The 230,686-nt window shown below is 53.3% G+C and carries 213 protein-coding genes, 2 tRNA genes, 3 rRNA genes and 4 pseudogenes (2 of these 222 only partly in view); 116 read left to right on the top strand and 106 right to left on the bottom strand.

Annotation, left to right across the window (positions count from 1 at the left end; translation table 11 throughout):
• From selA to ACXI0A_RS01880, 4 genes are all read left to right on the top strand, one after another.
• Window positions 1-1,281, top strand: the 3' portion of a protein-coding gene (gene selA / locus ACXI0A_RS01895) for an L-seryl-tRNA(Sec) selenium transferase (RefSeq protein WP_476150604.1). The gene continues 99 nt to the left of window position 1, outside the view; only the last 1,281 of its 1,380 coding nucleotides appear in the window; its start codon lies beyond the left edge, outside the window; the stop codon is at window positions 1,279-1,281.
• Window positions 1,278-3,128 (top strand): selenocysteine-specific translation elongation factor, encoded by a 1,851-nt coding sequence (selB, locus tag ACXI0A_RS01890; protein ID WP_476150605.1) that lies wholly within the window; start codon window positions 1,278-1,280, stop codon window positions 3,126-3,128. The genes selA and selB overlap by 4 nt, the downstream gene beginning before the upstream one ends.
• A gap of 109 nt (window positions 3,129-3,237) precedes the next feature.
• The gene (locus ACXI0A_RS01885) at window positions 3,238-3,522 is read left to right on the top strand and encodes a type II toxin-antitoxin system ParD family antitoxin (protein WP_476151178.1); all 285 of its coding nucleotides are present in this window, start codon (window positions 3,238-3,240) and stop codon (window positions 3,520-3,522) included.
• Complete coding sequence (locus ACXI0A_RS01880; RefSeq protein WP_476150606.1) at window positions 3,488-3,778, top strand: type II toxin-antitoxin system RelE/ParE family toxin; 291 nt, start codon at window positions 3,488-3,490, stop codon at window positions 3,776-3,778. Before ACXI0A_RS01885 ends, ACXI0A_RS01880 begins: the two co-directional genes overlap by 35 nt.
• A 50-nt stretch (window positions 3,779-3,828) precedes the next feature.
• On the opposite strand, the gene glyS is transcribed toward ACXI0A_RS01880, so the two are convergent.
• Entirely contained in the window at window positions 3,829-5,898 is a 2,070-nt protein-coding gene (gene glyS / locus ACXI0A_RS01875; RefSeq protein ID WP_476150607.1) for a glycine--tRNA ligase subunit beta, read from the bottom strand.
• A gap of 9 nt (window positions 5,899-5,907) precedes the next feature.
• Window positions 5,908-6,819, bottom strand: a complete 912-nt coding sequence (gene glyQ, locus ACXI0A_RS01870) for a glycine--tRNA ligase subunit alpha (RefSeq protein ID WP_034827699.1) — start codon at window positions 6,817-6,819, stop codon at window positions 5,908-5,910.
• Window positions 6,820-7,161: 342 nt separating this feature from the next.
• Between glyQ and ACXI0A_RS01865 the strand changes: the two genes are divergently transcribed.
• The 10 genes from ACXI0A_RS01865 (at window position 7,162) to ACXI0A_RS01820 (ending at window position 17,534) form a co-directional block, all read left to right on the top strand.
• Window positions 7,162-7,554, top strand: coding sequence for a Rid family detoxifying hydrolase (locus ACXI0A_RS01865; protein ID WP_476150608.1), 393 nt, complete (start codon window positions 7,162-7,164; stop codon window positions 7,552-7,554).
• On the top strand, window positions 7,554-8,525 hold the full coding sequence (locus tag ACXI0A_RS01860; protein ID WP_476150609.1) for an NAD(P)-dependent oxidoreductase: 972 nt from the start codon (window positions 7,554-7,556) through the stop codon (window positions 8,523-8,525). Before ACXI0A_RS01865 ends, ACXI0A_RS01860 begins: the two co-directional genes overlap by 1 nt.
• An 88-nt stretch (window positions 8,526-8,613) precedes the next feature.
• Entirely contained in the window at window positions 8,614-9,510 is an 897-nt protein-coding gene (locus tag ACXI0A_RS01855) for a transporter substrate-binding domain-containing protein (protein WP_476150610.1), read from the top strand.
• 75 nt (window positions 9,511-9,585) lie between these two features.
• Window positions 9,586-11,112, top strand: coding sequence for an ABC transporter permease subunit (locus ACXI0A_RS01850; protein WP_476150611.1), 1,527 nt, complete (start codon window positions 9,586-9,588; stop codon window positions 11,110-11,112).
• Entirely contained in the window at window positions 11,099-12,139 is a 1,041-nt protein-coding gene (locus tag ACXI0A_RS01845; protein WP_476150612.1) for an alpha-hydroxy-acid oxidizing protein, read from the top strand. Before ACXI0A_RS01850 ends, ACXI0A_RS01845 begins: the two co-directional genes overlap by 14 nt.
• Entirely contained in the window at window positions 12,139-13,062 is a 924-nt protein-coding gene (locus ACXI0A_RS01840) for an ABC transporter substrate-binding protein (RefSeq protein WP_476150613.1), read from the top strand. The genes ACXI0A_RS01845 and ACXI0A_RS01840 overlap by 1 nt, the downstream gene beginning before the upstream one ends.
• A complete protein-coding gene (locus ACXI0A_RS01835) occupies window positions 13,062-14,438 on the top strand; it encodes an amidohydrolase family protein (RefSeq protein WP_476150614.1) in 1,377 nt (458 codons plus the stop codon). Before ACXI0A_RS01840 ends, ACXI0A_RS01835 begins: the two co-directional genes overlap by 1 nt.
• A 14-nt stretch (window positions 14,439-14,452) precedes the next feature.
• The gene (locus ACXI0A_RS01830; RefSeq protein WP_476150615.1) at window positions 14,453-15,214 is read left to right on the top strand and encodes an FCD domain-containing protein; all 762 of its coding nucleotides are present in this window, start codon (window positions 14,453-14,455) and stop codon (window positions 15,212-15,214) included.
• Window positions 15,215-15,250: 36 nt separating this feature from the next.
• Entirely contained in the window at window positions 15,251-16,366 is a 1,116-nt protein-coding gene (locus ACXI0A_RS01825; protein ID WP_058961141.1) for a mandelate racemase/muconate lactonizing enzyme family protein, read from the top strand.
• Window positions 16,367-16,538: 172 nt separating this feature from the next.
• The gene (locus tag ACXI0A_RS01820; protein WP_476150616.1) at window positions 16,539-17,534 is read left to right on the top strand and encodes an acyltransferase family protein; all 996 of its coding nucleotides are present in this window, start codon (window positions 16,539-16,541) and stop codon (window positions 17,532-17,534) included.
• Here ACXI0A_RS01820 and ACXI0A_RS01815 read toward each other — a convergent pair.
• The 3 genes from ACXI0A_RS01815 to xylA all read right to left on the bottom strand — a co-directional run bounded on the left by ACXI0A_RS01815 (window position 17,519) and on the right by xylA (window position 21,467).
• Window positions 17,519-18,451, bottom strand: a complete 933-nt coding sequence (locus ACXI0A_RS01815; protein ID WP_476150617.1) for a helix-turn-helix domain-containing protein — start codon at window positions 18,449-18,451, stop codon at window positions 17,519-17,521. The genes ACXI0A_RS01820 and ACXI0A_RS01815 overlap by 16 nt on opposite strands.
• 232 nt (window positions 18,452-18,683) lie before the next feature.
• Window positions 18,684-20,126, bottom strand: a complete 1,443-nt coding sequence (xylB, locus tag ACXI0A_RS01810; protein ID WP_476150618.1) for a xylulokinase — start codon at window positions 20,124-20,126, stop codon at window positions 18,684-18,686.
• 18 nt (window positions 20,127-20,144) lie between these two features.
• Window positions 20,145-21,467, bottom strand: coding sequence for a xylose isomerase (xylA, locus tag ACXI0A_RS01805; protein WP_476150619.1), 1,323 nt, complete (start codon window positions 21,465-21,467; stop codon window positions 20,145-20,147).
• A gap of 296 nt (window positions 21,468-21,763) precedes the next feature.
• Between xylA and xylF the strand changes: the two genes are divergently transcribed.
• The 9 genes from xylF (at window position 21,764) to ACXI0A_RS01760 (ending at window position 34,615) form a co-directional block, all read left to right on the top strand.
• Window positions 21,764-22,756, top strand: coding sequence for a D-xylose ABC transporter substrate-binding protein (gene xylF / locus ACXI0A_RS01800; RefSeq protein ID WP_224933692.1), 993 nt, complete (start codon window positions 21,764-21,766; stop codon window positions 22,754-22,756).
• A 26-nt stretch (window positions 22,757-22,782) separates the two neighbouring features.
• The gene (locus ACXI0A_RS01795) at window positions 22,783-24,303 is read left to right on the top strand and encodes a xylose ABC transporter ATP-binding protein (protein ID WP_476150620.1); all 1,521 of its coding nucleotides are present in this window, start codon (window positions 22,783-22,785) and stop codon (window positions 24,301-24,303) included.
• Window positions 24,296-25,477 (top strand): xylose ABC transporter permease XylH, encoded by a 1,182-nt coding sequence (gene xylH, locus ACXI0A_RS01790; protein ID WP_476150621.1) that lies wholly within the window; start codon window positions 24,296-24,298, stop codon window positions 25,475-25,477. Before ACXI0A_RS01795 ends, xylH begins: the two co-directional genes overlap by 8 nt.
• A 93-nt stretch (window positions 25,478-25,570) precedes the next feature.
• Window positions 25,571-26,749 carry a D-xylose utilization transcriptional activator XylR gene (xylR, locus tag ACXI0A_RS01785; protein WP_224933689.1) on the top strand — a complete coding sequence of 393 codons (1,179 nt, stop codon included), beginning with the start codon at window positions 25,571-25,573 and terminating at the stop codon, window positions 26,747-26,749.
• A gap of 61 nt (window positions 26,750-26,810) precedes the next feature.
• A tRNA-Sec gene (locus ACXI0A_RS01780) sits at window positions 26,811-26,905 on the top strand.
• A gap of 300 nt (window positions 26,906-27,205) precedes the next feature.
• The gene (locus ACXI0A_RS01775) at window positions 27,206-28,420 is read left to right on the top strand and encodes a tyrosine-type recombinase/integrase (protein WP_415991640.1); all 1,215 of its coding nucleotides are present in this window, start codon (window positions 27,206-27,208) and stop codon (window positions 28,418-28,420) included.
• A 194-nt stretch (window positions 28,421-28,614) separates the two neighbouring features.
• Window positions 28,615-31,293 carry a DNA methyltransferase gene (locus tag ACXI0A_RS01770; protein ID WP_415991642.1) on the top strand — a complete coding sequence of 893 codons (2,679 nt, stop codon included), beginning with the start codon at window positions 28,615-28,617 and terminating at the stop codon, window positions 31,291-31,293.
• Between the two features lie 40 nt (window positions 31,294-31,333).
• Window positions 31,334-33,349 (top strand): DEAD/DEAH box helicase, encoded by a 2,016-nt coding sequence (locus ACXI0A_RS01765; RefSeq protein WP_415991644.1) that lies wholly within the window; start codon window positions 31,334-31,336, stop codon window positions 33,347-33,349.
• A 3-nt stretch (window positions 33,350-33,352) separates the two neighbouring features.
• Window positions 33,353-34,615, top strand: coding sequence for a GIY-YIG nuclease family protein (locus ACXI0A_RS01760; protein ID WP_476150622.1), 1,263 nt, complete (start codon window positions 33,353-33,355; stop codon window positions 34,613-34,615).
• A 178-nt stretch (window positions 34,616-34,793) separates the two neighbouring features.
• On the opposite strand, the gene ACXI0A_RS01755 is transcribed toward ACXI0A_RS01760, so the two are convergent.
• From ACXI0A_RS01755 to ACXI0A_RS01740, 4 genes are all read right to left on the bottom strand, one after another.
• A complete protein-coding gene (locus ACXI0A_RS01755; RefSeq protein ID WP_032170231.1) occupies window positions 34,794-35,486 on the bottom strand; it encodes a hypothetical protein in 693 nt (230 codons plus the stop codon).
• Window positions 35,486-35,932, bottom strand: coding sequence for a hypothetical protein (locus ACXI0A_RS01750; protein ID WP_048976446.1), 447 nt, complete (start codon window positions 35,930-35,932; stop codon window positions 35,486-35,488). The genes ACXI0A_RS01755 and ACXI0A_RS01750 overlap by 1 nt, the downstream gene beginning before the upstream one ends.
• 3 nt (window positions 35,933-35,935) lie before the next feature.
• The gene (locus ACXI0A_RS01745) at window positions 35,936-37,024 is read right to left on the bottom strand and encodes a hypothetical protein (protein ID WP_032170233.1); all 1,089 of its coding nucleotides are present in this window, start codon (window positions 37,022-37,024) and stop codon (window positions 35,936-35,938) included.
• A 313-nt stretch (window positions 37,025-37,337) separates the two neighbouring features.
• Window positions 37,338-37,949 carry an inovirus Gp2 family protein gene (locus tag ACXI0A_RS01740; protein WP_415991647.1) on the bottom strand — a complete coding sequence of 204 codons (612 nt, stop codon included), beginning with the start codon at window positions 37,947-37,949 and terminating at the stop codon, window positions 37,338-37,340.
• A gap of 324 nt (window positions 37,950-38,273) precedes the next feature.
• On the opposite strand from ACXI0A_RS01740, the pseudogene ACXI0A_RS01735 reads away from it, so the two are divergent.
• A pseudogene (locus ACXI0A_RS01735) lies at window positions 38,274-39,262 on the top strand (IS5 family transposase).
• A 136-nt stretch (window positions 39,263-39,398) separates the two neighbouring features.
• Here ACXI0A_RS01735 and ACXI0A_RS01730 read toward each other — a convergent pair.
• Window positions 39,399-39,605, bottom strand: a complete 207-nt coding sequence (locus tag ACXI0A_RS01730; protein WP_415992898.1) for a helix-turn-helix transcriptional regulator — start codon at window positions 39,603-39,605, stop codon at window positions 39,399-39,401.
• A 435-nt stretch (window positions 39,606-40,040) separates the two neighbouring features.
• On the opposite strand from ACXI0A_RS01730, the gene ACXI0A_RS01725 reads away from it, so the two are divergent.
• From ACXI0A_RS01725 to ACXI0A_RS01660, 14 genes are all read left to right on the top strand, one after another.
• Window positions 40,041-40,961, top strand: a complete 921-nt coding sequence (locus tag ACXI0A_RS01725; protein WP_415991649.1) for a hypothetical protein — start codon at window positions 40,041-40,043, stop codon at window positions 40,959-40,961.
• Between the two features lie 97 nt (window positions 40,962-41,058).
• On the top strand, window positions 41,059-41,922 hold the full coding sequence (locus tag ACXI0A_RS01720; protein ID WP_415991650.1) for a GTPase family protein: 864 nt from the start codon (window positions 41,059-41,061) through the stop codon (window positions 41,920-41,922).
• A gap of 91 nt (window positions 41,923-42,013) precedes the next feature.
• A complete protein-coding gene (locus ACXI0A_RS01715; protein WP_415991652.1) occupies window positions 42,014-42,835 on the top strand; it encodes a DUF932 domain-containing protein in 822 nt (273 codons plus the stop codon).
• A 216-nt stretch (window positions 42,836-43,051) separates the two neighbouring features.
• Complete coding sequence (locus tag ACXI0A_RS01710) at window positions 43,052-43,753, top strand: DeoR family transcriptional regulator (protein WP_349403121.1); 702 nt, start codon at window positions 43,052-43,054, stop codon at window positions 43,751-43,753.
• Window positions 43,754-43,791: 38 nt separating this feature from the next.
• Window positions 43,792-44,922 carry a hypothetical protein gene (locus ACXI0A_RS01705; RefSeq protein WP_479485186.1) on the top strand — a complete coding sequence of 377 codons (1,131 nt, stop codon included), beginning with the start codon at window positions 43,792-43,794 and terminating at the stop codon, window positions 44,920-44,922.
• An 11-nt stretch (window positions 44,923-44,933) separates the two neighbouring features.
• Window positions 44,934-45,401, top strand: coding sequence for a hypothetical protein (locus ACXI0A_RS01700; protein ID WP_415991656.1), 468 nt, complete (start codon window positions 44,934-44,936; stop codon window positions 45,399-45,401).
• Between the two features lie 77 nt (window positions 45,402-45,478).
• Entirely contained in the window at window positions 45,479-45,718 is a 240-nt protein-coding gene (locus ACXI0A_RS01695; protein WP_415991657.1) for a DUF905 domain-containing protein, read from the top strand.
• Between the two features lie 96 nt (window positions 45,719-45,814).
• Window positions 45,815-46,273 (top strand): antirestriction protein, encoded by a 459-nt coding sequence (locus tag ACXI0A_RS01690; RefSeq protein WP_415991659.1) that lies wholly within the window; start codon window positions 45,815-45,817, stop codon window positions 46,271-46,273.
• 15 nt (window positions 46,274-46,288) lie between these two features.
• Window positions 46,289-46,765 (top strand): JAB domain-containing protein, encoded by a 477-nt coding sequence (locus ACXI0A_RS01685; protein ID WP_415991661.1) that lies wholly within the window; start codon window positions 46,289-46,291, stop codon window positions 46,763-46,765.
• An 8-nt stretch (window positions 46,766-46,773) separates the two neighbouring features.
• Window positions 46,774-46,995 carry a DUF987 domain-containing protein gene (locus tag ACXI0A_RS01680; RefSeq protein ID WP_415991663.1) on the top strand — a complete coding sequence of 74 codons (222 nt, stop codon included), beginning with the start codon at window positions 46,774-46,776 and terminating at the stop codon, window positions 46,993-46,995.
• Window positions 46,996-47,012: 17 nt separating this feature from the next.
• Complete coding sequence (locus ACXI0A_RS01675; protein ID WP_415991664.1) at window positions 47,013-47,330, top strand: type IV toxin-antitoxin system YeeU family antitoxin; 318 nt, start codon at window positions 47,013-47,015, stop codon at window positions 47,328-47,330.
• A 21-nt stretch (window positions 47,331-47,351) separates the two neighbouring features.
• Complete coding sequence (locus ACXI0A_RS01670) at window positions 47,352-47,693, top strand: TA system toxin CbtA family protein (RefSeq protein ID WP_099530880.1); 342 nt, start codon at window positions 47,352-47,354, stop codon at window positions 47,691-47,693.
• Between the two features lie 113 nt (window positions 47,694-47,806).
• Window positions 47,807-48,640, top strand: coding sequence for a DUF4942 domain-containing protein (locus ACXI0A_RS01665; RefSeq protein ID WP_099530882.1), 834 nt, complete (start codon window positions 47,807-47,809; stop codon window positions 48,638-48,640).
• Window positions 48,641-49,264: 624 nt separating this feature from the next.
• Window positions 49,265-50,116 (top strand): helix-turn-helix domain-containing protein, encoded by an 852-nt coding sequence (locus ACXI0A_RS01660; RefSeq protein WP_476150623.1) that lies wholly within the window; start codon window positions 49,265-49,267, stop codon window positions 50,114-50,116.
• Here ACXI0A_RS01660 and ACXI0A_RS01655 read toward each other — a convergent pair.
• Window positions 50,070-50,468: a helix-turn-helix domain-containing protein gene (locus ACXI0A_RS01655; protein ID WP_476150624.1), complete on the bottom strand. Its 399-nt coding sequence runs from the start codon at window positions 50,466-50,468 to the stop codon at window positions 50,070-50,072. The two genes, ACXI0A_RS01660 and ACXI0A_RS01655, sit on opposite strands and share 47 nt — an antisense overlap.
• 192 nt (window positions 50,469-50,660) lie before the next feature.
• Between ACXI0A_RS01655 and ACXI0A_RS01650 the strand changes: the two genes are divergently transcribed.
• A complete protein-coding gene (locus ACXI0A_RS01650) occupies window positions 50,661-51,038 on the top strand; it encodes a DUF1360 domain-containing protein (protein ID WP_224933686.1) in 378 nt (125 codons plus the stop codon).
• 2 nt (window positions 51,039-51,040) lie between these two features.
• Here the strand turns inward: ACXI0A_RS01650 and ACXI0A_RS01645 are convergent, their stop codons facing one another.
• Together ACXI0A_RS01645 and ACXI0A_RS01640 are read right to left on the bottom strand one after the other, a co-directional pair.
• On the bottom strand, window positions 51,041-51,505 hold the full coding sequence (locus ACXI0A_RS01645; RefSeq protein ID WP_476150625.1) for an Rrf2 family transcriptional regulator: 465 nt from the start codon (window positions 51,503-51,505) through the stop codon (window positions 51,041-51,043).
• A gap of 71 nt (window positions 51,506-51,576) precedes the next feature.
• On the bottom strand, window positions 51,577-52,320 hold the full coding sequence (locus ACXI0A_RS01640) for an alpha/beta hydrolase (protein ID WP_479485185.1): 744 nt from the start codon (window positions 52,318-52,320) through the stop codon (window positions 51,577-51,579).
• A 423-nt stretch (window positions 52,321-52,743) separates the two neighbouring features.
• On the opposite strand from ACXI0A_RS01640, the gene ACXI0A_RS01635 reads away from it, so the two are divergent.
• Window positions 52,744-53,877 carry an EpsG family protein gene (locus ACXI0A_RS01635; protein ID WP_224933824.1) on the top strand — a complete coding sequence of 378 codons (1,134 nt, stop codon included), beginning with the start codon at window positions 52,744-52,746 and terminating at the stop codon, window positions 53,875-53,877.
• A 238-nt stretch (window positions 53,878-54,115) separates the two neighbouring features.
• Window positions 54,116-55,156, top strand: a complete 1,041-nt coding sequence (locus tag ACXI0A_RS01630; protein WP_476150626.1) for an acyltransferase family protein — start codon at window positions 54,116-54,118, stop codon at window positions 55,154-55,156.
• Window positions 55,157-55,226: 70 nt separating this feature from the next.
• Here the strand turns inward: ACXI0A_RS01630 and ACXI0A_RS01625 are convergent, their stop codons facing one another.
• The gene (locus ACXI0A_RS01625; protein WP_476150627.1) at window positions 55,227-56,219 is read right to left on the bottom strand and encodes a substrate-binding domain-containing protein; all 993 of its coding nucleotides are present in this window, start codon (window positions 56,217-56,219) and stop codon (window positions 55,227-55,229) included.
• 94 nt (window positions 56,220-56,313) lie between these two features.
• Between ACXI0A_RS01625 and ACXI0A_RS01620 the strand changes: the two genes are divergently transcribed.
• Together ACXI0A_RS01620 and ACXI0A_RS01615 are read left to right on the top strand one after the other, a co-directional pair.
• Complete coding sequence (locus ACXI0A_RS01620; protein ID WP_476150628.1) at window positions 56,314-56,508, top strand: hypothetical protein; 195 nt, start codon at window positions 56,314-56,316, stop codon at window positions 56,506-56,508.
• Between the two features lie 113 nt (window positions 56,509-56,621).
• On the top strand, window positions 56,622-58,085 hold the full coding sequence (locus ACXI0A_RS01615) for a sugar porter family MFS transporter (protein ID WP_224933681.1): 1,464 nt from the start codon (window positions 56,622-56,624) through the stop codon (window positions 58,083-58,085).
• 15 nt (window positions 58,086-58,100) lie between these two features.
• On the opposite strand, the gene ACXI0A_RS01610 is transcribed toward ACXI0A_RS01615, so the two are convergent.
• The 4 genes from ACXI0A_RS01610 to ACXI0A_RS01595 all read right to left on the bottom strand — a co-directional run bounded on the left by ACXI0A_RS01610 (window position 58,101) and on the right by ACXI0A_RS01595 (window position 61,312).
• Window positions 58,101-59,234 (bottom strand): ROK family protein, encoded by a 1,134-nt coding sequence (locus ACXI0A_RS01610; RefSeq protein WP_476151180.1) that lies wholly within the window; start codon window positions 59,232-59,234, stop codon window positions 58,101-58,103.
• Between the two features lie 16 nt (window positions 59,235-59,250).
• Window positions 59,251-59,991, bottom strand: coding sequence for a replicative helicase loader DnaC (dnaC, locus tag ACXI0A_RS01605; RefSeq protein WP_200574031.1), 741 nt, complete (start codon window positions 59,989-59,991; stop codon window positions 59,251-59,253).
• Window positions 59,991-60,527, bottom strand: coding sequence for a primosomal protein DnaT (gene dnaT, locus ACXI0A_RS01600; protein ID WP_476150629.1), 537 nt, complete (start codon window positions 60,525-60,527; stop codon window positions 59,991-59,993). The genes dnaC and dnaT overlap by 1 nt, the downstream gene beginning before the upstream one ends.
• A gap of 92 nt (window positions 60,528-60,619) precedes the next feature.
• Window positions 60,620-61,312, bottom strand: coding sequence for an autotransporter (locus ACXI0A_RS01595; RefSeq protein ID WP_476150630.1), 693 nt, complete (start codon window positions 61,310-61,312; stop codon window positions 60,620-60,622).
• A 142-nt stretch (window positions 61,313-61,454) separates the two neighbouring features.
• Here ACXI0A_RS01595 and ACXI0A_RS01590 point away from each other — a divergent pair, with 142 nt between their 5' ends.
• The 9 genes from ACXI0A_RS01590 to ACXI0A_RS01550 all read left to right on the top strand — a co-directional run bounded on the left by ACXI0A_RS01590 (window position 61,455) and on the right by ACXI0A_RS01550 (window position 70,646).
• Entirely contained in the window at window positions 61,455-62,015 is a 561-nt protein-coding gene (locus ACXI0A_RS01590; protein ID WP_476150631.1) for a DNA-3-methyladenine glycosylase I, read from the top strand.
• Window positions 62,016-62,125: 110 nt separating this feature from the next.
• Window positions 62,126-62,788, top strand: a complete 663-nt coding sequence (locus tag ACXI0A_RS01585) for an OmpA family lipoprotein (RefSeq protein WP_476150632.1) — start codon at window positions 62,126-62,128, stop codon at window positions 62,786-62,788.
• 161 nt (window positions 62,789-62,949) lie between these two features.
• Window positions 62,950-63,954: a substrate-binding domain-containing protein gene (locus ACXI0A_RS01580; protein ID WP_476150633.1), complete on the top strand. Its 1,005-nt coding sequence runs from the start codon at window positions 62,950-62,952 to the stop codon at window positions 63,952-63,954.
• 58 nt (window positions 63,955-64,012) lie between these two features.
• Window positions 64,013-65,038, top strand: coding sequence for a substrate-binding domain-containing protein (locus ACXI0A_RS01575; protein WP_476150634.1), 1,026 nt, complete (start codon window positions 64,013-64,015; stop codon window positions 65,036-65,038).
• A gap of 122 nt (window positions 65,039-65,160) precedes the next feature.
• Window positions 65,161-65,910, top strand: a complete 750-nt coding sequence (locus ACXI0A_RS01570; RefSeq protein ID WP_476150635.1) for a sugar phosphate isomerase/epimerase family protein — start codon at window positions 65,161-65,163, stop codon at window positions 65,908-65,910.
• Between the two features lie 7 nt (window positions 65,911-65,917).
• The gene (locus ACXI0A_RS01565; protein ID WP_476150636.1) at window positions 65,918-66,859 is read left to right on the top strand and encodes a PfkB family carbohydrate kinase; all 942 of its coding nucleotides are present in this window, start codon (window positions 65,918-65,920) and stop codon (window positions 66,857-66,859) included.
• A 141-nt stretch (window positions 66,860-67,000) separates the two neighbouring features.
• Window positions 67,001-68,281 carry an MFS transporter gene (locus tag ACXI0A_RS01560; protein WP_476150637.1) on the top strand — a complete coding sequence of 427 codons (1,281 nt, stop codon included), beginning with the start codon at window positions 67,001-67,003 and terminating at the stop codon, window positions 68,279-68,281.
• 66 nt (window positions 68,282-68,347) lie between these two features.
• On the top strand, window positions 68,348-69,322 hold the full coding sequence (gene ghrB / locus ACXI0A_RS01555; protein WP_476151182.1) for a glyoxylate/hydroxypyruvate reductase GhrB: 975 nt from the start codon (window positions 68,348-68,350) through the stop codon (window positions 69,320-69,322).
• An 82-nt stretch (window positions 69,323-69,404) separates the two neighbouring features.
• Complete coding sequence (locus tag ACXI0A_RS01550) at window positions 69,405-70,646, top strand: valine--pyruvate transaminase (RefSeq protein WP_224933668.1); 1,242 nt, start codon at window positions 69,405-69,407, stop codon at window positions 70,644-70,646.
• Window positions 70,647-71,054: 408 nt separating this feature from the next.
• Here the strand turns inward: ACXI0A_RS01550 and ACXI0A_RS01545 are convergent, their stop codons facing one another.
• Window positions 71,055-72,506, bottom strand: a complete 1,452-nt coding sequence (locus ACXI0A_RS01545; RefSeq protein WP_476150638.1) for an aminotransferase class I/II-fold pyridoxal phosphate-dependent enzyme — start codon at window positions 72,504-72,506, stop codon at window positions 71,055-71,057.
• Window positions 72,507-72,688: 182 nt separating this feature from the next.
• Between ACXI0A_RS01545 and ACXI0A_RS01540 the strand changes: the two genes are divergently transcribed.
• The 6 genes and pseudogenes from ACXI0A_RS01540 (at window position 72,689) to ACXI0A_RS01515 (ending at window position 78,409) form a co-directional block, all read left to right on the top strand.
• A complete protein-coding gene (locus tag ACXI0A_RS01540) occupies window positions 72,689-74,155 on the top strand; it encodes a hypothetical protein (RefSeq protein WP_476150639.1) in 1,467 nt (488 codons plus the stop codon).
• A 17-nt stretch (window positions 74,156-74,172) separates the two neighbouring features.
• Window positions 74,173-75,450: an ATP-grasp domain-containing protein gene (locus ACXI0A_RS01535; protein WP_476150640.1), complete on the top strand. Its 1,278-nt coding sequence runs from the start codon at window positions 74,173-74,175 to the stop codon at window positions 75,448-75,450.
• Complete coding sequence (locus ACXI0A_RS01530; RefSeq protein WP_476150641.1) at window positions 75,438-76,148, top strand: class II glutamine amidotransferase; 711 nt, start codon at window positions 75,438-75,440, stop codon at window positions 76,146-76,148. Before ACXI0A_RS01535 ends, ACXI0A_RS01530 begins: the two co-directional genes overlap by 13 nt.
• Before the next feature lie 5 nt (window positions 76,149-76,153).
• Window positions 76,154-76,954 (top strand): 2OG-Fe(II)-dependent halogenase WelO5 family protein, encoded by an 801-nt coding sequence (locus ACXI0A_RS01525; protein WP_224933663.1) that lies wholly within the window; start codon window positions 76,154-76,156, stop codon window positions 76,952-76,954.
• A gap of 27 nt (window positions 76,955-76,981) precedes the next feature.
• Window positions 76,982-77,480: pseudogene (locus ACXI0A_RS01520) on the top strand (YbaK/EbsC family protein).
• 23 nt (window positions 77,481-77,503) lie between these two features.
• Window positions 77,504-78,409 (top strand): EamA family transporter, encoded by a 906-nt coding sequence (locus tag ACXI0A_RS01515; RefSeq protein WP_224933661.1) that lies wholly within the window; start codon window positions 77,504-77,506, stop codon window positions 78,407-78,409.
• 56 nt (window positions 78,410-78,465) lie between these two features.
• Here ACXI0A_RS01515 and ibpA read toward each other — a convergent pair whose 3' ends face one another.
• Complete coding sequence (ibpA, locus tag ACXI0A_RS01510) at window positions 78,466-78,882, bottom strand: small heat shock chaperone IbpA (RefSeq protein ID WP_100701655.1); 417 nt, start codon at window positions 78,880-78,882, stop codon at window positions 78,466-78,468.
• A gap of 277 nt (window positions 78,883-79,159) precedes the next feature.
• Here ibpA and ACXI0A_RS01505 point away from each other — a divergent pair, with 277 nt between their 5' ends.
• Window positions 79,160-79,507, top strand: coding sequence for a YceK/YidQ family lipoprotein (locus ACXI0A_RS01505; protein ID WP_167141026.1), 348 nt, complete (start codon window positions 79,160-79,162; stop codon window positions 79,505-79,507).
• On the opposite strand, the gene ACXI0A_RS01500 is transcribed toward ACXI0A_RS01505, so the two are convergent.
• From ACXI0A_RS01500 to dnaA, 15 genes are all read right to left on the bottom strand, one after another.
• The gene (locus tag ACXI0A_RS01500) at window positions 79,485-80,747 is read right to left on the bottom strand and encodes a DUF3748 domain-containing protein (RefSeq protein WP_476150642.1); all 1,263 of its coding nucleotides are present in this window, start codon (window positions 80,745-80,747) and stop codon (window positions 79,485-79,487) included. The genes ACXI0A_RS01505 and ACXI0A_RS01500 overlap by 23 nt on opposite strands.
• Before the next feature lie 227 nt (window positions 80,748-80,974).
• Complete coding sequence (locus ACXI0A_RS01495; RefSeq protein ID WP_200573994.1) at window positions 80,975-82,267, bottom strand: MFS transporter; 1,293 nt, start codon at window positions 82,265-82,267, stop codon at window positions 80,975-80,977.
• Between the two features lie 344 nt (window positions 82,268-82,611).
• Window positions 82,612-83,760: a galactonate dehydratase gene (dgoD, locus tag ACXI0A_RS01490; RefSeq protein WP_084932873.1), complete on the bottom strand. Its 1,149-nt coding sequence runs from the start codon at window positions 83,758-83,760 to the stop codon at window positions 82,612-82,614.
• A complete protein-coding gene (locus ACXI0A_RS01485) occupies window positions 83,757-84,374 on the bottom strand; it encodes a 2-dehydro-3-deoxy-6-phosphogalactonate aldolase (protein ID WP_476150643.1) in 618 nt (205 codons plus the stop codon). Before ACXI0A_RS01485 ends, dgoD begins: the two co-directional genes overlap by 4 nt.
• On the bottom strand, window positions 84,358-85,233 hold the full coding sequence (locus ACXI0A_RS01480; RefSeq protein WP_476150644.1) for a 2-dehydro-3-deoxygalactonokinase: 876 nt from the start codon (window positions 85,231-85,233) through the stop codon (window positions 84,358-84,360). The genes ACXI0A_RS01485 and ACXI0A_RS01480 overlap by 17 nt, the downstream gene beginning before the upstream one ends.
• On the bottom strand, window positions 85,230-85,928 hold the full coding sequence (locus ACXI0A_RS01475; protein ID WP_224933657.1) for a FadR/GntR family transcriptional regulator: 699 nt from the start codon (window positions 85,926-85,928) through the stop codon (window positions 85,230-85,232). The genes ACXI0A_RS01480 and ACXI0A_RS01475 overlap by 4 nt, the downstream gene beginning before the upstream one ends.
• Window positions 85,929-86,380: 452 nt before the next feature.
• Entirely contained in the window at window positions 86,381-87,190 is an 810-nt protein-coding gene (yidA, locus tag ACXI0A_RS01470) for a sugar-phosphatase (RefSeq protein WP_224933656.1), read from the bottom strand.
• An 88-nt stretch (window positions 87,191-87,278) separates the two neighbouring features.
• The gene (locus tag ACXI0A_RS01465) at window positions 87,279-88,568 is read right to left on the bottom strand and encodes an MFS transporter (protein ID WP_476150645.1); all 1,290 of its coding nucleotides are present in this window, start codon (window positions 88,566-88,568) and stop codon (window positions 87,279-87,281) included.
• Window positions 88,565-89,059, bottom strand: a complete 495-nt coding sequence (locus ACXI0A_RS01460) for a YhcH/YjgK/YiaL family protein (RefSeq protein WP_476150646.1) — start codon at window positions 89,057-89,059, stop codon at window positions 88,565-88,567. Before ACXI0A_RS01460 ends, ACXI0A_RS01465 begins: the two co-directional genes overlap by 4 nt.
• Before the next feature lie 72 nt (window positions 89,060-89,131).
• Window positions 89,132-90,055: a dihydrodipicolinate synthase family protein gene (locus tag ACXI0A_RS01455; protein WP_476151184.1), complete on the bottom strand. Its 924-nt coding sequence runs from the start codon at window positions 90,053-90,055 to the stop codon at window positions 89,132-89,134.
• Between the two features lie 43 nt (window positions 90,056-90,098).
• On the bottom strand, window positions 90,099-91,295 hold the full coding sequence (locus ACXI0A_RS01450) for a PfkB family carbohydrate kinase (protein WP_476150647.1): 1,197 nt from the start codon (window positions 91,293-91,295) through the stop codon (window positions 90,099-90,101).
• 198 nt (window positions 91,296-91,493) lie between these two features.
• A complete protein-coding gene (gene gyrB, locus ACXI0A_RS01445; protein ID WP_224933651.1) occupies window positions 91,494-93,902 on the bottom strand; it encodes a DNA topoisomerase (ATP-hydrolyzing) subunit B in 2,409 nt (802 codons plus the stop codon).
• A gap of 17 nt (window positions 93,903-93,919) precedes the next feature.
• Window positions 93,920-95,005, bottom strand: a complete 1,086-nt coding sequence (gene recF, locus ACXI0A_RS01440; protein ID WP_224933650.1) for a DNA replication/repair protein RecF — start codon at window positions 95,003-95,005, stop codon at window positions 93,920-93,922.
• A gap of 172 nt (window positions 95,006-95,177) precedes the next feature.
• Window positions 95,178-96,278: a DNA polymerase III subunit beta gene (gene dnaN, locus ACXI0A_RS01435; protein WP_476150648.1), complete on the bottom strand. Its 1,101-nt coding sequence runs from the start codon at window positions 96,276-96,278 to the stop codon at window positions 95,178-95,180.
• A 5-nt stretch (window positions 96,279-96,283) separates the two neighbouring features.
• On the bottom strand, window positions 96,284-97,684 hold the full coding sequence (dnaA, locus tag ACXI0A_RS01430; RefSeq protein WP_224933649.1) for a chromosomal replication initiator protein DnaA: 1,401 nt from the start codon (window positions 97,682-97,684) through the stop codon (window positions 96,284-96,286).
• 600 nt (window positions 97,685-98,284) lie between these two features.
• Between dnaA and rpmH the strand changes: the two genes are divergently transcribed.
• The 6 genes from rpmH (at window position 98,285) to ACXI0A_RS01400 (ending at window position 102,883) form a co-directional block, all read left to right on the top strand.
• The gene (gene rpmH / locus ACXI0A_RS01425) at window positions 98,285-98,425 is read left to right on the top strand and encodes a 50S ribosomal protein L34 (protein ID WP_003849659.1); all 141 of its coding nucleotides are present in this window, start codon (window positions 98,285-98,287) and stop codon (window positions 98,423-98,425) included.
• A gap of 14 nt (window positions 98,426-98,439) precedes the next feature.
• A complete protein-coding gene (gene rnpA, locus ACXI0A_RS01420) occupies window positions 98,440-98,799 on the top strand; it encodes a ribonuclease P protein component (RefSeq protein ID WP_034830013.1) in 360 nt (119 codons plus the stop codon).
• On the top strand, window positions 98,763-99,020 hold the full coding sequence (gene yidD / locus ACXI0A_RS01415; RefSeq protein WP_007893564.1) for a membrane protein insertion efficiency factor YidD: 258 nt from the start codon (window positions 98,763-98,765) through the stop codon (window positions 99,018-99,020). Before rnpA ends, yidD begins: the two co-directional genes overlap by 37 nt.
• A gap of 2 nt (window positions 99,021-99,022) precedes the next feature.
• A complete protein-coding gene (gene yidC / locus ACXI0A_RS01410; RefSeq protein WP_476150649.1) occupies window positions 99,023-100,669 on the top strand; it encodes a membrane protein insertase YidC in 1,647 nt (548 codons plus the stop codon).
• An 83-nt stretch (window positions 100,670-100,752) separates the two neighbouring features.
• Window positions 100,753-102,117, top strand: coding sequence for a tRNA uridine-5-carboxymethylaminomethyl(34) synthesis GTPase MnmE (gene mnmE, locus ACXI0A_RS01405; RefSeq protein ID WP_476150650.1), 1,365 nt, complete (start codon window positions 100,753-100,755; stop codon window positions 102,115-102,117).
• 175 nt (window positions 102,118-102,292) lie between these two features.
• Window positions 102,293-102,883: a malonic semialdehyde reductase gene (locus tag ACXI0A_RS01400; RefSeq protein WP_100701613.1), complete on the top strand. Its 591-nt coding sequence runs from the start codon at window positions 102,293-102,295 to the stop codon at window positions 102,881-102,883.
• 44 nt (window positions 102,884-102,927) lie between these two features.
• Here ACXI0A_RS01400 and ACXI0A_RS01395 read toward each other — a convergent pair whose 3' ends face one another.
• Window positions 102,928-103,437, bottom strand: coding sequence for a flavin reductase family protein (locus tag ACXI0A_RS01395; RefSeq protein WP_479485184.1), 510 nt, complete (start codon window positions 103,435-103,437; stop codon window positions 102,928-102,930).
• Between the two features lie 291 nt (window positions 103,438-103,728).
• On the opposite strand from ACXI0A_RS01395, the gene ACXI0A_RS01390 reads away from it, so the two are divergent.
• Window positions 103,729-104,481: a 4'-phosphopantetheinyl transferase family protein gene (locus tag ACXI0A_RS01390; protein WP_224933646.1), complete on the top strand. Its 753-nt coding sequence runs from the start codon at window positions 103,729-103,731 to the stop codon at window positions 104,479-104,481.
• A 27-nt stretch (window positions 104,482-104,508) separates the two neighbouring features.
• On the opposite strand, the pseudogene ACXI0A_RS01385 reads toward ACXI0A_RS01390, so the two are convergent.
• Window positions 104,509-105,823: pseudogene (locus ACXI0A_RS01385) on the bottom strand (NCS2 family permease).
• Between the two features lie 150 nt (window positions 105,824-105,973).
• Between ACXI0A_RS01385 and yieH the strand changes: the two are divergent.
• Window positions 105,974-106,633: a 6-phosphogluconate phosphatase gene (gene yieH / locus ACXI0A_RS01380; protein WP_476150652.1), complete on the top strand. Its 660-nt coding sequence runs from the start codon at window positions 105,974-105,976 to the stop codon at window positions 106,631-106,633.
• 193 nt (window positions 106,634-106,826) lie between these two features.
• Here yieH and ACXI0A_RS01375 read toward each other — a convergent pair whose 3' ends face one another.
• The 24 genes from ACXI0A_RS01375 to ravA form a co-directional block, all read right to left on the bottom strand.
• Window positions 106,827-108,065 carry an MFS transporter gene (locus ACXI0A_RS01375; RefSeq protein WP_224933643.1) on the bottom strand — a complete coding sequence of 413 codons (1,239 nt, stop codon included), beginning with the start codon at window positions 108,063-108,065 and terminating at the stop codon, window positions 106,827-106,829.
• A gap of 119 nt (window positions 108,066-108,184) precedes the next feature.
• Complete coding sequence (phoU, locus tag ACXI0A_RS01370; protein WP_034830028.1) at window positions 108,185-108,919, bottom strand: phosphate signaling complex protein PhoU; 735 nt, start codon at window positions 108,917-108,919, stop codon at window positions 108,185-108,187.
• Between the two features lie 14 nt (window positions 108,920-108,933).
• Window positions 108,934-109,707 carry a phosphate ABC transporter ATP-binding protein PstB gene (gene pstB / locus ACXI0A_RS01365; protein WP_034830029.1) on the bottom strand — a complete coding sequence of 258 codons (774 nt, stop codon included), beginning with the start codon at window positions 109,705-109,707 and terminating at the stop codon, window positions 108,934-108,936.
• 44 nt (window positions 109,708-109,751) lie between these two features.
• Window positions 109,752-110,639 (bottom strand): phosphate ABC transporter permease PstA, encoded by an 888-nt coding sequence (gene pstA / locus ACXI0A_RS01360; protein ID WP_038643964.1) that lies wholly within the window; start codon window positions 110,637-110,639, stop codon window positions 109,752-109,754.
• Entirely contained in the window at window positions 110,636-111,598 is a 963-nt protein-coding gene (pstC, locus tag ACXI0A_RS01355) for a phosphate ABC transporter permease PstC (protein WP_224933642.1), read from the bottom strand. The genes pstA and pstC overlap by 4 nt, the downstream gene beginning before the upstream one ends.
• A gap of 90 nt (window positions 111,599-111,688) precedes the next feature.
• On the bottom strand, window positions 111,689-112,732 hold the full coding sequence (pstS, locus tag ACXI0A_RS01350; protein ID WP_476150653.1) for a phosphate ABC transporter substrate-binding protein PstS: 1,044 nt from the start codon (window positions 112,730-112,732) through the stop codon (window positions 111,689-111,691).
• A 178-nt stretch (window positions 112,733-112,910) separates the two neighbouring features.
• Window positions 112,911-114,740, bottom strand: a complete 1,830-nt coding sequence (gene glmS, locus ACXI0A_RS01345) for a glutamine--fructose-6-phosphate transaminase (isomerizing) (protein WP_224933640.1) — start codon at window positions 114,738-114,740, stop codon at window positions 112,911-112,913.
• A 243-nt stretch (window positions 114,741-114,983) separates the two neighbouring features.
• Complete coding sequence (glmU, locus tag ACXI0A_RS01340; RefSeq protein WP_476150654.1) at window positions 114,984-116,354, bottom strand: bifunctional UDP-N-acetylglucosamine diphosphorylase/glucosamine-1-phosphate N-acetyltransferase GlmU; 1,371 nt, start codon at window positions 116,352-116,354, stop codon at window positions 114,984-114,986.
• 265 nt (window positions 116,355-116,619) lie between these two features.
• Window positions 116,620-117,039: a F0F1 ATP synthase subunit epsilon gene (locus ACXI0A_RS01335; protein WP_034830038.1), complete on the bottom strand. Its 420-nt coding sequence runs from the start codon at window positions 117,037-117,039 to the stop codon at window positions 116,620-116,622.
• Between the two features lie 24 nt (window positions 117,040-117,063).
• Window positions 117,064-118,461, bottom strand: coding sequence for a F0F1 ATP synthase subunit beta (gene atpD, locus ACXI0A_RS01330; RefSeq protein ID WP_224933638.1), 1,398 nt, complete (start codon window positions 118,459-118,461; stop codon window positions 117,064-117,066).
• Window positions 118,462-118,491: 30 nt separating this feature from the next.
• Window positions 118,492-119,358: a F0F1 ATP synthase subunit gamma gene (gene atpG, locus ACXI0A_RS01325; RefSeq protein ID WP_200573961.1), complete on the bottom strand. Its 867-nt coding sequence runs from the start codon at window positions 119,356-119,358 to the stop codon at window positions 118,492-118,494.
• A 52-nt stretch (window positions 119,359-119,410) separates the two neighbouring features.
• Window positions 119,411-120,952, bottom strand: coding sequence for a F0F1 ATP synthase subunit alpha (gene atpA, locus ACXI0A_RS01320; protein WP_224933637.1), 1,542 nt, complete (start codon window positions 120,950-120,952; stop codon window positions 119,411-119,413).
• Window positions 120,953-120,966: 14 nt separating this feature from the next.
• On the bottom strand, window positions 120,967-121,500 hold the full coding sequence (gene atpH, locus ACXI0A_RS01315; protein WP_224933636.1) for a F0F1 ATP synthase subunit delta: 534 nt from the start codon (window positions 121,498-121,500) through the stop codon (window positions 120,967-120,969).
• Window positions 121,501-121,514: 14 nt separating this feature from the next.
• Window positions 121,515-121,985, bottom strand: coding sequence for a F0F1 ATP synthase subunit B (gene atpF / locus ACXI0A_RS01310; RefSeq protein WP_034830044.1), 471 nt, complete (start codon window positions 121,983-121,985; stop codon window positions 121,515-121,517).
• Between the two features lie 107 nt (window positions 121,986-122,092).
• Window positions 122,093-122,332, bottom strand: a complete 240-nt coding sequence (atpE, locus tag ACXI0A_RS01305; RefSeq protein WP_003849523.1) for a F0F1 ATP synthase subunit C — start codon at window positions 122,330-122,332, stop codon at window positions 122,093-122,095.
• A 50-nt stretch (window positions 122,333-122,382) separates the two neighbouring features.
• Window positions 122,383-123,201 (bottom strand): F0F1 ATP synthase subunit A, encoded by an 819-nt coding sequence (gene atpB, locus ACXI0A_RS01300; RefSeq protein WP_224933635.1) that lies wholly within the window; start codon window positions 123,199-123,201, stop codon window positions 122,383-122,385.
• An 8-nt stretch (window positions 123,202-123,209) separates the two neighbouring features.
• A complete protein-coding gene (gene atpI / locus ACXI0A_RS01295; RefSeq protein ID WP_100701633.1) occupies window positions 123,210-123,590 on the bottom strand; it encodes a F0F1 ATP synthase subunit I in 381 nt (126 codons plus the stop codon).
• A 713-nt stretch (window positions 123,591-124,303) separates the two neighbouring features.
• Window positions 124,304-124,921: a 16S rRNA (guanine(527)-N(7))-methyltransferase RsmG gene (gene rsmG, locus ACXI0A_RS01290; RefSeq protein ID WP_476150655.1), complete on the bottom strand. Its 618-nt coding sequence runs from the start codon at window positions 124,919-124,921 to the stop codon at window positions 124,304-124,306.
• Between the two features lie 47 nt (window positions 124,922-124,968).
• Window positions 124,969-126,858, bottom strand: coding sequence for a tRNA uridine-5-carboxymethylaminomethyl(34) synthesis enzyme MnmG (mnmG, locus tag ACXI0A_RS01285; RefSeq protein WP_476150656.1), 1,890 nt, complete (start codon window positions 126,856-126,858; stop codon window positions 124,969-124,971).
• 441 nt (window positions 126,859-127,299) lie between these two features.
• The gene (gene mioC / locus ACXI0A_RS01280; RefSeq protein ID WP_224933632.1) at window positions 127,300-127,740 is read right to left on the bottom strand and encodes an FMN-binding protein MioC; all 441 of its coding nucleotides are present in this window, start codon (window positions 127,738-127,740) and stop codon (window positions 127,300-127,302) included.
• Window positions 127,741-127,894: 154 nt separating this feature from the next.
• Window positions 127,895-128,356, bottom strand: coding sequence for a transcriptional regulator AsnC (asnC, locus tag ACXI0A_RS01275; RefSeq protein ID WP_034830053.1), 462 nt, complete (start codon window positions 128,354-128,356; stop codon window positions 127,895-127,897).
• 108 nt (window positions 128,357-128,464) lie between these two features.
• Window positions 128,465-130,591, bottom strand: coding sequence for a 5-histidylcysteine sulfoxide synthase (ovoA, locus tag ACXI0A_RS01270; RefSeq protein WP_476150657.1), 2,127 nt, complete (start codon window positions 130,589-130,591; stop codon window positions 128,465-128,467).
• A 66-nt stretch (window positions 130,592-130,657) separates the two neighbouring features.
• Window positions 130,658-132,118, bottom strand: a complete 1,461-nt coding sequence (viaA, locus tag ACXI0A_RS01265) for an ATPase RavA stimulator ViaA (protein ID WP_476150658.1) — start codon at window positions 132,116-132,118, stop codon at window positions 130,658-130,660.
• Window positions 132,115-133,611: an ATPase RavA gene (ravA, locus tag ACXI0A_RS01260; RefSeq protein ID WP_476150659.1), complete on the bottom strand. Its 1,497-nt coding sequence runs from the start codon at window positions 133,609-133,611 to the stop codon at window positions 132,115-132,117. The genes viaA and ravA overlap by 4 nt, the downstream gene beginning before the upstream one ends.
• 299 nt (window positions 133,612-133,910) lie before the next feature.
• Between ravA and kup the strand changes: the two genes are divergently transcribed.
• Window positions 133,911-135,779: a low affinity potassium transporter Kup gene (gene kup / locus ACXI0A_RS01255; RefSeq protein WP_224933628.1), complete on the top strand. Its 1,869-nt coding sequence runs from the start codon at window positions 133,911-133,913 to the stop codon at window positions 135,777-135,779.
• Between the two features lie 12 nt (window positions 135,780-135,791).
• Here kup and qseC read toward each other — a convergent pair whose 3' ends face one another.
• Window positions 135,792-137,123, bottom strand: coding sequence for a quorum sensing histidine kinase QseC (qseC, locus tag ACXI0A_RS01250; protein WP_476150660.1), 1,332 nt, complete (start codon window positions 137,121-137,123; stop codon window positions 135,792-135,794).
• Entirely contained in the window at window positions 137,120-137,782 is a 663-nt protein-coding gene (gene qseB / locus ACXI0A_RS01245) for a quorum sensing response regulator transcription factor QseB (protein WP_476150661.1), read from the bottom strand. The genes qseC and qseB overlap by 4 nt, the downstream gene beginning before the upstream one ends.
• A gap of 170 nt (window positions 137,783-137,952) precedes the next feature.
• Between qseB and ACXI0A_RS01240 the strand changes: the two genes are divergently transcribed.
• From ACXI0A_RS01240 to rbsR, 7 genes are all read left to right on the top strand, one after another.
• Window positions 137,953-138,348, top strand: a complete 396-nt coding sequence (locus ACXI0A_RS01240; protein WP_224933625.1) for a YgiW/YdeI family stress tolerance OB fold protein — start codon at window positions 137,953-137,955, stop codon at window positions 138,346-138,348.
• A 170-nt stretch (window positions 138,349-138,518) separates the two neighbouring features.
• Entirely contained in the window at window positions 138,519-138,938 is a 420-nt protein-coding gene (rbsD, locus tag ACXI0A_RS01235; RefSeq protein WP_224933624.1) for a D-ribose pyranase, read from the top strand.
• A 7-nt stretch (window positions 138,939-138,945) separates the two neighbouring features.
• Entirely contained in the window at window positions 138,946-140,454 is a 1,509-nt protein-coding gene (gene rbsA / locus ACXI0A_RS01230) for a ribose ABC transporter ATP-binding protein RbsA (protein WP_476150662.1), read from the top strand.
• Window positions 140,451-141,422, top strand: a complete 972-nt coding sequence (gene rbsC, locus ACXI0A_RS01225; protein WP_476150663.1) for a ribose ABC transporter permease — start codon at window positions 140,451-140,453, stop codon at window positions 141,420-141,422. The genes rbsA and rbsC overlap by 4 nt, the downstream gene beginning before the upstream one ends.
• A gap of 27 nt (window positions 141,423-141,449) precedes the next feature.
• Window positions 141,450-142,325 (top strand): ribose ABC transporter substrate-binding protein RbsB, encoded by an 876-nt coding sequence (rbsB, locus tag ACXI0A_RS01220; protein ID WP_084932739.1) that lies wholly within the window; start codon window positions 141,450-141,452, stop codon window positions 142,323-142,325.
• A gap of 64 nt (window positions 142,326-142,389) precedes the next feature.
• A complete protein-coding gene (gene rbsK / locus ACXI0A_RS01215) occupies window positions 142,390-143,319 on the top strand; it encodes a ribokinase (protein WP_476150664.1) in 930 nt (309 codons plus the stop codon).
• Between the two features lie 13 nt (window positions 143,320-143,332).
• On the top strand, window positions 143,333-144,316 hold the full coding sequence (rbsR, locus tag ACXI0A_RS01210) for a ribose operon transcriptional repressor RbsR (RefSeq protein WP_224933823.1): 984 nt from the start codon (window positions 143,333-143,335) through the stop codon (window positions 144,314-144,316).
• Here the strand turns inward: rbsR and mdtD are convergent.
• Window positions 144,313-145,716 carry a multidrug transporter subunit MdtD gene (gene mdtD, locus ACXI0A_RS01205; RefSeq protein WP_224933620.1) on the bottom strand — a complete coding sequence of 468 codons (1,404 nt, stop codon included), beginning with the start codon at window positions 145,714-145,716 and terminating at the stop codon, window positions 144,313-144,315. The genes rbsR and mdtD overlap by 4 nt on opposite strands.
• 554 nt (window positions 145,717-146,270) lie before the next feature.
• Between mdtD and ACXI0A_RS01200 the strand changes: the two genes are divergently transcribed.
• The 4 genes from ACXI0A_RS01200 to rrf all read left to right on the top strand — a co-directional run bounded on the left by ACXI0A_RS01200 (window position 146,271) and on the right by rrf (window position 151,314).
• Window positions 146,271-147,810: ribosomal RNA gene (locus ACXI0A_RS01200) — 16S ribosomal RNA — on the top strand.
• Between the two features lie 90 nt (window positions 147,811-147,900).
• A tRNA-Glu gene (locus ACXI0A_RS01195) sits at window positions 147,901-147,975 on the top strand.
• Between the two features lie 213 nt (window positions 147,976-148,188).
• Window positions 148,189-151,095 (top strand): 23S ribosomal RNA (locus ACXI0A_RS01190).
• A 103-nt stretch (window positions 151,096-151,198) separates the two neighbouring features.
• Window positions 151,199-151,314, top strand: a 5S ribosomal RNA gene (rrf, locus tag ACXI0A_RS01185).
• The 16S, 23S and 5S rRNA genes sit together here with 1 tRNA gene alongside, the layout of an rRNA operon.
• A 106-nt stretch (window positions 151,315-151,420) precedes the next feature.
• Here rrf and mobB read toward each other — a convergent pair.
• Both mobB and mobA read right to left on the bottom strand, forming a co-directional pair.
• The gene (gene mobB, locus ACXI0A_RS01180; protein ID WP_476150665.1) at window positions 151,421-151,927 is read right to left on the bottom strand and encodes a molybdopterin-guanine dinucleotide biosynthesis protein MobB; all 507 of its coding nucleotides are present in this window, start codon (window positions 151,925-151,927) and stop codon (window positions 151,421-151,423) included.
• Window positions 151,927-152,499 (bottom strand): molybdenum cofactor guanylyltransferase MobA, encoded by a 573-nt coding sequence (mobA, locus tag ACXI0A_RS01175; RefSeq protein ID WP_476150666.1) that lies wholly within the window; start codon window positions 152,497-152,499, stop codon window positions 151,927-151,929. The genes mobB and mobA overlap by 1 nt, the downstream gene beginning before the upstream one ends.
• Before the next feature lie 70 nt (window positions 152,500-152,569).
• Here mobA and ACXI0A_RS01170 point away from each other — a divergent pair, with 70 nt between their 5' ends.
• The 5 genes from ACXI0A_RS01170 to spfP all read left to right on the top strand — a co-directional run bounded on the left by ACXI0A_RS01170 (window position 152,570) and on the right by spfP (window position 158,014).
• Window positions 152,570-152,845, top strand: a complete 276-nt coding sequence (locus ACXI0A_RS01170; RefSeq protein ID WP_034823919.1) for a YihD family protein — start codon at window positions 152,570-152,572, stop codon at window positions 152,843-152,845.
• A gap of 46 nt (window positions 152,846-152,891) precedes the next feature.
• Window positions 152,892-153,878, top strand: coding sequence for a serine/threonine protein kinase (locus ACXI0A_RS01165; RefSeq protein ID WP_476151188.1), 987 nt, complete (start codon window positions 152,892-152,894; stop codon window positions 153,876-153,878).
• A gap of 26 nt (window positions 153,879-153,904) precedes the next feature.
• On the top strand, window positions 153,905-154,534 hold the full coding sequence (gene dsbA, locus ACXI0A_RS01160) for a thiol:disulfide interchange protein DsbA (protein WP_479485183.1): 630 nt from the start codon (window positions 153,905-153,907) through the stop codon (window positions 154,532-154,534).
• Between the two features lie 367 nt (window positions 154,535-154,901).
• Entirely contained in the window at window positions 154,902-157,691 is a 2,790-nt protein-coding gene (gene polA / locus ACXI0A_RS01155) for a DNA polymerase I (protein ID WP_476150667.1), read from the top strand.
• A gap of 275 nt (window positions 157,692-157,966) precedes the next feature.
• Window positions 157,967-158,014: a small protein SpfP gene (spfP, locus tag ACXI0A_RS01150; RefSeq protein WP_071892919.1), complete on the top strand. Its 48-nt coding sequence runs from the start codon at window positions 157,967-157,969 to the stop codon at window positions 158,012-158,014.
• An 86-nt stretch (window positions 158,015-158,100) separates the two neighbouring features.
• Here the strand turns inward: spfP and yihA are convergent, their stop codons facing one another.
• Complete coding sequence (gene yihA, locus ACXI0A_RS01145; protein ID WP_224935117.1) at window positions 158,101-158,742, bottom strand: ribosome biogenesis GTP-binding protein YihA/YsxC; 642 nt, start codon at window positions 158,740-158,742, stop codon at window positions 158,101-158,103.
• Between the two features lie 550 nt (window positions 158,743-159,292).
• Here yihA and yihI point away from each other — a divergent pair.
• Entirely contained in the window at window positions 159,293-159,814 is a 522-nt protein-coding gene (gene yihI / locus ACXI0A_RS01140) for a Der GTPase-activating protein YihI (protein ID WP_224935114.1), read from the top strand.
• 235 nt (window positions 159,815-160,049) lie between these two features.
• Entirely contained in the window at window positions 160,050-161,423 is a 1,374-nt protein-coding gene (hemN, locus tag ACXI0A_RS01135) for an oxygen-independent coproporphyrinogen III oxidase (RefSeq protein ID WP_224935111.1), read from the top strand.
• Window positions 161,424-161,459: 36 nt separating this feature from the next.
• Here hemN and glnG read toward each other — a convergent pair whose 3' ends face one another.
• From glnG to glnA, 3 genes are all read right to left on the bottom strand, one after another.
• Entirely contained in the window at window positions 161,460-162,869 is a 1,410-nt protein-coding gene (glnG, locus tag ACXI0A_RS01130; protein WP_034823905.1) for a nitrogen regulation protein NR(I), read from the bottom strand.
• A gap of 7 nt (window positions 162,870-162,876) precedes the next feature.
• Entirely contained in the window at window positions 162,877-163,926 is a 1,050-nt protein-coding gene (glnL, locus tag ACXI0A_RS01125) for a nitrogen regulation protein NR(II) (RefSeq protein ID WP_034823903.1), read from the bottom strand.
• Window positions 163,927-164,112: 186 nt separating this feature from the next.
• Window positions 164,113-165,522, bottom strand: a complete 1,410-nt coding sequence (gene glnA / locus ACXI0A_RS01120; protein ID WP_224935106.1) for a glutamate--ammonia ligase — start codon at window positions 165,520-165,522, stop codon at window positions 164,113-164,115.
• A gap of 440 nt (window positions 165,523-165,962) precedes the next feature.
• Here glnA and typA point away from each other — a divergent pair, with 440 nt between their 5' ends.
• From typA to fabY, 5 genes are all read left to right on the top strand, one after another.
• Window positions 165,963-167,783, top strand: a complete 1,821-nt coding sequence (gene typA, locus ACXI0A_RS01115) for a ribosome-dependent GTPase TypA (RefSeq protein ID WP_224935103.1) — start codon at window positions 165,963-165,965, stop codon at window positions 167,781-167,783.
• Between the two features lie 183 nt (window positions 167,784-167,966).
• On the top strand, window positions 167,967-168,563 hold the full coding sequence (gene yihX, locus ACXI0A_RS01110; RefSeq protein ID WP_476150668.1) for a glucose-1-phosphatase: 597 nt from the start codon (window positions 167,967-167,969) through the stop codon (window positions 168,561-168,563).
• Window positions 168,564-168,581: 18 nt separating this feature from the next.
• A complete protein-coding gene (locus ACXI0A_RS01105; protein ID WP_224935100.1) occupies window positions 168,582-169,436 on the top strand; it encodes a virulence factor BrkB family protein in 855 nt (284 codons plus the stop codon).
• Entirely contained in the window at window positions 169,433-169,870 is a 438-nt protein-coding gene (gene dtd, locus ACXI0A_RS01100; protein ID WP_476150669.1) for a D-aminoacyl-tRNA deacylase, read from the top strand. Before ACXI0A_RS01105 ends, dtd begins: the two co-directional genes overlap by 4 nt.
• A 59-nt stretch (window positions 169,871-169,929) precedes the next feature.
• Entirely contained in the window at window positions 169,930-170,877 is a 948-nt protein-coding gene (gene fabY / locus ACXI0A_RS01095) for a fatty acid biosynthesis protein FabY (protein WP_224935094.1), read from the top strand.
• A 130-nt stretch (window positions 170,878-171,007) separates the two neighbouring features.
• Here fabY and ACXI0A_RS01090 read toward each other — a convergent pair whose 3' ends face one another.
• From ACXI0A_RS01090 to ACXI0A_RS01080, 3 genes are all read right to left on the bottom strand, one after another.
• Window positions 171,008-172,687, bottom strand: coding sequence for an AsmA family protein (locus ACXI0A_RS01090; protein ID WP_224935091.1), 1,680 nt, complete (start codon window positions 172,685-172,687; stop codon window positions 171,008-171,010).
• 122 nt (window positions 172,688-172,809) lie between these two features.
• On the bottom strand, window positions 172,810-174,186 hold the full coding sequence (locus ACXI0A_RS01085) for a solute carrier family 23 protein (protein ID WP_476150670.1): 1,377 nt from the start codon (window positions 174,184-174,186) through the stop codon (window positions 172,810-172,812).
• A 92-nt stretch (window positions 174,187-174,278) separates the two neighbouring features.
• On the bottom strand, window positions 174,279-175,214 hold the full coding sequence (locus tag ACXI0A_RS01080; protein ID WP_476150671.1) for a zinc-binding dehydrogenase: 936 nt from the start codon (window positions 175,212-175,214) through the stop codon (window positions 174,279-174,281).
• A gap of 70 nt (window positions 175,215-175,284) precedes the next feature.
• Here ACXI0A_RS01080 and ACXI0A_RS01075 point away from each other — a divergent pair, with 70 nt between their 5' ends.
• Window positions 175,285-175,761 carry a MarR family winged helix-turn-helix transcriptional regulator gene (locus ACXI0A_RS01075; protein WP_224935083.1) on the top strand — a complete coding sequence of 159 codons (477 nt, stop codon included), beginning with the start codon at window positions 175,285-175,287 and terminating at the stop codon, window positions 175,759-175,761.
• 63 nt (window positions 175,762-175,824) lie between these two features.
• On the opposite strand, the gene recG is transcribed toward ACXI0A_RS01075, so the two are convergent.
• The 5 genes from recG to gmk are packed head-to-tail and all read right to left on the bottom strand — an operon-like array spanning window position 175,825 to window position 181,684.
• Window positions 175,825-177,903: an ATP-dependent DNA helicase RecG gene (gene recG / locus ACXI0A_RS01070; protein ID WP_476150672.1), complete on the bottom strand. Its 2,079-nt coding sequence runs from the start codon at window positions 177,901-177,903 to the stop codon at window positions 175,825-175,827.
• On the bottom strand, window positions 177,900-178,595 hold the full coding sequence (gene trmH / locus ACXI0A_RS01065; RefSeq protein ID WP_476150673.1) for a tRNA (guanosine(18)-2'-O)-methyltransferase TrmH: 696 nt from the start codon (window positions 178,593-178,595) through the stop codon (window positions 177,900-177,902). The genes recG and trmH overlap by 4 nt, the downstream gene beginning before the upstream one ends.
• 3 nt (window positions 178,596-178,598) lie before the next feature.
• Window positions 178,599-180,707 (bottom strand): bifunctional GTP diphosphokinase/guanosine-3',5'-bis pyrophosphate 3'-pyrophosphohydrolase, encoded by a 2,109-nt coding sequence (gene spoT, locus ACXI0A_RS01060; RefSeq protein WP_224935077.1) that lies wholly within the window; start codon window positions 180,705-180,707, stop codon window positions 178,599-178,601.
• Window positions 180,708-180,727: 20 nt separating this feature from the next.
• The gene (gene rpoZ / locus ACXI0A_RS01055; RefSeq protein ID WP_013511051.1) at window positions 180,728-181,003 is read right to left on the bottom strand and encodes a DNA-directed RNA polymerase subunit omega; all 276 of its coding nucleotides are present in this window, start codon (window positions 181,001-181,003) and stop codon (window positions 180,728-180,730) included.
• A 57-nt stretch (window positions 181,004-181,060) separates the two neighbouring features.
• Window positions 181,061-181,684 (bottom strand): guanylate kinase, encoded by a 624-nt coding sequence (gmk, locus tag ACXI0A_RS01050; RefSeq protein WP_200577810.1) that lies wholly within the window; start codon window positions 181,682-181,684, stop codon window positions 181,061-181,063.
• A 239-nt stretch (window positions 181,685-181,923) separates the two neighbouring features.
• Between gmk and ligB the strand changes: the two genes are divergently transcribed.
• A complete protein-coding gene (gene ligB, locus ACXI0A_RS01045; RefSeq protein ID WP_476150674.1) occupies window positions 181,924-183,660 on the top strand; it encodes an NAD-dependent DNA ligase LigB in 1,737 nt (578 codons plus the stop codon).
• Here ligB and ACXI0A_RS01040 read toward each other — a convergent pair.
• The 8 genes and pseudogenes from ACXI0A_RS01040 to ACXI0A_RS01005 form a co-directional block, all read right to left on the bottom strand.
• Window positions 183,607-184,224 (bottom strand): trimeric intracellular cation channel family protein, encoded by a 618-nt coding sequence (locus ACXI0A_RS01040; RefSeq protein WP_034823853.1) that lies wholly within the window; start codon window positions 184,222-184,224, stop codon window positions 183,607-183,609. The genes ligB and ACXI0A_RS01040 overlap by 54 nt on opposite strands.
• 322 nt (window positions 184,225-184,546) lie before the next feature.
• Complete coding sequence (locus tag ACXI0A_RS01035; protein WP_224935073.1) at window positions 184,547-185,191, bottom strand: oligosaccharide flippase family protein; 645 nt, start codon at window positions 185,189-185,191, stop codon at window positions 184,547-184,549.
• A 74-nt stretch (window positions 185,192-185,265) separates the two neighbouring features.
• Window positions 185,266-185,532, bottom strand: coding sequence for a hypothetical protein (locus ACXI0A_RS01030; RefSeq protein WP_224935071.1), 267 nt, complete (start codon window positions 185,530-185,532; stop codon window positions 185,266-185,268).
• Between the two features lie 436 nt (window positions 185,533-185,968).
• A complete protein-coding gene (locus ACXI0A_RS01025; protein WP_476150675.1) occupies window positions 185,969-186,364 on the bottom strand; it encodes a polyketide cyclase in 396 nt (131 codons plus the stop codon).
• A 217-nt stretch (window positions 186,365-186,581) separates the two neighbouring features.
• Window positions 186,582-187,724: pseudogene (locus ACXI0A_RS01020) on the bottom strand (alanine racemase).
• Window positions 187,725-187,796: 72 nt separating this feature from the next.
• Window positions 187,797-189,251, bottom strand: a complete 1,455-nt coding sequence (locus ACXI0A_RS01015; protein WP_476150676.1) for an efflux transporter outer membrane subunit — start codon at window positions 189,249-189,251, stop codon at window positions 187,797-187,799.
• Between the two features lie 138 nt (window positions 189,252-189,389).
• Entirely contained in the window at window positions 189,390-190,313 is a 924-nt protein-coding gene (gene lpxP, locus ACXI0A_RS01010) for a kdo(2)-lipid IV(A) palmitoleoyltransferase (RefSeq protein WP_476150677.1), read from the bottom strand.
• Window positions 190,314-190,735: 422 nt separating this feature from the next.
• Window positions 190,736-191,599, bottom strand: a complete 864-nt coding sequence (locus tag ACXI0A_RS01005; RefSeq protein ID WP_224935056.1) for a YicC/YloC family endoribonuclease — start codon at window positions 191,597-191,599, stop codon at window positions 190,736-190,738.
• Between the two features lie 174 nt (window positions 191,600-191,773).
• Between ACXI0A_RS01005 and ACXI0A_RS01000 the strand changes: the two genes are divergently transcribed.
• The gene (locus tag ACXI0A_RS01000) at window positions 191,774-192,217 is read left to right on the top strand and encodes a DUF3574 domain-containing protein (protein ID WP_224935054.1); all 444 of its coding nucleotides are present in this window, start codon (window positions 191,774-191,776) and stop codon (window positions 192,215-192,217) included.
• A 67-nt stretch (window positions 192,218-192,284) separates the two neighbouring features.
• Here the strand turns inward: ACXI0A_RS01000 and ACXI0A_RS00995 are convergent, their stop codons facing one another.
• Window positions 192,285-193,469: a nucleoside transporter C-terminal domain-containing protein gene (locus ACXI0A_RS00995; protein ID WP_476151190.1), complete on the bottom strand. Its 1,185-nt coding sequence runs from the start codon at window positions 193,467-193,469 to the stop codon at window positions 192,285-192,287.
• 146 nt (window positions 193,470-193,615) lie between these two features.
• Between ACXI0A_RS00995 and rph the strand changes: the two genes are divergently transcribed.
• Together rph and pyrE are read left to right on the top strand one after the other, a co-directional pair.
• Window positions 193,616-194,332, top strand: coding sequence for a ribonuclease PH (rph, locus tag ACXI0A_RS00990; protein WP_100702031.1), 717 nt, complete (start codon window positions 193,616-193,618; stop codon window positions 194,330-194,332).
• 49 nt (window positions 194,333-194,381) lie between these two features.
• Window positions 194,382-195,023: an orotate phosphoribosyltransferase gene (pyrE, locus tag ACXI0A_RS00985; protein WP_100702030.1), complete on the top strand. Its 642-nt coding sequence runs from the start codon at window positions 194,382-194,384 to the stop codon at window positions 195,021-195,023.
• Window positions 195,024-195,118: 95 nt separating this feature from the next.
• On the opposite strand, the gene slmA is transcribed toward pyrE, so the two are convergent.
• From slmA to coaBC, 3 genes are all read right to left on the bottom strand, one after another.
• Complete coding sequence (slmA, locus tag ACXI0A_RS00980) at window positions 195,119-195,715, bottom strand: nucleoid occlusion factor SlmA (protein WP_476150678.1); 597 nt, start codon at window positions 195,713-195,715, stop codon at window positions 195,119-195,121.
• A 115-nt stretch (window positions 195,716-195,830) separates the two neighbouring features.
• Window positions 195,831-196,289 (bottom strand): dUTP diphosphatase, encoded by a 459-nt coding sequence (gene dut, locus ACXI0A_RS00975; protein WP_162288453.1) that lies wholly within the window; start codon window positions 196,287-196,289, stop codon window positions 195,831-195,833.
• The gene (coaBC, locus tag ACXI0A_RS00970; RefSeq protein ID WP_476150679.1) at window positions 196,267-197,487 is read right to left on the bottom strand and encodes a bifunctional phosphopantothenoylcysteine decarboxylase/phosphopantothenate--cysteine ligase CoaBC; all 1,221 of its coding nucleotides are present in this window, start codon (window positions 197,485-197,487) and stop codon (window positions 196,267-196,269) included. The genes dut and coaBC overlap by 23 nt, the downstream gene beginning before the upstream one ends.
• Before the next feature lie 189 nt (window positions 197,488-197,676).
• Here coaBC and radC point away from each other — a divergent pair, with 189 nt between their 5' ends.
• The 4 genes from radC to mutM all read left to right on the top strand — a co-directional run bounded on the left by radC (window position 197,677) and on the right by mutM (window position 199,879).
• Window positions 197,677-198,333: a RadC family protein gene (gene radC, locus ACXI0A_RS00965; RefSeq protein WP_476150680.1), complete on the top strand. Its 657-nt coding sequence runs from the start codon at window positions 197,677-197,679 to the stop codon at window positions 198,331-198,333.
• A gap of 243 nt (window positions 198,334-198,576) precedes the next feature.
• Window positions 198,577-198,813 carry a 50S ribosomal protein L28 gene (gene rpmB, locus ACXI0A_RS00960; protein ID WP_007885297.1) on the top strand — a complete coding sequence of 79 codons (237 nt, stop codon included), beginning with the start codon at window positions 198,577-198,579 and terminating at the stop codon, window positions 198,811-198,813.
• An 18-nt stretch (window positions 198,814-198,831) separates the two neighbouring features.
• Window positions 198,832-198,999: a 50S ribosomal protein L33 gene (gene rpmG / locus ACXI0A_RS00955; protein WP_001051798.1), complete on the top strand. Its 168-nt coding sequence runs from the start codon at window positions 198,832-198,834 to the stop codon at window positions 198,997-198,999.
• Between the two features lie 70 nt (window positions 199,000-199,069).
• Entirely contained in the window at window positions 199,070-199,879 is an 810-nt protein-coding gene (mutM, locus tag ACXI0A_RS00950; protein WP_476150681.1) for a bifunctional DNA-formamidopyrimidine glycosylase/DNA-(apurinic or apyrimidinic site) lyase, read from the top strand.
• Here the strand turns inward: mutM and coaD are convergent, their stop codons facing one another.
• The 6 genes from coaD to ACXI0A_RS00920 form a co-directional block, all read right to left on the bottom strand.
• Complete coding sequence (coaD, locus tag ACXI0A_RS00945) at window positions 199,880-200,365, bottom strand: pantetheine-phosphate adenylyltransferase (protein WP_476150682.1); 486 nt, start codon at window positions 200,363-200,365, stop codon at window positions 199,880-199,882. It abuts the gene before it with no gap.
• On the bottom strand, window positions 200,362-201,138 hold the full coding sequence (locus ACXI0A_RS00940) for a glycosyltransferase (protein WP_476150683.1): 777 nt from the start codon (window positions 201,136-201,138) through the stop codon (window positions 200,362-200,364). Before ACXI0A_RS00940 ends, coaD begins: the two co-directional genes overlap by 4 nt.
• A gap of 3 nt (window positions 201,139-201,141) precedes the next feature.
• Window positions 201,142-202,416, bottom strand: a complete 1,275-nt coding sequence (waaA, locus tag ACXI0A_RS00935) for a lipid IV(A) 3-deoxy-D-manno-octulosonic acid transferase (protein WP_476150684.1) — start codon at window positions 202,414-202,416, stop codon at window positions 201,142-201,144.
• Between the two features lie 85 nt (window positions 202,417-202,501).
• Window positions 202,502-203,635 carry a glycosyltransferase gene (locus ACXI0A_RS00930; RefSeq protein ID WP_476150685.1) on the bottom strand — a complete coding sequence of 378 codons (1,134 nt, stop codon included), beginning with the start codon at window positions 203,633-203,635 and terminating at the stop codon, window positions 202,502-202,504.
• Window positions 203,628-204,704: a putative lipopolysaccharide heptosyltransferase III gene (rfaQ, locus tag ACXI0A_RS00925; RefSeq protein WP_476150686.1), complete on the bottom strand. Its 1,077-nt coding sequence runs from the start codon at window positions 204,702-204,704 to the stop codon at window positions 203,628-203,630. The genes ACXI0A_RS00930 and rfaQ overlap by 8 nt, the downstream gene beginning before the upstream one ends.
• 73 nt (window positions 204,705-204,777) lie before the next feature.
• A complete protein-coding gene (locus tag ACXI0A_RS00920; RefSeq protein WP_476150687.1) occupies window positions 204,778-205,767 on the bottom strand; it encodes a glycosyltransferase in 990 nt (329 codons plus the stop codon).
• A 177-nt stretch (window positions 205,768-205,944) separates the two neighbouring features.
• Here ACXI0A_RS00920 and ACXI0A_RS00915 point away from each other — a divergent pair, with 177 nt between their 5' ends.
• Window positions 205,945-206,976 (top strand): glycosyltransferase family 9 protein, encoded by a 1,032-nt coding sequence (locus tag ACXI0A_RS00915; protein WP_476150688.1) that lies wholly within the window; start codon window positions 205,945-205,947, stop codon window positions 206,974-206,976.
• On the opposite strand, the gene ACXI0A_RS00910 is transcribed toward ACXI0A_RS00915, so the two are convergent.
• A complete protein-coding gene (locus tag ACXI0A_RS00910; protein WP_476150689.1) occupies window positions 206,951-207,922 on the bottom strand; it encodes a polysaccharide deacetylase family protein in 972 nt (323 codons plus the stop codon). The genes ACXI0A_RS00915 and ACXI0A_RS00910 overlap by 26 nt on opposite strands.
• 186 nt (window positions 207,923-208,108) lie before the next feature.
• Between ACXI0A_RS00910 and ACXI0A_RS00905 the strand changes: the two genes are divergently transcribed.
• The gene (locus tag ACXI0A_RS00905; RefSeq protein ID WP_476151191.1) at window positions 208,109-209,191 is read left to right on the top strand and encodes a glycosyltransferase; all 1,083 of its coding nucleotides are present in this window, start codon (window positions 208,109-208,111) and stop codon (window positions 209,189-209,191) included.
• Window positions 209,192-209,225: 34 nt separating this feature from the next.
• Here the strand turns inward: ACXI0A_RS00905 and tdh are convergent, their stop codons facing one another.
• Both tdh and ACXI0A_RS00895 read right to left on the bottom strand, forming a co-directional pair.
• Complete coding sequence (gene tdh, locus ACXI0A_RS00900; RefSeq protein ID WP_476150690.1) at window positions 209,226-210,254, bottom strand: L-threonine 3-dehydrogenase; 1,029 nt, start codon at window positions 210,252-210,254, stop codon at window positions 209,226-209,228.
• Window positions 210,251-211,459 (bottom strand): glycine C-acetyltransferase, encoded by a 1,209-nt coding sequence (locus ACXI0A_RS00895; protein ID WP_476150691.1) that lies wholly within the window; start codon window positions 211,457-211,459, stop codon window positions 210,251-210,253. Before ACXI0A_RS00895 ends, tdh begins: the two co-directional genes overlap by 4 nt.
• Before the next feature lie 231 nt (window positions 211,460-211,690).
• Here ACXI0A_RS00895 and rfaD point away from each other — a divergent pair, with 231 nt between their 5' ends.
• Genes rfaD through ACXI0A_RS00875 form a run of 4 tightly spaced genes read left to right on the top strand, consistent with a single transcriptional unit; the run spans window position 211,691 to window position 215,771 of the window.
• Entirely contained in the window at window positions 211,691-212,623 is a 933-nt protein-coding gene (gene rfaD, locus ACXI0A_RS00890; protein WP_224935018.1) for an ADP-glyceromanno-heptose 6-epimerase, read from the top strand.
• 17 nt (window positions 212,624-212,640) lie between these two features.
• On the top strand, window positions 212,641-213,684 hold the full coding sequence (gene rfaF, locus ACXI0A_RS00885; protein WP_476150692.1) for an ADP-heptose--LPS heptosyltransferase RfaF: 1,044 nt from the start codon (window positions 212,641-212,643) through the stop codon (window positions 213,682-213,684).
• A 2-nt stretch (window positions 213,685-213,686) separates the two neighbouring features.
• Window positions 213,687-214,676 carry a lipopolysaccharide heptosyltransferase RfaC gene (rfaC, locus tag ACXI0A_RS00880; RefSeq protein WP_476150693.1) on the top strand — a complete coding sequence of 330 codons (990 nt, stop codon included), beginning with the start codon at window positions 213,687-213,689 and terminating at the stop codon, window positions 214,674-214,676.
• Entirely contained in the window at window positions 214,677-215,771 is a 1,095-nt protein-coding gene (locus ACXI0A_RS00875; RefSeq protein WP_476150694.1) for a glycosyltransferase family 9 protein, read from the top strand. It abuts the gene before it with no gap.
• 129 nt (window positions 215,772-215,900) lie between these two features.
• Here the strand turns inward: ACXI0A_RS00875 and ACXI0A_RS00870 are convergent, their stop codons facing one another.
• From ACXI0A_RS00870 to envC, 3 genes are all read right to left on the bottom strand, one after another.
• Complete coding sequence (locus tag ACXI0A_RS00870; RefSeq protein WP_476150695.1) at window positions 215,901-217,001, bottom strand: glycosyltransferase family 9 protein; 1,101 nt, start codon at window positions 216,999-217,001, stop codon at window positions 215,901-215,903.
• Window positions 217,002-217,140: 139 nt separating this feature from the next.
• On the bottom strand, window positions 217,141-218,040 hold the full coding sequence (locus ACXI0A_RS00865) for a divergent polysaccharide deacetylase family protein (protein WP_476151193.1): 900 nt from the start codon (window positions 218,038-218,040) through the stop codon (window positions 217,141-217,143).
• Window positions 218,041-218,043: 3 nt separating this feature from the next.
• Window positions 218,044-219,345, bottom strand: a complete 1,302-nt coding sequence (envC, locus tag ACXI0A_RS00860; protein WP_224935007.1) for a murein hydrolase activator EnvC — start codon at window positions 219,343-219,345, stop codon at window positions 218,044-218,046.
• 249 nt (window positions 219,346-219,594) lie between these two features.
• On the opposite strand from envC, the gene ACXI0A_RS00855 reads away from it, so the two are divergent.
• From ACXI0A_RS00855 to cysE, 5 genes are all read left to right on the top strand, one after another.
• Window positions 219,595-220,026, top strand: a complete 432-nt coding sequence (locus ACXI0A_RS00855; RefSeq protein ID WP_034823789.1) for a rhodanese-like domain-containing protein — start codon at window positions 219,595-219,597, stop codon at window positions 220,024-220,026.
• 17 nt (window positions 220,027-220,043) lie between these two features.
• Window positions 220,044-220,298 carry a glutaredoxin 3 gene (gene grxC, locus ACXI0A_RS00850; protein WP_224935005.1) on the top strand — a complete coding sequence of 85 codons (255 nt, stop codon included), beginning with the start codon at window positions 220,044-220,046 and terminating at the stop codon, window positions 220,296-220,298.
• Window positions 220,299-220,337: 39 nt separating this feature from the next.
• Window positions 220,338-220,802 carry a protein-export chaperone SecB gene (secB, locus tag ACXI0A_RS00845; protein WP_224935003.1) on the top strand — a complete coding sequence of 155 codons (465 nt, stop codon included), beginning with the start codon at window positions 220,338-220,340 and terminating at the stop codon, window positions 220,800-220,802.
• Complete coding sequence (gene gpsA / locus ACXI0A_RS00840) at window positions 220,802-221,821, top strand: NAD(P)H-dependent glycerol-3-phosphate dehydrogenase (protein ID WP_476150696.1); 1,020 nt, start codon at window positions 220,802-220,804, stop codon at window positions 221,819-221,821. Before secB ends, gpsA begins: the two co-directional genes overlap by 1 nt.
• A 67-nt stretch (window positions 221,822-221,888) precedes the next feature.
• Window positions 221,889-222,704 (top strand): serine O-acetyltransferase, encoded by an 816-nt coding sequence (cysE, locus tag ACXI0A_RS00835; RefSeq protein WP_100702003.1) that lies wholly within the window; start codon window positions 221,889-221,891, stop codon window positions 222,702-222,704.
• On the opposite strand, the gene trmL is transcribed toward cysE, so the two are convergent.
• Genes trmL through cpxR form a run of 3 tightly spaced genes read right to left on the bottom strand, consistent with a single transcriptional unit; the run spans window position 222,701 to window position 225,281 of the window.
• Window positions 222,701-223,174 carry a tRNA (uridine(34)/cytosine(34)/5-carboxymethylaminomethyluridine(34)-2'-O)-methyltransferase TrmL gene (gene trmL / locus ACXI0A_RS00830; RefSeq protein WP_476150697.1) on the bottom strand — a complete coding sequence of 158 codons (474 nt, stop codon included), beginning with the start codon at window positions 223,172-223,174 and terminating at the stop codon, window positions 222,701-222,703. The two genes, cysE and trmL, sit on opposite strands and share 4 nt — an antisense overlap.
• A gap of 35 nt (window positions 223,175-223,209) precedes the next feature.
• The gene (gene cpxA, locus ACXI0A_RS00825; RefSeq protein ID WP_224934997.1) at window positions 223,210-224,586 is read right to left on the bottom strand and encodes an envelope stress sensor histidine kinase CpxA; all 1,377 of its coding nucleotides are present in this window, start codon (window positions 224,584-224,586) and stop codon (window positions 223,210-223,212) included.
• A complete protein-coding gene (gene cpxR / locus ACXI0A_RS00820) occupies window positions 224,583-225,281 on the bottom strand; it encodes an envelope stress response regulator transcription factor CpxR (RefSeq protein WP_007885339.1) in 699 nt (232 codons plus the stop codon). The genes cpxA and cpxR overlap by 4 nt, the downstream gene beginning before the upstream one ends.
• Before the next feature lie 149 nt (window positions 225,282-225,430).
• On the opposite strand from cpxR, the gene cpxP reads away from it, so the two are divergent.
• The 5 genes from cpxP (at window position 225,431) to ACXI0A_RS00795 (ending at window position 230,240) form a co-directional block, all read left to right on the top strand.
• Window positions 225,431-225,943, top strand: coding sequence for a cell-envelope stress modulator CpxP (gene cpxP / locus ACXI0A_RS00815; protein WP_224934995.1), 513 nt, complete (start codon window positions 225,431-225,433; stop codon window positions 225,941-225,943).
• 200 nt (window positions 225,944-226,143) lie between these two features.
• A complete protein-coding gene (fieF, locus tag ACXI0A_RS00810; protein ID WP_476150698.1) occupies window positions 226,144-227,046 on the top strand; it encodes a CDF family cation-efflux transporter FieF in 903 nt (300 codons plus the stop codon).
• Window positions 227,047-227,252: 206 nt separating this feature from the next.
• Window positions 227,253-228,215, top strand: a complete 963-nt coding sequence (gene pfkA / locus ACXI0A_RS00805) for a 6-phosphofructokinase (RefSeq protein WP_100701998.1) — start codon at window positions 227,253-227,255, stop codon at window positions 228,213-228,215.
• A 146-nt stretch (window positions 228,216-228,361) separates the two neighbouring features.
• Window positions 228,362-229,351, top strand: coding sequence for a sulfate ABC transporter substrate-binding protein (locus ACXI0A_RS00800; protein ID WP_034823765.1), 990 nt, complete (start codon window positions 228,362-228,364; stop codon window positions 229,349-229,351).
• A 130-nt stretch (window positions 229,352-229,481) separates the two neighbouring features.
• Complete coding sequence (locus tag ACXI0A_RS00795) at window positions 229,482-230,240, top strand: CDP-diacylglycerol diphosphatase (protein WP_476150699.1); 759 nt, start codon at window positions 229,482-229,484, stop codon at window positions 230,238-230,240.
• A 163-nt stretch (window positions 230,241-230,403) separates the two neighbouring features.
• On the opposite strand, the gene tpiA is transcribed toward ACXI0A_RS00795, so the two are convergent.
• Window positions 230,404-230,686, bottom strand: partial view of a triose-phosphate isomerase gene (gene tpiA / locus ACXI0A_RS00790; protein ID WP_224934986.1) — the 3' portion only. It continues 485 nt past the right edge of the window; 283 of the gene's 768 nt are visible here — the last part of the coding sequence; its start codon lies off the right edge, out of view; its stop codon occupies window positions 230,404-230,406.

Below are 230,686 nucleotides of genomic sequence, written 5' to 3'. Positions count from 1 at the left end.
CGTCAGTTGCGCGCCATGCAGCAAGAGGCCCGCACGCATATCCAACAACATCAAACTCTACCTGGTTGGCACCTTAACTGGCCGGAAGAAGCGCAGCGCCGCGCGCAACAGCAGCAACAGAGCGCGCTGCGTCCGGTGTTCAATCTCACCGGCACCGTGCTGCACACCAATCTGGGCCGTGCGCAGTTAAGTGAGCGCTCGATTGAGGCGGTCACAGCCTGTTTGCGTCAGCCGGTGACGCTGGAATATGCGCTGGATGATGCGTCACGCGGTCATCGCGATCGTGCGGTGAGTGCGCTGCTGTGTGAACTGACGGGGGCAGAAGCGGCCTGTATCGTGAACAACAATGCCGCCGCCGTGCTGTTGATGCTGGCCGCACTCGCACCGGGTCGCGAAGTGATTGTTTCACGCGGTGAGCTGGTGGAGATCGGCGGCGCATTCCGTATTCCCGACGTGATGCGCCAGGCGGGCTGCCAGCTGGTTGAAGTCGGCACCACCAATCGCACCCATCTGAAAGATTACCGAGCGGCTATCAGCGACAACACCGGCTTGCTGATGAAAGTGCACACCAGCAACTACCAGATTCAGGGCTTCACCCATGCGGTCGCGGAAGCCGAACTGGTGGCGTTGGCGGCGGAGCATCAGCTGCCCGTCATTACCGATCTCGGCAGCGGTTCGCTTATCGACATGACATCCTTTGATTTGCCCGCCGAGCCAATGCCGCAGCAGCTGATTGCCGCTGGCGTAGATCTGGTGAGTTTTTCCGGTGATAAGTTGCTGGGTGGTCCGCAGGCGGGGATTATCGTCGGCAAACAGGCATTTATTGATCGGCTGCAACAGCATCCGCTTAAGCGTGCCTTGCGTGTCGATAAGATGACGCTGGCCGCGCTGGAAGCCACCTTACAGCTTTATCGCCAACCGGAAACCCTGCGTGAAGCGCTGCCAACGTTGCGGCTGTTGACGCGATCGTCACATGAGATTTTTCAGCAGGCCGAAAGGTTGATGCCTGCGCTGGAGCACGCTTACGGTGCTGATTTTTACCTCAATATCGCCGCCTGTTCGTCACAAATTGGCAGCGGTTCGCTGCCGGTTGAACGCTTACCCAGTTTCGCCATCACTTTCAGTCCTCGTGACCCTCACGGCAGCTCGCTGGATGCACTGGCGCAACGCTGGCGCACGCTGGGGCATCCGGTGATTGGCCGCATTCAGGAAGGAAAACTGTGGCTGGATTTACGCTGCCTCGAAGATGAAGCGGCGCTGATACGGACCTTAACCGCATGATTATCGCCACCGCTGGACATGTCGATCACGGCAAAACCGCGCTGCTGCAGGCGTTAACCGGTGTGGATGCCGATCGCCTGCCCGAAGAGAAACGGCGCGGCATGACCATCGATCTCGGCTATGCTTACTGGCCGCAGCCGGATGGCCGCGTTGTGGGCTTTATCGATGTGCCGGGACACGAGAAATTTCTCGCCAATATGCTGGCGGGTATCGGCGGTATTCATCATGCGCTGCTGGTGGTAGCCTGCGACGACGGCGTGATGCCGCAAACGCGTGAGCATCTGCAACTGCTGAGTCTGGCTGGACAACCGCCACTCAGCGTGGCCTTGACTAAAGCGGATCGCGTCGACACGCTGCGTATCGCTGAAGTGCAGCATCAGGTGGCGGAGCTGACGCAGCAACTGGGCTGGTCGGCGACGCTGCAGTTTGTCACCAGCAGTTCCACCCAGCAGGGTATCGACGCACTACGTCAGCACCTGAGTGAGCTACGCGCGCCGGATATCGACACGGGTCATCGCTTCCGCCTCGCAATTGACCGTGCATTTACCCTTAAAGGCAGCGGTTTAGTCGTCACCGGCACCGCCCTTTCAGGTGAAGTCAGCGTGGGCGATTCTCTGTGGCTCAGCAGTCTTAATCTGCCGGTGCGCGTGCGTTCACTGCATGCGCAGAACCAGTCAGTGACGCACGCGCAAGCCGGGGAACGCATCGCGTTAAATATCGTCGGCGATGTTGAGAAAGCCCAGATCGCGCGCGGTGACTGGCTGCTGGCGCAACCGCAACCCTCGGGCACCCAGCGACTCATCGTGGCACTGCGTTTGCTGCAGCCGTTAAAGCATCCCTCGCAGCCGGTACACATTCACCATGCCGCCAGCCATGTGACTGGGCGTCTGAATCTGATTGCAGGTGAAATGGCGGAACTGGTGCTCAGCGAGCCGCTATGGCTGGCGGAAAACGATCGGCTGATCATCCGCGACAGCAATGCACAGCAGACACTCGGCGGCGGACGTGTGCTGCTGCTTAACAGTAAAAAACGTGGCAAGCGCCATCCTGATTATCTCGGCTGGCTGCAACAGCTGGTAGCGGCAGAAACCGATGAAGCCAGCCTGCAGGCGCATCTGGTACAGCAACCGGTCGATGTAGCCGAGCTGAGCTGGGCACGCCAGCTGAGTGACGATGCACTTAGCAACTTACTGGACAAGGTTGCGCCCGTGCGGCTCGGCAGCGCCTTGATGGCCGCTGAGCAGGCTGCAGCCTGGCAGCAGCTTCTGCTGGAGGCACTCACCGCGTTTCATCAGCAGCATCCCGAAGTGCCGGGCATCGGACGCGATCGCTTGCGCCGCGTGGCTCTGCCGCATCAGCCGCCGGAACAGGTGATCACGCTGATTGATCAATTGCTGTCGCAGGGCCATTTGCAGCATCAGCACGGTTGGCTACATATACCGGATTTCAAACCGCGCTTTAATCCGCAGGAAGAAGCGTTATGGCAGCAGGTCGGCCCGCTCTTCGACGACCAGCCGCTGTGGGTGCGCGATATCGCGCTGGCGACTCAGCAAGATGAAGAAGCGGTTCGTAGCCTGCTGCTGACTGCCGCGCGCTTAGGCCACATCACGGCGATCGTGCGCGATCGCTACTATCGCAGCGACCAGATCCAGATCTTCGCCGATCTGATTCGCCAGCGTGACGCCAACGGTGGCAGCACCAGCGCCGCCGATTTCCGCAACCAGCTCGGCACCGGGCGTAAAATCGCGGTACAGATTCTCGAATTCTTTGACCGCAGTGGCTTCACCCGTCGTCGCGGCAACGATCACCTGCTGCGCGACGCCCGCCTGTTCGATACTTCCGCTTAATCCTTCGCGTTGCTTCTCAGTTCTGTCTGTAACTGCGCTGCAACGCCGATTCCGCGTTGCTCAAAAATGTGCCAGGATGTAAGAATATTTCTTACATTGGGACACGATGATGGCACGTACCATGACAATCGATTTAGGTGATGAACTGCGCGAGTTTGTTGAATCTCTGGTGGAGTCCGGTGATTACCGTACTCAAAGCGAGGTAGTGCGCGACTCGCTGCGTTTACTGCGTGAGAAGCAGGCGGCGTCGAAGCTTGAGGCACTGAAAGAATTGGTAAGACAAGGGTTCGAAAGCGGTCCGGGTAGAGAGTGGGACCATGAAGATTTTCTGAGACGAGCAAAAGCCAGGGTGGGCATGTATGAAAAGGAAGATCACGATAAAACCGGAAGCTGATGCCGATCTGATGAAAATCTGGATTTACGGATACTGGAATTTTGGGGAACAGCTCGCAGACGCTTACAACCTTAAATTTTCCAAGCTTTTCGATAAAATTGCCCGATTCGACCTGGGGCGAAAACGACCGGATTTAGGTAATCAAATCTATTCACTTCCCTTCGGTCAGCACATTGTGATTTACCGTGCTGAGGTTGATGAGATTTTCATAGGCCGCATCTTGCACCACTCCCAGGAAGTCAGCGCCGCATTTTAAAAACAAAAAGGGACGATCGCTCGTCCCTTCGGTTCACTTCAAAACATCGCTTACTGCAGCAGTGAAATATCCGCCACCTGCAGGAACAGCGCGCGCAGTTGCGCCAGCAGCGTCAGGCGGTTAATCCGCACTTCCGCTTCATCGGCGTTAACCATCACGTTGTCGAAGAAGTTATCGACCGCTTCACGCAGCTGTGCCAGCTCCACCAGCGCATCCTGATAGCGGCCTTCTGCGAAGTACGGCTGCAGCTTGTCACCGAGCGCCGTCACGAAAGTCGCCAGCTGGATCTCGGCGTTCTCTTTCAGCAGCGATGCCTGCACGCTGTCGTTGAGGGTTTCGGTGGCTTTCGCCAGGATGTTAGACACACGCTTGTTGGCCGCAGCCAGCGACGATGCCGCTTCCAGGGTACGGAAGTGGGATACCGCCTTCATACGCGCATCGAAATCCGCCGGACGGGTTGGACGACGTGCCAGCACCGCCTGGATAGTGTCGACGCTGTGGCCCTCTTCCTGATACCAGGTACGGAAACGACCCAGCATGAAGTCGATCACCTCATCCACCACTTTGCCGTTGCTCAGCTTGCTACCGTACAGACGCACCGCTTCTTCGGTCAGGGTTTGCAGATCGAGTGGCAGGTTCTTCTCAACGATAATACGCAGTACGCCTAACGCAGCACGGCGCAGTGCGAACGGGTCTTTATCGCCTTTCGGATGCTGACCAATGCCGAAGATGCCCGCAAGGGTATCCATCTTGTCAGCGATTGCGACAGCGCAAGCCACGAGGTTGGATGGCAGCGCATCACCGGCAAAGCGCGGCTGATATTGCTCGTTCAGCGCCACGGCCACATCTTCTGCTTCGCCGTCGTGACGCGCATAGTGCATGCCCATCACGCCCTGCGTATCGGTGAACTCGAAGACCATGTTGGTCATCAGATCACACTTCGACAGCAGACCCGCGCGGGTGGCGTGGTTCACATCGGCACCAATTTGCGCGGCAATCCAACCCGCCAATGCCTGAATGCGGTCGGTTTTGTCTCGCAGCGTACCCAGCTCTTTCTGGAACAGCACCGTCTCCAGACGCGGCAGGTTATCTTCCAAACGCTTTTTACGGTCAGTGTTGAAGAAGAACTCGGCATCGGCCAGACGCGGACGCACCACCTTCTCGTTACCGGAGATGATTTGCTGCGGATCTTTCGATTCGATGTTGGTCACGAAGATGAAGTGCGGCAGCAGTTTGCCGTCAGCGGAGTACACCGGGAAGTACTTCTGGTCACCCTTCATGGTGTAAACCAGCGCTTCAGAAGGCACCGCAAGGAACTTCTCTTCAAATTTCGCCGTCAGCACCACTGGCCATTCCACCAGCGAGGCCACTTCTTCCAACAGGCTGTCGCTCAGATCGGCGATGCCGCCCAACTGCTGCGCCGCGGCTTCCGCATCAGCTTTGATTTTGGCTTTACGCGTGGCGAAATCAGCCACCACTTTGCCGCGCTCCAACAACAGCTGTGGATACTGATCGGCGTTGTCGAGGGTGAACTCTGGCTCGCCCATAAAGCGGTGACCACGAATCACACGATCGGACTGAATACCGAGAATCGTCGCCGGAATCAGCTCATCGCCCAGCAGCAGCGTCACGGTATGTACCGGACGGACGAACTGCACGTCGCTTGCGCCCCAGCGCATCAGTTTTGGAATCGGCAGCTTGCTCAGGGCGGTCACCACCATCGCGGGCAGGAGTGCCTGGGCGCTTTCGCCTTTCACTGACGCGCGGTGTACCAGCCATTCGCCTTTATCAGTGCTCAGACGCTCAGCCTGATCCACCGTGATGCCGTTGCCACGCGCCCAACCTTCGGCTGCTTTGGTGGCATTGCCATCAGCATCAAACGCGGCAGCAATCGCCGGGCCGCGTTTTTCCACTTCACGATCGGCCTGCGCCGTCGCCAGCTGGGCCACTTTCAGCGCCAGACGGCGTGGAGCGGCAAACCAGCTCACTTCACCGTGCGCCAAACCGGCGCTGTCCAGTTCAGCGGTAAAGTGCGCGGCAAAGGCTTCTGCCAGGCTGCGCAGGGCTTTCGGAGGCAACTCTTCGGTGCCAATTTCCACCAGGAAAGTTTTATCGGTCATGGCTGCCTCTTACTTGTTTTTATTGCACATTGGGAAACCGAGCGCCTCACGGGACGCATAATAGGCTTCAGCAACGGCTTTCGTCAGGGTACGAATACGCAGGATATAGCGCTGACGCTCGGTCACCGAGATCGCCTTGCGTGCATCCAGCAGGTTAAAGCTGTGTGCCGCCTTCAAAATGCGCTCATAGGCCGGCAGCGGCAGCGGTTTTTCCAGCGCCAGCAGCTGCTGGGCTTCTTTCTCGTACTGCTCGAAGCAGGAGAACAGGAAGTCCACATCCGCGTATTCAAAGTTGTAGGTCGACTGCTCCACTTCGTTCTGATGGAACACTTCACCGTAGGTGGTTTGGCCAAATGGACCATCGCTCCACACCAGATCGTAAACGCTGTCGACGCCCTGGATGTACATCGCCAGACGCTCCAGACCGTAAGTGATCTCACCGGTAACCGGCTTGCACTCCATACCGCCCACCTGCTGGAAGTAGGTGAACTGCGTCACTTCCATGCCGTTGAGCCACACTTCCCAGCCCAGTCCCCAGGCACCCAGCGTTGGGTTTTCCCAGTTATCTTCCACGAAGCGAATATCGTGCACGGTCGGATCCAGGCCCAGCTCTTGCAGTGAACCCAGATACAGCTCCTGCAGATTGTCCGGGTTAGGTTTGATCATCACCTGGAACTGATAGTAGTGCTGTAAACGGTTCGGGTTTTCACCGTAGCGACCATCGGTAGGACGGCGCGAAGGCTGCACATAGGCGGTCGCCATTGGCTCCGGGCCGATGGCGCGCAGGCAGGTCATCGGGTGTGAAGTGCCAGCGCCCACTTCCATGTCCAGCGGCTGGACGATGGTGCAGCCCTGACGCGCCCAGTAATCCTGCAAGGTCAGGATCAGGCCCTGAAAGGTCTTGGTATCAAACTTTTGCATGTTGAGTACGCGATAAGGGTCGATTAAAAAAGAGTGCGACAGTATACCCTTTGACCGCGGATTGTGCAGCCGGAAATCCTGGCGCGCCGGGAGGTGATTTTGACGCGGTTTAAGCCGTTAAAGCCCTGTGATAAGAAAATCGTATACGATTCAATCAGGCAGGGTCACGCCTTTCACCTAAATTAAATTAATCCTTAATTTTCATCTAAATAACCACAATATAATCAAATCCTATTACGTGATATACATCACCTTTTCGACCCAATGGTCAAAAATCGCGCATTGACACTTGTATAATCGTATACGAAATTGCGGTGAAACAGTTTTGCTTGGAATTTCACCATGAAGACCGCGATTGCTTATCCAGGAATGAATGCCAGTGACCGCCCAATGGGCCCGGCTCCGCTTTCCGCCGCCGTACTACACGAACCGATGTTGTTTATCTCCGGACAGGTGGCGATTGACCCCTACAGCGGCGAGATCAAGGGCACCGACATCGCCAGCCAGACGCGCCAGGTATTGAAAAACGTCGGCGATTTGTTGAGCGAAGCACAGATGACTTTCGACAACGTGGTGCGCGTAACGATCTATCTCACCGACCTCAGTACTTTCAGTGAGATGAATGCCGCCTACAGCGAGTTCTTCCAGTTCCCCTTCCCGGCGCGCGCCACCGTCGGTATTCAACTCAACCATCCTGACCTGCTGGTCGAGATGGAAGTGACGGCGATGCGCTGATGCATATTCATATCGAAAACGACGCCAGCGCCCCGCAGGCATTACATCTGACCATGCAGCACCTGCAACAGCAGTTGGATGCCCATCCACAGCTGTGCGGTCACTTTACTCTGAGCGAAAACAGCAACTCTGCGCATACCGCAGATTTCCTCGCCACCAGCGATATTCTGTGGAGCGGCCGCAAACTGGCGCTCGATTCCTTCACCGCACCCCGCCTCGGCTGGGTGCAGGTGATGTCCGCTGGCGTTGAGCAGTGGCTGGTGCATCTGCCACAGGGCGTGACGCTCACCAACGCCTCCGGCGTTCACGGCGATAAAGGCGCCGAGTTCATTCTGATGGCCGCGCTGATGTTCAACTTTGGCATTCCCGGTTTTCTGCAGGATCAGGCTCAGCGCTTGTGGCGTCCGACGTTCGGTGGCTGCGCACGCGGCAAAACCGTGCTGCTGCTCGGCGTCGGCGGTATCGGCGCGGCGGCGGCCAAGCTGCTGACTGCACAGGGTTATCGCGTGATTGGCGTGACGCGCAGCGGCCAGTGCGATGCCGATGTGGCGCGTTGTATCCGCATTGATGCCATCGACGAAGTGTTACCGCAGGTGGATGTGCTGGTGTCGACGCTGCCGCTGACGCCACAGACAGAAATGCTGTTTGACCGTCGCCGTCTCGACCTGCTGCCTGCCCGCGCTGGCATCGTGATTGTCGGCCGTGCCGCCGTGTTCGACTACACCGCGATGCGCGAAAAACTGTGCGCCGGCGAACTGGCAGGTGCCGTGCTGGATGTCTATCCGCAAGAGCCGCTGCCGGTGGATGACGCACTATGGAGCGCACCCGGCGTGGTGATGACGCCGCACTGCAGCCTGGACGATCACAGTGCCTATCTTGAGGGCTGTCTTGAGGTATTCATCGACAACCTGGTGCGTTTCCGCAGTGGGCATCCACTGCGCAACCAGGTTGATGTCGCAAGAGGTTATTGAAGTCGCAGCACCCAAAAAAAGCCGTAAAGACGTTCATAAAACACAAGGTCATCGCTTACTCATTCACCAGCACCAGGGGAACCTTATTATGAAATTTGCACGCATCGCACTCCTTATCTCTGGCATCACCGGCACCTTACTGGCTGGGCTCTCCAGCGCCCATGCTGCCAGCACCGATCCGATTACGCCAACGGCCAGCGACTTCGCGGCCATGGCGCAGTGCAAAGCACTGCAAACCAAATATCCGTCGCTGAAAGGCAAGGATTTGGTGGTCGGTCTCGGCGGTTACACCAAAGGCTTTGAAGCGCCGTCGGAAAAAGACCCGAGCATTATTGAAGGTCTCGACCCTTCGTTGTTTGAGCGTATCAGCAGCTGCCTCGGTGCGAAACACAGCTATCAAACGGGCTCCTTCAACGTGCTGCTGACCTCGATCACCAGCGGACGTGCCGATATCGGCCCAATGCTGTACGTCACCGATGAACGTCTGAAGCAGATCGCTTTCGTGGCCTCAATGCAGGTGCAGGATGGTTCGATTCTGGCGAAGGGCAACCCGAAGAAAATCACCACCGTGGATGACCTGTGTGGCAAAACCGTGGCCGCCGCTGCGGGCTCTTACGAAGCCAACAAGCTGGTGCCTGAGCAGAGCGCCAAATGCGCCGCCGCCGGTAAGCCAGAGGTCAGCATGTTGATGGTGCAAAACACCGACAACAGCATCCAGGCAGTTAAAAGCGGTCGCGCCGATATCTACCTGACTGAAGCCGGTTCCGCCATCGCTATCGCCAAAGCCGATAAAACGCTGGAAAGCGGTTTCACCGTTGACCTGCCGATCATGGTTGGCTTCCCGATTGCCAAAGACAACGCCACTTTGCGTGGCGCGGTGATGGATGCAATGAAGGTGATTCAGGAAAGCGGTGCACAGAAGAAATTGCTGGATTACTGGGGTCAGGGCAGCGCGGCTGAACGTCCGGTTGTTGCACGTGGTTAATGCATAAACTCAGTCGGATCAATTGGGTTGCAGCCTTAGGGCAACCCAAACGATCGCATTGAGGGAGATAACGCCTTGGATGATTTTCTGAAGTACCTGACCTTCCCTTATCTGTGGGAAGGGGCCGTCATCGCTGTTCAACTGCTGGTTGGCGCATTAGCGGGCGGCATCCTGATCGGCTTTTTCCTGGCGTTGGCCAGCACCTCAAAGCACTGGTTTATCCGTGTGCCGGTGAAAGTTTACATCTATCTGCTGCGCGGCACGCCGGTGCTGCTGCAGTTGATTTTGCTCTACAACGTGCTGCCGGAGTTCGGCTTGCGTTTCAGCCCGTTCACCAGCGCACTGCTGGCGTTGATGATCAACGAAACCGCCTTCTGTGCCGAGATCATTCGCGGCGGCATTATGGCCACCGATCGCGATCAGAGCATGGCAGCGCAGGCCTTTGGCTATTCGCGCACCAAAGAGATGATCCACGTGGTGATCCCACAAGCGCTGCGCGCCATTCTGCCGACTATGGGTAATGAAACCGTCGGCCTGCTGAAATCCACCTCGCTGGCTTCTGTGGTGGGTGTGAATGAGTTGACGATGCGTGGCCAGGCCATCGTGTCGCAAAACTTTCTGTTTATTCCGGTGCTGGTCGCTTCGGGCGGTATTTACCTGATTCTCTCTACGCTGCTGGCGGGCGGCCAGTGGTGGCTGGAGAAGTTCTATAACCTTGATGAGCGCGCGCGCCGTGCCCGTGCCCGGTTGGCAAAACTGCCGCCGGAAGCGGACGTGATGGCGATGCAGCTGCCGAAGCGTCGCTGGGATACGCAAACCGCCGCACCGGTGCTGGAAGTAGACAACCTGTGCGTCGAATACGCGGGCAAAGCGGTGTTGAAATCACTGTCGCTGACCGTACGTCGTGGCGAAGTGGTGGTGCTGCTTGGGCGTTCCGGCTCCGGTAAAAGCACCCTGTTGAAATCGATTCTGGCGCTGACACCGCGCAGCAGCGGCACTATTCAGACCGAAGGCCACTTTATGGGTAGCGATGAAAATGGCCGCCCTTTGGCTGCGCGTCATCTGCCAGCTAACCGTGCCAAATCCGGCATCGGTATCGTGTTCCAGCACTTCGCGCTGTTCGATCACCTGACCGCGCTGGAAAACGTGATGAGTATTCTACTGCGTGTACAGGGTGTTCAGCCCGAAATCGCCCGCGCTAAAGCAATGCGTGCCCTGAAAATGGTCGGATTGCAGGATTTCGCCGCTTCGCTGCCGCATGAACTGTCCGGCGGGCAGAAACAACGTGTCGGCATCGCCCGAGCCTTAGCCGCAGAACCGCAAATCCTGCTGTTCGATGAGCCGACCTCGGCGCTCGATCCTGAGCTGGTGCGTGAAGTGAACCAGACCATGCGCAGCCTGGCGCAAACCGGCATCACCATGATCATCAGTACCCATGACATTGCCTTCGCGGCAGGCGTGGCCGACCGCGTGGTGTTCCTGCAGAACGGTGCGCTGATTGAAGAAGGGCCGCCCTCGATTTTGCAGAATCCGAAAACGCCTGCCTTCGCCAGCTTCATGGAACATGAAAAAATCACGGAGGCCCAACATGCCAACGCATGATCTTGCTGCTCGTGAACGCCTGGGCGATGCGCTGTTCCGCTATATGCAAGGCCAGCCAGCCGATGCACTCGCTGACGAACCGGACGCTAACCAGCAGGCGCTGCGCCGTTTTCGCTTGCTACCGCGCGTGCTTCAGGGCAATGAGGGGATCAGCACCCAGACCACTTTGCTCAATCAAAGCTGGTCAGCGCCGCTGGGCGTCGGTGCCTTTGCTGGCGATCGCATCTTCCATGAAGAGGGATTGCTGCCGATTGCCCGCGCCTGTAAACGCCTGCAACTGCCGCTGGTGATCTCTGAAGAGACGGTGACGCCGCTGGAGCAGATTGGCGCAGAGTATGACCGCTGCTGGTTGCAGCTGCGCGCCGCGGGTGATGTCGGGCGCATCAAAGATTTGATCGATCAGGCCGCCCAGGCCGGATTCAAACATATTGTTCTCACCGTGCTGGCACCGGTGCATCCGGTGCCGGGCTTGCAGCCGGGTGGCTTCTCAATTGGTGAAGCGCTCAAACAACGCGGCTGGCACACCGTTGGCGGCACGCAGCCGGGCGTTGAACCCTTACCGGCGTTTCCGGTGTGGCGCTGGCAGCAGATTGATGAAGTCGCCGCACACTGCGCTGCACACAAACTGCCGCTATGGCTAAAAGGTATTTTGCATCATGACGATGCGGCCCCGGCGACACAGCATGGCGTCAGCGGCATCATCGCCTCGAATATTGGCCTGCGCCAAAGTGCGCGCTGGGCCACGCCAGTGGATCAGCTCGCTGATTTGCAGGCCGTCACTCGCGTGCCGCTGCTGCTGGATGGCGGCGTGCGCTGCGGCAGCGATGCGGTGGTGGCACGTTGCCTGGGCGCCTCACTATCACTTAGCGTGCGACCGATCATCAGCGCCCTGGTAGCCGGTGGCGAAAGCGCGGTGTTCGATCTGCTCTCCGGCTGGATCAATGAAATCACCGCTATTAGCCACTGGTGTGGCGTCAGCGACATGTCCGCGCTCAATGGCAGTTTTGTTACGGAGGTGCGCGGCTGATGCAGACGTTAATCTTCAATCAGGGCGATACCAGCGAATCACGCATCTATTACTGCGCCCACTATCTGGCCGACAGCCTCGGCCTCTTCGCCGCCGAGCAGTTGCAGGTCACTTTCACCACCAGCGCGTCTGGCGGACACACCGTGCAGGGCGGACAAGTACCTGCGGTGTTAAGCCGCGAAGCCGATCTCACGCTGGGCGGCCCGATGGTGGTGATGAAGCATTACCAGCAGCACGGCGCTGAGTTGCAGTGCTTTTGCGCCTCGGTTGCCGCCAACCCGTGGTTTCTGGCGGCAGCAAAGGCTCAACCCGATTTTCAGCTGAGTGATTTGCGCGGCAAACGCGTGCTGGATGTCGGTAACGTCGGCACGGCTACGCTGACTTTCCGCTGGCTGCTGGCACAGCACGGTTTGCTGGATCAGGTGGAGTTGATTGCCGGTAGCGGCGATCAGGCTCGCGATTTCGCGGCCGTCGCCAGCGGTGATGCCGATTATGCGCTGCACGCCATGCATATGCTGGCACCGGCGATTGCCGCCGGACAGCTGAGCAGCATCAGCAGCCTCGCCACGCTGTGCGGCAAAGTCCCCTGGAGTGCCTATATCGCGCGTGCCGATGTGCTGATTGAGAAAGCCGCTGCCTTTGCTGCCTTCTCACGCGCCATTCAGCAGGCGCTGGCGTGGATAGCCACCCATGATGCCGAAGCACTGGCGGCGAGCGTGCAGCACTTTTATCCCGATTATCCAAGCGATGCGCTGATCACCGGCTTAGCTGCTTATCAGCAAGCCCATGTCTTCGCGCCAGACTGCCTGATTCCAGCAGGTGAGTTTGACCACTTCAGCCAGTTACTCAGCGCTATTGGCTGGTTGGATCCTTCTCAGCCCGTACCCTATCGCGAACTGGTCACGCAAGCAGGAGCAGAGTGATGAAACAACTCATTATCAATGGCCTGGTGGTGACAGAAACCCGCGCCGCACCGGCCGATGTGCTGATCGAAAATGGCAAAATCAGCGGCCTGCTGATGCCGGGTGCCATCGCTGACGGCGTTGATGAAATTATTGATGCGCAGGGTTTAATCATCGTGCCCGGCGCGATTGATGTTCACACCCATTTCACCGGTTCGCATGATTTTCCCGAGCAGGAATTGCGCGAAGGTACGCGTGGGGCGGCCGCCCACGGCGTCACCACCATCGTGGAGATGCCGCACTCGTTACCGCCTGCCACAACACTGGCGAACTTCTCCGCCAAGCAGCGCTGGCTGGCGGAGAACAGCTCGGTGGATTACGCCATGTGGGCCGGACTGGATGGCCGCAACGTGCACGAGTTAGTGGCGCTGGATCAGGCCGGTGCACTGGCGTTCAAAGCTTTCCTGTGCAGCGGCGCTCCTAATGGTGAAGCCACCGACGAGAAAGGCCTACCGCGCCTCGACGATGATGGCTTGCTGCGTGCGATGCGTGAACTGGCCACTTTTGACGGTTTGATTGGCGTCCACGCCGAAAACCACGACATCCTGATCGGTGCCGGCAGCGAACTGCGCCGCGCCGGACGCAAAGATACGCGCGCCCATGCGCTGGCCGGGCCAGAAATCGCTGAGATCGAAGCCGTGGGTCGCGTATTGGCGGTGGCGGAAGAGACCGGCGCACGCTGCCACATTGTGCATGTCAGCTCTGCGCGCGCCGCCGAAACCATCGTCGCCGCCAAACAAAAGGTACGCGCCAGCTTCGAAACCTGTCCGCACTATCTGATTCTCGATGAAGACGATCTGGTGCGCATTGGACCGAATGCGCGCTGCGGTCCACCCATCCGTCCACGTCCGGTGGTTGATGCACTGTGGCAGGTGCTGCTGCGCGGTGATGTCGACATGATCGCCTCCGACCACTGCCCGTACACCCCAGCGCAAAAACAAGCCGGTGAAGCCAGCATCTGGGACGCCGGCATGGGGCTAACCGGCGTTGAAACATTAAGTCCGATGTTCTTCAGCGCAGCGCATATCGATCGCGGCCTGGCCCTCACGGAGTTTGCTCGCATAACCGCCAGCGGTCCGGCTAAAGCCTTCCAGCTGTGGGGCAAAAAAGGGGCGATTGCACCTGGCTTCGATGCCGATCTGGTGTTTATCGATGCGCAGCAGAGCTGTACCGTTGAGGGTGAGAAATTCCAGGGGCTTGGCAAGTGGAGCGCATTTGAAGGGATGCGCTGTCAGGGTAAAGTGGTGCGCACACTGATTCGTGGTGTCACGGTATTCCAGGATGACCAGATGCAGGTTGCACCCGGCTTTGGTCAGTTCGTGACCCGACAGGTATAAACAGGACAATCACCATGGCAGGAAAATCATCCACCCCAAGCCGTAAAAGCAGCGCACCGCTGGCGCAGGAAGCCGCAACAGACGGCAACTGGCAAGCCGCGCGTCCGCGCACGCTGGTCGATCACGCGGTCGACGCGATTCTCAGCGCCGCTTCACGTGGGCTGATTTTGCCCGGCGATCGCATCGTTGAGCCGGATTTAGTGGCGAAGCTCGGCATGAGCCGCGTGCCGATCCGTGAAGCGCTGCGCATTCTCGAGAGCCAGGGCATCGTCACCAGCGAGCCGTATAAAGGCATCCGTTTGATGGAGATTTCTCATCAGCGGCTGGAGCAGATTATCGATGTGCGCATCCCGCTGGAGACGCTGGCCTGCCGCCGCGCCATCGAAGCCGGACGCAACGGTGCCGAGCAGCTCAGTCAGCTGTATCAGGGTGTGACGCAGATGCAGACCATGATGCAAAACGAAGATGTGTATGGCTTTGCCTCAGCGGATACCGATTTCCATCGCACGCTGTGCAGCTTCGCTCACAACCCGGTATTGAGCAATTTGTGGGAGTCGATTGCGCGCCAGCTGACGGTGATTTTCGGCCTCTCCACCATGGGCAAATCGATGAGCGACATCATCGAAGAGCACCAGCGGCTGATCAACGTGTTCGCCGAAGGCGATATCACACAGATGACCGGTGAGATTGAAAACCACATCCGCATTCAGGCGCTGGATGTGGATTACGAGACCTTGATTATGCAGCGCCGACAGCAGCGTTCCGCTGTGGGCTGATGCTTTATTGATTGCCTTTACACCAGGAAAACCACGATGAAGATCACCAACGTTGAAGCGTTTTATCTGCGCCTGCCGGTTATCGAGCAGCGCACAGACAGTTCGCAGGATGCACTGCTAATCAAAATCACCACCGATGCGGGCATCACCGGTTGGGGTGAAGTGGATGGCAGCCCGTATGTCACCAAAGCCATCATCGAAGCGCCCTATTCGCACACCATGGTCACTGGCCTGAAATCGCTGTTGATCGGCGAAAATCCACTGGAAACCGGCCGCCTGTGGAAAAAGATGCACAAAGCCACCATCTACTACGGCCGCAGCGGTGCGGTGCTGCAGGCGATGGCGGGCATTGATATCGCCCTGTGGGATATCAAAGGCAAAGCACTGGGTAAACCGATTGTTGAACTGCTGGGCGGCGCGATGCGCGACAAAATGCGCGTTTACTCCTCCAATATGTTCCAGTACAGCGTGGAAGAGACGGTGGCGCGCGCGCAGCACGCCATCGACACCGGCCACACCGGCGTGAAATTTGGCTGGGAGCCGTTTGGCACCGATGAAGCGCTGGATCTGCGTTATCTGGAAGCGCTGCGCACCGCGATGGGCGATAGCGTGGATTTGATGCTGGATGTCGGCCACGTCTGGGATGCCAAAACCACCGTGCGCCGCAGCCAGCGCTATGAACATCTCAATCTGTTCTGGATCGAAGAACCGCTGCACCCGGATAACTACGCCGGTTACGGCCAGGTGTCTGCTGCCTGCCAGCAGCACATCGCCGCCGGTGAGCAAGAGTGTTCCGTGGTCGGCTTCCAGCGCCTGATTGATGAAGGCGGTATCGACATCGTGCAGATCGATCTGACGCGTACCGGCTTTACTCAGGCGATGGAGATCGCCAGCTACGCGCACAGCCGTGGTCGCAAAGTGTGTAACCATAACTTCACCACCGACATCAACACCGCCGCGTCGCTGCATTTCCTGTGTGCGATTGAGAATGCGCTGGTGATGGAGTATTGCGTAGAACCGGGCGAAATCAGCCGCTCGCTGGCGAAAAACCCGGTGCGCATCGCCGATGGCTATGCGTGGTTACCGAGCGAGCCAGGTCTGGGCGTTGAGCCGAACGAAGCGGTGATCGAGAAGTTTCTGGTGCGCGATTAAATTGTAGGGTCGCCATTTATGGCGACCTGGTCATCCGGTGCGCATAAATGCGCACCCTACGGAAACCACTCTTAACTAACCCAGAGTGATCCGAATTTAAGTCCCAAAGGTTGTTGACGCATCACGCTATGACTACCCTTCTTCGCACGGACGTATTGCCGACGAGGAAGCCATGTCGCAAAAAATACACTGGATCGACAACTTGCGTGCGGTTGCCTGCCTGATGGTGATCGTCATTCACACCACCACCTGGTACATCACCGGCCCGATGGCCGTCACGGGGTTCAGCTGGGATGTGGCGAACCTGCTCAACTCGGCGTCGCGCGTCTGTGTGCCGCTGTTCTTTATGATTTCAGGCTATCTGTTCTTTGGCGAACGCAGCGCACAAGGACGGCATCTGCTGCGCATCGTGCTGTGTTTGCTGTTCTACAGCGCGGTGGCGCTGGCCTATATCACCTGGCTGACGCCGATCAGCGAGGGCCGTTCGCTGTTGAAGCTGCTGCAAAAACCGGTGTTCTATCACCTGTGGTTTTTCTTCGCCATCATCGGCATCTACCTGCTTTCACCATTGATTCAGGTGAAAAGCGTGCAGCCGCGCTACGTGGCATTGCTGGTTGTGGTGCTGGCGGTGCTGGCCAATCCCAACACCGTAAGTCAGTCGCTTGGCCCCTTCCACTGGCTGCCGGTCAATCTTTACGTGAGCGGTGACAGCATTTACTACCTGCTTTACGCGCTGCTGGGACGGGCGATTGGCTGCATGGACACCGATAAACGCGGCATCAGTTGGTTAGCGGGATTAGGTTTTATCGCCTGCTGGGTTGGTATCGCGTTAGGCACCAAACAGATGCTGGAGATCAACGGGGCATTTAACGATACCTGGTATCTCTACTGCGGCCCGTTGGTGTTTATCGCCGCCATCAGCTTGCTGGTGCTGTTCAAAAATGCACTGAACAGCCGCACGCTGCCGATGCTAGGGACGATTTCGCGCTACTCGCTACCGATTTACGGTTTCCACGCGCTGTTTATCCACTATCTGCGCACCAACCATTACGACGATATGTCTCGTCCATGGATCGATCTGCCGTGGGTATTTGGCATTACGCTGATCGGCAGCTTACTGCTGGCGATGTTGTTAAAACGCGTGGATAAACATCATCTGGTGAGTTGATCGTCCCAGCGCTGATGCGCACGACGCAGCTGGCGTGCCGAGGAAAATCCGGCCGCCAGCGCGGCTTTCTCTGCCGCTTCGCCCTGCTGCTGGCGCTGGCGCGCAATCACCAATCGCAACTGTTCATGGTATTCGCGCACGCTGATGCCCAGATGCTGGCGGAACAGGCGCGTCAGGTGGCGTTCACTGACGTGCGCGCGATCGGCCAGCGCGGTCAGTGACCAGTCATGTTCGGGATGGGCAATCATCACGTCCTGCGCACGATGAATGGCGGGATGCAGGTGATTGCGATAGCGCAGCCACGGCGACAGTTGCGGATCGTCACCCGAACGTCGGAACCACACCACCATTTCTCGCGCCACCTTTAGTGCCTGGGGTGCACCGCACAGCCGATTGATCAGATGCAACGCCAGATCGATACCCGCCGTGATACCTGCACTGGTCCAGATACCATGATCTTCCACGAACACGCGGTTATCTTTCACTAATGCGGCGGGAGCAGCGGCTTTGAGTCGCGGTAACACATCATGATGGGTGGTGCACTGCACGCCATTCAGGAGTCCGGCCTGCGCCGAGAGCAGCGCCCCGGAACAGATGCAAACTAATGTGATGCGTTTAGACAGGATGGCGGACTGTTGTGAACGGAGCCAGTCGCGCGCGGCGGCGGCAGGTGCCGTGTCGAACCAGACTTTGGAGTCATACACGCCGGGCACCACCAGCAGACTGTTATTGGGTAGCCGCTCAGGAAGTGGCGCAATATCCGCAATCGTCATGCCGGTGGAGCAGCGCACGCTGGCTTGCGGGCCGATGTAATGCAGAGCAAAGAAGCCATCCGCCAGTTGCAGGGTTTCCGCCGGGCCAGTGAGATCGAGCGCCATCACACCAGGAAGAACCAGGAAATAAACAGGCTGCGGCATTAAAGACTCCAGATGGGGTAATGTATTTTGCCCACAGCCTCTTCATCAGGGAGAAGGACTGACCAAAGGCCGACGTAACGTTGCTGCTGCCTCAGCCTTTATGAATGTCTTCGCCTTCTGTTGAAGGGAGAGCGCTAAGGACAATTCAGGCCATATAAAACACACCCGAATTGCCCATCATAGCGAAAAAAATATAAAAACCACGACCTAATCCGGCCATCACCTAACCGAATCAGGACATCAGCGGTTGAAGCTGCTGATACAGCTGCGCAAATTTTTCACGCTGCGGCTGCCAGGCTTGATAACGTGCGCTATCCGGCTGATGACGCTGCACCAATTCCGGCGCGGGCCACTCGCAGTGTGGATCAATCGCCAGCTGCGCCAGACGTGCCGCACCGAGCGCCGGTCCCACTTCGCCACCATGGCAATAATCCAGCGTTAATCCGCTGATGTCCGCCAGCATCTGCCGCCAGTAAGCACTGCGCGCACCACCGCCAATCAGCATCACGGTATTCGGTTGCACCCCGCACTCATGCACCGCTTCCATGCCTTCTGCCAGCGCAAAGCCCACCCCGGCCAGCACCGCGCGCGCCAGCTCAGGACGTCCATGTTGATGAGTTAAACCAAAAAATGCGCCCTGAGCTTGTGGATTGTTGTGCGGGGTACGTTCACCGGAGAGATAAGGCAGGAACCAGATCGGTGCCGCGTCACGGCTGGCTTTTTCCGCTTCCGCCAGTAGCTCGGGTACATCTTTGCAGCCGGTGAGCGTGGCTGCCCAATCCAGACAGGATGCGGCACTCAGCATCACTGACATCAAATGCCAGCGGTTGGGCAGCGCATGACAAAAACTGTGTACCGCACGCTGCGGATTGCTGAGATAGCCGTCGCTCACCAGGAAATACACCCCGGACGTGCCGAGTGACAGCATGCCCTGACCCGGCGCCACCATGCCAACCCCCACTGCACCCGCTGCGTTATCGCCACCGCCCGCGACGATCGGCACCGCGTTCAGATGCCAGCGTGCAGCGACGTCTGGCGACAAGGTGCCAGTGATCTGGTCGCCTTCATAAAGCGCAGGCATCTGGCTGCGATTCAGATCGCAAGCGCTAAGCATCTCATCACTCCAGTCGCGCTGCGCCACATCCAGCCACATCGTGCCGGCTGCATCGGATATGTCGCTGGCGAAGTCACCGCTCATACGCCAGCGCAGGTAATCTTTGGGCAGCAGAACTTTCGCCACCTGTGCGAAGACGTCCGGTTCGTGCTGCTGCACCCATAACAATTTGGGCGCAGTAAAGCCCGGCATCATCAGGTTACCGGTGATCTGGCGCGAATTGGGCACGCGCTGCTCCAGTTCCCGACACTGCTCACCGCTGCGCCCGTCGTTCCACAGAATCGCCGGACGCAGTACCTGATTTTCGGCACCCAGCAAGGTGGCGCCATGCATCTGGCCGCTCAGACCAATGGCCTTCACGCCGCTAAGATCGTGCTGCTGCGCCAGCGCCTGCATCGCCTTATCCGTGGCACTCCACCAGCTTTCGGGATCCTGCTCGCTCCACAACGGCTGCGGACGCGACACCTGCAATGGCGCGGTCTCCACCGCGATGACGTGCCCTTGCGCATCCAGCAACACCACCTTGACGCCAGAGGTGCCTAAATCGATCCCGATAACCATGTTTAGCTCCTGAAGGAATTAGAAATCATAAAGATAGTGATTCACCAGGTTTTCCAGCTGCTCCTGGCGTCCGCTGCGGTGGTGCGGATTCAATTGCTGCTGCTGAGCATGCGCGGCCAGTGACGCCAGTGAAAACTCGCCTTTCAAAATTTGCTGGCCGAACTCACCATTCCAGCCGCTATAACGCTGCGCCACGCGTTTATCCAGCTCGCCATCCTGCACCATGCGCGCGGCCACTTTCAGCGCCAGCGCCATGGTGTCCATGGCCCCAATATGGCCGTAGAACAGGTCATATTTATCGGTGCTTTGACGGCGCACTTTGGCATCAAAGTTTAAGCCGCCGGTGGTAAATCCGCCCGCTTTGATGATCTCGTACATCACCAGCGCATTCTCTTCCACGCTGACAGGGAACTGGTCGGTATCCCAGCCGCACTGCACATCACCGCGGTTAGCATCCACCGATCCAAAAATCCCTAATGCAATCGCCGTCGCAATCTCATGATGGAACGAGTGCCCTGCCAGCGTGGCGTGGTTAGCTTCGACGTTCACTTTGATCTCTTTCTCCAGACCAAACTGTTTCAGGAAGCCGTACACCGTCGCCACATCGTAGTCATATTGATGTTTAGTGGGTTCCTGCGGTTTCGGCTCTATCAGCAACATGCCCTGGAAACCGATTTTGTGTTTATGCTCCACCACCATCTGCATAAAACGGCCAATCTGTTCACGCTCCTGGCGCAGATCGGTATTCAGCAGAGTTTCGTAACCTTCGCGTCCGCCCCACAGCACGTAGTTTTCACCGCCCAGCGTCTGTGTGGCCTGCATCGCGCTGCACACCTGCGTGGCGGCCCAGGCAAAGATTTCCGGATCAGGACTGGTGGCCGCGCCGGCACCGTAACGAGGATGGGTAAAGCAGTTCGCCGTGCCCCACAGCAGCTTCACGCCGGTTTCCTGCTGTTTTTCCAGCAGCTTGTCGGTCATGGCGGCAAAATTTTCACGGTAGCTGTACAGTGAATCGCCTTCAGGTGAGACGTCGACATCATGGAAGCAGTAATACGGCACATTCAGTTTGTGGAAGAACTCAAAGGCCACGTCCGCTTTTTGTTTCGCCAGCTGTAACGCATCGCCATTTTTCTGCCACGGGCGATCAAACGCCCCGACACCAAACATATCCGCGCCGTTCCAGCAGAAGGTGTGCCAGTAACACGCGGCAAAGCGCAGATGCTGCGCCATGGTTTTACCGAGGATCACTTCGTCGGGATTGTAGTGACGAAACGCCAGTGGGTTGGTGGATTTGGCCCCTTCATAACGAACGCGATCGATCTGGTCGAAATAAGCGTGCATGGTTTGCTCCTTAGCATCAGACCCGAATGGTCAGCAGTGAATCATTATTTTGCTAAGGGGTTGGCATTAAGCTCAATTACGATATTTCACACTCAAATTAAGATAATTATTAATTGTGCGCACGCTCGCAAAAAACAGCAAATTCAGACCCCGATCATAAAACAGGAAATAAACAAAAAAACGTAATAGCAGGATAAAAATCAGTAATTGATGTTGCCTGAAACTCAGGGCAACAATTCATCCGCCTGGTTCATAGCCTTACAACGACAATAGCCTCAACCTACAGGATGACCATGATGAAAATGAAACACACGCTGTTAGCCGTCTGCGCTGCGCTGGCCCTGTTCAGCCATGCCGGTGTGGCGAAAGAAGTGAAAATCGGCATGGCGATCGATGATTTACGCCTCGAGCGCTGGCAGAAAGATCGCGACATTTTTGTTAAACAAGCCGAGTCGCTGGGTGCCACGGTTTTTGTCCAGTCGGCCAACGGCAATGAAGAAACTCAGATGTCGCAAATAGAAAATATGATTAACCGTGGTGTCGATGTACTGGTGATCATTCCTTACAACGGTCAGGTATTAAGTAATGTGGTGGCGGAAGCCAAACGCGAAGGCATTAAAGTGCTGGCATATGACCGCATGATAAATAACGCTGATATCGATTTTTATATTTCCTTCGATAATGAAAAAGTCGGCGAATTGCAGGCTGAAAGTATTGTGAAACAGGTGCCTAAGGGTAACTATTTTATGATGGGCGGCTCGCCAGTGGATAATAACGCGCGCCTGTTCCGTGCCGGACAAATGAAGGTGTTAAAACCCTATATTGATAACGGTAGCATCAAGGTGGTTGGCGATCAGTGGGTGGACGCCTGGTTACCCGAGAACGCGCTGAAAATCATGGAAAATGCGCTGACAGCCAACGGCAATCACATTGATGCGGTCGTCGCCTCCAATGACGCCACGGCAGGCGGGGCCATTCAGGCGCTGAGTGCGCAAGGTCTGGCAGGTAAGGTAGCAATTTCGGGTCAGGATGCCGACCTGGCCGCCATCAAACGCATCATGAACGGCACACAAACCATGACGGTGTATAAGCCGATTACCGAACTCGCCACTGAAGCCGCCAAAATTGCCGTGGAACTCGGCGATGACAAAAAGCCCAGCAGCAATAGCACGCTCAATAACGGCCTGAAAGAGGTGCCGTCGCGCTTGCTGACACCGATTCAGGTGAATAAAGACAATATCGAAAGCACCGTGGTGAAAGACGGTTTCCACAAACAAAGCGATCTCTAAGCGCCAGCTGCGAGGGAGAAACAGCGATGCTGCTGGAAATGAACCACATCACTAAGCGCTTCGGCGCGGTGAAAGCGCTGGACGACATCAGCCTGCGGCTTGAGGCGGGCGAAGTGATGTCACTGTGCGGCGAAAATGGCTCTGGCAAATCGACGCTGATGAAAATCCTGTGCGGACTCTATCCGCACGGCGATTTTGACGGTGAGATTCACTTTGCCGGCGATCCGATTCAGGCCCAAACCATTCGCGACACCGAACGCAAAGGCATTGTGATTATTCATCAGGAGCTGGCATTGGTGCGTCAACTCACAGTGATGGAGAACATTTTCCTCGGTGCTGAGTTGGGCCGCTTTGGCATGGTGGATGATGAAACCATGACGTTGCGCTGCCAACAGCTACTGGCGCGGGTGAAGCTGGATGTCTCGCCCGATACCAAAGTGGGCGATCTGGGGCTGGGCCAGCAGCAGTTGGTGGAGATTGCCCGTGCGCTTAACAAGCAGGTGCGACTCCTGATTCTCGATGAACCGACCTCCTCACTCACCGAGCAGGAGACCGAGGTGTTACTCAGCATCATCAACAACCTGCGCGAACACGGCATTGCCTGCATCTACATCTCTCACAAGCTCAATGAAGTGAAAGCCATCTCTGACACCATTTGCGTGATCCGCGACGGGCAGCATATCGCCACACGCCCGGCGGCGGGTCTGAGCGAGGACGACATCATCACCATGATGGTGGGCCGTGAACTGACGGCCCTCTATCCCCATCAGCCCCATGAGATTGGGGAAACGATACTGGAAGTGAAGAACCTCACCGCCTGGCATCCGGTTAATCGCCATGTGCGCCGGGTGAATAACGTTTCGTTCAGTTTGAAGCGTGGTGAGATTCTCGGTATTGCCGGGCTGGTCGGCGCCGGTCGTACAGAGACAGTACAGTGCCTGTTTGGCGTCTGGCCCGGTCGCTGGCAGGGGGAGATTTCGATAAACGGCAAGCCCGTTAAGATCGATGACTGTCGCGAAGCCATTGCCCACGGCATTGCCATGGTGCCGGAAGATCGAAAAAAAGATGGCATCGTGCCGCTGATGGCGGTGGGCAAAAACATCACGCTGGCGGCTCTCGATCAATTTAGCCATCGCCTTTCTACGCTGGATGAAGCCGCCGAACAGCAGGCGATCAACGATGCCATTCGCCGCCTGCGCGTCAAAACGTCCTCACCGGAATTAGCGATTGGACGACTCAGCGGCGGCAACCAGCAAAAAGCCATTCTGGCTAAGTGCCTGCTGCTCAACCCCAAAATCTTGATCCTTGATGAGCCCACGCGTGGCATTGATGTCGGCGCACGTCAGGAGATTTACCTGCTGATTAACGCGCTGGTGCAACAGGGTATCGCGGTGATTGTAATTTCGTCCGAGCTGCCCGAAGTGCTGGGCCTGAGCGATCGCGTTTTGGTGATGCACGAAGGGCAAATCAAAGCCGATTTGATTAACAACCATCTGACTCAGGAGCAGGTGATGGAAGCCGCTCTGCGGAGTGAACATTATGCTTAAAACTGAGAGTACGCAAAGCCTGCCGGGCACGCCTGGCAAGCCCGCCCCGGGTAAATTTCCGCGATTCAATCTGCAAGTCTTAGTGATGCTGGGCGCGATTGTGATGATCGCGCTGTTCTTCACCTGGACTACCGACGGCGCCTGGCTGAGTCCGCGCAACGTCTCGAACCTGCTGCGCCAGACGGCGATCACCGGCATTCTGGCAGTCGGCATGGTGTTTGTGATTATCTCCGCCGAGATCGATCTGTCAGTAGGTTCAATGATGGGCCTGCTCGGCGGTGCCGCGGCGATTTTCGATGTCTGGCTGGGCTGGCCGCTTCCGCTCACCATTGTGGTCACGCTGGTTATGGGCCTGCTGCTCGGTACCTGGAACGGTTGGTGGGTCGCTTACCGCAAAGTGCCTTCATTCATCGTCACGCTGGCGGGCATGCTGGCGTTTCGCGGCATCCTGGTGGGGATCACCGACGGCACCACCGTTGCCCCAACCAGCCCGGCGATGTCACAAATCGGGCAAAGTTATCTGCCGGGCGGTGTGGGCTTCGGCTTTGGTTTTGTTGGGCTGGCGCTGTTTATTCTCTGGCAGTGGCGCTTGCGTCTGCGTCGTCAGCAGTTAGGGCTGGCCCAACCGGCAGCAACGGGTGCGGTAGCGCGTCAGGCGATCACCGCCGTGCTGGTGCTGGGTGCGATCTGGCTGCTGAATGATTATCGTGGCGTGCCTACCCCGGTGTTGCTGCTGGCACTGCTGTTGCTGGCGGGGATGTTTATGGCGACGCGCACCGCCTTTGGCCGCCGGATTTACGCGATTGGTGGCAACATCGATGCCGCACGACTTTCCGGCATTAACGTGGCCCGCACCAAGCTGGCCGTTTTCGCCATCAACGGCGTGATGGTGGCGATTGCCGGGCTGATCCTTAGCTCGCGTCTCGGTGCCGGTTCGCCTTCTGCCGGGAATATCGCTGAGCTGGATGCGATTGCAGCCTGCGTGATTGGCGGCACCAGCCTCGCGGGCGGTGTGGGCTCAGTGGCCGGTGCGGTGATGGGCGCCTTTATCATGGCTTCGCTGGATAACGGCATGAGCATGATGGATGTCCCGACCTTCTGGCAGTACATCGTGAAAGGCGCCATCTTGCTGCTGGCAGTGTGGATGGATACTGCCACGCGTCGCCGGGTGTAATCGCGTGGGCGATCACACTGTGGCGCAAACCATTTCTGCTCTCCTTGCCGCCGTGCTATGCAATGCGCTGAGGGTTTAAAGGGACGCGCCACCATGCATGAGAAACGTTACCGCATTACGTTACTGTTCAACGCCAACAAGGTGTATGACCGCCAGGTGGTCGAGGGCGTTGGCGAGTATTTGCAGGCTTCGCAAACCGACTGGGATATTTTCATTGAGGAGGATTTTCGCTGCCGTATTGATAACATCCGCGAGTGGCTGGGTGATGGCGTGATCGCGGATTACGACGACAGCTCGATTGAAACGCTGCTGGCGAATGTGCCAGTGCCGATTGTCGGCGTTGGCGGCTCCTATCATCAGCCGCAGGACTATCCGCCGGTGCATTACATCGCCACCGACAACGCCGCGCTGGTAGAGAGTGCTTTCCTGCATCTGAAAGAGAAAGGCATCAACCGCTTTGCGTTTTATGGTTTACCGGCAGCCAGCGGCAAACGCTGGTCGCAGGAGCGCGAACAGGCGTTTCGCCAGTTAGTGATGCGTGAACGTTATCAGGGCGTGGTGTATCAGGGCATGGAAACCGCTCCGGAAAACTGGCAGCACGCGCAGAACCGCCTCGCCGACTGGCTGCAAACCCTGCCGCCGCAAACCGGTATTATCGCCGTCACCGATGCGCGTGCGCGCCATCTGCTGCAAGCCTGCGAGCATTTGAAAATTCCGGTGCCAGAGAAGTTGACGGTGATCGGCATCGATAACGAAGAGCTGACGCGCTATCTCTCCCGCGTGGCGCTCTCGTCTGTGGCGCAGGGCACGCGCCAGATGGGCTATCAAGCCGCGAAGCTGCTGCATCGTTTGTTGAACAAGCAATCCTTACCGCTGCAGCGCATTCTGGTGCCGCCCGTCAAAGTGATTGCCCGCCGCTCCACTGATTTCCGCTCGCTAAACGACCCCGCAGTGATTCAGGCCATGCACTACATTCGTTTCAATGCCTGCAAAGGGATTAAGGTGGAACAGGTGCTGGATGCGATTGGCATGTCACGATCCAATCTGGAAAAGCGTTTTCGGGATGAGACCGGCGATACCATTCACGCCATGATTCACCGTGAAAAGCTGGAAAAAGCGCGCGAGCTGTTGGCTTCTTCGTCGCTGAACATCAATGAGATTTCGCAGATGTGCGGCTATCCGTCGCTGCAGTATTTCTATTCGGTGTTTAAGAAGAGCTACGCCAGCACACCCAAGGAATATCGCCAACTTCACGGCGAGAACGTGCTGTAGCGCACGGGTAAGATCAAGATTTCGCGCTGGGTTATGGCTATAATTGCGCGGCATCTTCAAAGGAAGATCGTCGTCTCCGGTGAGGCGGCCGGATTTCAAATCCGGTTGGGGCCGCCAGCGGTCCCGGGCAGGTTCGACTCCTGTGATCTTCCGCCAATTTGCCTCTACCGAACTCTCCCGACGTCAACAAAACCCCTTGTAATCCCTTATATATCAAGCCTTCTTTGTATCCTGAGGTCAACCAGCCTCAACCTGCATCAAGCGGTTTTTGGGGGTGCATTCGGGGGTGTCATTTCCCTCTTAAAATATCGGCACCCCCATAATGATAAAAATGCGAGATATAACAAGGGGTTTTAAAGACATCTTTGCTATACAAGGGGTGCATTGGGGGTATCAGGTCGGTTACTGGCGGAAATCCCCCCAGGAAGTTGGATTCATCAAAAGCCGGAGGATGTCATGGCGCTGACCGATGTTAAAGTGAAAACTGCGAAGCCAAAAGAAAAGCCCTATAAGCTGGCTGATGGCGGCGGTATGTATCTGCTGATTAACGCTAATGGTTCCAAATACTGGCGAATGAAGTACCGCTTCGCCGGTAAAGAAAAGATGCTGTCTATTGGCGTCTACCCCGATGTTTCACTGGCCGACGCGCGCGAAAAACGCAGCGAAGCCAGAAAAATTCTCACTGCTGGAGGTGATCCGGGTGAAGTAAAGAAAGAAGAGAAAGTGGCCCAGCAAATGAGTTTGAAAAACACTTTCGAGGCCGTTGCTCGCGAGTGGCATCAGACTAAAGCCGATCGCTGGTCATTACGCTATCGTGATGAAATCATCGACACCTTTGAGAAAGATATCTTCCCCTATATCGGTAAACGTCCTATAGCCGAAATCAAACCAATGGAGCTACTGGAAGCACTGCGTAAGATGGAGAAACGTGGAGCGCTGGAGAAAATGCGCAAAGTCCGCCAGCGCTGTGGCGAGGTATATCGATATGCAATTGTCACTGGTAGGGCTGACTACAACCCCGCCCCCGATCTTGCCAGCGCTTTAGCTACGCCGAAAAAAGTACACTTCCCCTTCCTTACTGCCAATGAACTTCCTCACTTCCTCAACGATCTGGCGGGTTATACCGGCAGTATCATCACGAAGACAGCCACTCAAATCATTATGTTAACCGGTGTACGCACGCAAGAACTGCGTTTCGCACGCTGGGAGGATATCGATTTTGAGACAAAATTGTGGGAGATCCCGGCGGAAGTGATGAAAATGAAGCGGCCCCATATTGTACCGCTATCAGAGCAAGTCATTGCGCTATTTAAGCAACTTGAGCCGATATCAAAACATCACCCCCTGGTGTTTATTGGCAGGAATGATCCTCGCAAGCCGATCAGTAAAGAAAGCATTAACCAAGTCATTGAGTTGCTGGGGTATAAAGGCAGACTGACGGGGCATGGTTTCCGCCACACAATGAGTACTATTCTGCATGAGCAGGGCTTTAACTCAGCGTGGATTGAAACGCAGCTTGCGCATGTTGATAAGAACGCCATTCGCGGAACATACAACCATGCACAATATCTTGATGGCCGTAGGGAGATGATGCAGTGGTACGCAGATTATATAGGTGAGTTGCATAAAAGCCGGGAAGTAATCAAAGAGTCGATTAGGCAAACAGCATAGATCAAGATAGCAGCCACCTAGATGTAAAGATGGCTGATTTAAGCCTACCACCGTAAGGTGGTAGGAGGATAACAAGAGTTTTTTTATTTTTTTGATATATTTTGGGTAATGTATTGGAACTGCTTGATAAAGTTTCCTTCGGGTAGAATGAGTGCATAATCCTTTACGGGCACTTTAGTTTTTAAGGAATAGCAATGGCAGTTAATCAGGCGAAGATTTTTGAACAGCTCGAACAACTTGTTGAAAATCCTGAGCAAGGCGAATTTATTTACGGCTTTTTAACTGCCTTTGAGTTCCCTAAAGCTACGCTGAGTCAGATTCGGCAAGGTGGGGCACGTAATGTTGCGAAAGAGCCAGCACACGTTGCATTAAAAAATAAACTCTACTACCAGCCAGTGGCGGATACTGATGATCTTGAATCTGCTTTTGAGCAACGTGTTGCCGACGCGGCTGTTGCAAAAAATAAGATCCGCTTTGTTCTAGTAACAAATTTTGTTCGCTTTTTAGCCTGGGACACACTGACACAGGAACGTCTCGATATTGAGTTTGAAGAGTTACCACGTAACTACGGTTTTTTCTTACCGCTGGTAGGGTTGGAGAAGGCTATTCTCAATAGTGAAAACCCGGCCGATGTGAAAGCCGCTGAGAAGATGGGAAAGCTGTTTGATCTTATCAAGGAGCGTAATGATTTAAGTAAAGCAGAAGATATTCACGCGCTTAATGTTTTCCTCACTCGTTTGTTGTTTTGCTTTTTTGCCGAAGACACAGGCATCTTTGAAAAAGGTCAGTTTACTTCCGCAGTTAAGAGCTACACCGCCGAAGATGGCAGTGATTTAGATCAGTTTCTGACAGACCTGTTTGCCGTGATGAACAGCAAACCGAATAGTAAATTACGCCTGTCACTTCCGATTCATTTAACCGCATTCCCGTATGTTAATGGTGGCTTATTCGCCAGTGATGAGCCTGTTCCAGAGTTGGGGTTGAAAGGTAGACGTATCTTACTTGAATGCAGTGCAATGGACTGGAGCGAGATTAACCCTGACATTTTCGGCAGTATGTTCCAGGCCGTGATTGATGTGGAGCAGCGTAGCCGTTTAGGGCAGCATTACACTTCATACAGCAATATCATGAAGGTTATACAACCATTATTTCTTGAACCATTGCGTTCAGAGCTTGAAAAACAACACACAAATACGAATGGTCTCAAACGGTTGCTTCTCCGTCTGGGGAAAATGAAAGTTTTTGATCCTGCGTGTGGTTCAGGGAACTTCTTGATTGTCGCCTATAAAGAACTACGTCTTTTGGAAATGGACGTGATTCAAGCTCTTTTGCAATGCGATCCACAATCCATTTTTATGAGCGGTATCCATCTCGACCAGTTTTACGGCATTGAGATCGATGATTTTGCCTGTGAAATAGCCCGCCTTTCCCTATGGCTTGCAGAGCATCAGTTAAATAAACAGTGGGAAGAACATATTGGTTCAGCACCACCAGCGTTGCCGTTGCGTTCATCCGGTAAAATTTGGAGTGGCAACAGCCTGCAAACAGACTGGCAAACGGTGTGTCCAAAGGGCGCTGATGATGAAGTTTATATAATTGGTAATCCACCTTTTTTAGGAACGTCTGGACGTTCTGATGAACAGCGTGCTGATATGCAGGCGGTATTTAGCGGTTTCAAATCATTGGGTGGTTTGGACTTTGTTGCCTGTTGGTTCTGGAAGGGAGCGCAATATATCCAGAATAGCCGTGCTGAGTTGGCTCTGGTGGCTACAAATTCTCTATGTCAGGGAGAGCAGGTTGCAACATTATGGCCTTCAGTATTCGGGCTGGGACTAAGTATTCACATTGCCTACCCTACTTTTACATGGGCGAATAATGCTCGTGATAAGGCAGCAGTGCATGTGATCATTGTTGGACTATCGGGACAAAGCAAAACTCGCCAACTTTACCAACAAATTGAAGGGCGCTGGCACAGTAAGTTAGTGAGCAATATTAGCCCCTATCTGATTGAAGGCAATAATGTGGCTGTGTTGGCGAAAACCAAACCGATGATAGATGGTGTTCCTCCTTTGTTATTTGGTAATAAACCTACCGATGGGGGACATTTGCTGATGAATCGTGCTGAACGCGATACCTTACTCAAACAGGAACCCCAGGCAGCCATGTGGGTTAGAAAAGTATTAGGTTCTGATGAGTTTCTCAATGGTCATGATCGCTGGTGCTTATGGTTGGTCGGTATTGCCAATGCCGAACTCCAGTCGATGCCGCTCGTTTACAGTCGGGTACAGAAAGTGGCTGAAATGCGCCGAAAAAGCACAAAACTAAGTACTCAGAAAAAATCAAACACACCCCATACTTTTGATGAAAATCGCCAACCCACAACTGGCGATTACATTTTAATACCCGGTGTTTCGTCGGAACGTAGAACTTATATCCCCATTGGTTTTTATGATGCTAGTGTGATTTCTACTAATGCAAATTACATTCTCCCAAATGGTACTTTGTATGAGTTCGCTATTCTGACTTCATTAATACATAACGACTGGATGAGATTAGTGGCTGGCCGATTAAAAAGCGATTATCGCTATTCAGCAACAGTCGTATACAACACCTTCCCTTGGCCTGATGTGACTGATGAACAACGTAAGTCTCTTATTGCATTGGCAAAAACGGTTTTACTCACGCGAGAAAATTATCCAGAAAGCACGTTGGCTGAGCTGTACGACCCGCTGAAGATGCCTGAGGACCTTTTGGAAGCCCATCAGGCGTTGGATAAGGCCGTTGATCGTCTTTATCGTGACAAACCATTCAGGGACGCTACTGAGCGTTTGAGCTGCCTGTTAGAGCGCTACGAAGCGCTAATTAAAGCGTAAGGTTTCGCTCTGGTAGCCAGGGCATACAGAGGATTGCATTGTGGAAAATATTTTACAGGTGACTTACGGACAGACTGGGCAAAGTGCGAGTCTAAATGAGTTTGGTATGCGAGAAATGCAGGCACGAGCCTTTGAGCAGCGCAATAGCCCTTATCTACTTATCAAAGCTCCGCCAGCGTCTGGTAAATCAAGAGCATTAATGTTTCTTGCCCTAGATAAACTTGTTAATCAGGGTTTACGCAAAGCTATTGTCGCGGTCCCTGAAATGTCCATCGGTGGTTCGTTTAAAGATACTGCGCTCACGGAGTATGGTTTCTTTGCTGACTGGAAGGTAAAACCTGAAAATAATCTGTGCATTGGCGGTGGAGAGGCTGGGAAGGTTGAAGCCTTTAAACGATTTATGGCGAGCCCTGACGACATTCTGGTCTGTACTCATGCCACCCTGCGTTTTGCTTTCGATAAGCTGAATGTTAAATCGTTTAATGACTGCCTGGTTGCTATTGATGAGTTCCATCATGTCTCTGCGGATGAAAACAACCGTCTGGGCAATCTGATTGATGCCCTGATGAAAGGTTCTAATACGCATATTGTTGCAATGACTGGTTCTTACTTCCGAGGGGATACCGTACCCATTCTGCAACCTGAAGATGAAGCCCAGTTCACGAAAGTGACCTATACCTACTACGAACAGCTCAATGGATACCAGTATTTAAAATCTTTAGGCATTGGCTACCATTTTTATCAGGGCCCATACATCAAGGCGTTACCTTCAGTGCTGGATGCCAGCAAGAAAACCATCATCCATATTCCCAATGTTAATTCCGGCGAATCAACGAAAGATAAACATGCCGAGGTTGATGCCATCCTGGATGCGTTGGGTGAGGTGCAACTGCAAGAACCAGATACCGGAATCTATCGAGTGAAACGCAAAAGCGATGGCAAATTGTTGCGCGTAGCGAATCTGGTAGATGATAACCCAGCGGAAAGACCGAAAGTACAGGCGTATCTGCGTAATATCCACTCTGCTGACGATATGGATATCATTATTGCGTTAGGTATGGCGAAAGAGGGGTTTGACTGGCCTTTCTGTGAACATGTACTGACCATTGGTTATCGCAGCTCGATGACGGAGATTGTGCAAATAATTGGGCGTGCGACACGGGATTGTGAAGGCAAAACTCACGCACAATTTACCAACCTTATTGCTCAGCCTGATGCTCAAGATGATGACGTTAAAGTATCAGTAAACAACATGCTTAAAGCCATCACCACCTCGTTGTTGATGGAGCAAATCATGGCTCCAAATATTCAATTTAAACCACGATCTCAATGGACTGGTGAACCGTTACCTGCCAATACGGTTCTGGTTGATGATCATGCATTACCGGTATCAGACAAGGTTCTAACAATCCTTAACGGCAGTAAAAACGAGATCTTGGCGGCGCTAATGGCGAATGAGCAGGTGGTTAAAGAGGCTATTACCGAGTCAATACCGCCTGAGGTAATTACTCAGGTAGTGTTACCATCGGTGATACAAACGCTTCACCCTGACCTGACTGAATACGAACTAGAACAGGTTCGCAGCGGTATTTTACAGAGTCTTTTTGTAGGCCAATGTGGTGGGTTAGTTGATGAAGCCGATTTGCCGTCGGATGCCATCATTGATAACGGCCAAGGTCAGCGTTCCGGCAATTCGAATGATTCATTAAACGTAAACAATCAGTTTATAAAAATGGGTGATAAATTCATCAATATTGAAAACTTGAATATTGACTTAATTGATGCGGTAAATCCTTTCCACGGTGCTTATGAGATTCTATCAAAATCAGTCACCGCGACGATGCTAAAAACTATTCAGGAAGCAGTCAGAGCGAATCAGGCGCAGGTATCTGAGGAAGAAGCTGTGATGCTCTGGCCAAGAATTAAAGCGTTTGCCAGTGAGCATAAAAGGGAGCCATCGCTGAATGCCAGTGACGCAATAGAGGTTCGTTATGCAGAAGCGTTAGCTTACATCCGTAAAATGAAACAACAGCGTATTGTGCGACAGGAACCGTAACTTATGCTCAGACTTTCACCTCTTCAAGTTCGTCAAAAAGTGACAATTGATGACATTTTTTCTGAACCAGACGATCTTGGTTTACTCGTAGTCGAACCATTAAAAATATATTCCTCTACGGGTAATCTGCCTGTAAGCAGATTAGAAGAAATTAATGCATTTTATGTGGTTCATGGGCGTCCACCTCTACCCGATTCGGAGGAATTTAAGGAAACGTTGCTAGCACAACGTTTGAGGGCTCTCAAAGATAACAAGCAATATCGCGAGATGTTGCAGCCATTTGATATTCATGGCTTACTCGCAGGCGAAAATAACGAAAATCCACTTGAATCATCTGTATCATTCTCAGTTCCTCCCGTTGAGGTTGATAGGTCGGAGTTGGTCACCTCTCTGGACGATATCTTTGCTGATGACGATGATGGATTGCTCTCATTTGCTGAGCCCGATATTTTCACGTTAAAACATGTTCCGATTGAAAAGAAAACACAGCCTGACGAAATTGCCAAACGACAGCCGTGCCCTGATTTTTATCGATTTTCCCCACTGTTTGAGACAGTCCAAAATGGTCTGAAAGCGGGGCCGTTTTCATTTGTTCGCTTCCGCCATGAGTTAAAAATTCATGAAGGTGATTTTTTTATTCTCAATGGGGTTATGGGCTATGTAGATAAAGTTGGTGAGCGGTTGGAGGAATATGGACCTTGGAATGCACGTTTACATTTGGTGTTTGAAAACGGAACTGAGATGAATATGCTTTTCCTCTCGCTTACGCACGGTCTGGTACGAGATACTGAAGGTCGTAAAGTTGTTTTAAATGGACAGGCAATTCGTCCTGATGAAGCTCCGGTTCCGACAGGATATGTCTATGTCCTTGCCACGCATAGCGACAAGCCAGCGCTTCAACGTTTTAAACCTGATTTGTATAAAATTGGCTTTACTGAAGGAACTATCGAAGAGCGCATCAAACACGCTGAAAAAGATAAAACATTCCTCGAAGCACCCGTTCGTATAGTCATGACTACGCAATGCTTCAATATCAACACTCACAAATTTGAAACGCTTATTCACGGTTTTTTAGGTAAGCAACGGCTCAATATCACATTACTGGGTTTAGATGGACAAACTTATCATCCCCGCGAATGGTTTCATGCGCCTTTAGCGACTGTGCTCTCTGTGATCAAGTACATTCTTGACGGTACAATTTCGCAATACCGGATGGACAATACAACAGGGAAGATTGTGGCTAAGAGAGATACTGGTCACTCTTGAGACGTGAAAGTTACCTCAGCACCATGCTGCGAATCCGGCGATAATAATTAGGATGGTCCGTGCATAAAGCAAGTCGGTGCGGTTATTCTTTTCCTCTTCGTTACTGAACACCCCAGCCACAATCCAGAACACTTAGTCACACATTTCAGAAATCATATACATTCACGATAAGGCCCGGTCATCGGGCCTGCATTTTTGCCGCCGCTTTGTCCAGCTTCTGTTGAGTCGGTGCATGATAAAGATCAACGCAATAATGCCTGACGAAAAAGTCTGCGCCAGTTCCACCATTGAGCTTATGATCGGTGTCAAAGCGCAAGCCGTCAGAACGTCTGTTATGGCAATGAATCCCTTTGTCGCCAAGCTTTGTATGCCATTCGTCCATGGCGAATTTGGCACCATTTGAGAGTTTCGAATAGAAAATTAACCCCCCTCTGCAATTGTTCACGCCACCTTTGGCATAGCTTCCAATTAACTGAGAATTAAGTCCCTGATAGACATATTCGAACCCGTTCCACAACTTGGCTTCCGCGACCCACTGATAGAGCTCACCGTGGGCACTTCTGACCTCAAAGTAATAGTCGCAGTGACCGCCGCTTTGCGCATCATGATGTGCTGACGGGTATAGTTGCTTGAGCTGAGAAAGAATGTGATCGGTGAGGGCATCCTCCCCTTTATCCATGTGGTGCTGCCTGCCGGATTCAGTAATGGTAATGACGTTATTTAAATCTTTATCAATTTGTGCGACAAAATCGTCGTACGTCAGCGGGCTGTGTCTGACCAATTGCTCCATTAGATGTGGCGCAACTGCAAAAATATGCTGCATACTGTAGCCTGCAGCCAAAGCCATATCCTCAAGTGGCCCCTGAGACATCAATCCATCCTCCTACTCGCTGTAGATTCAGGATCGGGTTCGGCCTTGAACATATTTACAAAATAAGGAAACGTCCTGCGGTGCAGATCACTGAGCGAGATTTGGTTACCCTCTGAATCAACAAATTCTTCTTGGGAAACTGCAACCATATAATCAGGATGCTCCATTTCCTGAATTACTTCAGAGAGATTTTCGTCATACAGCCTATAACGGACCTTTAGCGCCTGAAACGGGTGCAGAGACAGTGTGAAAGCAGCGCGGATGAGCAAATCATCACCATCTGCAGTGCGCTGCAGAGCAGCCCTAAGCCCGCCAATTGTAAGATTGATCTGTTTGGGATGACGTTCGATATAAACTGCAATCTGGTGACAGACCGCATACAGTGACGACGTATCCGACTTCGCCAGTTCGCTCAACAATTTCTTGACCTGGGCAACATTATTCATGTTTCAGCTGGCTTTTGGCTGTGGTTGAGGAATATGAGATAATACTTTATCTATTGCGAAGCAGAAATCTTCAAGTCTTTTTACATCACTCACAGTGAAGTCGGATAGAGGCTGGGCTGTATCCAGCATTTTAGGCTGTCCCATCAGGCCGACCTCAACATCAACGGTACTGATGGATGCGTCGACTTTAAACTTCCACTTTTTCGCTACCATAAATTTTGCGTGAACAAACCCGCCGCTTTCTCCGGCCCGATGATAGTGATCTTTCTTCAGGCATTCCTCTTTACTCTTTAGGGGAATACGCACTGGGTTACCATTGGTAGTTACGTGCCCCAATTTGGTAATAAATCCATCCGGCGCGTTGTATAGCGGTTCGATAGCACTGAATACATTCGTGGCCTGTCCGCAGTCTATTCCATGTTGCATAAGAAACGTCCTCAGCATGAAAAGTTGATCCTGACTAGCCATAATAGACAGCGAATTTCTGTCCACAGATAAGATCAGCTTGGACGTTTCCGGTTGCCAGTAGATCACGTGGAAAAGCTGCGTTCTAACAGTCCGTTTCATCATGTAGACCGTGTCTGCACTCTGAAGTTTTCTGCCTTCATTAGACAAATGATCTACAGGAACTGGTTCCTCAATGTCTCTATCAACAACTGTGCAGGCTACCAGGCGGCGAAAGCGTTCGTTACTAATGTCAACTTCATCAGAAAGTGCGGGGTAAAGCTTGCCTCTTTTTAAGAGACTCAGCAGCCCAACGTCTTCAACCGGAAACGGGAACGCATCGCTAATAACCTTCTCTGGTGAGATCCGAAATGTGTTCAAGAATGAGGTTAAATTCTGCTTTATCATCTCATCGCGGATGAAGAAGACTTCAACTTGGCGGGTATCAAGCTGAAGGGCCAGCAGTCCCAGTGTATTAATTTTTTCCTGCAGCTTCTGATTTCCTGAGACTGCAGAGAGGATGTCCTGCTTGAACACCTCTTTTGAACGGGACTTCAGCGACATCACTTCATTTATCTGACTCTTTGCGAAATTAAAGCTGTACCTTGCTAAAAGTGTGTCAATTTTGTGTTGATAAGATGTAGACATACAGGTCCTTGCTTCAGGCTTCTGATAACATCACCATTTCTGATAATTACAGTTTACCATTCCATGGTACTGCTGTCGCGAAATCCAAGGCTGTCCGTCTTATCGTTTTTTCACAGTGGCTGCAGGCTCTTGCTCTATCCCAGCAATTTAATCATCAATGAAAATCAATCATATAGCATGCTCTGCTTTGACTTTCAGATATGGATGACGCCAGCAAGCAATCGTCTGAAGCCTTTAAGACTCTGAAAAAGGCGCAAGAACCAGACTAAGGGGCTGGCGTAAAAATATCTTGGCAGGGGCGGCAGGATTCAGATCAGGACTGACTGCAACCAAATGAGCGTTCATCCCGACTGTATAACTTAGTACGTTCTTTCGCAAAATAGCTGACCCGAAAAGTGAGCTTATCGTAAACTGCGCGATAGTCTTGGGCGTTTACATCCAGGTAGTATAGTGGATTATCCGGGATGTGGACCAGCGTTCGGTATTCGGTATAATGGCCCAGTTGTAAAGCACTCACCCAAGCTTCGCGTATCAGGCTGGCTAATCCCGTTCCCTCTTCACCATAACTTCCAAGTCCATTGAATGTGTCTTTGTTAACGAAGATGATCATGTGATAATGGGATTTCTCGTTTATTTCTCCTACTTCTCGAACCCAAGCGTAACGTAACTGGCATGGGTAGCTTCTGATGCCATGCTTTATTTTATTTCGGTACCTAGCATCAATTTTTGCATTAAGTGATTCAATGAAACGGGACATAAGCCCATTATTCCTTTTACAGTTGTCATCAGGAAGGCGTAAATCGACACGGACAGCCATCGTCCTTGGATGTTGTGCTATTGCGTTATCAATTACACCAAGCATTCTTTGCAAATAGGTCGTGTTGAACGGGGCATGACGTTTATCAAGATAAATATCATCAAACATAATAAAACCCTATAATTTTAATGGCGGGCAAGACAGTGTCTCACCCGTGATGGTTGAGATAATTAGAGTGTGTCAAATATGGTTTATTGAGTTCGTATTGGATGTTAGTTGGGGTGGTGCTGAGTATATTCTTTGGTGTGCATTAAGTAGATATATGTTGGTATATATTAATATTAACAATCCGTCATGTTTTAATGTATCACTTTCGTGCCAGATGCAGTTTGGCCTTTAATTTTATTAAATTATTTACTCCGAAGTTAATCTTGTTTGAATAATGATTAGAGGATCTTATAGCTGAATTTATTAAAGGTACGGCTTTGTTGAATAAATCGAACTTTTGCTGAGTTAAAGGATCAGATCACGCATCATCCGGCAACACTGGCCGTCCCATGGCAAAGCAGAAATTCAAAGTCACCAACTGGCGCAACTACAACAAAGCCCTCATCAACCGCGGCTCCGTCACTTTCTGGCTTGACGACGAGGCTATTCAGGCCTGGTATGAGCCCGCCACACACACATCGCGGGGACGGCCTCAACGCTATTCTGACCTCGCCATCACCACCGTCCTGGTCGTTAAACGTGTGTTCCGCCTGACCCTGCGAGCCGCACAGGGCTTTATTGATTCCATTTTTGCCATGATGGGCGTTCCTCTTCGCTGTCCGGATTACACCAGTGTCAGCAAGCGGGCAAAGTCGGTTAACGTCAGTTTTAAAACGCCCACCCGGGGTGAAATTGCGCATCTGGTGATTGATTCCACAGGGCTGAAAGTCTTCGGTGAAGGTGAGTGGAAAGTCAAAAAGCACGGCAAAGAGCGCCGTCGTATCTGGCGAAAACTGCATCTGGCTGTTGATGCGAGTACGCATGAAGTCATCTGCGCGGACCTGTCGCTGAACAACGTCACGGACGCTGAAGCTTTCCCGGGGCTTATCCGGCAGACCCACCGAAAAATCAGGTCAGCGGCGGCGGACGGTGCTTACGATACGCGGCGATGTCATGACGAACTGCGTCGCAAGAAAATCAGCGCGCTCATTCCTCCCCGAAAGGGAGCGGGCTACTGGTCCGGTGAGTATGCAGACCGCAATCGTGCTGTTGCGAATCAACGGCTGAGCGGAAGCAATGCACGGTGGAAATGGACAACAGATTACAACCGTCGGTCGATAGCGGAAACGGCAATGTACAGGGTAAAGCAGTTGTTCGGTGGTTCGCTGACGTTGCGTGACTACGATGGTCAGGTTGCAGAGGCTTTGGCCATGGTGCGTGCGCTGAACAAAATGACGAAGGCAGGCATGCCAGAAAGTGTACGTATCGGCTGAAAGTCGGAGCTGTTACAGGGAAACTCGCCTTAAATCTGATTTATTCAACAAAGCCTAAAGGTACATAAACATATATGTCGTTCAGAAATTTCAGAGGCAAGCAGAGCATAGAACTCGTTAAATTCATTCCAAATATTTAGCTTCTAGAATCATTAATTTTAGCCTGTAGCCACTCCTCCAGGTCGCTTTTCAGCCAGCGAGATGCACTGCCCAGTTTGATTGGTTTGGGGAATGCGCCATTCTGTATTAACTTGTAGAACCATTTGTCACTCAGACCAGTGAGTCGTGTGATAAATTTCATATCGATGAATTGATCTTCCAGTAGTGCAGGTTTCGTTATCATGTTGATGTGTCCCGTTGCGAGAAGAGCACCAGAGCAGGCGATAACAAGTTGTTCGCGCCTTCTCCTCCACATGAATGGGATGTGACGTAAAAAAGTTTTGGAGGGAACCATTAAACTTTCCGATAGAGAATGAATAGACACGGAAAACTTCGTGTAACGCTGTTCTCTGACCATTACAATTTGATGGATGTTGGAGCTTGGTGTAGTACAGCTATGAACGTTTAGAGCGATATGTTGATTGGTGGTCTACACACGCCTTACCTAAAGCCAGATAAAAACACATTAAAAATCAGTTAATTATCAGTTATTAATCAGTATTTGGTCATTAATTTATCAGTAAAAAATCAATCTAATATCACTTTGCAGCTGTCAAACCACTATGGTTTATTTATACTCTCGGGAACATTGGAAGAGTGGTATCACACTGGAGGGGATATGCTTGATTATGACGAAGTGAGGGAGGAGTTCTTTTACCTTTACGTTCTGAGTTTGTATTACAAAAATGATTATATACAGCAGGCGATCAATTTCGATACACCTGATGAATTTCAAAATCTCATTAATGAGATATTAAATAAAGGGTTCTCATTTGATAATGAAAAGACACAACGTGCACGTGTTTACTTAAAAAAACAATTCCATTACAAAACAATTGACAAAGAAAAGTTTGATTGTTTTAAAGGCTCCGATAGAGGATCATGGTTTGCCTTAATGTATATATATAACAACAGCATTATTCCTGAACCTTCCTCAAATGTCTTTACACAAGATAACGTTTTTGTTTTAAATTCAATTTTCACACCTTTGTCTGAATTTAAAAATATTGATGAAATTAAAAATTTCTCACTTGATGAAATGCAGATGGATATTCCTCCTGACAAAAAAGAGAAAAATAGAGGGCTTTCTGAAAAATATTTGCGTGAATTTTATTTAACAGCTGGTGCAGATCCCGACGAACATAGTCCGAACACAACATCTGAACAAGAGCGTATTTGTACCCTGATGAGGTTTATTGATTTTGCACCTGTAAGTTTAAATCAGAAAATTTCTTATTTCCGTAAGCTACATGATAAATGGTTAGATCAATATAATAAATTCCTCAGTGACTACGACTGGTTAGATAAAAAAGATGAAAAGCAAGCTATCTATTGCTGGGAGTATCTGAGAAATAAAAACATGATTCCCCCTTATTTAAAACCATACAACACTGCAATGAGAATACAGATGATCATTGCATGCTTAGATAGTTGGGATATTGAGCATGTAGAAAAATATTTATTCATTCAGAAAATGAAGCATGCCTGGCAGCAGGCTGTTTCTTCGCGTAAAAAACAAAAAAACAAGCAGGTCAAGTAAAAAAATTAAAGATATATATCATTTCCATGAACATACCACCATAACGGCGAACCCATTGAGGGTCCGCCGTTTTGTTTTCTCTATATTAGGAGATGTAATGAGAAATGAGGAAGGCATCCAGTCCCTGCATGGTTCACTTGCTGGCTTACCTGCATGGGCTTCAGAGAGGGTCATACAACAAATTCGCCAGCTTACAAACTTCGAGCCGGTTATCGGCATTATGGGTAAAACCGGAGCGGGTAAGTCATCACTGTGCAACGCTTTGTTTACCGGAGAAGTATCACCCGTCAGCGATGTGGCCGCCTGCACCCGTGAGCCACTGCACTTTCGTCTGCAAGTCGGTGAGCGTCTGATGACGATCGTTGACCTTCCCGGTGTGGGGGAAAGCAGTGCCCGCGATGCTGAGTATGCTGCGCTGTACCAGCAACAGCTTCCCCGGCTTGACCTGGTGCTGTGGTTGATTAAGGCTGATGACCGGGCGCTGGCGGTGGATGAGCACTTTTACCGTCAGGTGATTGGTGAAGCGTACCGGCATAAAGTGTTGTTCGTTATCAGCCAGTCGGACAAGATTGAGCCCACCAGCGGTGATGATAAGTTATCCACCGAGCAGAAACAAAACATCAGCCGCAAAATCTGCCTGCTGCATGAGCTGTTTCATCCCATACATCCCGTAAGTGCGGTGTCAGTCCGACAGCAGTGGGGACTGAGGGTGATGGCCGAGCGGATGATAAAGTGCCTGCCTCGTGAAGCCAGCAGCCCGGTGGTCGCGCAACTGCAATCTCCCTTTCGCACAGCGACAGTCCAGAAAAAAGCGCGTGACGATTTTGGTGAAACGGTCGGCGCGGCGCTGGATGCGGTGAGCGCTCTACCGCTGATACCGGCTCCGGTGCGGGCAGTCATACGCGCGGTGCGCGACACCGTGGTGTCGGTCGCCCGGACAGTCTGGAACTTCTTCTTCTGAACGTTTAACGCTTATCTGTTCTTTCCCGAGCCCTGTCGCCTGTGCGACAGGGCTTTCTTTTATTTGTTTCCCCGTTATGAGGAGTCTGCTTATGACCCGTCTGGCTTCGCGCTTTGGCGCTGCAAATCTTATTCGTCGTGACCGTCCGTTAACCCGTGAAGAACTGTTTCGCGTGGTACCCAGCGTATTCAGCGAGGACAAACATGAATCCCGTAGTGAAAGATACACATATATACCCACCATCTCTTTGCTGGACAGCCTGCATCAGGAGGGCTTCCAGCCGTTCTTTGCCTGTCAGACCCGCGTGCGTGACCCCGGTCGTCGTGAACATACAAAGCATATGCTGCGCCTGCGTCGGGAGGGGCAGATTACCGGTAAGCAGGTGCCGGAAATTATTCTGCTTAATTCACATGACGGCACCAGTTCCTACCAGATGCTGCCGGGGTTATTCAGAGCCGTGTGTCAGAACGGTCTTGTCTGCGGTGAGTCGTTTGGCGAGGTAAGGGTGCCACACAAGGGGGATGTGGTGAGTCAGGTGATTGAGGGGGCCTATGAGGTGCTGGGGATTTTTGACCGGGTGGAAGAAAAGCGGGATGCGATGCAGTCGTTGCTGTTGCCACCAACGGTGCAGCAGGCACTGGCAAAAGCTGCGCTCACATACCGCTTTGGTGAAGACCACCAACCGGTTACTGAGTCGCAGATCCTCTCTCCGCGCCGCTGGCAGGATGAGAGTAACGATCTGTGGACCACGTACCAGCGTATTCAGGAGAACCTGATTAAAGGTGGGCTCAGTGGCCGTAATGCCAAAGGCGGACGGTCGCATACCCGTGCTGTGCGTGGCATTGACGGGGACGTGAAGCTTAACCGGGCACTGTGGGTGATGGCGGAAACGCTGCTCACGCAGCTGCAGTAGCTGCTTGATGTTACCGCGTTGTTAATATCGGACATCACCTGTCCGCATTGCGACGTACTGGCGGCCCTCACTCCCCCGGGGATGGTCTGTAACCCCCGCCACAACTGACATTTGCAGAAATGAAAAATAGTTACTGCGGTGTCCATACCCTGACCGCGCCCCTCTTTAAAGTAATCACATCATTTTCAGTCAGTTAACTTTCCCGGAGAACCTCTCATGACACAGGCAGAACTCCGCCATGACCGGCTGGCAGTCAGGCTGTCGCTGATAATCAGCCGTCTGGTGGCCGGGGAGACGCTGAGCGTGCGTAAGCTGGCGGCAGAGTTTGGCGTATCGGTTCGCACGCTGCGGCGGGATTTTCGTGAACGTCTGATGTACCTGGACCTTGAGTATCAGTCCGGCTACTGCCGTCTGCGCACCGCTGGCAGTGAGATGCAGATGGTGCCTGATGTGCTTATCTTTGCCCACCGCAGCGGGCTGGCCGGGCTTTTTCCGGGCCTTGACCGCCGACTGGTGAATACGTTGTTGATGTGTGATGAAGCCCCCTGCGTTATACCACCTGCCAGTCCGGCATCCTCACCGTCAGTGCCTCTGTCATTCTGGCGATTGGTTCAGGCAATTACTGACCGCAGAAAAGTCACACTGCTTGCTGACGGGCAGCGCTGCGAGCGACTGGCTCCGTGCCGGTTACTCATCCACCAGCAGACCTGGTATCTGATTGCCGAGCATAACGGACATATTGCAGTGTTCACGCTGGAGGAAATTCATCTGGTTCAACCCCTGCAGGAGTCTTTCCGGCGTAACGACAGTTTATGTCGTCTGACTGAAGACCCGGTGTTCATTCAGGCCTTACCCCATTTTCGATTTATTCAGCAGTCACTGCTTGCGTTTGTTCCGGCTGATAACAGGCCGGAATAGCGCAGCTTTTTATCCACCTGGCAGCAAAGAGGAGCCCGATGCTGTTATCGCCAGTATCGTCAAAAATTGGGGTATTCAGCCGACTCCTTGCCCAGACACTGCCCACTGATGTACCGGTGGGTATTATCCGGGGCATTTATGTATTCACAAAAACTATCCATCTGATTTCAGTAAGGAAAAAAATGAAACTGATTAAATTATTACCTCTGCTGGCAATGATTGCGGGCTCCAGCTTTGCTGCATCACCGGAGAGTACGGTCAAAGCATCAGGCTGTCTGGCGGTAAACAATATGCTTGAGAACCTCAATTCGCGGGAGTCCTGTGTTTCAGTCGATATCACCAGAACCTTATCTGAAGGCCGTTATCTGGCGGTTGCTAACCTGAGTAATGGCAATATCTACCCGGTCCGCATGACCCTCAGTGACGGTGTCATTACGGCACGTCCGGACACGGATGAGATTGATAAGCTCAATCAGCAGCAGGCGCAAAAGCGCCGGGAAGAACAGTTACAGAAAAAGCTCGATTATTATAAAGCTCACCCGCAAAAAGAGAGCGAGTTCGATAAAGCGAAAAAGGCACATCTGAACCTTACTCAATATCACTCAGCCGCCTGCGGGGCCATTGGTCAAAAAGTATGGGATTCCATTCAGGAAAATGTTTCATGCCTGATGATTGAGAATGCGCAGCAGGTCGGTGATAACACTCAAACAGGAACGGCTATTCTGCGAGGACCGGGTGCCAGTACATTTAAAATTCCGGTCAGGTTCAGCGTGATTCAGGAGGATTTTATCCGTGTTGACGCCGATATTGCTCCGGCTGCGCTGGCACAGCTAAAAATGCAGATAGAAAAATATAAAGAAGAACGCAAAAAAGAAGACGCGGAGGATGCCCTCCACCGTGCAGGTAAACAAACTTTGCCATCAAATTATGAGGCTAATGTTGATTATTCTGCAAATGCCCTTTTTAGAGATCATGTCTGCACTCTGTTGACAGAGAAATTAGCTGCAAGTAGTCAGCCGATGGAGTGTTCCTGGATTACTCTGGAAAAAGTTCGCGGAAGTGATTACCAGTATTACGGCAGAATGCAGGCTAAAGATGGGCGTTATCCAGAGTTCGATATTTCACTACACACTGATGGCTCCATAGATATTACTTCAATAAAATTATAGGGATATTACTAATGAAACTTTGCGGAATTCTATATGCTGCAATCTTTGTAACATCATCTGTTTATGCCGTGGTCAATGAACAGTCCTGGGGCGAATGGTACGGCAATACGGGCAGCATGGAGTTTGCACTCAGCAGCGACAATCAGGCCGGAGAGAAGCTGACCATCAGTTGCAGTAACAAAAAGATGGTTGTGGTCTGGCAGGTCCCGAAGGAGGATTACCGCGCCACCTCTGATGAAGGAATGAGCGAGGTGTATCTTCTGATAAACAATGAAAAATACTCGCTTGAGAATGAAACACTGCTTCCGGGCGAGGCTGTTCCGGCTCAGGTGGCTTTTGAAGCACTGAAGCACACAGGAGCAAAAGACAAACTGGCTTTCACCGCCTTTCAGTCAGGGGAATCGAAACCGTTCAGTGCCAGTGGCTTGCACGATGCGTTGAAAGATATCACCTGGCAGGATTGTCTCGATCAACCCTGACGGATTTTTACATCAGTCATTCGACCAGCCCTGTTGCCCATGTGCAACAGGGCTTTTTACTTTTTAAGGTGTTCATCATGCCTGAATCCCCGTTACTACCACCTGGTTCTTTTACCCGGCAGCAGGCCGAAGCCATTATCAGTTGTTACCACAGCGTCACCATCGAAGATGACCAGACCACGCATTTTCGTCTGGTTGTGCGCGACGATGATAGCGGCATGGTCTGGCGTGCCTGGAATTTTGAACCCGATGCCGGTGCAGGACTCAACCCATATATCCGGCGCTATGGCATCCGCAGGACGTCACTCACCGACTGACAAACCCTATTCCCGACAACCATCTCCCGGCCCATTCCTTATTACCTCATACGCCAGCCATCGCCGCTGGCGTTTTTTATTGACGGAGACATACCCATGACAACAGCGACACAGTACGACCTCGTACCCGCTAACGAATCCGATTTCAAACTCACAGTAAAGCAGGTTCCCGACGAACTGCGTCTCAATTTCTGGCCGCAGCACTTTGGCTCTATTCCACAATGGATAACGCTGGAATCCCGCATTTTCGCCTGGATGGACCGCTTCTGTGATGAGTACAACGGTGGTATCTGGTCCTTTTACACGCTCAGCAATGGTGGCGCGTTTATGGCCCCTGATGCTGACAGTGACGATAAATGGCACCTGTTCAACAGCATGAACGGCAATGATGCGGAAATGAGTGCGGAAGCAGCAGGTATCGCTGTCTGCCTGATTGAATACAGCCACCATGCCTGCCGTACAGAATGTGACGCGATGACCACACACTATTGCCGCCTGCGGGACTATGCCCTGCAGCATCCTGAAGCTCACGCTATTCTGCGCATCATCGACTGACCGAAGGAGCAACGAATGAAACAGCGTTCCTTTTTACCCGGCGAGATAACGCCACAGGACCGGCGTCTCATCCAGCGAGCCCTCAGAGTTCTGGACCGGCACCTGCATGAGCCCGGAGTGGCCTTCACTTCCACACATGCCGTCCGGGAGTGGCTGCGACTGCATATGGCTGCGCTTGAGCGGGAAGAGTTCCGGGTGCTGTATCTGGATAATCAGAACCAGCTTATTGCCCATGAGACGCTCTTTAGTGGCACGATTAACCGCACTGAAGTCCATCCCCGTGAAGTGGTTAAGCGCGCCCTGTATTTCAATGCCGCAGCGGTGATACTGGCGCATAACCATCCCTCCGGCGAGACGACGCCCAGCCAGGCTGATAAAGCCCTTACGCAGCGACTGGTTCAGGTACTTCAGTTGGTTGATATCCGCATCCCTGATCATCTGATTGTCGGTGGCAGGCAAATCTATTCATTCGCTGAACACGGTTTGCTGTGAGGTATGACATGAAAATTATCAGTAAACGCCGGGCAATGACGATATACCGCCAGCATCCTGCGTCCCGAATCTTTCGCTACTGCACCGGCAAATACCAGTGGCACGGCAGTGTCTGCCATTACACCGGCAGGGAAGTTCCGGATATCACAGGAGTCCTGGCGGTATACGCCGAACGCCGCCAGGACCGCGACGGACCTTATGCCTGTCTGATGAGTATCACCCTGAACTGACAATAAAGAGGTTATAAATGAGCAACACCACATGGGGCCTGCAGCGGGATATTACACCGCGCATGGGGGCACGTCTGGTGCAGGAGGGCAACCGGCTGCACTATCTGGCTGACCGGGCCAGCATGACCGGCAAGTTCAGTGACATCGAATTCCGGAAGCTGGATGAAAAATTCCCGCACTTTATCCGCCAGATGGAATCGATGCTGACCACTGGTGAAATGAATCCTCGGCATGCCCATTGCGTCACCCTGTACCACAACGGTTTTACCTGCGAAGCCGATACTCTTGGCAGTTGCGGCTACGTATACATCGCTGTTTATCCCACTCAACGCTAACTTAATTTCACGAGAACAAGCATGAAAACTCTACCTGCTACAATTTCGCGGGCGACGAAGCCCTGTCTGTCGCCCGTTGCAGTCTGGCAAATGCTACTGACACGCCTGCTGGAGCAACACTATGGCCTGACGCTGAACGACACACCATTCAGTGATGTAACCGTTATTCAGGAGCATATCAACGCCGGTATTACGCTGGCTGATGCCGTTAACTTTCTGGTGGAAAAGTACGAACTGGTTCGTATCGATCGCAGAAGTTTTAACTGTCAGGAGCAATCACCTTATATTCGGGCGGTAGATATTTTACGGGCAAGACAGGCAACTGGCCTGTTGCGACAAAGCCGTAACAACGCAGTACGGTGAATATTGCGTACAACCTCCCGATTTACATTCCCGATCTTTCTTCCTTATTTACTCATTGCATAATGCGCCTGCCATTCCCGGCAGGCGCATTTGCTTTTATACGGACAAAAATAATGCAAACTGAAGCTGAAGTTTTAACCGATCATAATGAGCTAATTTGCTCGACCAGTATTGAACGTATCGTCACAGGACGTGATGCTGCGCTAAAACAAATAGAGGCGCTAATCCGCCAGCTTGATGATATTTCCCGATTGACCTCCAGCATTGGCGGTGACGTGGCAGATCACTGGGCAATGAGACAAGGGCATTCCTTTGACTGTTGGCTGGTACAACCTGTAGACAGGGCAATGCCGGTGATCGCCCACAATATCGATCGCAGCATCTGGCGCGATCTAATGTTGAAGTCCGGGATGCTGACGTTAATGGACGCAGAGGCGCGTAGTCAGTGGGCGAAGAACCTCGAAGAGGGTGATCTCCCGGCAATCAGTGAAGCCAACATCCTGAGCACCTTTGAACAACTCCACCACAATAAACAGGATGTTTTCGAACGTGGAATTATCAACGTATTTAAAGGGCTAAGCTGGGACTACAAAACCAACAATCCTTGCTGTTTTGGCAAGAAGATTATCGTCAACAATCTGGTGAAGCATGACCGATGGGGCTACAGCCTGAACTGGGGCTGGCGGCGCGATCAGTTAGCCGATCTTGAACGTATGCTGTATTTGCTGGATGGTAAAACCATCCCTGATAACCGGCACGATATCTCCATTCGGTTCATGGATTTTGTTCGCGATAATCCACATCAACAGGTCTTCGAGGATGATTTCTTTAGCATTCGTTATTTTCAGAAAGGCAGCGGACATATCACGTTTAAACGCCTTGATCTGGTGGAGAGGATGAATGATATCGTGGCAAAACATTTTCCTGGAGCGCTACCTGCAAGATAACCTGAGTAGATTATGGGTTTCTGGCATAATCATTGCGGCCAAGAACTCTCAACAGGCTACTACGTAACCTGTAAGTCTAATTTACAAGTTCAGCAGGGAGAGCATCGCCAGACGCTGGCAAACTGAATATGCGAAACTTCAGTTGTTCGGTTTTACCAAACAACTCGGCGTTAAACAGAAGCCGGAGGCGAAAAGGATATTGCCACTTTACTACAGGCCAAAAAGTAGCTCTGGATGCCTCTGCTCTCCACAAGCAAAATCATTTGGGGGTGCTTATGGGGGTTACTCATTTATCAAACACAAAATGTCAATTTTAAATCAATGAGTTAAGTATCAAATGCGACTCCTGTGATCTCCGCCACCTTCATCTTACTGTTACTCATTTCTAAATGATTGGCTTAGGCAACCTGTCAGTCATCATTACAAGTTGGAAAATTTCAGCCTGAGGATGTAGAGCAAGGTTGGCACTTTACTTCTGCACTCTTCTCCGCCACTTGTTCCAATCTCTTTACCTCGCCTGCACAATGCAGTTATTCGGTAAAACCGAACAACTGAGCTGTGTTTAAAAATCAGCTTGTTCATGATTCTATACTGTCTTTCACGCTGGCTATTGCGGAATCACCCATGCTCATCCATCCCACCGACAACCTCACCTTCTCCGGCGATCCGCGTGCGGATGAGCTGCGAAAGCGTCTGCTGCAACCCAATGCACCCAAAGTGATTGCGGCGGCGTTATCCAAGCAGTTAGATCGCGAAAGTCGCACCCATAGCCATGCCGCCGGACAGCTCTATTGCCTGAAGCAGGGAATGATGACGGTTAACACGCCATCGGGCATCTTCGCCAATCCGCCGCGCCTGGTGGGCTGGATTCCGCCGCACTTCGAACACGCGATAATCGGACCGGGTCGCGTGCTCGGCTGGACGGTGTTGGTGGATGAAGCACTGACGGCGCCGCTTCCGAAACATCCGGTGTTGCTATCCTGCCCGTCAGTGCTGGAACCGCTGGCTGAGCGGCTGGCAAATTTGTCGCCGGATAGCTGGGGCAGCGATCGTTACAATCGGTTATGCGATGTGTTTCTCGATGAGCTGTATGAGTCCACCGAGCACGCGCTGACGCTGCCGCTCCCCGATGAGCCACGTCTGCGGCAAATCGCGCGCTTGTTGATGGACAATCCGGCGGATACGCGCACCGGCCCCGAACTGGCGCAGTGGGCGGGATTGAGTCCGCGCAGCCTGAGTCGACACTGGGCGAGCGCGGTGGGCATGAGCCTCTCGCGCTATCGCCAGGTATCGCGATTGTTGAAATCACTGGAAGGGCTGGCCGACGGCAAAAGTGTGCAGCAGGTAGCGTGGCAGGTCGGCTTTGATAGCGTGAGCAGTTACATCAGCGCCTTCCGCAGCGCGTTTGGTTCGACGCCCGGCAAATACTTTACGCCGCCTGACGCGTCTGCGGTTGCAGCATCAGAAGACTCGTAGGCCCGTCAATGTCCGGCAGGCTGTACTGATATTTACGACGAAACGCACCGGGCGGCATGTCGTACAGGCGGCGGAAGGTACGGCACCATGTCTGCTGGGACTCAAAACCATATTTAATCGCAATCTCCATCAGCGGCATGTGACCGTTCATCAACGCAATCGCCGATGCCGTGAGTTTGCGTTCACGAATATAACTGCCTAGCGCAATACCGGTATGGTGACGGAACATTCGTTGCAAATGCCACTGCGAATAGCCGGCACGACGGGCGACGGTCTCCAGCGTCAGTCGCTGTTCAATATTGCCTTCGATCCAGAGCATCAGTTGATGCATACAGGCTGCCTGAATATCCATCTTTCCTCCTGATGGCGGATTAAAAAGTCAGCAGCATTATAAAAAAGCCTCAGCTGGCTATGTTTAGCGTTAAAGCCAATAAATAACGATATCTCGCCAACATAACGCACGTATCTCTCGGGCTCCACGCTTGCAGCTTACACTATCATGTAATACTGTAAGTTACATGATAAATGCCTGACAGGAGAATGTATGAATAGTTGGATGACTTCAGACGTAGGAATCTGTGTTGCGATAGCGTTGGCAGCGGCCAGTATCGCCATGACCCTCACCCAAACCGAGTTGTTTGCTGGCTTACGCGCATGGACCGCCAAAAAGCACGCGTTACTCGGCCATCTGTTTCACTGTTTTTATTGCATGAGCCATTGGACGGTGCTCGCGGGCATGCTGATTTATCGCCCTGCGCTATTGCACAGTGACATGGCATTGGTGGATTGGGTGATGACGGCGTTCATTACTTTAACCCTGACCACTTTTATCAACGGTCTGATGTTCAAGGTATTCCAGGCCGCAGTGACCACGCATGTGATGAAGCACAATGCGCAGATCACTTTGCAGAAGCAGGATTAACGTTATTCACTGCACAGCGGATGGGGCTCAGATTCCAGCCCCAGTTTCGCCATTTTATTGAGGTAATCACCGGCAATGTCCGCCACGGTGATTTGGCTAAAGCGATTAAGTAACACCATTTCCGCTTCATTGAGTGCCTGATCTAGCCGCTCATCAACGGCATGTTCCACCAGACAAGGTGACGGATCGGCGGAGGGCCCGATGCTGAACAGCGCAGGCGAACCCATCGCCTGATACACATCCAGCAGCGTAATCGCGCTGAGTTCCACCTGCAGCTCCCAACCGCCGCCGTGCCCCTTCTCCGAGACCACATAGCCTTTTTCGCGCAGGCCGGACATCATGCGGCGCACCACCACCGGATTGGTGCCCAACATTTTCGCCATCGCTTCCGAGGTGGCGCGTTTAACGTGCCGATCAAGATGAATCAAGGCGTGCAGGGAGCGGGACATTCGGTTGTCGCGGGGCATGGGTCATTCCTCTAAAGTTCACGACACTCTAGCAAAGCCGCCCGGCTGCAACAATTTATCCCGCCTTTTCGCTATGGCTTCACCAGGCTCGCCTGCCAGTCACTGAACAGGGTCAGCCAGTTTTTGGCGGGGATATTCTTTTTCTCGCCGGTGCCAAAACCATGGCCGCCCTGCTGGAAAAGATGCATCTCGACCTTCACCTTATTTTTACGTAGCGCGTCGAACATCAGTAAGGTGTTTCTGGGCGAGGCGGTGCCATCATCCAGCGCCTGTGCCAGGAAGGTCGGGGGAGTTTTGTCGCTTACCCGGTTTTCCTGTGAATTCTGATCAATCACCGACTCGCTGATATCCTTGCCGTACATCGCCGTGCGGGTGCCGACATGGGTTACGCCATCTTTTAACGACAGCACCGGATAGATCAGGGCGCTAAAATCCGGTCGTGCCGGAATCTGATCCAGCTTATCTACCGCTGAATAATTGCTGGCATCCGCATTATTGCTAAGGTTGGCCGCGAGGAAAGCGCCCGCGGAAAAACCCATCACGCCAATTTGATCAGCAGCGATGTGATAATTCGCTGCATTGCCGCGAATCATGCGCATGGCTCGTTGTGCATCAGAAAAAGCATTATTACGGTTAACCTCTGAACCCCCGCGCGGCATACGATAAATTAAAACAAATGAGGAATAACCTTTCTGGCTCAATACTTTTGCGACATCCAGCCCTTCAGCGTCCTGCATGATATAAGAAAAACCCCCACCAGGAATGATTAGCACGGCAGAGTGATTATTCTTTCCCGCGGGAGGAACATAAATCATTTCTGGAGAATCAACATTTGTGACAGCACGATTATTGATGGCCGGGTTTTTGCTGAAATTAATAAATTTATTATTTCCTGACACTTCATTTGGCCAGATAGGAATTTCCTTATTGGCAAACGCAGCCGGAAGATACAGTAGAAACAATAGCGCAGTTAAATGAGGAAACTTCATCTCGATGGCTCCAAATCCTGATTAAAAACAGTGACAAATGACAAAGCCTTGAGAAAAAACCAGGCTTTGCTGCGCAACACTTACCCCAGAGTGCATCAAATAAAAGGAATAGGCTGAGTAAAGTAACAAATAATATCTCTTACCTGCCTTCACTATAATACCGGGCCAGAAAAAATTAGACTTTTCTCATGTTTACGTTAACAAGGCCATATGTTATAAGTAAATTTTAAACTATAAGAATCTGTGACCATGGGAATTTACTGGATCATAAGTCTTAGCCTGACTTTTGTCGCTATCGTCGAAGTCATGTTAAGTAAAAATGAAAACACAGCACAAATCAGATCATACGTTTATTTTGTTGCCGTTGTAGTGCTTTTTACTTTCGGCGGCATTCGTGGTCTGGGTACGGGACTCGATGATTTCCAGTATCGTGATTTCTTTGTTCATTTCGTCGATAAAATCACTATTGAAGGATTCTGGCGTACAGCAGACGAATTCCGTTACGAACCGGCGATATATGCTATTGCAGGCTTAACACGTATATTTACCGCTAACCCCGATATCTTTATGTTTGTCTTTACGGTCATTGCCGTGTGCGTTAACGCATGGTATTTCCGTAAACTGACACCGTTGCCGATTGTCGCATTAGCTGTCTACTCCGCGCACTTATTTATCAACAAAGACATGAACCAGATTCGATTTGGCTTATGTTCCGCCTTCTTAATGGGCTTTGTTTATCACATGTCCCGTCGCAGTAAATCCGGGATGATAACCACCTTTATTCTTTCCTTTATCAGCCACGCCACAGGGATTGTTGCTCTCCTGATTCCAATGGCGATGATTGTGAGGAAAAACAAATACATTCCTATTATCATTGTCGTCGCCAGTTTACCTCTCGCCTTTATGGGGAGTTCAGCGCTGATCGCGCTGCTCTCCAGTCATCTGGGCGGATTAGGTGACAGGGCCATGGGCTATGCTAATCAGGAGTCAACGCAGGATCAGGGGATTTTTACCCTGTCAAACCTGAAGAATATTGGCTTTGTGTTTATCTTCAGCTTTATGCTGCTGAGTGACAGAATCAAAAACTTCGATCCGGTGAAGTTTAATACTTATTACATCATGGTCATTACCTTCGCGCTTGGTGCGGGATTGAGGATGGCGCTGCAGGATTATGCATCAGGTGGCCGTTTAGCGAACTTCCTGCTGCAAGTTGAACCGGTGCTTATTTCCCTGTGTATCTGGGAAACCAAAAAATTGAAAAAGTTGATCGCTGTAGGTGTGACAGTGTTAATGGTGCTCTATTATCTTTATTACAATACCATTTCAAGCAAACAGTCGATTACCGGTTATGAAGTTTCACAAACCTTCAAGATATTCCGCTAAGCCGCGAAAACGCTAACCTCTGGTTAGCGTTTTTTGTTTTAATCTCAGATAAAACTGATGGACGCATAAGGAAAGTCTGAATGTTTTTATGGCCCTGGTCATTGCTTGCTTTTTGATTTATTTAAACCTCTAATAGGCTCATATCTGCGCCAGCAGAGTTCGGAGTTTTCCTATTAAAGCGTCACTCGTTTATTCCTGATTTTACTGGCGCGACATCACTCATTGAAAGAACGCAAATATGAACGAAAAAAACAATTTTGACATCGTCCGATTCTCCCTTGCCTTTATCGTGATGCTGGTGCATAGCGCAGAAGTGACGAGAAACGTCGATATTCGTTTTCTCGGGCACTTTCTAAATAGTGACTTTGCAGTAAAAGGATTTTTCGCAATAAGTGGTTTTCTTATTGCAAAAAGTTACTTAAGAAGCAAATCACTCACGTCCTATTTTATTAAGCGTGCGCAACGTATCTTGCCTGCTTATATATTTGTCATCATTCTGTGCTTCGTGATCGGGATGTGTCTGACGACGCTACCGCTGATGGATTTCCTGAAAAATAAAGAAACCATCAAGTATCTCGTCGCAAACTTCTCTTTCCTGAACTTCATTCAGGCGTCGTTGCCCGGCGTGTTCACCAACAACCCGAATCAGCCGATGGATGGCTCGCTGTGGACCATCAAAGCTGAACTGACGCTGTATGTGCTGCTGCCGCTGGTTGTTCCGATGATGAAGAAAAATCCGCTTAAAGTGTGGGGCACGATCTTCGTTATCTCATGCGCCTGGTTCTTCTACTTCACGTCGGTGTACACCGGGCCGAAAGCCGATACCCTGGCGAAGCAGTTTGTCGCGCTATCGTCTTACTTCTTCTTTGGTAGTCTGCTGGCGGTTTATCAACCAGCTTTTGATCGCCTGAAAGAGATTACGATTGTTTCTCTGGTGGTGTTCCTGCTGTTTAAATCGACCGACTATGCCTTTCTTATCGAGCCGGTGGCGTTCTCATCGGTGGTGATTCTGTTCTGCACCAACCTGTGCAAAGAGGTCAAAATCAGTCAGTACGGCGACCTCTCGTATGGCATGTACCTCTACCACTGGCCGATCATTCAGGTTCTGCAACACTTCGGCGTGTTCGATGCCAATGCTTTCCTGGGGTTGGGATTGACCATCGTGATTACGCTCGCGCTGGCTTACACCTCGTGGAATGTGCTGGAGAGTCGTTTCCTGAAACGTGCGCACCATACGCAGCCACCTATTACTCCGCCGACCACCACTGCACGTGATTGACCCGTGTGATTGATAAGTAAGGTGATGAAAAAACCCCCTTCAGGTTATCCGGAAGGGGGTTTTTTCGTACTTAGATAGTGGCGCCCATTGAGAGCCGATAATGCAGGTTAACCTGTTCGATGGTGGGCTGCTGATTGATCTTTTTCAACACGATCTCCGTCGCCACCTTCCCCATTTCAAAGCGTGGCGTGATCACGCTGGCTAAGCGCGGCGTGGTGGCCTGGCCAATCTCCAGCCCATGAAAACCGGCAATCGCCATGGTCTGCGGCACCGCAATCCCCGCCGCCTGACACTCCTGTAATACGCCGACGGCCAGGTCATCATTGGTGCAGAGAATCGCATCCATCTCAGGATAGAGCTGACGTGCCAGCGTCATCATGCCAGTACCAATCGATACTGAAGAAACCTTGTTTGGCACAATACGCCCCGCCGGGAAGCCCGCCGCTTCCACCGCATCACGATAACCCGCATAGCGCTGCTCATCGCGGCGATCGGACATCGAACCAAAGTAGATCACGCGCTGTTTGCCGCTGGCCAGCAGCATCGAGGTCATATCGTAACCAGCACGATAGTTGTCAAAACCGACGTTAATACGCCCGCTGGCTTCCGTCAGCCCCATCACTTCCGCCACCGGAATATTGGCTGCATTGAGGTATTTCTCGGCGCGCACGGTGTGCACTGATTCGGTGAGGATCAGCCCTTTGATGTTAAACGCCAGCACGGTGGCGATCTGTTCTTCTTCACGCTGGGCGTTGTAGTCGTAATTGACCACCAGCGTCTGATAGCCGTGTGCGCTGGTGACCGACTCAATGCCCGCCAGCAGATCGGCAAAGATTTGGTTGTTAAATGAGGGAACCAGCACGCCGATGCGCGGCTGGCTTTGATTGGTTGCGGTGGTGTTGTCGCTATCGGGGACGTAGCCGATCTCAGCAATGACGCTGGCGATTTTCTCCGCTGTTTCCGTTTTAACCTTTTCCGGGGTACGTAAATAACGGCTCACCGTCATTTTGGTGACGCCCGCCAGGGTAGCAATATCGTCCAGAGTGATGCGCTGCGTTTTCATTGCGACGTCCGCAAAGAGGGCCTTTCAATCAACGTATTATGCCCGTTGCCCGGCAAAAAATGAAACGGACGAGCAACATCGGTCAGGCAGAGAAATGTTGACCGGCTGGCAGAATAAAAATTTCACAATATTGCAAGAAAAAACAAGAATCGTCATGCCACGTCAACCACATCTGATAAAAAACCTATCATTTCAGCCAAATATGGCCCTGCCGTTAATATTGCCATCAGCAATTTTCGCAACGTCCTTCACACTTTCTGGAAAAAATGATCCAAAAACCATCATTTAGAACATATATTCCATGATGATGACCTCGAGTGACAACGCTGAACATCGATAACCTACACCACTCCTCTTTCTGAACACGTAACGTTCAGGCCGTAGAGACAAGGGGCTATAACAATGGATACCAGGCAAAAACGCTACAACATGAAGTATGTCATTCTCTGCTGTACCGTCGCGGCATTTGGCGGACTGCTGATGGGCTATGACTCTTCAATTATCTCCGGTGCAATCGAACCTCTTAGTGAATATTTCCAGTTAACCCCCGCCGAAACCGGCTGGGCCGTTTCCAATATTCTGCTGGGTAGCTTAGTGGGCTGCTTTATCGCTCCCCGCCTGAGCGATAAACTCGGGCGCAAAAAATCACTCGCCATTACCGCACTGCTTTTCACTGTTTCGGTGATCGGAACGGCGATCGCCCACAACTTCACCGTGTTCGTGCTGTTCCGCATCATTGGCGGACTGGCGATTGGCCTCGCCTCGGTGATTTCGCCGATTTATCTGGCGGAGCTGTCGCCTTCGAAGTTTCGCGGTCGCACCACTGCTCTGTATGCAGTCTGCTGCGTCGGTGGACAATCGGTGGTGCTGCTGACCAACTACTTCATCACCAAATCGACGCTGCCCGAGGTGATGGTTAACATGGGCTGGCGTTACATTCTGGCCACCGCGCTGGTGCCTTGTGCGCTGTTCATCTTCTTCATCGCCTTTATCCCAGAATCTCCGCGCTGGAACGTGCTTAAGGGCAAATACGATGAAGCGCTGGATACGCTGACTAAAATTTCTAATCGCGAACATGCCGAAAGCGTGTTCAATGAAATCAAACACTCCTTCTCAGACAAAGCCGCGCATCAACATAAATCACGCCTGCGCCTGGATAAAACCACCATTCCACTGCTGGTGATCGGTATCGGACTGGCGGTCGGTAACCAAATCAGCGGCATTAACGTGATTCAATATTTTGGGCCGACGCTGTTGAAGAACGTGGCAGGCAGCACCGATTCGGCGTTGCTGCAGACCTTCTGGCTGTCGATTTGTCAGTTTATTGGTGTGCTGGCGGGGATGATGCTGATTGATAAAATCGGCCGCCGTAAGCTGCTGTTGCTGGGTGCCATCACCTCCTGCATCTGCCTCGCTTACTCGTTCATCGCTTTCTATTATCACCTGCCGGGTATGCTGGCGGTGGTGGGTCTGTTTGCCTATATGATTTTCTTTGGCATGACCTGGGGTCAGATTGTCTGGACCGTGCTGGGCGAAATCTTCCCTACTGAGATTCGTTCAATCTGTGTCGGGATTTCCATCTGTGCCATGTCGATGGCGAACTTTGTCATCAGCAGTACCTTCCCGATCATGAACAGCAGCCCAATGCTGCTGGATATGTTCCACGGTGGCTTCCCACTGCTGCTGTTCGCGATTTTCTCGCTGGGTATGTACTTCTTTACCTTCCGCTATCTGCCAGAAACCGCGGGCGTGTCGCTGGAGAAAATTCATGGGCTGGTGCTGGAGAAGTTTAACGTTGAAGCGGATTTGCCGCAGAGCACCTCAACGACCAAATCCAGCGAGTCATTTGATATTCCACGGCATTAATGTGATGAAGCGCGCCTACGAAATGGCGCGCTCATATTGTTCAATCACCGCCAGCGCTAAACCGTTGGCGGGATCGATACGCTGCGGCAGGAAGTGCAGCTGCGTATGAGAGAAGGTAAAGGCCAGCGTGCTGGCCTGTGCCGTTTCTGCAACCGCCTGGATAAATGCCGGATGCGCATTCCACGGCCCATCAATAATAATGCTCGCCGGATTCACCAGTTGCATCACATGGCTTAGAGCGTGGCCGAGATGCTGACCCGTTAACGCCATCACCTCACTGACGATCTGCGGTTCACTGGCAGCGTTCTGCCAGCGCAATCCTGTTTTACGCTGTCCCAGCTGCTGTTGAATCGCGGGCTGACTGATCAGGGTTTCCAGGCAGCCTGAACGGCCACAACTGCATCGCAACCCTTTGAGATGCACCTGTAAATGACCAATCTCCCCGGCGGTCCAGCTGCTGCCGACAAACACTTCGCCCTGCTCCACCAGCGCTCCGCCGACCCCTTCACCAATGCGCAGATAAAAATGACTTTGTGATTTATCCAGATTGAGTTGCTGCACCGAGAGCAGCGCGGCAGCCTTGACGTTATGCATGATACGCAGCGGTAAACGGCAGGCGCTGACCAGCGGCGTCAGGACATCAACATCCTGCCAGCCAAGATGGGCGGAAAAGTGCACCCTGCCGCGCTGTGGATCGATAATGCCGGGAAAGCCCACGGCGATGCCCAGCAATTCAGGATGCGCGGCGTGCAACGTCTGGCACACTTCCACCAGCTCATGCAGCAGTTGCTCAGGTTCGGCGGTCGGCGTTTGCCAGGTCTGCTCCGCAATCACCTGCGAGAAGTAATCACAGACGCGCCAGTGGATGGCATTACGCTCCACCATGATGCCGGCGCTTTTCAGCTTTTCCGCGCGCAGCGAAATTTCGATTTTAGGCCGTCCGGCCGCTGCCACGCTAACCGGGCCGAGTTCATTGATCAGCCCCTGCGCCAGCAAATCATCGACAATCAGGGAAACGGTGTTTTTACTCAGCTGCAGCGCCAGTGCTAAATCCTGGCGGGACGTGATGCGCGTGCTGCGCAGTTGCGTCATCACGCGCTTAAGGTTGTTCAAACGGAGTAATGCGGGACCTTTACCGGCTGCTTTCATCGCGCGCCCACCTGACTCAATACTCATCACCGCGTACACGGCTGCGATAGCTTTCCCAATCGAAGCGCACCCACAAACTGGTGCCGAGACGCATACGATCCATCACGCGCTCGCCTAATAAGCCATTCATTCCTGCCGGGTCAAGATTCGACAGCATGCCGGTCGGGCGTTTTGACGATGAGCGACGATCGACAATCTGATTAATGATCACTTTTTCGTAGCGGGATTCACTCTGCATGCCGATCTCATCGATCACCAGCAGATCCACATGGCTGAGATCCTGCAATAAACGCTCTTCGGTGAGATCGCTGCCGCCGCTAAAGGTGCCTTTCATGCTCGACATCAAATCCGCCACGGTGACAATCAGCACGCTTTTTCCGCGCAGAATAAGGTCATTACCGATGGCGGCGGCCAGGTGGTTTTTCCCGGTGCCAGGGCGACCGGAAAACACAAAACTGGCGATGCTGTTGTCAAACCCGGCGGCATATTCCCGCGCCAGCGCCAGTGCTTTGCGCTGACCGTCATTCTCGACACGATAGTTATCAAACGAGCAGTTCATGTGCAGTTCACGGATACCAGAACGCCCCATGATACGCTGCATTTTCATGGCGCGGTTTTCCCGCACGATGGCTTCAGAGCGCAGGCGGCCCTGTTCCTGATTCCACGCCAGCAGCTCTTCACCGTTTTTGAATTTCGGTTGCACATCCGCAGGCATAAATTTTTTCAGGCGACTGAAAAGATCATTCGGCGTTTTCATCACTCACCTCGGAATCCATCGGGGATATCATATTGAGTATTGCTGATCTGGGTGACATCGCGCTTCGGCTGACCGCCATTGGCGGTACGGTTCATTTGCACGCTGCGCGCCAGTTTCTGCTGCCACTGCACATGATGGAACAGTCGGCCTTCGGCCTGCCAGTAAGCCACAAAGGTGGCCAGTTCGGCCGCGGTCACCGGTTCACTCAGCGTCACGCCCCAGATAGCGGCCTGACGTTGAAAGTCCTGATCAGGCTGCCAACCCTGATACATGGCAAATTTGCCCACCGGTGTGGCGATCGGTGCTGCATCGGTATGGAACAGGCTGTCATCCAGCGTGACATCATTTGGCTGCTGCGCTGCGGCTTCCAGCGCCAGCAACTGTGCCAGACGCTGCGGTGTCAGCGCATAAAAAGCGGGCGCATTATTGTGCAGCACCGCCAGCACGCCGTTATCGGCCTGCTGCAACACGGCAAGCGGATCCTGGCAAAAGCCATCCAGCCCCACCAGCGTTGAAGATAAGATTTTAACTGACATGAAGAAACCTGACGTTGACCAACCCGGAGCGCCGATAGGTTCAGCGCTAAGCGGTCAGTGTACCTGTTTTAACGCGTTGGATCGCGCAGGAATTAGAAGCTGGCGCTGACGCCAAGGCTGTAAATAAACTGTTCACCGCTGACCACCGCCCCGGTTTGTGAGAAGGAGGCGAAAGCCGCCATATTTTGCCCAAACGGCACATTGGCTCCCACGCTGACATCCATCCAGTTGCTTTCATGACCGATCTCTTCGGGGCGATCGCGCAGAGCTGATACGTTGTCTTCGTTTAATTGATGGCTGTAGCTAACCTGTGCCCAGGGTGAAATCCAGTCAAGGGTGGAATCAAGGCGCCAGCCCACCGAGGCAATATGCCCGGCGTGATTGCCATCAACAAATTCACACTTCGGGCAGCTCAAGCGGGAATCATCCACCGCAAATTGCGCCACCGGACCGGTGCGCAGCGTGGAATTCATCGGCATCTGCCAGCCTGCTGAGTAGCGGTTGGCAAACGGGGCATTCCCCACACTGGCTTTTTCACTGTGCAGCACCATCGCGCTCTCATCCGGAGAATTAAGCGCGGCATCCATCAGACTGACATCACTGTTTTCTGTAAACTTCAGGTGATTACTGGAAATTTTTTCAGCAAGTATCGCATTGTAATCCGGCACATAATCCGCGCCGGACTCATCCCAGGCGTAAGCCGGCAGCGCCGTAAATAACAGCCACACACTGCCAAAAGCCAGCATCAGATTGTGCTGGCCTGTCCGCTGACTTTTCTGCAACATGAAAGACTCCTGACGAGCCAGAAAGGGAACGGGCGTTAAGATTCAGGTTTTTTGATTATCGGCACCCATTGATTAACTATTAATCGATTCTGCAATACGTCAAGGGATTAACACTATTTTCCTCATACTTAGGGAGAGTAATATGCAACGTTGTGGCTGGGTAACACAGGATCCGCTCTATCTGGCGTACCACGATAATGAGTGGGGCGTACCACAAACTGATAAGCGAGCCTTATTTGAAATGATCTGTCTTGAGGGACAACAGGCGGGTTTATCGTGGATTACCGTGCTGAAAAAACGTGAAAACTATCGTCGTGCGTTCCACGAATTTGATCCTCACGCCGTGGCGTTAATGGATGAAGCCGACATGCTGCGCTTGCTGCAAAACAGCGGAATAATTCGTCATCGCGGCAAGCTGGAGGCGATCATCCATAACGCCAAAGCCATGCTGGCGCTGGAAGCGGAAGGCGAAGACTTTTCACGCTTTGTCTGGTCATTTGTCGATAATCAGCCGATTTTGCACCGTTACGCCGATTACAAGCTGGCGCCCACCACCTCCGAGCCTGCGATTGCGCTCTCTAAAGCGTTAAAGAAGCGTGGTTTTAAATTCGTCGGTCCGACAACCTGCCATTCATTTTTACAGGCGTGCGGGCTGATTAACGATCATCAAACCAGCTGTTTCTGCCATCCCGATAATCTTTAAAGCAAATCTTTACACTTTAAGACTGACCCTCACGCATTTCCCCATTATTGAACGGCATAATAGTGCCGTTTTGGGGCATTTTCCCCGTGTGACTTTGTGAGGGATTTTCAATGAAAAAGCGTAGTTTGACGCTGGCCTTGTTACTCAGCGGCAGCGTTGTGCTGTCAGGTTGTACCACCAATCCTTATACCGGTGAATCGCAGGCCGGGAAATCCGGTATCGGCGCAGGCTTAGGTGCCGTGCTGGGCGCGGGCGTTGGCGTGTTGTCATCTTCGAAGAAAGATCGCGGCAAAGGTGCGTTGATTGGCGCCGCGTCAGGGGCTGCCGTTGGCGGTGGCGTCGGGTATTACATGGACGTTCAGGAAGCGAAGCTGCGCGATAAAATGCGCGGTACCGGCGTCAGCGTGACGCGTCAGGGCGACAACATCGTGCTGAATATGCCGAATAACGTCACCTTTGACCCTAATAGCAGCAACCTGAAACCAGCAGGCGCCAACACGTTAACAGGTGTCGCGATGGTGCTGAAAGAGTATCCTAAAACCGCCGTCAATGTGGTGGGTTACACCGACAGCACCGGTACGCGCGCGCTGAATATGCGCCTGTCGCAACAGCGTGCGGAGAGTGTGGCCAGTGGCCTGATTCTGCAAGGCGTGGCGCAGAACCGTCTGCGTACGCAGGGCATGGGCCCGGATAATCCGGTGGCCAGCAACAGCACCGAAGCGGGTAAAGCACAAAACCGCCGTGTCGAGATCACGCTGAGCCCACTGGGTTAATCCCCATCGCCGGTCTGCTTCTGCAGATCGGCGTTTCCACACGTTTTTACACCGCATTAGACGCTTTTTGTATCAGATAACGCTCTATAATCGTCAACCAATAGAGCCGTAAAATACTTTATGCTAGCGTGATCAAAATTTGATCAGTGGAAAACGTCATCATGTCGCTCAAAGCCATTGCCGCTGCCCTCGGCCTCTCTGTTACCACTGTGAGTCGTGCGCTAAATGGCTATGACGACGTCGCAGCCGCCACGCGTAAACGTATTGAAGAAGAAGCCACCTCGCGCGGCTATCGTCCGAATGATGCCGCGCGCCGTCTGAAGACCGGTCGTGCCAATGCCGTCGGGCTGGTTTTCCCGGTCAGCACCGCCTCGCTGAATGACAGTTATTACAGTGAAATGCTGCTAACGCTGGATCAGCGCCTCGCTCAGCATGACATTGATTTGATGATTCTGCCGGACAAGCCGCAAGACAAGCACCGCACGCTGATGCGTTTATTACGCGGTGGCGCGCTGGATGCGCTGATTCTCACCCATACTCAACCACACGATATCCGTCTGCAGCGTTTGCAGCAGAAAGGCTATCGCTTCCTCACGCTGGGCCGCAGCCAGCTGCCGGAACCTTATGCCTGGTTTGATTACGACAATCATGCTGGCACCCTGCTGGCCGCTGAACACTGTTTGCAACAAGGGCTGACGCGGCTTGCCTATCTGGGCGGCAACGAACCTTGCACGTATATCCTCGATCGCCGCCACGGTTTTATTGATGCCCTCACGCAGCATCAACCGCCGATCGCGCCCACCATGTTGGCTGCGCTGCCGATGACGCGCCGTGCCGGTTATCAGCAAACACAGCGCTGGCTGACGCAGGATATCGCGCCTCAGGCCATCATCACCGATTGTGCCCCGCTGGGGGAAGGTGCGGCCATTGCGTTGCAGCAAGCCGATCGTCTCAGCGGCACGCGGGCGATCCCTCTCTACGTCTACGATGGCTTGCCACATGACTCCATTGTCGATCATCCGGTGAACGCGATTCTGCAACTGTCGCAGCAGCGCATTGGCGAACGCGTGGCCGAAATGGTGCTGCAACTGCTGGAAGGCGCACCGCTTGAGGAGCTTCAGACGCTGTGGCAACCGATGCTGCGCCTCACTTCTGATGCACAATGATTGCGTGTGCGCCGTGCTGTGATAGTCTTCGCCTGATTTTATTATTCAGGTGTATGCAATGAAAACCAGGCCGCCACGAGCCACAATCAGTGACGTTGCCCGCACGGCAAAAACCGGTAAAACCAGCGTTTCCCGCTATCTCAATGGCGAATTGAACCTGCTCTCGCCCGATCTCAAAGCCCGTATTGAACAGGCCATCGCCGATCTCGATTATCGCCCCAGCCAGATGGCGCGCGGCCTGAAGCGTGGCCGCACACGACTGATTGGCCTGATCATCGCGGATATTACCAATCCCTACTCGGTGGATGTGCTGAGCGGCATTGAAGCGGCCTGTCGTGCGCAGGGTTTTACGCTGCTGATGTGTAACACCAATAACGAAGTCGATCGTGAGCAGTATTATCTGCAACTGCTGAGCAGTTACCAGGTCGAGGGCATCGTGGTGAACGCGGTCGGGATGCACGAAGAAGTGCTAAAACGCCTGCAGCAGTCAATGCTGCCCATGGTACTGATTGACCGTAAAATTCCTGACTTCGCCTGTGATGTGGTCGGCCTGAACAATCCCGAAGCCGCGCAAATCGCTACCCAGCATCTGCTGGACAATGGTTACGATGCCCTGCTGTTCCTCAGCGAGCCGCTGGGCAGCGTTAACACCCGCCGTGAACGCCTTAGCGCGTTCTATGACACCAGCAAAGCCTACGCCGGAGTGATGGCTGAAAACGCCGAAGTCCCCTTGCACCAGCCAGATCAGCTGGAGCAGGTGCTGCGGGAATTTCAGCAACGCCACCCTGGCAAACGCTGTGCGGTGATGGCCGCCAACGGTGCGCTGACCTTGCAAGTGGCGCGCGCCTTGCAGCGCCTCGAACAACGCTGGGGTGAAACCATCGGCCTGCTTGGCTTTGATGAGCTGGAGTGGGCTGCATTGGCGGGCGTGGGCATCACCACCCTGAAACAGCCCACCTGGCAGATTGGCTATGCGGCGCTGGAACAGGTGATTGCGCGCATTGACGGCAATGAACAGCCAATCAGCGAGCAGGTTTTCCCCGGCGAGTTGATTGTGCGCGGCTCCAGCCAGCCGCTGCGTTAATCCCCCTTTCTCCGGCTCACTTCGTGAGCAGGATCATAATTCCACACTCTCTGCCTTTCATTTGGAACCGGTTCCATTTAGGTTTTTTATAACACCCTTACCGAGTTCAATGGAGAGACAACATGGCACATCCGGAAATCATCGTGGTCACCGCCGCCTATGGCACGCAGAAAGTCGCCGAGTCAGGTGGCCAAAGCGCACTGCTGCCGCTGATTAAAGCCGCTGGCGCCGATGGCGTTGAAATTCGCCGTGAGCTGTTCAGTGAAGACGATCTGCTACGGTTAAACACATTGAATAAAGCGATTGCTCAACAGCAGCTCAGCGCCAGCTATTCGGTGCCAGAAGCGTTGTGGCTGGAAGACGGCTCGCTCAACCCTCGCCTGGGGCAGTTCCTGCTGGAAGCAGAGCAGATTGGCGCTAAACGGTTGAAAATCGCCCTCGGTCATTTTGTCGATCTCTCCGACGCTTTGCTGGCTGAGGTGCTGGCCGCATCGCCGGTGACCGTGGTAGTGGAAAACGATCAAACGCCAGACAGCAAGCTGGCCCCGATGCAGAATTTCTTCCATCGTGCCTGCGATGCCGCCTTGCCGCTGGATATGACCTTTGACATGGGCAACTGGCAGTGGACCGGTGAAGACGCCATGCAGGCCGCAGCTCAGCTCAGCCGCTACGTCAGCTACATTCACGTTAAGGCCGCCGTGCCGCATGGCGAGAGCTTCCGTGCCGTGGCGCTGGACGAAACCGACGGCAGCTGGCGTGCATTGCTCAAGGCACTGCCTGCCGATGCGCCGCGCGGCATCGAGTTCCCGCTTGAAGGCGAAGATTTGCTGGCCGTGACGCGCCATTACGTCGATCTGCTGCGTGCACTGTAAGGAGTTGATGATGAAGCAACTGGATGTGGTCACCATTGGCGAAGCGATGGCGATGTTTATCGCCCAGCAAAGCGGGGATCTCGCCGCCGCAGAAGGCTTCGTCAAACGTATTGCCGGTGCCGAACTGAACGTGGCGATCGGTCTGGCGCGGCTCGGTTTGCAGGTGGGTTGGGTCAGCCGCGTTGGCGATGACAGTTTCGGTCGTTTCACACTGCAACAGCTGGCGAAAGAGAACGTCGATCACCACTGCGTGACCACTGATACCCGCTATCGCACCGGATTTCAGCTCAAGTCGCGCGTCGATGACGGTTCCGATCCGGAAGTGGAATATTTCCGCGCCGGCTCCGCCGCCAGCCATCTCTCGCCAGACGATTTCGACGCCGATTACTTCGGCAATGCGCGCCATCTGCATTTGAGTGGCGTGGCTGCCGCCCTCTCCGACAGCTCGCTGGAATTGACCAAGCACGCCGCGAAAGAGATGCGTTCACGCGGCAAAACCATCTCCTTCGATCCCAACCTGCGTCCGGTGCTATGGCGCAGCGAGGCAGAGATGCGTAAGCAGCTGAATCTGCTGGCAGAGTACGCAGATTGGGTGCTGCCGGGTGAGAAAGAGGGTTTGATTCTCACCGGTTATCGCCAGCCGGAAGCCATCGCTGATTTTTATCTGGATAAAGGCGTGCGCGCGGTGGTGATCAAAACCGGCTGCGACGGTGCCTGGTATAAAACCGCCGACGGTGAAAAGGGCAATATCGCCCCGATTCTTGTCGACAACGTGGTGGATACCGTGGGCGCGGGGGATGGTTTTGCCGTGGGCCTGATCAGCGCACTGCTGGAAGGCAAATCGCTGCCGCAGGCGATTTTGCGCGGTAACAAAATTGGTTCGCTGGCGATTCAGGTCGCGGGCGACAGTGAAGGGTTGCCGACGCGCGCAGCGCTTGGCGATTTTTAATTAAGCGGTTGCCTTCATTGGCGATGCTGCAGGAAGGGTCCGCATTTATGCGTTCCTGATTAACAGGTCTGTCTCTACACAACCCGATTATTTCGAGGCGCATCCATTGAATGTGCCCGCCTCAAAACAGAGGAGTCACCCATGAAATCGCAGACAATCGCGCCAAAACGCTGGTGGTTTATCATGCCCATCGTGTTTATCACCTACAGTCTGGCGTATCTGGACCGGGCGAACTTTAGCTTCGCCTCTGCCGCAGGGATTAATGACGATCTCGGCATCACCAAAGGCATGTCATCGCTGCTGGGTGCCCTGTTCTTCCTTGGCTATTTCTTCTTCCAGATCCCGGGCGCGGTGTATGCCGAACGCCGCAGCGTGAAGAAGCTGATTTTCTGGTGCCTGATTTTGTGGGGCGGTTGCGCCTCGTTAACCGGCGTGGTGAGCAATATCCCGATGCTGGCGGCGATTCGTTTTGTGCTCGGTGTGGTAGAAGCGGCGGTCATGCCCGCGATGCTGATTTACATCAGCAACTGGTTCACTAAGTCGGAGCGTTCGCGCGCCAACACCTTCCTGATCCTCGGTAATCCAGTCACGGTACTGTGGATGTCAGTGGTTTCCGGCTATCTGATTAACGCCTTTGGCTGGCGCGAGATGTTTATCTTCGAAGGGATTCCGGCAGTGATTTGGGCGGTGGCCTGGTGGTTCCTGGTGCAGGATAAACCGGCACAGGCCAAATGGATGAGTGACGAAGAGAAAGCCGCTCTGCAGGCACAGTTGCAGAAAGAGCAGGAAGGCATCAAAGCGGTACGCAACTATGGCGAAGCTTTCCGCAATCGCAACGTGATCATTCTCTGTATGCAATATTTCGCCTGGAGTATTGGCGTGTACGGCTTCGTACTGTGGCTGCCTTCGATTCTGCGTAACGGCACGCAGATGGGCATGGTGGAAGCGGGTTGGCTGTCGGCGGTGCCTTATCTGGTGGCGACCATTGCGATGATCGTGGTGTCGTGGGCATCTGACAAAAAGCAAAACCGTAAGCTGTTTGTCTGGCCGCTGCTGCTGATTGGGGCGCTGGCGTTCATCGGCTCATATCTGGTCGGCTCCAGCCACTTCTGGCTGTCGTATGCCCTGCTGGTGATTGCCGGTGGCGCGATGTACGCCCCTTACGGCCCGTTCTTCGCCCTGATTACTGAAATGCTGCCACGCAATGTTGCCGGCGGTGCCATGGCGCTGATTAACAGCATGGGCGCACTCGGTTCCTTCATCGGATCGTGGATTGTAGGCTATCTTAATGGCGCAACCGGCAGTCCTGCCGCCTCTTACATCTTTATGGGTGCCGCGCTGCTGGTGTCGGTGTGGCTGACGTTAATCGTCAAGCCAGCGGAGAACAAGACATCACCGATTCATGGGGCGAAGCACGCCTGAAAGCGTAAAAATGACTTTTTCGGGGCGGCTCAGGTCGCCCGTCACACGTTCTACAGGGAGCAAATGATGAAACCTGCTGTGATTCTTTATAAGAGCCTGCCAGACGATCTGCGCGCTAAACTGGATGCCCATTTTACCGTGACCGAAGTGCATGACGTCTCCCCCGAAACCGTGCAACAACATGCCGCACAGTTTGCAGAAGCACAGGGTTTGCTGGGATCAGGCGGCAAGGTAAATGGTGATCTGCTGGCAAAGATGCCTGCACTGCGCGCCTGCTCCACCGTTTCCGTGGGCTATGACAATTTCGATGTTGAAGCACTGAATCAGCGCAACGTGTTGCTGATGCACACCCCAACCGTTCTGACCGAAACCGTGGCCGATACCATGATGTCTCTGGTGCTGAGCACTGCACGTCGTGTCACCGAGTTGGATAAATGGGTTAAAGCCGGTGAATGGAAAAAGAGCATCGGGCCAGAGCGGTATGGCGTGGATGTGCATCACAAAACATTGGGTATTCTCGGGATGGGCCGTATTGGTCTGGCGCTGGCACAGCGTGCGCACTTTGGCTTCGGCATGAATATTCTCTACCACGCACGCCGTCAGCATGAAGAGGCGGAAACCCGCTTTGGAGCGCGTGCCTGTGACCTTGAAACGCTGCTGAAAGAGAGTGATTTTGTCTGTATCAGCCTGCCATTAACTGAGCAGACGCATCATATGATTGGCGCAGCACAGCTCAAGATGATGAAGCCGAGCGCCATTCTGATTAATGCAGGCCGTGGTCCGGTGGTCGATGAGCAAGCGCTGACAGCGGCATTGAAGGACGGCACGATTCACGCTGCCGGTCTGGACGTGTTTGAAGTTGAACCGGTGCCCGCCGATGCGGAGTTGCTCAAGCTGCCGAACGTGGTGGCGCTGCCGCACATCGGTTCTGCCACCCATGAAACGCGCTACGGCATGGCGCGTGATGCGGTGGATAATCTGATTGCTGCGCTGAGCGGCAAAGTTGAGAAAAACTGCGTTAACCCGCAAATCCAGGCCTAAGCTTGCTGCTTTAGCCATTGCGCCTGCCCGTGGCGGGCGCTATGGTGGTTGCCCATTCCCGATTACAATGTTTTAACTTCCTATGTCCTTTTCTCAGTTCGGCGACAAATTTACTCAACATTCCGGCATCTCACGTCTGATGGAAGACATGGGTGAAGGCCTGCGCACGCCTGGCACCATTATGCTCGGCGGCGGTAATCCGGCGCAGATCCCGGCCATCAATGACTATTTCAATCAGCTGCTGCTGCAGATGCATCAGGACGGCAAACTGAGCGAAGCGCTGTGCAACTACGATGGTCCGCGTGGCAAAACGCTGCTGCTGGATGCGCTGGCGAAAATGCTGCGTGAAGAGCTGGGCTGGCCGATTACTGCGCAAAATATTGCGCTGACCAACGGCAGCCAGAGCGCGTTTTTCTATCTGTTCAACCTGTTTGCTGGCCGTCGTGCCGACGGCAGTAAAAAGCGCGTGTTGTTCCCGCTGGCACCGGAATATCTCGGTTATGCCGATGCCGGACTGGAAGAAGATCTGTTTGTTTCCGCCAGGCCGAATATTGAGCTGCTGCCAGAGGGCCAGTTCAAATATCACGTCGATTTTGACCATCTGCCGCTGAATGAGGACGTGGGCCTGATTTGCGTGTCACGCCCGACCAACCCAACCGGCAACGTTATCACCGATGACGAGCTGATGCAGCTGGATGCGCTGGCACAGCAGCACGGCGTGCCATTACTGATCGATAACGCCTACGGTGTGCCCTTCCCCGGCATTATCTTCAGCGAAGCCCGCCCATTGTGGAACCCGAATACTATTCTGTGCATGAGCCTGTCGAAACTCGGCCTGCCGGGTGCACGTTGCGGCATTATCGTCGCCGATGAGAGCACAATTAGCGCGATTGGTAACATGAACGGGATTATCAGTTTAGCGCCAGGCAGCATCGGCCCGGCGATTGCCACTGAGATGATTGTGCGCGGCGATTTGCTGCGTCTGTCGGAAGAGGTGATTAAGCCTTTCTATCAGGCTAAAGTGAGCGAGACGATTGCCATTCTGCGCCGCTATCTGCCGGAAGATCGCTGCCTGATTCACAAACCCGAAGGGGCAATTTTCCTCTGGCTGTGGTTCCGCGATCTGCCGATCAGCACCGAAGCGTTGTATCAGCGCCTGAAAGCGCGCGGCGTGCTGATGGTGCCGGGCCACTTCTTCTTCCCAGGTCTGGAACAGGAATGGCCGCATACGCATCAGTGCATGCGCATGAACTATGTGCCGGATGCGGAAAAGATTGAACGCGCGGTACAGATTCTGGCGGAAGAGTTGGAAAAGATTGGCTAAACCAATCTTTTAAAACGCCTCTCGAAATTAATCGGGAGGCGTTGATGCATTATTTATTATTGTACCAGTCGTAAAATCGGAACAGATTTGAATAAAAACTGTAAATCCCCATCAACATAAATATCCAGGTTATCATCCCCAGAAAACCCGGCGTATTTATTGGGCTAAAAGGTAAAGACTCTCCAGAAAGCAGAACAAAAGTAATGCACCACAATATACCTATAACGAGTTTGCGCTTAGGATAATCCCACCCCAAAACTTTCATCACTAATCCTTGTCATCTATACGTTGGCCTGAAATATAAACCATGTGAAACAAGAATAAATTAGTGATTCCATTAACTGGTAGCGAATAATAAACACAGCAGCCGATGTTTATTTAAATTTGTGAACTACTTCCAAATAATCTCTATTTATCCGCCACCAGCGATAATTGACACCACTCTGCCAGCTGTTTGATCGCCTCCTCCACTTCGGCATTCCAGCCAAAACCGGCGTTCAGTCGGAAACAGTGATCGTAGCGATGATCGGTGGCGAAAATGTGGCCGGGCGCGATACCGATGCCCGCGTTGCGCGCTTTAAGAAACAGCGCACGCACGTTCAACGCCTGCATCGGCATTTCCACCCACAATACGTAACCGCCTTCGGGGTCCGATACACGCGTGCCCGCAGGGAAATAACGCAGCACTGCCTGGCGCATATGATGAATCTGATTCTTCAACTCACGGCGCAGTTTGCGCAGGTGCGCATCGTAGCCGCCGCTGCGCAGCAGTTCGGCAATTGCTGCCTGTGACAGCACCGAGGTGCCCATGCTGGTGGTGTATTTCAGCGAGGCGATTTTGCGCATGTAGTTGCTGCTGTGTACCCAGCCAATGCGGATACCGGGTGCCACCGTTTTTGAGAAGCCGCTGCAAAGAATGGCATTCGGGCTAAAGGCGCGCATCGGGAACGGACGGCGATCGCCAAACGCCGTATCACCAAAGATATCGTCCTCAATGATCACCACATCATTCTCATCGGCCTGGCGCGCAATATATGCCTTCTGTTCGTTGGGAATGCTTTTCCCGAGCGGATTATTGATGTTGTTGATGGTGAGATACGCCTGCACCGCTTTGCGCTGAAATAGCGCGGTGAGTTTGCTGACGTTAACGTAACCTTCCGGCCCGGCTTCCACTTCAATCACGCGCAGATTGAGATTGTGCAGCATCTGTAACAGTACGAAGTAGCACGGCGACTCTACGGCCACAATATCGCCGGGACGCGTGGTGGCGCGCAAAGCCAGTGAGATGGCTTCGATACAACCGTTGGTGATAAGGATGTCATCGGCGCTGATATTGCAGCCATAATCCACCGCGCGGCGCGCGATCTCGGCTTTGAGCGGCGCATAGCCGGTACCTTTCACGGTGTTGCCGAGCAGCGCGGGTTTGCTGTACCCCATCTGGCGCATCAGCAATCCAATTTTCTTGACCGGATAGAGCGAGATATCGCCATTCGCCAGGTCCAGCCGCACACGACAATCAGATCCCAGCATGGCCAGATGCAGCTCGGTTTGCTCATCCAGTGGTGCCACGTCGCGCGGCTGCTCGCTGTTGATGGCTGCAGGCAGCACCTTGGGAACCTGACGTGGCGCGACAAAAAAACCGGACTTAGGACGCGCCACCGCGTAGTGCTCATCCTCCAGCGTGCGTAATGTTTTCAGCGCGGTGGTCATGCTGACACTGTACTGCGTTGCCAGTGTGCGCACCGACGGTAAACGGCTATCGGGCGGCAGCGATCCGCTGTGAATCGCCTGCTTTATCTGCTCTGCAATCTGACGGTAACGACTACTCTGACTCTCCTGTTCACCCGTTCCATCCGTCATCTGTTCCACCCTATATCGTGCTGATCTGTGCGTATCCATCAGATTACATTCAAAGTACTTTAGGCTGCATCTGTTAATTCAGCCTCAGACATTCATTCCGTTGCAACTTCGTGGCCCCTTTTCCTGCCCGTTGCCGCCAGCACGGTAACGGCGATTTTATTAGCCGAAGGATGAAGTGAAAAATGAATAATCTGTCCACCATGATGAGAGAAATTGAAGGTTATCTGACGCCCGCGATTATCGATTCTGCTCAACGCTGTTCTCAACGCTTACTTGCCGCCTTGCCCGATAGCGAAAACCCCGCTAACAATCGCGTGCTGCTCGCCTATGGCGGCGGGAAAGACAGCAGCTATATGGTGGCGTATGTGCGCTACATTCAGGGGCTGATTTGGCAGCAGCAGGGCAGCACCTTTCAGCTACGCATCAGCACCAACCGTCATGCGGCGATGAACGACAGCGTGATGGAGAATATTGATCGCGTGTACCGCGCATTGCAGATCCACGATGATGATTTTACCGAATGCCTGGTGACCGATGGCCTGCAAATTCGCCACTTTGCGCGCCATCTGCCGATGCCCGACAGCGTGCGTCAGCAGAATCGCAACGATGTGCTGATGAATGGCCATCGCTTCCGTGCCGATGCGCGATCCACTTTCTGTAACGCCTGCAATCTCAGCATGGTGAACTCGTTTGGCCTTGCCGCGCACTACGAAGGCGGCGTGGATGTGATCATCACCGGTGATTCCCCTCAGGAGCAAACCGCTTACCTCGCCTGGGCGCGCCATCTTTCACGCCTGTTTGATGCGCCGGTCGCCGACAAATCACGCGGCTTTAGCGGCTTTCTGCAAACCCTTGATGGCGTGGCAGAACGCTATTTCGCTGATATTTATGGTGCCGATCAAGTCACTCAAGCGCACCGCATCACCTGGCAGCTTGAGCGCGACCCGCTGTTCTTCAACATTTATCAGGACACCGCCTATGAAGCCGGTGCGCACTGGTCGCTACTCACCGAGTTCATGCACTTCCGCTTCGATGAGCTGATGTTCAGCTTCTCTGAATCGGACTGCGGTAACCCGACGTTAATGGCACATATTCGCGGTCTGCGAGCGGAGACGCTGATGCAGCGTAGCTACGCCGAAGGCATTCGCGAGTATGTGCGCTTTGCGCTCGGCCTGATGGAGAAGAAAGATTTCCCACCGCAGCTGATTGCGGAAATGGCGGCGCGTTATCAGGACGATGCGGCGATTGAACGTGCTCGCCAGCGCGCAGCGCAGTTTGCCGAACAGGCGTTTGGCCTCAACGAAACCCAGCTGGTGTGCATGATCTACTCGCCGTTTATTGCTGAAGGCCACCAGCTCAATGTCTGGCTGCGGCAGCTCAATCAGGCGCCCGATGAACAGGCGGTTCGGGCGCTGCTGCGCGGCGATAGCGATGACCTGCTGCTGGCACAGCAGCTGGAGCAACTCTCCGGCCTGACGATTGCGCAGATGCGGCAGTGCTGGCGCAGCGCGCAGGTCAATTCACTGCTGGACGGCACGCGCGGCGATGCGCTCTCACGCGTGCTGCGTTTCGATCCACACAAAGCAGTGATTCAGGTCAACAACGGTGCCTTGCAAGACATCGTCACTGAAGTGATCTCCGGGCGATAACCCGGTAAGGCAACGCGATGAGAAAGATTTTCCTGCAGATTGGCGCCACGCGTGACGGACAAAACCCGTACTGCGCGGTGGCAAAACGCGAAGGCTATTTTACCGTGCTGGCGGAGATGGGCGACTTTGTCGACTATCAAAGCTTAAGCATTCAGCTGCCGTTCGATCTGATTGTGCGTCTCGATCGCCCGGAAAATCCGTGGGATGTGTTACAAGCCTGCCTGCGCGCGGGGCTGTTGGAACATCCTCAGGTGGTGCTGGCGGGCTTTGAAGCCTACAACGCCAGCGCCGGTCGCGTGCGCGAACTGCTGGCGGGGCCGGATGCCGGCCCGAGCTTTATTCCGCCGGATAAGTACGCGCAGCGCATGGCCCTGCGTAAAGCCTGGCCACGCTTCCCGCAGCCGGAGTTTCGCTTCTTCGCTTCACCGCTGAGCATTCGTGACGCGCGTGATGCGCTGCTGTATCCCTGCGTGATCAAACCGGTGGATGGCGGTGGCGGATTGGGCATCTGGCTGGTGGAAGAAGCCAGCCAGCTGGATGCGGTCATCGCTAAGCTGGTCGAGACCATGAACTACGGCGGACGCGGCTTCAGCGGCTTTATCGTTGAAAGCTGGTTGCCGGGCGACGAATATTCACTGCAAGGCGTAGTGGATAACGGTCACGCGGTGGCGCTCACCTGCTGTCAGAAGGTGATCGAACACCACATTGATGAAGAAGGCTGTATCAGCTTTTACGAATCCGGCCATGTGGCGATGGCCGCGCAACAGCTGCCTGCTGCCTTTGCCAGCTTGATGAGCTTTTGCTGCGAGACTTTTGGCTATCGCCAGGGCGCCTTCCATATCGATTTCATTATGGTGAACGGCGAACCCCACTTCCTTGAAATGGGCTTCCGCTTATCGGGCATGGGCGTGGTGAACCTTGTCGAGGAAGTCACCGGCATTAACTGGGCGGACGTAGCGTTTCAGATTGAAGCCGGGCGGGGTTTGCCTGCACTGCGCTTTCCGGATCAACCCCTGGCCATTGGCCGTCTGCGTCTGCGTCAGCGTCTGCAATATGACGCGGCGGAACGCTGGATTGCCCAACATCAGCGCGGCCAGCTATTGCCACCGCTTAATCTGCCCGCGCTGGCCGTTTCGCCACGATCCTCGCTCTACGCCGATCTCACCCGCCATGCCGGTATTCTCGCTACCTTCCGTCTTGCCGCAGACAGCCGTGACGATGTGCTGGCGGTGTTCCAGCAGATTCTCGACGTTCCGTCTTTAGCCACCCGGAGAGATCTTCTATGTGCAGAATGATTCTGGCATATGGCCAGTTTGATGCGGCAGCGGTACTGGACGCCGCACGCGCCATGAGCTGCGGCGAAACCGCGACGCATGACGGCCCGATCAAACAGCACCCGAATGGCTGGGGCTGTTTGTGGCTGGATCAGGGAAAGATTCGCACCCTGCATGGCACCGGCACCTTTGCTGATGCGCTGCCCGGCATTGATGTTGATGCACTGCGTCATAGCCGTTTTCTGGCGGTACATGTGCGCCACGCCACGCTGAGCAAAAATCATGGCATTGAGTTTTCTCATCCGCTGTGGCGCACCAGCGGCGCGACGCAGTGGTACATGATGCACAACGGCTTTTTACCTACGGTTTATGCCCAACTGGGCATGGCGGAATCGCGCTTTGATTCCGCCGAATACCTGGAATATATCGTTGATCAGGCGACGCCTGCCGATTTTACCCGTGACTACCTGCGCAGCAAAATGGCGCGGGTAGCACCCGGCGGCAGCGCAGCCAATGCCATTTTCGTCACGCGCGATAAGGCCTGGGCGTGGCAGTGGCATCCCGATGCCACCCCTTATCCTGACTATTTTACGCTGCACCATTATCAAAACAGCCACACTACTTTTATCTCTTCTGAACCTATTACTGCATTGGGCACGGCGTCTGAATGGCGCCGCATGAGCAACCATGAACTTTATGAATTTCCATTGGGGGAGTGATCAACATGGCCATTTTCAATCAGATACGCGTTATCCATCCAAAGATGTTTGTTGAAAGCACCTGGCTGGATGACATCGTGACAGCGCGCGTACCGTTGCTGGTACTGCGCAATTTTCTCACGCCACAAGTCCGCGAAGCGGTGGTAGACGATCTGCAACAGTGTCGCGAACAAGTGCGTGTATCGCGTTATCCGAATGGTGCGCTGACCACACTGGGCCCCTATCTGGCTAAACACACCGCCGCACCAGAAAACTACTTCACCGAGCTGCGCGACATTCAGCCTGCGCTGCCGCCGTCACTGCATTGTCTGCGTGACCAGGTTTACAACTGGGTGAAGCACTCATTACGTCTGGAGAGTCTGCAAACCGCCAGCGAGCCTGCGCTGGGTGATTACGCCGGTTCGATAGTCCGCTTCCATGCCAATGGCGTGGCCAACCCACTGCATAACGACAACATCATGCGCGATGCAGCGGGCAGTGGTTTGGCCGTCACCAACATTCTGCATCAGCTGAGCTGTGTGGTCTGTCTGCAGGAGTGTAATGCGGGTGGCGAGCTGCGCATTTTCAATAAGAAGTGGCATCCGGTGGATGAACGCTTCAAAACGCCGGGTGAACTCGGCTATCAGACCGGTGTGATTGAGCAAAGTGAGGCGTGTGAGTTCTCCCCCCGCAGCGGCGATATCTATCTGTTTAATCCTGCTTTTTATCACGAGATTGATCGCGTGGAAGGCGACACGCGCATCACCATGGGCTTTTTCTTTGGCCTGACCGACAAAAAAATGAAGCACGCCATAGCCTGGAGTTAACGCCGGGCCTTCGACGAGGAGATGAACATGAATACCTACGAAAAAATCACCGCCCTGCTGGATCAACACCACGCAGACTATCGCGTGGTGGAGCATGAGGCCATCGGTCAGACCGATGTGATCAGTGGCATTCGCGGCAACGATCTTAATCAGGCGGCCAAGGCGATGGTGCTGGAAGTGACCATGCCGGACGGTGCCGACGCGCGTTACCTGCTGGCGATTGTGCCGGGCGACTGCAAGATCAACTTCAAAAGCGCCGCGCGCTATTGGTGGCAAGAAGTCGAGCTTTGCCGCGCCAGAGAAAGCACAGGAGCTGACGCAGTGTGTGATGGGCGCGGTGCCGCCCTTTAGTTTTGATGACCGACTGGCGCTGCGCGTCGATACGCGCCTGCGTGATGTCGGCACATTATGGTTTAACGCCGGTGCGCTGGAGCGTTCCATGGCGCTGAATGTGGATGATTTCTTTGGTGTTGTCGGCGATGACTGTTGTGCAGATATTGCCACTCCGATGACGGCGACTGCCTGAAACGGCTGCAGTAAGGAACGAGTATGTCAGTAAAAGATATGATGTTAGCCCTGTGCGTGGTGGTGGCGTGGGGCGTGAATTTTGTGGTGATCAAACTGGGTCTGCACGATATGCCGCCGTTTCTGCTGGCGGGATTACGTTTTGCGTTAGTGGCGTTCCCGGCGATCTTCTTTGTGAAGCGGCCGCAGATCCCCCTGCGCTGGCTGATCGTGTACGGCATGACCATCAGCTTTGGCCAGTTCGCCTTTCTGTTTCTGGCGATCAAACTCGGCATGCCTGCGGGGCTGGCCTCACTGGTGTTGCAGGCACAGGCATTCTTTACGCTGCTGTTGGGTGCACTGTTACTGGCGGAGAAACTGCGCTGGAACCACATCGCCGGGATTTTAGTGGCGACACTGGGCATGTTTATGCTGGCAACCGCTGGCATGGAAGGCCAAACCACGGCGGGCATTACGCTGACCACCATGATGCTGACGCTGGCGGCCGCGCTGTCCTGGGGACTGGGCAATATCACCAACAAAATCATTTTGCGTAATCGTAAGGTGCCGGTGATGTCGCTGGTGGTGTGGAGTGCGCTGGTGCCGGTGGTGCCCTTTTTTGCCTGTTCGTGGTGGTTTGATGGCGAAGCGGCAATCGTCACCAGCCTCCTGAATATCTCGTTGCAGACCATACTGGCACTGATTTATCTCGCGTTTGTTGCCACCATTGTCGGCTACGCCATTTGGGGCAATCTTCTCGGTCGTTATGAGACCTGGCGTGTGGCGCCTCTTTCACTGCTGGTGCCGGTGGTGGGTATTCTCAGTGCCGCGCTGGTGTTGGGAGAAACCTTGTCATCACAGGAGATCCTCGGTGCGTCAGTGATTATTCTTGGCCTGCTGGTGAACGTGTTTGGTGGGATGGTGAGCCAGCGATTATGGGTGCGCACTTGATCTGCAGAAACAAAAACGCCGCATTTCTGCGGCGTTTTCTTCTCTACACAACATCCTTAATTCAGGATTTCAATCCGGCGCGGTTTCGCCTCTTCTGGAACGATACGTTCCAGATCGATGCTCAGCAGGCCCAGTTCGAGACGCGCATCGCGCACCACGATATGGTCCGCTAGCTGGAATTTGCGCTCAAAATTACGCTCGGCGATACCCTGATACAGGTATTTGCGCTCCGGTTGCTCTTCCGGATGCGCGCCGCGAATAACCAGCACGTTGTCGTGTGAGGTGATATCTAACTCGCTCTGGGCAAAGCCCGCCACGGCAATGGTGATGCGATAGTGGTTTTCATCCACCAGCTCGACATTGTAAGGAGGATAGCCACCATTGGCCTGGTTCTGATTGGACTCAAGCAAGCTAAACAGACGGTCGAAACCAATAGCAGAACGATAAAGCGGAGTGAGATCAAAGTTACGCATAAAAAGACTCCTGAAAATCAGCAAGTTTTGGCAACCTTCCACCATGGACAGGTTGTGCGGCCCGCTGCTGTCCCTGTCGGCAACAGCAACGCGACCCTGAGGTAAAAGTGGGTGCGCTTTGATCGCTTTCAAGGGCAGTACGTATTTTTTTGCAGCAATTTTGACGAAATAGCATACACTCAGGAATTCTTCGCCTGCATAGCACGACATCGCCACAGAGCTTTGCTGCTGCAGGAGACACACTCCAGCCAGAGGTGATGGCTGTAGGGATGATGAAATGAAAATGATGAAAAGCTTTCCGCTCACCGGCCTGCTGGTCTGTGGCGTCTTGACTACTTCGGGTTGCTCCAGCGTCATGACTCACACTGGCGCCAGCCAGGGTTATTATCCTGGCACGCGTGCCAGCGCAGATATGATTGCCGACGATAATACCAGTTGGGCGATCAAGCCACTGGCGGCCATCGATCTGCCGTTTTCTGCGGTGTTAGATACGATTCTGTTGCCTTGGGATTACTTTCGTTCTGACAATAATTCGGCGCATGACCGTGTGCTGCAGAGTGAAAAAATGGCTGGCACCGATGCCAGCCTGGCGACTGCCGCTGCTATGCCTTCGACGTCGCACTGACGCTGAACAGCTGACGCCAGCCCTCAATTTCCCGCATATATGCGATCTGTTTGCCGTCCGGTGACCACACTACCGCATCACCGGAAGGCGGCTGTTCGCTGCGTTTTGTTAAGCGCGTGCAGTGCCCGGTCGCCACATCACAGCGCATCACGCTGTTATCACAAATAAACGCGATTGCCTCGCCTGACGGCTGCCAGCTGAATGCCGACTGAATGCTGCTAATGAGCTGCGTGATTTGACGCGCTTCACCACCGTTGGGCGAGACACTCCACAGCTGTACGTCATCATCATCGTCCTTCATCAGGAAGGCGATGGCACTGCCGTCCGGCGATGCGCGCAACCAGTGACGTGGCTGCAAAGCTAGTCCTTTGCTGTGGGTGATGCGGCGCTGCTGCACACCGGCAGGCGGCGCAGGCAGTTTATCCGCCGTGCCCTGCAAGGGAGTTGCGCCAGGTTTGGCGTAATCGCTTAGCGCCTCGGGCAAATCCACCACAAACACTTCCGGCACTTTATCGCCGTTGGCAGCACGCGTATCACCGATAAAGGCCAGCGCCCAACGCTGCCAGCTGCCGTCTTCTTTCTGATACCCACGATCGCCAATCCAGCCCTCTTCATAAGCGCGGTCAATCTGATCGCTGTCCGGCTGCGGATCGCGCGTGGTTTGGCTTACCAAAACGCAGTAATGGCTGCCATCATATTCCCGTGGATGCTGTTTCGGCGGACACACCGGGTGCAGCGGCACGGCCACGCCGACATTGCGCAGATCCTCACGCGCATCTTTTTCATGCATCACGTGATCGTTATAGGTAAAGCTCAGGCGCGATCCGTCTGGACTGAACACATGGACATGCGAGCCGCCGCGCAATGCACCGGGCGTATAAGGTGCAGTGATGTCGCAGGCGTCGAGGTTTTCCGCATTGCCCTGTTGCACGATGACGCCACGACGATGATGAAAATCGTAATGCCAGTGCGCATCCGGATGCTCCGGGCCATGGATACACACATAGCGCGGCGGCATGTCCGGGCTCACCGTCACCACGCCGACATGTGCACCCTCGCGAGCCTGATATAGCACCTCGACTGCCCCGCTCGCCACGTTGACGCGTTCGATGGTCAAGCTGGTAAATGACGCGCCGGAGGGACGCACATCAAACGCCAGCCACTGGCTGTCTGCAGTCCAGACGTTGATATTGGTGAGCTGATGCTGACGCTCTGCAAAGGTGAGTTGTTTTTCTGACATGGGGCAACCTTACATCCAACAGTTGCCGAACAAACTACGCGATTATGGGATGAGGTGCAGCATGCGTGGCGCAATAATTTGCGAACGGTTGAGGCAATTCAATACGAATCGATGACGTAACGCATAGATAGCAGATTGCGCGATAAATCGTGAACAGATCGCGCAATAAATTGCGCCGCTACGCATCGCAGAGCGTTGTAGCGGCGCGATTTATCACGCGTTATCGATCAACCAACCCGCTTCACATCCCCGACCAGCAGGATATAGGAGAGCGCGCCGACCAGCGCCACGGCGGAGATATACACCAGCGCGGGGGCGAAGCCGTAATCCTGCGCCAGATAGCCCACCACCAGCGGTACTGTGATGCCGCCTAATCCCCCAATAAAGTTGAACATCCCACCGGTTAAACCGATCAGGCGAACCGGAGCCAGCGACGACACCAGCGACCAGGTAATCGAGGCGAAGCCGTTGCCGAAGAACGCGATGGCCATCAGCGTCATAATCCACACCGGATCGTTGGTGTAATTAGCGCCCATAATGCAGGTGGAGATCAGCAATCCGCAGATAATCGGGGTTTTACGGGCAAACCCCAGCGAGCGACCGCTGCGCACCAGACGGTCCGCTACAATGCCGGAAAGGATCACCCCGACAAAGGCGGCGAGGAACGGCACGGTGGTCATAAAGCCCGCCGTCAACGCAGAGATGTGTTTTTCCTGCGTCAGATAGTTAGGGAACCAGGTCAGGAAGAACCACAGCGTAGAGGTCACCGCGAACTGACCGAGATACACTCCGCACAGCTTGCGATGGAACACCAGTTTCCAGTCGGCAGCAGTGAGTTTGGTGCGCGTTTTTTTCGCGGCGGGTGCATCACCCTCCACCATCGCGCCACCTTCACGGATGTAGTCCAGCTCAGCCTGGTTAATGCCTTTGCTCTGATTCGGCGCCTGATAGAACTTGATCCACACCAGCGACCAGACAATACCGATAGCGCCGGTGATGATGAATACCCAGTGCCAGCTCAACAACTCCTGAATCCAGATCAGCAGCGGCGTCAGGAATGCGAGCCCCACAAACTGACCGGAAGTGTAAAACCCAACCGCAGAGGCGCGTTCACTTTCCGGGAACCAGCTGGTCACCAGACGATTGTTGGTTGGGAACGCGGGCGCTTCAAATATGCCGGTGATGGCACGCAGACCAATCAGCGAGAGTAATCCTGTGGCAAAGCCCTGGAATAAGGTGGCGACCGACCAGCCGAAGATGGCAATAAAATAGGTCAGGCGGGAACCAACGCGGTCAAGGAACCAACCGCCCGGGATCTGGCACAGCGTATATAACCAGGCAAAAGCGGAGAAGACATATCCCATTTCCGCTTTGCTGATACCAAATTCTTCCTGAATATGGGCAGATGCCACCGCTAAATTGGCGCGATCGACGTAGCAAATCACCACCGTAATAAAGATCATCAGCAGCGTGATATAACGACGCCGTGTTGGTTTGGCCTGAACAGCAGAGAGATCCATGGTGTTTCTCCGTAAAAGTCGTGTAGGGATAACGTTTTCGAATATAAAAACCGCGCAGGCGGTAAAGTTTGTGTGCCGGAAAAAGGCTGAGCGAGGCCCTATGCCTTATTTCACCGGCATACCTTTATCTAAAAGATTTTATAAATTCTTATACCTTCAATAATTCGTAGTGCAGGACAACAGCGTCAGATGACGCTTTTGAATGGCGCTTACGCTGACCCAAAGGGTGAGGCCACAGGCCGAACCACCCGGCAAGGGTATGAATCCCTCAGGCGCTTACTCAAATAAGTGACTGGGGTGACTGAGCGCAGCCCACGCATTTGCAACTTGAAGTATGACGGGTATTACCATTCAGCGACCGATCCGTCTGGGAAACGCCATAATGGATTGCGCCAGTCCGGTGCATTTTTACTTCTTTCAATCACCAGCTCTTCGTTAATTTCCACGCCTAGTCCCGGTTTATTCAGCGGATAGAAGTGACCATCATCCATTTTGAAATCATCTTTATTGATGACGTAATCCAGCAGTTCAGCGCCCTGATTATAGTGAATCCCCATGCTCTGCTCCTGGAACACGGCATTGCGAGAGACGAAATCAACATGCAGACAGGCAGCCAAAGCAATCGGGCCGAGCGGACAGTGCGGTGCCAGTGCCACATCGTAAGACTCTGCCATGGCGGCAATTTTGTAGCACTCGGTGATACCACCCGCATGCGAGAGATCCGGTTGCAGTATCGCCAGGCCACCCGCTTCCAGCACGCGTTTGAACTCAAAACGCGAGAACATGCGTTCACCTGCCGCGATAGGGATATGGGTTTGAGCTGCCAGACGCGGATAGTATTCCGCCTGCTCCGCCAGCACCGGCTCTTCAATGAACAGCGGGCGATACGGCTCCAGCTCTTTAATCAGCACTTTCGCCATTGGCGCACTGACGCGGCCGTGGAAATCGAGGCCGAACTCAATCTCTTTGCCAAACGCTTCGCGAATCTGTGCCACGGTGTTCACTGCCGCATCCACTTTGCGTGCATTATCAATGATGCCCATCTCTTCGCAGCCATTCAGCTTGAAGGTGTCGAAGCCAATCTTGCGCAGTTTCTTGATGCCGTCGACGACTTCTTCCGGACGATCGCCGCCCACCCAGCTGTAAGCCTTGATGCTGTCACGCACCAGACCGCCAAGCAGTTGATACACCGGCACGCCCAGCGCTTTGCCTTTGATATCCCACAGTGCCTGATCGATACCCGCGATGGCACTCATCAGAATCGGACCACCGCGATAGAATCCACCGCGATACATCACCTGCCACAAGTCGTTGATGCGTGCCGGGTCCTGACCAATCAGGTATTCCGACAGCTCATGCACGGCCGCTTCGACGCTGCGCGCACGCCCTTCTATCACCGGTTCGCCCCAGCCGACAATACCTTCGTCGGTTTCGATTTTCAGGAACATCCAGCGCGGCGGCAGGCGATAAGTGGTCAGTTTGGTAATTTTCATCGTACAGCGTCCTTATAAGCAGCAATAAATGCGCGAGCTTTCTCCACAGTGCGCGACAGCGGCTGGCCGGCGCGATAGAGATCGCTGCCCAAGCCCGCGCCAATGCAGCCTGCGGCCATAAATTCATGCAGGTTTTCCGGCGTCACGCCGCCCACCGCAAACACCGGCACGTCGGGTGGCAACACAGCTTTCAATGCTTTGATATAGCCGGGGCCAAATGCCGAGGATGGGAAGATTTTCAGCGCCTGAGCGCCCGCCTGCAGGGCGGTGAACGCTTCGGTGGCGGTGGCACAACCAGCCGCAACCGTCATCCCCTGGGCAACGGCCTGACGGATCACCGCGGCATCGGTGTTCGGCGTCACCACCAGCTTGCTGTTCAGCGCGGCCAGTTCATCGACCTGCGCCGGATTCAGCACGGTACCTGCTCCAATCAGCGCTTTATCGCCGAAAGCCTGCACCATTGCACCGATGCTTTTGGCCCATTCGGGTGAATTCAGCGGGATCTCAATGGCGTCAAAACCCGCTTCAATCAGTGCGCCAACGTGCGCTTCCGCTTCATCTGGCGTGATGCCACGCAGGATGGCGATCAACGGTAATTTAGTTTGCCAGGTCATCTGCAATACTCCTTATTCCATGCTGGAACGCGCGATCGCCTTCCAATGTGACTGAATCCACACCGATAAATTGCAGTGCCTGCTGATAACGCTGCGCCAGCGCGTTCCCGGCAATAATGATGATCGGTTGGCTGCGATTCGTGTGTTGCGTCATTAGCGCCACTTCATGACCAATCAACAGGCCAGATAAAAAATCGCTGATATGGCGGCGATCGCGTGCACCCAGGACGTGGGAAGCACGCACTTCGAACAGCCGGGAAAGGATCGATGCATCCTGACTGCCGACCGCTAAGCCTTCATGGAAAGCGGCGGAATGCTCTTCCTGCTCTGGCAAACCGGCACCAATCAATGACTGTTTCAGCAGCAGATGATGCAATTCGCCCGTCATCACCGTGCGGAAATCCTGCACACGCTGCTGCTCTACCTGCACCCACTTAGCATGCGTGCCGGGCATTACATACTGCGTTGCAGGTTGCAGTGCTAAGGCACCCAGCAACTGTGTCTCTTCACCGCGCATTACGTTGTAATTGTCAGCACGTTCGACGCTTAATCCCGGCACGATCCATGCTTTATCCTCGACGCGCGTTAGACGGCTGCTGAGTTGGTTTAGCGCCACCGGACAGGCCAGATAAGGCACCGAAAGCCAGCCTGCATTGCTGCCGACCATACCCGCCATCACCACCGGCACGTCATTTACCGGCCAGCCGTCGGTGATACTGGCAAATACCTCTGCGGGCGTCCGTCCGCCAAGACGCGTGACGCCCGCTTCTGACCGGCGCTCATCAACGCAGTTGCCCTGCTGATAATGCCAGGCACGCAGATTGGTTGAACCCCAATCAATCGCGATATAGCTGGTCACATAATCTCCTTAAGTCGGGCGGTGGAACTGGCGATCATCGCTTTAGCCGCCTGCTCCGCTGCATCGCCATCCTGATGACGAATGGCATCAAATAGCGCTTTGTGTTCGGCTAAGGTGCGCGGCATGTTGCCGGAATCCGCCATATAGGTTTTCGCAAACACCGCTTTCTGTAACTGGCTGATTGCCACATTAAGCTGCTGCAATACCGGATTGTGCACCGAGGCCAACACCGCTTCGTGGTAACGGATATCTGCCTCGTTAAAGGCCTCACGATCCAGCTGATGAGCAACCATGTCGTTATAGGCTTGCTCAATCGTCGCCAAATCGTTTGAGGTCGCACGTTCCGCCGACCAGCGTGCAATCTGTGGTTCCACCAGCACGCGTACTTCACTCATGGCGGCAATCAACCTGGGGTCCTGATCGTGCGCCAGTGCCCACTGCAATACGTCGCTATCGAGGTAATTCCACTGATTGCGCGGGGTAACAAAGGCGCCACGATAGCGCTTCATCTCCATCAGTCGCTTTGCCATTAGCGAGCGAAACACTTCGCGGATGATGTTGCGCGAGGTGCTAAAACGCTCACACAACTCGGCTTCGGCTGGCAACGCGGCACCCGGCACATACTTCCCTGCGACAATTTCTTCACCCAGCGTCAGAATGATGCGCTCGGTTTTACTTAATTGTTCTTGCGTCATGATGTTCCATTCAGTGAAAGACGGTAGCCCATCAGATTACTGCTTTCGACGCGTGAAAACTAACAGACACCTCACGTCATGACGCCGATTGTAGTACTAATGATATAAGTTGCACTACAATCTGGATCACATAATAGACAATCCAGATGCACGGGAATGCGCACCAGACGAAATCGAACGGGTCATGGGTTGGGGCAGGATGTGTGACGTATCAGTGCGCATCCGGCAGAAACTGGAGGGGCCGTTCGTTGGGTCATCATTTGTGTTGGATCAGCGCGCAACCGACGGAACTGGATTGATCGTTCGGTGGGCCATCATTTAGGGTGTATCAATGCACAGCTAACGGAAACTGGAACGATCATGGGTAGTGTCGCCATTGATAACAACCAATCGGCATTTGCAGGATGAATTCAGAGAGGCGGACAGCAGCGCGCTGCCCGCAGAGAAGAGGATTACAGCACTAACTCTTCAATGGCATGCGCAACGCCATCTTCCATATTGGTTTTCGTCACAAACTGCGCGATATGTTTAACCGAATCAATGGCATTGCCCATCGCCACACCGGTTCCGGCATACTCAATCATCGCCAAATCGTTTTCCTGATCGCCAATCGCCATCACTTCCGACTGCTGCAGGCCCAATTTGTCCGCCAGCATTTTCACGCCGTAGCCTTTGTTGACCAATGGGTTGAGGATTTCGAGATAATACGGCGCGCTTTTCAGGATGGTGTAGCTTTCACGGGCACGCGCAGGCAGGCCAGCAATCGCCTTATCCAGCAGATGTGGCTTGTCGATCATCATCAGTTTCGGGAAACGCGTGGCGGGGTCCATCTCTTCCACCGCACGGTAACGTACCGGGATACCGGTCAAACTGGCTTCATGGATGGTGTATTCGCTGATGTCTTTGTTTGGCGTATAGAGGAAGGATTTGTCGAACGCCTGGAAATGTACGCCGAGGTCACGCGCCAGCTGTTCAATGTAGAGATAGTCATCAAAGCTCAGCGTTTGTTCAGCCACGACATCACCGTTAACCGCGCTATGCACCAAAGCGCCGTTGTTGCTGATGCAATATTGGCCAGGCTGCTGCATATCGAGTTCCATCAGATAGCGCTCGATGCCGACCAGCGGACGGCCGGTTGCCAGCACAATGGAAACCCCTTTATCACGCGCACGACCAATCGCTGATTTCACTGCTGCCGTCACCTCGTGCTGCGGATTGAGCAGCGTGCCGTCCATATCGATCGCAATCAATTTTATCGCCATAACATCCTCGGTTAAGTCAGAGTTTGTTTAATGCTAGCGCGATTCAGCTCACATTGACCAGTTAATCGGCAACGGACGGCACTTCAGGTTATTTTGCGGTCAACGGCTTGCGGACAAACAAGCCATAGCTCAGCGCCCCCAGCATCAACAATCCCGCCCCCAGCAAGAAGACGTTGGTAAATTTGCCGGTAGTATCCAGGATGATGCCCGTGACGATGGGTGCCATTGCTGCGCCGAGGAAGCCGCCAAAGTTCTGAATAGCACCCAGTGAAGCAACCTGAGATTTTGGTGCAATATCACTGGCCAGCGTCCAAAGTGCTCCTTGTGGCATCTGCGAACAGAAGTACCCCATGGCGAGGAGCGCGATTGCCAGCGGCGTACTATCCACGAAGGGGATCGGTGCCACGAAGCAGGCGGCCAGTGCTGCGCCAGTCACAATCGGAACTTTACGCGCGGTGATGGCCCGTACGCCACGACGTACCAATCCATCGGACAGCATACCGCCCACCAGCACGCCTAAAATGCCGGCGAAGAACGGAATCGAGGCGATCCAACCAGTGGCTTTGAGACTGAAACCCAGGGATTTTTCCAGATAGCCTGGTAGCCAGGTGAGATAGACCCAAATAGTGAACATGATGGAGAAGTTGCCGATCACCATAAACCACGTTGTGCTGTGACGGAACAGTGCACCCCAACTGGCCTGCGCCTTCTCTTCTGGTGCAGCCACACTGCGCTGCCCGGCATGCAGCAAGGCATCTTCACGCGCTTCGGGATCACGATAAAACTTCCACCACGCCAGCAGCAATGGAATACCCATCAGTCCAATGGCGACGAACATGCCACGCCAGCCCAGGGTCAGCAGCAGTACGGTCAAAATCGGTGGCGCGATAGCGTTGGCGATTTGCGAACCGGTATTGATGATCGCCGTGGGTAAACCGCGTTCGTTATCGCCAAACCAGCGATGGGTGATCTTGATACCCGAGGTGAAAAACGGCGATTCGGCGATCCCTAACATCATGCGTAAGCCATAGAAGAAGCTATAGCTGTTTACAAACGCCGCCAGCACAGTAAACGTGGACCATAAGCCGAGCGCCCATGAGAACATTTTCCTTGGACCAAACTTATCCACCAGCCAGCCTGCAGGCAGGTTTGCTAGCGCATAAGGCCAGAGAAATGCGGAGAGTAACAAGCCCATTTCGGTTTGCGAGAAGCCAAATTCAGCAGCAATAGTGGTGTTAGCGATGCTGAGATTCGCGCGGTCAAGATAGTTAACCACCGCCGCCAACAGCAGAAGGAGGACAATGCCCCAGCGCAGTTTGCCTATGGTTGTTGGCTGGGTAATGGTCGCATCAGATAAGGTATGCGAAGAGGGTTTCATGACGCCTCCTGCGGGGAAGAAAACAGGTCGAGATGGATTTTAATCACCGCTTTGCGAATGCGTTGTACTTCCGGCGCGGCACAGCACGGACGATGGACATCGTGTGGGAAAAACAGCGCGAACTGGCCCGGCGTCAGGGTGATCATCGATTCATTGATGGTGTCCTGATAAAACACCACATCACGTTCGGTGCGCAAATCTTCGGTAATGACATGTTGCGGATGGGCGCGCGCCACGCCGATATTCTCACGCCCTTTCAGTAAATATTGGATATCAACATAGTTAAAGTGCGACTCCGCGCGACGATCGCTCGCTGGTTCGGTATCCATTTCCTGCACCAGACAGAACATCTGGTTGTTGGGCAGTAAATCGTATTTCCCTGCTTCCAGCTGGCTGAAATCGGTATCTGCAATCCAGCGAATAGCCTGGTCAATTATGGGATGAAAAGCATGGCGCTCACGCGTCCAGTCCAGTCGATCGCATACAATCATGATGTTTTCCCGTGTCGTTATCGTTAGAGTGTTCAGGTACAGCGGGAGGATAAACATCCTCCCTGAGAGGTTTTATTTGGTTACACGTGGCTGCCATAACGCGCTGCCATCACGGATTTGATCGAGCAGAATGCTCAATCCCCAGAATTTTTCCAGCACATTGTCTTTGTTCACCCGGCAGTGCTCACTGGCAAACGTGCCCAGTCGCTGGTGATAAATCTTGGCGTTTTTCGGATAGCCAAGCGTTTCCGTCACGGCGCTGAGCGACAGGAACAGCGACAGTTCATGAGCTTTTTCCGGCTGCTGTGCGCCGTGGTGATAAAGCCAGTGGTACAGACCCGGATGGAAGTTAGTGAACACACCGCTGAAACCTTTGGATCCCGCTTGCATCGCCGGCCAGGCAATTGCGGCATTGGCATTGATAATGGCCAGTGGCGTGCCCTGAGCCAGTTTGACGCGGCGCTCAACGGTGGGCAGATCGCAGCTCACATCTTTCAACACCACAAAACGGCCACTGTTGGCGCAGAAGCTGAACTCCTCATCACTCAACAGGCGACGATACGGCGCCGGGCACTCATAAAGCCCCAATGGCATGTCCGCGGGTAAAGATTCCAACAGATGGTTGAGATGGGCATAGAATGTTTCACTGCCCTGATTTTGTGGGTCGAGGTGGTTGGTCACCAGTACCAAAGCATCAATCCCGGTACTGGCCATGGCTTGCAGCTCTTTAGTTTGCTCTGCCAGATCATCACTGATATGTCCTGAGGCGATGACGGGCACACGGCCTTCTACTTTCTGCACCACAAAGCGTGCCAGATCTACCCGCTCGTCGAGGCTGAGATATTGCATCTCGCTGGACTGACATACTGCAAACAGCGCATCCACGCCCTCTTTTAAGTACCAACCAATTAACTTTTCCAGTCCCGGATAATCAATCTGGTTATCCGGGGTAAACGGGGTCAGCATGACCGGTACAATGCCTTCAATCTTTTTCATCATCTCTCCTGTCAGCGAAGGACCGCTGTGATTAATTTTCTGATTAACGTTGTTGAAGTCGGGTTAGCACCTGCTGACGATCGGGCATGTTGCTTGCCCCTTCTCGCTCAACAGCCAGCGAAGCAAAAGCAGATGCCCAGGTCGCTGCTTGCAGCAAGCTTTGGCCCTGAGCGAGTGCCGCCGCCAGTGCGCCGTTGAAGGCATCACCCGCGCCTGTGGTATCCACACTGAGCGCAGGAAATGCCGGAATATGGTGAAATTGTTGGTTATCAAACAGCAGCGCACCGCACGATCCCATGGTGATGATCACTCTCCGCGCGCCCAACGCGACAATGGCCTGAGCAGCCGCGCGCGCGCTGGCGACATCATGGATTTCAATACCAGACAGACGCGAAGCTTCCGTTTCATTGGGCGTGAGCACATCAATCATCGGCAGACAGCTCACCACGTCAGGGGAAAATGGAGCTGGATTCATAATGACGCGGACGCCCATGGTGTGTGCGAGACGGATGGCGCTGCGGGTGGCTTCAAAGTTGTTTTCCAATTGCAGCAGCATCACATTCGCATCGGTTAATTCATGCGTGAGTTCGGCAATCTCTTCGTCGGTAATGGTTTTATTGGCACCCGAGTAGATGGCAATCATGTTCTCGCCATTTTCTTGCGAGACATAAATGATGGCGCTGCCCGTTGGTTCGGCATCCGTCTGGTAAAGACGGAAGGAGTGAATGTCGGAGGAAGAGAGATGATCGAACGCGAATTGGCTGAATTGATCGGTGCCGACCTTGGCCACAAAATGGACGCGCGTGCCCGCACAGCTGGCTGCCATCGCCTGATTTGCGCCTTTACCGCCCGGCCCCAGCGTACTGCCTAACGCCATCAGTGATTCGCCACTTTGTGGAAATTGCGCCACTTTAGCCACAATATCGACGTTAAAAGCACCGAGAATGCAGACTTTACCCTGCTTACCGGATGATTTTACCTGGCCTTTACGGGACTGCAGGCGTTGCAGTAACACCTCAAAGTTGCCACTTTCACTAATGAGCTTCTCCTGCAAATTCCGGCGTAACGCAATCGCGCCGCCATAGCAGCGCTGCACTAAGCCCTGCTGTGCCAATGCACTGAGATCGGTACGAATCGTTTCTCGTGTTACACCGAGCTGGCTTGCCAGGCCATTAACCGTGACGCGCTCGTGTTCATCAAGCCACAGCAAAATCTGGCTACGTCGTTCTTCCAAAAACATGCACTTTCCTCCGTTTCGCTCGCAAGCGTAAGGGAGACGGCTGTTAATGAAAGTGATGCGGATCTCAGCACTCGGGAAATAACGGAAGCAAACAAAAGTGAATGCAGATGTTTTTCAAGGGAAAAGAAGATTGTCAGGCGGATAACAAAATAAGGGGAATAAAAACCCTTCCCGGTTGGGAAGGGTTGAGGTGACAAATCAGATATCGATGTTAGCGGCTTTCAGCGCATTCTCTTCGATGAAGGCACGGCGCGGTTCAACCGCATCGCCCATCAGCGTAGTGAACAGCTGGTCAGCAGCGATGGCGTCTTTAATGGTGACGCGCAGCATGCGGCGGCTGTCTGGATCCATGGTGGTTTCCCACAGCTGCTCTGGGTTCATCTCACCCAGACCTTTATAGCGCTGAACTGACAGACCACGGCGTGACTCTTTCACCAGCCACTCGATAGCTTGCTCGAAGCTGGTCACTGGCTGACGGCGCTCGCCACGTTCGATGAATGCATCTTCTTCGATCAGGCCGCGCAGCTGCTCGCCCAGAGCACAGATCTTGCGATATTCCGGCCCATCGATGAACTCGCTGTCCATCGGATAGTCGGTGTCCACACCGTGCGTACGCACACGCAATACCGGTTCGAAAACGTTCAGCTCGCTGTTGGTGCGCACGTGCGCCATGTAGCTGCTGCCGTGCGCTTCGCGCTCGGTCAGGTACGCGACTAAGCCATCAATCCAGCTCTTAACGGTGGCCTCATCATTGAGGTCGCTCAGAGTCGGATGGTAAATCAGGCCACGCAGCATCGCCAGAGGGAAGCGACGTTCCATACGCTTAATCATGCGCTGAGTGCTGTTGAAATCACCCACCAGATTTTCCAGCGGCTGGCCGCCCAACGCCGGGGCGCTCGCGTTGGTGTGCAGCGTAGCACCATCAAGCGCGATAGCGATCTGATACTGATCCATCGCTTCGTCATCTTTAATGTACTGTTCTTGCTTGCCTTTCTTCACTTTGTACAGTGGCGGCTGCGCAATATAGACATGGCCACGTTCCACGATTTCCGGCATCTGACGGTAGAAGAAGGTCAACAGCAGCGTACGGATGTGCGAGCCATCGACGTCCGCATCGGTCATGATGATGATGCTGTGATAACGCAGTTTGTCCGGGTTGTATTCGTCACGACCGATACCACAGCCCAGTGCGGTGATCAGGGTGGCCACTTCCTGAGAAGCGAGCATCTTGTCGAAACGCGCTTTCTCTACGTTAAGGATTTTACCTTTCAACGGCAGAATCGCCTGGTTCTTACGGTTACGTCCCTGCTTGGCAGAGCCGCCCGCTGAGTCCCCTTCCACTAAGTAGATTTCAGACAGTGCAGGGTCACGCTCCTGGCAATCCGCCAGTTTGCCCGGCAGACCGGCCAAATCCAGCGCGCCTTTACGACGGGTCATTTCACGGGCGCGACGAGCCGCTTCACGTGCACGAGCCGCATCGATAATTTTACCGACTACGATTTTCGCATCTGACGGGTTTTCCAGCAGGTATTCGCTCAGCAGTTCGTTCATCTGCTGCTCAACCGCGGACTTCACCTCAGAAGAAACCAGCTTGTCTTTGGTCTGTGAGGAGAACTTTGGATCCGGCACTTTCACCGAGACAACCGCAATCAGGCCTTCACGCGCATCATCACCGGTGGCGCTGACTTTGGCTTTTTTGCTGTAGCCTTCTTTATCCATGTAGGCATTCAGCGTACGCGTCATTGCCGCACGGAAACCGGCCAGGTGCGTACCGCCGTCGCGCTGTGGAATGTTGTTGGTGAAGCAGTAGATGTTTTCCTGGAAACCATCGTTCCACTGCAGCGCCACTTCCACGCCAATGCCGTCTTTCTCGGTAGAGAAATAGAACACGGTTGGATGAATCGGGGTTTTGTTTTTGTTGAGGTACTCAACGAATGCCTTGATGCCGCCTTCATAGTGGAAGTGGTCGGCTTTGCCGTCACGTTTGTCTTCCAGACGGATCGAAACACCTGAGTTCAGGAACGACAGCTCACGCAGGCGTTTCGCCAGGATTTCGTACTCAAACTCAATCACGTTAGTGAAGGTTTCGTAGCTCGGCCAGAAGCGAACGCGTGTACCGGTTGCTTCGGTATCACCCGATACCGCCAGCGGAGCCTGCGGCACGCCGTGCTGATAAACCTGCTGATGCACTTTGCCTTCACGACGAATGGTCAGCTCCAGCTTCTGCGACAGGGCGTTAACCACTGACACACCCACGCCGTGCAGACCACCGGACACTTTATAAGAGTTATCGTCGAACTTACCGCCGGCGTGCAGCACGGTCATGATCACTTCCGCCGCAGATACACCCTCTTCCGGGTGAATGCCGGTCGGAATACCACGGCCATCATCCTGAACAGACACAGAATTGTCCGCATGGATGGTGACGACGATGTCACTACAGTGACCCGCGAGCGCTTCGTCGATTGCGTTATCCACGACCTCGAATACCATGTGATGCAGACCGGTGCCGTCATCGGTATCACCGATATACATACCCGGGCGTTTGCGTACCGCATCAAGCCCTTTAAGGACTTTGATACTTGAGGAGTCATAAGAATTCGACATCAACGTTTCTCGCTCATTTAATCTTCAGGTTGAACCGCTATTTTACCCTGTTCCACGCGGAACATCTTGCCCTTTTCGTCACTCATATCGATTACATGCTCGACACCAATGGCACTGACAAATACCTGAGCCTGCGTGGCTTTCAGGCGCTCGGCAAGCAACCGACGACGGGTGTCATCCAGCTCCGAAGCGAAGTCATCAATCAGGTACAAACAGCGACGTCCGCTACTGCGTGTCAGATATTCACCCTGCGCTAAACGCAGTGCACACATCAGCAGCTTTAATTGACCGCGTGAGAGTAAATCTTCCACCGGCGTACCTTCTGCACGAATGCGAAAATCCGCTTTATGCGGGCCGCTGGCGGTGTAGGTGAGCGCGCGATCGCGCTCAAAATTGCGTTCCAGCAGTTCGCCGTAGTCGCTCTCTTTATCCCAGCCGCGCTGGAAGGAAAACGACAACTCAAACTCTGGTAAAAATTGACCACAGGTGGCGATAATCTCCTTCGAGATCGCCGCACTGTACTCGGCGCGCCACTGGCTGATCTGTTCGGCCAATGGCACCAGTTCCTGATCCCATGGGCGGATCTGGCTGTAGCGTGAAACTTGTCGCAGTGCAGCATTACGCTGTTTCATCAATCGACGCAGATTATTCCACGCGTTGAAGAAGCCGGGCGCAGAGTGAAAACAGCCCCAATCAACATAGGCTCTACGGTATTTGGGGCCGCCGTTGAGCAAAGTAAACCCTTCAGGGGTGATCAGTTGCATTGGCAGCAATTGCGCCAGCTCCGCGACTTTATGGCCGTCACTGCCATCAATGCGTACTTTGCTGTCGCCCGCGCGATTCTTGGTAAGGCCGACCGCCAACTCTCGCTCGTTGCCTTCAATACGCCCATGCAGCACAAAGGCGTCCTGATCGTGGCGGATAACACGTCCGGCCTGCAAACTGCGGAATGCGCGACCGTGTCCGAGGGTATAGATCGCTTCGAGCACGCTGGTTTTACCGCTGCCGTTAGCGCCCACAAGGAAATTGAAGCCCGGCGCTAGCGTGAGATCGGCTTGCTCGATATTGCGGAAATCTTTAATCAGGAGGCGGGTTAAAGCCATGAATCATTCCAGCCAGAAGGGGGTTGCCTAACATTAACAATCCAGGCCGTCGGCGGCGCAGGCAGTCTGGTCACGGCCAGCGCGCAGGCCCTGGGAGCATACTGAAGTATGTGACCAGGGACGAGCACTGCCCGGGACCAGAATGGCAAGCAAGCCAGGCCGATATTTTCTACTACAAGCGCATTGGCATGACTACGTAGGCCGCTGCTGGGCTGGCGACATCTTCAATCTGCACACTGGAAACCGAATCGGTCAGTAGCAAACGCACGTTCTCACACTTCAGCGCATTCAGCACATCTAGCACGTAACTGACGTTAAAACCAATTTCCAGTTCGGTGCCGCTGTACGACACATCCAGCATCTCTTCCGCTTCTTCCTGTTCAGGGTTATTAGCGGTGATCTTGAGCTGATTCTCGGTGATATAGATGCGAACGCCGCGGAACTTCTCATTAGAGAGGATTGCTGCGCGGGCAAACGCCTGCTTCAGCAGATCGCAACCCGCTTCCAGCGCTTTATCCGGGTTCTTCGGCAATACGCGGCGATAATCCGGGAAACGGCCATCAACCAGCTTAGAAGTGAAGATAAAGTCACCGACGTGCGCGCGAATGTTGCTGCTGCCGATCTGCACCTGCAGTGGGGTTTCGCCACCGTCGAGCAAACGCACCAGCTCAATCACACCTTTGCGCGGCACGATCACCGAATGGTTAGGCAACGCCTGACCAATCGGCATGGAGCACACCGCCAGACGGTGACCATCGGTGGCGACGGTGCGTAACTCCTCACCTTCGGTCTCAAACAGCATGCCGTTAAGGTAGTAACGTACATCCTGATGCGCCATCGAGAACTGCGTTGCTTCGATCAGTCGTTTCAGCGTGGCCTGCGGCAAGGTGAACTCCACCTCGCTCTGCCAGTCATCCAGATTAGGGAAGTCAGTCGCGGGCAGCGTCGATAATGAGAAACGGCTGCGGCCAGAACGCACCAGCATTCTGTCACCTTCAAGAGTCAGGCTGATTTCAGCCCCCTCTGGCAAACCGCGGCAAATATCGAGGAATTTACGCGCGGGCACGGTGGTTGCGCCCGGTTCGTGGGGCTGCGTTAGCGCAACGCGGGCCACCATCTCCATTTCCAAATCAGTGCCGGTCAGACGCAGTACGCCTTCACTGACCTGCAACAGTAAATTTCCGAGGATCGGTAAGGTCGGGCGCCCACTAAGCGGGCCGCTAACCTGTTGCAGTGGTTTCAGCAACTGCTCACGTTCTACAATAAATTTCATATGCGTCAGGAAGATAATGTTCGAATGAGGTTAGAGAAATCTTCTTTGATGTCGTGGCTCTCTTCACGCAACTGCTCAATCTTACGGCAGGCATGGAGCACGGTGGTATGGTCACGGCCACCAAACGCATCGCCAATTTCCGGCAGGCTATGGTTGGTCAGCTCTTTCGCCATCGCCATCGCCATCTGACGCGGACGAGCCACCGAACGCGAACGGCGCTTCGACAGCAAATCCGCTACTTTGATTTTGTAGTACTCGGCCACCGTTTTCTGGATGTTATCGATGGTGACCAGCTTTTCCTGCAACGCCAGCAGATCGCGCAGCGCTTCGCGCACGAAATCGATGGTAATGGCGCGACCGGTGAAGTTGGCATTCGCGATAACGCGATTCAGCGCCCCTTCCAGCTCACGCACATTAGAGCGCAGGCGTTTAGCAATAAAGAAGGCGACTTCACCCGGCAGACGAATATCATTCTCGTCGGCTTTCTTCATCAGGATCGCCACGCGTGTTTCCAGCTCAGGCGGCTCGATCGCGACAGTTAATCCCCAGCCAAAACGCGATTTCAGGCGATCTTCTACGCCGTTGATCTCTTTTGGATAACGATCCGAGGTCAATATGATCTGCTGATTACCTTCCAACAGTGCATTGAAGGTATGGAAAAACTCTTCCTGCGAGCGCTCTTTATTGGCAAAGAACTGAATGTCATCGATCAGCAGTGCATCGACGGAACGGTAATAACGCTTAAATTCTTCAATGGCGTTGTTTTGCAGCGCTTTTACCATGTCCTGCACAAAACGTTCGGAGTGCATGTAAACCACTTTGGCATTTGGCTTGCGCGCAATAATGCCATTCCCCACCGCATGCAACAGGTGAGTTTTACCTAAACCGGTGCCGCCATAAAGGAAGAGAGGGTTATAGGCGCCGCCAGGATTATCCGCCACCTGACGTGCCGCCGCGCGCGCCAGTTGGTTAGATTTACCTTCAACGAAGTTATCGAAGTTATGGCGGTTATTCACATTAGAACGGTAGGTCACGTCTGCAGGTGCCGGCACCGAATCCCAGCTTGGACGCAAAATTTGCGCCGGAGCAGGACGATTTTCAACGGGAGCACGTGTGCTGTAAGCCGCCATTGCAGGCTGGCTGGTCGTTACTTGCGCAGCCGGGCGCGTGCCCACTTCGAAACGCAGCAAAGGCACGTTCGGGCCGCAGAATTCATTCAGCAGCCCATTAATACTATTGAGATATTTATCCCGAACCCAGTCGAGTACAAACCGATTTGGTGCATACAAGGTCAGCGTATTGTCGTTTAATTCAGCCTGCAGCGGACGAATCCACATGCTGAATTCGGTGGCAGGAAGCTCATCCTGCAAACGGGCAAGACACTGTTGCCAAAGCGTAAGTGACACGGCGGACTCCACTCGTACAAAATCGATAAGAATTTCAGGCGCTAATAATAGAAACTGTCTTTTTTGACACAGGCGGTCAGAAAGCGCCTGCGACCGCTGTTCGCGGTAGTCATCCCCGGCGATCTCATTGAGGATCGTCAGCGGAAGGGCGGATCATAGCGCAAAGCGGCACAGAGATCTTCCCTTTCTACACAGTTTTGATCCAATTTATCCACAGGCTGATGAAGCGCTAATGAGTTTACGCTTTCTGCGGAAAAAGCGAGCGGTGATCTCGCTGAAAGAGGCAATTTTTCTGGTCGCCTCTCGTTTCCGCGCAATAAATCTGCAAATTGATCGCAAGAAGATCCTGCGCGATCCTTGCGCTTTACCCTATAGCCCGTATAATTCCCCACCCGGCATTATTGCGTGAAGCCTTGATGTACGGAATCAGCGGGCTGTATCTGGTTTCCAGGTGCCGCGAACTGCGAAGTAAATTGACTCTGGACTGTACAATTATTACAATCCCGCCTCTTTATTAAAGACACATTGAGGCGTCGGTCGATTTACTGGCCCGAAAACGCGTCACCCAGTGAAAATTTTCAAGTTTAGGTAGAAATCGCCATGAAACGCACTTTTCAACCGTCCGTACTGAAGCGCAACCGTTCACACGGTTTCCGTGCTCGTATGGCAACAAAAAATGGTCGTCAGGTTCTGGCACGTCGTCGTGCTAAAGGCCGTTCTCGTCTGACCGTTTCTAAGTAATAAAGCTAACCCTAGTGGTTAAGCTCGCATTTCCCAGGGAGTTACGTTTGTTAACTCCCACTCATTTCACTTTCGTCTTCCAGCAGCCACAAAGAGCCGGTACGCCGCAAATCACCATCCTCGGCCGACTTAATTCGCTGGGGCATCCCCGCATCGGTCTTACCGTCGCTAAAAAGCATGTGAAACGCGCCCATGAACGCAACCGGATCAAGCGATTGACCCGCGAAAGCTTTCGTCTGCGCCAACATGAGCTGCCTGCGATGGATTTTGTCATCGTGGCGAAAAAAGGGATTGCTGACCTCGATAACCGTGCGTTAACGGAAGCGTTGGAGAAACTATGGCGTCGTCACTGTCGCCTGGCTCGCGGCTCCTGATTGCCCTGATACGCGTTTATCAACGCGCCATCAGCCCACTGCTTGGACCTCATTGTCGGTTCCATCCCACCTGCTCGCAGTATGGGATTGAGGCCTTACGTCGCTTCGGCGTCGTAAAAGGTAGTTGGTTGACGATTAAACGCGTATTAAAATGCCACCCTTTGAACCCGGGTGGTGACGATCCTGTGCCGCCAAAAACCTTTGATACCAGAGAACATTAACGATGGATTCGCAACGCAATCTCTTTCTCATCGCTTTTCTGTTCGTGTCTTTTATGATCTGGCAAGCCTGGCAGACGGACCACGCTCCGCAGCCACAGCAGACTCAGACCACGCAAAACACAAGCAGCGCAGCGGGTGATGCCGCCACTACCGGCGTCCCGGCTAGCGGTCAGGGCCAAACGATCACCGTTAAGACTGATGTCCTGTCACTCAGCATCAATACTCGCGGTGGCGATATTGAGCAGGCACTGCTGCTGACTTACCCTGATAAACTGGGTTCAGACGCACCGTTCCAGCTGCTGGAAACCACTCCTGCTTTCGTTTATCAGGCACAAAGTGGCTTAACCGGTCGTAATGGTCCGGACAACCCGAACAATGGCGCACGTCCACTGTTCACCACCTCACAAGATCACTTCGAGATGGCCGATGGCCAGACCGAGCTGCGTGTGCCACTGACCTGGACCGACGAAAAAGGTGTGGTTTACACCAAAACTTTCGTGTTCAAGCGTGGCGACTTCGCGGTTAACGTTGACTACAACATTAATAACGCCTCACAGCAGCCGCTGGAAGTGTCGATGTTTGGTCAGCTGAAGCAGACAATTGATCTGCCGAAGCATCGTGATACCGGCAGCAACAACTTTGCCCTGCACACTTTCCGTGGCGCAGCGTACTCGACCAGCGAAGCGAAATACGAAAAATACAAATTCGATACTATCGCGGATAACGAGAACCTGAACGCGACCACCAGCAATGGTTGGGTGGCGATGCTGCAGCAGTACTTTGCCACCGCTTGGGTGCCACGTACTCAGGGTAACAACACCCTGTATACCAGCAACCTCGGTAACGGCATTGCGGCAATCGGTTATAAATCTTCACCGGTGACCGTGGCGGCAGGCGCACAGCAAGACCTGGGCGCGACTTTGTGGTTAGGCCCGGAAATTCAGGACAAGATGGCCGCAATCGCGCCTCACCTGGATCTGACCGTAGATTACGGTTGGTTGTGGTTCATCTCTCAGCCACTGTTTAAGCTGCTGAAATTCCTGCACAGCTTTATCGGTAACTGGGGCTTCTCGATTATCGTTATCACCTTCATCGTTCGTGGCATCATGTACCCGCTGACCAAAGCGCAGTACACCTCCATGGCGAAGATGCGTATGCTGCAGCCGAAGATTCAGGCGATGCGTGAGCGTCTGGGCGATGACAAGCAGAAGCAGAGCCAGGAAATGATGGCGCTGTATAAAGCAGAGAAAGTGAACCCGTTGGGTGGCTGCTTGCCTCTGGTTATCCAGATGCCTATCTTCCTGGCCTTGTACTACATGCTGTCAGGTTCGATTGAGCTGCGTCATGCACCGTTCATTCTGTGGATTCATGACCTGTCCGCGCAGGACCCGTATTACATTCTGCCGGTTATCATGGGTATCACCATGTTCTTCATCCAGAAGATGTCACCGACTACCGTGACCGATCCGATGCAGCAGAAGATCATGACCTACATGCCGGTTATCTTTACCGTGTTCTTCCTGTGGTTCCCTGCGGGTCTGGTGCTGTACTACATCGTCAGCAACCTCGTGACCATTCTCCAGCAGCAGCTGATCTATCGCGGCCTGGAAAAACGTGGTTTGCATAGCCGCGACAAGAAGAAAGCGTAACGTCTGACTGCAACAGCAGCAGCGTATACTCAAGGGGCGGCATTTATGTCGCCCTGTTTTTTTATGTGAAAAGTGAGAAAGACATGAGCCACAGCGACACCATCGTTGCCCAGGCGACGCCTCCCGGCCGTGGCGGCGTCGGCATTCTGCGTATTTCCGGTGCCAAAGCCGCTGACGTCGCACAAGCCGTGCTCGGTAAGTTGCCGAAACCGCGCTATGCCGACTATTTGCCGTTCAACGATGCGGATGGCAGCGTGTTGGATCAGGGCATTGCGCTGTGGTTTCCTGGACCCAACTCTTTCACCGGCGAAGATGTGCTGGAGCTGCAAGGGCACGGCGGCCCGGTGATTCTGGATCTGTTGCTGAAACGCATCGTCGCGCTGTCAGGTGTGCGTATCGCCCAGCCGGGTGAATTCTCCGAACGCGCCTTCCTCAATGACAAACTCGATCTGGCACAGGCAGAAGCCATTGCCGACCTGATCGACGCCAGCTCAGAGCAGGCCGCACGCTCCGCCGTAAACTCACTACAGGGCGCGTTTTCACTGCGCATCAATACCCTTGTGGAAGCACTCACTCACCTGCGCATCTATGTGGAGGCCGCTATCGACTTCCCGGATGAGGAGATCGATTTTCTGTCTGACGGCAAAATCGAAGGCCAACTGAATGTGGTGATCGGCGACCTTGATAACGTGCGCGCCGAAGCACGCCAGGGCAGCCTGCTGCGTGAAGGGATGAAAGTGGTGATTGCCGGTCGCCCTAATGCCGGTAAATCCAGCCTGTTGAATGCCCTCGCCGGCCGCGAAGCCGCGATTGTCACCGATATTGCCGGTACCACGCGTGACGTGCTGCGTGAGCATATTCATATCGACGGTATGCCGCTGCACATCATCGATACTGCAGGATTGCGTGAAGCCAGCGATGAAGTTGAGCGCATCGGGATTGAACGCGCCTGGCAGGAAATCGAGCAAGCCGATCGCGTGCTGTTTATGGTGGATGGCACCACCACCGACGCCACTGAAGCCGCTGCTATCTGGCCTGATTTCGTCGCACGTTTACCGGCACAACTGCCGATTACCGTGGTGCGTAACAAAGCCGATATGACCGGTGAAGTGCTGGGCCTGTCAGAAGTGAACGATCACTCACTGATTCGCCTCTCTGCGCGCACTGGCGAAGGTGTGGATGCACTGCGCGACCACCTGAAACAGAGCATGGGCTTCTCCGGCAATATGGAAGGCGGATTCCTGGCGCGTCGACGCCATCTGCAGGCATTGGAGTTGGCGGCCACTCACTTACAGCAGGGCAAAGACCAGCTGCTGGGTGCATGGGCGGGTGAACTGCTGGCGGAAGAGCTGCGTCTGGCACAGCAGGCCCTGAGCGAAATCACCGGTGAGTTCACCTCTGACGATCTGCTCGGCAGAATTTTCTCCAGTTTCTGCATTGGTAAGTAGTCATTCCCCTGTTTCCCCCATCACTGTTTGGTTGGGGGAAACATGCGTCTTTGTTATTTGGCTCACTCTCTCCTTTGCAGTATAACGATCGCTGGCCTGTGCTAAAGCGCACCGGCCGCATTCACTATTCATGCTAAAAATCAGGCGCGGATGGCTGCCTGAACAGGAGAGAAACATGAGTACACCGCTCGACAGCGTGGCGCTGAACGCGCTGTTCAATGACGCTCGCACCCACAGCTACTGGCAGGACAAACCGATTTCTCATGATGTATTGCAGCAGCTCTACAACCTGACCGCGCTCGGCCCGACTTCAGCTAACTGTTCACCAGGACGCTTCGTGTTTGTCACCTCACAGGAAGGCAAAGAGAAGCTGAAACCTGCGCTCTCCTCCGGCAATGTGGATAAAACCATGGCGGCACCGGCAACGGTGATTGTGGCGTGGGATCCGGAATTCTATGAAGCACTGCCAAAACTGTTCCCGCACGGCGATGCACGTAGCTGGTTCACCAGCAGTCCGGATCTGGCGAAAGAGACGGCCTTCCGCAACAGCAGCCTGCAGGCAGGTTATTTGATTCTGGCGGCACGTTCGCTGGGGCTGGATGCCGGCCCGATGTCCGGTTTTGACCCGTCGAAAGTCAATGAAGCCTTCTTCAGCGAAAGCAAATGGCAGGTGAACTTACTGATTAATCTGGGCTACGGCGAAGCCAGCAAACTGCATGCGCGCTTGCCGCGCCTCGGCTTTGATGAAGCGAGCAAATTTGCCTGATTGAGCATAGGCGTCGCAATCAATGCGACGCCCACTTTTCATATTTAGCCCAGCGAGTGAAAACCGCTGTTGAAGTAGACCATCGGTTCAGCCGCTTCACCTGGCAGTGAAATGCCGACAATACGCGCCAGCAGCACGCTGTGCGTATTCCACTCCACCACTTTCTCCAGCTGGCAGTCAAAACTCACCAATGCATCAGCCAACACCGGCGCACCGGTGTTGAGCGTATGCCACTCACCGCTCTGGAAGCGTTCTGCACGACGTGCAGACTGACTGAACTGCGCACACAAATTGTCATGCTGTTCACGCAGGACGTTGACGGCAAAGTGGCCTGCATTCACAAATGCGTCGTGGCTGGATGCGCTACGATTCACACACACCAGCAGACTTGGCGGCTCGGCAGCCAGTGAGCTAACGGAAGTCGCAATCAGTCCCAGCTTTTCGCCCTGAAACTCGGTGGTCACTAAAGAAACGCCTGCGGTCAGGCGGCGCATACCATGACGAAATTCATCAAGAGAGATTGATTCCTGGCGAGTAAGTGAGGTTACTGACATAAAAAAACTCCGACGTGCTTCTGTTTGCGATGAGCACGATGACTTGAGGTGGATTATTTGCGCACTTCGATGTGCTGTTTTGCTGCCCAAATCCTACACCACATCACGCTTTGCATCACCCTATCTGAACGAATTCAGCAAAAGCGTTATATGCAAAGTCGCAGAATGGGAATGTCCGCCGCTTCGGTCTTATCTGATTTTTGGTCATTAGATGTTATGCCGGATGCAAACCACTGAGAAAATTCCTACAATAGCCCTGATGATTATCTGACCATTTTCACGGAGCGACAGATGGCTAGTCATTTTGTACGTTGGATGGGTAACTCGCCGCTCTCTTCAGAGCTGTTGCGGGTTCCACAGGATGTGATTAACAGCGCCGAGCGTTTCCCTGACAAGCGCCGTAGCCGTTTTCTAGCTGCACGCGAATTGCTGGCTCAGCTAATGCTGCGCGTCTACGGCATTCGTGAACTCCCACCGCTAGTGACCACCAGTAGCGGACGCCCTTGCTTTGCCGATCCTAACCTCCCTGACTTCAGCATTGCGTATGCCGGTAATATGGTCGGTGTGCTGCTTGCCGAAGAAGGTGGACGTGCAGGGTTGGATATGGAGATTGTACGCGCCCACAGCCGGCAGACGCAGGACACGCTCACGCAGGATCTCTCATCAGGTGAGAAGGCGTGGATCAATGCGCAGCAGGATTTCATGGAAGCGGTGACGCAAATCTGGACGCTGCGCCAGAGCATCCTCAAATTAACCGGTGAAAGCGAAAACGGTGCCGGTTCGCTGCAGCTGCACCCTGCTGCCGGTCGTCTGCGCTCCAGCGTGTTTCCGGATATTCAGGCGGTGTGTGATGCCGAGCCGATGCTGGTGTGGTCTTGCGCCCTGTCACCGGGCACCGAGCGCTTATGCCTGTGGGAGATTGATGCGCAACAGCAGTGGCAGCCGCTGCGCGATGTTGAAATGAGCAAACCGAATATTGGCCCGCGCTCGCTGCGCCTCACCAGCCTCACTCCCACGCTGCAAGAAATTGGACACCTGTCATAAAACAGGCCGCAATCGCGGCCTGTTTTTTTAGTGCGCGTCGATAAACGCGATTTTCAGTACAAACAGTAGCGCCACCACCACCACGCACGGGCTGATTTCACGCCAGCGGCCGGTCCCAGAGTTTCATCACGCAGTAAGAGATAAAGCCCAGCGCGATACCTTCGGTGATCGAGAAGCTAAATGGCATCATCGCGGCGGTTACAAACGCGGGCACCGCTTCAGTGAGATCGTCCCAGCGCACGCGTGACAGCGACGCCGTCATCAACACGCCGACATAAATCAACGCACCTGCCGCCGCATAGGAAGGCACCATCGCGGCCAGCGGTGACAGGAACATCACCAGCAGGAACAGAATCCCGGTGACGACCGCCATCAAGCCGGTACGGCCACCAATCGCCACGCCGGAAGAGCTTTCGATATACGCCGTCACCGAAGAGGTGCCGATCAGCGAACCGGTTACCGAGCTGATGCTGTCGACATACAGCGCCTGCTTCATACGCGGGAATGTGCCTTTCTCATCGGTCAGTCCGGCTTTATCGGTGACACCGATCAGCGTGCCGGAGGAGTCGAACAGATTGACCAGCATAAAGGAGAAGATTACCCCTGCCATGCCGATGTTAAAGGCACCTTTGATATCGACCTGACCCACGACCGAAGTCACCGCTGGCGGCGCTGCAAACACGCCGCTGAACTGCACATCGCCAATCGCCAGGCCGATCGCGGTGGTCACCACAATCGACACCAGCACTGCCGCATGAATATTGCGTGAGGCCAAAATCGCGATGATAAAGAAGCCCAGCGCACCCAGCAGCACGCTGTGTGAGGTGAGATTACCCACCGTCACGATGGTATCGGCATTTGGCACGATAATACCAGCGTTCTTCAGGCCCATCATGGCGATAAACAGGCCGATCCCGGCGGTGATGCCGACACGCAGGCTCATTGGGATATTGGCAATCATCCAGTAGCGCACGCGAAGCAGCGTGAGGATCAGCAGACCCAGAGCACCCCAAAAAATTGCCCCCATGCCAACCTGCCACGAATAGCCCATGGCGCCTACCACCACAAACGCGAAGAAGGCGTTCAGCCCCATCGCCGGTGCCAGCGCGACCGGCAAATTCGCCACCAGCCCCATCAGGATGCTGCCAAAGGCGGCGATCAAACAGGTGGTGACAAAGACGGCCTGGGTATCCATGCCCGCAACGCCCAAAATCTGCGGGTTAACAAAGACGATGTACACCATCGTCAGGAAAGTCGTGAAACCGGCGATCACTTCGGTGCGCGCGGTTGTGCCGTGTTCCTGCAGCTTAAAGATGCGCTGCAACAAGCCCTGATTGTTCATTCAACTGTCCCGAAAAAAAATTTATCGCCGCGTATCCTATAGAGTTTAGCTATGCAAAACACTGATTATTCGCAAACGGTTGCCGGGGTCGCTTTCTGCGCTCAGTGCGCTAGAGTGTCAGCTGGTTGTTTAATAAAAGGATGATGTGCGATGTCAGTTGAATGTGTGTTTTTCGATTGCGACGGTACGCTGGTCGACAGTGAAGTGATCTGTACGCAATCTTACGTCAACACCTTTGCCCAATACGGTATTGAGCTCTCTTTGCAGCAGATGTTTGAGCAGTACAAAGGGGTGAAGCTCTATGACATCGTGCGGGATGTACTGGCGCAGCATCAAAAAGAAGTGCCCATCGAAGAATTTGAAACTGCCTATCGCGCTGACGTCGCCCGCCTGTTTGACCTCGACCTGAAACCCATTTCCGGAGCTAAGGCGCTGGTGGAGAGCGTCAAAGTACCGATGTGCGTGGTCTCCAACGGTACAGTGAAGAAGATGCAGCACTCGCTGGGCTTAACCGGCATGCTGCCGTACCTCGAAGGCCGGTTATACAGCGGATACGACATCAACCACTGGAAGCCCGATCCGGAATTGATGTATCACGCAGCTGAGCAGATGCAGGTGCCAATTGAGAAGTGCATTCTGGTGGATGATTCAGAGGCCGGCGCGCGCGCGGGGATCGCTGCGGGGATTCCGGTATTTTATTACTGTGCCGATGCGCATAATCCGGAGTTGGATCACCCGCTGGTAACGCGCTTTGACGATATGGCGCAGCTGCCGGCGCTGTGGCGCGCCAGAGGCTGGGATTTGGTGTAAGCCAGGGCGGCATAAATGCCGCCCCTGCAGAGACCTGCGCATTATGCGCCGGGTAGTAAAGATAATACCCGCATCGACTGACCACAAAAGTGTTACCCATGTGGTCGGTCGTATCTGATACCTGTGTGGTCAGACTGAACGGTTACCTACGTGCCCGGTTGTACCTTTCTGTGCATCCGGCAACCGATACGCCTTAACCAATCGCGCCCAGCGAATCCTCGTTGCTCTGCTGCTTCGGCAGCAGGAACAGCGTGGCAACGATATCCAGCAGATAAATCAGCGCCAGCAGGGTGATCGCCGCCGTGAATGAGATTTTCGCGGCCAGCAGGCCAATCACCAACGGACCAAAGCCGCCGACGCCACGCCCAAGGTTAAACAATACGTTTTGCGCGGTGGCACGCGCCTGTGGCGGGAAGGTGTCCGAGATCAGCGCGCCATAGCCGCCAATCATGCCATTCACAAACATCCCCATGATCGCGCCAGTGAACAGCATCACAGTAGGATCACGCAGCTGCGCGTACACCACCACCATCACTACCGCACCAAACTGGTACAGCAGGAAAATCTTCCAGCGCGCGAAGCGATCGGCCAATACGCCGAATAGCCAGATACCAAAGGTCATGCCGACCACGGTGACGGCTGTCCACAAGCCGGACTTAGTGAGGCTGAAGCCAAAATTCGATGACAGATAGCTCGGCATCCAGATCATCAGTCCGTAGTAACCGAAGTTCTGCACTGAGCAGAGGATGAAAATCCCGAGGCTGGCTTTGCTGGTGGCACGGTCGGCGAACAGCAATTTGATGCGCGCGGCAAATGACAATTGCGGTGTTTTTTCCACATGCTGAGTAAAGCCTTCAGGCTCGCCCATGCTACGACGGATCACAAACGACACCAGCGCCGGCAGCAGTCCCACCAGGAACATGCCGCGCCAGCCAATTACACTTAACAGCGGTGGAGTAATAAACGCCGCCAGCAATACACCCAGCTGCCAGCCAATGCCAACCCACGCCGAGGCACGATTGCGCTTCTCCTTCGGCCAGGCTTCCGCAATCAGCGCCATGCCGATACCAAACTCACCGCCTAAGCCGACGCCCGCTAGCGTGCGATAGGCCAGCAGATCCCAGTAACCCTGCGCCACAGCGCACAGTCCGGTGAACACCGAAAACATCAAAATAGTGACGGTGAGAATGCGGATACGACCATAGCGATCGCTGAGATGGCCAAACACGATGCCACCGATCACCGCGCCAATCAGCGTCCAGGTGACCAGCGAACCCGCCTGAGAAGGATCGAGCGCCAGCGACACGCTGATAGCGGGTAACATAAAGCCCAGAATTAATAGATCGAAGCCGTCCATCGCGTAGCCACTAATGGCGGCGAGCATGGCTTTCGCCGGCGTCACGGCGTTCTTTTTCGTTATTGGGGAAGACATTTAACAGCACCTGGCAGAAAAAAGTGCGCCAAGTATAAAGAGAGGGGTTCGCGGAGACCAATCAGAAATGAAGATGGCTGCCTGTCAGCCACAGTGGCAACAGGCAGCCGAAACGGCAATTAAGAGGGTTTATTGCTGCCGTCGTCGCCTGACAGCAGTTCATCCAGCTTGTCGCCGCCAACGTGACGGAAATCCTGACCTTTGACGAAATAGAAAATAATTTCGCAGATGTTCTGGCAACGGTCACCGATACGCTCGATGGCGCGGGCACAGAACAGGGCCGTCAGTACGCTTGGAATGGTGCGTGGATCTTCCATCATGTAGGTCATCAGCTGACGCACAATGCCTTCGTACTCTTTATCGACTTTCTTGTCTTCACGATAGATCTTAATGGCTTCATTAAGGTCCATGCGCGCGAAGGCATCCAGCACGTCGTGCAGCATCTGCACGGTGTGGCGGCCAAGAGACTCCAGGCTCACCAGCAGAGGCAGGTGCTGCTGGCTGAACTTCTCCAGCGCCGTGCGGCTGATTTTCTCTGCAACATCACCGATACGTTCCAGCTCAGAGATGGTCTTGATGATCGCCATGACCAGACGCAAATCAATCGCGGTAGGCTGACGTTTGGCGATGATGCGCACGCAGGCTTCATCAATCTCCACTTCCATCATGTTGACCTTCTGGTCACCGTCGATGACGCGACGTGCTAGCTCGCCATCCTGGTTGTGCATCGCGGTAATGGCGTCGGTGAGCTGCTGCTCAACCATGCCACCCATGATCATCACCTGAGTGCGAATGTGCTCCAGCTCCGCGTTGAACTGACCGGAGATGTGTTTATTCAGATTCAAATTATCCATGTGCGTCTCCTGAATCAGCCGTAACGACCGGTGATGTAATCTTCGGTCTGCTTCTGTGCGGGCTTGGTAAACAGTGTATCGGTGTCGCTGAACTCAATCAGCTCGCCCAGATACATGAAAGCGGTATGATCTGAACAACGCGCGGCCTGCTGCATGTTGTGCGTCACGATCACCACGGTGTAATCCTGCTTCAGCTCGGTGATCAGCTCTTCGATACGACCAGTGGAGATCGGGTCAAGTGCTGAGCATGGCTCATCCAACAACAATACTTCCGGGCGAATCGCGATGCCGCGTGCGATACACAGACGCTGCTGCTGTCCACCTGAGAGACTGTAACCGCTCTGATGCAGCTTGTCTTTGGTTTCATTCCACAGCGCGGCTTTGGTCAGTGCCCACTGCACACGCTCGTCCATATCGGCACGTGACAGCTTTTCAAACAGACGCACGCCAAACGCGATGTTGTCATAAATCGACATTGGGAACGGCGTTGGCTTCTGGAACACCATGCCGACGCGTGCGCGCAGCAGGGCGATATCCTGATGGGAAGCCAGAATATTGTCGCCATCCAGAAGAATGTCACCTTCAGCACGCTGCTCAGGGTAGAGCGAGTACATTTTGTTGAAGGTGCGCAGCAGGGTGGATTTACCACAGCCTGATGGTCCGATGAAGGCGGTGACCTGGTTCTTCGCGATATCCAGGTTAATGTTCTTCAGAGCGTGAAACTTTCCGTAATAGAAGTTCAGATTGCGAACCTGAATTTTACCGGCAGAAGTCGTTGCCATACTCATTGCTCATCTCTCTTGTGCAGCGCCGCCGAAGCCGCGCCGGGAAATTAGTGTTTGCCCTTGGCGAAAACCACTCGCGCGACAATGTTCAGCAGCAGCACACACAGGGTAATGATCAACACACCCGCCCATGCCAGGCTTTGCCATTCCGCAAACGGGCTCATGGCGAATTTGAAGATCGTCACTGGCAAGTTGGCGATTGGCTGCATCATGTCGGTGCTCCAGAACTGGTTCGACAGCGCAGTAAACAGCAGCGGTGCGGTTTCGCCCGCGATACGCGCGACGGCCAGCAGCACACCGGTGATAATCCCGGATACTGAGGCTTTCAGCGTGATGGCCGAAATCATCTTCCACTTCGGCGTACCCAGCGCATAAGCCGCTTCACGCATGCTGTCTGGTACCAGACGCAGCATGTTTTCTGAGGTACGAATCACGATCGGAATCTGCAACAGCGCCAGCGCCACCACACCCGCCCAGCCAGAGAAGTGCTGCATCTGCGCGACCACGATGGTGTAGACGAACAAGCCCACTACAATCGACGGTGCTGACAACAAGATGTCGTTGATGAAGCGAATCACTTCCGCCAGCCAGTGCTTGCGACCATATTCTGCCAGGTAAATACCCGCCATGATGCCCAGCGGCGTACCGATTACCGTTGACCACAGAATCAATAATCCACTGCCCGCCAGGGCGTTGGCCAAACCACCGCCTGCGGTATTTGGCGGCGGCGTTGATTCGGTGAACAGTGACCAGCTCAGACCATCGATGCCTTTGGTGACGGTGGTGAACAGAATCCACACCAGCCAGAACAGGCCAAAGGCCATGGTCAGCATCGACAAGGTCAGAGCAATTTTGTTTTTGGTGCTGCGCCACGCCTGCATTTTGCGGCGAGAGGCTTCCAGCTCAGCGCGAGCCTGCATTTCAATAGCTGTCATGAACGGGCTCCTTCACTCTTCGCCAGACGCAGGATCATCAGTTTAGAGATCGCCAGCACGATAAAGGTAATCACGAACAGGATCAGACCCAGCTCCATCAGCGCGGCTACGTGCACGCCTGATTCCGCTTCAGCGAATTCGTTCGCCAGTGCGGAGGTGATACTGTTGCCCGGCATAAATAGCGATGCGCTGTCGAGCTGGTAGGTGTTTCCGATGATAAAGGTCACCGCCATGGTTTCACCCAGTGCGCGGCCGAGTCCCAGCATCACACCACCGATCACGCCGTTTTTGGTGAATGGCAGCACGATGCGCCAGATCACTTCCCACGTGGTGCAACCGATGCCGTAAGCGGACTCTTTCATCATCACCGGCGTCTGCTCAAACACATCACGCATCACCGAAGCAATGTACGGAATGATCATGATGGCGAGGATCACACCTGCCGCCAGAATACCGATACCGAAAGCCGGGCCTGAGAACAGGGTGCCCACAATCGGAATGTTCGACATGACGTTGCCGACCGGCGTCTGGAAGTACTCAGCGAACAGCGGGGCGAAGATAAACAGGCCCCACATGCCGTAAACGATACTCGGGATTGCTGCTAACAGTTCAATCGCGGTACCCAGCGGGCGACGTAGCCAGTTAGGCGACAGTTCCGTCAGGAACAGCGCAATGCCAAAGCTCACCGGCACCGCGATGACCAGAGCAATAATGGAGGTGACGAGGGTGCCGTAAATCGGTACCAGCGCACCAAATTGTTCGTTTGGCGCATCCCAGGTTTTGGTCCATAAGAAGGAAAAACCAAATTTTTGGATGCTAGGCCAGGAAGAGAAAATCAGGGAGACGATAATGCCACCCATCAACAACAACACGATAAGCGCGGAAAGTTTCACCAGCGCGCCGAAAATCATGTCACCTTGTTTACCTGGGGCTTTGAACGTCGGCTTAGTGGCAGCCATAAGTTTCTCGGTTCTCAGAGGAAGTTCAGGGCGGCATACCATGCCGCCCATCGGGTTGGTCAGTCAGGGGAGACTAACCGGGTCATTCGCTTACTTATAAATCGCTTTGCCGGAGCTGTCTTTGATGTTCGCTTTCCAGGCAGTGCGAATCTGGTTAGCAACGCTTTCTGGCAGCGCAGCGTAATCCAGTGCGGTTGCAGTTTTACTGCCGCCTTTGTAAGCCCAGTCGAAGAACTTCATCACTTCAGCACCTTTAGCCGCATCAGCCTGCTCTTTGTAGATCAGGATGAAGGTGGTAGAAGAGATTGGCCATGCATCTGCACCTTTCTGGAAGGTCAGGTCTTGAGCGAAAGATTTGCTCCAGTCTGCGCCTTTAGCAGAGTTTGAGAAGCTAGTTTCGCTTGGCGCAACTGGCTTGCCATCTGCATCCATCAGTTTGGTGTAGGTCAGGTTGTTCTGCTTAGCATAAGCATACTCAACGTAACCGATTGAACCTGGCAGACGCTGAACGAAGGCTGCAACGCCGTCGTTTCCTTTACCGCCCAGACCGGTTGGCCAGTTAACGGTGTTGCCTTTACCAATTTTGCTGTTCCAGTCGCTGTTGACTTTAGACAGGTAGCTGGTGAAAACGAAAGAGGTACCTGAACCATCTGCGCGGCGAACCACGTTGATGTTGGTGTCTGGCAGTTTCACGCCTGGGTTCAGTTTAGTGATCGCCGGGTCGTTCCACTTTTTGATGTTGCCCAGGTAGATGTCGCCAACGGTTTTGCCGTCCAGCGTCAGTTCACCTGATTTTACACCTGGGATGTTAACGGCCAGCACCACGCCACCGATAACGGTAGGGAACTGGAACAGACCATTTTTTTCCAAATCGGCATCAGCCATCGGCGCATCTGACGCACCGAAATCAACGGTTTTAGCGATGATCTGCTTAACGCCGCCTGAAGAACCAATACCCTGATAGTTGATTTTGCTACCGGTGGCTTGCTGGTATTCTGCTGCCCACTTGGCATAAACCGGTGCCGGGAATGTACCGCCAGCACCAGTCAGATCGGTGGCTGCAAAAGCAGATACCGCGCTTACTGCGAAGGTGGCGGCGAGGATTCGGGCTACGGATGTACGCATCAGTGTCATGTTCCCTCCAGGGGATTCAAAAAAAATCAGGCTCAATGCCTTTTTTAGTAAGAGTCAGTGATTGCTGCTGGAGGGAAAATAGGACAGTTTGATGACAGTGAAATGTACGAAATATGACAGTTATATGACACCGATTAAAAAGCGAGCGGGCCCGTTGCAGACCCGCTCTTTCTACTGATTATTCAACGGTAACGGATTTCGCCAGGTTACGCGGCTGGTCAACATCTGTACCTTTAATCAGCGCGACATGATACGAAAGCAGCTGTAATGGCACCGTATAGAAGATCGGCGCAATCACTTCTTCGACGTGCGGCAGAGAGATGATTTTCATGCCATCGCTATCGGTGAAACCGGCATCCTGATCGGCAAACACATACAGCAGACCGCCGCGTGCGCGTACCTCTTCAATATTCGATTTCAGCTTCTCCAGCAGCTCGTTGTTCGGCGCGACCACGATAACCGGCATATCGGCATCAATCAGCGCCAGCGGGCCGTGTTTGAGCTCTCCGGCCGCGTAGGCTTCCGCGTGGATATAGGAGATCTCTTTCAGCTTCAGCGCGCCTTCCATCGCAATCGGGTACTGATCGCCACGGCCAAGGAACAACGCATGATGTTTGTCAGAGAAACCTTCCGCCAGGCTTTCAATCACTTTATCCTGCGCCAGCATCTGCTCAATTCGGCTCGGTAAGGCCTGCAACGCATGCACGATTTCGTGCTCGGTTTCCGGCTTCATGCCATGCAGACGTCCCAGTTTCGCCACCAGCATCAGTAGAACCGCCAGCTGGGTGGTGAAGGCTTTGGTCGAGGCCACACCAATTTCGGTGCCGGCTTTGGTCATCAGCGCCAGATCGGACTCACGCACCAGCGAAGAGCCCGCAACGTTACAGATGGCCAGCGAACCGAGATAGCCGAGTTCTTTTGACAGACGCAGCGCAGCCAGCGTATCGGCGGTTTCACCCGATTGCGACAGGGTGATCAGCAGGCTGTTTTTGCGCACCGCGGATTTGCGATAGCGGAATTCAGAGGCGATTTCCACATCACAAGGAAGGTTGGCCAGCGACTCAAACCAGTAACGCGATACCATGCCAGAGTTGTATGACGTGCCGCAGGCAATAATCTGGATGTGCTCAACCTTGCTCAGTAATTCTTCGGCATGGGGGCCCAGCTCGCTGAGATCGACCTGCCCGTGGTTAAAACGACCGGTAATGGTGTTTTTAATCGCGTTTGGCTGCTCGTAGATCTCTTTCTGCATGTAGTGGCGATAGGTACCTTTATCACCGGCATCGTATTGCGCAGTAGATTCAATTTCCGCACGTTTGGCTGGCTTACCATCACGATCGATGATAGTGACTTCACGGCGGGTGATTTCAGCGATATCGCCCTCTTCCAGATACATAAAGCGGCGGGTCACCGGCAGCAAGGCCAGCTGATCGGAAGCGATAAAGTTCTCACCCACACCACGGCCGATCACCAGCGGGCTGCCAGAGCGGGCGGCCACCAGCACGGACGGATCGCGGCTGTCCATGATCACCATGCCATAAGCACCGCGCAGTTGAGGGATCACGCGCAGTACCACTTCGCGCAATGTGCCGCCCTGTTTCTGCTCCCAGTGCACCAGATGCGCCACCACTTCGGTGTCGGTTTCTGAGGCAAAGGTATAGCCGCGCTCAATCATCTGAGCACGCAGTGGCTCATGGTTCTCAATGATGCCGTTGTGCACAATGATGATGTGCTCAGAGACATGCGGATGCGCATTCGCTTCTGATGGCTCACCGTGGGTTGCCCAACGAGTGTGAGCGATACCGGTGCCACCAATCAGCGGCTGCTGCTCTGCGGCTTCGGCCAGATTGGCCACTTTGCCGAGACGACGCAGACGCGTCATGTGCCCCTGACGATCCACCACTGCCAGACCCGCAGAGTCATAACCGCGATACTCAAGACGACGCAGACCTTCCAGCAGAATTTCTGCGATGTCACGCTGCGCTACTGCACCAACAATTCCACACATAATAGTTTCCTGACTTCATGGCTTTCGGCCATTGCGTTGTCTTCTGACCTGATTTCCCCGAGCCTTGTAGAGAGTTGGGGATCTACCCTTCATACTTCAAATTTCAGGTGCGTTGGCTACGTGCATTCACCCCAATCACTTACTTCAGTAAGCTCCTGAGGATTCATGCACTTGCCGCCTTCCTGAAACTCGAATTATTTTGGGTATTTTTCTAACGGGCCGATCTTTGCCGGCCCTTAAAATTTATTTTTTCTTCACCGGACGCTGCCAGCCAGACTTCTGATTCTGTTCTTTACGGTTGTAGATCAAATCGGCGGCGGTGACATCTTTCATAACCGTGGTGCCTGCTGCAATGGTCGCGCCAGCTGCGATGGTGACCGGGGCCACCAGCTGGGTATCGGAACCGACAAACACATTGTCGCCGATGATAGTTTTGAATTTGTTGGCGCCATCGTAGTTGCAGGTAATGGTGCCCGCTCCAATGTTTACGCCCGCGCCAATTTCGGCGTCGCCAAGATAAGAGAGATGGCCGGCTTTAGATCCTTTGCCCAGCGTGGCTTTTTTCATCTCAACGAAATTGCCCACGTGCGCCTCTTCCGCCAACTCGCTGCCAGGACGCAAACGTGCAAACGGCCCAACGGTGCAGGCAGCGGCTAAGGCGGCATCTTCGATCACCGAATAGGGACTGATTTCACAATCATCACCAATCACGCTGTTTTTGATAATGCAGCCCGCGCCGATTTTCACGCGATCGCCCAGCGTCACCTTGCCTTCAATGATGACATTAGTATCGATCTCAACATCACGGCCGTGTGCCAGCGTACCGCGCAGATCGAAACGCGCCGGATCGCGTAGCATCACGCCTGCCAGTAGCAGCTTTTCGGCTTGCTCTGTTTGGTAAGCACGCTCCAGCGTGGCCAGTTGCAGGCGGTTATTCACGCCATCGGTTTCACTGATACGGGCAGGATGTACCGCGTTGATCACGCGACCTTCGTGATGCGCCATGGCGATGATATCGGTGATATAAAACTCACCCTGGGCATTGTTATTGTTGAGCTGCGCCAGCCAGCGTTTGAGATCGCCGCCATTGGCAATCAGGATGCCGGTGTTAATTTCCTGAATCTTTAGCTGTTCTGCTGAGGCATCTTTCTGCTCAATGATGCCGGTCACTGTGCCGTTTTCACGCACGATGCGGCCATAGCCGGTAGGATTGTCTAACACCACGGTGAGCAAACCGATTCCACCTTCAGGTTTCGCTTCACGCAGACGCTGTAAAGTGGCTTGCGAGATCAGCGGCACATCGCCATACAGCATCAGGATGTCTTCGTCATCGGCAAAGAAAGGCGCTGCCTGCTGCATTGCATGGCCAGTACCGAGCTGTTCAGCTTGCAGTACCCAGTTCAGGGTGTTGTGGGCCAGTTTCTCTTGCAGCAGATCGCCGCCGTGACCGTACACCAGATGCACCTGCTGGGCGCCAAGGCCGGTCGCCGCATCAATCACATGCTGAACCATCGGTTTGCCTGCCAGGGTGTGCAGTACTTTGGGCAGATCGGAATACATACGGGTGCCTTTGCCAGCGGCTAAAATCACCACACTCATTGCGCTTGTAGACATAACTATCCTGACTCAATTTATCTTTCGAAAGTGTAAGGTTTACCCCTGAGATTACTACATTTTTCTCGGACCGAAATTAGCGGATAGCGATGAAAGGGTGATCGGGGATAAAACCTGTGCTGGCCCAGCCATCGTCGATGCATTGTGCCGATGCAATCGGTCGGCTTAGCACGACAAAATCGAACTAAGTCGTCGCGGCGAGATTTATCGCAGACAAAAAAAATGCCAACCCGAGGGCTGGCATTTCGTGACGCATAAAGCCTGATTACATCGCTTTTTTGGTCAGCTCGATTACACGCAGTTTCGCGATAGCTTTCGCCAGCTCCGCAGAGGCCTGAGCATAGTCCACGTCACCGTGGCTGCTGTTCATGTGCTCTTCTGCTTTGCGTTTCGCTTCCAGCGCGCGCGCTTCGTCAAGGTCTTCACCGCGAATTGCAGTGTCGGCCAGAACGGTAGTGCTACCCGGCTGTACTTCCAGCACGCCGCCAGAGAGGTAAATATACTCCTCTTCGCCGTGCTGTTTCACGATGCGAATCATACCAGGCTTGATGGCTGTCAGCAGCGGGGCGTGGCCAGGGTAGATACCCAGCTCACCTTCGCTACCTGACACCTGGATACGCTCAACCAGACCGGAGAACATTTGCTGCTCCGCGCTGACAACGTCCAGATGATAAGTCATAGCCATACTATTCCTCCTGGGAAACCGTTATTACAGTTTCTTCGCTTTTTCTACGGCTTCTTCGATAGCGCCGACCATGTAGAACGCCTGCTCTGGCAGGTGGTCGAATTCGCCTTCCATGATGCCTTTGAAGCCACGAATCGTGTCTTTCAGGGTCACGTACTTACCTGGAGAACCGGTGAAGACTTCAGCAACGAAGAACGGCTGAGACAGGAAGCGCTGAATCTTACGCGCACGTGCCACCAACAGTTTGTCTTCTTCAGACAGCTCGTCCATACCAAGGATGGCGATGATGTCTTTCAGTTCCTGGTAACGCTGCAGCAGAGACTGCACGCCACGCGCAACGTCATAGTGCTCCTGACCCACGATCAGTGGATCCAGCTGACGGCTGGTAGAATCCAGCGGGTCAACAGCTGGGTAGATACCCAGAGAGGCGATCTGACGGCTCAGCGTAACGGTTGAGTCTAAGTGAGCAAAGGTGGTTGCTGGTGACGGGTCAGTCAAGTCATCCGCAGGCACGTAAACGGCCTGAACAGAGGTGATTGAACCGGATTTGGTGGAGGTAATACGCTCCTGCAACACACCCATCTCTTCTGCCAGCGTTGGCTGATAGCCTACCGCAGATGGCATACGACCCAGCAGTGCTGATACTTCAGTACCGGCCAGGGTGTAACGATAGATGTTGTCGATGAACAGCAGAACGTCACGGCCTTCATCACGGAATTTCTCCGCCATGGTCAGACCGGTCAGTGCTACGCGCAGACGGTTACCCGGCGGCTCGTTCATCTGGCCATACACCAGCGCTACTTTATCGATAACGTTGGAGTCAGTCATTTCGTGGTAGAAGTCGTTACCCTCACGAGTACGCTCACCCACACCAGCAAATACCGAGTAACCTGAGTGCTCAGCCGCAATGTTACGGATCAGCTCCATCATGTTTACGGTTTTACCCACGCCCGCACCACCGAACAGACCGACTTTACCGCCCTTAGCGAACGGACACATCAGGTCGATAACCTTGATGCCGGTTTCCAGCAGCTCTTGCGAGTTAGCCTGATCTTCATAAGAAGGCGCAGCACGGTGAATAGAGGAAACCTCTACTGTGGTGCCGTCGTCATTCTGCAGGTCGCCTTTCATGTCGATTGGTTCGCCCAATACGTTCATGATACGGCCGAGGGTTGCTTTACCAACCGGTACCTGGATAGGTTTTTTCAGGTCGGTGACTTCCAGACCGCGCTTCAGGCCGTCAGAAGTACCCATGGCGATGGTACGCACCACGCCACCACCCAGCTGCTGCTGAACTTCCAGCACCAGACGAGCATCACCATTTTTTACCTCGAGAGCGCTATATACCTGCGGTACCGCGTCCTGAGGGAATTCGACGTCAACTACGGCGCCGATAATCTGGACAATCTTTCCAGCTGCCATCTTGAATCCTCTACCTAATTCGTAACCTGGTTAAACCGCGGAGGCTCCCGAGACGATCTCGGTAAGTTCCTGAGTGATGCTGGCCTGACGAGCTTTGTTGTAAACCAACTGCAGCTCTTTGATCAGGTTTCCGCCGTTATCGGTTGCAGCTTTCATCGCAACCATACGTGCGGCCTGCTCACTGGCCAGGTTTTCCACCACACCCTGATAAACCTGCGATTCGACATAACGACGCAGCAGGGTATCCAGCAGCGCTTTCGGATCGGGTTCGTACAGGTAATCCCAGGTCTTCGCCTTCATCTCTTCTTCACCTTCCGCTGGCGGTAACGGCAGCAGTTGGGTGATGGTCGGAGTCTGAGACATGGTGTTATTAAATTTGTTGCCGACGATATACAGCTTGTCGATGCGACCTTCATCATAGGCCTGCAACATCACTTTTACCGGGCCGATAAGATCAGACAGTGCAGGCTTATCGCCCATACCAGTGACCTGTGCCACGATGTTGCCACCGACAGAGCCGAAGAATGAATTACCTTTAGAACCGATAATCGCCAGATCGCTCTGCACGCCTTTATCGGACCAGGCCTTCATATCTGCCAGCAATTTTTTGAACAGGTTAATGTTCAAACCACCACAAAGCCCGCGGTCAGTCGAAACGACCAGGTAGCCGACGCGCTTAACGTCACGCTCATCCAGGTAAGGGTGCTTGTATTCCAGATTACCGAGTGCAAGGTGACCAATCACTTTGCGCATGGTATCTGCATACGGACGGCTGGCCGCCATGCGTTCCTGCGTTTTACGCATTTTGGAGGCGGCGACCATTTCCATCGCTTTGGTGATTTTCTGCGTATTTTTTACGCTTCCAATCTTACTACGTATTTCTTTTGCGCCGGCCATTAGCTTCTCCTCAAAGCCTTGCGGCCTGCCTTTTCAGACAAGCCGCCAGACATTACCAGGACTGGGTTGCTTTAAACGTTTCGAGCAAGCTTTTCAGCTTCGCTTCGATGTCGTTATTAAAGTTGCCCGCTTGGTTGATTTCAGCCATCAGCTCAGCGTGGTCGCGATCCGCGAACGCCAGCAGAGCGGCTTCGAAGCTGCCGATTTTCGCCAGTTCAACGTCGTTCAGGAAGCCGCGTTCAGCAGCAAACAGCACCAGACCCTGTTGCGCGACAGACATCGGCGCATACTGTTTCTGTTTCAGGAGTTCGGTCACTTTCTGACCGTGGCTCAGCTGCTTACGCGTTGCATCATCCAGATCAGATGCGAACTGAGAGAACGCAGCCAGTTCACGATACTGTGCCAGCGCGGTACGAATACCACCGGACAGTTTCTTGATGATCTTGGTCTGTGCAGCACCACCAACACGGGATACAGAGATACCCGGGTTAACGGCTGGACGAATACCGGAGTTGAACAGGTTTGATTCCAGGAAGATCTGACCATCAGTAATCGAAATTACGTTGGTCGGAACGAACGCAGAAACGTCACCCGCCTGAGTTTCGATGATTGGCAGCGCGGTCAGAGAACCGGTCTGGCCTTTCACTTCACCGTTGGTGAAGCGCTCAACGTAGTCAGCGCTAACGCGTGATGCACGCTCCAGCAGACGAGAGTGGAGATAGAACACGTCGCCTGGGAATGCTTCACGACCTGGTGGACGGCGCAGCAGCAGTGAAATCTGACGGTAAGCGATAGCCTGCTTAGACAGGTCATCGTACACGATCAGCGCATCTTCACCGCGGTCACGGAAGTACTCACCCATCGCACAACCAGCGTACGGTGACAGGTACTGCAGTGCTGCAGACTCAGAAGCAGAAGCCACAACCACGATGGTGTTAGCCAGCGCGCCGTGCTCTTCCAGCTTACGTACCACGTTAGAAATGGTTGACGCTTTCTGGCCAATCGCAACGTAGACACACTTGATGCCTGAATCGCGCTGGTTGATGATGGCGTCGATTGCCATTGCGGTTTTACCGGTCTGACGGTCACCGATGATCAGCTCACGCTGGCCACGGCCGATTGGAATCATCGCATCGACAGATTTGTAACCGGTCTGAACAGGCTGGTCTACTGACTGACGGTCGATAACGCCCGGTGCAATCACTTCAACAGGCGAGAAGCCGTCGTTGTCGATTGCGCCTTTACCGTCGATCGGTGCACCCAGGGTGTTCACCACACGGCCCAGCAGGCCACGGCCAACTGGAACTTCAAGAATACGGCCAGTACATTTAACCTTCATGCCTTCGGCGAGGTCAGCGTACGGGCCCATCACTACTGCACCAACCGAGTCACGCTCGAGGTTCAGTGCGATAGCGTAACGGTTACCCGGCAGGGCAATCATCTCACCCTGCATGACATCGGCCAGGCCGTGTACGCGGATGATACCGTCACTTACAGAAACAATAGTACCTTCGTTGTGAGCTTCGCTCACCACATTGAACTGAGCAATGCGCTGCTTGATCAGTTCGCTGATTTCGGTGGAATTCAGTTGCATATGCTCCAGTCCCCTTAAGACTGCAAGACGTCTGCCAGACGATCAAGACGGCCGCGTACGCTGCCATCTATCACAAGGTCACCCGCACGGATAACCACACCTGCCATTACAGACTTGTCAATTTTGCAATTCAGCTTAACTTTGCGTGACAGACGTTTTTCCATCGCGGCGCTGATTTTACTCAGCTGGCTGTCACTCAGGGTACTGGCAGAAATCACATCCACTTCGGCGGTCGCTTCATAAGCGTCACGCAGTTGGATGTACTGTTCCAGTACCGCTGGAAGTGCTGTCAAACGTCCGTTTTCCGCCATTACCTTAATCAGGTTCTGAGCGGGTTCATCAAGTTGATCGCCACAAACCGCGTTGAAAGAGGCAGACAAAGCTTCCGGCGCGATTGCACCGGAAAGAAGATCTGCCATCTGTTCGTTACGAGCCACTTCTGCGGCGAACGCCAGCATACTCTGCCAGCGATCGATACTTTGATGCTCAACAGCAAAGTCAAAAGCTGCTTTGGCGTAGGGGCGAGCTACAGTAATCAGATCAGACATCAGCCCCTCCCTCCTTACAGTTCAGCGACCAGTTTATCAACGATGTCGCTGTTAGCAGCTTCATCCACGGAACGTTCGATGATTTTCTCGGCGCCAGCTAATGCCAGCAACGCGACTTGCTTACGCAGCTCTTCACGGGCACGTGAACGCTCGGCTTCGATTTCTGCCTGCGCTTGTGCCACGATGCGGTTACGTTCAGTCTCAGCTTCGGTTTTCGCTTCGTCCAGAATCTGGGCACGGCGTTTGTTCGCCTGCTCGATAATGACCTGAGCGTCTTCTTTCGCTTTTTTCAGCTGGTCGGTCGCATTGGCCTGCGCGAGATCTAAATCTTTCTTCGCGCGCTCAGCAGAAGCAAGGCCATCAGCAATTTCTTTCTGGCGCTTCTCGATGGCAGCCATAATCGGCGGCCATACGTACTTCATGCAGAACGCGACAAACAGAATGAACGCGATGGCCTGGCCGAGGATTGTTGCATTAATGTTCACAGCACAATGCCTCTTATTAAGTTAACTTGCTCTGCCGCTATCAGCGATAAACGGCAGAATCCGTCCCTCATCACACCAGGTGCCATGAGTGAACAAGGCTACCAGGTTTAGGCGACAGCAAACATCACGTAGAGACCCAGACCTACAGCGATCATTGGGATTGCATCCACCAGACCCATTACAACAAAGAACTGCGTACGCAGCAGAGGAATCAGATCCGGTTGACGCGCAGCGCCTTCCAGGAATTTGCCTCCGAGGATGCCGATACCGATCGCAGCACCGATTGCCGCCAGGCCCATCATCACAGCGGCAGCCATGTACAGCAGATCCATATTCAGGTTTTCCATGACAGTCTCCAGTTTGTTTCAGTTAAAAGCTTAGTGTTGAGATAAAAAAATCAATGTTCTTCAGATGCCATCGACAGATAGACAATCGTGAGGACCATGAAAATGAAAGCCTGCAGCGAAATGATCAGGATGTGGAAAATGGCCCATGGCACATTCAACAACCACTGCGACCACCACGGCAGCAAGCCGGCAATCAGGATAAAGATCAGCTCACCCGCATACATGTTGCCGAACAGTCGCAGACCGAGTGAAACCGGTTTAGACAGCAGGCTAACACCTTCAAGAATCAGGTTGATTGGGATGAAGATCGGGTGATTAAAAGGCTGCAGCGTCAGTTCTTTGGTGAAGCCGCCAATGCCTTTCATTTTGATGCTGTAGAACAGAATCAAAATAAAGACGCCCAACGCCATAGACAGCGTGATGTTCACATCTGCAGACGGCACAACGCGCAGCGCTGGCAGGCCTAAATAGTGCTCACCGATAAACGGCAGCAAATCAATAGGCAGCAGATCCATGAAGTTCATCAGGAAGACCCAGACAAAAATCGTCAGAGCCAGCGGGGCGATAAGTTTGCTTTTACCGTGGTACATGTCGCGCACGTTGTTATCAACGAAACCGACAACCAGTTCGATAGCCGCTTGTAGTTTCCCTGGCACACCGCTGGTGGCGCTTTTTGCCACTTTACGGAACACAACCAGGAAAAGCAGTCCCAGTACCACAGAGAAAAACATGGAATCGATATTTAATACCCAGAACGTCGCAGGAGCGTCGTGCGGATTCACCAACTCGAAAGTACGCAGGTCCAACTGAAGGTTATTCAGGTGGTGACCTATGTATTCTTGCGGAGTAGAGATTTCTCCAGCAGCCATGATGCCTCTTACCCTTTGTTGTTAATTACAGCCGGCGCGACGATCTGCACCACCAGCACCGATAACCACGTGATTGCGAGAGGCCAGAAGACCGCTCCAAGCACACCTAACGCCACCATGAGAAGAATGACCGTCATGAAGACCTTGAACACCTCACCGAAGGCGAAGCTCCAGGCTACACGACCTTTGGCAGGCGTTTGATCCTGCAGGCGCCAGGCTAAAAACATAAACAACACATTCGGCAGCCAGGCTGCCGCTCCACCGGCGATGGCGGAAGCGCCCCAGGTAACATCTTTCAGAGCAAAGAGCGCACCGATGATGACAAACGTCACCAGCTGGATAACCAGCACGGTTCGGGCTAATTTCGCACTGTAAAGAGACACTGACATGGCGTTGAACTCTCCTGCCCCGAACGGGGTATGTCGCGTGTCGTATAAGACTGCCTTTACTCATTTGAGTCAAGCAGCAAAAGCCGTGCAAATTATACGGGCGTCACCTGCGATTTCAATCGGTAAGTAGCGAAAAGGTGAACAATTATTTAAATTTCTTTCTGAAGGGCTATTTTTCAAAACATCACCTTCCACTATGGCTCAGCTAAATCTCTGAAATTGCCGAGTTGGCTTGCTTTTAAAGCGTGCTTCAGATCACATTATAGGCAATGCGCTGCTGGATGAATTTGTTTTAAGCATGAATTTTCAGATTTCAAAAGTGACTAAAGCTGTTTTTTATCATCATGATATAAATATCCATCCAGCATCAGGTCATGATTTTCGATAAAAACACTCTATTGACATCATACGCCGCAATAAAAACGTAAAACTGATATTACGCACGCCGATTTATTGCAGAGTTATATTTTCCGGCGTGACTATTTGCGCAAGTAAATACAGCCAATAAAGTGATCTAAGTGATAATGAAATGTGAAATGTTCGTTAAATGTAACAGAGCTTTTCGGATAATTTCCGTGGCGGTTGTTAACCGACTCACCCTGCCCTACCGAATTAAAGCTTTTGACTAAAAGTGTTCAACTGCTGCTTTTTTATTCAGCAAAATTTCACTGACTAAAGGTGCGGCGGGGGTTAAATCCGCACCTTTAATGTGGCTACTGGCGGGACAACACCACTAAATGACGCTCGCCATCCAGTTCTGGCACATGCAGTGATTCAATCTTCTCTACTACAAAGCCCGCTGGCAAGGCTGTAATTTCATCATCCGGACGCACACCTTTCAGCGCGTAGAAGCGACCTGTTGTGCCAGGCAAGTGGTGACACCAGTTCAGCATGTCTTCCAGTGAAGCAAAAGCGCGGCTGATTACGCCATCAAACGGTGGCTCTGCAGGGAAATCTTCCACACGGCTCTGCACCGGAGTGATGTTAGTGAGTCCTAACTCATGCTGTACCTGACGCAGGAAACGGATGCGTTTACCCAGGCTATCCAGCAGCGTGAAATGCGATTCTGGACGCACAATCGCCAGTGGAATTCCCGGTAATCCAGGCCCAGTCCCTACATCAATAAAGCGCTCGCCCTGTAAATGCGGTTCTACCACGACGCTATCCAGAATATGGCGCACCAGCATCTGTTGGGGATCGCGTACCGAAGTCAGGTTATAAGCCTTGTTCCACTTGTGCAGCAATTCAACATAGCCAACCAGCTGCTGTTTTTGTTGATCGGTAAGGGAAATATTTGCCGCGTCGAGCAGCCGGGAGAGTTTGTTAATCACAAGGAAAATTCCATTAACGGGGGCGAGTGACCTCGCCCCAGGGTCGATCAGGCACTTTTACGCAGCAGGCCCTGTTTTTTCAGGTAAATCAGCAGAATGGAGATCGCTGCTGGGGTAATACCTGAAATACGCGAGGCCTGCCCGATGGAGGTAGGTTTATGATCGTTAAGTTTGGCGATCACTTCATTCGACAAGCCATTAACCTGACGATAGTCGAGATCGGTGGGCAGCAAGGTGTTTTCATTGCGCTGCTGGCGATCAATCTCTTCCTGCTGGCGTGCAATATAACCTTCATACTTCACCTGAATCTCAACCTGCTCTGCAGATTGCTCATCAGCTAATGCCGGGCCATAACTCGGCAACGTCATCAGTAGTTCGTAGGTCATTTCCGGGCGGCGCAGCAGATCTTCAGCGCTGGCTTCTTTGGTGAGCGGCGCACTGATCACGCTATTCACTTCATCCACGTTGTCTGATTTCGGGTGTACCCACAGTTCACGCAGACGCTGACGCTCTTGTTCAATCGCTTCCAGCTTCTGGTTATAACGCGCCCAACGGGCGTCATCGACCAGACCCAGTTCGCGGCCTTTTTCTGTCAAACGCAGATCGGCGTTATCTTCACGCAGCATCAAACGGTATTCTGCGCGTGAGGTGAACATGCGGTACGGTTCTTTGGTGCCGAGCGTACAGAGATCGTCAACCAGCACACCGAGATAGGCTTGATCGCGACGTGGCGCCCAACCTTCTTTGTCCGCCGAAGCGCGTGCGGCGTTCAAACCGGCCAACAGACCTTGCGCCGCGGCTTCTTCATAACCGGTGGTGCCGTTGATCTGGCCTGCAAAGAACAGGCCGTGGATAAATTTGCTTTCCAGCGTTGGCTTCAGATCGCGTGGATCGAAGAAATCGTACTCGATGGCATAGCCAGGACGGATAATCTTCGCGTTCTCCAGCCCTTTCATCGAGCGGACGATCTGCATCTGCACGTCAAACGGCAGGCTGGTAGAGATACCGTTCGGATAAATTTCATTGCTGGTCAGCCCTTCCGGTTCAAGGAAGATCTGATGAGCATTACGATCGGCAAAGCGCATCACTTTGTCTTCGATCGATGGGCAGTAACGAGGTCCGATCCCTTCGATGATCCCAGCATACATTGGGCTACGATCGAGGTTATTGCGGATCACATCATGCGTTTGTTCGTTGGTATGGGTGATCCAGCACGGCACTTGTTGCGGGTGCTGTGAAACATTGCCCATAAACGAGAACACCGGCATTGGCGTATCGCCATGCTGCGGTGACAACACCGAAAAATCGATGGTGCGTGCGTCAATACGCGGTGGCGTCCCGGTTTTTAGGCGATTCACGCGCAGCGGCAAAGCACGCAGACGTTTAGCCAATGGAATGGATGGCGGATCGCCTGCACGACCACCGCTATAGTTATCCAGACCAATATGGATTTTGCCGTCGAGGAATGTCCCGACCGTCAGCACCACGGTTTTGGCACGGAACTTCAGCCCCATCTGGGTCACAGCACCGACCACGCGATCGTTTTCCACAATCAGATCGTCAACCGCCTGCTGGAAGATCATCAGGTTCGGCTGGTTCTCCAACGAGGTGCGTACCGCCTGGCGATACAGTACACGGTCTGCCTGAGCACGGGTTGCTCGCACGGCAGGGCCTTTGCTTGCGTTTAGTATCCTAAACTGAATGCCGGCCTGGTCAATTGCGGTAGCCATCAGGCCGCCTAAGGCATCCACTTCCTTCACCAGATGTCCCTTGCCGATACCACCGATCGCCGGGTTGCAGGACATTTGTCCAAGCGTATCAATGTTATGGGTGAGTAACAGCGTTTGCTGACCCATTCGAGCAGCGGCCATCGCGGCTTCTGTGCCCGCATGACCACCACCAATTACGATGACGTCAAAAGGATCTGGATAAAACATGAAGTGGGTCCTCGTTAGTGTTCGGACAGGGATCGTTGCCCTGGGCGGTGGATTCTACTGAAATTCTGTGAGCGGCGATAGTCGCGGGATCCGATGGTTTAAAAGAAAGGATCTTTATTCTTTTATATGATCTTCCTATTAGATCTCTTATTAGGATCGCGATGATCTGTTAATAACCCTGAAAAGCCGTGTGATTACAGAAGATTAATGAGGATCATTAGCTGTTAGTGATCGGTGATCCTGATCCGTATAAGCTGGGATCAAAATGGCTACTTATGCACAGGTGAAAAAAGCATCACGGGTTGTTATTGGGATAACTACCGGTTATACGCACGTTTGAGGCTATGTTATCCACAGATAGCCGCGTAAAAAAAACAATAAAACAGCGTAATAAACTGGGGATCGTTCACTTTTCCCGATCCCCAACCGGCAAAGATCGTCTTAAATCTGCGTTTTCCAGGTCTCGACCCAGACTTCTGCCGGATCTTCAGGAATCTCATGTTCGAGAACGTCGATCTCAAGCCGATCGCCAATACGTTTGGCACCTAACTGGTTAAGTTGATCTTCCAGCAGCTTAATGGCCCCGCAGAAAAGGTCGTATTCATGGTTGCCGATACCCACTGCGCCATAGCGCACACCGGAAAGGTCCGGCTGCGTCTCCTGCAATGCTTCATATAAAGGAAGCAGATTGTCTGGCAGTTCGCCGGCACCGTGCGTGGAAGTCACAATCAGCCAGATGCCTTCCTGCGGCAGCTCTTCCAGCTCTGGCCCGTGCAGCACCTCGGTTGAAAAGCCCGCTTCCTGCAGTTTTGCTTCCAGATGTTCGGCGACGTATTCGGCGCTGCCAAGGGTACTGCCACTGATTAAGGTAATATCGGCCATGATGCTCTCCCGCACTAAAGGCGAGCATTGTACGCTGTGATCAAGCCGTGATCCACCTGTGGAAAACAGGGTTAATAATAGAAAGCATCAGGCGACAAGGCGCATCACTGGTGTGATCCGCCTGGGATAAGGTTGTGCACAGGAATGGGGAGAACTACGGCTTGATCGTGCGCATGATTGGGTTTTGCAACGAGATCAGCGTTTCGGTGGATTGGATTTCATCAATGGTCTGGATCTTATTGATCAACACCTGTTGCAGCGCATCGATGGATCGACACATCACCTTAATAAAGATGCTGTAGTGGCCGGTGGTGTACCAGGCTTCCACCACTTCATCCAGCGCCTCCAACTTGCTGAGGGCTGCGGGATAATCACGCGCGCTTTTCAGAATGATGCCGATAAAGCAGCACACATCAAAGCCCAACTGACGCGGGTCGATTTCCACGCGGGTGCCCAAAATAATGCCCGCCTGGCGCATTTTCTCCACGCGCACGTGAATGGTGCCGGGGCTGACATTGAACTGTTTGGCGAGCTCAGCATACGCGGTGCGCGCGTTTTCCAGCAGCGCATTGAGAATGCCGCGATCAAGGTTATCCAGTTGCAGTTGTTCCGCCATCATCCATCCTCTTTGAGTTCTTCTTCTATGAACAGTGGAGAATGTGCAGCAAATTAGCAGTGCAGGCAAGGTGCAGACCGCGTGCGAGCCGCAGTCTGCACGCTTTTTTTATCGCTTACGCCAGATTGTGAGCTGCGCTTCAGTGTGTTGATACTTGCGCGCCGTCTCGCGGATCACGAACGGCACATCCTGCGGCGGCACCACTTCTTCAAAGGCATCACGCAATAAACGCTGCAAAGCCTGATAGGTTGTCAGTGCTTCACCGTTCTCACGCACGCCACCCAGCCAGTTCTCCTTCGGGGTGAAGTCTTCCAGCCAGGTATAAGGCGATGAGAGCACCAGCAGCCCACCAGAGCGGATCATCGGGATGACGTCCTGCAGGAAACGCTGTGGCTGACGCAGTCGATCAATCAGGTTTGATGCCAGCACCAGATCGTAGCGATCCGGCTGCGGTTTCAGGTTACAGGCATCGCCTTGTACAAACTGAATGCGTGCGGCTTGCTCGTCACTGAGGTTAATGTCCTTCAGGCGCACCTGGCGATATTCCACCAGCTCACCCTCTTCCGGCACCACATAGCGGAAGTCTTCACCAGAGGTGAGCTGCAACGCCACATCAATGAAGCGCGCCGAATAATCCATGCCAGTGACCGAAGTGAAATGGCGTGCCAGTTCAAAACTGGCGCGGCCGGTGGCGCAGCCGAGATCCAGTGCCACTCCTCGTTGCTTGCAGTGAGGCAGCAGTTTTTCCACCAGCGCCACGGCGTAATTCGGTACGTCGTAGTAGCCTGGCCCGTACTGGAAATCGAGATACTGCGACACCATGCTGTCGGTTTCATATGGGTTGAGCGCCATGGTCTCTTCATGCGAGGAGACCACATAGCGGAAACCGGCATGCTGGAAGAAATGGCGGCGGAAAGCATAGCGAGCCGATTTCAACGCCTCGTTGCCGGTAGAAATCCAGCTGCCACCTTTAATCAGCGCGTGTTTTCCATCAAAGGTCGGCGTTGAGAAATCGTCATACAGCGGATGAACTTTGAAACCTTCGAAACCGTTGGTTGGCGTGGTGGTCCACTGCCAGACATTGCCGACGATGTCGAAAAACTCGCCCTGCGCAAAGCGATCCACCGGGCTGGATGAAGCCCAGTAAGCCAGATTGATATTGCCGGGCGCATCGATCCAGTCAGGCTGATCGCCGCTGACTTGCTCACGCAGCTGCACCCATTCGGCTTCACAAGGTAGCTGTATCGATTTGCCGGTTTCTTCGGCCATCCAGCGGCAGAATGCGGCAGCTTCAAGCTGATTCACTTCCGCTGGCCAGTCCCACGGCATCGCCACTTCTTCAGCCATTAAACGCAGTTTAAGCTGATCGGGCTGCGATATGTCGCCCACCCAGAAGGTGGGCATCTGCGCGCCAGAGAATTCACGCCAGCCCCAGCCTTCCTCATCCCACCAGCGCTGATCCAGATAGCCGTTAGCGGCGATAAAGCGATAAAACTCGGCGTTGCTGACCAGCATTTTACTGGCCTTAAAGGGTTTGAGCTCCGTTACCTGACTGCCGTATTCGTTATCCCAGCCGTAAGTATCATCCGTTTTGCCTTGCTGGACGCGGCCGCCAGGCATCGCTATCAGCGAGTTCTCCGGAACCGATGCGCGATCGTGGCGTGCCTGCGGACAAACCGGCCAATGCGCCTGCGGATTTACCCATTCGATCGGTAGCTGACGGATCAGCACGCTGGAGGTTTCCAGATGGATACGCTCGTGTTCAATGCCCATCAGCACCACCCAGGCCGGGCTTTCCCACGTAATCGGCAGTTCGAGCGGCATGGTGCGGATAAATTCGCTCACCAGGTTTTTAACTTTGCCGCGATAGTCACGCACCTCTTCCACCGTTGGCCAGGCGTAATGGCTGTCATTGAGATCGTCCCAGCTCATCTCATCCACACCGATCGCCATCATCGCTTCAATGCGATCGTCCACACGGTCATCCAGATAGCGGCCTGCCATCAGCTTATTCATATAGAAAGTGGCGGTGTGGCCAAAGTAGAAGATCAGCGGATGACGCAACGAGATCGCTTTGTTGAAATAGGCGCGTTCATCGGCAAGGCAATCAAACAGGCTTTCGTACAGATCCCAGGTTTGGGTGAAATACGCCAGCAGCTCGCTCCGTTTTTGTTCGGCGTTTTGGCCGGAGAGCTGCAAAGTGCGGGTCGGTGCAGGAAGTTGGGCGGTAGTCACAAGATGCTCCAGATGCTCAGTGTGCGAACTAATCACTATAGCAAATAAGCATTTCTGTCAGATGAATTAGCGTTTCCAGCGGCGCAGCAGGCGGCTTTTCAGTCCGGTGTCGAAGCGCCAGATGTGATCGAAGATGCGCAGAATGCCCGGTTTACCATGGAGCGACATCGCCACCGCATGAAAACGTTGTTGATGCTGGCGCTGGCGTTGCTTGATAGCGTTGATGGTGTCATCCGGTAAACGCTGGGCGATAAAATCCGACACGATCACCGCATCGGCCTCATCCCAGATGCTGCCTTCCATGCGTTTTACGACTGCAGCAAGGCAAGCCGCCAGATCGGTGCCGCCGCGAAAGCGCTGGCTGAGGAAGCGGATGGCCTGTTCGATGCCGCTGTCGGCAGTGAGTTCATAACCGATCACTTCATGGGCGAACAGCATGATGTAGCAGCGACGTTTATCGGCCAGCGCGACTTTCAGCAGAGCCAGGCAGAAGGCCTTGGCGCAGCGCTCATTGAATCCGCCCATTGAGCCCGAAGTATCCACGCAGACGATAAAGGGGCCGCGCGGCTGCGCTTCATGTTGCTGATGGCTGACCGGGCGCAGCGTGACTTTCTCGTGCCAGGCATCGCCCTGCAACTGGTAAGTCAGCAGGCGTTTTTCCACCAGGCGGCGATAAAATTCCAGCTCCAGTTCGCTGATACTCAAGGCAGCCAGTTCGGGCGGCAGCAAGCGCAACACATCGTCGCTCTGATGAATGCCGCTGACCTCTTCCGGCACATGATCGGGCTCGCGCACCATTTGGTGAAATTCTTCCAGCGGCGCATCCTGTGACGGGACCGATTTGGCTTCGCGACTGCGGCCCAACTGCTGCGCCAGTTTCATTAATTCCGGCTGCTGCGCGAGAAAATCGCCATATTGCACGATCAATTCATAATCGCCGTGCTGTAACGGGGCTTTGCTCATATCCCACAGGCGACCCGCGGCGGCTTCATCATCATCGGTAAGAATCGGTGCCAGCTGGCCGCTGATCGCCATACGCTGTTGCAGTTCGGACATCAGGCGTTCGCGCTGCTCTTCCAGGATAGTTTCGTTCAGCGTCAGGGTCTGCAGCGTCAGGCTAAGTCGCCAGCGTTGCAAAAACAGCGTGTGCTGCGCATTGCTGAGCTGCTCATTTTCGTTGTGCAGCAGCAGCTTGCTGGCCTCTTCGATAAACGGCGAGGGCAGGCTTTTTAGCTGCGACATGATGTGGGGAAGCTGGTGGGTGAAATCCTGGGTGCTAAGTAACTGCATCTGCTGAAACAGTTGAAACTCCTGCGCCAGTGCTTCCGGCACCGGCGTGGTTTTCATCTGTTCAGCAATCTCGGTACGCCAGCGTGGTAAATCGCGCATTAAGGCTTGTTTCATGCGCGGAAATTTTTCAAAGAACAGTGCCAGCTGTGGCGACGCGAGCAGGGCCAGAATCAACTCTTCGATTAACTCAGTCTCGCCAATCGATAGCAGCGTGCTCAGCGTCTCCAGTGAGATCATTTACGCGCCTGTTTCAGCTGTTCCGCCACATCCTGCAGGCTGGTTTCAATGCGTGCCAGCCAGTCATCGCTAATAAACAGGCAGCGCTGGTGCTGGCTGAACAGCGTGCGCTGGGCGCGCAATTGCGTATCCAGCGCATCGTACTCATCCAGAATCTCCTGCGGCATGTCGCTGCTGCTGCTGGCTCCGGGAAGCGTTAAGCGCGTGGATTGCAAACTCACATCGCGCAGTGTCAGGCAGTGATGCGCATCCACCAGCAGATCAAGTGTCTGACCAAAGCCGATGCCGTTTAGCTTTCCGCGGATTTCACCGCCTTTCAGCAACCACTGATCAAGCGCCTCATGACCAATGAGCACATGCGTGACCTGCATATCGTGCAGCGTCAGCGGCTGTTGCAGCATCAGAGTCAGTTGTTCGTCGGTGATGGCAGCGGGCAGTTCGTAATGCGGTTTGCGGCTGAACATGCCGCTGTGTTTTTCCAGGGTCAGTGCTTGCGCCACGCTCTGCTGCTGTTGCAGTGCCAGGCGACGGCCTTTGATCTGCTGCAGCTTGTGCAGCAAAGGCTGCTGCTGCCAGGCGTGTTGCGTCATCAGCACATCGATTTCACGATCTAATAGCTTCATTGAGGTGACGTCGTGCCACAGGCAATCTTTCAACAAGATGATATCAATAGGCGCAATCGTCACGCGGCCACTGTAAAACGCACTGGCTTGCAGCAGGTGAAGGGCTTTTTTCCAGCGGCGGTCGGAAATGTACGGCGCATCAGGCAGCGTTTCCAGCTGCTGGCGCAGCTGATAAATCAGTTCAAACACATGATCGGGCAAGCTGACCTGACTGATGCCTTTCTGCCACTGATGATACTCTTCATCGCTAATGCGCAGCGCTTCTGTCACCGGATTATCGTTTTCGTCCTGCTGGTGGGTGAGCATGCTGCGGAAGTTTTGTTTCTCGTGCACGTTGTCCAGCCACAGCCGGATCAACATGCGGTCATACAGCGCTTCCAGCCCGCTGTCCGCTTCCGGCAATTCGTTGGACGCGGTGACCAGCAGGCGCATCGGGATCTTTTCTTCACTGTCGCCGTTACGGAAGCGGCGTTCGTTGATGGCGGTCAGCAGAGTGTTCAGAATCGCCGGGCCGGCTTTCCAGATTTCATCGAGAAAGACGATTTCCGCATCCGGCAGATAGCCTTTGGTTAATCGCTGATAGCGACCTTCATCTTTCAATGCCTGGATAGACAAGGGACCAAAGACTTCTTCAGGCGTGGAAAAGCGGGTCATCAGGTATTCAAAGGCGCGGGCGTTTTGGAAGGCGTATTTCAGGCGGCGGGCAATCAGACTCTTAGCAATACCCGGCGGCCCCAGCAAAAATACGCTCTCGCCACTCAATGCCGCCAGTAAGCACAGGCGGATCGCATGATGCCGCTCATACAGCCCTTTCTCCAGGGCGTTGCTCAGGCGAGAAATTCTTTCTGCCAAAAGATGGGGTTGAGCCATAATCACATCATTGTCCTTCTGATCCTGGAGCCGTCATATTCTGGCGAGCGCAATACTCTACTGGTTATCATGCTTGATTGCGTTGATAGCCGTCAGCTTTTTTGTTTCAGAAGGTTGAGGCGAGAGAACTCGCTGCTTCAGGCGGTTTTTAGCACCTAATTTCGGCGAAAAACCGCCTCGCTGACGTCATGATGACATGTTGTAAGAGTAGGTTTTTTTGGGAATATGTGCATACTGTGCGCTTTTTGATGGCTTGAGCGGTAGGCAAGTGCCTCATCGGCTCCAACAAAAGACAACTTATGAGCTCGGATAAGAAGCAGTCCCTTGGCGCAGTGACACTCGCCGCGATTGGCGTGGTGTATGGCGATATCGGTACCAGCCCGCTCTATACTTTGCGTGAATGTCTCTCTGGTCAGTTCGGCTTTGGCGTGGAACGCGAAGCGGTATTTGGCTTTCTCTCGCTGATCTTCTGGCTGCTGATTTTAGTGGTATCACTGAAATACATCAGTTACGTGATGCGGGCCGATAACGCCGGTGAAGGCGGGATCCTGACATTGATGTCACTGGCCGGGCGCCATACCGGTGCCAGAGCCACGGCTGTGCTGGTTATCATGGGTCTGATTGGCGGCAGCTTCTTCTATGGTGAAGTGGTGATCACGCCCGCGGTTTCGGTGTTATCCGCGATTGAAGGCCTGGAGATCGCCGCGCCTAATCTGGATACTTATATCGTTCCGCTGGCGATTGCGGTGCTGACGCTGCTGTTTGTGATTCAAAAGCACGGTACTGGCATTGTCGGAAAGCTGTTCGCGCCGGTGATGTTGGTGTGGTTTATCATTCTGGCAGTGCTGGGTGCGCGCAGTATCATTGGCAATCCTGATGTGCTGCATGCCATGAACCCGTATTGGGCGATGCACTTCTTTATCCAGTACAAAACGGTGTCGTTTTTCGCCCTCGGCGCGGTGGTATTAGCGATTACCGGTGTGGAAGCGCTGTATGCGGATATGGGCCACTTCGGCAAATTCCCGATTCGTCTTGCCTGGTTTATCGTGGTGCTGCCCTCGCTGGTGCTGAACTACTTTGGTCAGGGCGCGCTGCTGCTCAAACATCCCGAAGCGATCAAAAACCCCTTCTTCCTGCTGGCGCCGGACTGGATGCTGATTCCAATGCTGATTCTGGCGACGCTGGCCACGGTTATCGCTTCTCAGGCGGTGATTTCAGGCGTGTTCTCGTTAACGCGTCAGGCGGTGCGTTTAGGCTATCTGCCACCGATGCGTATTGTGCACACCTCGGAAGAAGAGTCGGGTCAGATTTATATTCCGGTGATCAACTGGCTGCTCTACTTCTCCGTGGTAATCGTGATTGTCGGCTTTGAACACTCCAGCAACCTGGCAGCGGCTTACGGCATCGCGGTGACCGGCACCATGGTGCTGACCGCGATTCTCTGCTCCACGGTGGCGATTCAGAACTGGCACTGGAATCGTTATCTGGTGATTGTGATCTTGATCGGCATGCTGTGTATCGACGTGTCGCTGTTCTCGGCTAACCTGGTCAAAGTTTTCTCCGGCGGCTGGTTGCCACTGACGCTGGCGCTGATGATGTTTATCGTCATGACCACCTGGAAAAGCGAGCGCTTCCGCCTGCTGCGTCGTATGCATGAGCACGGCAATTCGCTTGAAGCGATGATCGCCTCGCTGGAGAAATCCCCGCCGGTGCGCGTGCCGGGCACGGCGGTGTATATGTCGCGTGCCCTGAACGTGATTCCGTTCGCTATGCTGCATAACCTTAAGCACAACAAAGTGCTGCATGAGCGTGTGGTGCTGCTAACGCTGCGTACGGAAGATGCGCCTTACGTGCACAATGTGCGTCGCGTCACCATCGAACAACTGTCGCCAACATTCTGGCGCGTGGTGGCGAGTTACGGCTGGCGTGAAACCCCGAACGTGGAAGAGATTTTCCACCGCTGCGGACTGGAAGGCCTCAACTGTCGCATGATGGAAACCTCGTTCTTCATGTCGCATGAGTCGTTGATTATCGGCGATCGTCCATGGTATCTGCGTCTACGCGGCAAACTGTTCCTCGCACTGCAACGCAATGCGCTACGCGCGCCGGATCAGTTTGAAATCCCGCCTAACCGCGTGATCGAGCTGGGTACTCAGGTCGAGATCTAGGGATCGAGCGCGTCACCAGCTTAAGGTGACGCGCAAACCTTGTGGCTGAGCATGGCTGAATGCGATGCGAATGCCGTGTAGCTGTGCAATGTTCTTCACAATCGATAATCCCAATCCACTGCCCGTTTGCGTCTGCCCCGGTGGTCGCCAGAAACGTTCCCCTAAACGAGCAAGCTGTTCATTGCTGACGCCCGCGCCGTTATCCTCAAGAACAATATTCCGCGTATTTAACGTGAACTGAATCTGGCTGCCCGGTGGCGCATAGCGCAGCGCATTATCCAGTAGATTGCGCATCAACAAACTCAGCAGCAGAGGATGACCGTTCATCACCGGTTCGGCCTGCGCATGCAGTTGCAGATCCATTTGCTGTGCCTCTGCCTGCGGGAAATGTTCCACCAGCAGATTTTGCAGCAGCGGTGCCAGTGGCACTGGCTGGAATTCGCTGCGTAGATCGTCCGCTTCCACCCTTGAGAGCGTTAAGAGTTGATCCACCAGCCGTGTGGCGCGCTGGATGCCGCTATCAAGTTGCTGCAATGCCCGATTGCGCATCGCTTCGTCATCTTCAGCCAGCTGAATCACTTCACTCTGTACACGCAAGGCGGCTAATGGACTGCGCAATTCGTGGGCGGCATCAGAGGTAAAGCGGCGTTCGCGCTGCACCAGTTGTGCCATACGACTAAACAGCCCGTTTAATGCCGACACTAACGGTTTCACCTCCTTGGGCAAGCGCGTTTCATCGAGCGGTGTGGCGTCATCGGGTGCGCGCGACTGGAGTGATGCCGTCAGGCGTTTCAATGGGCGCAATTCGAACCACACCAATGCCAGCAGCATCAGCAGCATAAAAGGCATGGCGTAAAGCCACGGCATCAAACTCGCCAGTGCCAAATCGCGCGTCATTTCGTCGCGGTATTCCCACTCCTGACCCACCACCACACGGTACTGTTTATCCGCAGAAGTCAGCCACAGCAGCCGCCAACTGTCATCGTCACCGCGCAGGCGACCATCGCGAAAGCCATCACGCTTATCGTCAAACTGCATATCTCGCCCGTTCTCGCCATCATTAAGTAATGGCTGGCCGTCCGCACGAAAAATGGCAAAGGCCAGTGCATCATCATCCTGATCGCCACGATGATGGCGCAAAATGGATTTGGTTTTTGGTAGAGAAGCGGCGTGCAAGCTGGTGGGATCGAGCGATAACAGGCGTTTGGCGAACAGCATTTGCTGAGTATCGAACAGCTCATTAACAGTATCACGGGTTTGTTGCCAGGCGCTGTAGCTGGCCACCCCGCCGCATAGGGAAATCAGCAGCACGAAGCCGATGGCGAGTCGCAGAAACAGGCTCATTCAGCCGCACCCAGGGTGTAACCCACGCCATGCACGGTGCGAATAAACGTCGTGCCGAGCTTTTTGCGCAGATGATGAATATGGACTTCCACCGCATTGCTGGTGACATCGTCATCCCAGTTATAGAGTTTTTCCTCCAACTGGCTGCGGGTTAACACTCGGCCGGGATTACGCAGAAACAGTTCCAGCAGCGCCAGCTCACGACTCTTTAAACTGATGGCTTCACCGTCAATCCAGACGTTGTGGCTGCCGGGCGACATCACCACTTTGCCGTGTTTTAGCTCGGGCTGCAGTTGTCCATGACGACGGCGAATAAGTGCCTGCAAGCGTGCCGCCACTTCGCTAAGGGCAAAAGGTTTACAGAGATAGTCATCAGCGCCCAGCTGTAACCCTTGCACACGTTGATCGAGCGCATCCCATGCGGTGAGGATCAACACCGGCACATCCGCGCCCTGCTCACGCCATTGGCGCAGGATCTCCAGTCCATCGCGCTCGGGCAATGAAAGATCCAGTACCACGGCATCCCATGGCGCAGCTGACAGAGCATGGAATCCCGCTTCACCTGACATGAACCAGTCAACGCTGAAGCCGAGTTTCGTCAGCCCCACTTTCAGGCCATCGCCAATTAGCGAGTCGTCCTCAATCAACAAAATGCGCATGCGATTCTCCTTATGTGCAGCGCTCGTTATACGAAGCCAACATTCGCTTGTACAGCGTCAATCGCCGCATTTTGGCTATTTTTTATGTTTTTTTACCCCTTAAGATCCTGTTAAGAACCCTGTGCTGTAATAGCTCCGTATCCCACACATTCATGGAACAGAGGTGAAGAATGAAAAAGAGTGCAGCGCTAATCGCAATTGTGATGTTGGCATCGACGCCAGTTCTGGCCGCGCAACAAGGTGGTTTTGTTGACCCGAGTGCGCCAAAGCCCCAGGTTCACGCAGGTGGCTTCCAGGCTGATAACACCAGCGTCGTCACCGTGAAACAGGCCGAAGAGATGAAAGACGATAGCTGGATCACCGTGCGCGGCTATCTTGATAAGCAAATTGGTGATGAGGACTATCTGTTCCGCGACAGCAGCGGCAACATGAAAGTGGAAATCGACCATAAGCGCTGGCATGGACAGACCATCACGCCGAAGGATCAGGTTGAACTGACCGGCGAGCTGGATAAGGACTTTAATTCCATTGAGTTGGACGTTAAACAGGTTCGCAAGCTGCCATAAAGCCTTTCAGAGCCGTTCAGGCGGCTCACATTCCCCGCCAAACTCAAATTTCCCCCGGTACAAGCGAAACGTTTCGATGGCGATCACACTTCCGTGATGATGCCATTGAGTTGCCGCACACATTTAATACACTCCCGGTCAGCGAAACGTTTCGCTGTGGAGTGGAAGAAATGAAAAAAGGTCGCTTGTTAAACGCTGAACTCTCTCATGTGATTGCCCGCCTGGGGCACACCGACACGCTGACGATTGCTGATGCAGGCTTGCCGATTCCGGCCGGTCCACAGCGTATCGATCTGGCGTTGACGCCGGGAACGCCCGAATTTTTACAGGTGGTTGATGTTGTTACTCAGGAGATGCAAGTCGAAAGCGCCCTGATGGCGGAGGAGATTAAGCAGAACAATCCGCAGCTTCACAGCGCACTGCTCGCCGTGCTCGATGCCTTGCAACGGCACCAGGGGAATGTCATCACCATTAGTTACACCAGCCATGAACAGTTCAAACAAGAAACGCAGCGTAGTCAGGCGGTCATTCGCAGCGGAGAGTGTTCTCCGTATGCGAATGTCATCCTGAGCGCTGGCGTAACCTTCTGAGGTCGTTATGCAACCGTTATTGCAACTCAAAGGGATTGAAAAGTCGTTTCCTGGCGTGAAAGCGCTGAATGGCGCATCGCTTGCCGTTTATCCAGGCCGCGTGATGGCGCTGGTGGGCGAAAACGGCGCGGGTAAATCCACCATGATGAAAGTGCTGACTGGCATTTACAGCATGGATGCCGGCTCGCTGCAGTGGCTGGGCAAGGATGTGGCTTTTTCTGGACCTAAAGCGTCGCAGGAAGCGGGCATTGGTATTATCCATCAGGAACTTAACCTGATTCCTCAATTGACCGTCGCGGAGAATATTTTCCTCGGTCGTGAATTTGTTAACCGTTTTGGCCGCATCGAATGGAATCGGATGTACGCCGAGGCGGATGCCCTATTGCATCGCCTGAACCTGCGCTTCAACAGCCATAAGCTGGTGGGCGACTTGTCGATTGGCGATCAACAGATGGTTGAGATCGCCAAAGTGCTCAGCTTTGAGTCGCAGGTCATCATTATGGATGAACCGACCGATGCACTGACCGATACCGAAACCCTGTCGCTGTTCCGCGTGATCAATGAACTGAAAGCGCAGGGCTGCGGCATTGTTTATATCTCGCACCGCATGAAAGAGATCTTCGAAATTTGCGATGACGTCACCGTATTCCGTGACGGGCAGTTTATTGCCGAACGCGCGGTGAGCGATCTCAGCGAAGAGAGCCTGATCGAGATGATGGTCGGCCGTAAGCTGGAGGATCAATATCCGCACATCGATCAAGCGCCGGGCGAGGTTCGCTTAACCGTTGAAAATCTCAGCGGACCGGGCGTGGATAACGTCAGCTTTAACCTGCGCAAAGGGGAAATCCTCGGCATTTCCGGTTTGATGGGCGCGGGACGCACGGAACTGATGAAAGTGCTGTACGGCGCACTGCCGCGTAGCAACGGCAAAGTCATGCTCAACGGCCGCGAAATTATCACCCGATCACCCCAGGACGGTCTGGCCAACGGCATCGTCTATATCTCGGAAGACCGCAAGCGCGATGGCCTGGTGCTCGGCATGTCGGTGAAAGAGAACATGTCATTGACCGCGCTGCGCTATTTCAGCCATGCCACCGGTAATCTCAAACACAGTGAAGAACAGCTGGCGGTGGGTGACTTCATCCGTTTGTTCAACGTCAAAACCCCGTCAATGGAGCAGCCGATTGGCCTGCTGTCGGGTGGCAATCAGCAAAAAGTGGCGATTGCGCGCGGATTAATGACGCGGCCGGACGTGCTGATTTTGGATGAGCCAACGCGTGGCGTGGATGTCGGTGCGAAAAAAGAGATTTATCAGTTAATTAACCAGTTTAAAGCCGAAGGGCTGAGCATCATTTTGGTGTCGTCGGAAATGCCGGAAGTGCTGGGCATGAGCGATCGCATCCTGGTGATGCATGAAGGCCATCTGAGTGGCGAATTTTCCCGTGAGCAGGCTACCCAGGAATCCCTGATGGCGGCGGCAGTCGGTAAGCAACACAGCGAGGAGTTAGTTGTATGAGCACCCAAACCTTACCCGCCAGCCGTCGCTGGTTTAGCAAAGCCTGGCTGCTGGAGCAGAAATCGCTGATTGCGCTGATCGTGCTGATTGCCGTGGTGGCGAGCCAAAGCCCGAACTTCTTTACCGTCGCCAACATGTTCAACATTCTGCAGCAGACCTCAGTCAACGCCATTATGGCCGTCGGCATGACGCTGGTGATTCTGACGTCGGGCATTGATTTGTCAGTGGGATCGCTGCTGGCGCTCACCGGTGCGGTCGCCGCCTCGATTGTCGGACTGGAAGTGAATGCGTTGGTGGCAGTAGCGGCTTCACTGGCATTAGGCGCGGTCATTGGCGGTATCACCGGCGTGATTGTGGCGCGCGGCAAAGTGCAGGCCTTTATCGCCACGCTGGTGATGATGCTGCTGCTGCGCGGCGTGACCATGGTGTACACCAACGGTAGCCCGATCAACACCGGTTTCAGTGATAACGCCGATCTGTTCGGCTGGTTCGGCATTGGCCGTCCGCTGGGTATCCCAACACCGGTCTGGCTGATGGTGGTGGTGTTTGCGCTGGCGTGGTACATGCTGCATCACACGCGTTTAGGTCGTTACATCTATGCGCTGGGCGGCAACGAAGCGGCCACGCGTCTGTCAGGCATCAACGTTAACCGCGTCAAAATCATCGTTTATTCGCTGTGCGGCACGCTGGCGGCATTGGCGGGCACCATCGAAGTGGCGCGTCTTTCTTCTGCGCAACCGACGGCGGGCACTGGTTATGAACTGGATGCCATCGCGGCGGTGGTATTAGGCGGCACCAGCCTGGCGGGTGGTAAAGGTCGCATTATGGGCACGCTGATTGGTGCATTGATCCTTGGTTTCCTGAACAACGGCCTGAATCTGATGGGTGTTTCTTCTTACTACCAAATGATTGTTAAAGCCGTTGTCATTCTGCTGGCCGTGCTGGTGGATAACAAAAGTAGTAAGTAACTCTGACCCTCACACAGGACACTATAAATGAAAAAGTTAACTGCATTGGCCGTCATCCTTGGCGCCACCCTCAGTGCTGGCGCGATGGCAAAGGACACGATTGCGCTGGTTGTATCGACGCTGAATAATCCGTTCTTTGTGTCTCTGAAAGATGGCGCACAGAAAGAAGCCGACAAACTGGGTTATAACCTGGTGGTATTGGATTCACAGAACAACCCGGCGAAAGAGCTGGCAAACGTGCAGGATCTGACCGTGCGCGGCACCAAGCTGATGCTGATCAACCCAACGGACTCTGATGCCGTGGGTAACGCTGTGAAGATGGCCAACCAGGCCAACATTCCGGTGATCACGCTGGACCGCATGGCGGCACAGGGCACCGTGGTCAGTCACGTCGCCTCTGACAACCGTTTCGGCGGCAAAATGGCCGGTGACTTCATCGCGAAGAAACTGGGCGATGGCGCAAAAATTATCGAACTGCAGGGCATTGCCGGTACTTCTGCGGCGCGCGAGCGTGGCGAAGGCTTCAAACAGGCTGCTGATGCACATAAATTTAATATCCTGGCGAGCCAGCCTGCAGATTTCGACCGTACTAAAGGTCTGAATGTGATGCAGAACCTGTTGCAGGCGCATCCGGATGTGCAGGCCGTATTCGCGCAGAATGACGAAATGGCGCTGGGTGCACTGCGTGCGCTGCAGACCGCGGGTAAAACCGATGTGCTGGTGGTCGGTTTCGACGGCACCGCTGACGGTGTGAAAGCGGTAGAAGCCGGTAAGCTGACGGCTACCGTCGCGCAGATGCCCGATAAGATTGGCGTGATTGGTGTTGATATTGCAGATAAAGTGCTGAAAGGCGAAAAAGTGCAGGCAGTAAACCCGGTTGACCTGAAGCTGGTAACCAAATAAAAAACAAAGAAAAGCATGGCAACGCGCCACCTCACCGGTGGCGCAACTTTCTGGATCAAACCCTATGAACACAAGCGCAAAACTGGCGGTACTCGGCAGCATCAATGCCGATCACATCCTGAACCTCACCCACTTTCCACGTCCGGGTGAAACGGTGATCGGAAAACAGTATCAGATTGCTTTTGGTGGAAAAGGGGCTAACCAGGCTGTGGCGGCCGGTCGTGCCGGTGCGGATATCGCGTTTATCGCCTGTGTCGGTGCAGATGACATCGGTGAACGCATCCGCCAGCAGCTGCAGCAGGACCGTATTGATACTGCTCCGGTAGAAACCGTGGCAGACGAAGCCACCGGTGTGGCGATGATCTTCGTGAATGGCGAAGGTGAAAATAATATCGGCATCTATTCCGGTGCTAACGCGGCGCTGACGCCAGCCTGTGTTGATCGCCATCAGCAGGTAATTGTCGATGCAGAGGCTTTGCTAATGCAACTGGAGTCGCCGCTGGAAAGCGTGTTGGCGGCAGCGAAGATTGCGCGTGCCAATGCCACGCAAGTGATTCTCAACCCAGCGCCCGCCACTCATCTGTCTGACGAGTTGCTGGCATTGATTGATATCATCACACCGAACGAAACCGAGGCTGAAATCCTGACTGGGATCGCGGTGAAGAATGATGAGGATGCCGCTCGTGCCGCACAGGCGTTGCATGATAAAGGCATCTCTACCGTTTTAATTACCCTGGGTCGTCGCGGTGTGTGGCTGAGCGCGCAAGGTAAAGGCGTCCGTATTCCCGGTTTCAGCGTGCAGGCCATCGACACCATCGCCGCGGGTGATACCTTTAATGGCGCCTTTATTACTGCGCGTCTGGAAGGTGTGGCGATGCATGATGCGGTGCGTTTTGCCCATGCTGCTGCCGCGATTGCGGTGACGCGTCCGGGTGCGCAACCCTCAGTGCCGTGGCGCACTGAGATCGATAACTTCCTGCAGCAACAGGGTTAAGCCTTTGCCGACCATGAAAGATGTCGCCCGCCTGGCGGGCGTCTCCACCTCCACTGTTTCTCACGTCATCAATAACAATCGTTTTGTTAGCGAACAGGTGCGGGAAAAAGTGGAGCAGGCTATCCGCGAGCTGAACTACGCGCCTTCTGCATTAGCGCGCAGTCTGAAGATCAATCAGACGCGTACTATCGGCATGCTGCTGACAGCCAGCAGTAACCCGTTCTATTCGGAAGTGGTGCGCGGTGTGGAGAATAGCTGTTACGAACGCGGCTATAGCCTGATTCTGTGTAACACCGAAGGCGATGAAGAGCGCATGAATCGCAGTCTTGAAACGCTAATGCAAAAGCGTGTCGATGGCTTGCTGATGATGTGCACTGAAACGCATCTTCCCTCTGCTGAGATCCTTAATCGTTATCCGTCCGTCCCCATGGTGATGATGGACTGGGCGCCGTTTGAAGGGCGTGGCGACATAATTCAGGATAACGCGCTGTTAGGCGGTGAGCTGGCGACGCAGCATCTGATTGATCGTGGATACACTCGTATCGCCTGCATTGCCGGGCCACAGGATAAAACCCCGGCGCGTTTGCGTCTGGAGGGTTTCCATAAAGCGATGACCAGCAGCGGATTGCCGGTGTTGCCGGGTTATGTGGTGGACGGTGATTTCGAATTTCAGGGCGGCTTCAATGCGATGAACCAATTGCTGACGTTAGAGTTGTTGCCTGAAGCGGTTTTCACCAGTAACGATGCGATGGCGGTGGGCGTTTATCACGCACTCTTCCAGGCCGGCTTGCGCGTGCCGCAAGATATCGCGGTGATGGGCTATGACAATATAGAACTGGCTCGTTATCTCACGCCACCACTCACTACCATCCATCAGCCCAAGGATGAACTGGGTGAACTGGCGATTGATACACTGATCCACCGTATGCGCGATCCCGACGCCAGTCAGCAAACGCTGGTACTGACGCCGGAGCTGGTGGAACGCGGTTCGGTTTAAGCGGTTTTCTTCTTTTTCTCGCGATTGGCGATCAGATTGCGACCATCACCCGGACGCAGCATCAGGAAGGCAAACGCGGAGAATACGGTGATCACGCCCATCGTCAGGAAGGTGGCGTGGAATTGCTGTACGGTGCTGCTCTCGAAATCCTGATAGAAACGCAGCACCGCCGCACTGACGGCCACGCCAAAGCTGATCGATACTTGCTGTGTTACTGCCAGCACGCTGTTTCCGCCACTGGCGTTCTCATCATTTAAATCGGCCAGCGTGATGGTGTTCATCGCGGTGAACTGTGTCGACATCGCCATGCCCAATACAAATAGCGCGGCTAATAACATCAATACGCTTTCACCCGGTGTTTGCAGCGAGAAGCTGGCGACCAGAATTCCGATGATGATGGTGATACCCACTAGCGTTTTACGATACCCGAAGCGACGAAGCACCTGTGTCACGGTTGATTTGGCCAGTAGCGAGCCAATCGCCGTCGGTCCCATCATGCATCCGGCAATCAATGCGGGATAGCCGAAGCCTACCTGTAACATCAATGGCATCAGGAACGGAATACAGCCGGTACCCAGACGTGCCGCGATGTTACCGATGATGCCAACCGAGAAGGTGCGGGTTTTAAACATCGGTAAGCTGATCAGCGGTGCGGGATGGCGGCGTGCATGCACTATATAGAGAAGCAATAACGCGACACCGGCTAACAGCACCAGCACAGCCTGCCACGGAGACACAATGCGCTCGCCAAACAGTTCGATGCCTACTGAGATCAGCACCAGACCCAAACCAAACAATATAAAGCCGCCAAAATCAAAGCGACGTTTGGGCGTGGTGAAGTCCGGCATAAATTTACGTGCATAGAAGATGCCCGCGATGCCAATCGGGATGTTGATGAGGAATATCCAGTGCCAGCTGGCGTAGGTGACCAATAAGCCGCCAAGCATCGGACCCAGAATCGGTCCGACTAATCCCGGCATGGTCACGAAATTGAGTACCGGCAGCAATTCACTGCGTGGATAAGCACGCAATAATGCCAGACGCGCGACCGGCATCATCATCGCACCGCCGACGCCCTGAATAATGCGCGAGACAACCAGCATACTCAGTGAGCCAGACAGCGCACACGCCAATGAACCCAGCGTAAAAAGAGATACGGCAATAATGAAGACTTTTCGCGTACCAAAACGATCGGCCAGCCAGCCACTGACCGGGATCAGCATCGCTACGGTAAGCGTATAGCTGATAACAGCAGATTGCATGGCGAGGGGGGAACGTTCAAGGCTGGTGGCGATAGCAGGGAGCGCAGTATTGAGGATGGTGGCATCGAGGGCTTGCATGAAAAATGCCATTGCGGCGATCCAGGGCAAGCCGGCCATACTGCGCGCGGAGCGAATCATTGAAAGTCCTTCTTTAATAATTGTTCAGTCAGCAACAATGAAAAACGGCGTTTGGCTAACAGAATAGCATTGGTATTTGAGTGCGTGACGCTGATTTATGCCGCTCAATGGGCGCATTTGACTGAATATTGATCGAGAAATGTCTGTTTTTAGCCTGTTCGGTTAAAAAAGTAGCGCTCAGTCAAATTTTTGCAATAAACCCTTGTCAGCCAGAATCAACTCCCTATAATGCGCATCCACTGAGACGGCAAAGCGGCAACGCAGACGACTCAGCAGGGAGTGAAGTGATTCACCCCGCCGGAGAAAAACGCTGAAAAAAGTGTTTGACTCTGAAGGAGGAAAGCGTAATATACGCCACCTCGCAAGAGCAGCTTAAGGCGCTGATTGCACCGCTCTTTAACAATTTATCAGACAATCTGTGTGGGCACTCGCAGGATTGATATCAACGTCTCCGGACGTAAAAAATATCAAGTCTCACGAGTGAACACATAATGAAATTCATTATGACGTTTTACAGATGAGCATCGCTGAACTTGTTTCAGCAAATCAAACTTAAATTGAAGAGTTTGATCATGGCTCAGATTGAACGCTGGCGGCAGGCCTAACACATGCAAGTCGAACGGTAGCACAGAGAGCTTGCTCTTGGGTGACGAGTGGCGGACGGGTGAGTAATGTCTGGGAAACTGCCCGATGGAGGGGGATAACTACTGGAAACGGTAGCTAATACCGCATAACGTCTTCGGACCAAAGTGGGGGACCTTCGGGCCTCACACCATCGGATGTGCCCAGATGGGATTAGCTAGTAGGTGGGGTAATGGCTCACCTAGGCGACGATCCCTAGCTGGTCTGAGAGGATGACCAGCCACACTGGAACTGAGACACGGTCCAGACTCCTACGGGAGGCAGCAGTGGGGAATATTGCACAATGGGCGCAAGCCTGATGCAGCCATGCCGCGTGTATGAAGAAGGCCTTCGGGTTGTAAAGTACTTTCAGTGGGGAGGAAGGCGTTAAGGTTAATAGCCTTGACGATTGACGTTACCCGCAGAAGAAGCACCGGCTAACTCCGTGCCAGCAGCCGCGGTAATACGGAGGGTGCAAGCGTTAATCGGAATTACTGGGCGTAAAGCGCACGCAGGCGGTCTGTCAAGTCGGATGTGAAATCCCCGGGCTCAACCTGGGAACTGCATTCGAAACTGGCAGGCTAGAGTCTTGTAGAGGGGGGTAGAATTCCAGGTGTAGCGGTGAAATGCGTAGAGATCTGGAGGAATACCGGTGGCGAAGGCGGCCCCCTGGACAAAGACTGACGCTCAGGTGCGAAAGCGTGGGGAGCAAACAGGATTAGATACCCTGGTAGTCCACGCCGTAAACGATGTCGACTTGGAGGTTGTTCCCTTGAGGAGTGGCTTCCGGAGCTAACGCGTTAAGTCGACCGCCTGGGGAGTACGGCCGCAAGGTTAAAACTCAAATGAATTGACGGGGGCCCGCACAAGCGGTGGAGCATGTGGTTTAATTCGATGCAACGCGAAGAACCTTACCTACTCTTGACATCCACGGAATTTAGCAGAGATGCTTTAGTGCCTTCGGGAACCGTGAGACAGGTGCTGCATGGCTGTCGTCAGCTCGTGTTGTGAAATGTTGGGTTAAGTCCCGCAACGAGCGCAACCCTTATCCTTTGTTGCCAGCGGTTCGGCCGGGAACTCAAAGGAGACTGCCAGTGATAAACTGGAGGAAGGTGGGGATGACGTCAAGTCATCATGGCCCTTACGAGTAGGGCTACACACGTGCTACAATGGCGCATACAAAGAGAAGCGACCTCGCGAGAGCAAGCGGACCTCATAAAGTGCGTCGTAGTCCGGATCGGAGTCTGCAACTCGACTCCGTGAAGTCGGAATCGCTAGTAATCGTAGATCAGAATGCTACGGTGAATACGTTCCCGGGCCTTGTACACACCGCCCGTCACACCATGGGAGTGGGTTGCAAAAGAAGTAGGTAGCTTAACCTTCGGGAGGGCGCTTACCACTTTGTGATTCATGACTGGGGTGAAGTCGTAACAAGGTAACCGTAGGGGAACCTGCGGTTGGATCACCTCCTTACCTGAAGATACCTTCCCGCGCAGTGCTCACACAGATTGTCTGATAGAAAAGTAATGAGCAAGACGGCTGCGAAGTCGTGACACGAATCGTGTCCCCTTCGTCTAGCGGTTAGGACTCCGCCCTTTCACGGCGGCAACAGGGGTTCGAATCCCCTAGGGGACGCCACTTGCTTGGTGACAGGTGAAAGGTGTCTCCACAGTATCTCAAAACCAGCTTGCGAGCTGCGTTTGAGATATTTGCTCTTTAACAATCCGGAACAAGCTGAAAATTGAAACGACACGTCGCGTTCATTCTCCGTAATAAGAATGAATAAACGATGTGTTCGAGTCTCTCAAATGCTTGCAGTCTGCAGCGTTGTAAAACGCCTGTGGGTTGTGAGGTTAAGCGACTAAGCGTACACGGTGGATGCCCTGGCAGTCAGAGGCGATGAAGGACGTGCTAATCTGCGTAAAGCGTCGGTAAGGTGATATGAACCGCTACAGCCGACGATGTCCGAATGGGGAAACCCGGTGCACTCTGTGCATCATCGCAACATGAATACATAGTGTTGCGAGGCGAACCTGGGGAACTGAAACATCTAAGTACCCAGAGGAAAAGAAATCAACCGAGATTCCCCCAGTAGCGGCGAGCGAACGGGGAACAGCCCAGAACCTGAATCAGTTTGTGCATTAGTGGAAGCGTCTGGAAAGTCGCAGGGTACAGGGTGATACTCCCGTACACAAAAATGCACTTACTGTGAGTTCGAAGAGTAGGGCGGGACACGTGGTATCCTGTCTGAATATGGGGGGACCATCCTCCAAGGCTAAATACTCCTGACTGACCGATAGTGAACCAGTACCGTGAGGGAAAGGCGAAAAGAACCCCGGCGAGGGGAGTGAAACAGAACCTGAAACCGTGTACGTACAAGCAGTGGGAGCCTCTTTTATGGGGTGACTGCGTACCTTTTGTATAATGGGTCAGCGACTTATATTCTGTAGCAAGGTTAACCGTATAGGGGAGCCGCAGGGAAACCGAGTCTTAACTGGGCGTTAAGTTGCAGGGTATAGACCCGAAACCCGGTGATCTAGCCATGGGCAGGTTGAAGGTTGGGTAACACTAACTGGAGGACCGAACCGACTAATGTTGAAAAATTAGCGGATGACTTGTGGCTGGGGGTGAAAGGCCAATCAAACCGGGAGATAGCTGGTTCTCCCCGAAAGCTATTTAGGTAGCGCCTCGTGAACTCATCTTCGGGGGTAGAGCACTGTTTCGGCTAGGGGGCCATCCCGGCTTACCAACCCGATGCAAACTGCGAATACCGAAGAATGTTATCACGGGAGACACACGGCGGGTGCTAACGTCCGTCGTGAAGAGGGAAACAACCCAGACCGCCAGCTAAGGTCCCAAAGTCATGGTTAAGTGGGAAACGATGTGGGAAGGCACAGACAGCCAGGATGTTGGCTTAGAAGCAGCCATCATTTAAAGAAAGCGTAATAGCTCACTGGTCGAGTCGGCCTGCGCGGAAGATGTAACGGGGCTAAACCATGCACCGAAGCTGCGGCAGCGACACTATGTGTTGTTGGGTAGGGGAGCGTTCTGTAAGCCGTTGAAGGTGTGCTGTGAGGCATGCTGGAGGTATCAGAAGTGCGAATGCTGACATAAGTAACGATAAAGCGGGTGAAAAGCCCGCTCGCCGGAAGACCAAGGGTTCCTGTTCAACGTTAATCGGAGCAGGGTGAGTCGACCCCTAAGGCGAGGCTGAAAAGCGTAGTCGATGGGAAGCAGGTTAATATTCCTGCACTTGGTGTTACTGCGAAGGGGGGACGGAGAAGGCTAGGTTATCCGGGCGACGGTTGTCCCGGTTTAAGCATGTAGGCGGAGAGTTTAGGTAAATCCGGACTCTTATTAACGCTGAGGTGTGATGACGAGCCACTACGGTGGTGAAGTAACTGATGCCCTGCTTCCAGGAAAAGCCTCTAAGCTCCAGGTAACACGAAATCGTACCCCAAACCGACACAGGTGGTCAGGTAGAGAATACCAAGGCGCTTGAGAGAACTCGGGTGAAGGAACTAGGCAAAATGGTGCCGTAACTTCGGGAGAAGGCACGCTGGCGCGTAGGTGAAGGGACTTGCTCCCCGAGCTGAAGCCAGTCGAAGATACCAGCTGGCTGCAACTGTTTATTAAAAACACAGCACTGTGCAAACACGAAAGTGGACGTATACGGTGTGACGCCTGCCCGGTGCCGGAAGGTTAATTGATGGGGTTATCCGCAAGGAGAAGCTCTTGATCGAAGCCCCGGTAAACGGCGGCCGTAACTATAACGGTCCTAAGGTAGCGAAATTCCTTGTCGGGTAAGTTCCGACCTGCACGAATGGCGTAATGATGGCCAGGCTGTCTCCACCCGAGACTCAGTGAAATTGAAATCGCTGTGAAGATGCAGTGTACCCGCGGCAAGACGGAAAGACCCCGTGAACCTTTACTATAGCTTGACACTGAACATTGAGCCTTGATGTGTAGGATAGGTGGGAGGCTTTGAAGCGTGGACGCCAGTCTGCGTGGAGCCAACCTTGAAATACCACCCTTTAATGTTTGATGTTCTAACGTAGGCCCGTGATCCGGGCTGCGGACAGTGTCTGGTGGGTAGTTTGACTGGGGCGGTCTCCTCCTAAAGAGTAACGGAGGAGCACGAAGGTTGGCTAATCCTGGTCGGACATCAGGAGGTTAGTGCAATGGCATAAGCCAGCTTGACTGCGAGAGTGACGGCTCGAGCAGGTGCGAAAGCAGGTCATAGTGATCCGGTGGTTCTGAATGGAAGGGCCATCGCTCAACGGATAAAAGGTACTCCGGGGATAACAGGCTGATACCGCCCAAGAGTTCATATCGACGGCGGTGTTTGGCACCTCGATGTCGGCTCATCACATCCTGGGGCTGAAGTAGGTCCCAAGGGTACGGCTGTTCGCCGTTTAAAGTGGTACGCGAGCTGGGTTTAGAACGTCGTGAGACAGTTCGGTCCCTATCTGCCGTGGGCGCTGGAGAATTGAGGGGGGTTGCTCCTAGTACGAGAGGACCGGAGTGAACGCACCACTGGTGTTCGGGTTGTCATGCCAATGGCATTGCCCGGTAGCTAAGTGCGGAAAAGATAAGTGCTGAAAGCATCTAAGCACGAAACTTGCCCCGAGATGAGTTCTCCCTGACTCCTTGAGAGTCCTGAAGGGACGTTGAAGACTACGACGTTGATAGGCCGGATGTGTAAGTGCAGCGATGCATTGAGCTAACCGGTACTAATGACCCGTGAGGCTTAACCTTACAACGCCAGAGGCGTTTTTTGAGAGACGCAGTAGATTTTCAGCTTGTTCAGAGATTGGTTCGCGTGGTTACGGAAGTAACGGCGCGGATGAAACAGAATTTGCCTGGCGGCTTTAGCGCGGTGGTCCCACCTGACCCCATGCCGAACTCAGAAGTGAAACGCCGTAGCGCCGATGGTAGTGTGGGGTCTCCCCATGCGAGAGTAGGGAACTGCCAGGCATCAATTAAGTGAAGAAGCCCTGAACGAAAGTTCAGGGCTTTTTTACGTCTGAAGTCAGGGGTTATGACGCCTGAAATTCAGCCAGCCTGGCAAAAATCTCCCCCATTACCGACTCGTATTCAGCCAGTTTTCGATAAAGTCAGCCACGTTAACCGGCTGATTAATATCGAGAAGAGGGATGTTAATTGATGATTTCTCATCGCTGGCCAACGCAATCACATATTCATCCATTAAATCTTCCACTTCACCTTTGATATCACGCCGCCACAGCACAATTTTGGGTACTGGCTCATCCTTAAAGCCCTCAACCAGCACCAGATCCAGCGCTGAACTGTCCATCTGCGCGGCCAGTTCCGCCAGATTCAACGGCTGATCAGGGGTTTCACACATCAATGCCCAGCGCTGATTACTGGCAACAATCACCTGATCGGCACCCGCTTTTCGCAGCAGATAGCTGTCTTTTCCCAGCGTATCGATGTCCATTTTATGATGGGTATGTTTGATTAATCCTGTACGAATGCCACGCGCCTTCAATAAAGGAATTACCTGCTGCAATAGGGTGGTTTTTCCGGTGCCACTCCACGCAGCGATCGCCAGTAAAGGCACGCTCATCACTGCATTTCCTCATCAACCAAATCGTCCGGCGTATTAATATTGCGAAAAGCAGACTCAGGATCAGCGAATGTCACCGCGTGTCCGCCATGTTCACGTAAAAACTGCATTAAACGTCGCTCACCACGAAGCAGCCAGGCTTCCAGATCCTCGGCCATTGATTGATTGACCAGTGCCAATGCAGGATGATCGCGTTGCGTTGATCGTACCCAAACCGCAGGCGCATCGTCGCGCTGCTGCCATAATCGTGCAACGAAGTCTTCCGGTAACCAGGGCGTATCACAGGCACAAAAGGCGACCCACTCAGTTTTGCTATTCTGTAGGCCACTTAACATACCCGCCAACGGACCTGGATAATCAGGCATCGAATCGCTTACTACCTGACAACCGCTAGCCTGATAACGATCAATGTTGCGATTAGCGCTTATCAACACAATATTGACCTGCGGCACCAATCGCTGCAGAACATGTTGATAAAGCGGTTTGCCATGAAGCTCCAGCAACCCTTTATCCTGGCCACCCATGCGACTGCCTTGACCACCTGCGAGGATCACGCCGGTAAATGCGGTCATTTTCGTCTCCCTCATCATACTGGACGATAATTGCATAACGGCAGCGTACCACTGCATAAAGGAATCAATGATGAAATATCACCGACTTAATGAATTGTTTGAACTCCTGCAACCGGCCTGGCAAAAGGAGTCTGATCTTAACCTGCTGGCATTTTTACAAAAACTGGCACAGGAATCTGGCTTCAGTGGCCCATTAAGTGAATTAACCGATGACATATTGATTTACCATCTCAAAATGCGTGACGCGGGCCGCGATGCGGAGATTCCCGGACTGAAAAAGGATTATGAAGTGGACTTCAAAACCGCGCTATTACGTGCACGCGGTGTGATTAAGGATGATGAGTAGTGTTATCCTTGCGCATTCCTTGCAACGGTAATACACAGGCAAAATGATGAGCGAAGCCGCTTTTAATTTCCAGACGCTGAACCCCGATGTCATCCTTGATGCACTCTGGGATACGGGTCTGCGTGTCGAATCCGGCCTAACCGCCCTCAATAGCTACGAAAACCGTGTCTATCAGTTCAGCGATGATGATAAGTGTCGCTATGTGGCTAAGTTCTATCGCCCACAGCGCTGGAGTGCACAACAAATTCTGGAAGAGCATCAGTTCACGCATGACCTGCTGGTCGATGAAGTGCCTGTTGCTGCACCACTGGCATTGCAGGGCAGCACACTGAATCACCATGCCGGTTTTATGTTTGCCGTTTTCCCGAGTCTGGGTGGGCGACAGTATGAAACCGATAATGAAGAACAGATGGAATGGGTGGGTCGTTTTCTCGGCCGTATCCATCAAACGGGTCGCCAGAGCTTGTTTCAACAGCGGCCAACCTTCGGTCTGGAGGAATACGTCTTCCAACCACGTCAGGAGCTGGAGCAGAGCACGCTGGTACCGGCTGCCTTGAAAGATGCACTGCTGAACGCTGTTGATAAACTTAGCAGCACGTTGCAGCAGTGCTGGCATGATAAGTGGCAACCGCTCAGGCTGCATGGCGACTGCCATCCGGGTAATATCCTGTGGCGCGATGAACCAATGTTTGTTGATCTTGACGATGCGCGCAACGGACCTGCCGTGCAGGATCTGTGGATGCTGGTGAACGGCGATCGTCAGGAGCAGCTGATCCAGTGGGATATTCTGCTGGAAGCTTATAATGAATTCAGTGACTTCGATTTACATGAATTGTCACTGATTGAGCCTTTACGCGCTATGCGCATGGTTTATTATTTGGCCTGGGTGGTACGCCGCTGGCAGGATCCTGCGTTTCCTCGCGCCTTCCCCTGGATGACCGACGAGGATTTTTGGCGCCGACAGATTGCACTATTTATCGAGCAGGAGAGGCTGTTACATCAACCCCCGTTGCAGCTTAGCCCGCAATTTTAATGAAGTACTCAGGAGATTTTTTCACGATGAAAAAGATTATGTTTGCGCTGGTAGGTTTAATGCTGGCATTTGGCGCCTTAGCGGCACAGTTTAATGACGGAAAACAATTCGTCACGCTGCCAAAGCCGGTTGCTGGTGAGCCACAGGTATTGGAGTTCTTCTCCTTCTTCTGCCCACACTGCTACCAGTTCGAACGCATCTATCACGTTAGCGATGCCGTGAAAAAGAATCTGCCAGCAGATACCAAAGTGACCAAATACCACGTTGATTTCCTGGGTGGTGACTTCGGTCCTGTTGTTACACAAGCCTGGGCTGTTGCGATGGCGCTGGGCGTGGAAAGCAAGGTCACTGCACCAATCTTTGACGGTATTCAGAAAACCCAAACCGTTACCGATGCGGCGAGCCTGAAAGCCACTTTCATCCAGGCTGCGGGCATCTCATCAGAAGATTATGATGCGGCCTGGAATAGCTTTGCGGTAAAAGCGTTGGTTGCACAGCAGCAGAAAGCGGCAGCCGATCTTAATCTGCAGGGCGTGCCAGCCATCTTCGTTAACGGCAAATACATGGTGAATAACGGCGGTCTGGACACCAGCTCAATGGACAATTTCGTTGCCGATTATGCCAACGTAGTGAAATTCCTGGTTGAGAAGAAGTAATTAAGCTCGAATAAACGCCGGCGATGTCGGCGTTTTTATTTCCTTCCCCATGACGTAATAATGATATCCCTGTTAACCCTCCGCTTAATATCCACATGGACGATCACCTTTTCAAAAAGGCGCCTTTCATCACGGTAAGTTAATAACAAATTGAAAAATAATAACTTTTATAAGTGAAATGATTGTAATCAGCGTAAATAACAATACGTTATGAATTTTACGCACAAAGTTATCCACAGAATGATCCTTGCGATCCACACCGCGTAACGACGAAAAAGATCCTGACATCCCCGCTCTGATTCAACATTCCTCTCTGGTTGTGGCATCCTTATAGCCCTCATTATCGCAACGAAGAAAATACGAACCTATGGCGCAAATTGCAGAAAACCCCCTGATTCTGGTAGACGGATCCTCTTATCTCTACCGGGCATATCATGCCTTTCCGCCGCTGACTAACAGTGCAGGCGAGCCCACGGGCGCCATGTACGGTGTGCTCAACATGCTGAAAAGTTTGCTGATGCAGTATCAGCCGAGTCATGTGGCCGTAGTCTTCGATGCGAAAGGCAAAACTTTCCGCGATGAATTATTCGAGCACTACAAATCGCACCGCCCGCCAATGCCCGACGATCTGCGTGCACAGATCGAACCGTTGCACGAGATGGTCAAAGCGATGGGATTACCGCTGCTGGCGGTGACCGGCGTTGAGGCTGACGATGTGATTGGCACCCTGGCACTCGAAGCAGAGAAGCAGGGCCGTGCGGTGCTGATCAGCACCGGCGATAAAGATATGGCGCAACTGGTCACGCCGGGTATTACGCTGATTAACACCATGACCAATACCGTGTTGGGCCCGGAAGAGGTCGAGCAGAAATATGGTGTGCCACCTTCATTGATCATCGACTTCCTCGCCATGATGGGTGACAGCTCGGATAACATTCCTGGTGTGCCTGGCGTGGGAGAGAAGACTGCACAGGCGCTGCTACAAGGCCTGGGCGGCATGCAGTCAATTTACGATAACCTGGATAAAGTGGCGGATCTCTCGTTCCGTGGTGCGAAGACCATGGCAGCAAAGCTGGAGCAGAACCGCGAGGTCGCATTCCTGTCCTACCAGCTGGCGACCATTAAAACGGACGTCGAACTTGAACTGGGTTGTGAGCAACTCACCGTCAACGAGCCGGACGTTGAAACACTGCAAAACCTTTTCGGCCGCTATGAGTTCAAACGATGGATCACCGATCTGCAGGACGGCACCTGGCTGCAAGGCAAAAAGAGCAATGTGCAGGCGCAGAAATCACTGGCTACTGAACCTGCAATTGCGGCGGCAGAAACAGCTAGCGTGCTGTCATCTGAAGGCTACGTGACCATTTTGGATCAGGCGACCTTCGACGAGTGGCTACAAAAACTGAAAAAGGCAGAACTCTTTGCCTTCGATCTGGAAACCGATTCTCTGGATAGCTGGAGTGCCAACATTGTCGGTCTCTCCTTTGCGATTGTGCCCGGTGAAGCGGCTTATCTTCCGGTGGCTCATGACTATCTTGATGCACCAGAACAACTCGATCGCAACGACGTGCTCAAGCAGCTAAAACCGTTACTGGAAGACGCCAAAGCCGCAAAAGTCGGTCAGAACCTCAAATACGATCGCGGCGTACTGAAAAACTACGATATTGAACTGCAGGGCATCAAATTCGACACCATGCTGGAGTCTTACTGCCTGAGCAGCGTTGGCGGTAAACATGATATGGACAGCCTGGCGGCGCGCTGGCTGAACCACAAAACCGTCACTTTTGAAGAGATTGCCGGTAAGGGCAAAAATCAGCTGACCTTCAACCAGATTGCTATTGAGCAGGCCGCTCATTACGCTGCGGAAGACGCAGACGTCACACTGCAGTTGCATCTGCAGATGTGGCCAAAGCTGGAGCAGGAAGCGGGTCCGAAGAAGGTCTTTACTGATATCGAGATGCCGCTGGTGACCGTGATTTCACGCATTGAGCGTAACGGCGTCTTAATCGATCAAAACATCCTGGGCAAACACTCGCAGGAGCTGACTACACGTCTGGCGGAACTGGAGCTGAAAGCGCATGATTTAGCCGGCGAGCCGTTTAATCTTTCGTCCACCAAACAACTGCAAACCATTCTGTTTGAAAAGCAGGGTATCAAGCCGACCAAGAAAACGCCGGGCGGCGCACCGTCAACCAGCGAAGAAGTGCTGGCTGAACTGGCGCTGGACTATCCGCTGCCCAAAGTGATTCTGGAACATCGTGGCTTGTCTAAGCTGAAGTCGACTTATACCGACAAATTGCCTTTAATGATCAATCCGATTACTGGCCGCGTGCATACTTCCTATCATCAGGCGGTCACGGCTACCGGACGTCTCTCATCTACCGATCCCAACCTGCAAAACATCCCTGTGCGTAATGAAGAAGGCCGTCGTATTCGCCAGGCCTTTATCGCAGGTAAAGATAATCGCATTGTCGCGGCGGACTACTCACAAATTGAGCTGCGCATCATGGCGCATCTCTCGCAGGATAAAGGCCTGCTGGATGCGTTTGCGCAGGGTGAGGACATTCACCGCGCCACTGCATCAGAAGTCTTTGGTGTCGCGCTGAGCAAGGTATCCGGTGAGCAACGTCGCAGTGCTAAGGCGATTAACTTTGGCTTGATTTACGGCATGAGCGCATTCGGTCTGTCGCGCCAGCTCAATATTGGCGCAGGCGAAGCGAAAAAGTATATGGATCTCTACTTTGAGCGCTATCCCGGCGTACTGCGTTATATGGAAGAGACGCGCACTCAGGCGGCAGAGAAGGGCTATGTGGAGACTTTGGATGGTCGCCGCCTGTGGCTACCGGACATCAGTTCCAGCAACGCTATTCGTCGTAAGGCGGCAGAGCGCGCGGCGATTAACGCCCCGATGCAAGGTACAGCAGCGGACATTATCAAACGTGCGATGATCGCCGTGGATGGCTGGCTACTGCAACAGCAGAATGATGCCGTGAAGATGATCATGCAGGTACACGATGAACTGGTGTTTGAGATCCACAAAGACGAAGTAGAGAGTGCGAGTGCGACGATCCGCCAGCTGATGGAGAGCAGCATGAAGCTTGATGTGCCGCTGCAAGTTGAAGTGGGAATGGGCGATAACTGGGATCAGGCGCACTAAGGAAACGCTGTCGGCGGTTTATCTAAACCGCTGACAACGTCATAAGAAAAAAGTTTACTTAATCGGTTCAGCAAAACAGCAAAGGCGCTGATTAAATGCGCGTTTTGTAACTGCCTCACTGCTAAGCATTTTTTTAGTAATTAAACTACATGCCTTAAGCCAAAGTGTGACGAACCCGGTAAAAAAGATGTCGAATCCTGAAACTTAACAACAAAAAACCCTTTGTAGGTCGGGGAAAATCAGGTAAAGTTCATCGCGTAGGGTACAGAGGTAAGATGTTCTATCTTTCAGACCTTTTACTTCACGTAATCGGATTTGGCTGAATATTTAGCCGCCCCAGTCATTTATGACTGGGGCGTTTTTTATTGGGCTTTATCTGAAAAACGGGCTGTAAACCCGCTTCAAAAAATCATTCAGATGGCGCTTCGCCATCATCTTCCTGCGCCGGCTCCAGCTCACTGAACCAGCTATCGAGTTTCTGACGAACGATATCAACGCCGATCTTCTTGAGTGATGAGAACATCTCTACCTGCACATCGCCCACAAAGCCCAGTGCTGCTTCACGTACCAGTTTGAGCTGCGCTTTACGTGCACCTGATGCCAGCTTATCCGCTTTGGTTAACAGCACCAGCACCGGAATACCGCTCTGAACTGCCCACTCAATCATATTCTGATCGAGGTCTTTCAGTGGATGGCGAATATCCATCAGCACCACCAGACCTTTTAATGCCTGGCGCTTCTGCAAATATTCAGACAGCGCACGCTGCCATTTGCGCTTCATCTCTTCCGGAACTTCGGCGTAACCATAGCCCGGTAAATCGACCAGGGTTTTCCCCTCGACGACCTGAAAAAGGTTAATCAGCTGAGTACGACCCGGCGTTTTACTGGTACGCGCCAGGCTTTTCTGGTTGGTGATAGTATTCAGCGCGCTGGATTTGCCTGCGTTAGAGCGTCCGGCAAAGGCAACCTCAATGCCCACATCCGCCGGTAAATGGCGAATATCCGGGGCGCTGAGCACGAAATGGGTCATGTGATAATTCAAAGCAGACAAAGTAAAACTCCAGCAGAGTGATTCGATCAATTGGGCTGATTATACCTGTTATGGCGCAAAAGTATCCGATAGCGTCTTAACGCGTCATTTTGTAAGAGATCAACGATGATTACTGCCAGTCATTACCGTTTAATAGAATCTTCATAACTAATTAAATTAACTATTTTCAATTGGTTATGTTCGCCATGCGAATTACGCCTTCAAATTAACCTCACGCCTCACTTGTTCATTTTACTGATTGGTCTACATTTGGTGTCAGTGCAAGGCAGCACCCATCAGGATGATGCGCTCAGGAGTGTCGGGGATGACCAGGAGCATGGCAGGATGTGATTCAGGTATGAGTCGGACAGGGAAAAGGATTACTCGCAGGAGCGATGAGGCGAAGGAGCAACCGGGACGTTGTGAGCTGTAAAGGATTTATACCGTTATACCTTCAGTAGAAGGTGCGAAATAAGGCGATAGCATAGGCTATCGCCTTTTTTCTTTGTCATCTTTCTGCTAGATTTCGCCGCAATTCTATACTGAAGAAAAATCGCCGAGACCGGACACCATGAAGCAACCTGCACCAGCCCAGCGTGGCAAACCTGCTGCTAAAGCCAAACGCAAATCGCGTGAAGACCTGAATCAGGAAGCGCGCGATCGCAAACGCGATAAAAAGCACAGTGGCCTCAAAGCGGGCAACCGTGCTAACCCGGAAACTAAAGGCGCTGGCAAAGGCCAGGGTCAGAAAAATGCCGATCCACGCACCGGCAGTAAAAAACCCGTAGCGCTGGTGGCCGATGGCAAAACAGTACCGGAGAAAAAGCCGGTAGCAAAAGCCAAACCGAAAGCGGAAAAGGTGCGTCTGACGCCAGAAGAAGAGTTAGCGAAGCTGGAAAACGATGAACGCCTGGACACCTTGCTGGATCGTCTGGAAAGCGGTGAGACCCTCAGCGCTGAAGATCAGGCATGGCTGGATCAGACACTGGATCGCATTGACGAGCTGATGGAAACCCTCGGTATCGCGCTGGATGACGGTGCTGAAGATGAACAAGCCGAAGTCGATATGATGCGCTTGTTAAAAGGCAACTAAGTCAATTTTGATCGGCATGCGCTTTTGCGCATGCCGCGCTAAACAGGTATTCGCTGATGCTTTGGCCTGGATCAATTTTAGCGCTGCTGCTGACATGTTATCTCCTGTGGTTATTGTTTAAACTTCGTCGCCTGTCGCGTCTGAAGTCGCGTTTACGCCGGCGTACGGCTCACCGCAATCTCTCCTCTTCTGCCACGCGACCCTCTCTCAGACGACGTCACCGTAAGGAGTGAGCATGTCATCGCAGCAGATTGAATGGGACCAGCGGCTGATTGAAAAATACAATTACGCGGGTCCGCGCTACACCTCTTATCCCACTGCGCTGGAGTTCAATGAGAACTTTGGCGAAGCAAGCTTCCAGTCTGCGGTTGAACGTTACCCTGAACGCTCTCTGTCGCTGTATGTCCACATTCCGTTCTGCCATCGTCTCTGCTACTTCTGCGGCTGCAATAAGATTGTGACGCGCCAGCTGCACAAGGCTGACCGTTATCTGGATGTGCTGGAACAGGAGATCCGTCAGCGCGCGCCGCTGTTTGCCGGACGCCGCGTCACGCAGTTGCACTGGGGCGGTGGTACGCCAACCTTCCTCAATCAGGCTCAGGTCAGCCGGCTAGTGGCGCTGCTGCGTGGCCATTTTGACATTGCGGATGATGTTGAGATGTCGATCGAAGTCGATCCACGCGAAATTGAGCTGGCGATGATCGATCATCTGCGTGCTGAAGGATTTAATCGCCTGAGCATGGGTGTACAGGACTTCAATAAAGCGGTGCAGGAGCGCGTCAATCGCGTGCAGGACGAAGAGACTATCTTTGGGCTGGTTGAGCGTGCGCGTGCGCGAGGATTCCGCTCAGTGAGCCTGGATCTGATTTACGGTTTGCCGCTGCAGACGCCCGAAAGTTTTGCTTTCACTTTACAACGAGTGATCGCGCTCAACCCCGATCGTCTCAGCGTATTCAATTACGCGCACATGCCGACGCTGTTCGCTGCACAACGCAAAATCAAAGATGAAGAGCTACCCGGTGCGGAACAGAAGCTGCAGATCCTGCAGCAAACCATTGGCACCTTAACCGATGCAGGCTATCAGTTCATCGGTATGGACCACTTTGCCAAACCCGATGACGAACTGGCCATCGCGCAGCATGCAGGTGAGCTGCACCGTAATTTTCAGGGTTACACCACGCAAGGCGAGACCGAGCTGGTGGGATTCGGTGTCTCGGCGATCAGTATGCTGGGAGACAGTTACGCGCAGAATCAAAAAGAATTGAAGGACTACTATGCCAGTGTGGAGCAGAGTGGGAGCGCGCTCTGGCGAGGTTTAACACTGAGTGATGATGACTGTCTGCGCCGTGATGTCATCAAAACGCTGATCTGCAATTTCTCATTAGATTTCGCGGCGATTGAAGCGCAATGGCCCATCACTTTTGAAGCGTATTTTGCGGAAGATTTAGCGTTACTGGCGCCTTTGATGGCGGATGGTTTGCTGGAACTTCGCGGGCGCAGTCTGCATGTCACAGGAATTGGACGTTTGCTGATTCGGAATATCTGCATGTGCTTTGATCGCTATCTGCGTCAAAAGGCGCGCCAGCAGCAGTTCTCGCGGGTGATATAAAAATCCAGGGGAGCATCGTGCTCCCCTGATTATCACTTATTCCATTCCCAGCTCTTTCAGTTTACGCGTCAGAGTATTACGACCCCAACCCAGTAAACGAGCCGCTTCCTGCTTGTGTCCCTGAGTGTGACGCAGGGCGGTGGTGAGCAGCGTGCGCTCCATCTCCGGCTGCGCTTCAGAGAGCAGGTTCTGATGACCGGAACGCAGTGCGCGGTCCGCCCATTGTGCCAGCAGGGTGGCCCAGCTATCCGGCAGAGACTGCACCGGGTTATCCGGCGTGCTCGACTCAAACAGCTCCGGCGGCAGATCCTGAATCAACACTTCCTGGCCTGCAGCCATCACGGTTAACCAGCGGCAGGTGTTCTCCAGCTGGCGCACGTTACCGGACCAATGCAGGCGCGTCAGTGCCGTCTCCGTCTCCGGGTGCAGAATCTTCGCTTCAACACCTAGCTCACGTGCCGCTACCTGCAAGAAGTAGCGTGCCAGACGTGGAATGTCCTCGCGACGCTCACGCAGCGGTGGCAAGTGCACACGAATCACGTTCAGGCGATGGAACAGATCCTCGCGGAACTTGCCTTCCTGCACGCGCAGCTCAAGGTTCTGGTGAGTTGCCGCGATAATACGCACATCCACTTTCACCGGTGCATAGCCGCCCACGCGATAGAACTGGCCATCGGCCAATACGCGCAGCAAGCGGGTTTGCACATCGAGCGGCATATCACCAATTTCATCGAGGAACAGCGTGCCGCCATCGGCCTGCTCAAAGCGGCCCTGACGAATCTGGTTTGCCCCGGTAAACGCCCCTTTCTCGTGCCCGAACAATTCGGATTCGATCAGGTCTTTCGGGATTGCTGCCATATTCAACGCGATAAACGGTGATTTGGCGCGCGGACTGTGGCGATGCAGCGCATGCGCCACCAACTCTTTACCGGTACCCGATTCACCATTAATCAGCACACTGATGGATGAGCGCGACAAACGGCCAATAATACGGAACACATCCTGCATCGCTGGCGCTTCGCCAATGATGTCGGTTGTCGGACCGCTCACCGGCTGATTACGCGGCTGCTGCTGTTCCTGATAGTGACTGATCGCACGTTCAACCAGCGCGACGGCTTCATCAATATCAAACGGCTTAGGCAGGTAATCGAAAGCGCCTTGTTGATAAGCGCTGACGGCGGCATCAAGATCCGAATGTGCGGTCATAATGATGACCGGCAGCATCGGGTGACGCTGTTTAATCTGTTTCAGCAGCGCCAGTCCATCCATGCCCGGCATGCGAATATCCGATAACAATACATCTGGGGTTTTACTTGAGAGTGCATCCAGCACTTCATTGCCGCTGTCAAATGTGGCGCAGCTCAAACCGGCTCCAGTGAGCGCACGTTCAAGCACCCAGCGGATGGAGCTATCGTCATCGACGATCCAGACTATCCCTCGTTGCATAGAAACCTCACTGGCGAATAGGCAGGTAAACCGAGAATTCGGTGTGTCCTGGCCAACTGTTAAATTCTATTTTTCCTGAATGCTGATCGATCAGGCTGCGGGCGATGGAGAGACCTAAACCGGTGCCTCCTTCACGACCACTCACCATCGGATAGAACAGCGTGTCCTGTAGCTGAGCAGGAATGCCAGGGCCATCATCTTCAATATCAATACGCGCCACCAGGCGATAACGGGTGCCGTGCAGCGTTAGCTGGAACGCGGTACGGGTGCGGATCACGATAGTGCCGCCTTCGTCACCCAGCGCCTGCAACGCATTACGCACCACGTTGAGCAGCACCTGTTCAATCTGATCGGGATCGTGTGGCAGTTCGGGCAGGCTCGGGTCGTAATCACGCACCAGCGAGACATTGTCCGGTAACTCCATCGAGACCAGATTGACCACGCGCTCAGCCACCTGATGAATGCTTTGTGTAACATGCATACCTGGCTGTTGTGGTCCAAGTAAGCGATCAACCAGATTACGCAGGCGGTCTGCCTGTTCGATAATAATCCGGGTATATTCATGCAGCGAAGGATCGGGCAGAGCACGGGTTAATAACTGTGCGGCGCCGCGTAATCCTCCCAGCGGGTTTTTAATTTCATGCGCCAGTCCGCGCACTAAATCACGAGCGGCGACTTGCTGAGCATGTTGCAACTGTTCCTGGCTAAGACGGCGTTGATTATCCATCGGCGCCATTTCCAGCAGAATAAGGCCATCGGGTAAACGTTGAGCCGTCAGCGACATAATGTGCGCGCGGCCATCGACCACTAACGTCACTTCGCTGTCAGTAAAGCCCTGGCCTGCTCCAAGACTCTCGCTCATCACCTCAATATTCAGCGAAAAATAGCCGGTTAATTCCGGTAATGGCGTGCCGAACAATTTGCGTGAGCTTTGCGCCAGTAATTGCTGAGCCGCCGGGTTGGCGTAATGGATAACCAGATCGTTATCGACCAGCAAAATACTGTTGATGAGAGAGTTAAGAATCTGCCCCGCGTCGGGCAGTGTGCCAGTTGCCATACAGCGTTCCTCTGCACTAAGTTAGTGCATTATAGCCTTTTGGGACTGATAACTATCATTCGAACGATGAATTCGCGGTGAAAAAAGCCCATCCGGAGATGGGCTAAAGTTTCCACGGCAACAAAAAACGTTCAGGTTATTTACGCCGCCAAATAAGCGGCGTGAAATGCGCTGAAATTTTTTAAATTAAACGCTGTAGTACAGTTCAAACTCAACTGGGTGCGGAGTCATACGCACACGGTCAACGTCTGGCTTAAGCAGTTCGATGTACGCGTCGATAGCGTCATCAGTGAACACGCCGCCACGGGTCAGGAACTCGCGGTCTTCGTTCAGTGCGTTCAGTGCTTCTTCCAGAGAACCTGCAACTTTTGGAATCTCAGCTTCTTCTTCCGGTGGCAGGTCATACAGGTTTTTGTCCATCGCATCGCCAGGGTGGATCTTGTTGATGATGCCGTCAAGACCTGCCATCAGCAGCGCGGTGAATGCCAGGTATGGGTTAGCCGCTGGATCCGGGAAGCGCGCTTCGATACGACGTGCTTTCGGGCTCGCAACCACTGGGATACGGATTGAAGCTGAACGGTTACGTGCTGAGTAAGCCAGCATGACCGGTGCTTCGTAGCCTGGGACCAGACGCTTGTAAGAGTTGGTGGTTGGGTTCGCCAGGGCGTTGATCGCTTTAGCGTGCTTGATAACACCACCAATGTAGAACAGCGCAGCTTCAGACAGGCCGCCGTATTTGTCGCCAGAGAACAGGTTCACGCCGCCTTTTGACAGGGACATGTGGCAGTGCATACCAGAACCGTTATCGCCGAACATTGGCTTAGGCATGAAGGTCGCAGTTTTGTTGTACGCGTGAGCAACGTTGTGCACCACGTATTTGTAGATCTGAATTTCGTCAGCTTTTTTGGTCATGGTGTTGAAGCGGGTTGCCACTTCGTTCTGACCAGCTGTTGCTACTTCGTGGTGATGGGCTTCAACCACCAGACCCATCTGCTCCATGGTCAGACACATGGCAGAACGGATGTCTTGTCCTGAATCAACCGGTGGTACTGGGAAGTAACCGCCTTTCAGACCTGGACGGTGACCTTTGTTACCGCCTTCGTAAGCTTTACCGGTGTTCCATGCTGCTTCGATATCGTCGATAGCAACGTGTGAACCTGCAGTAGAAGAACCGAAACGAATGTCATCGAACAGGAAGAACTCTGGCTCTGGTCCAAACAGCACGGTATCCGCGATGCCTGAAGAACGCAGGAACTCTTCTGCACGTTTAGCGATGGAGCGTGGGTCACGATCGTAGCCCTGCAGAGTGCCTGGCTCAAGGATGTCACAGCGGATGATCAGCGTAGAATCTTCGAAGAACGGATCCATAACCGCAGTGGTAGCATCCGGCATCAGTACCATGTCTGATTCGTTAATGCCTTTCCAGCCACCGATGGATGAGCCATCGAACATTTTGCCTTCTTCGAAGAAGTCAGCGTTAACCTGGTGAGCAGGGATAGTAACGTGCTGTTCTTTACCTTTGGTATCGGTAAAACGCAGGTCAACAAACTTAACTTCGTGCTCGTTCATCATCGAGAGGACGTGTTCAGCGGACATACTTAAACTCTCCTGGAAATGGTCATAATCGTCATGGTGAGAGAACTTCGTTGCCTGGAATGTGTCACGCTTTCTGACCACCCCTAACCAAGATCTCGGCAAGCTCTTTTCAACCGTTGTAAAACTGTCGTTTTCGCTTGAAAGATATAAAGCGAATTCTGTGCCAACTTTATTACAATGGTAAAAATGGCGCTGTGACGCGCTCTTTCGTGAGTCGGTCACTGCACCAGTATGGATGACGCGCACTAATTTGGTGCTCCACAGATCAAATATCGCCCCAAAAAGGTGCAAAACACCACCGCAGTGCAGATTAATGCACCGTTATTGGTGCTAAAAAACAGCACTAAGAGAAACTTTAAGGGAATACTGTGATCATGTTCAGTCTTTCGCTTAATCCGTGTACAATACCGCGTTATTTCTATAATGCCTGAGGCAAAGCTGTGATCGAAAATTTGCGTAACATCGCCATCATCGCGCACGTTGACCATGGTAAGACCACCCTGGTTGACAAGCTGCTGCAACAGTCCGGTACTTTTGATGCTCGTACCGAAGCGACTGAGCGCGTAATGGACTCCAACGATTTGGAGAAAGAGCGTGGGATTACCATCCTCGCAAAAAACACCGCCATCAAATGGAACGACTACCGTATCAACATCGTTGATACCCCAGGACACGCCGACTTCGGTGGTGAAGTGGAACGTGTTATGTCCATGGTGGATTCGGTGCTGCTGGTTGTAGATGCGATGGATGGCCCTATGCCGCAAACCCGCTTCGTAACCAAGAAAGCGTTTGCTCATGGTTTGAAGCCGATTGTAGTAATCAACAAAGTTGACCGTCCGGGCGCGCGCCCTGATTGGGTTGTTGATCAGGTATTCGACCTGTTCGTTAACCTGGACGCGACTGACGAGCAGCTGGACTTCCCTATCATCTTCGCTTCAGCGTTGAATGGTATCGCTGGTCTGGAACATACCGACATGGCTGACGACATGACCCCGCTGTATCAGGCGATCGTCGACCACGTTTCTCCACCACAGGTTGAAGTTGAAGCACCACTGCAGATGCAAATCTCGCAGCTGGACTACAACAACTACTTGGGTGTTATCGGTATCGGCCGCATCAAGCGCGGTACGGTTAAGCCGAACCAGCAGGTCACTATCATTGATAGCGAAGGCAAAACCCGTAACGGTAAAGTCGGTAAAGTACTGGGCCACCTCGGTCTGGAACGTATCGAAAGCACCCTGGCGGAAGCAGGCGACATCATTGCTATCACCGGTCTGGGCGAGCTGAACATCTCTGACACCATCTGCGACACGCAGAAAGTGGAAGCGCTGCCAGCCCTGAGCGTCGATGAACCAACCGTAACCATGTTCTTCAACGTCAACACCTCACCTTTCTGCGGTAAAGAAGGTAAGTTCGTGACGTCGCGCCAGATCCTGGAGCGCCTGAATAAAGAGCTGGTACACAACGTGGCACTGCGCGTTGAAGAAACTGAAGATTCTGATGCATTCCGTGTGTCTGGTCGTGGTGAGCTTCACCTGTCAGTTCTGATCGAAAACATGCGTCGTGAAGGTTTCGAACTGGCGGTATCCCGTCCGAAAGTTATCTTCCGCGAATTCGAAGGCCGTAAACAAGAGCCATTCGAAAACGTGACCCTCGACATCGAAGAAACCCACCAGGGTTCTGTGATGCAAGCGATGGGTGAGCGTAAAGGCGATCTGAAAAACATGGATCCAGATGGCAAAGGCCGTGTACGTCTCGACTACATGATCCCAAGCCGTGGTCTGATCGGCTTCCGTAACGAATTCATGACCATGACTTCTGGTACTGGTCTGCTGTACTCCACCTTCAGCCATTACGACGATGTTCGTCAGGGCGAAGTGGGCCAGCGTCAGAACGGCGTGCTGATCTCAAATGGCCAGGGTAAAGCGGTAGCGTTCGCCCTGTTCAGCCTGCAGGATCGCGGTAAGCTGTTCCTGGGTCACGGTGCGGAAGTGTATGAAGGCCAGATCATCGGTATTCACAGCCGTTCTAACGACCTGACAGTTAACTGCCTGACCGGTAAGAAACTGACCAACATGCGTGCGTCAGGTACTGACGAAGCGACCACTCTGGTTCCACCGCAGAAAATGACGCTGGAGCAGGCTATCGAGTTCATCGATGATGACGAACTGGTAGAAGTGACTCCGCAGTCAGTACGTATTCGTAAACGTCACCTGACCGAGAACGACCGTAAGCGTTCTTCTCGCGGCAGCAAAGACTAAGCGAAACAGTCTGATATTTAAGCCCCGCACTGCGGGGCTTTTTTATGCCTGCAACCCGCTGCAACCCTCGCTTTCTGAATATTGTTCCCGCTTCCAAAATCCTGATTTCCCCCTCATCGTACCTGTTCAGCACTGAGTTTTGCCGCTAGAGTGAATGATCCAGGGAATAGAAGGAGAGGCGTCATGCTGTACATATTTGATTTAGGCAATGTGATTGTTGATATCGATTTTAATCGTGTGCTCGGCGTCTGGAGTGACCTGGGACGCGTGCCGCTGGCGACCTTACAAAGTCGCTTCCAGATGGATGAAGCGTTCGAGAAACACGAGCGTGGTGAAATCAGCGATCCTGAGTTTGCGGCACGTATCTGTGATCAACTGGATATCGCTTTGAGCTACCCGCAATTCACTGCGGGCTGGCAGGCGGTGTTCGTGGATGTTCGTCCGGAAACGCTGGCCATCATGAACGCCCTACGCGCGAAAGGTGAACGGGTGGTTATCCTCTCTAACACCAACCAGCTGCATTTTGAATTTTGGCCAACACAATATCCTGACGTACAGCAAGCGGCAGACCACGTCTATATGTCGCAGGATATCGGTATGCGCAAGCCAGAGGCACGCATCTATCAATATGTGCTTGACCACGAAGGCTATACCGCCGATCAGGCGGTGTTCTTTGACGATAACCGTGCCAATATCGATGCCGCGCGCGCGTTGGGTATTGAGAGCGTGTTAGTGGAAGACGCGAAAACCGTGCCGGACTGGTTTGCGAGCCGTCGCTGAGTGGTAACACGTAACCACATGCGCCATTCGGCGCACGCGTTTTTCCTGTGGGTCAAACTGCTGTGGCGCCGCGTTGATGAAGACAACATGACGACGCAGGCCGGGAATCTGGCCTACGTCTCATTGCTGGCTTTGGTGCCGCTGATTGCCGTGGTGTTTGCCCTTTTCGCCGCTTTCCCTATGTTTTCGGAGATTAGCGTCCAACTTAAGCACTTCATCTTCAGCAACTTTATGCCGGCAGCCGGTGACGTCATCCAACGCTATCTCGATCAGTTTGTGGCCAACGTCAATAAAATGACGGCGGTTGGTATTGTCGGATTGATCGTTACCGCACTGCTGCTGATGCACTCGGTGGACAGTGCGCTCAACGCGATCTGGCGCAGCGATAAACCACGACCAATGGTTTACTCCTTTGCCGTCTATTGGATGATCCTGACGCTGGGCCCGATTCTGGCGGGTGCCAGTCTGGCCATCAGTTCTTACTTACTATCGCTACGCTGGGTCAATGTCACCGGCGTTACCAGCCTTATCGATCAGGTGTTACGTATCTTCCCTCTGGTGCTCGCCATCCTCGCGTTCTGGTTGCTCTACAGTATCGTCCCGACGCGCCGGGTGCCAACGCGTGATGCGCTGATCGGCGCGATTGTCGCCGGGCTACTGTTTGAGCTGGGCAAAAAAGGGTTTGCGCTCTATGTTACGATGTTCCCTTCGTATCAATTAATTTACGGCGTACTGGCAGTCATCCCGATTCTGTTTTTATGGGTTTACTGGACCTGGTGTATTGTGTTGTTAGGCGCGGAAATCACCGTCACCCTGGATGACTATCGCCAGCTAAAACAGCAGGAACGCGAAAAAGAACGAGAGGAAACATGATTGCTTTGATTCAGCGCGTCAGTCGCGCCAGCGTTGTGGTTGATGACACAACGGTGGGCGAGATTGGCGCCGGTTTGCTGGTGTTATTAGGGGTGGAGAAGGGCGATGACGAGCAAAAGGCACAGCGCTTATCTGAACGCGTGCTGGGTTATCGCATCTTCGGTGATGAGAACGACAAAATGAACCTGAACGTACAGCAGGCCAGTGGCAGCGTGCTGGTGATTTCACAATTCACACTTGCCGCCGACACCAACAAAGGCATGCGTCCCTCTTTCTCAGGTGGTGCCGAACCGGCGGAAGCCGAGCGTCTCTATCACAATTTCAGCGATTGTTGCCGGGCACAGGGTGTGACCACGGCGAACGGTCGTTTTGCTGCCAACATGCAGGTTTCACTGGTGAATGATGGTCCAGTGACCTTCTGGTTGCAGGTGTGAGGTTTTCAGCCGAGCGGCCAGGGATCAGCCACGCAAGCTCCGAACGAGAGAATCACTTTATGTATCATCTTCGTGTGCCGCAAACGGCGGAAGAGCTGGATACTTATTATCAGTTCCGCTGGGAAATGTTACGTAAGCCGCTGCGTCAGCCGCAGGGTTCTGAACGTGATGCCTGGGATGCACTGGCGCATCATCAGATGGTGGTCGATGAGCAGGGCGCTCCTGTTGCGATTGGCCGCCTCTATATCAATGCCGAAAACGAAGCCGCCATCCGCTTCCTGGCCGTGCACCCTTCGGTACAAGGCAAAGGATTAGGGACGCTGGTGGCGATGACGCTGGAATCCGTTGCGCGTCAGGAAGGGGCGAAACGCGTGACCTGTAGCGCCCGTGAAGACGCCGTGGAGTTCTTTGCCAAGCTGGGCTACGTCAACCAGGGTGAAATTACTGCGCCACAAACCACGCCGGTGCGCCATTTCCTGATGATTAAACCGGTGGTGACGCTGGATGACATTCTGCACCGAGCTGACTGGTGTGGTCAGTTGCAGCAAGCCTGGTACGAACATATTCCGCTCAGTGAGAAAATGGGCGTGCGCATTCTGCAATATACCGGGCAGAAGTTCGTCACCACCATGCCTGAAACGGGCAACCAGAACCCGCATCACACCTTATTTGCTGGCAGCCTGTTCTCACTGGCCACGCTCACTGGCTGGGGGCTGATTTGGCTGTTGCTGCGCGAGCGCCATCTGGGCGGCACCATCATCCTTGCCGATGCGCACATTCGTTACAGTAAGCCAATCAGTGGGCGTCCTGGGGCGATAGCCGATCTCGGTTCACTGAGTGGCGACCTTGATCGTCTGGCGCGCGGCCGTAAAGCACGTGTGCAGATGGAAGTGGAACTGTTTGGTGATGATGAATTGGGTGCGGTGTTTGAAGGGGTGTATATCGTCTTGCCAGCCGACTCAGACGGCCCATTAGAAGAAGGTGGTTCGGGCGCGCGCATTAATTAGTTCTGGCGCATTACATTGTGCAGCTGTTGGACCTCAAACGGTGGCGGCGCATTGTATTGCAGCTCGGTCAGCGGCAGGACGCCGCTAACCGTTACGCGCGATAACCCTCACCGCGACCGTTGCTGAATACCTATTGAACCTGCCCCGCATGCATCGTCTGCTGCACCGATTGCGTATCGGTGGTCACGGATAAATTACCCTCAACGCTCTGGCGCAATGGTGCTGCAGCACTCAGTGAGCCTTTCGCTTGCAGCAACAAATTACTGTTGCCGCTGAGAGGCAACGCAGGCCAGCCCCAGTTCTGCAACACATTGGCTGGCACCGCCTGGCCTTTGAGATTCAGCGTCAATGGGCGCTGTGCATCCTGCCCAACACTCGCGGTCCCTTCCAGCAAACCGTTGCCGTTAAAGGCGCTCATTTCCGTCACCTGAATCTGCTGATCGTTAGCATTAAAGGCAATGGAGGGATGGCGCAGATCGGTGCGATTAAAGGTCGCTTCCGCCGCGTTAAAGCTCGCTTTACCGCCCCAGATTCCCCACTGATGCTGACGCGCCAGTAGCAGGTTATCGGCGTTACCATCCAGCGCGGTCATCTGGAACGGGAAGGCCGGGTTGATATCGATCACCAGATTACGGTTGGCTGTTGCGTGCGTCACCAGCACGCTATCCAGCCATGATGGCAACGCTTGCTGCCAGCGATCGCGCCAGTTCTGCGGTAAGGTATATTCCAGCCCGGCAATGGCTAAATCACTCAGCGTCAGGCGTTTATCGCTGCGCGTCCAGTTGCCGCTGGCACGGATTACGCCATTGGCCCAACGTGAACTGAACTGGGCCAACTCAATGCCCTGCGCCGAGAAGTTGGCATTCACAATCGGATCGTTAAGCTCAAAACCACCATTAATGAAGTTGCCGGCATTCATCGACAGCGAGCCATCATCGCTCTGCCAGTCATCCCCACGCAGTGTAATATTCTTCAGGGTTAAATCGAGGTCGGTGACGGCCCAATCAGGTCCCTGCAGGCGTGCATCGGTCATATCCAGCCGGTTGATGCTCACTGACGGCACATCGCGCAGAGGATTGAGGAAATCACTCAGATTTTGATGGGTCTGCAGGCGAATATCGTTAAGGCGTAACTGATCAATCTTCCAGTTGCCTTGCGCGTCGCGCTCGGCGTTGCCGGTCATCGAACCGCGCGCGAGATCGGCCCCGATATTGCTGAATATCATACGATGCTGCTTAACACTCCCCTGCAGCAGCACATTATTGCCGGGAACCCCATCCAGCGTCAGCATGCCCGCACTCATCTGGAACTGTGCATCGCTGCCCAGCATATCCGTCGGGGTCGGTTTCCACGGGATAATTCCGCCGTTAACTCGCTCAGCGATCATCGGCAGCATGCTGTGCGGGCTATCAATGCGCACGTTATTCAGTTGCAGGCGATTGGCCTGAATGGGCAGTGTGGTATCGGGCGTCTGATTCGCGAGATTAATCTCGCCATCACGCACATCGATGCTATCAAAATGCAGCCAGTCACTGAATTGCACCAGTGCCAGTCCGAGGTCGACGCGTTTAGCCACTAACACGGCTGGCTGGCCATCATGACCGAAGCTGAAATCATCCAGCATGATGTGCGAGGGAGAAGAGAAGTTGTGTTCAATCTTGCTAAGAGAGAGATGCCAGGCGGTCTTATCACTTACCCAACGGCTAAACCAACCTGCGCCCCACTGTGTCTGCAGCAAGACATAGAGGACTACCAGCCCCAGCAGAATCAGCAGCAGTAAGGTAAGGAAAAACTTGCCTAAAAATTTCATCGCATCCATCCATCCCGATATTTATCCGGTAAGAGGTTGTTATGCCTGAATTACCGTTACACCTCAACAGCCTGGATGTAAAAGCGGATAAATAACAGGCAGGCCGCAGCCTGCCTTATGGGTTACTTTTCCTGTGGAAAGACGAGGTTAAGTACAATTGCGGTGATACCACCGGCAGCAATGCCCGAGGAGAGCAGGGTTTTCAGCCAGTCCGGAGCGAATTGCAGAATCAGTGGTTGCTGCGAAACACCCAGACCAACGGCCAGCGACAGTGCGATGATCATAATGGCGCGACGGTTCAGCGGCTCGCGCGAAACGATACGCACGCCCGATGCGGCAATCGTGCCAAACATCACAATGGTCGCGCCACCCAGCACCGGCTCAGGAATGTGCTGCACAAAACCACTCACTGCCGGGAACAGGCCGAGTACGATCAGCATCAGCGCCACGACAAAACCCACATAACGGCTGGCAACGCCGGTCAGCTGAATCACGCCGTTGTTCTGCCCAAAGCAGGAGTTCGGAAACGTATTGAACAATGCGGATACAAATGAGTTGAGGCCGTTAGCCAGCACGCCGCCTTTAAGGCGCTTCATATACACCGGGCCGGTAACGGGCTGCTCGGAAACGTCAGAGGTCGCGGTGATATCGCCGATGGTTTCCAGTGAGGTCACCATAAACACCAGCATCAACGGGATCAGCAGGTTCCAGTCAAATCCCAGGCCGTAGTAGAGCGGGGTTGGCACGGCGACCAGTGGCTGAGAAGTGGCAGCAGGGGCAGCAGGCAGCATATCCAGCGCCCAGGCCAGTGCATAACCGACTGCCATGGCAATCACCAGTGAGGCAACGCGCAGATACGCATTACGCTGGCGGTTCAGCAGAATAATCACCACCAACACCGCGCCAGCCAGCAACAGATTTTTTGGCGCGCCGAAGGTGTGATCGCTCATTGCCGCGAAACCACCGCCAATCGAGGTCAGGCCAACCTGAATCAGTGACAGGCCAATAATCATCACCACAATGCCGGATACCAGCGGCGTGATAATGCGACGCGCCAGATGCAGGACGCGAGACAGCACCATTTCGGTACAGGACGCCACCATCAGCGTGCCAAACAGTGCAGCCATCATGGTCGGCACATCGGCACCGCCATTTTTCAGCGCCATACCGCCCATGATCAGCGGTGTCACAAAGTTAAAGCTGGTGCCCTGAATCGACAGCAGGCCTGAGCCCACCGGCCCCCAGGTTTTGATTTGCAGAATCGAGGCGACGCCCGAAGCAAACAGCGACATGCTGATGATGTGCTGCGTATCCTGAGCCGGTAAACCCAGCGCCTGGCAGATCAGCAGCGCGGGCGTAATCACCGCTACGAACATCGCCAGCAGATGCTGGCAGGCAGCAAACAGCGTTTGCGGCAGCGGTGGACGATCTTCGAGGCGGTAAATCAGTTCACTTTTTGCAGTGATTGGCTGATGAGATTCAGCAGTATTGACGGACATGGTGGGCGTTCTCAATAACAACAAAGGGGCGATTTTAAACGGTTGCGTTGTGAAAGCAATCGTTTGCAATGCCCCTTTTCACTTACATTGATTTAGAGCGTAAACACGGTGCGGCTTCGGCTGTCATCTTCCTGCCAGGCCTGTGCCACGTCGCTCAGTGGGCGCATCTGGAAGGCGATAGAGAAATCACTTTCAGCAGCGGCATTCAGCATCTCGCTAATGCAGGCAATCAGTTCCGCATCGGACACGCTGCCTAATCCGCTGCCCATCAATGTCAGGCCGGATGAGCGCAGCAGCTTGCTGTGCAGCGTGATTTCCTGACCGCTCAAGGATCCAATTTGCACAAAGCGCACCACTTTCTCACCACCGGCCACTGCGGCCTGCATAATATCGAGCGCACTCTGGCCCCACAGGTAATCCAGCACCACGTCGATGCCTTCTTTCATCAGGGCAGGCAGTGCTCCGGGCAGTTCATCGAGCGTCAGGGTGATGTCCGCTCCCTGGCCACGCAGTTGTTCCAGCACTTCACGATTGCGTCCGGTGGCGATGATTTTTCCCGCGCCGAGGTGCCGTGCAATGCGTACCGCCAATCCACCTGACGTGCCGGTTGCACCATTGATCAGCACCGTTTCCCCTTCCGCTAACTGGGCGCGCCGAGTGAGTGCTGCCCATGAGGACATGCCGGGATTGGCAATGGCTGCCGCTAATACGGGATCCAGCGTGGCTGGCAGCGGCACAACGGCGGCGGCGGGTACCAAAGTTCTCTCGGCCATGCTGCCCCACGGGGCTTTGAAAGCCAGGAAATAGACCGGATCGCCATTACTCAGGGTGCCCGTGCCATCAATGCCGGTGATAAAGGGATAGTGTGAGTCTGTGCTGTAGTGAGTGCCGGCCGCGCGTGATTTTGCCAGTTGGCTGATAGCCGCGGCTTTCACGGATACCACAACGTGATCGCCCTCGGCCTGAGGCTCTGGAAAATCACCGTAAACCGGCCGTTCGCCTGCCGCAGATACGATTGCTGCTTTCATGTTTTCACCTTTGGGTAATCGGATAATATGTGTAATATGCACACATTAGTTCTGCCTCGGGATAACGTCAATGAAAAGTGTGCAAAATACACATAATAGTGCAGAGTTTGATGATCTGCATAACGCGCTGTTAATGATTGTGGGCACCTTCAATCGCCCGCAACGTGATGAGTTACTGATAAAAGAGTCCAACATTCAGCTCGATCGGGCCTTATTCCCGCTGCTGATTCAGATTGGTCGCTTTGGTCCGATTGGCGTGGTTGAACTGGCAGAGCGCGCCGGGCGTGATTACACCACCGTCAGCCGTCAGGTCGCGAAACTGGAAGAGCTGGGACTGGCGCAGCGGCAGAAAAATGCCAGAGACAAGCGGGTGAACGAAGCGGTGATTACCGCAGCGGGTAAGACGATGACCGATAAAATTGATGCCGCACGAGCGCAGATTTATCAGCATCTGTTTGAGAACTGGCAGGACAGCGAGCGCACCGAATTGGCGCGCCTGTTGCAGAAATTTGTCGGGGACTTTATGGCGATTGATCGTAACGCGTAGGGTCGATCAGGCGTGGAGTGCGAGTTATTTATCACGCTTGAGCACGGTCAGGTGCGCCTACCGTTAAGCGTTGCTGTAACGCTCGGTCTCTGGGAGCCAGCGTTCAATTAACGCCTGCGCCTGTTCTGGATAGTGCTGGTGGATATGGCGCGCCACACGCTGCACTTCCGGGATCATGCCCTGATCGCGCAGTAAATCTGCGACCTTAAATTCCGCGTTGCCGGTCTGGCGAGTTCCGAGCATTTCACCAGGCCCGCGAATTTCCAGATCGTGCTGAGCGATGACAAAGCCATCGTTGCTGTCACGCAGCACCTGCAACCGCTTCTGCGCAGTTTTGCTGAGCGGCGCTTTGTACAGCAGCACGCAATGCGAGGCCACTGCGCCACGACCGACGCGGCCACGCAGCTGATGCAGCTGAGCCAGACCCAAGCGTTCCGGGTTTTCGATGATCATCAGGCTGGCGTTGGGCACGTCTACCCCGACTTCAATCACCGTGGTAGCGACCAGCAACTGAATCTCGTTGGCTTTGAACGCCGCCATCACCGCCTGTTTTTCTGCTGGCTTCATGCGGCCATGCACCAGCCCAACCTGCAAGCCTGGTAGCGCGACTTTTAACTCTTCCCAGGTGGCTTCCGCCGCCTGAGCTTCCAATACGTCCGACTCTTCAATCAGCGTACACACCCAGTATGCCTGGCGACCTTCATGGCAGGCGTTTTTCACCCGCTCGATGATATCGCCACGGCGGGTATCCGGAATGGCCACCGTGGTGACCGGTGTACGACCGGGCGGTAATTCATCGATGGTGGAGGTATCGAGATCGGCATAGGCGGTCATCGCCAGGGTACGTGGAATCGGCGTGGCGGTCATGATCAGCTGGTGCGGATGGAAACCCTGCTCTTCGCCTTTTTCCCACAGTGCGAGGCGTTGATGCACGCCAAAGCGATGCTGTTCATCAATGATCACCAGCGCCATGCCGTTGAATTTGACCTGCTCCTGGAACAGCGCATGGGTGCCGACCACCATCGCCACCTGTCCGCTGGCAATCGCTTCCTGCTGGGCTTCACGCGCTTTGCCTTTCTGCTTGCCAGCTAGCCAACCCACCTCAATGCCTAGCGGCGCAAACCACTGACGGAAATTGTTGGCATGCTGCTCGGCCAGTAATTCGGTTGGTGCCATCAGCGCCACCTGTTTGCCATGAGCGATAACATCCAGCGCCGCCAGCGCCGCGACCAGCGTTTTACCCGATCCAACATCGCCCTGCACCAGACGCATCATCGGGAAATCATTGGCTAAATCGCGCTCGATTTCTTCAACCACACGCTTTTGCGCGCCAGTGGGTGAGAAGGGTAGCGCGGCCAGCAATTGATCCGCCAGATTATGCTTTGCAGGCATTGGCAACGCATGATGACGCTGCGCACCAGCGCGCACGGCTAACATGCTGAGATTGTGCGCCAGCAGCTCTTCAAGAATTAAGCGCTTTTGTGCGGGATGGCGACCGGTTTCAAGCTCGCTGAGACGTAAATCGGGTGGCGGGCGATGCAGCGTGCGCAATGCATCCGGCAAACTCATCAAGCCGCCGCTCAGTTCTGACGGCAGCAGCTCGGCAATCGGACAGCTCTCCAGCAATGTCAGCGCTTGATCGGTGAGATTGCGCAGCGTTGCCTGGCGAATACCTTCGGTGGTGGGATAAACCGGTGTCAGAGTTTCCTGTAGCTCCACGCCGCCCTGTTCGCCCTGCACGCGATACTCGGGATGAATGATTTCAGCACCGCGCTGGCCGCGTTTGATTTCACCGTAAGCGGTAACGCGACGGCCTGGCGCCAGACTGTTTTTCATCCCGGCATTAAAATTGAAGAAGCGCATGGTGAGCACACCGCTGCCATCGCTGATCTGGCATACCAGCATGCGGCGGCGGCCAAACGTGATCTCACTGTGCAGCACTTCACCTTCCACCGTGGACCAGACGCCCGGCAGCAGGTCATTAATCTTGTAGAGTTGGGTGCGATCTTCGTAGCGCAGCGGCAGATGCAGCAGTAAATCCTGAATGGTGAACAGGTTAAGTTTCGCCAGTTTCCCCGCCTGACTGGCGCCAACGCCGGTCAGGGTACTGAGCGGTACGGCATCCAGCAGACGGCCTTTCATTTTTTACCTGTGGATTGCATGGTGGCCCACCAGTCGGCATCGGCTTCCACCTCGCCCTGGGCGTTGATATGCGGATAAGGCAGACCTTTTTGCTTCGCCACGCGCGCTAGCACCGGATAACCGCCTTCAAACAGTAAACGCTGCTGTTCATCAGCGTCCAGCAAGCTGTGCTGGCGTTTATACATACCAGCGTTTTGACGCTGGCGCTGCGCTTCATACAGAATCAGCGCGGAAGCGACGGACACGTTGAGCGACTGCACCATGCCGACCATCGGCACAATGATGTCCCGATCGGCGAGCGCCAGCGCTTCAGCAGTAATACCGGTTTTTTCCTGACCCATCAGAATGCAGGTGGGTTTGGTGTAGTCAATCTCGCGGAAATCCACCGCGTTCGCCGACAGATTGGTGGCCAGCACCTGCATGCCCTGTTCTTTCAGGTGACGCACGGCTTCCGCGATATGACGATGCGTCTGTACTTTCACCCAGCTATTGCTGCCTGCAGATGCAGACACCATGGTGCGCATGCGCACGCTAGGCCAGACGGCGTGTACTTCGTGGATACCGACTGCGTCAGCCGTACGAATCACCGCTGAGACGTTATGCGGCTTATGCACCTGCTCCATGCAGACGGTGAGATCGTGCTGGCGCATGGCCAGCATTTCCTGGATACGAGCAAAACGTTGAGCGTTCATGCACTAATTACGGTTACGGTGAACTTTAATCACATCCGGCATTACGCGGATTTTACGCATAATATTGGCCAGATGGACGCGATCGTTCGCGGTGAGGCGGATAAAGGCGCTGTAAACACGGCCATCGCGCTCTTCTGTGTTGAGACTCTGAATATTGGAACCGGCTGTGTTGATCGCCGCCGTCAGGTTCGCCAGTGCGCCCTGGTGGTTGAACATATCCACCTTAATTTCAGCGACGAACTCCTGGTCGATAACCTTGTCCCACTCAACCGGCATGAACTTCTCTGGCTCTTTCTGATAGCCGCGGATGTTTCGACAGGATTCGTGATGCACCACCAGACCTTTACCCGGGCTGACGTGCGCGACAATCGGATCGCCTGGAATCGGGCGGCAGCACTTGGCAAAGGTAATCAGCACGCCATCAGCACCTTTAATCGGCAGCTTTTTGCGTTTGCTGTTGCTTTGCGGTTGCTCAGCGCCAGACTGCAGCAGGTTCTTCGCCACCACCACGCTCATGGCATTGCCAAGGCCGATTTCCGCCAACAAATCTTCAATGCCGGCCAGCTTCATGCGCTCCAGCTCGTGCTGAATATTTTCTGGCGGGATCTCAGCTAACTTCTTGCTGCCACCGAGCGCATGGCTCAACAGGCGACGGCCAAGGTTGACGGAGTCTTCACGCTTCAGATTTTTCAGCAGTTGACGAATCTTGGCACGCGCTTTTGAGCTGACGACAAAGTTAAGCCACGCCGCATTAGGACGTGCGCCAGGCGCGGTGATAATTTCAATAGTTTGACCGCTGGTCAGCGATTGTGACAGCGGATAAGGTTGGCGATCGACGCGAGCACCCACACAGGCATGGCCGATATCGGTATGCACAGCATAGGCAAAGTCTACTGGCGTGGCGCCAGCAGGCAGTTCGACGATACGGCCTTCCGGCGTGAATACGTAGATCTCATCAGGGAAGAGATCGGATTTCACGCTTTCGATAAATTCAAACGAACTACCGGCGCTTTGCTGCAGCTCCAGCAGGCTTTGCAGCCAGCGCTGGGCGCGAATCTGGGCGGTTGTACCGTTTTCACCGGCCTCTTTATAGGCCCAGTGTGCCGCTACCCCCATCTCTGCCATCTGATCCATATCTTCAGTACGGATCTGCACTTCGACCGGCACGCCGTGCGGGCCAATCATCGAGGTGTGCAAAGATTGATAGCCGTTGGCCTTGGGAATCGCGATGTAATCTTTGACGCGTCCGGGACGCGGCTTGTACAGACTGTGCATCTGACCGAGCACGCGATAACAGGTATCCAGGTCTTTCACGATAACGCGAAAGGCGTAAATATCCATGATCGAGTGAAATCGCTGCTCTTTCAGGTGCATTTTGCGGTAAATCGAATAGAGATGTTTTTCACGGCCACTGACACGGCAGGGAATGCCTGCTTCCTGTAAGCGCCCATCGATTTCAGAAAGAATCTTCTGAATCATCTCTTTACGGTTACCGCGCGCCGCTTTCACCACCTCTTTGATCACGCGGAAACGGTTAGGATAGAGCGCTTCAAAGCCGAGCTCTTCCAGTTCTGTTTTCAGGTGATGAATACCGAGACGATGCGCCAGAGGACTGTATATCTCTAACGTTTCCAGTGCGATACGACGTTTTTTATCCGGTCGTAACGCACCGAGCGTGCGCATGTTGTGCGTGCGGTCAGCCAGTTTGATCAGAATGACGCGGATGTCTTGCACCATCGCCATGATCATTTTGCGGAAGTTTTCAGCCTGCGCTTCTTTCTTGTCACGGAACTTCAGCTTGTCGAGTTTCGACACGCCTTCCACCAGTTCGGCGACGCTTTTGCCAAACAGCTGTTCCATATCCTGGTAGGTGGCAGGTGTATCTTCGATCACGTCATGCAGTAGTGCGGCCATCAGCGTTTCATGGTCGAGTTTCATCTCGGCCAGAATGCAGGCAACAGCAACAGGATGGGTGATGTAGGGTTCACCGCTGGAGCGTGTTTGACCCTCGTGGGCATCACGCGCGACAAGATAAGCTTGCTTGAGGCGCTTAATCTGCTCCTCAGGCAAGTATTTTTCAATCAGTTGATTGAGGCTTTCAAACAGATACAAGGTTGACCTGCGAAGTGCTGTTAACGACGACCTTCAGCGATAGCGGTAACGGCTTGTAACTCAGCGGCTTCCTGCTCTTGCTGCTCCTGACGATCACGGACATCCAGAATCTGGTTGGTGATCAGGCCTTCTTCGATTTCGCGCAGGGCGATAACGGTGGCTTTATCGTTCTCTTCTGGAACCAGCGGATCTTTGCCGCCAACCTGCATCTGACGTGCACGACGTGCAGCGACCAACACCAGGTCAAAACGGTTACCAATTTTCTCTACTGCGTCCTGAACGGTTACGCGTGCCATAGGTGTGCTACTCCACAGATGATGAAGAAATGACTGGGCATAATACTGAAAGTGACTTCAGACTGCCAATAGTTTGCTGATTAAAGCATCATGTCGCGATTTTTGGCGACTCATACGCAGACGTTCTGCGCGAATAATGTGTTTCAGGTCGGTCAATGCCAGGTCGAAATCATCATTCACGATCAGATAATCGTATTCAGCGTAGTGACTCATTTCCGCCACGGCTTGCGCCATACGGCGGGCGATAACCTCTTCGCTATCCTGACCACGGCCACGCAGGCGACGATCTAACTCTTCAGTCGACGGCGGCAACACAAAAATGCTGCGTGCTGCGGGCATTTTCTGACGAATTTGCTGTGCACCTTGCCAGTCGATGTCCAGAAACACATCAACGCCAGTCGCCAGCACGCGCTCAATGGCCGCGCGTGAGGTGCCGTAGTAATTGCCAAACACTTCCGCGTGTTCGAGGAAGTCGTCAGCGGCAATCATGGTCTCGAACTCGGGCTTGGAGACGAAGAAGTAGTGTTCACCATGGGCTTCACCGGGACGCACGCCACGGGTGGTATGAGAAATAGACACCTGCGTATCGTACAGCGGTTGTGTCTTTAACAGCGCCTGAATCAGGCTGGATTTACCCGCGCCGCTTGGAGCGGAAATAATATAAAGCGTGCCTTGAGCCATGGTTATCTTGAATTGAGTAAAGAGCGGAGTCGATTTCCTGCACAGTATACACGGCTTAACGGTGCCACGCAGCGTTTGCCGTTGGGCTAAGGTAATTCTTTTTCTGTGAACCCGCGCCAGGCAGCATGTTAAGCCGTTGCAAACACCTCAAAACGCAGGGAATCCGCCTGTACTTTTTCACCTTCAACACTGGTCATCGTCGTTGCCGCACTCTCCAATAGACAAAAAGGAGAGCAACGATGAAAGGATGGTGGTTTCTATGCTGCTGGTTTTTCACTGCGGTTTGCGGAGCTAAAGCGCTGTGCCCTAACTGGTCCCCGGTGCGTGCCGAGCAGGAAATTGTTCAATTACAAAGCCAGTTACGGCACTGGGATGATGCTTACTATCGCAAGGGCACGAGTTTGGTCAGCGATGGGGATTATGACAGCCTGCAGCAGCGCTTACGGCAGTGGCAGCGCTGTTTCACACCGAATCAATTGCCTGACCAGGCTCAGCTCACAACGGACGGAAGCACCCGCCATCCGGTGGCACATACCGGGTTACGTAAACTGCGCGATAAACTGGCGGTGGCGTACTGGATGCAGGATAAATCCCCACTGTGGATACAGCCGAAAGTCGATGGCGTAGCCGTGACGCTGGTATATCGGCGTGGGCAACTGGTTTCCCTGGTGAGTCGCGGCGATGGCTTGCGTGGCGAAGAGTGGATAACCAAAGCCCGCCATATCCCAACGATTCCGCCGCAGATAGAAACCGATCGTGAAGAAGTAGTACTGCAAGGCGAGCTGTTTCTGCTTATGACCGATCATCAGCAGGCCCGTGATGGGGGGCGAAACGCCAGAGCGCAGGTGGCGGGCGCGATGATGCGCCTTGAAGCTTCCCCGCTGCTGGCCGAACTGGGCATTTTTATCTGGGCATGGCCTGATGGTCCAAACCCGATGCCGGCTCGACTGGCGCAGCTATCCCGCTGGGGATTGGGCTTGTCTCAGACCTGGAGTCGGCAGATCAACAATGAAGAGGAGGCGGAAGTATGGCGCGACCGCTGGTTTCGTGCCTCGTTGCCGTTTGTCACCGATGGCGTTGTAATCCATCAATCACCGGCCAGTGCCGGGCGCGATTGGCAGCCTGGCCAGGGACATTGGTCGGCCGCGTGGAAATATCAGCCGGTTGAAGTGAGCAGCGAAGTGTTGTCCGTGGATTTCAACGTTGGGCGCACCGGGAAAATTGCCGTGGTGCTCAACCTCATCCCCGTTCAGCTCGATGATAAAACCGTGCGCAGAGTGAATCTTGGGTCGCTGCGGCGCTGGCGGGAGCTGGATGTCATCGCTGGCGATCAGGTGATAGTGACATTAGCCGGTCAGGGAATTCCCCGCTTAGAGCGAGTGATCTGGCGAGTGGCAGGGCGTGATTATCCAGCCGCACCGCAGCAGGGCGAATTTAATCCACTGTCTTGTTTACACTTCAGCCACGATTGCCATCTGCAATTTTTATCACGCTTAAGCTGGCTTAGTCAGAAAGCGGTATTGGATATTCCTGGCGTGCAGCGCAGCAGCTGGCAGCGGTTACTGAACAGTGGCGCGATCACCCATCTGTTCTCCTGGCTGACGTTAACACCTGAAGAGATCGCGCAGGCCAGCGGGATATCCGCCGCGCGGGCACAAGAGATCTGGCAGCGTTTCCAAAAGACACGTCAACAACCCTTTCGGCGCTGGGTGAGCGCATTAGGTTTGCCGTTACCTCGAGCCGCATTACAAGCCTTGCCGGATAATGACTGGGCAACGTTGCTGGATCGCTCAGCAGAGGAGTGGCAGCAGTTGCCCGGTGTCGGACGCACGCTGGCTGAGCGGATTGTCAAAATGCTGCAGGATGATGAATTGCTTGAGCTTATCCGTTATTTGCAGCAGCAGGAGATTCCTGCTGCATCTTTAATGCTCGGGGTGAGGATAGTTGAAGATCGGCAGGCCAAGGCGGAAACGTAGCGCCAATAAACGGCCAAAGAAACCGGCCAGCAGGGTAATGATCACCACAGCTTCATGCGGAAGCGGCGTTTTGAGCAACAGGATATAGAGCCAACCTGCGGCAAACGCGATACCGGCGTACAGCTCTTTTTGGAACACCAGCGGGATGCGGTTGCAGAACATATCACGCAGCACGCCACCAAATACGCCGGTGATCACGGCGGCAATAGCGGCAATGATCGAGGCATGGCCAGAATCCAGTGCGACCTGCGCGCCAATAATGGAGAACACCACCAGGCCCAGCGCATCCAGCACCAGAAACACTTTACGCAGATGATTCATCAAAGGGGCAACAAAAGTGGTCACCACTGCAGCAGCCGCCACAATCATGATGTACTCCGGGTTTTTAACCCAACTCAATGGATAATGCCCGAGCAAGATGTCACGCACCGAGCCACCACCGATTGCGGTGACGGAAGCAATGATGATGACGCCAAATAGATCCATTTTACGGCGGCCAGCGGCCAGCGCGCCGGTCATGGCTTCGGCGGTGATACCAATAATATAGAGAACGGTTAATAACATAGAGCACTCCAAAAGATTGGCGGCCAGCCTAAAGATTTCCTCAGTTATCGACCACTGAGTTTTTCTAAAAAAGGCGCCATCGGATTAGCCGTGTTGATGCCGCACATGCTAACAGGCTTAACCCGCTTGATAAATCGTGAGTGCGTTACGTATTCGCATAAAAAAATGTGATGTGAGGAGCACGGTAGTGCAAGTTTGTGGGAGTTCGAACGTGAGGCTGAGGAGGGTGTGACAATATCAAAAAAGAAAAAAGCGTGCTGGCGACCAGCACGCGAACGCATCTTCTCAGATGCCCAGAGCCCACCATACAGACTTGTTTTTATTATCCGTTTCTTGCTCGCACGTTGGCGAAACTTTTCAGGCTAAAACGGTATTCTGGCTGGAACCAGGAACGACCGTAGTAGCAGTAGACCAGCATTCTGATGGATACCATGGCAAGGTAACCCCAGATAGCGCACAACACTGAAGGGGTCAGCCATACGGTAAACAGTGTGACACCCAGGCCAACCAGCACCGATGAGGTTTCTGTGAAGGCGATACGCGAGAATTGTTTCTCACGCTGTAATATGGCGCGATAATGTTGCCCCTGCGGGATAATAATGAAAATCACAGAAATCATTTCCAGCATAATCGCCATTTCAGGTTGATTCATTATTCTGCTGTATAAATCACTACCAATAAATAGCACGGCGAATATCATCATGCCGCTTAACACATTTCCCCAGTACAGAATGGAAAGCTCGCTATTATTGAGATTTATATTTCTGATAACTGAATTACCAAAACCACGGTCGGCAAGCGTATCAATAATCAGTAAAATAACAATGGCAATCGCGAGTAAATCTAACTCGTTTGCCTGTAGTATTTGTGCCAGAAGTGAAAGCTGTAAAACACCAATGCCGACGATTTTTATGGATGACAAAATTGACCATTTGGCACTGGCCAAACTTTTTTCTCTTATCGCCATGTTCTGCTCGTTATGGTACATGTACCAATGCAATTAAGGGTTCACCCGGGCGCCTGCCCAGAGTACAGATCACATCAATGCAGCGTTTCCTGACGCAGCCCTGAAATGCCTTTCAGAGTTTGCCACGTAAAGATGCATTCAATTAAATGATGCTCTGAATTTAAAGAGATGCCCCTGGCGCGTAAATATTTAATTGTCTCAGCGGTATCTCCTCCTGCTCGGAGGAAATCCGCAAGATCATTATAAAATCCCTTTGAGTTGTTATATTCCCCGGCCAGTATCCTACTGGCAATCTCAACAAATTCTTTTTCTGACAACAAAGGATAGGTTGAGCGATCCATGTTATTTCCCTGCTGTTGTTATTATCGGGTATTGCTGTGTGTGAATGAGTTATACCGTGTTTTAATTAAATTAACACCATAAGAAAACTCCTATAAATGAACTTCAGGAATAAATGGTTTCAGACTTTGCATCAGAATAGATAAGACGATTGATTAACGATTAATAAGTCCTGTCAGACATTTTGGCAGGCGATCAAACAAGTGAGTTGAACAAGATAAAAAAAACACCGATAAATCAGAGGGACTAAGATTCGCGAACGGTGCTCTCACCAGGAATTTTCCTGGTGAGAAGACTTTAGCCAGACTGGTGATTAGCACGAAAAGCAGCAGGTATTATCGTTAAACAGTTAAACGCTATTGCGTGGAAAACGATGACTTTTTTATTGATTGCTTCCAGCGAAAGTTAAAGCAGCACGATTTTTATAATGCATTGATTCTAATGAGTTAACAGGTGGAGAAGTTGATCCAGGTCGCGTTTCACCCAGGCAACATCCTGAGCAAACTTTTCATCAGACATAAGGGGTTGGCGATAAACCACCATCACCACTTCGGCTCCCTTTTCGTTAGCAATCACGCGCATCGGCATATAAATCTCTTTTCCGCTGCCGGTGTCAATCCAGTGATCCATGACACCAAAGGGGTTGTGCGGCGTGAAGCGAATCTTCACTGAACCTTCAGGCCCTTTGGCTTTCCAGTAGTTTCCTTCTTGTGTGAGCGTACTGGCACTCAGCCCACTTGCCCACTTGGCAAAGCATTCAGGTTTCCAGATGGTTTCATATAAATCTAACCAGTTGCGGGGAATGGTCAGCGTGACTGTCTGAGATGGCAGCATGGAACCTCCGTTGAGCGAAAGAAAGGCAGGGGTCTGTAGAGCTGGCTTCAGGAGATGAATGATGGCCGCCACAATAAATTGGCGGCCTTGAGGCCGTACCCTACAGAATCATGAGACTGCCTACAGCAAAGATTACCTTAACTGAAGGGCATTCCGCTGCAAATGGCGGGATAGTGGAAGTGTGCTGCATAAGAGGTTTCCAGTGAAAACCTCATCCTTAGATAAACTTGCCGCGTCCCTGAATATCCATTGTCTCTGCGGTGCCGTCCTCATGACGTAAAACAAAGCCATCGGATTGAGCCACGACCGCGCAGCTGTGATTGGGGAAGATGCGCAGCAGAGTCCCCCGCGCCGGGACATGATCTCCGTACTGCAGAAAACCATGTTCTTCCGATAGCTTCAGGACTTCGTATTGGTGACCCTGTTCATCCACGGCAATGCCGAAACCGCTGGCGTTGGTGCCGTGCGGACCTTTGTCGGAGCTGAGCATCTTGGAGCCGGCATCAATAATCGCGAAATGCGGATTCACCGCCACTACACGCGTTACCACGCTGAGCGCCAGCGCATCGGGTGTGCATAATCCCAGACGCCAGGCGGTGAGATCTAACAGCGCATAGTTTCCTGGACGAATTTCGTCGCTGCCTTCAGCCACCGGCGCGGCCAGTGCTGTAGGCGTGGAGCCAACGGAAATGGGGCAAGGCGCAAAGCCTGCAGCGATCAATTGCTGCTGAACCTGACGCATCAAGATGATTTCTTGCTGTGCAACTTCAGCGATAGCCGCAGCATGACCTGCGCCGTAAGCATGGCCGGCGTGCGAAACCAGCCCGGCAAAAGGTAACCCCGCTGCTTTAATCTGCTGCGCCAATGCCACGGCGGCATCGCTGTGTGGATCGATACCCACCCGATGCAATCCAACATCCACTTTAATGGCGATCGACAATGCACAGCCAGGCTGCAGTTGATGGGCTTGAGCAATGGCCACAACACCGAGATCGCAGTCGACAATACAGGTTATACGCGCCTAATGTTGCTGTGCCACGGCCAGTAATTCCGTCAGCGTATCGGCGTGAACCACCGGATAAGCCAGCAGCAAATCACGCTCCCCGCCGAGGATAAAGGCAATGCCCTCACTGGGTTTTGAGACGGTAATCCCACGCGCACCTAACTGGCGTTGCTGTTCGGCAATCCAGACACTTTTATGGGTTTTGATATGTGGGCGCAACGTGACGCCAGCGGCATCGGCTTTTTGCTGCATATGTCGCAGATTGCGGTGCAGGCGCGCCGCATCAATTTCGAGATAAGGCGTCAGTCGGTCAGCGATAAGAGGCCGTAACCAGCCAGCATTGGCATTCTGTTCCATCATGATAGTCCGCAGAGTATTCCAGGTGCGGACTATCATTCATCAATGCGCTTGAGAATGCCAGCCGCCAGCTTATCCCTTGATCGTAGCGTTTGAATTCTGGAATCCGCCGCCCAGATCTTCAATCAGCACTACAGCCAGATTGATCTGCTGTGCCTGCAACGCCACCAGCTTCTGATCGGACTCGATAAGTTGGTTCTGAATGGTCAGTACATCAAGGTACGGACGCAATCCGGCGGTGTATTCACGGTTTAAATCATCCCATGCACTGTGAATCAGCTGATTGGCGCTCTGCTGCTGCGCCAGCTGATCCTGAATCGACTGCAGTTGCGTGATGGTATCGCTGATATTACCCAGGGAACCAATCAGCAGCTTGTTGTACTGCGCCACGGCCAGATCATAGTTAGCGTCACTTTCTGCTAAATCGGCGCGGCGTTGACCGGCATCGAAGATTGGCAGAGACAGACTTGGGCCAACATTAAAGAACTGACTGGGTGCGCCGAAGAATGCATCGCCGAGCAGTGAACGGGTACCCGCTTCCGCCACCAGGTTGATGTTGGGATAGAACTCGGTTTTCGTTGCGGCAATTTGCTTTGATGCCGCTTCAACGCGCCAGCGCGCCGCCACCACATCCGGACGACGACCCAGTAGCTCCGCCGGAATGTTACCCGGCAGCGTGGCGGCAATCGGGACATCCATTTTCGCCGGTTTCAGTTGGTGCCAGTAATCCGGCCCTTTACCAATCAGCGTGGAGAGTTGAATGCCCGCATCAGTGACATTCTGTTTGGCTTCGGTCAGGGTGGCTTCAGCGGTTTTTTGCTGTGACAGCGCCTGCTTATATTGATAGTCCGACGTTAAACCGGCGCTAACATACTGCTGCTGAATTTTGGCGATGCCACTGGAACGGTCGGCATTCTGTTTTGCCAGTTCAGCGTTCGACCAGGCCAGATTGAGGTTATTCCAGGCACGCGTTACGTTGACGGCGAGCGTCAGCTGGCTGGCCTGGCGATCTAATTCACTGGCGCGCGCCTGACCCAGCGCAGCTTCTGCCGCATCTTTTTTGCCGCCCCACAGGTCAAACGTGTAGCTCATACCAATATTGGCCGTGCGCAGCGTGCTGTAAGTTTTACCTTGCAGAAGTGGGTCGTCGACTTTTGCCACACGCGAACGCGTAATCCCGGCATTGAGATCCACATCGGGATAGCGTTCAGCATCGGCGGCGATGACTTGTGCGTTAGCTTTGTCCGCCTGCGCGTTCACTACCTGTAAATCCGGACTGGATGTCATGGCATCGGCGATCAGCCGGTTCAGCTGTGCATCATTAAAACTCTGCCACCATTCCGTTTTTGGCCAGTTCGCTGCGCTGAAGTGCGCGCCTTTCAGCGATTTATTGGCTTGAAGAGAGTTAGCATCGAGCGGTGAATTATGAGGGTGTAAGCCGTGCGGATTGGCACAACCGGCCAGCAATGCGCTGGCCACGGCAAGCGCCAACAGCGCGCGTGGTTTGGAGGTAAATAACAAAGTCATGTTTTCGGTCAGAAGAGGAGAGAGCCGACCATTACATGAGTCTGTGCAAATTTTGACAAACCTGTTTTTCGTTAAGAATGGTTGGTAAATGTGAGCGGTAGAGAGGAGCAGCAGGCGAGCACCTGCTGCATCAACAGATTAGATGTAAAGCGAGGCTTCACCCGGTGGACGGGTTTTAAAGCGGCGATGTAGCCAAAGATACTGCTCTGGCGCGCGCAGGATCTCTTTCTCAATGACTTTGTTCATATAAGCCGCAGCCGCTGCCTCATCTTCATACGGATAGTTTTGCAACTCCGGCTGGATGATCAGCTGATAGCCGCTCTTATCGGCATTACGGATTAGCACAATGGTCAGCATGGCTGGCTTAGCCAGACGTGATAACACAAAGGTGCCGTTGGTGGTGGCGGCTTTTTCCACGGCAAACAGCGGTGCGAACACGCTGCCTTTCGGGCCGTAATCCTGATCCGGTGCGAACCAGACCGCTTCGCCCTGTTTCAACGCCTGTACCATACCGCGCAGATCGCGACGATCAATCATCGCCTTGTTCGATCGCATACGACCTTTAGTCTGCGCCCACTCCATTGCCTGATTATTGTGCGGACGATACATTGCCATCATGGGCTGACACAGGCCAGTGATGCGGCCGCCCAACTCAAGCGACATAAAATGCACACCAATCGCCATCACGCCGCGATGGTTTTTTTGTGCATTTTGCAGATTGTGCAGGCCTTCAACCTGGAAATAGCGGCGCACGCGTGTATCAGACCAGAACCAGGCAATGCCAGTTTCTGCCAGCGCCATGCCCAGCGATTCAAAGTTACCGGCGATCAATACCTCTTTATCTTCCTCATTGATATGCGGGAAGCAGAGTTCAATATTGCGACGAGTAATGCGCTCACGACGCTTAAGGAAACGGCGTGACAGCTTGCCAGCAGAGGCGCCAAGCCGGATTAAAATAGGATAAGGAAGCTGTACCAGCAGCCACAGCACACCCAGCCCAAACCAGGTAAACCAGTAGCGGGGATGCAAAAGTTTGGAATTGAACTGCCCGTTTTTCTTCATAACGCCTTCAGGGAAAGAGTGGGTGTATCGCACAAAGAAGGGTGTCCATGAATTCCTGGCGGTACGGCTGTGCTAATTACGACCAGTAGATTAGCAAATAGTGCCCTCAAAGAAACGTAATCTCTGCAATCTTTAGGATTGAGAGGTTTCATTGAGGAAGCGTATTTTCAACGGAATATCCATGGAATGAAAACAAATAATTAATGAAAAACAACATCATAATTTCTTGCTGTGATAGTCCATAAGGTTGATTCACAGTCATGTTTGGTCAGCCATTGACATGCATAATCATCAAAGCTTTCACAATCTTTACATTGAAAAGTCTGCAAATTGGTCTAGAGAATAAGCGAAACGTGCTGGGCGTGACGGCGGGCAAAAAAGCCCGGATCACCGGGCTTTTTTAACACCATCCGAATGAGGTGTTACTCAATGTTCTGAATCTGCTCGCGCATCTGCTCGATCAATACCTTCAGCTCAATGGCTGATGCTGTGATATCCGCATTAATCGACTTAGAAGCCAGTGTGTTCGACTCACGATTGAACTCTTGCATCATAAAGTCGAGACGGCGGCCAACGGCTTCTTTCTTCTTCAGGATGTTATAGGTCTCTTTGACGTGCGCATCCAGGCGATCCAGCTCTTCCGCCACATCAATGCGCTGCGCCATCATAACGAGTTCTTGCTCAAGGCGCGTATTTTCCAGCTGCACTTCAGCTTCTTCCAGCTTGCTGACCAGACGCTCACGCTGCCACTTCACCACTTCCGGCATTTGCGCACGGACTTTGCTAACTTCCAGCGACACGCCTTCTAAACGCTGCTCAATCAGAGACTTGAGCGCAGTACCTTCGCTTTCACGTGCTTCGATGAAATCATCCAAAGCACCATCCAGTGCGGCCAGCAACTCGGTATTAATCGCATCAAGATCCTGCTCCTGAGCCGACATCACGCCAGGCCAGCGCAGAATATCCAGCGGATTAATCGCGCCTTCATCGGTCTGCATCTTCACCCAGTTGGCGGATCGCACCAGCTGTTTCGCTAAGGCTTCATTCAGTTGCAGCTCACCCTGGGCACTTGGGTCAGCATCGAAGCGCAGATTGCACTCGATTTTACCGCGCGTCAGGCGATTACGAATACGCTCGCGAATCACCGGCTCCAGGCTACGAAATTGTTCGGGTAGACGGATGTAGGTTTCCAGATAGCGCTGGTTTACCGAGCGAAGTTCCCAGGCGGCGCTGCCCCAGTGGCCTTTTGCTTCTCGGCGGGCGTAAGCGGTCATGCTGCGGATCATAAGCTAGTACTCATTTTCAGGAATGTTCCTCGCATTATAGTGACGGCAGCCAAACCATGATAGGCATAAGCGCAATGAGCTAACGCAGCGCGCAACTTTTGGTGAAAAGGGTGACGTTTCATCCATTCACCCCCTATGATGTCCTGTGTGATACCTAAACAGTCTGAGGCTATGATGCTGAATAAATTGGCGATGCCGTTGGCGCTCGTCTTCTTTCTGGCCGGATGCCAGACACCCGCTACACCTCGTGAACAGATCCCACCCAATACCGCTCCTGTTGCCGTGTGCGGCTCAGGAGACATCATGATGCAAACCACCCTGTGGTTTGGGATGAACAAGCCGAAAGGCGGCGTCGTCAGCAGCAGCGAATGGCAGCAATTTGTTGATAATGATGTCACGCCACGATTTAAAGACGGGCTTTCAGTGTATGACGGCAAAGGCCAGTGGCTGGGAGAGGGTGGAAAGCTGGCGCGAGAAAACAGCAAAGCGTTAATGCTGATTCATCAGCCGGACCGCACAAGTTCTGACAGCATCAATGCGCTGCGCGATATTTATAAAAAGCGCTTCGATCAGGAGTCGGTGATGCGCGTGGATTCTCTGGTGTGTGTCGCGTTCTGAATCAGAACGGGGCCGCTTTGATGAGCGCGGCCCTGTTTAGAGCGACTTGCTGGCCGCTCGGCTGTCATTAAATAAACAATCCCGCAAACGCCGCTGACAGCAGGCTCACCAGCGTGGAACCATAAACCAGCTTCCAGCCAAAGCGCGATACTACATTGCCCTGGCGCTCGTTCAGACCTTTAATCGCTCCCGCCACGATGCCAATTGAAGCAAAGTTAGCAAACGACACCAGGAACACGGACAGGATGCCGAGACCGCGCGGTGACATTTCGGCAGCGATTTTCTTCAGCTCAATCATGGCGACGAACTCATTGGCCACCAGCTTGGTCGCCATGATGCTTGCTGCCTGCAGGGCATCGGCGGAAGGGATGCCAATCAACCACGCAAACGGATAGAAGACATAGCCCAGCAGTTGCTGGAAGCTATAGCCAAACACCGCGGCGAACAGAGCATTAATGGCGGCAATCAGGGCGATAAAACCAATCAGCATTGCCAGAATAATCATCGCTACCTTAAAACCGGCAAGGATGTACTCGCCCAGCATTTCAAAGAAGCTTTGATCTTCGTGCAGCTTATCCAGTGCGATGTGCTCTTCATTTTCCGGGCGCGTCGGATTGATGATCGACAGGATGATGAAGGTACTGAACATATTCAGCAGCAGCGCGGCAACCACATATTTCGCATCAATCATCGACATGTAGGCACCGACAATCGACAGTGACACCGTCGACATCGCGGTCGCGGCCATGGTGTACATGCGCGGTGCGGAGATATCGCCAAGGATGCCTTTATAGGCGATGAAGTTCTCCGACTGACCCAGAATCAGCGTACTCACGGCATTGAACGATTCAAGTTTGCCCATCCCGTTCACCTTCGACAGCAAGGTGCCCACCAGACGAATCAACAGCGGCAGAATGCGCCAGTGCTGCAAGATACCGATCAGGGCAGAAATGAACACAATCGGGCAGAGTACGCCGAGGAAAATAAACGCCAGTCCCTGTTTCGCCATATTGCCGAACACAAAATCGGTGCCCTGCGCAGCGAAGGTCAATAAGGTCTCGAAAAAGCCGCCGACAGCGGTCACTACTGATTGGCCGCCCGCTGAATGCAGGAAGAACCAACCCAGAGCAGCCTCGACAACCAACAATTGAATAATAAAACGCGGACGAATCAGTTTGCGGTCATGGCTGACCAACAGCGCAAGGGCGAAGATCACCACCAGCGCCAGCAGGAAATGGAGTATCGCTGTCATCATTTGTCTTTTTATGGGAGGAAAGGGCGCATTTAGCCACAGCTGGGGCTAAATTTCATCCGGGAAAAGTGCCGCATGTAGGCAGGACAGCCGCGCACGAAGTCCGTATAATGCGCAGCCAAACCTAAGCAAGCCGGAGAGAAACCATGCGTCCAGCAGGCCGTAACGCATCTGAAGTGCGTCCCGTCACCCTCACTCGTCACTACACCAAACATGCAGAAGGTTCTGTGCTGGTTGAGTTCGGTGAAACCAAAGTGCTGTGCACCGCCACCGTTGAAGAAGGTGTGCCACGTTTCCTCAAAGGTAAAGGCCAGGGCTGGATCACCGCCGAATACGGCATGCTGCCACGTTCCACCCATAGCCGTATGGCGCGTGAAGCAGCCAAAGGCAAGCAGGGCGGACGTACATTAGAGATTCAACGTCTGATTGCCCGCTCGCTGCGTGCCGCTGTGGATTTGGACGCGCTGGGCGAGTTCACCATCACGCTGGACTGCGACGTGATTCAGGCCGATGGCGGCACGCGTACCGCGTCGATTACCGGTGCTTGCGTCGCGTTAGCCGACGCGCTGAATGCGCTGGTTGCTGCGGGTAAATTAAAAGCCAGCCCATTAAAAGGTATGGTGGCGGCGATTTCAGTCGGTATCGTTGGCGGTGAAGCGCTGTGTGATCTGGAGTACGTTGAAGATTCCGCTGCTGATACTGATATGAACGTGGTGATGACCGAAGATGGCCGCATGATTGAAGTGCAGGGCACCGCTGAAGGTGAACCGTTCAGCCATGAGGAATTGCTGCAACTGCTGGCGATAGCGCGAGGCGGCATTGAGCAGTTGATTCAGGCGCAAAAAGCAGCGCTAACAAATTGATATAACAGGCGACCATAGAGTCGCCTTTTCTTTATTTGAGGAGTGAGAAATGAAAGCCTGGCAGCGTCAGTTTATTGAATTCGCCCTGAACAAAGGGGTGCTGAAGTTTGGTGAGTTCACCCTGAAATCGGGTCGTAAAAGCCCGTACTTCTTTAATGCTGGTTTATTCAACACCGGACGTGACTTAGCGCTGCTGGGACGTTTCTATGCGCAGGCGCTGGTGGATGGCGGCGTTGATTTCGATTTGCTGTTTGGCCCGGCCTATAAAGGCATTCCGATTGCCACCACGACTGCCGTTGCGCTGGCCGATCATCACGACCGCGATGTGCCTTACTGCTTTAATCGAAAAGAAGCCAAAGACCACGGTGAAGGCGGCTTGCTGGTGGGTAGCCCGCTGCAGGGCAAAGTGATGCTGGTGGATGATGTGATCACCGCCGGTACCGCTATTCGTGAATCCATGGACATCATCAGCGCGCACAATGCCACGCTGGCGGGCGTAATGATTTCGCTGGATCGCCAGGAGCGCGGCCGCAGTGATATCTCCGCCATTCAGGAAGTGGAACGTGATTATCAGTGCAAGGTCACGGCGATCATTACGCTGGCGGAACTGATTGATTACCTTGAAGAGAAGCCGGAAATGGCGGACCATCTGGCGAAAGTGCGGGCATATCGTAAAGAGTACGGTATCTAACACCGCGGCTTTTACACGGTCGCCATCGCTGACGACCGTGTAATGCGCCACTGCGTCTTATCGGGCGCCCGTGAATGCGCGCACCGGATGCATCGCTACACTAACTGTGCAGCAATCAGTGGCCAGCGAATGTCAAAATCAGTGGTTGGGCGATAGCGGAATTCAGAGCGCACATAGCGAGACAGTAGCCCTTCGCAGAACGCCAGCAACTGGCTCGCCAGCAGTGTTTCGTCGGTCTGGAAGCCTTCGCCATCCCGCATTTTCTTCTCTCGCATCACCTGACGCAGCTGCACTTCGATGCGTTCGAACAACTGATTGATACGCCCTTGCAGGCGATCCTGTTCAAACATCAGCGCGTGGCCGGTCAAAATACGCGTCAGCCCCGGATTACGCTCACCAAATCCCAGAATCAGCTGCACGATTAAACGCAGTCGCGCGAGCGTCTCTTTCTCGTCTTTCAGGATTAGATTGATGCGGGTAATCAGACTGTCTTCAATAAACTCGATCAGGCTGTCGAACATACGCGTTTTGCTGGGGAAGTGACGATAGAGTGCCGCTTCCGAAACGCCTACATTGGCGGCCAGCTTGGCGGTGGTGATACGCTGACTGCCATCGCCCGACTCCAGCATTTGCGCTAGCGCCTGCAAAATCTCTTCGCGACGATTCCGTTTCGCGGCTTTTTTTTCTGCCATGACCTTCAAGACCCCTGAAATTCACCAAAAACAGGCAATACAGCCTCGTCAGCCACAAGCGACTTGGCCCGTGGCGACGAGAGATAAAAAGATGGCTTGCGAAAAGTGTCGCGTATTACTGACGACCAGAGTGGCCGAAACCGCCGGCGCCGCGATCGCTGGTGTCAAAATCTTCCACCAGGTTGAATTCGGCTTGTACCACCGGAACAAAGACCAGTTGTGCCAAACGGTCGCCAGGCTGCAGCGTGAAGCTATCCTGACCACGGTTCCAGACGGAAACCATCAGTTGGCCCTGATAATCGGAATCGATTAAGCCCACCAGGTTGCCCAGCACGATACCGTGCTTATGGCCGAGACCTGAACGCGGCAGAATCACGGCGGCCAGCGAAGGGTCAGCAATGTGAATCGCCAGACCGGTTGGCACCAGCGTGGTCATGCCTGGGGTAATCTCCAGTGCGCCATCAAGGCAGGCGCGCAGATCAAGACCCGCAGAACCCGAGGTTGCATAAGTCGGCAGTGGGAATTCGTTACCCACACGCGCATCAAGAATTTTAACGTCGATTTTTTTCATCATAACGGCTGACAATCTCGTCTATTAATTGTTGGCCAAGGAGCGTCTTATCACTGAGCGGTAAGACTTTCTCTCCTTCCTGCCAAAAAAGGTGAAGAGCATTGGTGTCGCTATTGAATCCCTGTCCTGCCTGCGCCACATCGTTCGCGCAAATCAGGTCGAGGTTTTTTCGCACCCGTTTTTGCCGCGCGTATTCTTCCACATTCTGGGTTTCGGCAGCAAATCCCACCACATAAGGGCGATGTTTCTGCAATGCCGCTACGCCTGCGACAATATCCGGGTTCTTCACCAACTGCAGCGTGACGTTATCATCGCCACCCTGTTTTTTGATTTTCTCTGCGGCAATGTTTGCCGCCCGGTAGTCTGCCACGGCAGCGCTGGCAATGAAAATATGTTGTTCGCTGATTTGCGCCATCACCGCCGCTTCCATTTCCAGTGCACTCCCCACATCAACGCGCGTCACGCCAGCGGGCGTAGGCAGCGTGACCGGTCCGGCAACCAGCGTCACCGTTGCGCCACGTTTTGCCGCCGCGGCGGCAATAGCAAAGCCCATTTTACCGGAGCTGTGATTGCTGATGTAACGAACCGGGTCCAATGCCTCACGGGTGGGGCCGGCGGTGATCATAATGTTGAGATGTTGCAGATCGTTGACGGGCGCGGCCCACTCCAGCGCATGCGCGACAATCGCCAGCGGATCGAGCATGCGACCAGGACCAATATCGCCGCAGGCCTGGCTGCCGCTATCCGGCCCCCAAATCAGAACGCCTCGCTGATCCAGACGCTGAAGATTTTCCTGGGTGATAGAAGCGCGATACATCTGCTGGTTCATAGCCGGCACGATGGCCAGAGGCGCTGCACTGGCGAGACAAGCTGTGGTGACCAAATCGTTAGCCATCCCAGCAGTGATGCGTGCAATCAAATCGGCAGTTGCCGGGGCCAATACAATCAGATCAGCCCATTTCGCCAGCTCGATGTGGCCCATCGCGGCTTCGGCGGCGGGGTCGAGTAAATCATCCAGCACCGGATAGCCGGAAACGGCTTGTAAGCTGAGCGGGGTGATAAATGCTTTGGCTGCGTCGGTCATCATGACACGCACGTCAGCGCCGCGATCGCGCAGACGACGCACCAGCTCGGGTGTTTTATAAGCAGCAATGCCGCCGCTGACGCCGAGCAGAATTTTTTTTCCGGCTAATCCCGTCATGTTCTTTGCCTCAACTCAAAACGAATTGCCGCAGTCACGCGGCAGATGCAGGCAACTTTATCACAAAATCCATTGGCCGCCTTTTCAGCGCCTGCGCCCTTTGCGAGACAGCTCTGAAAATGTAATCGGCTGGCTGGTTTGCACGATGGCACACGCGCACAATCTCCCTTTCGCAGGGAGGATAAGTCGATGACGGAACTGGCACCACGGGAAAAACTGGCGATTACAGGCGCTGAATCATTGAGCGATGCAGAATTGCTGGCGATTTTTTTGCGCACCGGCAGCCACGGTATTCCGGTGATGGCGCTGGCGCGGCAAATGCTTAACGAGTTTGGCTCGCTGTATCGCATCATGACTGCAAACGAAACAGAACTGAGCGTGATTAAAGGCGTAGGAATGGCCAAAATTACCCAACTGCATGCAATTGCTGAATTGGGACGACGTTTTTTCGCTAGCCAGCTGGCGCGAGAAAATGTGATGGAGAATCCGCAGGTGACACGGCATTACCTGCAAAGCGTGCTGGCGCATCAGGAGCGAGAGGTTTTTATGGCGCTGTTTCTGGATAATCAACATCGGGTTTTGCAGGCGCAAAAGATGTTTACCGGCAGCATTGCCAGTGTTGAAGTGCATCCACGTGAAATTGTGCGCGAAGCGTTAAAACTTAACGCCGCTGCTGTGATTCTGGCGCATAATCATCCCTCCGGTATAGCCGAGCCCAGTCGCGCCGATCGTGATATCACGGGTAAAGTCGGGCAGGCTTGCGCCTTGCTGAATATTCGCTTACTTGACCATTTGGTGATCGGTCACGGCGAGTATACCTCATTCGCTGAGCGCGGTTGGCTGTAAAATAACCACCCGATTGAGCAGGAATGATGCATTTTCGCGCGATCCGGCGGGATCTTTATTTGTTCGGGACTTGAGCACTTGGGCTGAGCGGCGTATACTACGCCACCTTTGAGAATCTCGGGTTTGGCGTTTGGGCCAGCTTAGCGGGTTCACATTGAACTCGCTTGGGCGGGCTAAGGCCTGACGAGGCGGCCAAAACCTAGTTTTTAAAGCTCGAGCTGATTTGATTTTTGGAGAATAGAAATGTCACGAGTCTGCCAGGTAACTGGAAAGCGTCCGGTAACGGGTAACAACCGTTCCCACGCAATGAACGCGACGAAACGCCGTTTCCTGCCGAACCTGCACTCTCACCGTTTCTGGGTTGAGAGCGAAAAGCGCTTCGTTACTCTGCGTGTATCTGCTAAAGGTATGCGTGTTATTGATAAAAAGGGCATTGATACGGTTCTGACCGAAATCCGCGCCCGTGGTGAGAAGTACTAAGTACTAAGGAATTGAATCATGGCTAAAGGTATTCGTGAGAAGATCAAGCTGGTTTCCTCTGCTGGTACAGGTCACTTCTATACCACCACGAAGAACAAACGTACTAAACCAGAGAAACTGGAACTGAAAAAGTTCGATCCGGTTGTACGTCAGCACGTGATCTACAAAGAAGCCAAAATTAAGTAATTTTGGTGTTCTTGCTAAAAACCCGGCTCCGGCCGGGTTTTTTGTTTCTGCGTTTTGTTGAGGAGATGACATGCCTGAATTACCAGAGGTAGAAACCAGCCGACGTGGTATTGAGCCACATATGGTGGGCGCAACGATTTTGCATGCGATTGTGCGTAATTCACGCCTGCGCTGGCCGGTCTCGCATGAAATCCATGCGCTAAGTGACCAGCCGGTATTGAGTGTGCAACGGCGCGCAAAATACCTGCTGCTGGAGCTGCCACACGGCTGGATTATCATTCACCTCGGCATGTCTGGCAGTTTACGCATCTTACCGGGTGAGCAACCCGCGGCTAAACATGACCACGTCGATTTGGTGATGAGCAATGGCAAGGTGCTGCGTTACACCGACCCACGTCGCTTTGGTGCATGGCTGTGGACCTCTGAGCTTGAAGGCAGCAGCGTACTGGCACATCTCGGTCCTGAACCGCTCAGCAGCGAATTTGATGGTGCTTATCTTTTTGAGAAGTCACGTGGAAAGCGCACGGTCATTAAACAGTGGCTGATGGATAACAAAGTGGTGGTCGGCGTCGGCAACATTTACGCCAGCGAATCACTGTTCACCGCCGGGATCTTACCCGATCGACCTGCGATGAGTTTGAGTCGTGATGAAGCGGAGTTGATGGTGGCGACAATAAAGGCCGTATTGCTGCGCTCGATAGAGCAGGGCGGCACCACGCTGCGTGACTTCCTGCAAACCGATGGCAAGCCCGGCTATTTTGCCCAGGAATTGCAGGTGTATGGCCGCACAGGCGAACCCTGCCGTGCCTGTGGTACGCTAATTGTCAGCGGCAAACACGGCCAGCGCAGCACCTTCTGGTGCCCACGCTGTCAGCATTAATCAGGGCTGCGCCAGTTTTGCCAGCAGTGCCTGATGCACCGCAGCAGGCAGAAATGCCTGCACATCACCGTGATGACGTGCAACTTCCTTCACCAGCGACGATGACACGAACGAGAACCCTTCGGACGGCATCAGAAACACGCTTTCCAGCGTAGGCAGCAGGTGACGATTCATCTGCGCCAGCTGCAGTTCATATTCGAAATCTGACACCGCACGTAATCCCCGCACCAGCACATTGGCGTTTTGCGCTTTGGCGAAATTCGCCATCAAATCGCTAAAGCCCAGCACCTCAACATTGGCGATGTGCTGAGTGGCCTGTCGTGCCAAATCTACACGCTCATCGAGGGTAAACAGCGGCTTTTTACTGGGGCTGGCAGCAATGGCGACCACGATATGATCGAACATCTGCGCCGCGCGCGTCACAATATCCACATGGCCTAACGTGATGGGATCGAACGTGCCGGGATAAATCGCTTTGGTGCTCATACGCGACCCTTTGTTGAGGTGTGATGCAGCGCCCAAAGCGCTGAGTATTTGTTAAAAGTGTATTGCGCGTTCACCACCGCCAGAATCCAGCCCTGCTTACCGTCGAGGAATCCGGCACGCAGCAGTAGCGTCTTAAGGAATGCTCCCAGCGTGTGGCTGAAAATCGAGAAGATGCCACAACGCTTGCCTCGCTGAAAACGCTCTTGTGCCCAGGCTTCGGCATAATTCATCTGTTTGCGTTGGAATGCGATTAAATCGCGGCAGGTGAGGTGCTGGAGATCGCCCGGCAACGCCACCACCGGTGCGCCCTGAGTTTCCAGAGATTCGTGCACTAGATTGTCGTTGTAGTTGAGTGCGCGTGGATAGAGGCGCATCACGCGATCCGGATACCAGCCGCTGTGTCGCATAAAGCGGCCAAGAAACAAATTGCTTCGTCCCAGGCTATAAACGGTGTTGGAGGGCGGCTGCTCCAGCACGTTTTCAATCGCGCGGCGTAACGCGGGCGTAACCCGCTCATCGGCATCCAGCATCAAAATCATATCGCCGCTAGCATGGACCTGAGCACGCTGACGCTGCTTGCCGAAGCCCGCCCAGCCTTCAGTTTGATACACCTGCGCGCCATGCGTGCGGGCCACTTCTGCGGTGTTATCCTGGCTGCCGGAATCCAGCAGCACAATCTCATCTGCCCAGCTCACTGAGGCCAGCGCCTCCGGCAGCAGTTCAGCTTCGTTTTTGGCGATCATCACCACGGAGAGACGTTGGCGTTGTGGCATGCGTTAATGAGCTCGTGGCGGTAAGTGCGGTTCGAGTAACTGTAGCAGACGCTGCAATGCGCCCTGATTTTGATGCAGCACTTCAACTGCATGGCGACCGTAATAGCGACGGTAATCATCATCTTGCAGCAAGTTCGCGACTTCTTTTTCCAGTGAAACCACATCTGTGACGGTAATCAGGCCTTCAGCCTGCTGCAACTTGGCGCAGATATCTTTGAAGTTCCAGATGTGTGGACCCATCAGTACCGGAATGGCGTGTGCTGCAGGCTCAAGAGGGTTGTGACCGCCGCGTTCAACCAGGCTGCCACCGACAAAAGCAATATCCGCAATGCCGTAGAGCATCATCAACTCGCCCATGGTATCGCCGATCACCACCTGTGTTGCGCTGGAAGGAATCTCGCCACTACTGCGCAAAGTAAAGCTGAAGCCTCGTTTTTGTGTCAGGTCGCAGGCATCTTTGAAACGTTCAGGATGGCGTGGCACCAAAATCAGTAACAGATCCGGGAATTGTTGCAGCAGGCGACGATGCGCATCAAGGATGATGGTCTCTTCGCCTTCATGCGTGCTGGTGGCGATCCACACCTGGCGGCGCGATGCCCACTGACGGCGCAAAGTAACCGCTCTGGCGGCCAGCTCTGGCGTCACGGAGATATCAAACTTCAGGCTGCCAGTGACGGCGAGATGCGTACGCTTGAGGCCGAGGCTCAGGAAACGCTCAGCATCCTCGTTGTTCTGCGCCGCAATCAGCGTAATGCGCTGCAGTAGATCACGCATAAAGCCACCAAGCTTTTTATAACCTTTGGCCGAACGCTCTGACAGACGGGCATTGGCAATCACCAGCGGGATTTGGCGCTGGTGCAGAATACGGATGATGTTCGGCCATAACTCGGTTTCCATGATGATCACCAGGCGTGGATCAACGGTATCGAGGAAACGGTTAATCGAGCCGGGTAAGTCATAAGGCAGGTAAACATGATGCACATCTTTGCCAAACGCGGACTGGGCGCGTTCAGAACCGGTTGGCGTCATGGTCGTGACGGTGATCGGTAACATCGGGTAACGATGGCGCAATGCGCGCACTAATGGCACGGCGGCCAGCGTCTCGCCCACCGAAACCGAGTGCAGCACAATGCCGTGCGGTTCAACTTTGCCCGCGCAGTAGCCGTAGCGTTCTGCCCAGCGTTTACGATAGGCCGGTGCTTTTCGACCGCGCAGCCACAGGCGCAGCCAGATCAGTGGCTGTATTAAATAGAGCAGGGCTGTGTATAGAGTTGTCATAGTTATCGTTACGACAGATTCGCGTCAAAAAACACATGAAAGGCGGCATGTTATCAGAAACTGACCGCCTGCTCATACCACTTCGTCAGCTGGTCTTCAGCACCTGTTGATAGAGTGAAGTCAGGGACTGCGCCAGTCGCTGCGGACCGAAAGGTTCGATTCTGCGGCGTGCGGCTTCGCCCATGGCAGAATTCTGCAAAAGCGCGGGTGTGGCAATAATGGCATCATTTAATGCCTTGATATCTAATGCATCACAAACGAAACCTTCCTGACCGGCAGTAATAAATTCTGCGCCGCCGCAGCCAGTGCTGGTGATGACCGCTAAACCACACGCCATTGCTTCCAGCACCACATTCGGAAAAGGATCATAAAGCGTTGGCAATAGTAGCGCATCGGCGGCGTGATAGTAGGGCTGCACATCCTGCTGCACGCCGACAAAGCGCAGACGATCGAGGCAATTAAGCTGATTCGCCAATTGCTGATAGCGTGAAAGTTGTTTGTCCTGGCCGACCACAACCAAATAGCGATCGCTATGGGCGAGCGCTTCGATTGCCGCTTTCAAACCTTTACGCTCAAAACCTGACCCCACGTAAATCATCACCGTGGCGTCTTGCGGCAGTTTTAACTGCTCGCGCATGACATGGCGCTGAGCTTCAGTGGCTGGCTGGAAACGTTGGCTATCAATGGCGTTGTGAATCACATGGATCTTGCTCGCATCTAGCGTGAAATGACGCAAAATATCCTGCTTCACCATCTCCGAATTACAAATCACCGCCTTTAAAGATGCTGCATTGAACATCTCTGCTTCAGCCTGCAGAACATAGCGATGGTAGGGACTCAGCGTGGCACTTAAACGCTGCCACGGCGAGACGATGCGCGCCCGTTGCTCCAGCCACACGCGATGGACGCCATCACCGGCGCGAAAGATATCGCAGCCCGCGATACGTTCGTGGCTCTGTACGATATCGAATTTTTCACGCTCCCAGCATTCACGTGCCGCACGGGCAAAACCGCGTTCACGCGATACGCGCCCGAATTTAGTCGGATTGCAGATATGCAGATGCCACGCCGGATTCGGTGTGCCCTGCCAGCTACGCGTGATGATATTGAGGTCGAGCTGCTCACTGTCGAGCGCTTCCAGCGCCCGCGAAATGAAACGCTCGGCACCGCCATCTGGACGATATTTCTGCCGGACAATCGCCAGGCGTAACTTAGTCATGCAAAAATTTCCTTGCGGCGGCCACCACATCATCCACCGGAATGGCCGAGAGATAGCGCTGTTCTGTTTTGGTGTCGATGTCGTCTGGCGAAGGTAGCGGCGCATAATCACCGGCCCAGATCACGCGATTGTTTTCACCCCACGGACGCCAGTGTTGTAATTTGGTGGGCCCAAACAGCGCCAGACAGGGGGTATCGAGTGCAGCAGCCATGTGCATGGGAGCGGAATCCACACCAATAAACAGCTGCGCGGCATCAATCAGCGCCGCCAGTTGCGGTAAAGAGAGCTGACCGGCAAGTGAAACCACATTCTGGCTGTGACACAGCGACTGAATGTGGGCAATCATCGCCTGTTCTTTTTGATCTGGGGCGGCAGTGAGCACGATGGTATGACCATCGGCGGCGAGCGTATCAATCAACTGCGCGACTTTCTCATCGTCCCAACATTTGAATACCCAACGCGATGTCGGCTGCAGCACGATAAACGGCCCGTTGACCTGTTGCTGAGCCAGCACATCCTGCACTTTCTGTTTATCAGCCGCACTGAAGTGCATCGAGGCTGTTGCACCTTCTGCGCTGATAGCCAGTGGTTCAAGCGCAGCCATATTCTGCTCAACGGTATGGAGCTGATTATGGTTTTTAGTCGAAACCAGATGGTTGTGGCACCAGCGCCACAGGGCGTTGTCACGTTTAGCGAAGGCAAAACCAATGCGCACCGGAGCTGCAGAAAACCGCGTGATAATGGCACTACGCCACTGGTCGGCGAGGTTAATCACCACGTCATAATGACAGGCGCGCACAGCTGTAAGCAGAGCCATCTCGTGGCGGAGTTTCTGCCAGCCGCCTTCTTTTTTCCAGTTGCGGTCAATGATATGCAGCTGGCGAATGGCGGGGTGTGCTTCCAGCATCGGCCGCGTCTCTTTGTACAGCAGGACGTCGATGTTGGCCTGCGGATAACGCTGACGGAGCGCGTTGATGGCGGGCGTGGTCAGCAGCATATCGCCGTGATGGCGCAGCTTGATCAACAGAATATTTTTCGGTGCAAATTGGGCTGGAATCAGGCTTGCCATACTCAAATGATCTCAAATTTCAGTGAGCTGATTGTAGGGCAAACCCCTATAGGGCGAAAGCCAGCCGCGGCGCTTATTTGTGACGCCAGCGATAAATCCGGCTCAGCCATAGCAGCAGTTGATACCACTGCCGCGCGCCGCGTGCATTCCGCAGCATCCGTTTATGGGTTTGCGTTGCAAACAGATCCTCAATCATCGCCTGCCGTGCGCTCTCTTCGGGCTCACGGCGAATGGAATGACAGACGCTCAGCGCTTCACGCGTAATTTGATAATGGAATGCGGGATAGATTTTAACTTTATCGCGGTAGCGTGCATTGATCTCTTCCAGTATCTGCGCGATTTTCAGGTAATGACGCTGATACTCTACATTGCGCTGACCGGTGCGTTTACGGTTACTGATGGAGGCATCGTGCAGGTAATAGCGGTAGAGCATGTGATCGGTGTAGCGCACGCGTTTGGCGTTGAACATGAACTCAGTGGTCCAGGGAATATCCTGATGATGCAATCCCGGTTCGAAGGTGAGATTGTTTTGTTGAATCAGTTCACGACGATAAATACCCAGCCATACCACATGCATGTATCGATGCGTCTGCAGCGCGGTGTTCAACCATTCTGGGCCGCTTAACACACCGGTGCTGGTCAAGCGATCCAGGGGAATTAACGGTTTGGTTGTCTGGCTGGCTTTGAAAAACCATTCCGCGTTGCACTGCGCGGCATCCAGATTGTCACGCTCGGCCATTTCAACCAGCGTTTGATACATGGCCGGGTTCATGGTGTCGTCTGCATCCGGGAATGTGACGTACTTGCCTTTTGCGACGGCTAATCCGGCATTGCGTGCGCGGGATACACCACCATTAGCCTGGTGAATAACCTGCACCTGAGGATGCTGGCGTGCATAAGCCTCAGCGCGTTCACCGGAACCATCGGTGGAACCATCATCGACGATAATGATTTCAAGGTCTGTCAGCGATTGCGCTAAAAGAGACTGCATAAACGTCTCGAACATCGCGCCAGCGTTGAACATGGGGGTAATGATGGAAAGTGCGGGATTATCAAGCGACATTGTTATTTATGGTTTTATGAATTATTTACGATTCTCTTACGTTAATTATTGCTAAGAAATTCAGAACTTTTTGGACATTAATGGTCAAAAGTAGTTAGCTCGCTAGCATTTTTGCGCTTTTAGGAACGGTTCTGGCCGGAATGTTTGGCATCAATCCTTTTTACCCTGGGCATCAGTATGAAAAACATCCTTGTTATCCGCCGCGATAACATTGGCGATATGGTGTGTACCACTCCTCTGCTGGAAGGTTTGAAACGCACTTTTCCTGACGCAAAAATCACCCTATTGGTTAATAAGATCGCGCAGGATGTGGTGAGCCATAATCCTCATGTTGATCGTCTGTATGTCTATAAGAAAGCCAAACATCGCGGCAAGAATGAAACCACGCTCGGCGTTTACTGGCAGCGGGTCAAAATCATGCTGGCACTGCGTAAAACGCGCTTTGATGCTACGATTCTGGCTAATCCGGTGCCTTGCAAATACAGCTTACGGCTGGCAAAAATGGCAGGCGCACACAATATTATTGGCGCAGCTTTGCCCGATATTCAGCTTGACCATCCGTTCCGTAAAAGCGATTTTCAGGGCAGCCATCAGGTCGAACATACCTTTTCTTATCTCTCTGCGTTGACTGACAACCTCCCTGAAGTGCCCTCCGTGAATCTTTATCTCACAGATGCAGAACGTGAAGCGGCCAAAGCACGTGTCGCACAAAGCTTCGCCTCGCCGGGGCGGGTCTATGGCGTGCACATCAGCAGCCGCAGCCCTAAGCGTCGCTGGCCGATAGCCAGCTATGCGGCTTTTATTAATAAGCTGCTGGAAGATGAGCAGGCGCGCGTTCTGGTGTTTTGGTCGCCGCAGGGCACGCTGGATCCCCATGACAAAGGCGATGCGGCGCGTGCTGACGAGTTGATGGATTTGGTCAATTCACAACGCGTGGCGCGCTATCCCACCGCATCGGTGCGGGAAGTCATCGCAGGCTTTGATTGCTGCGAGCAAATTTTGTGTAGCGATGGCGGGCAGATGCATCTCGCTGCCGGGCTGCATAAAAAGCAGGTGGTATTCTTTGGCGATACGGATGCCAGTCAGTGGCATCCGTGGTCGGGTGAGTACCAGATTATGCAGACCGATTCCGGTGAATGCGGTGATATCGCGCCGGAAACGGTCTGGCAGGCATGGCAGAAACTTAACGTGCGGACTGCTGTAGCTTAAAACTGTCGTGGTATTCCGACAGGGTCTGGCCAACGAAACGAGGCGCTAACCAACTGAAGAGCGCCTCTAAATCCGCATAAAGCTGTTCGATATCGCGCTCGTTTTTAAACGTTGGGCTGCCGTCTGGCATGAACTCTGAGCTGTGCAGCATAAATTCAGTGTAATTATTCCCTTCTGCCAGCGACATTTCGACAACACGCTGCATATCCGCAAGATTACCCCCGGATGGACGCAGCCAGTGCACCGCAGGACTTTTCTGCTTGCCGCGCAGTCGATAGATGTTCTGTTTAAAGGTATTCATCAACGGCGAGTATTTGTACTGAATGCTCATAGGGATTTCGAGCAGTGAGGAGTCGCCGCTACGTGAAATATCCTGCGGATCGATGAAATAGGGTTTAAACGGGAAATCGGTATAGTCAGTACCGCCTTTTCCCTGTGGCGCGCCGCGTGTGTAAGACCAGTTTACGCGCGGAGTGACAGAGCAATCCACCTGATAACCCAATTCGGTGAGAATGGCGGCATAGCGTTCATCAAACGCCCAACGACCTGCACGATGGCTCAGCATTTTTGTCTGGAACTTTTCTTCCAGCAGATCAGTCATATAAACGACTTTATCACGCAGCACGGTATCGGGGTATTCAATCAGGAAAGGCTGCCAACGCCAGTCATCATCGGTGAGCGGGGCTTCAGGCGGACTGTTCCATGCATGTAGATGCATGCCTATCTCACCTTGATTACGCGCGATGACATCTTTGCCGAATTCCACAAACGCAGGATCCATCGCCATTTCATAGTTGGTTAGCCAGGTGGGTTTAAAACCATAACGTTCGCACAGGTTTTGAAAACGCGGCAGATAACCGGTGTTGTCGGTGGTGATTGAACGATGATTGCGCCAAAGGTTGTCGCCTTCAGTGTCGATGGTAATGAGGAACGCGTGCCGGGTCATGTTCGCCGCCTGAAGCCAATAAAATCGCAATGTTACGCTGAGCCATTCAGTGACGCAAAACTATTTGCCCGAGCAGGAAACAGGCGAAAATCATGACGGATCTGCGCTAATATCCAGACCAGCACTGCGGTCACTCACACGTTATTTCATTCAGACAGGTAGGGTATTTTGTCAAAACGCATACTTATGGTGATAGATGGTTTGCCGGGCGGCGGCGCTGAAAAAGTGGTTCTGACGCTGGTCACCGGTATGCTGGATCAAGGGCATCGCGTTTCCCTTTTTTCCCTGAGAAAAGTGTGTGAGTACCCCTTGCCGCCGGGTGTGGATTATCAGGTCATTGAAGACACTAATCGTCGTCCCTGGCGCAAAATCACTGAACTCAGTCGGCGAGCCCGTTTGCTGGACGTTGCGGTACAGCAGGCGGAGAAGACGGCGGGTGAATTCGATCTGGTCGTGTCTCACCTGCACAAAACTGACCGTATTGTGCGTCGCAGCCGTGCACTGGCTGCGAAGAAAACCTGGTTTTGCCTGCATGGGGTGTTTTCAGCCTCCTATCTTGGACATCGCACCGGATTCTCTCGCTGGTTAAAGGCACGTAAGATCCAGCAGGTCTATCAGGGGCGTAACGTGATCGGCGTTTCACCTGCCGTGCTGGATGATTTGAAAGCGGAATTTGATGTGCAGCTCACACGCGAAGCGGTGATTGGCAATCCGTTCGACATTGCAATGATTCGGCAGTTGGCAGCAGAACCCGCTGAGGTGCCTGGGTCTGGTTTTCTGGTGCACGTGGGGCGCTTCCACGAAACTAAACGGCATGACCGCCTGTTAAAGGCTTACGCATTAAGCAATATTCAGCTGCCCTTAGTGTTATTGGGACAGGGTTCGTCACAGCGTAAAGCCGCTTTGGAAGCCCAGGCGCAAGCGTTAGGTATTGCTGACCGCGTGATTTTTCAGGGCTTTACACAAAACCCTTATGCGTGGATTAGCCGGGCGACAATGCTGATCGTCAGTTCGGATAGCGAAGGTTTTGGTAATGTGCTGATCGAAGCCGTGTTGTGTGGCACGCCTGTTGTTAGCACTCGTTGTCCGGGTGGCCCGCAGTGGCTGTTGCGAGGCGATTTGGCTCGTGGCCTGGCAGATCTCAATCCTGAATCGCTGGCAGAAACAATGCGAGACATCTACCAGCATCCACCGTTGCTGCCAGCGGATGCCTTTGCGGAATTTGATACTGAGGTAATCTGTCAGCGATATCTGGCATTGATTAAGTGAGACGATGGAGGCTCGAAAGCCTCCCTGTAAATCCTTAATCCCAGCTCAGCACCACTTTACCGGAACGCCCGGATCGCATCTCGTCAAATCCCTGCTGGAATTCATCGATGTGGTAGCGATGTGTGATGATGGGTGTTAAGTCGAGGCCGGATTGTATCAACGCTGCCATTTTGTACCAGGTTTCAAACATCTCGCGGCCATAGATGCCTTTGATGAACAGTCCTTTGAAGATCACCAGATTCCAGTCAATCGCCATCTCACCCGGTGGAATGCCCAGTAAGGCGATACGTCCACCATGGTTCATCACCTCCAGCAGGGTACGAAACGCGGGAGGAGCGCCAGACATTTCCAGCCCGACATCGAAGCCTTCCGTCATGCCCAGCTCTGTCATCACATCGCGCAGATTTTCCTGCGCCACATTCACGGCGCGCGTCACGCCCATCTGACGCGCCAGACCAAGGCGGTATTCATTGATATCGGTGATGACCACATTGCGTACGCCCACATGTTTGCACACCGCAGCAGCCATAATACCAATCGGGCCGGCACCCGAGATCAGCACATCCTCACCGACCAGATCAAACGACAGCGCGGTATGCACCGCGTTGCCAAAGGGATCGAAAATCGCCGCCAGCTCGTCAGAAATATTGTCGGGAATCTTGAAAGCATTAAATGCAGGAATCACCAGATACTCGGCAAAACAGCCCTGGCGATTGACGCCAACACCGACGGTATTACGACACAGATGTGTGCGGCCGGCGCGGCAATTTCGGCAGTGACCACAAGTGATATGGCCTTCGCCGGAGACGCGGTCGCCAACGGCAAAACCTTTTACTTCCTCGCCCATACCGACAACTTCGCCGACATATTCGTGGCCGGTAATCATCGGGACAGGAATGGTTTTACGCGACCAGTCATCCCAGTTGTAAATGTGAACGTCGGTACCGCAAATCGCCGTTTTGCGGATTTTGATGAGCAGGTCATTGTGACCAGGTTCGGGAATCGGCGCATCCTTCACCATCCAGATGCCTTCTTCAGCTTTTAATTTGGCCAGTGCTTTCATTGTTCTGCTCCTGCGATCACGCCCAACTGTTTACCAATGCGCGTAAAGGCGGCAACGGCTTGTTCAAGTTGTGCCTGCGTATGGCCGGCAGATATCTGGGTGCGAATGCGGGCCTGGCCCTGCGGAACCACCGGATAAAAGAAGCCCGTAACGTAGATACCCTCTTTTTGCAGCAGGCTGGCAAACTGTTGTGCCACTTTTGCGTCACCCAGCATCACTGGAATGATGGCATGGTCGGCACCTGCCAGCGTAAAGCCAGCAGCAGTCATTTTTTCGCGGAAGAAGCGGGCGTTATCCCACAGACGCTGGCGTAATCCATCGCCTTCACTGAGCAGGTCTAACACCCGCAATGAGGCTGCGACGATGGCGGGTGCCAGAGAGTTGGAAAACAGGTAAGGGCGCGAACGCTGGCGCAGCCATTCAACCACCTCTTTTTTTGCGGCCACATAGCCACCAGAAGCGCCACCCAGCGCTTTGCCCAGAGTGCCGGTCAGGATATCCACGCGATCCATTACGCCGCAGTATTCATGGGTACCACGTCCAGTTGCACCAACAAAACCAACGGCATGGGAATCATCGACCATCACCAATGCGTCAAATTCGTTGGCCAAATCGCAAATGCCTTCCAGATTAGCAATCACGCCATCCATCGAGAACACGCCATCAGTGGCGATCAGGATATGGCGCGCGCCCTTATCACGCGCTTCTTGCAGACGGCTTCTTAGTTCAGCCATATCGTTATTGGCATAGCGATAACGCTGTGCTTTACACAGGCGCACACCGTCAATAATTGAAGCGTGATTGAGCGCATCGGAAATGATGGCGTCTTCCGCACTGAGCAGGGTTTCAAACAGGCCGCCGTTGGCATCGAAGCAGGAGGAGAACAGGATGGCATCCTCCATCCCAAGAAACTCAGCCAGTTTATGTTCAAGCTGCTGGTGGATATCCTGGGTTCCGCAGATAAAGCGTACCGAGGCCATACCGAAGCCGTGCGAATCCATGCCCTCTTTAGCCGCCTGAATCAGCGCTGGGTGATTCGCGAGGCCTAAATAGTTATTGGCGCAGAAGTTAATAACAGGCGGACTGTTGGCGACATTGATCTCCGCCTGCTGTGCCGATGTAATCGTACGTTCTTGTTTGAACAATCCGTCCTGACGCGTTGTCTCAAGTTGTTGACGGATTTGCGAATAAAACTGACTGGACATGATTCTGCTCCTCAGATAGCAAATCTTTGGCACATATTACTAATCAGGACGCATCGTGCCGACATTTCCGCCAGAGAAATCTTCGTTTTGCAGCATAGTTCACGCGGTGGATGTAATTTGTGCAGCGGTTACGGAGTCATCTGGCTGCCTGTCTCGGGCTGAAATGTTATGATGTCAGGCATTCGTGTGTGAAACCTCCTGTTTCACCCCAACTGTTTAAAGGCAAAGCATATGATTATCGTAACCGGTGGCGCTGGCATGATTGGCAGCAACATTGTTAAAGCGCTGAACGACCGCGGTCTTACCGATATTCTGGTGGTGGATAATCTGAAAGATGGCACCAAATTCGTGAACCTTGCGGATCTGGATATCGCGGATTACATGGATAAAGAAGAGTTTCTCTCTTACATCATGTCCGGCGAAGATCTGGGCCCAATCGAAGCGGTGTTCCACGAAGGCGCTTGCTCAGCGACCACCGAGTGGGATGGCAAGTACATGATGGATAACAACTATCAGTACTCCAAAGACTTGCTGCATTTCTGCCTGGAACGCGAAATTCCTTTCCTTTACGCCTCATCAGCTGCCACTTACGGTGGCCGTAATGAAAACTTCATTGAAGAGCGCCAGTACGAGCAGCCGCTGAACGTCTACGGCTACTCAAAAATGCTGTTCGACCACTATGTGCGTCAGATTCTGCCAGAAGCAGAATCCCCAGTGTGTGGCTTCCGCTACTTCAACGTTTACGGCCCGCGTGAGGGTCACAAAGGTGGCATGGCGAGCGTAGCATTCCACCTCAACACGCAGATTAGCAACGGTGAAAATCCAAAACTGTTTGAAGGCAGCGACGACTTCCGCCGCGATTTCATTCATGTTGACGATGTGGTTGCGGTAAACCTGTGGTGCTGGGAAAACGGTGTCTCAGGCATCTACAACTGTGGTACTGGCCGTGCAGAATCCTTCCAGGAAGTGGCCGATGCGGTACTGAAGTTCCATCAGCAAGGTCAGATCGAATACATCCCATTCCCTGAGAAACTGAAAGGCCGCTATCAGGCATTCACTCAGGCGGATCTGACCAATCTGCGCGCAGCCGGTTATGACAAGCCGTTTAAAACCGTTGCTCAGGGCGTGGGTGAATACATGACCTGGCTCAACCGTAACGCATAAGGAAACCGGCACCAGCGATGAAAATTCTGGTCATTGGCCCTTCCTGGGTCGGCGATATGATGATGTCGCAAAGTCTCTATCGCACGCTCAAGGCTGAGAACCCGGATGCGGTCATTGATGTGATGGCGCCGGCCTGGTGCCGGCCTTTGCTATCACGCATGCCGGAAGTCAATCAGGCGCTAGCGATGCCGCTGGGCCATGGCGCTTTAGCGTTAGGCGAAAGGCGTCGCTTGGGTAAATCCCTTCAGGCCAGCGGCTATGATCGTGCTTATGTGCTGCCGAACTCCTTCAAGTCGGCTCTGGTGCCGTTCTTTGCAGGTATCCAGCGCCGCGTCGGCTGGCGTGGCGAGATGCGCTATGGCGTGCTGAACGATGTGCGTGTGCTGGATAAAGCTGCCTTTCCGCTGATGGTGGAGCGCTATGTTGCTCTGGGCTATGACAAACCCATCGCTTCTGCTCAACAGTTGCCGCAGCCATTACTGTGGCCGCAGTTGCGTGTCGATGAAGACGAGAAGCGCATGACGGCAGCGCAGTTTGCCCTGTCCGCCGATCGCCCGGTGATTGGATTCTGCCCTGGCGCTGAATTTGGCCCAGCCAAGCGCTGGCCGCACTACCATTACGCGGCGCTTGCCGAGCAACTGATTGGTGAAGGCTACCAGGTAGTGCTGTTCGGTTCGGCTAAAGATCGCGAAACCGGTGACATGATGGTCCAAACGTTATCGGAATCAGCACGAGTGCATTGCAAGAATCTGGCGGGCGATACGCAATTAGAGCAGGCGGTTATTTTGATCGCACATTGCGCGGCCATCGTCAGTAATGACTCCGGGTTGATGCACATTGCCGCCGCACTGAACCGTCCGTTAGTCGCGTTGTATGGCCCGAGCAGCCCGGATTTCACGCCGCCGCTGTCTCATCAGGCGCGTGTTATTCGTTTGATCTCCGGCTATCACAAAGTACGTAAAGGTGATGCCGAAGAGGGTTATCACCAGAGTCTCATTGATATTCAGCCTGCTCGAGTTCATCAGGAACTTAGCACGCTGCTGCATCCGGTGCAGGAGTAGCCATGCACGTTTTGATTGTAAAAACCTCCTCCATGGGGGACGTGCTGCACACGTTACCGGCGCTCACAGATGCGATGCAGGCTATTCCCGGCATCCGTTTTGATTGGGCCGTCGAAGAGAATTTTGCTCAGATCCCCAGTTGGCATCCGGCTGTGGATAAAGTTTTGCCGGTAGCGATTCGTCGCTGGCGTAAACATTGGTTTGGTAGCCAGCAGCGTGAAGAGCGCGTTCTATTTAAACGCGACCTGCAATCGCGCCAGTATGATGTGGTGATCGATGCGCAAGGGTTAATCAAAAGCGCCGCGCTGGTGACGCGCCTGGCTAAAGGCGTAAAGCATGGACAAGACAGTCGCAGCGCGCGGGAACCCTTCGCCAGCTGGTGGTATGACAAACGCCATGAAATCAACAAACAGCAACATGCGGTAGAACGCACGCGTGAGTTATTTGCTAAAAGCCTGGGTTACGCGAAACCGGAGACCCAGGGTGATTATGCGATTGCAGGCCATTTCCTCTCCGCGCTGCCCAGCGATGCAAATGAGTATTTGGTGTTTCTGCATGCCACCACGCGCGATAACAAGCATTGGCCTGAGTCACACTGGCGCGAACTGATTGAACTGGTGCAGCCTACCGGCCTGCGGGTGAAACTGCCCTGGGGCGCCGAGCATGAGCATCAGCGTGCATTAAGAATGGCTGAAGGTTTTGACCACGTAGAGGTCCTGCCAAAATTAACCCTGGAGCAGGTGGCACAGCAATTGGCGGGCGCGCGCGCTGTTGTTTCAGTCGATACCGGTTTGAGTCATCTGACCGCCGCGCTGGATCGCCCGAATATCACGCTTTTTGGTCCGACCGATCCGGGTTTGATTGGGGGTTATGGTAAGAATCAGTATGAGTTAAAGGCGAAAGACTGCAATCTACTTTCGCTTTTGGCCCAAGACGTTTTTGCTCAACTTGAGATTATTTTGATCTCACGTGAAGATAGCGGACAGATTTAAGTGGAAAATAAAAAGAAATTTGGCAGGCTGCGCGCATTGAATCGTCAACGTAACTATTTGATGAAAGCATTGCGTTTAAACATTGCTCGATGGATTTGGGATCACCGTTCTAAAAGAGAATTTTCTATTTCTGAAAATAAGTCTGTTCTATTTCTTCGTGATGATGACAAGATTGGAGATATGGTCGTTTCGACATCTCTTTTCAGGGAATTTAAACGGCAGGGATATCATGTCAGTGTTTTAGCAGGTAAAAATAATTCAAAAGTTATTGAATGCAACCCATTTGTCGATGAGTTTTTTATCGTTGATGAGGGAAAGAAAAAAAGAATAGCTCAAGCAAAATTTTTATCGAAAAAAAGATATGATGTGGTCATTGATATGGGGGATAAAATCTCCCCTTTCCACTTGCTTTTTTTAAATGTATTAAATGCCAGTAATGTTGTAGGTTTCAACAAAAAGGGGTTTAATATATATAATAAATCTCTGGATTATCTTGGCTATGATGATCATATAACAGAGCGTTATAATTTGTTGATGAAAAGCTTTAAATTTAGTTCTTTTAGTACTGATTATGATATTCATATCCCCGATGAGATACGCAATGAAGTCTGCAATTTCATGGGCAGTATCAATGCTTCCTTGAAAATTGTTGTTAATCCATTCGCTGCTGATGTTCGCCGTGATATGTCATTGGAACAGCTTTCAGCGCTAATCGAAAAAATAAAAATAAAATGGAAAAATGTGGAGGTTATCTTAGTCGGCGATCCTTGTAGGATCAAGGGACTGGATTTATTAAATGCGAGGATTAATCCTTTCAATACATTAGCGAGTGCATGTGAGATTGTGCATTTGGCAGATATAGTAATTTCTCCGGACACTGCAGTAGTTCACATCGCGGCTGCGTGGAAAAAGCCACTAATTGGATTATATGGACATGACACTCATGGTGGATATGTGAATAGTATGGTATGGGCACCCGGCTATAATCTTGCTCGGCAGATTTATACTAAAGACAAGTATCACGCTGTATCTACAATCGATGTAGATGATATAGTGAAAAAGATATCGGAGTTACTTTCCATTAATGATTCATGAAAGTTTAATACATTGATACAGTTAATTGAAGTCGCTTGCTTTTCATTCTTAAAATATATTTTTAACAATGCCACTGAATTAAGTTGTGGCATTTTTTACTTTAATTAACCATATCCTAAATGCAAAGCTTTACGTATTATTAAATCGTCTCATTATTTTTTGATTTATTTTTTCAATAACAATGTTTGGTTCAATGATATCCATGATGTGGGCATGATGTTGATGGCTTTTTTTAGGGCAAATATAAATTATATCGTGTAACTCTGGGTTTTGAAATGGCCCAGTATTATAAGGATTAGCTGTTGTGAATAGACTAACCGTTGGTGTTTTTACCGCAACGGCAATATGCAATGGTCCTGTATCACCAGTCAACAGCAGGTCAAGATTGTTGAGCAATTGCGTAAGTTCAGCTAGCGTAGTATTTGCTACTCTATTGGTCACTCTGTTTCGATAAATTTCTGGCAGATACTGCATAAATTCATCTGCTCTATTTTTATCTCCCGGCCCCCCAGTAAGAATCAAGCTCAGTGTTGAGTGCGTTGAAAATAGCGAAGCGGCAACGGTTGCAAAATGCTTTGGTGACCAGCAACGTTCTGATGTCGAGGCGCCAATCTGAAAACCTATGACAGGGAAATCAGTCAGGCATTTTTTAGAAACGGTCATTGGCATCTTCATTTCAATATTTGAAATATCACAGCCTAGAGATTGCACAAGTGTAAGCTTACGCTGAATAATATGCCCACGGAAACCTATGGTATATTCAGATAACCATTTATCCCGTAGTTGTAAATTATCAAAGTAATTGTCTTTTATTATACATTTAGATCCGGCGAGCAATGCAGCAATATAATCATAAGGTTCATGGGAGTGTAAAAGAAGAGTGAGATCCGGTTCTGGGAGTTTTTTTAATGATTTTATCAGCCCGGATAGGGTGATTGCTTTATTATTCCATGGGATGAATTGATCCCAGTCCTCACCTACCTGCAAGAAATCAGAAAATTTTTGATGTGCCACTAAGGTTATTTTAGCTTCTGGAAAGCGTTTTCGAATTGCTCTTATTGCTGGAGTATTAAAGAGGAAATCACCAAGCGCTGTGGTTGAAAAAATCACAATATGTCGTGGATTAATATTTTCAAGGTCTGAGGCCACTTTTAGCGGGCTGCCCTTAATCAGCATATACAGCCTAATGGCCTTATCAATCGCTTTGAATTTCCACAATTTACGCATCATAAACCCATTCTATCATCATCAATATTCTCGAAATTCCGCTTATAAGACCTTTAACTTATTTATTAGTTTCATCATTGTAAATGAATCTTTTACGGATCAAAGCGACGCCCAGCATAACGACACTGGGCGGTAGTGAGAATCAAAATAACTTGTTAAGTTGTTGTAGAACGTAGCTATTAGAAATGCTTTCTACTAACACCTGAATGGCTCTGTTCTGCGGCACAGGCGGCAATGCTTTACCGGCCTTACACACTCCCGGAGCACGGAACTTCGGCGCCGGAGATTTATCGGATGTCGGCGGAGTTTTACCCTGATGCACAGGCTCATTCAGCAACTGACTCGGACGTACGAGCGTAATATCGCCCGGCAGTGATGGCAGCATCTGTTGCAGCACACGAACGGTGGTGGGGTGCGGATGGCCAATCGCTATGGCATAACCGTCGCGCTGGGCCAGTTTCACCGCGCGCGTAAACTGTTCACGGATGGCAGATTCATTCTGGCTGTCATCAAGAAATACGCGACGTTTCAGCACTTTAACATGCGTACCCTGTGCCGCCGGAATGGACTGGCTATTGCCGATCGTCATGCTATCGAGAAAGTAGTAATTATACTGATTCAGCACCTGCATCACTTTCTGCATGCCGGGCAGGCTGGACGTCATTTTGCTGCCCATATGGTTGTTCAACCCCACAGCGAAGGGCACTTTACCGGAGGCATCCCGAACGATGCGTGCGATCTCTTCGCTGCTCATCTCTGGGGTTAAGGTATCTTTTTCCAGCGGTTGCTTACTGAGCGGTGCCATTGGCAAGTGAATTAACACCTCATGGCCGCCCTGATGCGCTTTGGTTGCCATCTCGCGAGCATGAGGCGCATTTGGCAGCACAGCGACCGAAATCGCGGCGGGCATTTGCAGCACTTTATTCTCTTCAACCGGACGATAACCGAAGTCATCGATCACAATTGAGAGTTTGCCTGCCTGAGCCGAAAGTGTGAAAAACAGTGCGCAGAGCGCGATTGAGAGCTTTTGAGGCTGAAACAACACTTATCTTCCTAACCACGGTAGTGGATTGACGGCCTGTCCCTGACGTCGGATTTCAAAGTAGAGCGAAGGCGTGCCGCGGCCGCCACTGGTACCTACAAGGGCGATAGGCTGTCCTGCCTTCACCTGAGTACCGACGCTCACCAGCGCACTTTGGTTGTAGCCATAAAGACTCATGTCGCCTTTACCATGTTCCAATACCACAACCAGACCGTAGCCTTGCAGCCAGTCGGCCATTAGTACGCGTCCATCGGCGATGGCTTTCACTTCGGTGCCTTCTGGTGCATCAATCACCAGACCTTTCCAGCGCAGTTCACCCTGCATGGATTCACCGAAGCGGTGTTCAATACGTCCGTTCACCGGCCATACAGCTTGCCCACCCGGCTTGCCGAGGCCACCGGTACGTGCCATCAACTCACGTTCGCTTTGTGTGGGTTGATAACTTGATCCTTTGGCTTTCGCCTGTGCCTGACGCTGGCGAACTTTTTCCGCCTCACGTGCTTCGCGCTCAGCACGCTCACGCGCCTCACGCTCGGCTTTAGCAATTTTATCCTGCAGGCGGCTTTCGTTTTCCCGCATCTCAACCAAATCGGCCTGATCTTTCTCCAGTGAGCTTTCCAGTACCGTCAGGGTTTTCTTACGCGCTGCACTGGCTGTTTCCAGTTTGGCCTGCTGCGACTGCTGCTGGGCTAACAGGGATTTTTGTTGTTCCTGTTTACCTTGCAACGCCTGACGCTGCTCAGCCAGCTGCTGCTGAGTTTGTTTGAGATCGTCGATGTTTTTCTGACGTGCAGCATTAAGATAGCCGAAATAGGCAAGAATGCGCTCACTGCGCTGGGCTTCTTCCCCGCCCAGCAGTAGCTGCAATCCATTATGCTGACCTTGTCGGAAGGCCGCATCCAATTGCTGAGCCAGCAGTTTTTCCTGCTGCGCCTGCTGTTTTTCCAGACGAGAGATCGAGGTGGTAATTTGCGTGATTTCGCCGTTGAGCGCGGTCAAGCTGTTGCGCGTTTCCCGTAATTGTCGGCTGGCTTGCGCAATCACTTTTTCCTGGCTTTGCAGTTGATCGAGAAGTTTGCTGCGCTGTAATTTCTGCGCTTTAACGCTTTTCTCTTTATCAGCAATATCCTGCTGGATGGACTTGAGCTGGGTTTTGCTGTCATCCGCGCTGTGTGCATAAACGGGCAATAGCAGCACGCCCGCGCAGAGCAAGCTCAGGGAGATTTCGGACCAGCGAAATGACAACGGATGCGCTGGGCCGTTGTAACGGGTCCTTGTGTGTGTAACGGTCGCTTTTCCCTTCATAGTCGATAATTATTCCACGATGAACAGCCGCTTACCAGTTATCCCGGGCGGGTTTTGCTTTACGAAAGATGTCGGTGCCGAGCTTACCGGCGTAAACCTTGACTCAATTTTGCGATTAGAACACTTTTTTTGGAAAATGACGCACAAATCGTAACTCTGCCCGCTTCGCGACTGTACATGCTAAGTGGCGCAGGTATACTCAGAACCCTTGTTTTAGCTTATTAGCCCGGTCTGGAGTCGTTACCCCTCATGCAAGAAATTATGCAGTTTGCAAGCAATCACACCATCCTTAGTCTGGCATGGGTTGTTTTACTCGTTCTGGTGATTGTGACCACCGTTAAAGGAATGTTCTCTAAGGTAAAAACGATCAGCCGTGGCGAAGCAACCCACCTGATTAACAAAGAGGATGCGGTGGTTGTAGACGTGCGTTCACGCGATGATTATCGCAAAGGACACATTTCAGGTGCAGTGAACATTGCAGCGGCTGATATTAAAAAAGGTAGCTTTGCCGAACTGGAAAAGCACAAGTCGCAGCCCATAATTGTGGTATGCGCCACCGGCCAGAGTGCGGGTGAATCAGCCGCTAAATTGAGCGCTGAAGGTTTTGAAAAAGTCTCCGTGCTGAAAGATGGCGTGAGTGGCTGGAGTGGTGAGAATCTGCCACTGGTACGCGGTAAATAATTCTCAGAGGTAACTGCATGGCTAATGTTGAGATTTACACCAAAGTTACATGCCCTTATTGCCACCGGGCAAAAGCGTTATTGGATCAGAAAGGCGTATCGTTCCAGGAGATTCCCATTGATGGGAACACGGCGAAACGGGAAGAGATGATTCAGCGTAGCGGCCGTACGACAGTTCCACAGATTTTTATTGATGCACAGCACATTGGCGGCTGTGACGATCTTTACGCGCTGGATGGGCGTCAGGGACTTGATCCCTTACTCCAGGCATAATTTTTCGGTCAGACAATTTAACTCACAGGATTTAGTAACATGTCAGAACATACCACTAACGAAATGCAGTTCCAGATTCAACGTGTGTACACCAAAGACGTTTCCTATGAAGCGCCAAACGCACCTCAGGTTTTCCAGAAAGAGTGGGAACCGGAAGTCAAACTGGATCTGGACACCGCTTCATCTCAGCTGGCTGATGAAGTTTATGAAGTTGTTCTGCGCGTTACCGTGACAGCAACCGTTGGCGAAGACACTGCATTCCTATGCGAAGTTCAGCAGGCGGGTATCTTCACTATCGGTGGTATCGAAGGCACGCAGATGGCGCATTGCCTCGGTGCATACTGCCCGAACATTCTGTTCCCGTATGCACGTGAATGCATCACCAGCCTCGTGTCTCGTGGTACTTTCCCGCAGCTCAATCTGGCGCCAGTTAACTTTGATGCCCTGTTCATGAACTATCTGCAGCAGCAAGGTGAAGGCGAAGCGCCACGTCAGGATGCCTGATGACTACACTCAACGCTTCGATTAGCGTCATCGGTGCCGGCTCGTACGGCACCGCATTGGCCATTACGCTGGCCCGTAACGGCCATCCGGTTCTGCTCTGGGGCCACAATCCGCAAAGCGTGGCGCAGCTCCAGGCTGACCGATGTAATGCCGCTTTCCTGCCTGATGTACCTTTCCCTGACAATCTTGTTCCTGAAGCCGATTTGGCAACAGTGGTGAGTGCCAGCCGCGATCTGTTGGTGGTGGTGCCAAGCCACGTGTTTGGCGATGTTCTCACCCAACTGAAGCCGCATCTGCGTGCAGACTCACGTATTGTCTGGGCAACCAAAGGTCTGGAAAAAGAGACTGGTCGTCTTTTACAGGATGTTGCGCGTGATATCCTCGGCGATCAAATTCCGTTGGCCGTGGTTTCAGGTCCAACCTTCGCGAAAGAACTTGCGGCGGGCATGCCTACAGCGATAGCGCTGGCTGCCACTGACGCGCAGTTCGCTGAAGATCTGCAGCAAAAACTGCACTGTGGTAAAAGCTTCCGCGTTTATAACAATCCGGACTTCATCGGTGTGCAACTGGGTGGTGCGGTGAAAAACGTGATTGCGATTGGTGCCGGCATTTCCGATGGTATTGGTTTTGGTGCCAACGCACGCACTGCCTTAATCACCCGTGGATTGACAGAGATGAGTCGCCTGGGTGCTGCACTGGGCGCCGACCCAACCACCTTTATGGGCATGGCGGGGCTAGGCGATTTAGTGCTGACCTGTACCGATAATCAATCCCGCAATCGTCGTTTTGGCATGATGCTGGGACAAGGCGAGAGCGTTGATGAGGCGCAACGCATTATCGGACAAGTTGTAGAAGGTTACCGAAACACCAAAGAAGTCAAAGCATTGGCTGCACGAGTGGGTGTTGAAATGCCGATAACCGAGCAGATTTATCAGGTACTGTATTGCGAAAAATCGGCGCGAGAGGCAGCATTGAGTTTACTTGGTCGTTCAAGGAAGGACGAAAACAGCCAAAGCTGAAGCAGGATGCTCAGCTAAATCACCTGCAGCGCCTCTCAGGCGCTTTTTTTATCGGGAGCACAGAGCAATGTCGTCAGAAGAGTTAGAACTGGTCTGGAACAACATCAAAGCTGAAGCCAGAGCGCTGGCTGATTGTGAACCCATGCTGGCCAGTTTTTATCACGCGACTTTGCTCAAGCACGAAAATCTTGGCAGCGCACTGAGCTATATGCTGGCGAACAAACTCGCCAATCCGATTATGCCGGCCATTGCGGTACGTGAAATCGTTGAGGAAGCCTATCGCGAAGATCCAGAGATGATTGTCTCTGCGGCCTACGATATTCAGGCGGTGCGCCTGCGCGATCCGGCTGTCGATAAATACTCAACCCCATTGCTGTACCTGAAAGGCTTCCACGCGCTGCAGGCTTATCGCATCGGCCACTGGTTGTGGAAAGAGGGCCGCCGTGCGCTGGCTGTCTACCTGCAGAATGAAGTCTCCGTCTCCTTCGCCGTGGATATCCACCCCGCTGCACGTATTGGTCGCGGCATCATGCTTGACCATGCCACAGGCATCGTGATCGGTGAAACGGCAGTGATTGAAAACGACGTATCGATTCTGCAATCGGTCACGCTGGGCGGGACCGGTAAAACCAGCGGCGATCGCCATCCGAAAATCCGCGAAGGGGTGATGATTGGCGCGGGTGCTAAAATTCTGGGCAATATCGAAGTGGGGCGCGGCGCGAAAATTGGCGCCGGTTCAGTGGTATTACAGCCTGTGCCACCACATACCACGGCCGCAGGTGTTCCAGCACGTATCGTCGGTAAGCCAACCAGCGACAAACCGTCGATGGATATGGATCAGCATTTCACCGGCGCTGGCTTCGAATATGGCGACGGAATCTAGCTTTTAATCAGCGCGCCAGCGTAATCAAGCTGGCGCCACGCTTCATATACCACCACAGATACCGCATTCGACAGATTCATACTGCGACTTTCCGCCATCATTGGGATGCGAATCTTGTGCTCCGCAGGCAATGCATTGAGTATCTCTGCTGGCAGGCCACGACTCTCGGGGCCAAATATCAAATAATCCCCTTTCTGATAGCTCACAGCACTATGGGCAGGCGTGCCTTTGGTGGTCAGAGCAAACAGACGCTGTGGCGCTTCAGACTCGATAAACGCTGCGTAACTGGCGTGTTTTTTTAGCGAGGTGTATTCGTGGTAATCGAGCCCGGCGCGGCGTAGACGCTTGTCATCCCAGGCAAAGCCCAGCGGCTCAATCAGATGCAACTGGAAGCCAGTATTCGCACACAAGCGGATGATATTGCCAGTATTTGGCGGAATTTCAGGTTCAAATAAAACGATGTTCAGCATAAGGCCCCCGGAAACGAGGGCCGAAGCATAGCAAATTATTGACGAGCGGAGTACAGCGGCAACCATAGCGTGAGCCGCAGACCGCCTAATGGGCTGTCATCGGCTTTCACCCAACCGCGATGCTGCTGTACGGCCGTTTCCACAATTGCCAATCCAAGACCTGTGCCACCAGACTCGCGGTCGCGCGCTTCATCAGTGCGATAAAAGGGACGGAAAATCTGCTCGCGATCTTCAGCGCTGACGCCTGGACCATCATCATCAACGTGAACAGTAATGCCCTGAATATCCACCGAGAAGCTCACGCTGATATGCGTGTGAGAATAACGCAGCGCATTTCGCACGATGTTTTCCAGCGCGCTCTCCAGGGCATGCGGGTTACCGTACAGAGGCCACGGGCCAGGAGGATAAGGCACGTCCATGGTTTTACCCATCTGCTCGGCCTCGAATTTGGCATCTTCCAGTACACCATTCCAAAGCTGGTTGGCTTTCATGGCTTCACTGACTAACGCATTTTTATGCTGAGTACGTGAAAGCACCAGCAAGTCGTTAATCATGCCATCAAGCCGCTGGGCTTCCATTTCAATACGCTGCAGTTCTTTGCCTTCGCCATTGCGTCGACGCAGCAAAGCGGTGGCCAATTGCAGACGCGTCAGTGGTGTGCGTAATTCATGGCTAATGTCCGACAAAAGACGCTGCTGTGCGGTCATCATGCGTTCAAGTGCGCTCACCATCTGGTTGAAACTTGAACCTGCTGCAAGGAATTCCTGTGGGCCAGATTCCAGTTCAGGATGCTGGCGCAAGTTACCGCTCGCCACTTCATCAGCAGCATGTTTAAGCTTGCGAGCTGGACGAGCCAGACTCCACGCCAGCCATAACAGCAGCGGCGAGCTAATCAACATGGTGACAATCAACAGCAATAACGGGCGGTCAAATAGCAGATTAACAAAATCAAGTTGTGAACTGGTGGCGGGGCGGATCAAGTAGAGCTGGTAGTTATCTTCACCGTCCTGCACGGCAAAGGGGCCCACCATCTCCACACGACCATACTTTTTCTTCTGCGGATGATCGGCGTTATCAGACTGGCCGATAAAGTTACGAATCACCTGCATTTCATTATGCTGTGCACCGATCACCCGGCCTTCGCTGGTCACTAATAACAAGCGTTGGCCGGGTGGGGCCCATTTGTCGATGGCGCGAAACAGCCGGCGCCACCACATCAGGTCGTTGGGGGGATCTTGCGATAATTCAGCTTCAACGTGCTGTTCAATCATGGTGCCCTGTCGCTGCTCACTTTCCAGTAATGCTGTCATCTGGCGTGAGTCGAGTTTGGGCACCATCAAAACCAGCATCAACACCAGTGCCAGGGTGAGCCAGAAAATGGCGAAGATGCGGGTCGTCAAACTTCCAATCATGATGCCGAAACCATCAGATAGCCGCGTCCACGCAAAGTTTTAAACCACGGGTGGCCATCGCGACGTTCCGGCAACTTACGGCGCAGGTTTGAAATGTGCATATCAATCGCGCGGTCAAACGGTGTCAGGCGTTTGCCGAGCACTTCCTGGCTCAAGTGTTCACGCGAAACCACCTGACCCAGATGCTGTGCCAGCAAATAGAGCAGAGTGAATTCGGTGCCCGTCAGATCCAGCGTTTCGCTATCGAAGCTGGCTTCCTGACGGCCTGGGTTGAGGCGCAGACAATCCACTTCCAGCGTCGGTGAACTGTTGTCATGCTGCTGTTGCTGCTCGCTCCAGTTTGAACGGCGCAAAATTGCCCGAATACGTGCGACCAGTTCACGGTCATTAAAAGGTTTTGGCAGATAGTCATCCGCGCCCAGCTCAAGGCCGAGAACACGATCTAACTCACTACCGCGAGCGGTCAGCATAATGACCGGTGTTTGATGCTGCTGTCGTAGTTCTTTCAACGTATCAATACCGTTCTTCTTCGGCATCATGACGTCGAGTAATAACAAGTCAACGGTGTTATCCAACAGGTTAAGCGCCTGCTCGCCATCGCTGGCGACAATCACTTCAAAACCTTCCATCTCAAGCAGTTCTTTTAGCAGCGAAGTTAATTCGCGGTCGTCATCAACCAACAGGATTTTATTCATTTTTTGTTGCCCTCCGCAGGCAAAATACCGTGTTCCTTGACTTGCAATCCAACGCTTTACGTAGTTTTACACCCCCTGACGGATGTTTGCAGCTATCGCCGTACACTAGTCCTCGTTGAATCGAAAACGGAACGAACTGGGAGTAAACGATGCGCTACTTAACCGCCGTCGTCATTGCCTCAGCGATGGTTCTCAGTCACGCCAGCGCAGAAGCAGCAGACACGACGACGATTGACGAGATGCATCATAACGGCGGATTGACGACAGGCAGTATGACGCAAAATCCGCAAAGCCACATGTTCGATGGCATTGAGCTGACTGAACAACAGCGGCAACAGATGCGAGACCTGATGCAGCAAGCACGACATGAGCGCCCGGTTATGAGCGTTCAGGATATTGAAACTATGCATGACCTTGTCATTGCAGACAAATTTAACGAATCGGCTATCCGACAGCAGGCAGAGAAACAAGCCCGTACGCAGATAGAACTGCAAGTTGAGATGGCTCGGGTTCGCAACCAGATGTATCACCTGCTAACGCCTGCACAGCAAGCGACATTGCAGAAGAATTATGAGCGGCGACTTAACGATATGCGTCAGCTCTCCGGATTGCAGCCATCATCACCGCTGCATGCAGTGAGTAGTACCAGCAGTAACCAGTAACATAGTATCCCTGTTTTCCTTGCCATAGACACCATCCCTGTCTTCCCCCGCATGATGCGGGGGTTTTTTTTAACTGCCAATCCTGTGCTGCATCATCACCTTAATATTCAATTCACGCAGCTTACGCTTGCCGATGATAAACTTTAGCCATTATGTGACTAACGGCGTTGCGTTGAGCGGACGCTTCTATGAGGCATGGCATGGATCCCTCCTACGCGAAACTCGTCAACCGTGCGGCACTGGCGGCAACGACGCTGGCGACATTACTGTTGATCGTGAAGATTTTTACCTGGTGGCTGACCGGCTCAGTCAGTATGTTGGCCGCCCTGGTCGATTCGCTGGTGGATATCGCCGCATCGCTCACCAACTTACTGGTGGTGCGCTATTCACTCCAGCCTGCGGATGCTGATCACACCTTCGGCCACGGTAAAGCGGAATCGCTCGCCGCACTGGCGCAAAGTATGTTTATTTCCGGCTCAGCACTGTTTTTATTCCTCACCGGTATCCAGCATCTGGCCTCACCCAATATATTGCGTGCGCCGCTGGTAGGTATTGTCGTTACTGTGGTCGCGCTTTTTTCCACCCTGCTGCTGGTGTCATTTCAGCGCTGGGTGGTTCGCAGGACACGCAGCCAGGCAATCCGCGCAGATATGCTGCACTATCAATCTGACGTGGTGATGAACGGCGCGATCCTGGTGGCATTGGTATTAAGCAGCTATGGTTTTGTCCGGGCAGATGCACTCTTTGCGCTGGGGATTGGGGTGTACATCCTTTATAACGCCTTGCGCATGGGTTACGAAGCGGTGCAATCCTTGCTGGACCGTGCATTACCGGAAGAAGAGAAGCAGGCGATTATCGATTTGGTCAGCGATTGGCCAGGCGTGCGCGGAGCCCATGCACTGCGTACGCGTCAGTCCGGGCCAACCCGTTTTATTCAGCTTCATCTGGAAATGGATGACCATTTGCCGCTGGTGCAGGCGCATCAGGTAGCGGATCAGATTGAGCAAGCGCTTCGGCTTAAGTTTCCCGGTTCGGATATTATTATCCATCAAGATCCCTGTTCGGTGGTGCCGGAAAATCAGCAAGGCTTTTCCAGTTTTTGATTTTAAAAATCATGGCGTTGCGTGATAAAAATGACGTAACGCTAACAACTTTGTAAAAAAATAGCGAAAACTTGTCTGACCTGAATCAATTCAGCATCAAGCCTTTGATATACTATCTGCAACTATTAAGCCGCACGATCGTGAGCGGGTTTACACCGGTCGGCAGGCAGGAATAATCCTTAGTTTTGAACAATCCAGAGGTTGTCATGATCAAAAAAATCGGAGTACTGACCAGCGGCGGTGACGCCCCAGGCATGAACGCAGCCATCCGCGGAGTTGTCCGTTCCGCGCTGAGTGAAGGCCTTGAAGTTTTTGGTATCTACGACGGCTATCTGGGATTGTATGAAGACCGTATGATCAACCTCGACCGTTACAGCGTGTCTGACATGATCAACCGCGGCGGCACTTTCCTTGGTTCTGCGCGCTTCCCGGATTTCCGTAACGAAGAAGTTCGCCAGATTGCCATCGAAAACATGAAGAAGCGCGGTATTGATGCGCTAGTGGTCATTGGCGGTGATGGTTCTTATATGGGTGCTAAGCGCCTGACCGAAATGGGCTTCCCGTGCATCGGTCTGCCAGGCACCATCGATAACGACGTTGCCGGTACCGATTACACCATCGGTTACTTCACTGCACTGGAAACCGTGGTTGAAGCAATTGACCGTCTGCGCGATACCTCTTCTTCGCATCAGCGCATCTCCATCGTGGAAGTGATGGGGCGTTACTGCGGTGATTTGACTCTGGCCGCTTCTATCGCCGGTGGTTGTGAATTCATCGTGCTGCCGGAAATTCCTTATACCCGTGAAGAACTGGTCGAAGAGATCAAAGCCGGTATCGCGAAAGGTAAAAAACACGCCATTGTGGCCATCACAGAACACATCTGTGATATCGACGATTTGGCGCATTACATCGAAGCAGAAACCAAACGCGAAACGCGTGCCACTGTCCTCGGTCATATTCAGCGTGGCGGTGCGCCATGTGCTTACGACCGTATTCTGGCTTCGCGCATGGGTGCCTACTCCATCGAACTGCTGTTGCAGGGCTACGGCGGTCGTTGTGTCGGGATTCAGAATGAGAAGATGGTGCATCACGACATCGTCGACGCCATTGAGAACATGAAGCGTCCGTTTAAACGCGACTGGCTGGATACCGCGAAAAAACTTTACTAATCAATCTGCATTAAGGCGCGAGATCAACCGCGCCTTTTTTATTCCTGCCTATATTCCCTCCAGTTATAAACACTGATTTTTAATTCTTTAATCTATGGATTGGTTTATGTCAGTCTTGTTCTATAACGACCTCGGGAGAGCAAGCAATGAACAAGTGGAGTATTGGTGTCACCCTGTTACTGGCTTCCACCAGTGTTTTGGCAAAGGATATCCAGCTGTTAAACGTTTCTTACGATCCAACGCGTGAGCTGTATGAGCAATACAACAAAGCGTTCAGCGCACACTACAAGCAGGAAACGGGCGATAATGTAGTCATTCGCCAGTCCCATGGCGGTTCAGGTAAGCAGGCGACCTCTGTGATCAACGGCATTCGTGCTGATGTTGTGACCCTGGCGCTGCAGTCTGACGTGGATGCTATTGCTGACCGTGGTCGTATTGATAAAAACTGGATTAAACGTCTGCCAGATAACTCTGCACCTTACACTTCCACCATCGTGTTCCTGGTTCGTAAGGGCAACCCAAAAGGTATCCATGACTGGAATGATTTGATTAAACCTGGCGTATCGGTGATCACGCCGAATCCGAAAACCTCAGGTGGCGCACGCTGGAACTATCTGGCCGCATGGGGCTGGGCACTGGATCAGAACAACGGCGACCAGGCCAAAGCGCTGGCGTATGTGAAGGCGCTGTTCAAGAACGTAGAAGTGCAGGATTCGGGTGCACGTGGCGCCACCAACACCTTCGTAGAGCGTGGAATTGGTGATGTGCTGATTGCATGGGAAAACGAAGCGTACCTGGCGGTGAACAAGCTGGGTAAAGACAAGTTTGAAATCGTCACGCCAAGCGAATCGATTCTGGCGGAACCTACCGTATCCGTGGTCGATAAAGTCGTGGATGAGCAGGGCACGCGTAAAGTTGCCGAAGATTATCTGAAGTATCTCTACTCGCCAGAAGGCCAGACGATTGCAGCGGAAAACTTCTATCGTCCGCGCGATCCTGAAGTGGCGAAGAAGTTCGCCAGCACCTTTGCGCCGGTGAAACTGTTCACTATCGACAGCAAGTTCGGTGGCTGGACACAAGCGCAAAAAGCGCACTTCGCCGATGGTGGTAGCTACGACCAGGTGATGAAGCCTTAATCTCACCGTCATTAAAATGAAACGGTCAGCCTTGTGCTGGCCGTTTTGCATTGTAGAGCAGTAAAAGTCCGTGACTTTGCCCAAGCGGCAGGCGAGGATGCTGGCAGGTGATGAACAGAGGAATTCGGCCATGCAGGGAAGTCGTCGCACCCTGAAGTTGCTAACCGTTTTACTGCTGGTGCTGATTGTCGGACTGATTATCAGCGCCTTCCACTTCCAGAAAAACTCCAATGCGCTGTGGCAGATCATCAGTGAAAAGTGCGTGCCCAATCTGGCTAAGAGCGGCAATCCTGCCCCTTGCCAGCAGGTCAATACGTCACAGGGCTATGTCACGTTGAAAGATCTTAACGGGCCTTTGCAGTATTTGCTGATGCCAATTGAGAAAATCACCGGCATGGAAAGCCCGATAATCCTTGAACCTACCACGCCCAATCTGTTTGCCGATGCCTGGCAGCAACGAAGCCTGTTAGAGAAAAAACGTGGTACACCGATTGCTGACAGCGCTTTGTCGCTGGCGATTAATGCGCAATATGGTCGCACGCAGAATCAGCTCCATATCCACATATCTTGTCTTCGACCCGATGTGCGCCAGCGGCTTGATGCGTTGAGCCCTGGGCTAAATGAACAGTGGCAGCCAGCCACGCTGCGCAAACATCGCTATTTGATTCGTACACTGTCGACGGCTGAACTGGCGCAACAAAGTGCCTTTATCCGTCTGGCGACTGAAGTGCCTGATGCGCGCAGCGAGATGAGGAAATATGGGATGGCGCTGACGGCATTGCCGGATGGACGTTTAGCACTGCTGGCGCTGGAGCGTAATTGGTTGATGCTAAACAGCGGTTCCGCGGAGGAGTTGCAGGATCATCAATGCCAGATTTTGAACCATTAATCATGGCTTCCAATATAAAGCTTCAATGAAACGTATAAGCACGCTGGGTGTGTTTCCAGAACTGTTTCATCACATCTTACTCAGTATGAGTTACATGTCTCAGTACGGATCTCTGACAATAAAAAAGGCGGCTTATCAGCCGCCTTATCCCACGCCGAAAAACTTAGGCGTTTTTCGCTGCTGCAGCTGCTTTCACGATCACCGCGAACGCATCGGCTTTCAGTGACGCACCGCCAACCAGCGCGCCATCGATGTCAGGCTGAGTAAACAGCTCTGCGGCATTTTTGTCGTTAACAGAACCGCCGTACTGAATGATGACTTGCTGAGCAATCGCCGCATCTTTCTTCGCGATATGATCACGAATGAATTTATGCACGGCCTGTGCCTGCGCAGGTGTCGCTGATTTGCCGGTACCGATTGCCCAGACTGGCTCATAAGCGATAACC

The sequence above is a fragment of the Pantoea sp. C1E2 genome (genome assembly GCF_056491465.1).
The sequence above is the reverse complement of the archived record's forward strand: the minus strand, read 5'-3'. Positions and strand labels throughout refer to the sequence as shown.

Excerpts from the sequence above, each read along its gene's own strand:
- ACXI0A_RS01830 (WP_476150615.1), top strand. The coding sequence starts at position 14,453 with ATGGCAGGAAAATCATCCACCCCAAGCCGTAAAAGCAGCGCACCGCTG.
- atpB (WP_224933635.1), bottom strand. The coding sequence starts at position 123,201 with ATGGCTGCTGGAGAAATCTCTACTCCGCAAGAATACATAGGTCACCAC.
- mnmE (WP_476150650.1), top strand. The coding sequence starts at position 100,753 with ATGAGCCACAGCGACACCATCGTTGCCCAGGCGACGCCTCCCGGCCGT.
- ACXI0A_RS01725 (WP_415991649.1), top strand. The coding sequence starts at position 40,041 with ATGCTTGATTATGACGAAGTGAGGGAGGAGTTCTTTTACCTTTACGTT.
- ACXI0A_RS01710 (WP_349403121.1), top strand. The coding sequence starts at position 43,052 with ATGACACAGGCAGAACTCCGCCATGACCGGCTGGCAGTCAGGCTGTCG.
- mnmG (WP_476150656.1), bottom strand. The coding sequence starts at position 126,858 with ATGTTTTATCCAGATCCTTTTGACGTCATCGTAATTGGTGGTGGTCAT.
- dut (WP_162288453.1), bottom strand. The coding sequence starts at position 196,289 with ATGATGAAAAAAATCGACGTTAAAATTCTTGATGCGCGTGTGGGTAAC.
- ACXI0A_RS00905 (WP_476151191.1), top strand. The coding sequence starts at position 208,109 with ATGGTGATAGATGGTTTGCCGGGCGGCGGCGCTGAAAAAGTGGTTCTG.
- ACXI0A_RS00855 (WP_034823789.1), top strand. The coding sequence starts at position 219,595 with ATGCAAGAAATTATGCAGTTTGCAAGCAATCACACCATCCTTAGTCTG.
- ACXI0A_RS00915 (WP_476150688.1), top strand. The coding sequence starts at position 205,945 with ATGAAAAACATCCTTGTTATCCGCCGCGATAACATTGGCGATATGGTG.
- ACXI0A_RS00920 (WP_476150687.1), bottom strand. The coding sequence starts at position 205,767 with ATGTCGCTTGATAATCCCGCACTTTCCATCATTACCCCCATGTTCAAC.
- recF (WP_224933650.1), bottom strand. The coding sequence starts at position 95,005 with ATGGCTTTAACCCGCCTCCTGATTAAAGATTTCCGCAATATCGAGCAA.
- ACXI0A_RS01000 (WP_224935054.1), top strand. The coding sequence starts at position 191,774 with ATGCTGAATAAATTGGCGATGCCGTTGGCGCTCGTCTTCTTTCTGGCC.
- glnL (WP_034823903.1), bottom strand. The coding sequence starts at position 163,926 with ATGGCAACTGGCACACTGCCCGACGCGGGGCAGATTCTTAACTCTCTC.
- ACXI0A_RS01560 (WP_476150637.1), top strand. The coding sequence starts at position 67,001 with ATGAAATCGCAGACAATCGCGCCAAAACGCTGGTGGTTTATCATGCCC.
- rph (WP_100702031.1), top strand. The coding sequence starts at position 193,616 with ATGCGTCCAGCAGGCCGTAACGCATCTGAAGTGCGTCCCGTCACCCTC.
- fabY (WP_224935094.1), top strand. The coding sequence starts at position 169,930 with ATGTATCATCTTCGTGTGCCGCAAACGGCGGAAGAGCTGGATACTTAT.
- ligB (WP_476150674.1), top strand. The coding sequence starts at position 181,924 with ATGAAAGGATGGTGGTTTCTATGCTGCTGGTTTTTCACTGCGGTTTGC.
- yihX (WP_476150668.1), top strand. The coding sequence starts at position 167,967 with ATGCTGTACATATTTGATTTAGGCAATGTGATTGTTGATATCGATTTT.
- glyQ (WP_034827699.1), bottom strand. The coding sequence starts at position 6,819 with ATGCAAAAGTTTGATACCAAGACCTTTCAGGGCCTGATCCTGACCTTG.
- glmU (WP_476150654.1), bottom strand. The coding sequence starts at position 116,354 with ATGTCTACAAGCGCAATGAGTGTGGTGATTTTAGCCGCTGGCAAAGGC.
- pstA (WP_038643964.1), bottom strand. The coding sequence starts at position 110,639 with ATGACAGCTATTGAAATGCAGGCTCGCGCTGAGCTGGAAGCCTCTCGC.
- ravA (WP_476150659.1), bottom strand. The coding sequence starts at position 133,611 with ATGGCTCAACCCCATCTTTTGGCAGAAAGAATTTCTCGCCTGAGCAAC.
- ACXI0A_RS01750 (WP_048976446.1), bottom strand. The coding sequence starts at position 35,932 with ATGAATAATGTTGCCCAGGTCAAGAAATTGTTGAGCGAACTGGCGAAG.
- xylR (WP_224933689.1), top strand. The coding sequence starts at position 25,571 with ATGCATGAGAAACGTTACCGCATTACGTTACTGTTCAACGCCAACAAG.
- yidC (WP_476150649.1), top strand. The coding sequence starts at position 99,023 with ATGGATTCGCAACGCAATCTCTTTCTCATCGCTTTTCTGTTCGTGTCT.
- radC (WP_476150680.1), top strand. The coding sequence starts at position 197,677 with ATGACGGAACTGGCACCACGGGAAAAACTGGCGATTACAGGCGCTGAA.
- ACXI0A_RS01085 (WP_476150670.1), bottom strand. The coding sequence starts at position 174,186 with ATGTCCGTCAATACTGCTGAATCTCATCAGCCAATCACTGCAAAAAGT.
- asnC (WP_034830053.1), bottom strand. The coding sequence starts at position 128,356 with ATGGCGGAACAACTGCAACTGGATAACCTTGATCGCGGCATTCTCAAT.
- ACXI0A_RS01835 (WP_476150614.1), top strand. The coding sequence starts at position 13,062 with ATGAAACAACTCATTATCAATGGCCTGGTGGTGACAGAAACCCGCGCC.
- coaD (WP_476150682.1), bottom strand. The coding sequence starts at position 200,365 with ATGAGCACCAAAGCGATTTATCCCGGCACGTTCGATCCCATCACGTTA.
- qseC (WP_476150660.1), bottom strand. The coding sequence starts at position 137,123 with ATGAGCCTGTTTCTGCGACTCGCCATCGGCTTCGTGCTGCTGATTTCC.
- ACXI0A_RS01475 (WP_224933657.1), bottom strand. The coding sequence starts at position 85,928 with ATGACGCAAGAACAATTAAGTAAAACCGAGCGCATCATTCTGACGCTG.
- ACXI0A_RS01505 (WP_167141026.1), top strand. The coding sequence starts at position 79,160 with ATGAAAATGATGAAAAGCTTTCCGCTCACCGGCCTGCTGGTCTGTGGC.
- gmk (WP_200577810.1), bottom strand. The coding sequence starts at position 181,684 with ATGGCTCAAGGCACGCTTTATATTATTTCCGCTCCAAGCGGCGCGGGT.
- ACXI0A_RS01695 (WP_415991657.1), top strand. The coding sequence starts at position 45,479 with ATGCCTGAATCCCCGTTACTACCACCTGGTTCTTTTACCCGGCAGCAG.
- yieH (WP_476150652.1), top strand. The coding sequence starts at position 105,974 with ATGTCAGTTGAATGTGTGTTTTTCGATTGCGACGGTACGCTGGTCGAC.
- ACXI0A_RS00795 (WP_476150699.1), top strand. The coding sequence starts at position 229,482 with ATGCAGGGAAGTCGTCGCACCCTGAAGTTGCTAACCGTTTTACTGCTG.
- ACXI0A_RS00930 (WP_476150685.1), bottom strand. The coding sequence starts at position 203,635 with ATGACTAAGTTACGCCTGGCGATTGTCCGGCAGAAATATCGTCCAGAT.
- ACXI0A_RS01395 (WP_479485184.1), bottom strand. The coding sequence starts at position 103,437 with ATGTCAGTAACCTCACTTACTCGCCAGGAATCAATCTCTCTTGATGAA.
- ACXI0A_RS01585 (WP_476150632.1), top strand. The coding sequence starts at position 62,126 with ATGAAAAAGCGTAGTTTGACGCTGGCCTTGTTACTCAGCGGCAGCGTT.
- cpxA (WP_224934997.1), bottom strand. The coding sequence starts at position 224,586 with ATGATTGGAAGTTTGACGACCCGCATCTTCGCCATTTTCTGGCTCACC.
- ACXI0A_RS00870 (WP_476150695.1), bottom strand. The coding sequence starts at position 217,001 with ATGATGCGTAAATTGTGGAAATTCAAAGCGATTGATAAGGCCATTAGG.
- dtd (WP_476150669.1), top strand. The coding sequence starts at position 169,433 with ATGATTGCTTTGATTCAGCGCGTCAGTCGCGCCAGCGTTGTGGTTGAT.
- rpmG (WP_001051798.1), top strand. The coding sequence starts at position 198,832 with ATGGCTAAAGGTATTCGTGAGAAGATCAAGCTGGTTTCCTCTGCTGGT.
- ACXI0A_RS01590 (WP_476150631.1), top strand. The coding sequence starts at position 61,455 with ATGCAACGTTGTGGCTGGGTAACACAGGATCCGCTCTATCTGGCGTAC.
- atpE (WP_003849523.1), bottom strand. The coding sequence starts at position 122,332 with ATGGAAAACCTGAATATGGATCTGCTGTACATGGCTGCCGCTGTGATG.
- ACXI0A_RS01015 (WP_476150676.1), bottom strand. The coding sequence starts at position 189,251 with ATGACTTTGTTATTTACCTCCAAACCACGCGCGCTGTTGGCGCTTGCC.
- atpI (WP_100701633.1), bottom strand. The coding sequence starts at position 123,590 with ATGTCAGTGTCTCTTTACAGTGCGAAATTAGCCCGAACCGTGCTGGTT.
- ACXI0A_RS01575 (WP_476150634.1), top strand. The coding sequence starts at position 64,013 with ATGAAAACCAGGCCGCCACGAGCCACAATCAGTGACGTTGCCCGCACG.
- ACXI0A_RS00940 (WP_476150683.1), bottom strand. The coding sequence starts at position 201,138 with ATGCCACAACGCCAACGTCTCTCCGTGGTGATGATCGCCAAAAACGAA.
- viaA (WP_476150658.1), bottom strand. The coding sequence starts at position 132,118 with ATGATCTCACTGGAGACGCTGAGCACGCTGCTATCGATTGGCGAGACT.
- ACXI0A_RS01795 (WP_476150620.1), top strand. The coding sequence starts at position 22,783 with ATGCTGCTGGAAATGAACCACATCACTAAGCGCTTCGGCGCGGTGAAA.
- rfaF (WP_476150692.1), top strand. The coding sequence starts at position 212,641 with ATGAAAATTCTGGTCATTGGCCCTTCCTGGGTCGGCGATATGATGATG.
- ACXI0A_RS01705 (WP_479485186.1), top strand. The coding sequence starts at position 43,792 with ATGCTGTTATCGCCAGTATCGTCAAAAATTGGGGTATTCAGCCGACTC.
- hemN (WP_224935111.1), top strand. The coding sequence starts at position 160,050 with ATGTCATCGCAGCAGATTGAATGGGACCAGCGGCTGATTGAAAAATAC.
- cpxP (WP_224934995.1), top strand. The coding sequence starts at position 225,431 with ATGCGCTACTTAACCGCCGTCGTCATTGCCTCAGCGATGGTTCTCAGT.
- ACXI0A_RS01540 (WP_476150639.1), top strand. The coding sequence starts at position 72,689 with ATGAATAATCTGTCCACCATGATGAGAGAAATTGAAGGTTATCTGACG.
- glnG (WP_034823905.1), bottom strand. The coding sequence starts at position 162,869 with ATGCAACGAGGGATAGTCTGGATCGTCGATGACGATAGCTCCATCCGC.
- envC (WP_224935007.1), bottom strand. The coding sequence starts at position 219,345 with ATGAAGGGAAAAGCGACCGTTACACACACAAGGACCCGTTACAACGGC.
- cpxR (WP_007885339.1), bottom strand. The coding sequence starts at position 225,281 with ATGAATAAAATCCTGTTGGTTGATGACGACCGCGAATTAACTTCGCTG.
- ACXI0A_RS01025 (WP_476150675.1), bottom strand. The coding sequence starts at position 186,364 with ATGCTGCCATCTCAGACAGTCACGCTGACCATTCCCCGCAACTGGTTA.
- rbsK (WP_476150664.1), top strand. The coding sequence starts at position 142,390 with ATGAACACAAGCGCAAAACTGGCGGTACTCGGCAGCATCAATGCCGAT.
- ACXI0A_RS01685 (WP_415991661.1), top strand. The coding sequence starts at position 46,289 with ATGAAACAGCGTTCCTTTTTACCCGGCGAGATAACGCCACAGGACCGG.
- ACXI0A_RS01525 (WP_224933663.1), top strand. The coding sequence starts at position 76,154 with ATGGCCATTTTCAATCAGATACGCGTTATCCATCCAAAGATGTTTGTT.
- ACXI0A_RS01720 (WP_415991650.1), top strand. The coding sequence starts at position 41,059 with ATGAGAAATGAGGAAGGCATCCAGTCCCTGCATGGTTCACTTGCTGGC.
- ACXI0A_RS01005 (WP_224935056.1), bottom strand. The coding sequence starts at position 191,599 with ATGATCCGCAGCATGACCGCTTACGCCCGCCGAGAAGCAAAAGGCCAC.
- xylH (WP_476150621.1), top strand. The coding sequence starts at position 24,296 with ATGCTTAAAACTGAGAGTACGCAAAGCCTGCCGGGCACGCCTGGCAAG.
- ACXI0A_RS01625 (WP_476150627.1), bottom strand. The coding sequence starts at position 56,219 with ATGAAAACGCAGCGCATCACTCTGGACGATATTGCTACCCTGGCGGGC.
- ACXI0A_RS01620 (WP_476150628.1), top strand. The coding sequence starts at position 56,314 with ATGTTGACCGGCTGGCAGAATAAAAATTTCACAATATTGCAAGAAAAA.
- ACXI0A_RS01530 (WP_476150641.1), top strand. The coding sequence starts at position 75,438 with ATGTGCAGAATGATTCTGGCATATGGCCAGTTTGATGCGGCAGCGGTA.
- ACXI0A_RS01760 (WP_476150622.1), top strand. The coding sequence starts at position 33,353 with ATGCTCAGACTTTCACCTCTTCAAGTTCGTCAAAAAGTGACAATTGAT.
- xylB (WP_476150618.1), bottom strand. The coding sequence starts at position 20,126 with ATGGTTATCGGGATCGATTTAGGCACCTCTGGCGTCAAGGTGGTGTTG.
- ACXI0A_RS01675 (WP_415991664.1), top strand. The coding sequence starts at position 47,013 with ATGAGCAACACCACATGGGGCCTGCAGCGGGATATTACACCGCGCATG.
- ACXI0A_RS01400 (WP_100701613.1), top strand. The coding sequence starts at position 102,293 with ATGAGTACACCGCTCGACAGCGTGGCGCTGAACGCGCTGTTCAATGAC.
- mutM (WP_476150681.1), top strand. The coding sequence starts at position 199,070 with ATGCCTGAATTACCAGAGGTAGAAACCAGCCGACGTGGTATTGAGCCA.
- dgoD (WP_084932873.1), bottom strand. The coding sequence starts at position 83,760 with ATGAAAATTACCAAACTGACCACTTATCGCCTGCCGCCGCGCTGGATG.
- dsbA (WP_479485183.1), top strand. The coding sequence starts at position 153,905 with ATGAAAAAGATTATGTTTGCGCTGGTAGGTTTAATGCTGGCATTTGGC.
- ACXI0A_RS00800 (WP_034823765.1), top strand. The coding sequence starts at position 228,362 with ATGAACAAGTGGAGTATTGGTGTCACCCTGTTACTGGCTTCCACCAGT.
- grxC (WP_224935005.1), top strand. The coding sequence starts at position 220,044 with ATGGCTAATGTTGAGATTTACACCAAAGTTACATGCCCTTATTGCCAC.
- ACXI0A_RS01080 (WP_476150671.1), bottom strand. The coding sequence starts at position 175,214 with ATGAAAGCAGCAATCGTATCTGCGGCAGGCGAACGGCCGGTTTACGGT.
- ACXI0A_RS01495 (WP_200573994.1), bottom strand. The coding sequence starts at position 82,267 with ATGGATCTCTCTGCTGTTCAGGCCAAACCAACACGGCGTCGTTATATC.
- ACXI0A_RS01610 (WP_476151180.1), bottom strand. The coding sequence starts at position 59,234 with ATGAAAGCAGCCGGTAAAGGTCCCGCATTACTCCGTTTGAACAACCTT.
- ACXI0A_RS01885 (WP_476151178.1), top strand. The coding sequence starts at position 3,238 with ATGGCACGTACCATGACAATCGATTTAGGTGATGAACTGCGCGAGTTT.
- ACXI0A_RS01030 (WP_224935071.1), bottom strand. The coding sequence starts at position 185,532 with ATGGATCGCTCAACCTATCCTTTGTTGTCAGAAAAAGAATTTGTTGAG.
- ACXI0A_RS01550 (WP_224933668.1), top strand. The coding sequence starts at position 69,405 with ATGTCCTTTTCTCAGTTCGGCGACAAATTTACTCAACATTCCGGCATC.
- rfaC (WP_476150693.1), top strand. The coding sequence starts at position 213,687 with ATGCACGTTTTGATTGTAAAAACCTCCTCCATGGGGGACGTGCTGCAC.
- glmS (WP_224933640.1), bottom strand. The coding sequence starts at position 114,740 with ATGTGTGGAATTGTTGGTGCAGTAGCGCAGCGTGACATCGCAGAAATT.
- ACXI0A_RS01665 (WP_099530882.1), top strand. The coding sequence starts at position 47,807 with ATGCAAACTGAAGCTGAAGTTTTAACCGATCATAATGAGCTAATTTGC.
- ACXI0A_RS01090 (WP_224935091.1), bottom strand. The coding sequence starts at position 172,687 with ATGAAATTTTTAGGCAAGTTTTTCCTTACCTTACTGCTGCTGATTCTG.
- ACXI0A_RS01335 (WP_034830038.1), bottom strand. The coding sequence starts at position 117,039 with ATGGCTATGACTTATCATCTGGACGTTGTCAGCGCGGAGCAGCAAATG.
- ACXI0A_RS01040 (WP_034823853.1), bottom strand. The coding sequence starts at position 184,224 with ATGTTATTAACCGTTCTCTATATTATTGGTATCACCGCCGAAGCCATG.
- polA (WP_476150667.1), top strand. The coding sequence starts at position 154,902 with ATGGCGCAAATTGCAGAAAACCCCCTGATTCTGGTAGACGGATCCTCT.
- ACXI0A_RS01700 (WP_415991656.1), top strand. The coding sequence starts at position 44,934 with ATGAAACTTTGCGGAATTCTATATGCTGCAATCTTTGTAACATCATCT.
- ACXI0A_RS01595 (WP_476150630.1), bottom strand. The coding sequence starts at position 61,312 with ATGTTGCAGAAAAGTCAGCGGACAGGCCAGCACAATCTGATGCTGGCT.
- ACXI0A_RS01580 (WP_476150633.1), top strand. The coding sequence starts at position 62,950 with ATGTCGCTCAAAGCCATTGCCGCTGCCCTCGGCCTCTCTGTTACCACT.
- ACXI0A_RS01770 (WP_415991642.1), top strand. The coding sequence starts at position 28,615 with ATGGCAGTTAATCAGGCGAAGATTTTTGAACAGCTCGAACAACTTGTT.
- ACXI0A_RS01485 (WP_476150643.1), bottom strand. The coding sequence starts at position 84,374 with ATGACCTGGCAAACTAAATTACCGTTGATCGCCATCCTGCGTGGCATC.
- rfaQ (WP_476150686.1), bottom strand. The coding sequence starts at position 204,704 with ATGGCAAGCCTGATTCCAGCCCAATTTGCACCGAAAAATATTCTGTTG.
- yihI (WP_224935114.1), top strand. The coding sequence starts at position 159,293 with ATGAAGCAACCTGCACCAGCCCAGCGTGGCAAACCTGCTGCTAAAGCC.
- glyS (WP_476150607.1), bottom strand. The coding sequence starts at position 5,898 with ATGACCGATAAAACTTTCCTGGTGGAAATTGGCACCGAAGAGTTGCCT.
- kup (WP_224933628.1), top strand. The coding sequence starts at position 133,911 with ATGAGCTCGGATAAGAAGCAGTCCCTTGGCGCAGTGACACTCGCCGCG.
- mobA (WP_476150666.1), bottom strand. The coding sequence starts at position 152,499 with ATGACCGCATTTACCGGCGTGATCCTCGCAGGTGGTCAAGGCAGTCGC.
- ACXI0A_RS01745 (WP_032170233.1), bottom strand. The coding sequence starts at position 37,024 with ATGTCTACATCTTATCAACACAAAATTGACACACTTTTAGCAAGGTAC.
- cysE (WP_100702003.1), top strand. The coding sequence starts at position 221,889 with ATGTCGTCAGAAGAGTTAGAACTGGTCTGGAACAACATCAAAGCTGAA.
- atpD (WP_224933638.1), bottom strand. The coding sequence starts at position 118,461 with ATGGCAGCTGGAAAGATTGTCCAGATTATCGGCGCCGTAGTTGACGTC.
- ACXI0A_RS01075 (WP_224935083.1), top strand. The coding sequence starts at position 175,285 with ATGAAAAGTGTGCAAAATACACATAATAGTGCAGAGTTTGATGATCTG.
- atpA (WP_224933637.1), bottom strand. The coding sequence starts at position 120,952 with ATGCAACTGAATTCCACCGAAATCAGCGAACTGATCAAGCAGCGCATT.
- ACXI0A_RS01730 (WP_415992898.1), bottom strand. The coding sequence starts at position 39,605 with ATGATAACGAAACCTGCACTACTGGAAGATCAATTCATCGATATGAAA.
- secB (WP_224935003.1), top strand. The coding sequence starts at position 220,338 with ATGTCAGAACATACCACTAACGAAATGCAGTTCCAGATTCAACGTGTG.
- ACXI0A_RS01690 (WP_415991659.1), top strand. The coding sequence starts at position 45,815 with ATGACAACAGCGACACAGTACGACCTCGTACCCGCTAACGAATCCGAT.
- pyrE (WP_100702030.1), top strand. The coding sequence starts at position 194,382 with ATGAAAGCCTGGCAGCGTCAGTTTATTGAATTCGCCCTGAACAAAGGG.
- xylF (WP_224933692.1), top strand. The coding sequence starts at position 21,764 with ATGAAAATGAAACACACGCTGTTAGCCGTCTGCGCTGCGCTGGCCCTG.
- qseB (WP_476150661.1), bottom strand. The coding sequence starts at position 137,782 with ATGCGCATTTTGTTGATTGAGGACGACTCGCTAATTGGCGATGGCCTG.
- selB (WP_476150605.1), top strand. The coding sequence starts at position 1,278 with ATGATTATCGCCACCGCTGGACATGTCGATCACGGCAAAACCGCGCTG.
- rbsA (WP_476150662.1), top strand. The coding sequence starts at position 138,946 with ATGCAACCGTTATTGCAACTCAAAGGGATTGAAAAGTCGTTTCCTGGC.
- atpH (WP_224933636.1), bottom strand. The coding sequence starts at position 121,500 with ATGTCTGATCTGATTACTGTAGCTCGCCCCTACGCCAAAGCAGCTTTT.
- mioC (WP_224933632.1), bottom strand. The coding sequence starts at position 127,740 with ATGGCCGATATTACCTTAATCAGTGGCAGTACCCTTGGCAGCGCCGAA.
- ACXI0A_RS01535 (WP_476150640.1), top strand. The coding sequence starts at position 74,173 with ATGAGAAAGATTTTCCTGCAGATTGGCGCCACGCGTGACGGACAAAAC.
- ACXI0A_RS01635 (WP_224933824.1), top strand. The coding sequence starts at position 52,744 with ATGGGAATTTACTGGATCATAAGTCTTAGCCTGACTTTTGTCGCTATC.
- ACXI0A_RS01660 (WP_476150623.1), top strand. The coding sequence starts at position 49,265 with ATGCTCATCCATCCCACCGACAACCTCACCTTCTCCGGCGATCCGCGT.
- ACXI0A_RS01840 (WP_476150613.1), top strand. The coding sequence starts at position 12,139 with ATGCAGACGTTAATCTTCAATCAGGGCGATACCAGCGAATCACGCATC.
- ACXI0A_RS01500 (WP_476150642.1), bottom strand. The coding sequence starts at position 80,747 with ATGTCAGAAAAACAACTCACCTTTGCAGAGCGTCAGCATCAGCTCACC.
- rpmB (WP_007885297.1), top strand. The coding sequence starts at position 198,577 with ATGTCACGAGTCTGCCAGGTAACTGGAAAGCGTCCGGTAACGGGTAAC.
- ACXI0A_RS01845 (WP_476150612.1), top strand. The coding sequence starts at position 11,099 with ATGCCAACGCATGATCTTGCTGCTCGTGAACGCCTGGGCGATGCGCTG.
- ACXI0A_RS01615 (WP_224933681.1), top strand. The coding sequence starts at position 56,622 with ATGGATACCAGGCAAAAACGCTACAACATGAAGTATGTCATTCTCTGC.
- ACXI0A_RS00995 (WP_476151190.1), bottom strand. The coding sequence starts at position 193,469 with ATGACAGCGATACTCCATTTCCTGCTGGCGCTGGTGGTGATCTTCGCC.
- yidA (WP_224933656.1), bottom strand. The coding sequence starts at position 87,190 with ATGGCGATAAAATTGATTGCGATCGATATGGACGGCACGCTGCTCAAT.
- ACXI0A_RS01460 (WP_476150646.1), bottom strand. The coding sequence starts at position 89,059 with ATGATTGTATGCGATCGACTGGACTGGACGCGTGAGCGCCATGCTTTT.
- atpG (WP_200573961.1), bottom strand. The coding sequence starts at position 119,358 with ATGGCCGGCGCAAAAGAAATACGTAGTAAGATTGGAAGCGTAAAAAAT.
- ACXI0A_RS01860 (WP_476150609.1), top strand. The coding sequence starts at position 7,554 with ATGCATATTCATATCGAAAACGACGCCAGCGCCCCGCAGGCATTACAT.
- ACXI0A_RS01455 (WP_476151184.1), bottom strand. The coding sequence starts at position 90,055 with ATGAAAAAGATTGAAGGCATTGTACCGGTCATGCTGACCCCGTTTACC.
- pfkA (WP_100701998.1), top strand. The coding sequence starts at position 227,253 with ATGATCAAAAAAATCGGAGTACTGACCAGCGGCGGTGACGCCCCAGGC.
- ACXI0A_RS01650 (WP_224933686.1), top strand. The coding sequence starts at position 50,661 with ATGAATAGTTGGATGACTTCAGACGTAGGAATCTGTGTTGCGATAGCG.
- ACXI0A_RS01680 (WP_415991663.1), top strand. The coding sequence starts at position 46,774 with ATGAAAATTATCAGTAAACGCCGGGCAATGACGATATACCGCCAGCAT.
- ACXI0A_RS01630 (WP_476150626.1), top strand. The coding sequence starts at position 54,116 with ATGAACGAAAAAAACAATTTTGACATCGTCCGATTCTCCCTTGCCTTT.
- xylA (WP_476150619.1), bottom strand. The coding sequence starts at position 21,467 with ATGCACGCTTATTTCGACCAGATCGATCGCGTTCGTTATGAAGGGGCC.
- ACXI0A_RS01655 (WP_476150624.1), bottom strand. The coding sequence starts at position 50,468 with ATGGATATTCAGGCAGCCTGTATGCATCAACTGATGCTCTGGATCGAA.
- rpmH (WP_003849659.1), top strand. The coding sequence starts at position 98,285 with ATGAAACGCACTTTTCAACCGTCCGTACTGAAGCGCAACCGTTCACAC.
- ghrB (WP_476151182.1), top strand. The coding sequence starts at position 68,348 with ATGAAACCTGCTGTGATTCTTTATAAGAGCCTGCCAGACGATCTGCGC.
- tdh (WP_476150690.1), bottom strand. The coding sequence starts at position 210,254 with ATGAAAGCACTGGCCAAATTAAAAGCTGAAGAAGGCATCTGGATGGTG.
- trmL (WP_476150697.1), bottom strand. The coding sequence starts at position 223,174 with ATGCTGAACATCGTTTTATTTGAACCTGAAATTCCGCCAAATACTGGC.
- ACXI0A_RS00910 (WP_476150689.1), bottom strand. The coding sequence starts at position 207,922 with ATGACCCGGCACGCGTTCCTCATTACCATCGACACTGAAGGCGACAAC.
- ACXI0A_RS01820 (WP_476150616.1), top strand. The coding sequence starts at position 16,539 with ATGTCGCAAAAAATACACTGGATCGACAACTTGCGTGCGGTTGCCTGC.
- ACXI0A_RS01035 (WP_224935073.1), bottom strand. The coding sequence starts at position 185,191 with ATGGCGATAAGAGAAAAAAGTTTGGCCAGTGCCAAATGGTCAATTTTG.
- ACXI0A_RS01775 (WP_415991640.1), top strand. The coding sequence starts at position 27,206 with ATGGCGCTGACCGATGTTAAAGTGAAAACTGCGAAGCCAAAAGAAAAG.
- rbsB (WP_084932739.1), top strand. The coding sequence starts at position 141,450 with ATGAAAAAGTTAACTGCATTGGCCGTCATCCTTGGCGCCACCCTCAGT.
- rpoZ (WP_013511051.1), bottom strand. The coding sequence starts at position 181,003 with ATGGCACGCGTAACCGTTCAGGACGCAGTAGAGAAAATTGGTAACCGT.
- rbsR (WP_224933823.1), top strand. The coding sequence starts at position 143,333 with ATGAAAGATGTCGCCCGCCTGGCGGGCGTCTCCACCTCCACTGTTTCT.
- ACXI0A_RS01390 (WP_224933646.1), top strand. The coding sequence starts at position 103,729 with ATGGCTAGTCATTTTGTACGTTGGATGGGTAACTCGCCGCTCTCTTCA.
- ACXI0A_RS01465 (WP_476150645.1), bottom strand. The coding sequence starts at position 88,568 with ATGAAACCCTCTTCGCATACCTTATCTGATGCGACCATTACCCAGCCA.
- fieF (WP_476150698.1), top strand. The coding sequence starts at position 226,144 with ATGGATCCCTCCTACGCGAAACTCGTCAACCGTGCGGCACTGGCGGCA.
- ACXI0A_RS01170 (WP_034823919.1), top strand. The coding sequence starts at position 152,570 with ATGAAATATCACCGACTTAATGAATTGTTTGAACTCCTGCAACCGGCC.
- gyrB (WP_224933651.1), bottom strand. The coding sequence starts at position 93,902 with ATGTCGAATTCTTATGACTCCTCAAGTATCAAAGTCCTTAAAGGGCTT.
- ACXI0A_RS01105 (WP_224935100.1), top strand. The coding sequence starts at position 168,582 with ATGCGCCATTCGGCGCACGCGTTTTTCCTGTGGGTCAAACTGCTGTGG.
- ACXI0A_RS00895 (WP_476150691.1), bottom strand. The coding sequence starts at position 211,459 with ATGTCCAGTCAGTTTTATTCGCAAATCCGTCAACAACTTGAGACAACG.
- coaBC (WP_476150679.1), bottom strand. The coding sequence starts at position 197,487 with ATGACGGGATTAGCCGGAAAAAAAATTCTGCTCGGCGTCAGCGGCGGC.
- pstS (WP_476150653.1), bottom strand. The coding sequence starts at position 112,732 with ATGACACTGATGCGTACATCCGTAGCCCGAATCCTCGCCGCCACCTTC.
- ibpA (WP_100701655.1), bottom strand. The coding sequence starts at position 78,882 with ATGCGTAACTTTGATCTCACTCCGCTTTATCGTTCTGCTATTGGTTTC.
- ACXI0A_RS01545 (WP_476150638.1), bottom strand. The coding sequence starts at position 72,506 with ATGACGGATGGAACGGGTGAACAGGAGAGTCAGAGTAGTCGTTACCGT.
- ACXI0A_RS01855 (WP_476150610.1), top strand. The coding sequence starts at position 8,614 with ATGAAATTTGCACGCATCGCACTCCTTATCTCTGGCATCACCGGCACC.
- ACXI0A_RS01715 (WP_415991652.1), top strand. The coding sequence starts at position 42,014 with ATGACCCGTCTGGCTTCGCGCTTTGGCGCTGCAAATCTTATTCGTCGT.
- gpsA (WP_476150696.1), top strand. The coding sequence starts at position 220,802 with ATGACTACACTCAACGCTTCGATTAGCGTCATCGGTGCCGGCTCGTAC.
- dnaN (WP_476150648.1), bottom strand. The coding sequence starts at position 96,278 with ATGAAATTTATTGTAGAACGTGAGCAGTTGCTGAAACCACTGCAACAG.
- recG (WP_476150672.1), bottom strand. The coding sequence starts at position 177,903 with ATGAAAGGCCGTCTGCTGGATGCCGTACCGCTCAGTACCCTGACCGGC.
- ACXI0A_RS01165 (WP_476151188.1), top strand. The coding sequence starts at position 152,892 with ATGAGCGAAGCCGCTTTTAATTTCCAGACGCTGAACCCCGATGTCATC.
- dnaT (WP_476150629.1), bottom strand. The coding sequence starts at position 60,527 with ATGTCAGTTAAAATCTTATCTTCAACGCTGGTGGGGCTGGATGGCTTT.
- ACXI0A_RS01565 (WP_476150636.1), top strand. The coding sequence starts at position 65,918 with ATGATGAAGCAACTGGATGTGGTCACCATTGGCGAAGCGATGGCGATG.
- rbsD (WP_224933624.1), top strand. The coding sequence starts at position 138,519 with ATGAAAAAAGGTCGCTTGTTAAACGCTGAACTCTCTCATGTGATTGCC.
- pstB (WP_034830029.1), bottom strand. The coding sequence starts at position 109,707 with ATGAGTATGGCAACGACTTCTGCCGGTAAAATTCAGGTTCGCAATCTG.
- ACXI0A_RS01640 (WP_479485185.1), bottom strand. The coding sequence starts at position 52,320 with ATGATTTATGTTCCTCCCGCGGGAAAGAATAATCACTCTGCCGTGCTA.
- ACXI0A_RS01515 (WP_224933661.1), top strand. The coding sequence starts at position 77,504 with ATGTCAGTAAAAGATATGATGTTAGCCCTGTGCGTGGTGGTGGCGTGG.
- ACXI0A_RS01570 (WP_476150635.1), top strand. The coding sequence starts at position 65,161 with ATGGCACATCCGGAAATCATCGTGGTCACCGCCGCCTATGGCACGCAG.
- ACXI0A_RS01670 (WP_099530880.1), top strand. The coding sequence starts at position 47,352 with ATGAAAACTCTACCTGCTACAATTTCGCGGGCGACGAAGCCCTGTCTG.
- pstC (WP_224933642.1), bottom strand. The coding sequence starts at position 111,598 with ATGGCTGCCACTAAGCCGACGTTCAAAGCCCCAGGTAAACAAGGTGAC.
- ACXI0A_RS01240 (WP_224933625.1), top strand. The coding sequence starts at position 137,953 with ATGAAAAAGAGTGCAGCGCTAATCGCAATTGTGATGTTGGCATCGACG.
- yidD (WP_007893564.1), top strand. The coding sequence starts at position 98,763 with ATGGCGTCGTCACTGTCGCCTGGCTCGCGGCTCCTGATTGCCCTGATA.
- phoU (WP_034830028.1), bottom strand. The coding sequence starts at position 108,919 with ATGGATAATTTGAATCTGAATAAACACATCTCCGGTCAGTTCAACGCG.
- rfaD (WP_224935018.1), top strand. The coding sequence starts at position 211,691 with ATGATTATCGTAACCGGTGGCGCTGGCATGATTGGCAGCAACATTGTT.
- trmH (WP_476150673.1), bottom strand. The coding sequence starts at position 178,595 with ATGAACGCTCAACGTTTTGCTCGTATCCAGGAAATGCTGGCCATGCGC.
- ACXI0A_RS01825 (WP_058961141.1), top strand. The coding sequence starts at position 15,251 with ATGAAGATCACCAACGTTGAAGCGTTTTATCTGCGCCTGCCGGTTATC.
- dnaC (WP_200574031.1), bottom strand. The coding sequence starts at position 59,991 with ATGAAAACGCCGAATGATCTTTTCAGTCGCCTGAAAAAATTTATGCCT.
- ACXI0A_RS01865 (WP_476150608.1), top strand. The coding sequence starts at position 7,162 with ATGAAGACCGCGATTGCTTATCCAGGAATGAATGCCAGTGACCGCCCA.
- waaA (WP_476150684.1), bottom strand. The coding sequence starts at position 202,416 with ATGACAACTCTATACACAGCCCTGCTCTATTTAATACAGCCACTGATC.
- mdtD (WP_224933620.1), bottom strand. The coding sequence starts at position 145,716 with ATGATTCGCTCCGCGCGCAGTATGGCCGGCTTGCCCTGGATCGCCGCA.
- ACXI0A_RS01740 (WP_415991647.1), bottom strand. The coding sequence starts at position 37,949 with ATGTTTGATGATATTTATCTTGATAAACGTCATGCCCCGTTCAACACG.
- ACXI0A_RS01375 (WP_224933643.1), bottom strand. The coding sequence starts at position 108,065 with ATGTCTTCCCCAATAACGAAAAAGAACGCCGTGACGCCGGCGAAAGCC.
- ACXI0A_RS01755 (WP_032170231.1), bottom strand. The coding sequence starts at position 35,486 with ATGTCTCAGGGGCCACTTGAGGATATGGCTTTGGCTGCAGGCTACAGT.
- slmA (WP_476150678.1), bottom strand. The coding sequence starts at position 195,715 with ATGGCAGAAAAAAAAGCCGCGAAACGGAATCGTCGCGAAGAGATTTTG.
- lpxP (WP_476150677.1), bottom strand. The coding sequence starts at position 190,313 with ATGAAGAAAAACGGGCAGTTCAATTCCAAACTTTTGCATCCCCGCTAC.
- ACXI0A_RS01450 (WP_476150647.1), bottom strand. The coding sequence starts at position 91,295 with ATGTTTTTGGAAGAACGACGTAGCCAGATTTTGCTGTGGCTTGATGAA.
- ACXI0A_RS01880 (WP_476150606.1), top strand. The coding sequence starts at position 3,488 with ATGAAAAGGAAGATCACGATAAAACCGGAAGCTGATGCCGATCTGATG.
- rbsC (WP_476150663.1), top strand. The coding sequence starts at position 140,451 with ATGAGCACCCAAACCTTACCCGCCAGCCGTCGCTGGTTTAGCAAAGCC.
- ACXI0A_RS01815 (WP_476150617.1), bottom strand. The coding sequence starts at position 18,451 with ATGCCGCAGCCTGTTTATTTCCTGGTTCTTCCTGGTGTGATGGCGCTC.
- ACXI0A_RS01645 (WP_476150625.1), bottom strand. The coding sequence starts at position 51,505 with ATGCCCCGCGACAACCGAATGTCCCGCTCCCTGCACGCCTTGATTCAT.
- glnA (WP_224935106.1), bottom strand. The coding sequence starts at position 165,522 with ATGTCCGCTGAACACGTCCTCTCGATGATGAACGAGCACGAAGTTAAG.
- mobB (WP_476150665.1), bottom strand. The coding sequence starts at position 151,927 with ATGAGCGTGCCTTTACTGGCGATCGCTGCGTGGAGTGGCACCGGAAAA.